Source organism: Erythrobacter litoralis, assembly GCF_029760855.1.
GTDB lineage: Bacteria > Pseudomonadota > Alphaproteobacteria > Sphingomonadales > Sphingomonadaceae > Qipengyuania > Qipengyuania litoralis_A.
The window spans coordinates 1-230686 of the sequence record NZ_SOSI01000005.1; the positions used below are offsets into that span (position 1 = coordinate 1).

The 230686-nt window shown below is 60.7% G+C and carries 208 protein-coding genes, 8 tRNA genes and 1 other RNA gene (1 of these 217 cut by a window edge); 128 read left to right on the plus strand and 89 right to left on the minus strand.

Features of this window, described 5'->3' with window-relative positions:
• Positions 1-101: 101 nt before the first annotated feature.
• From gshB to rsmI, 3 genes are read right to left on the minus strand one after another with little or no spacing between them, the layout of a single operon-like run.
• Positions 102-1070 (minus strand): glutathione synthase, encoded by a 969-nt coding sequence (gene gshB / locus E3U23_RS10105; RefSeq protein ID WP_279351138.1) that lies wholly within the window; start codon positions 1068-1070, stop codon positions 102-104.
• 10 nt (positions 1071-1080) lie between these two features.
• Positions 1081-1431, minus strand: coding sequence for a YraN family protein (locus tag E3U23_RS10110; RefSeq protein ID WP_279351139.1), 351 nt, complete (start codon positions 1429-1431; stop codon positions 1081-1083).
• The gene (gene rsmI / locus E3U23_RS10115; protein ID WP_279351140.1) at positions 1428-2282 is read right to left on the minus strand and encodes a 16S rRNA (cytidine(1402)-2'-O)-methyltransferase; all 855 of its coding nucleotides are present in this window, start codon (positions 2280-2282) and stop codon (positions 1428-1430) included. Before rsmI ends, E3U23_RS10110 begins: the two co-directional genes overlap by 4 nt.
• A gap of 37 nt (positions 2283-2319) precedes the next feature.
• On the opposite strand from rsmI, the gene E3U23_RS10120 reads away from it, so the two are divergent.
• From E3U23_RS10120 to E3U23_RS10130, 3 genes are all read left to right on the plus strand, one after another.
• Entirely contained in the window at positions 2320-3483 is a 1164-nt protein-coding gene (locus tag E3U23_RS10120; RefSeq protein WP_279351141.1) for a penicillin-binding protein activator, read from the plus strand.
• 63 nt (positions 3484-3546) lie between these two features.
• Positions 3547-5523, plus strand: coding sequence for a DNA topoisomerase IV subunit B (gene parE / locus E3U23_RS10125; protein WP_279351142.1), 1977 nt, complete (start codon positions 3547-3549; stop codon positions 5521-5523).
• Complete coding sequence (locus tag E3U23_RS10130) at positions 5516-5890, plus strand: hypothetical protein (RefSeq protein WP_279351143.1); 375 nt, start codon at positions 5516-5518, stop codon at positions 5888-5890. Before parE ends, E3U23_RS10130 begins: the two co-directional genes overlap by 8 nt.
• Here E3U23_RS10130 and E3U23_RS10135 read toward each other — a convergent pair.
• The gene (locus tag E3U23_RS10135; RefSeq protein ID WP_279351144.1) at positions 5887-7110 is read right to left on the minus strand and encodes a bifunctional alpha/beta hydrolase/OsmC family protein; all 1224 of its coding nucleotides are present in this window, start codon (positions 7108-7110) and stop codon (positions 5887-5889) included. The genes E3U23_RS10130 and E3U23_RS10135 overlap by 4 nt on opposite strands.
• An 87-nt stretch (positions 7111-7197) precedes the next feature.
• Here E3U23_RS10135 and E3U23_RS10140 point away from each other — a divergent pair, with 87 nt between their 5' ends.
• Positions 7198-8052: an AAA family ATPase gene (locus E3U23_RS10140; protein ID WP_279351145.1), complete on the plus strand. Its 855-nt coding sequence runs from the start codon at positions 7198-7200 to the stop codon at positions 8050-8052.
• Positions 8053-8062: 10 nt separating this feature from the next.
• Here the strand turns inward: E3U23_RS10140 and E3U23_RS10145 are convergent, their stop codons facing one another.
• The gene (locus E3U23_RS10145) at positions 8063-9463 is read right to left on the minus strand and encodes a methyl-accepting chemotaxis protein (RefSeq protein WP_279351146.1); all 1401 of its coding nucleotides are present in this window, start codon (positions 9461-9463) and stop codon (positions 8063-8065) included.
• Between the two features lie 129 nt (positions 9464-9592).
• Here E3U23_RS10145 and E3U23_RS10150 point away from each other — a divergent pair, with 129 nt between their 5' ends.
• The 3 genes from E3U23_RS10150 to E3U23_RS10160 all read left to right on the plus strand — a co-directional run bounded on the left by E3U23_RS10150 (position 9593) and on the right by E3U23_RS10160 (position 12015).
• On the plus strand, positions 9593-10774 hold the full coding sequence (locus E3U23_RS10150; protein WP_279351147.1) for a vWA domain-containing protein: 1182 nt from the start codon (positions 9593-9595) through the stop codon (positions 10772-10774).
• A complete protein-coding gene (locus tag E3U23_RS10155) occupies positions 10771-11643 on the plus strand; it encodes a DUF817 domain-containing protein (RefSeq protein WP_279351148.1) in 873 nt (290 codons plus the stop codon). The genes E3U23_RS10150 and E3U23_RS10155 overlap by 4 nt, the downstream gene beginning before the upstream one ends.
• 150 nt (positions 11644-11793) lie before the next feature.
• Positions 11794-12015, plus strand: coding sequence for a hypothetical protein (locus E3U23_RS10160; protein ID WP_279351149.1), 222 nt, complete (start codon positions 11794-11796; stop codon positions 12013-12015).
• A gap of 9 nt (positions 12016-12024) precedes the next feature.
• Here the strand turns inward: E3U23_RS10160 and E3U23_RS10165 are convergent, their stop codons facing one another.
• Together E3U23_RS10165 and E3U23_RS10170 are read right to left on the minus strand one after the other, a co-directional pair.
• The gene (locus tag E3U23_RS10165) at positions 12025-13227 is read right to left on the minus strand and encodes an exo-beta-N-acetylmuramidase NamZ family protein (protein WP_279351150.1); all 1203 of its coding nucleotides are present in this window, start codon (positions 13225-13227) and stop codon (positions 12025-12027) included.
• Positions 13224-13772, minus strand: a complete 549-nt coding sequence (locus E3U23_RS10170; RefSeq protein ID WP_279351151.1) for a DOMON-like domain-containing protein — start codon at positions 13770-13772, stop codon at positions 13224-13226. The genes E3U23_RS10165 and E3U23_RS10170 overlap by 4 nt, the downstream gene beginning before the upstream one ends.
• 32 nt (positions 13773-13804) lie before the next feature.
• On the opposite strand from E3U23_RS10170, the gene tyrS reads away from it, so the two are divergent.
• The 4 genes from tyrS (at position 13805) to cysK (ending at position 17792) form a co-directional block, all read left to right on the plus strand.
• Positions 13805-15034 carry a tyrosine--tRNA ligase gene (gene tyrS, locus E3U23_RS10175; RefSeq protein ID WP_279351152.1) on the plus strand — a complete coding sequence of 410 codons (1230 nt, stop codon included), beginning with the start codon at positions 13805-13807 and terminating at the stop codon, positions 15032-15034.
• A gap of 107 nt (positions 15035-15141) precedes the next feature.
• The gene (locus tag E3U23_RS10180) at positions 15142-15480 is read left to right on the plus strand and encodes a PilZ domain-containing protein (protein ID WP_279351153.1); all 339 of its coding nucleotides are present in this window, start codon (positions 15142-15144) and stop codon (positions 15478-15480) included.
• Positions 15481-15546: 66 nt separating this feature from the next.
• A complete protein-coding gene (locus tag E3U23_RS10185) occupies positions 15547-16875 on the plus strand; it encodes an MFS transporter (protein WP_279351154.1) in 1329 nt (442 codons plus the stop codon).
• A complete protein-coding gene (gene cysK, locus E3U23_RS10190) occupies positions 16872-17792 on the plus strand; it encodes a cysteine synthase A (protein WP_279351155.1) in 921 nt (306 codons plus the stop codon). Before E3U23_RS10185 ends, cysK begins: the two co-directional genes overlap by 4 nt.
• Positions 17793-17850: 58 nt before the next feature.
• On the opposite strand, the gene E3U23_RS10195 is transcribed toward cysK, so the two are convergent.
• The 5 genes from E3U23_RS10195 to E3U23_RS10215 form a co-directional block, all read right to left on the minus strand.
• Positions 17851-18174 (minus strand): hypothetical protein, encoded by a 324-nt coding sequence (locus E3U23_RS10195; protein ID WP_279351156.1) that lies wholly within the window; start codon positions 18172-18174, stop codon positions 17851-17853.
• A gap of 241 nt (positions 18175-18415) precedes the next feature.
• The gene (locus E3U23_RS10200) at positions 18416-20221 is read right to left on the minus strand and encodes an acyl-CoA dehydrogenase C-terminal domain-containing protein (RefSeq protein ID WP_279351157.1); all 1806 of its coding nucleotides are present in this window, start codon (positions 20219-20221) and stop codon (positions 18416-18418) included.
• 30 nt (positions 20222-20251) lie between these two features.
• On the minus strand, positions 20252-20701 hold the full coding sequence (locus E3U23_RS10205; protein ID WP_279351158.1) for a MerR family transcriptional regulator: 450 nt from the start codon (positions 20699-20701) through the stop codon (positions 20252-20254).
• Between the two features lie 33 nt (positions 20702-20734).
• On the minus strand, positions 20735-21109 hold the full coding sequence (gene hisI, locus E3U23_RS10210; RefSeq protein WP_279351159.1) for a phosphoribosyl-AMP cyclohydrolase: 375 nt from the start codon (positions 21107-21109) through the stop codon (positions 20735-20737).
• A 321-nt stretch (positions 21110-21430) separates the two neighbouring features.
• Positions 21431-22195, minus strand: coding sequence for a ComF family protein (locus E3U23_RS10215; RefSeq protein ID WP_279351160.1), 765 nt, complete (start codon positions 22193-22195; stop codon positions 21431-21433).
• A gap of 56 nt (positions 22196-22251) precedes the next feature.
• On the opposite strand from E3U23_RS10215, the gene E3U23_RS10220 reads away from it, so the two are divergent.
• The gene (locus tag E3U23_RS10220) at positions 22252-23013 is read left to right on the plus strand and encodes a methyltransferase domain-containing protein (RefSeq protein WP_279351162.1); all 762 of its coding nucleotides are present in this window, start codon (positions 22252-22254) and stop codon (positions 23011-23013) included.
• Here E3U23_RS10220 and ppdK read toward each other — a convergent pair.
• The 3 genes from ppdK to E3U23_RS10235 are packed head-to-tail and all read right to left on the minus strand — an operon-like array spanning position 23010 to position 28876.
• Positions 23010-25673 (minus strand): pyruvate, phosphate dikinase, encoded by a 2664-nt coding sequence (gene ppdK, locus E3U23_RS10225; protein WP_279351164.1) that lies wholly within the window; start codon positions 25671-25673, stop codon positions 23010-23012. The two genes, E3U23_RS10220 and ppdK, sit on opposite strands and share 4 nt — an antisense overlap.
• 48 nt (positions 25674-25721) lie before the next feature.
• On the minus strand, positions 25722-27980 hold the full coding sequence (glyS, locus tag E3U23_RS10230; RefSeq protein WP_279351165.1) for a glycine--tRNA ligase subunit beta: 2259 nt from the start codon (positions 27978-27980) through the stop codon (positions 25722-25724).
• Positions 27977-28876, minus strand: coding sequence for a glycine--tRNA ligase subunit alpha (locus E3U23_RS10235; RefSeq protein WP_279351166.1), 900 nt, complete (start codon positions 28874-28876; stop codon positions 27977-27979). The genes glyS and E3U23_RS10235 overlap by 4 nt, the downstream gene beginning before the upstream one ends.
• Before the next feature lie 129 nt (positions 28877-29005).
• On the opposite strand from E3U23_RS10235, the gene E3U23_RS10240 reads away from it, so the two are divergent.
• From E3U23_RS10240 to E3U23_RS10285, 10 genes are all read left to right on the plus strand, one after another.
• Positions 29006-29920 (plus strand): TraB/GumN family protein, encoded by a 915-nt coding sequence (locus tag E3U23_RS10240; protein ID WP_279351167.1) that lies wholly within the window; start codon positions 29006-29008, stop codon positions 29918-29920.
• Between the two features lie 48 nt (positions 29921-29968).
• A complete protein-coding gene (locus E3U23_RS10245) occupies positions 29969-30847 on the plus strand; it encodes a TraB/GumN family protein (protein WP_279351168.1) in 879 nt (292 codons plus the stop codon).
• Between the two features lie 107 nt (positions 30848-30954).
• Positions 30955-31647, plus strand: a complete 693-nt coding sequence (locus tag E3U23_RS10250) for a 50S ribosomal protein L25/general stress protein Ctc (RefSeq protein ID WP_279351169.1) — start codon at positions 30955-30957, stop codon at positions 31645-31647.
• A 106-nt stretch (positions 31648-31753) separates the two neighbouring features.
• Positions 31754-32749: an SDR family oxidoreductase gene (locus tag E3U23_RS10255; RefSeq protein ID WP_279351170.1), complete on the plus strand. Its 996-nt coding sequence runs from the start codon at positions 31754-31756 to the stop codon at positions 32747-32749.
• A 45-nt stretch (positions 32750-32794) separates the two neighbouring features.
• Positions 32795-33364 carry an aminoacyl-tRNA hydrolase gene (gene pth, locus E3U23_RS10260; RefSeq protein ID WP_279351171.1) on the plus strand — a complete coding sequence of 190 codons (570 nt, stop codon included), beginning with the start codon at positions 32795-32797 and terminating at the stop codon, positions 33362-33364.
• Positions 33365-33372: 8 nt separating this feature from the next.
• Positions 33373-33996: a CPBP family intramembrane glutamic endopeptidase gene (locus E3U23_RS10265; protein ID WP_279351172.1), complete on the plus strand. Its 624-nt coding sequence runs from the start codon at positions 33373-33375 to the stop codon at positions 33994-33996.
• A 62-nt stretch (positions 33997-34058) separates the two neighbouring features.
• On the plus strand, positions 34059-35159 hold the full coding sequence (gene ychF / locus E3U23_RS10270; RefSeq protein WP_279351173.1) for a redox-regulated ATPase YchF: 1101 nt from the start codon (positions 34059-34061) through the stop codon (positions 35157-35159).
• 14 nt (positions 35160-35173) lie between these two features.
• A complete protein-coding gene (locus E3U23_RS10275; RefSeq protein WP_279351174.1) occupies positions 35174-36460 on the plus strand; it encodes an ectonucleotide pyrophosphatase/phosphodiesterase in 1287 nt (428 codons plus the stop codon).
• A gap of 54 nt (positions 36461-36514) precedes the next feature.
• Positions 36515-37327: a DUF1206 domain-containing protein gene (locus E3U23_RS10280; RefSeq protein WP_279351175.1), complete on the plus strand. Its 813-nt coding sequence runs from the start codon at positions 36515-36517 to the stop codon at positions 37325-37327.
• 39 nt (positions 37328-37366) lie between these two features.
• Positions 37367-37825 (plus strand): MaoC family dehydratase, encoded by a 459-nt coding sequence (locus tag E3U23_RS10285; RefSeq protein ID WP_279351176.1) that lies wholly within the window; start codon positions 37367-37369, stop codon positions 37823-37825.
• A gap of 1 nt (position 37826) precedes the next feature.
• Here the strand turns inward: E3U23_RS10285 and E3U23_RS10290 are convergent, their stop codons facing one another.
• Complete coding sequence (locus E3U23_RS10290; protein ID WP_279351177.1) at positions 37827-38312, minus strand: hypothetical protein; 486 nt, start codon at positions 38310-38312, stop codon at positions 37827-37829.
• A gap of 163 nt (positions 38313-38475) precedes the next feature.
• Here E3U23_RS10290 and E3U23_RS10295 point away from each other — a divergent pair, with 163 nt between their 5' ends.
• Positions 38476-38703 carry a hypothetical protein gene (locus E3U23_RS10295; protein WP_279351178.1) on the plus strand — a complete coding sequence of 76 codons (228 nt, stop codon included), beginning with the start codon at positions 38476-38478 and terminating at the stop codon, positions 38701-38703.
• Positions 38704-38720: 17 nt separating this feature from the next.
• Here the strand turns inward: E3U23_RS10295 and mutL are convergent, their stop codons facing one another.
• Positions 38721-40517 (minus strand): DNA mismatch repair endonuclease MutL, encoded by a 1797-nt coding sequence (mutL, locus tag E3U23_RS10300; RefSeq protein WP_279351179.1) that lies wholly within the window; start codon positions 40515-40517, stop codon positions 38721-38723.
• A gap of 190 nt (positions 40518-40707) precedes the next feature.
• On the opposite strand from mutL, the gene E3U23_RS10305 reads away from it, so the two are divergent.
• The 6 genes from E3U23_RS10305 to E3U23_RS10330 all read left to right on the plus strand — a co-directional run bounded on the left by E3U23_RS10305 (position 40708) and on the right by E3U23_RS10330 (position 46646).
• Positions 40708-41751, plus strand: coding sequence for a rod shape-determining protein (locus tag E3U23_RS10305; protein ID WP_279351180.1), 1044 nt, complete (start codon positions 40708-40710; stop codon positions 41749-41751).
• A 19-nt stretch (positions 41752-41770) separates the two neighbouring features.
• Positions 41771-42712 (plus strand): rod shape-determining protein MreC, encoded by a 942-nt coding sequence (gene mreC / locus E3U23_RS10310; protein ID WP_279351181.1) that lies wholly within the window; start codon positions 41771-41773, stop codon positions 42710-42712.
• On the plus strand, positions 42712-43263 hold the full coding sequence (locus tag E3U23_RS10315; RefSeq protein WP_279351182.1) for a rod shape-determining protein MreD: 552 nt from the start codon (positions 42712-42714) through the stop codon (positions 43261-43263). Before mreC ends, E3U23_RS10315 begins: the two co-directional genes overlap by 1 nt.
• Positions 43263-45347, plus strand: coding sequence for a penicillin-binding protein 2 (mrdA, locus tag E3U23_RS10320; RefSeq protein WP_279351183.1), 2085 nt, complete (start codon positions 43263-43265; stop codon positions 45345-45347). Before E3U23_RS10315 ends, mrdA begins: the two co-directional genes overlap by 1 nt.
• On the plus strand, positions 45344-46465 hold the full coding sequence (gene rodA / locus E3U23_RS10325; RefSeq protein WP_279351184.1) for a rod shape-determining protein RodA: 1122 nt from the start codon (positions 45344-45346) through the stop codon (positions 46463-46465). The genes mrdA and rodA overlap by 4 nt, the downstream gene beginning before the upstream one ends.
• Positions 46466-46570: 105 nt before the next feature.
• A tRNA-Lys gene (locus E3U23_RS10330) sits at positions 46571-46646 on the plus strand.
• A 13-nt stretch (positions 46647-46659) separates the two neighbouring features.
• On the opposite strand, the gene E3U23_RS10335 is transcribed toward E3U23_RS10330, so the two are convergent.
• Entirely contained in the window at positions 46660-47541 is an 882-nt protein-coding gene (locus E3U23_RS10335) for a right-handed parallel beta-helix repeat-containing protein (protein WP_279351185.1), read from the minus strand.
• 137 nt (positions 47542-47678) lie between these two features.
• Between E3U23_RS10335 and ribB the strand changes: the two genes are divergently transcribed.
• On the plus strand, positions 47679-48944 hold the full coding sequence (ribB, locus tag E3U23_RS10340) for a 3,4-dihydroxy-2-butanone-4-phosphate synthase (protein WP_279351186.1): 1266 nt from the start codon (positions 47679-47681) through the stop codon (positions 48942-48944).
• Positions 48944-49369, plus strand: coding sequence for a 6,7-dimethyl-8-ribityllumazine synthase (gene ribH / locus E3U23_RS10345; protein ID WP_279351187.1), 426 nt, complete (start codon positions 48944-48946; stop codon positions 49367-49369). Before ribB ends, ribH begins: the two co-directional genes overlap by 1 nt.
• Here ribH and eno read toward each other — a convergent pair.
• Positions 49366-50652 (minus strand): phosphopyruvate hydratase, encoded by a 1287-nt coding sequence (gene eno / locus E3U23_RS10350; protein WP_279351188.1) that lies wholly within the window; start codon positions 50650-50652, stop codon positions 49366-49368. The genes ribH and eno overlap by 4 nt on opposite strands.
• Before the next feature lie 153 nt (positions 50653-50805).
• On the opposite strand from eno, the gene E3U23_RS10355 reads away from it, so the two are divergent.
• The 6 genes from E3U23_RS10355 to E3U23_RS10380 all read left to right on the plus strand — a co-directional run bounded on the left by E3U23_RS10355 (position 50806) and on the right by E3U23_RS10380 (position 53635).
• On the plus strand, positions 50806-51456 hold the full coding sequence (locus E3U23_RS10355) for a hypothetical protein (protein WP_279351189.1): 651 nt from the start codon (positions 50806-50808) through the stop codon (positions 51454-51456).
• Between the two features lie 26 nt (positions 51457-51482).
• Positions 51483-51905: a phage holin family protein gene (locus E3U23_RS10360; RefSeq protein WP_279351190.1), complete on the plus strand. Its 423-nt coding sequence runs from the start codon at positions 51483-51485 to the stop codon at positions 51903-51905.
• Positions 51898-52260 (plus strand): hypothetical protein, encoded by a 363-nt coding sequence (locus E3U23_RS10365; RefSeq protein ID WP_279351191.1) that lies wholly within the window; start codon positions 51898-51900, stop codon positions 52258-52260. The genes E3U23_RS10360 and E3U23_RS10365 overlap by 8 nt, the downstream gene beginning before the upstream one ends.
• Positions 52261-52276: 16 nt before the next feature.
• On the plus strand, positions 52277-52822 hold the full coding sequence (locus tag E3U23_RS10370) for a hypothetical protein (RefSeq protein WP_279351192.1): 546 nt from the start codon (positions 52277-52279) through the stop codon (positions 52820-52822).
• 103 nt (positions 52823-52925) lie between these two features.
• Positions 52926-53156 (plus strand): DUF4170 domain-containing protein, encoded by a 231-nt coding sequence (locus E3U23_RS10375; RefSeq protein ID WP_279351193.1) that lies wholly within the window; start codon positions 52926-52928, stop codon positions 53154-53156.
• A complete protein-coding gene (locus E3U23_RS10380; RefSeq protein WP_279351195.1) occupies positions 53066-53635 on the plus strand; it encodes a GNAT family N-acetyltransferase in 570 nt (189 codons plus the stop codon). Before E3U23_RS10375 ends, E3U23_RS10380 begins: the two co-directional genes overlap by 91 nt.
• A 17-nt stretch (positions 53636-53652) precedes the next feature.
• On the opposite strand, the gene greA is transcribed toward E3U23_RS10380, so the two are convergent.
• The 4 genes from greA to carA all read right to left on the minus strand — a co-directional run bounded on the left by greA (position 53653) and on the right by carA (position 59069).
• Positions 53653-54120 carry a transcription elongation factor GreA gene (gene greA / locus E3U23_RS10385; protein WP_279351196.1) on the minus strand — a complete coding sequence of 156 codons (468 nt, stop codon included), beginning with the start codon at positions 54118-54120 and terminating at the stop codon, positions 53653-53655.
• Positions 54121-54226: 106 nt separating this feature from the next.
• On the minus strand, positions 54227-57553 hold the full coding sequence (gene carB, locus E3U23_RS10390; protein WP_279351197.1) for a carbamoyl-phosphate synthase large subunit: 3327 nt from the start codon (positions 57551-57553) through the stop codon (positions 54227-54229).
• Positions 57553-57720: a hypothetical protein gene (locus E3U23_RS10395; protein ID WP_279351198.1), complete on the minus strand. Its 168-nt coding sequence runs from the start codon at positions 57718-57720 to the stop codon at positions 57553-57555. Before E3U23_RS10395 ends, carB begins: the two co-directional genes overlap by 1 nt.
• A gap of 170 nt (positions 57721-57890) precedes the next feature.
• The gene (carA, locus tag E3U23_RS10400; RefSeq protein ID WP_279351199.1) at positions 57891-59069 is read right to left on the minus strand and encodes a glutamine-hydrolyzing carbamoyl-phosphate synthase small subunit; all 1179 of its coding nucleotides are present in this window, start codon (positions 59067-59069) and stop codon (positions 57891-57893) included.
• 155 nt (positions 59070-59224) lie between these two features.
• Here carA and E3U23_RS10405 point away from each other — a divergent pair, with 155 nt between their 5' ends.
• From E3U23_RS10405 to E3U23_RS10450, 10 genes are all read left to right on the plus strand, one after another.
• Complete coding sequence (locus E3U23_RS10405) at positions 59225-59677, plus strand: GatB/YqeY domain-containing protein (RefSeq protein ID WP_279351200.1); 453 nt, start codon at positions 59225-59227, stop codon at positions 59675-59677.
• Complete coding sequence (locus E3U23_RS10410) at positions 59674-60357, plus strand: hypothetical protein (RefSeq protein WP_279351201.1); 684 nt, start codon at positions 59674-59676, stop codon at positions 60355-60357. The genes E3U23_RS10405 and E3U23_RS10410 overlap by 4 nt, the downstream gene beginning before the upstream one ends.
• A 32-nt stretch (positions 60358-60389) precedes the next feature.
• Positions 60390-62282, plus strand: a complete 1893-nt coding sequence (gene dnaG / locus E3U23_RS10415; RefSeq protein ID WP_279351202.1) for a DNA primase — start codon at positions 60390-60392, stop codon at positions 62280-62282.
• Between the two features lie 8 nt (positions 62283-62290).
• Positions 62291-64306, plus strand: a complete 2016-nt coding sequence (gene rpoD / locus E3U23_RS10420; RefSeq protein WP_279351203.1) for an RNA polymerase sigma factor RpoD — start codon at positions 62291-62293, stop codon at positions 64304-64306.
• Positions 64307-64573: 267 nt separating this feature from the next.
• Positions 64574-65287: a bacteriorhodopsin gene (locus E3U23_RS10425; protein WP_279351204.1), complete on the plus strand. Its 714-nt coding sequence runs from the start codon at positions 64574-64576 to the stop codon at positions 65285-65287.
• 69 nt (positions 65288-65356) lie between these two features.
• Positions 65357-65794, plus strand: coding sequence for a ribose 5-phosphate isomerase B (rpiB, locus tag E3U23_RS10430; protein ID WP_279351205.1), 438 nt, complete (start codon positions 65357-65359; stop codon positions 65792-65794).
• 4 nt (positions 65795-65798) lie between these two features.
• The gene (glyA, locus tag E3U23_RS10435; protein WP_279351206.1) at positions 65799-67115 is read left to right on the plus strand and encodes a serine hydroxymethyltransferase; all 1317 of its coding nucleotides are present in this window, start codon (positions 65799-65801) and stop codon (positions 67113-67115) included.
• Between the two features lie 11 nt (positions 67116-67126).
• Positions 67127-67360 (plus strand): hypothetical protein, encoded by a 234-nt coding sequence (locus E3U23_RS10440; RefSeq protein WP_279351207.1) that lies wholly within the window; start codon positions 67127-67129, stop codon positions 67358-67360.
• Complete coding sequence (gene nrdR, locus E3U23_RS10445; RefSeq protein WP_279351208.1) at positions 67361-67831, plus strand: transcriptional regulator NrdR; 471 nt, start codon at positions 67361-67363, stop codon at positions 67829-67831.
• A 1-nt stretch (position 67832) separates the two neighbouring features.
• Positions 67833-68549 carry an RNA methyltransferase gene (locus E3U23_RS10450; protein ID WP_279351209.1) on the plus strand — a complete coding sequence of 239 codons (717 nt, stop codon included), beginning with the start codon at positions 67833-67835 and terminating at the stop codon, positions 68547-68549.
• Here the strand turns inward: E3U23_RS10450 and E3U23_RS10455 are convergent.
• Complete coding sequence (locus E3U23_RS10455; RefSeq protein ID WP_279351210.1) at positions 68539-68850, minus strand: chorismate mutase; 312 nt, start codon at positions 68848-68850, stop codon at positions 68539-68541. The genes E3U23_RS10450 and E3U23_RS10455 overlap by 11 nt on opposite strands.
• A gap of 92 nt (positions 68851-68942) precedes the next feature.
• Here E3U23_RS10455 and trpB point away from each other — a divergent pair, with 92 nt between their 5' ends.
• From trpB to E3U23_RS10480, 5 genes are all read left to right on the plus strand, one after another.
• Positions 68943-70157 carry a tryptophan synthase subunit beta gene (gene trpB / locus E3U23_RS10460; protein ID WP_279351211.1) on the plus strand — a complete coding sequence of 405 codons (1215 nt, stop codon included), beginning with the start codon at positions 68943-68945 and terminating at the stop codon, positions 70155-70157.
• Entirely contained in the window at positions 70154-70354 is a 201-nt protein-coding gene (locus E3U23_RS10465; protein ID WP_279351212.1) for a hypothetical protein, read from the plus strand. Before trpB ends, E3U23_RS10465 begins: the two co-directional genes overlap by 4 nt.
• Positions 70355-70954: 600 nt before the next feature.
• Positions 70955-71743 carry a tryptophan synthase subunit alpha gene (gene trpA, locus E3U23_RS10470; RefSeq protein ID WP_279351213.1) on the plus strand — a complete coding sequence of 263 codons (789 nt, stop codon included), beginning with the start codon at positions 70955-70957 and terminating at the stop codon, positions 71741-71743.
• 41 nt (positions 71744-71784) lie between these two features.
• Positions 71785-72633, plus strand: a complete 849-nt coding sequence (gene accD, locus E3U23_RS10475) for an acetyl-CoA carboxylase, carboxyltransferase subunit beta (RefSeq protein WP_279351214.1) — start codon at positions 71785-71787, stop codon at positions 72631-72633.
• 6 nt (positions 72634-72639) lie between these two features.
• A complete protein-coding gene (locus E3U23_RS10480; RefSeq protein WP_279351215.1) occupies positions 72640-73935 on the plus strand; it encodes a bifunctional folylpolyglutamate synthase/dihydrofolate synthase in 1296 nt (431 codons plus the stop codon).
• A gap of 4 nt (positions 73936-73939) precedes the next feature.
• Here the strand turns inward: E3U23_RS10480 and E3U23_RS10485 are convergent, their stop codons facing one another.
• Positions 73940-75676 (minus strand): AmpG family muropeptide MFS transporter, encoded by a 1737-nt coding sequence (locus tag E3U23_RS10485; protein WP_279351216.1) that lies wholly within the window; start codon positions 75674-75676, stop codon positions 73940-73942.
• Positions 75677-75743: 67 nt separating this feature from the next.
• On the opposite strand from E3U23_RS10485, the gene E3U23_RS10490 reads away from it, so the two are divergent.
• Genes E3U23_RS10490 through rsmD form a run of 3 tightly spaced genes read left to right on the plus strand, consistent with a single transcriptional unit; the run spans position 75744 to position 78241 of the window.
• Complete coding sequence (locus E3U23_RS10490) at positions 75744-76907, plus strand: aromatic ring-hydroxylating oxygenase subunit alpha (protein WP_279351217.1); 1164 nt, start codon at positions 75744-75746, stop codon at positions 76905-76907.
• Positions 76908-76925: 18 nt separating this feature from the next.
• A complete protein-coding gene (locus E3U23_RS10495; RefSeq protein ID WP_279351218.1) occupies positions 76926-77690 on the plus strand; it encodes a pseudouridine synthase in 765 nt (254 codons plus the stop codon).
• A complete protein-coding gene (gene rsmD / locus E3U23_RS10500; RefSeq protein WP_279351219.1) occupies positions 77687-78241 on the plus strand; it encodes a 16S rRNA (guanine(966)-N(2))-methyltransferase RsmD in 555 nt (184 codons plus the stop codon). The genes E3U23_RS10495 and rsmD overlap by 4 nt, the downstream gene beginning before the upstream one ends.
• A gap of 50 nt (positions 78242-78291) precedes the next feature.
• Here the strand turns inward: rsmD and E3U23_RS10505 are convergent, their stop codons facing one another.
• Complete coding sequence (locus E3U23_RS10505; protein ID WP_279351220.1) at positions 78292-79062, minus strand: hypothetical protein; 771 nt, start codon at positions 79060-79062, stop codon at positions 78292-78294.
• 111 nt (positions 79063-79173) lie between these two features.
• On the opposite strand from E3U23_RS10505, the gene E3U23_RS10510 reads away from it, so the two are divergent.
• The gene (locus E3U23_RS10510) at positions 79174-81489 is read left to right on the plus strand and encodes an ATP-dependent helicase (protein WP_279351221.1); all 2316 of its coding nucleotides are present in this window, start codon (positions 79174-79176) and stop codon (positions 81487-81489) included.
• A 42-nt stretch (positions 81490-81531) separates the two neighbouring features.
• Here E3U23_RS10510 and E3U23_RS10515 read toward each other — a convergent pair whose 3' ends face one another.
• Both E3U23_RS10515 and E3U23_RS10520 read right to left on the minus strand, forming a co-directional pair.
• Positions 81532-82872, minus strand: a complete 1341-nt coding sequence (locus E3U23_RS10515) for a DEAD/DEAH box helicase (RefSeq protein ID WP_279351222.1) — start codon at positions 82870-82872, stop codon at positions 81532-81534.
• 111 nt (positions 82873-82983) lie between these two features.
• Positions 82984-83574 (minus strand): hypothetical protein, encoded by a 591-nt coding sequence (locus E3U23_RS10520; RefSeq protein ID WP_279351223.1) that lies wholly within the window; start codon positions 83572-83574, stop codon positions 82984-82986.
• Positions 83575-83725: 151 nt separating this feature from the next.
• Here E3U23_RS10520 and E3U23_RS10525 point away from each other — a divergent pair, with 151 nt between their 5' ends.
• A complete protein-coding gene (locus E3U23_RS10525) occupies positions 83726-85171 on the plus strand; it encodes an FAD-binding oxidoreductase (RefSeq protein WP_279351224.1) in 1446 nt (481 codons plus the stop codon).
• A gap of 80 nt (positions 85172-85251) precedes the next feature.
• On the plus strand, positions 85252-86046 hold the full coding sequence (locus tag E3U23_RS10530; protein WP_279351225.1) for a SapC family protein: 795 nt from the start codon (positions 85252-85254) through the stop codon (positions 86044-86046).
• Positions 86047-86264: 218 nt separating this feature from the next.
• Here E3U23_RS10530 and E3U23_RS10535 read toward each other — a convergent pair whose 3' ends face one another.
• Complete coding sequence (locus tag E3U23_RS10535) at positions 86265-87107, minus strand: N-formylglutamate amidohydrolase (protein WP_279351226.1); 843 nt, start codon at positions 87105-87107, stop codon at positions 86265-86267.
• A 228-nt stretch (positions 87108-87335) separates the two neighbouring features.
• Between E3U23_RS10535 and cpdR the strand changes: the two genes are divergently transcribed.
• Positions 87336-87725 (plus strand): cell cycle two-component system response regulator CpdR, encoded by a 390-nt coding sequence (cpdR, locus tag E3U23_RS10540; RefSeq protein WP_279351227.1) that lies wholly within the window; start codon positions 87336-87338, stop codon positions 87723-87725.
• 88 nt (positions 87726-87813) lie between these two features.
• A tRNA-Val gene (locus E3U23_RS10545) sits at positions 87814-87888 on the plus strand.
• A 42-nt stretch (positions 87889-87930) separates the two neighbouring features.
• Here E3U23_RS10545 and E3U23_RS10550 read toward each other — a convergent pair.
• The 8 genes from E3U23_RS10550 to E3U23_RS10585 form a co-directional block, all read right to left on the minus strand.
• Positions 87931-88848 (minus strand): sulfotransferase, encoded by a 918-nt coding sequence (locus E3U23_RS10550; protein ID WP_279351228.1) that lies wholly within the window; start codon positions 88846-88848, stop codon positions 87931-87933.
• 11 nt (positions 88849-88859) lie between these two features.
• Positions 88860-90164 (minus strand): hypothetical protein, encoded by a 1305-nt coding sequence (locus tag E3U23_RS10555; RefSeq protein ID WP_279351229.1) that lies wholly within the window; start codon positions 90162-90164, stop codon positions 88860-88862.
• A gap of 25 nt (positions 90165-90189) precedes the next feature.
• The gene (locus E3U23_RS10560) at positions 90190-91341 is read right to left on the minus strand and encodes a hypothetical protein (protein ID WP_279351230.1); all 1152 of its coding nucleotides are present in this window, start codon (positions 91339-91341) and stop codon (positions 90190-90192) included.
• Positions 91341-93578, minus strand: coding sequence for a GumC family protein (locus tag E3U23_RS10565; protein WP_279351231.1), 2238 nt, complete (start codon positions 93576-93578; stop codon positions 91341-91343). The genes E3U23_RS10560 and E3U23_RS10565 overlap by 1 nt, the downstream gene beginning before the upstream one ends.
• A 2-nt stretch (positions 93579-93580) precedes the next feature.
• Positions 93581-94270 (minus strand): polysaccharide biosynthesis/export family protein, encoded by a 690-nt coding sequence (locus E3U23_RS10570; RefSeq protein WP_279351233.1) that lies wholly within the window; start codon positions 94268-94270, stop codon positions 93581-93583.
• The gene (locus E3U23_RS10575) at positions 94263-95474 is read right to left on the minus strand and encodes an O-antigen ligase family protein (RefSeq protein WP_279351234.1); all 1212 of its coding nucleotides are present in this window, start codon (positions 95472-95474) and stop codon (positions 94263-94265) included. Before E3U23_RS10575 ends, E3U23_RS10570 begins: the two co-directional genes overlap by 8 nt.
• A gap of 223 nt (positions 95475-95697) precedes the next feature.
• Positions 95698-95970: a hypothetical protein gene (locus tag E3U23_RS10580; RefSeq protein ID WP_279351235.1), complete on the minus strand. Its 273-nt coding sequence runs from the start codon at positions 95968-95970 to the stop codon at positions 95698-95700.
• 195 nt (positions 95971-96165) lie between these two features.
• Positions 96166-97533, minus strand: coding sequence for an exopolysaccharide biosynthesis polyprenyl glycosylphosphotransferase (locus E3U23_RS10585; protein WP_347710020.1), 1368 nt, complete (start codon positions 97531-97533; stop codon positions 96166-96168).
• Between the two features lie 255 nt (positions 97534-97788).
• On the opposite strand from E3U23_RS10585, the gene E3U23_RS10590 reads away from it, so the two are divergent.
• From E3U23_RS10590 to E3U23_RS10605, 4 genes are all read left to right on the plus strand, one after another.
• Positions 97789-99009 carry an NADP-dependent isocitrate dehydrogenase gene (locus E3U23_RS10590; protein ID WP_279351236.1) on the plus strand — a complete coding sequence of 407 codons (1221 nt, stop codon included), beginning with the start codon at positions 97789-97791 and terminating at the stop codon, positions 99007-99009.
• 102 nt (positions 99010-99111) lie between these two features.
• A complete protein-coding gene (locus E3U23_RS10595; RefSeq protein WP_279351237.1) occupies positions 99112-100767 on the plus strand; it encodes a carbon-nitrogen hydrolase family protein in 1656 nt (551 codons plus the stop codon).
• Between the two features lie 71 nt (positions 100768-100838).
• The gene (locus E3U23_RS10600) at positions 100839-102599 is read left to right on the plus strand and encodes a cation:proton antiporter (protein ID WP_279351238.1); all 1761 of its coding nucleotides are present in this window, start codon (positions 100839-100841) and stop codon (positions 102597-102599) included.
• A 55-nt stretch (positions 102600-102654) separates the two neighbouring features.
• On the plus strand, positions 102655-102834 hold the full coding sequence (locus tag E3U23_RS10605) for a hypothetical protein (protein WP_279351240.1): 180 nt from the start codon (positions 102655-102657) through the stop codon (positions 102832-102834).
• A 39-nt stretch (positions 102835-102873) separates the two neighbouring features.
• Here E3U23_RS10605 and alaS read toward each other — a convergent pair whose 3' ends face one another.
• The 7 genes from alaS to dapA form a co-directional block, all read right to left on the minus strand.
• The gene (gene alaS / locus E3U23_RS10610) at positions 102874-105537 is read right to left on the minus strand and encodes an alanine--tRNA ligase (RefSeq protein ID WP_279351241.1); all 2664 of its coding nucleotides are present in this window, start codon (positions 105535-105537) and stop codon (positions 102874-102876) included.
• A gap of 72 nt (positions 105538-105609) precedes the next feature.
• Positions 105610-106236, minus strand: coding sequence for a glutathione S-transferase family protein (locus E3U23_RS10615; RefSeq protein WP_279351242.1), 627 nt, complete (start codon positions 106234-106236; stop codon positions 105610-105612).
• 187 nt (positions 106237-106423) lie between these two features.
• A complete protein-coding gene (recA, locus tag E3U23_RS10620; protein WP_279351243.1) occupies positions 106424-107488 on the minus strand; it encodes a recombinase RecA in 1065 nt (354 codons plus the stop codon).
• A gap of 152 nt (positions 107489-107640) precedes the next feature.
• Positions 107641-110124: a hybrid sensor histidine kinase/response regulator gene (locus E3U23_RS10625; protein ID WP_431732683.1), complete on the minus strand. Its 2484-nt coding sequence runs from the start codon at positions 110122-110124 to the stop codon at positions 107641-107643.
• A complete protein-coding gene (locus E3U23_RS10630) occupies positions 110121-110705 on the minus strand; it encodes a DUF2062 domain-containing protein (RefSeq protein ID WP_279351244.1) in 585 nt (194 codons plus the stop codon). Before E3U23_RS10630 ends, E3U23_RS10625 begins: the two co-directional genes overlap by 4 nt.
• A 137-nt stretch (positions 110706-110842) precedes the next feature.
• The gene (gene smpB / locus E3U23_RS10635) at positions 110843-111325 is read right to left on the minus strand and encodes an SsrA-binding protein SmpB (RefSeq protein WP_279351245.1); all 483 of its coding nucleotides are present in this window, start codon (positions 111323-111325) and stop codon (positions 110843-110845) included.
• Between the two features lie 28 nt (positions 111326-111353).
• On the minus strand, positions 111354-112235 hold the full coding sequence (gene dapA, locus E3U23_RS10640) for a 4-hydroxy-tetrahydrodipicolinate synthase (protein ID WP_279351246.1): 882 nt from the start codon (positions 112233-112235) through the stop codon (positions 111354-111356).
• A gap of 95 nt (positions 112236-112330) precedes the next feature.
• Between dapA and E3U23_RS10645 the strand changes: the two genes are divergently transcribed.
• The 3 genes from E3U23_RS10645 to E3U23_RS10655 are packed head-to-tail and all read left to right on the plus strand — an operon-like array spanning position 112331 to position 115269.
• Entirely contained in the window at positions 112331-114289 is a 1959-nt protein-coding gene (locus E3U23_RS10645; protein WP_279351247.1) for a lytic transglycosylase domain-containing protein, read from the plus strand.
• Between the two features lie 19 nt (positions 114290-114308).
• On the plus strand, positions 114309-114791 hold the full coding sequence (locus E3U23_RS10650; RefSeq protein WP_279351248.1) for a GreA/GreB family elongation factor: 483 nt from the start codon (positions 114309-114311) through the stop codon (positions 114789-114791).
• Positions 114772-115269 (plus strand): hypothetical protein, encoded by a 498-nt coding sequence (locus tag E3U23_RS10655; RefSeq protein WP_279351249.1) that lies wholly within the window; start codon positions 114772-114774, stop codon positions 115267-115269. Before E3U23_RS10650 ends, E3U23_RS10655 begins: the two co-directional genes overlap by 20 nt.
• Before the next feature lie 54 nt (positions 115270-115323).
• Here E3U23_RS10655 and E3U23_RS10660 read toward each other — a convergent pair whose 3' ends face one another.
• Entirely contained in the window at positions 115324-115989 is a 666-nt protein-coding gene (locus tag E3U23_RS10660; protein ID WP_279351250.1) for an outer membrane protein, read from the minus strand.
• 287 nt (positions 115990-116276) lie between these two features.
• On the opposite strand from E3U23_RS10660, the gene rlmN reads away from it, so the two are divergent.
• The 10 genes from rlmN to E3U23_RS10710 all read left to right on the plus strand — a co-directional run bounded on the left by rlmN (position 116277) and on the right by E3U23_RS10710 (position 125017).
• Positions 116277-117509, plus strand: a complete 1233-nt coding sequence (rlmN, locus tag E3U23_RS10665) for a 23S rRNA (adenine(2503)-C(2))-methyltransferase RlmN (protein WP_279351251.1) — start codon at positions 116277-116279, stop codon at positions 117507-117509.
• Positions 117506-118102, plus strand: coding sequence for a class I SAM-dependent methyltransferase (locus E3U23_RS10670; protein ID WP_279351252.1), 597 nt, complete (start codon positions 117506-117508; stop codon positions 118100-118102). Before rlmN ends, E3U23_RS10670 begins: the two co-directional genes overlap by 4 nt.
• Entirely contained in the window at positions 118099-118743 is a 645-nt protein-coding gene (locus tag E3U23_RS10675) for an MOSC domain-containing protein (protein WP_279351253.1), read from the plus strand. The genes E3U23_RS10670 and E3U23_RS10675 overlap by 4 nt, the downstream gene beginning before the upstream one ends.
• A 135-nt stretch (positions 118744-118878) precedes the next feature.
• Positions 118879-119322, plus strand: coding sequence for a glycine zipper 2TM domain-containing protein (locus E3U23_RS10680; RefSeq protein WP_279351254.1), 444 nt, complete (start codon positions 118879-118881; stop codon positions 119320-119322).
• Positions 119323-119439: 117 nt separating this feature from the next.
• Entirely contained in the window at positions 119440-120204 is a 765-nt protein-coding gene (locus E3U23_RS10685) for an SDR family oxidoreductase (protein WP_279351255.1), read from the plus strand.
• Entirely contained in the window at positions 120201-120872 is a 672-nt protein-coding gene (locus tag E3U23_RS10690; RefSeq protein WP_279351256.1) for a cytochrome b/b6 domain-containing protein, read from the plus strand. The genes E3U23_RS10685 and E3U23_RS10690 overlap by 4 nt, the downstream gene beginning before the upstream one ends.
• Positions 120862-121599 (plus strand): molybdopterin-dependent oxidoreductase, encoded by a 738-nt coding sequence (locus E3U23_RS10695; RefSeq protein WP_279351257.1) that lies wholly within the window; start codon positions 120862-120864, stop codon positions 121597-121599. Before E3U23_RS10690 ends, E3U23_RS10695 begins: the two co-directional genes overlap by 11 nt.
• Before the next feature lie 39 nt (positions 121600-121638).
• Positions 121639-122880: a cyclopropane-fatty-acyl-phospholipid synthase gene (locus E3U23_RS10700; RefSeq protein ID WP_279351258.1), complete on the plus strand. Its 1242-nt coding sequence runs from the start codon at positions 121639-121641 to the stop codon at positions 122878-122880.
• A 33-nt stretch (positions 122881-122913) separates the two neighbouring features.
• Positions 122914-123972, plus strand: coding sequence for an amidohydrolase family protein (locus E3U23_RS10705; protein ID WP_279351259.1), 1059 nt, complete (start codon positions 122914-122916; stop codon positions 123970-123972).
• Positions 123973-124054: 82 nt separating this feature from the next.
• Positions 124055-125017, plus strand: coding sequence for an NAD(P)H-dependent flavin oxidoreductase (locus E3U23_RS10710; protein ID WP_279351260.1), 963 nt, complete (start codon positions 124055-124057; stop codon positions 125015-125017).
• A gap of 57 nt (positions 125018-125074) precedes the next feature.
• Here E3U23_RS10710 and E3U23_RS10715 read toward each other — a convergent pair whose 3' ends face one another.
• Positions 125075-125560, minus strand: a complete 486-nt coding sequence (locus E3U23_RS10715; RefSeq protein ID WP_279351424.1) for a flavodoxin family protein — start codon at positions 125558-125560, stop codon at positions 125075-125077.
• Between the two features lie 80 nt (positions 125561-125640).
• On the opposite strand from E3U23_RS10715, the gene recJ reads away from it, so the two are divergent.
• From recJ to E3U23_RS10775, 12 genes are all read left to right on the plus strand, one after another.
• Entirely contained in the window at positions 125641-127428 is a 1788-nt protein-coding gene (recJ, locus tag E3U23_RS10720; protein WP_279351261.1) for a single-stranded-DNA-specific exonuclease RecJ, read from the plus strand.
• A gap of 93 nt (positions 127429-127521) precedes the next feature.
• Positions 127522-127596: transfer RNA gene (locus E3U23_RS10725), tRNA-Glu, on the plus strand.
• 38 nt (positions 127597-127634) lie between these two features.
• A tRNA-Glu gene (locus tag E3U23_RS10730) sits at positions 127635-127709 on the plus strand.
• A gap of 247 nt (positions 127710-127956) precedes the next feature.
• Entirely contained in the window at positions 127957-128943 is a 987-nt protein-coding gene (locus tag E3U23_RS10735; protein ID WP_279351262.1) for a sensor histidine kinase, read from the plus strand.
• 110 nt (positions 128944-129053) lie between these two features.
• Positions 129054-130478 carry an OprO/OprP family phosphate-selective porin gene (locus tag E3U23_RS10740; RefSeq protein WP_279351263.1) on the plus strand — a complete coding sequence of 475 codons (1425 nt, stop codon included), beginning with the start codon at positions 129054-129056 and terminating at the stop codon, positions 130476-130478.
• Between the two features lie 72 nt (positions 130479-130550).
• Positions 130551-131588, plus strand: coding sequence for a substrate-binding domain-containing protein (locus tag E3U23_RS10745; RefSeq protein WP_279351264.1), 1038 nt, complete (start codon positions 130551-130553; stop codon positions 131586-131588).
• A gap of 21 nt (positions 131589-131609) precedes the next feature.
• Positions 131610-132995, plus strand: coding sequence for a phosphate ABC transporter permease subunit PstC (gene pstC, locus E3U23_RS10750; protein WP_279351265.1), 1386 nt, complete (start codon positions 131610-131612; stop codon positions 132993-132995).
• Positions 132988-134238, plus strand: coding sequence for a phosphate ABC transporter permease PstA (gene pstA / locus E3U23_RS10755; RefSeq protein ID WP_279351266.1), 1251 nt, complete (start codon positions 132988-132990; stop codon positions 134236-134238). The genes pstC and pstA overlap by 8 nt, the downstream gene beginning before the upstream one ends.
• Positions 134239-134276: 38 nt before the next feature.
• Positions 134277-135023: a phosphate ABC transporter ATP-binding protein PstB gene (pstB, locus tag E3U23_RS10760; protein ID WP_279351425.1), complete on the plus strand. Its 747-nt coding sequence runs from the start codon at positions 134277-134279 to the stop codon at positions 135021-135023.
• The gene (gene phoU, locus E3U23_RS10765) at positions 135023-135694 is read left to right on the plus strand and encodes a phosphate signaling complex protein PhoU (protein ID WP_279351267.1); all 672 of its coding nucleotides are present in this window, start codon (positions 135023-135025) and stop codon (positions 135692-135694) included. The genes pstB and phoU overlap by 1 nt, the downstream gene beginning before the upstream one ends.
• Positions 135695-135761: 67 nt before the next feature.
• Positions 135762-136451 (plus strand): phosphate regulon transcriptional regulator PhoB, encoded by a 690-nt coding sequence (gene phoB / locus E3U23_RS10770; protein ID WP_279351268.1) that lies wholly within the window; start codon positions 135762-135764, stop codon positions 136449-136451.
• Positions 136452-136569: 118 nt separating this feature from the next.
• The gene (locus E3U23_RS10775) at positions 136570-137109 is read left to right on the plus strand and encodes a hypothetical protein (protein ID WP_279351269.1); all 540 of its coding nucleotides are present in this window, start codon (positions 136570-136572) and stop codon (positions 137107-137109) included.
• Here E3U23_RS10775 and E3U23_RS10780 read toward each other — a convergent pair.
• The 4 genes from E3U23_RS10780 to E3U23_RS10795 all read right to left on the minus strand — a co-directional run bounded on the left by E3U23_RS10780 (position 137106) and on the right by E3U23_RS10795 (position 144203).
• Positions 137106-137846, minus strand: a complete 741-nt coding sequence (locus E3U23_RS10780; RefSeq protein WP_279351270.1) for an extensin family protein — start codon at positions 137844-137846, stop codon at positions 137106-137108. The two genes, E3U23_RS10775 and E3U23_RS10780, sit on opposite strands and share 4 nt — an antisense overlap.
• Positions 137847-137848: 2 nt before the next feature.
• Entirely contained in the window at positions 137849-141403 is a 3555-nt protein-coding gene (locus tag E3U23_RS10785; RefSeq protein WP_279351271.1) for an error-prone DNA polymerase, read from the minus strand.
• 98 nt (positions 141404-141501) lie between these two features.
• On the minus strand, positions 141502-142959 hold the full coding sequence (locus E3U23_RS10790) for a UdgX family uracil-DNA binding protein (RefSeq protein WP_279351272.1): 1458 nt from the start codon (positions 142957-142959) through the stop codon (positions 141502-141504).
• Positions 142956-144203 carry a putative DNA modification/repair radical SAM protein gene (locus E3U23_RS10795; protein ID WP_279351273.1) on the minus strand — a complete coding sequence of 416 codons (1248 nt, stop codon included), beginning with the start codon at positions 144201-144203 and terminating at the stop codon, positions 142956-142958. Before E3U23_RS10795 ends, E3U23_RS10790 begins: the two co-directional genes overlap by 4 nt.
• A gap of 158 nt (positions 144204-144361) precedes the next feature.
• Here E3U23_RS10795 and E3U23_RS10800 point away from each other — a divergent pair, with 158 nt between their 5' ends.
• Positions 144362-145189: an alpha/beta fold hydrolase gene (locus E3U23_RS10800; RefSeq protein WP_279351274.1), complete on the plus strand. Its 828-nt coding sequence runs from the start codon at positions 144362-144364 to the stop codon at positions 145187-145189.
• A 136-nt stretch (positions 145190-145325) separates the two neighbouring features.
• Positions 145326-145730, plus strand: a complete 405-nt coding sequence (locus E3U23_RS10805) for a PilZ domain-containing protein (protein ID WP_279351275.1) — start codon at positions 145326-145328, stop codon at positions 145728-145730.
• A gap of 380 nt (positions 145731-146110) precedes the next feature.
• Here the strand turns inward: E3U23_RS10805 and E3U23_RS10810 are convergent, their stop codons facing one another.
• Together E3U23_RS10810 and E3U23_RS10815 are read right to left on the minus strand one after the other, a co-directional pair.
• On the minus strand, positions 146111-147631 hold the full coding sequence (locus E3U23_RS10810; RefSeq protein ID WP_279351426.1) for a DUF6504 family protein: 1521 nt from the start codon (positions 147629-147631) through the stop codon (positions 146111-146113).
• Between the two features lie 72 nt (positions 147632-147703).
• Complete coding sequence (locus E3U23_RS10815; RefSeq protein ID WP_279351276.1) at positions 147704-148543, minus strand: hypothetical protein; 840 nt, start codon at positions 148541-148543, stop codon at positions 147704-147706.
• Between the two features lie 139 nt (positions 148544-148682).
• Here E3U23_RS10815 and E3U23_RS10820 point away from each other — a divergent pair, with 139 nt between their 5' ends.
• Entirely contained in the window at positions 148683-149168 is a 486-nt protein-coding gene (locus tag E3U23_RS10820) for a pyridoxamine 5'-phosphate oxidase family protein (RefSeq protein ID WP_279351277.1), read from the plus strand.
• Between the two features lie 51 nt (positions 149169-149219).
• Here E3U23_RS10820 and E3U23_RS10825 read toward each other — a convergent pair whose 3' ends face one another.
• The gene (locus tag E3U23_RS10825) at positions 149220-150788 is read right to left on the minus strand and encodes an amino acid permease (RefSeq protein WP_279351278.1); all 1569 of its coding nucleotides are present in this window, start codon (positions 150786-150788) and stop codon (positions 149220-149222) included.
• Positions 150789-150883: 95 nt separating this feature from the next.
• The gene (locus tag E3U23_RS10830) at positions 150884-152314 is read right to left on the minus strand and encodes a sodium-dependent transporter (RefSeq protein WP_279351279.1); all 1431 of its coding nucleotides are present in this window, start codon (positions 152312-152314) and stop codon (positions 150884-150886) included.
• A gap of 131 nt (positions 152315-152445) precedes the next feature.
• On the opposite strand from E3U23_RS10830, the gene panB reads away from it, so the two are divergent.
• Positions 152446-153318 carry a 3-methyl-2-oxobutanoate hydroxymethyltransferase gene (panB, locus tag E3U23_RS10835; protein WP_279351280.1) on the plus strand — a complete coding sequence of 291 codons (873 nt, stop codon included), beginning with the start codon at positions 152446-152448 and terminating at the stop codon, positions 153316-153318.
• Positions 153319-153334: 16 nt separating this feature from the next.
• Entirely contained in the window at positions 153335-154396 is a 1062-nt protein-coding gene (locus tag E3U23_RS10840) for a DUF475 domain-containing protein (protein WP_279351281.1), read from the plus strand.
• Here the strand turns inward: E3U23_RS10840 and E3U23_RS10845 are convergent.
• The 5 genes from E3U23_RS10845 to E3U23_RS10865 all read right to left on the minus strand — a co-directional run bounded on the left by E3U23_RS10845 (position 154335) and on the right by E3U23_RS10865 (position 160793).
• Positions 154335-155330, minus strand: a complete 996-nt coding sequence (locus tag E3U23_RS10845; RefSeq protein ID WP_279351282.1) for a bile acid:sodium symporter family protein — start codon at positions 155328-155330, stop codon at positions 154335-154337. The genes E3U23_RS10840 and E3U23_RS10845 overlap by 62 nt on opposite strands.
• A 46-nt stretch (positions 155331-155376) precedes the next feature.
• Entirely contained in the window at positions 155377-156744 is a 1368-nt protein-coding gene (gene prsR, locus E3U23_RS10850; protein ID WP_279351283.1) for a PEP-CTERM-box response regulator transcription factor, read from the minus strand.
• A complete protein-coding gene (gene prsK / locus E3U23_RS10855) occupies positions 156744-158852 on the minus strand; it encodes an XrtA/PEP-CTERM system histidine kinase PrsK (protein ID WP_279351284.1) in 2109 nt (702 codons plus the stop codon). The genes prsR and prsK overlap by 1 nt, the downstream gene beginning before the upstream one ends.
• Before the next feature lie 193 nt (positions 158853-159045).
• On the minus strand, positions 159046-159345 hold the full coding sequence (locus E3U23_RS10860) for a hypothetical protein (protein WP_279351285.1): 300 nt from the start codon (positions 159343-159345) through the stop codon (positions 159046-159048).
• A gap of 68 nt (positions 159346-159413) precedes the next feature.
• A complete protein-coding gene (locus tag E3U23_RS10865) occupies positions 159414-160793 on the minus strand; it encodes a helix-turn-helix domain-containing protein (RefSeq protein WP_279351286.1) in 1380 nt (459 codons plus the stop codon).
• 145 nt (positions 160794-160938) lie between these two features.
• Here E3U23_RS10865 and E3U23_RS10870 point away from each other — a divergent pair, with 145 nt between their 5' ends.
• Together E3U23_RS10870 and E3U23_RS10875 are read left to right on the plus strand one after the other, a co-directional pair.
• The gene (locus E3U23_RS10870; protein ID WP_279351287.1) at positions 160939-162537 is read left to right on the plus strand and encodes an isocitrate lyase; all 1599 of its coding nucleotides are present in this window, start codon (positions 160939-160941) and stop codon (positions 162535-162537) included.
• A 20-nt stretch (positions 162538-162557) separates the two neighbouring features.
• The gene (locus E3U23_RS10875) at positions 162558-162746 is read left to right on the plus strand and encodes a hypothetical protein (protein WP_279351288.1); all 189 of its coding nucleotides are present in this window, start codon (positions 162558-162560) and stop codon (positions 162744-162746) included.
• Between the two features lie 87 nt (positions 162747-162833).
• Here the strand turns inward: E3U23_RS10875 and E3U23_RS10880 are convergent, their stop codons facing one another.
• From E3U23_RS10880 to efp, 5 genes are all read right to left on the minus strand, one after another.
• A complete protein-coding gene (locus E3U23_RS10880; protein ID WP_279351427.1) occupies positions 162834-164165 on the minus strand; it encodes an amidohydrolase in 1332 nt (443 codons plus the stop codon).
• Between the two features lie 122 nt (positions 164166-164287).
• On the minus strand, positions 164288-166087 hold the full coding sequence (locus E3U23_RS10885) for an SLC13 family permease (RefSeq protein WP_279351289.1): 1800 nt from the start codon (positions 166085-166087) through the stop codon (positions 164288-164290).
• 82 nt (positions 166088-166169) lie between these two features.
• Positions 166170-166254, minus strand: a tRNA-Leu gene (locus E3U23_RS10890).
• 89 nt (positions 166255-166343) lie between these two features.
• Positions 166344-167165, minus strand: coding sequence for an inositol monophosphatase family protein (locus E3U23_RS10895; RefSeq protein WP_279351290.1), 822 nt, complete (start codon positions 167163-167165; stop codon positions 166344-166346).
• 7 nt (positions 167166-167172) lie between these two features.
• The gene (gene efp / locus E3U23_RS10900; protein ID WP_279351291.1) at positions 167173-167736 is read right to left on the minus strand and encodes an elongation factor P; all 564 of its coding nucleotides are present in this window, start codon (positions 167734-167736) and stop codon (positions 167173-167175) included.
• Between the two features lie 141 nt (positions 167737-167877).
• On the opposite strand from efp, the gene E3U23_RS10905 reads away from it, so the two are divergent.
• Entirely contained in the window at positions 167878-168243 is a 366-nt protein-coding gene (locus E3U23_RS10905) for an elongation factor P (protein WP_279351292.1), read from the plus strand.
• On the opposite strand, the gene E3U23_RS10910 is transcribed toward E3U23_RS10905, so the two are convergent.
• The 3 genes from E3U23_RS10910 to thiE are packed head-to-tail and all read right to left on the minus strand — an operon-like array spanning position 168240 to position 170904.
• Positions 168240-168938: a M23 family metallopeptidase gene (locus E3U23_RS10910; RefSeq protein WP_279351293.1), complete on the minus strand. Its 699-nt coding sequence runs from the start codon at positions 168936-168938 to the stop codon at positions 168240-168242. The two genes, E3U23_RS10905 and E3U23_RS10910, sit on opposite strands and share 4 nt — an antisense overlap.
• Positions 168939-168955: 17 nt before the next feature.
• The gene (locus E3U23_RS10915; RefSeq protein WP_279351294.1) at positions 168956-170224 is read right to left on the minus strand and encodes a L,D-transpeptidase family protein; all 1269 of its coding nucleotides are present in this window, start codon (positions 170222-170224) and stop codon (positions 168956-168958) included.
• A gap of 50 nt (positions 170225-170274) precedes the next feature.
• A complete protein-coding gene (gene thiE / locus E3U23_RS10920; RefSeq protein WP_279351295.1) occupies positions 170275-170904 on the minus strand; it encodes a thiamine phosphate synthase in 630 nt (209 codons plus the stop codon).
• Positions 170905-170983: 79 nt separating this feature from the next.
• Here thiE and E3U23_RS10925 point away from each other — a divergent pair, with 79 nt between their 5' ends.
• Positions 170984-171361: a hypothetical protein gene (locus tag E3U23_RS10925; RefSeq protein ID WP_279351296.1), complete on the plus strand. Its 378-nt coding sequence runs from the start codon at positions 170984-170986 to the stop codon at positions 171359-171361.
• A gap of 4 nt (positions 171362-171365) precedes the next feature.
• Here E3U23_RS10925 and E3U23_RS10930 read toward each other — a convergent pair whose 3' ends face one another.
• Entirely contained in the window at positions 171366-172265 is a 900-nt protein-coding gene (locus E3U23_RS10930; protein WP_279351297.1) for a fructose bisphosphate aldolase, read from the minus strand.
• A gap of 74 nt (positions 172266-172339) precedes the next feature.
• Between E3U23_RS10930 and E3U23_RS10935 the strand changes: the two genes are divergently transcribed.
• A complete protein-coding gene (locus E3U23_RS10935; RefSeq protein WP_279351298.1) occupies positions 172340-173629 on the plus strand; it encodes an MFS transporter in 1290 nt (429 codons plus the stop codon).
• Here E3U23_RS10935 and E3U23_RS10940 read toward each other — a convergent pair.
• From E3U23_RS10940 to tkt, 4 genes are all read right to left on the minus strand, one after another.
• Entirely contained in the window at positions 173613-174071 is a 459-nt protein-coding gene (locus E3U23_RS10940; RefSeq protein ID WP_279351299.1) for a PaaI family thioesterase, read from the minus strand. The genes E3U23_RS10935 and E3U23_RS10940 overlap by 17 nt on opposite strands.
• Entirely contained in the window at positions 174068-175267 is a 1200-nt protein-coding gene (locus E3U23_RS10945) for a phosphoglycerate kinase (protein ID WP_279351300.1), read from the minus strand. The genes E3U23_RS10940 and E3U23_RS10945 overlap by 4 nt, the downstream gene beginning before the upstream one ends.
• Before the next feature lie 129 nt (positions 175268-175396).
• Positions 175397-176404: a type I glyceraldehyde-3-phosphate dehydrogenase gene (gene gap, locus E3U23_RS10950; protein ID WP_279351301.1), complete on the minus strand. Its 1008-nt coding sequence runs from the start codon at positions 176402-176404 to the stop codon at positions 175397-175399.
• Positions 176405-176418: 14 nt separating this feature from the next.
• Entirely contained in the window at positions 176419-178410 is a 1992-nt protein-coding gene (gene tkt, locus E3U23_RS10955; protein WP_279351302.1) for a transketolase, read from the minus strand.
• 165 nt (positions 178411-178575) lie between these two features.
• Here tkt and E3U23_RS10960 point away from each other — a divergent pair, with 165 nt between their 5' ends.
• From E3U23_RS10960 to E3U23_RS10985, 6 genes are all read left to right on the plus strand, one after another.
• Complete coding sequence (locus tag E3U23_RS10960; RefSeq protein WP_279351303.1) at positions 178576-178782, plus strand: hypothetical protein; 207 nt, start codon at positions 178576-178578, stop codon at positions 178780-178782.
• Positions 178779-179093 (plus strand): cell division protein ZapA, encoded by a 315-nt coding sequence (locus tag E3U23_RS10965; protein WP_279351304.1) that lies wholly within the window; start codon positions 178779-178781, stop codon positions 179091-179093. The genes E3U23_RS10960 and E3U23_RS10965 overlap by 4 nt, the downstream gene beginning before the upstream one ends.
• Positions 179094-179103: 10 nt before the next feature.
• A non-coding RNA gene (ssrS, locus tag E3U23_RS10970) (6S RNA) lies at positions 179104-179273 on the plus strand.
• A 139-nt stretch (positions 179274-179412) separates the two neighbouring features.
• Positions 179413-179985, plus strand: coding sequence for a 5-formyltetrahydrofolate cyclo-ligase (locus E3U23_RS10975; protein WP_279351305.1), 573 nt, complete (start codon positions 179413-179415; stop codon positions 179983-179985).
• Entirely contained in the window at positions 179982-180197 is a 216-nt protein-coding gene (locus tag E3U23_RS10980) for a DUF2842 domain-containing protein (protein ID WP_279351306.1), read from the plus strand. Before E3U23_RS10975 ends, E3U23_RS10980 begins: the two co-directional genes overlap by 4 nt.
• Before the next feature lie 34 nt (positions 180198-180231).
• The gene (locus tag E3U23_RS10985) at positions 180232-181020 is read left to right on the plus strand and encodes a DNA-formamidopyrimidine glycosylase family protein (RefSeq protein WP_279351307.1); all 789 of its coding nucleotides are present in this window, start codon (positions 180232-180234) and stop codon (positions 181018-181020) included.
• 33 nt (positions 181021-181053) lie between these two features.
• Here E3U23_RS10985 and E3U23_RS10990 read toward each other — a convergent pair.
• Positions 181054-181130 (minus strand) — tRNA-Asp (locus E3U23_RS10990).
• A 179-nt stretch (positions 181131-181309) separates the two neighbouring features.
• On the opposite strand from E3U23_RS10990, the gene E3U23_RS10995 reads away from it, so the two are divergent.
• Positions 181310-181432, plus strand: coding sequence for a hypothetical protein (locus E3U23_RS10995; protein WP_279351308.1), 123 nt, complete (start codon positions 181310-181312; stop codon positions 181430-181432).
• Here the strand turns inward: E3U23_RS10995 and E3U23_RS11000 are convergent.
• The 4 genes from E3U23_RS11000 to E3U23_RS11015 all read right to left on the minus strand — a co-directional run bounded on the left by E3U23_RS11000 (position 181416) and on the right by E3U23_RS11015 (position 186163).
• Positions 181416-182768: a dihydrolipoamide acetyltransferase family protein gene (locus E3U23_RS11000; RefSeq protein ID WP_279351309.1), complete on the minus strand. Its 1353-nt coding sequence runs from the start codon at positions 182766-182768 to the stop codon at positions 181416-181418. The two genes, E3U23_RS10995 and E3U23_RS11000, sit on opposite strands and share 17 nt — an antisense overlap.
• Positions 182765-183847 carry an alpha-ketoacid dehydrogenase subunit beta gene (locus E3U23_RS11005; protein ID WP_279351310.1) on the minus strand — a complete coding sequence of 361 codons (1083 nt, stop codon included), beginning with the start codon at positions 183845-183847 and terminating at the stop codon, positions 182765-182767. Before E3U23_RS11005 ends, E3U23_RS11000 begins: the two co-directional genes overlap by 4 nt.
• Complete coding sequence (locus E3U23_RS11010) at positions 183844-185160, minus strand: 3-methyl-2-oxobutanoate dehydrogenase (2-methylpropanoyl-transferring) subunit alpha (RefSeq protein ID WP_279351311.1); 1317 nt, start codon at positions 185158-185160, stop codon at positions 183844-183846. The genes E3U23_RS11005 and E3U23_RS11010 overlap by 4 nt, the downstream gene beginning before the upstream one ends.
• Positions 185161-185236: 76 nt before the next feature.
• Positions 185237-186163 carry a thymidylate synthase gene (locus tag E3U23_RS11015; protein ID WP_279351312.1) on the minus strand — a complete coding sequence of 309 codons (927 nt, stop codon included), beginning with the start codon at positions 186161-186163 and terminating at the stop codon, positions 185237-185239.
• Positions 186164-186282: 119 nt separating this feature from the next.
• On the opposite strand from E3U23_RS11015, the gene E3U23_RS11020 reads away from it, so the two are divergent.
• A tRNA-Pro gene (locus E3U23_RS11020) sits at positions 186283-186359 on the plus strand.
• Between the two features lie 52 nt (positions 186360-186411).
• On the opposite strand, the gene nhaA is transcribed toward E3U23_RS11020, so the two are convergent.
• Positions 186412-187617, minus strand: coding sequence for a Na+/H+ antiporter NhaA (gene nhaA / locus E3U23_RS11025; protein WP_279351313.1), 1206 nt, complete (start codon positions 187615-187617; stop codon positions 186412-186414).
• A 437-nt stretch (positions 187618-188054) separates the two neighbouring features.
• Between nhaA and E3U23_RS11030 the strand changes: the two genes are divergently transcribed.
• The 5 genes from E3U23_RS11030 (at position 188055) to E3U23_RS11050 (ending at position 197247) form a co-directional block, all read left to right on the plus strand.
• On the plus strand, positions 188055-189029 hold the full coding sequence (locus tag E3U23_RS11030; RefSeq protein ID WP_279351314.1) for a hypothetical protein: 975 nt from the start codon (positions 188055-188057) through the stop codon (positions 189027-189029).
• 36 nt (positions 189030-189065) lie between these two features.
• Complete coding sequence (locus E3U23_RS11035) at positions 189066-189536, plus strand: hypothetical protein (protein WP_279351315.1); 471 nt, start codon at positions 189066-189068, stop codon at positions 189534-189536.
• Positions 189537-189604: 68 nt separating this feature from the next.
• The gene (locus E3U23_RS11040; protein ID WP_279351316.1) at positions 189605-190651 is read left to right on the plus strand and encodes a hypothetical protein; all 1047 of its coding nucleotides are present in this window, start codon (positions 189605-189607) and stop codon (positions 190649-190651) included.
• A 45-nt stretch (positions 190652-190696) separates the two neighbouring features.
• On the plus strand, positions 190697-195709 hold the full coding sequence (locus tag E3U23_RS11045) for a hypothetical protein (RefSeq protein WP_279351317.1): 5013 nt from the start codon (positions 190697-190699) through the stop codon (positions 195707-195709).
• Positions 195706-197247, plus strand: coding sequence for a proprotein convertase P-domain-containing protein (locus tag E3U23_RS11050; RefSeq protein ID WP_279351318.1), 1542 nt, complete (start codon positions 195706-195708; stop codon positions 197245-197247). The genes E3U23_RS11045 and E3U23_RS11050 overlap by 4 nt, the downstream gene beginning before the upstream one ends.
• Before the next feature lie 39 nt (positions 197248-197286).
• Here E3U23_RS11050 and E3U23_RS11055 read toward each other — a convergent pair whose 3' ends face one another.
• Genes E3U23_RS11055 through E3U23_RS11065 form a run of 3 tightly spaced genes read right to left on the minus strand, consistent with a single transcriptional unit; the run spans position 197287 to position 199692 of the window.
• Positions 197287-198057, minus strand: a complete 771-nt coding sequence (locus E3U23_RS11055; protein ID WP_279351319.1) for a Crp/Fnr family transcriptional regulator — start codon at positions 198055-198057, stop codon at positions 197287-197289.
• 37 nt (positions 198058-198094) lie between these two features.
• Positions 198095-198928 (minus strand): sulfotransferase family protein, encoded by an 834-nt coding sequence (locus E3U23_RS11060; protein WP_279351320.1) that lies wholly within the window; start codon positions 198926-198928, stop codon positions 198095-198097.
• A complete protein-coding gene (locus tag E3U23_RS11065) occupies positions 198925-199692 on the minus strand; it encodes a Crp/Fnr family transcriptional regulator (RefSeq protein ID WP_279351321.1) in 768 nt (255 codons plus the stop codon). The genes E3U23_RS11060 and E3U23_RS11065 overlap by 4 nt, the downstream gene beginning before the upstream one ends.
• Before the next feature lie 123 nt (positions 199693-199815).
• On the opposite strand from E3U23_RS11065, the gene E3U23_RS11070 reads away from it, so the two are divergent.
• Positions 199816-200925, plus strand: coding sequence for a glycosyltransferase (locus tag E3U23_RS11070; RefSeq protein WP_279351322.1), 1110 nt, complete (start codon positions 199816-199818; stop codon positions 200923-200925).
• Here the strand turns inward: E3U23_RS11070 and E3U23_RS11075 are convergent.
• The 4 genes from E3U23_RS11075 to E3U23_RS11090 form a co-directional block, all read right to left on the minus strand.
• Entirely contained in the window at positions 200841-201683 is an 843-nt protein-coding gene (locus E3U23_RS11075; RefSeq protein ID WP_279351323.1) for a galactosyltransferase-related protein, read from the minus strand. The two genes, E3U23_RS11070 and E3U23_RS11075, sit on opposite strands and share 85 nt — an antisense overlap.
• 80 nt (positions 201684-201763) lie before the next feature.
• Positions 201764-202903 (minus strand): hypothetical protein, encoded by a 1140-nt coding sequence (locus tag E3U23_RS11080; RefSeq protein ID WP_279351324.1) that lies wholly within the window; start codon positions 202901-202903, stop codon positions 201764-201766.
• Complete coding sequence (locus E3U23_RS11085) at positions 202903-204939, minus strand: HAD-IIB family hydrolase (protein WP_279351325.1); 2037 nt, start codon at positions 204937-204939, stop codon at positions 202903-202905. Before E3U23_RS11085 ends, E3U23_RS11080 begins: the two co-directional genes overlap by 1 nt.
• 139 nt (positions 204940-205078) lie before the next feature.
• The gene (locus E3U23_RS11090; protein ID WP_279351326.1) at positions 205079-206068 is read right to left on the minus strand and encodes a sulfotransferase; all 990 of its coding nucleotides are present in this window, start codon (positions 206066-206068) and stop codon (positions 205079-205081) included.
• A 65-nt stretch (positions 206069-206133) separates the two neighbouring features.
• On the opposite strand from E3U23_RS11090, the gene E3U23_RS11095 reads away from it, so the two are divergent.
• Genes E3U23_RS11095 through E3U23_RS11105 form a run of 3 tightly spaced genes read left to right on the plus strand, consistent with a single transcriptional unit; the run spans position 206134 to position 208740 of the window.
• Positions 206134-206607, plus strand: a complete 474-nt coding sequence (locus tag E3U23_RS11095; RefSeq protein WP_279351327.1) for a low molecular weight protein-tyrosine-phosphatase — start codon at positions 206134-206136, stop codon at positions 206605-206607.
• On the plus strand, positions 206600-207931 hold the full coding sequence (locus E3U23_RS11100; protein ID WP_279351328.1) for an ABC1 kinase family protein: 1332 nt from the start codon (positions 206600-206602) through the stop codon (positions 207929-207931). The genes E3U23_RS11095 and E3U23_RS11100 overlap by 8 nt, the downstream gene beginning before the upstream one ends.
• The gene (locus E3U23_RS11105; protein ID WP_279351329.1) at positions 207928-208740 is read left to right on the plus strand and encodes a fructosamine kinase family protein; all 813 of its coding nucleotides are present in this window, start codon (positions 207928-207930) and stop codon (positions 208738-208740) included. Before E3U23_RS11100 ends, E3U23_RS11105 begins: the two co-directional genes overlap by 4 nt.
• On the opposite strand, the gene recG is transcribed toward E3U23_RS11105, so the two are convergent.
• Complete coding sequence (gene recG, locus E3U23_RS11110; protein WP_279351330.1) at positions 208737-210800, minus strand: ATP-dependent DNA helicase RecG; 2064 nt, start codon at positions 210798-210800, stop codon at positions 208737-208739. The two genes, E3U23_RS11105 and recG, sit on opposite strands and share 4 nt — an antisense overlap.
• 54 nt (positions 210801-210854) lie before the next feature.
• Here recG and E3U23_RS11115 point away from each other — a divergent pair, with 54 nt between their 5' ends.
• Positions 210855-211133 (plus strand): succinate dehydrogenase assembly factor 2, encoded by a 279-nt coding sequence (locus E3U23_RS11115; protein WP_279351331.1) that lies wholly within the window; start codon positions 210855-210857, stop codon positions 211131-211133.
• Between the two features lie 57 nt (positions 211134-211190).
• On the plus strand, positions 211191-214688 hold the full coding sequence (gene mfd / locus E3U23_RS11120) for a transcription-repair coupling factor (RefSeq protein WP_279351332.1): 3498 nt from the start codon (positions 211191-211193) through the stop codon (positions 214686-214688).
• A 1-nt stretch (position 214689) separates the two neighbouring features.
• Here mfd and E3U23_RS11125 read toward each other — a convergent pair whose 3' ends face one another.
• Positions 214690-216012: a bifunctional diguanylate cyclase/phosphodiesterase gene (locus tag E3U23_RS11125; RefSeq protein ID WP_279351333.1), complete on the minus strand. Its 1323-nt coding sequence runs from the start codon at positions 216010-216012 to the stop codon at positions 214690-214692.
• 122 nt (positions 216013-216134) lie between these two features.
• Between E3U23_RS11125 and E3U23_RS11130 the strand changes: the two genes are divergently transcribed.
• On the plus strand, positions 216135-216917 hold the full coding sequence (locus E3U23_RS11130; protein WP_279351334.1) for an NAD kinase: 783 nt from the start codon (positions 216135-216137) through the stop codon (positions 216915-216917).
• A 76-nt stretch (positions 216918-216993) separates the two neighbouring features.
• A tRNA-Asn gene (locus E3U23_RS11135) sits at positions 216994-217068 on the plus strand.
• A gap of 71 nt (positions 217069-217139) precedes the next feature.
• On the opposite strand, the gene E3U23_RS11140 is transcribed toward E3U23_RS11135, so the two are convergent.
• The gene (locus tag E3U23_RS11140; protein ID WP_279351335.1) at positions 217140-218339 is read right to left on the minus strand and encodes a tyrosine-type recombinase/integrase; all 1200 of its coding nucleotides are present in this window, start codon (positions 218337-218339) and stop codon (positions 217140-217142) included.
• Positions 218340-219146: 807 nt separating this feature from the next.
• Between E3U23_RS11140 and E3U23_RS11145 the strand changes: the two genes are divergently transcribed.
• The 4 genes from E3U23_RS11145 to hsdR all read left to right on the plus strand — a co-directional run bounded on the left by E3U23_RS11145 (position 219147) and on the right by hsdR (position 225798).
• Complete coding sequence (locus tag E3U23_RS11145; protein WP_279351336.1) at positions 219147-220079, plus strand: hypothetical protein; 933 nt, start codon at positions 219147-219149, stop codon at positions 220077-220079.
• A gap of 666 nt (positions 220080-220745) precedes the next feature.
• Complete coding sequence (locus E3U23_RS11150) at positions 220746-222203, plus strand: N-6 DNA methylase (RefSeq protein WP_279351337.1); 1458 nt, start codon at positions 220746-220748, stop codon at positions 222201-222203.
• Positions 222200-223432 carry a restriction endonuclease subunit S gene (locus E3U23_RS11155; RefSeq protein ID WP_279351338.1) on the plus strand — a complete coding sequence of 411 codons (1233 nt, stop codon included), beginning with the start codon at positions 222200-222202 and terminating at the stop codon, positions 223430-223432. Before E3U23_RS11150 ends, E3U23_RS11155 begins: the two co-directional genes overlap by 4 nt.
• Complete coding sequence (hsdR, locus tag E3U23_RS11160) at positions 223429-225798, plus strand: EcoAI/FtnUII family type I restriction enzme subunit R (protein WP_279351339.1); 2370 nt, start codon at positions 223429-223431, stop codon at positions 225796-225798. Before E3U23_RS11155 ends, hsdR begins: the two co-directional genes overlap by 4 nt.
• Before the next feature lie 2 nt (positions 225799-225800).
• On the opposite strand, the gene E3U23_RS11165 is transcribed toward hsdR, so the two are convergent.
• On the minus strand, positions 225801-226628 hold the full coding sequence (locus E3U23_RS11165; RefSeq protein WP_279351340.1) for a hypothetical protein: 828 nt from the start codon (positions 226626-226628) through the stop codon (positions 225801-225803).
• A 117-nt stretch (positions 226629-226745) separates the two neighbouring features.
• Between E3U23_RS11165 and E3U23_RS11170 the strand changes: the two genes are divergently transcribed.
• The 4 genes from E3U23_RS11170 to E3U23_RS11185 all read left to right on the plus strand — a co-directional run.
• Positions 226746-227588: a hypothetical protein gene (locus E3U23_RS11170; RefSeq protein WP_279351341.1), complete on the plus strand. Its 843-nt coding sequence runs from the start codon at positions 226746-226748 to the stop codon at positions 227586-227588.
• Between the two features lie 128 nt (positions 227589-227716).
• Positions 227717-228271, plus strand: a complete 555-nt coding sequence (locus E3U23_RS11175; protein WP_279351342.1) for a recombinase family protein — start codon at positions 227717-227719, stop codon at positions 228269-228271.
• Positions 228272-228286: 15 nt separating this feature from the next.
• Positions 228287-229432, plus strand: coding sequence for a DUF262 domain-containing protein (locus E3U23_RS11180; RefSeq protein ID WP_279351343.1), 1146 nt, complete (start codon positions 228287-228289; stop codon positions 229430-229432).
• A gap of 2 nt (positions 229433-229434) precedes the next feature.
• Positions 229435-230686: the 5' portion of an ATP-dependent nuclease gene (locus tag E3U23_RS11185; protein ID WP_279351344.1), read on the plus strand. It continues 389 nt past the right edge of the window; only the first 1252 of its 1641 coding nucleotides appear in the window; it begins with the start codon at positions 229435-229437; the stop codon falls past the right edge of the window.

Consider the following 230686-nt stretch of genomic DNA (forward strand, 5'->3'; position numbering starts at 1 on the left):
GGGGGGCGGTCCTGGCGCCGCGCCCGCCCACCCAAAAATATCCGCCCGCCTGGATCGCATTGAGAATGAGTGCGTTCACGACTGCCCAACGCGCAGGACAGTCAGAGGTTCGCGTGCCTGCGTTCGATAGCGTCCCAGATACGCCCGGCGGTATCGGTGCCGTTGAACTTGTCGATGGCAACGATGCCTGTGGGGCTGGTCACGTTGATTTCGGTCAACCATTTGCCGCCGATTACGTCGATCCCGACGAAGACGAGACCGCGCCGTTTCAGCTCCGGGGCCATCACCGCGCAGATCTCTTCCTCTCGCGCGGTTAGCGTCGCCGCCTCCGCATGGCCGCCTTGCGCCAGGTTCGAGCGGAACTCACCTTCACCCGGGAAGCGATTGATCGCGCCTGCAAACTCGCCGTCCACCAGCACGATCCGCTTGTCGCCCTCGCTGACCTCGGGAAGGAAAGGCTGCACCATGTGCGGTTCAGGCCAGGTCTTGTCGAACACCTCGCTTAACGCGGAAAGATTCGTGCCGTCTTCGGCGAGGCGAAAGATCGCCTTGCCGCCATTGCCGTGAAGCGGTTTCACGACAACCGATCCATGCTTTTTCTGGAAGTCGCGCAGATCGCTGAGCTTTCTCGCCACGAGCGTCGGCGGCATGAACTGCGCATAGTCCAGCACGAACATCTTTTCCGGCGCGTTCACGACTTCGCGCGGATCGTTGACGACCAAGGTCGTACCCTTCAACCGGTCGAGCAGGAACGCCGCGCTGATATAGCCGAGATGGAACGGCGGATCCTGCCGCATCAGTACGACGTCGATATCATGCGCCAGATTTAACTGCCGCCGCTCACCGATGGAGAAGTGATCGCCTTCGATTCGCCGGACCGTGACCGGTGCGGCGTGCGCAGTGATTTTGTCGTGCTTCGTCCCATCGCCCTCATAGGCAAGCGAGCCGACATCATAATGCCAGATTTCGTGCCCCCGCTCCTGTGCGGACAGCATAAGCGCGAACGAGCTGTCGCCGGCGATATTGATATGTTCGAGCGGGTCCATCTGGATGGCGACGCGCAATGTCATGCAAAATTCCTCAGGGCTGCCAGGCGTTAGCGATGTGGCGAGGCGGGATGCCGGGCGCAAGCAGGATCACGTCGATCTGCATGTCGTCACCGGATACGAGATATTCTTGTGCCACGGCCTCAGCAGCCGCGGCGACGCGAGCGAGGCGTCGTTCGTCGATTGCACAATCGAGATCGGCGGCGCGCAGACGCCATTTGACTTCGACGAAGGCCACCAGGGTTTCGCGGCGAGCGACGAGGTCGATCTCCCCGGCCTTGGTCTTTAAACGCCGCGCCAATATGGACCAGCCCCGTTCCTCGAGCCAGTGCGCTGCGCGGTTTTCGGCATCGCGACCGCTACGTTCTGCAACCTGCCGCTTCACTGCCCCTTGAGTTCCATCGCGCGGACATACAGCGCCTTGCGATCGAGGCCCGTGGCTTTGGCAACGGCGGCCGCCGCTTGCGACGTTTTCATCGAACCAAGTGCGTCGCGCAACAGATCGTCGGCATCGTCGGCAGAAATGTGTGCCGCACCCGGCGGCCCGACCAACAGCACGATTTCACCCTTGGGCGGATTCGCTTCGTAATAAGCGATCAGGCCATGCGAGAGACCGCGGCGGCATTCCTCGTGCAGTTTTGTCAATTCGCGCGCTACCGCGATTTCCCTATCAGGCAGAACTGTACCGATCGCCGCGAGGGCCTTTAGTAAGCGCGGTGCCGTTTCATAGAAGATCAGCGTCGCATCGATTGTTTCTAGCCCTGCAAGCACATCGCGCCGTGCCTTGTCCTTTACCGGCAGAAAGCCGGCGAACAGGAACCGGTCGTTCGGCAGGCCGGAGAGGGTCAGACCCGTGATGGCGGCGCAGGGCCCTGGCAGGCTGATGACCGGTATGCCTTCGTCACGGCAATCGTTGATCAGGCGGAATCCGGGATCAGACACCAGCGGCGTGCCCGCATCGCTGACCAAGGCCACAGCCCGGTGGTGCATAGATTCGACCAGTCTCGCCCGGTCGCGATGCTCGCTGTGATCGTCGTAACGCCAGAGGGGCTTCGAGATACCGAGATGTTTGAGCAGCTTGCCGGTCACCCGCGTATCCTCGCACGCCACGCCGTCGCAGCGTTTCAGGATGTCGACCGCGCGAAGGGTGATGTCGCCGAGATTCCCGATAGGGGTGGCGACAATGTAAAGACCGGGTAAAAGAGGGTCTTGCGTGGAAGGCGGGTGGTCGCTCACCCTCCCCCAATGAACCAAGAACGAGGGGTGCGGCAAGATGGTGCGTTCGAGTATCGACCGGCGCGGAGTGATGGCAGTGACGGCGGCGGCATTGCTGACGGGATGCTCGATCATTCCCAAAGCGCCGCAGACGCAGACCCGGCCGCCATCGCCCTCGCCGACGACGGAGCCGAGCGCGACGGCCTTGCCCCAGGACGATACGCGTCACCGCGTCGCACTGCTGGTTCCGCTGTCCGGTAAAAACGGCGCGGTCGGCCAGTCCATCTCCAATGCGACCACGATGGCGATCCTCGACACGAACGCGCAGAACCTGCGGATCACCACTTACGATACGGCGCGCGGTCCGCAGGAAGCGGCGCGGCAGGCTATCGCGGACGGCAATAAACTGATCCTCGGACCACTACTGGGCAGCAATGCGATATCGGTAGAGGCGGAAGCCGGCCCAGCCGACGTTCCGATCATCAGCTTTTCGAACGATACGGGTGTCGCCGGACCGAACGTGTTCGTGATGGGCGTCATTCCCGAGCAATCGGTCATGCGTTCCATGCGCTATGTGCGCGTTAGAGGAGTGGAGAGCTTCGCGGTCCTCGCGCCGAGCGGCGAGTACGGCGACCGCGCGCAGAAGGCCGCGATCGACGCGACGCGCGAATATGGCGGGAACGTCATCCTCACAGAGCGCTATGCCCGCAGCAATACCTCGGTCGTCAGTGCGGCGGAGCGGGTCCGCGCTCGCGACGGCCTCGGGGGCGTGTTGCTTGCCGACGGGGCGCGCCTGTCCGCGCAGGCAGCCGGTACGGTCAAGCCCAACGGGCGCGGCAACCTGCAGATCATCGGCACCGAATTGTGGAGCGGCGAGAATTCGATCCTGCGCGCGTCCGCGCTGAACGGCGCCCTGTTTTCCGCAGTGTCCGACAAATTATATGGCGGTTTCGTAACCAGCTACGAGGCACGCTTCGGCAGCAAGCCCTATCGCATCGCGACGCTTGGCTACGATGCGGTGCTCCTCACCCTAAACATCGCGCGCGACTGGGATGTGGGCGAAGATTTCCCTACGAGCCAGCTCAGGCAAAGCGGCGGCTTTACCGGCGTCGACGGGCCGTTCCGCTTCCAACGCGACGGCGTGGTAGAACGCGCATTGGAAGTTCGACAAATCCGCGACGGTCGAATTGCGATCGTGTCCGAAGCGCCGGCCGGGTTCTGACAGGCGGATAACCTTGCCGCCTGCCTTGTAACCGGTGAGTCGGGCGCGATATAGCTTGCAGCCATGTCCGACGACCTGTTCGAAAACACCCCAACCTCAAGCGGCGATTACGACGCTTCCTCGATCGAGGTGCTGGAAGGTCTCGAACCGGTCCGCCGCCGCCCGGGCATGTATATCGGCGGAACGGACGAGCGGGCGCTGCACCACCTCGTTGCCGAGGTGCTCGACAATGCGATGGACGAGGCGGTTGCCGGGCATGCGAGCCGGATCGAGGTCCGCGTGGAAGACGGTAACACCGTCACCATCGCCGATAACGGGCGCGGCATTCCGACGGGCGAGCATCCGAAATACCCTGGTAAGTCCACCCTCGAAGTCATTCTCACCACCCTGCATTCGGGCGGCAAGTTTTCGGGCAAGGCCTATGCCACCAGTGGCGGGCTTCATGGGGTCGGCGTCAGCGTAGTGAATGCGCTTTCCAGCCACACCCGAATCGAAGTGGCGCGGGACAAGCAGCTATACGCGCAGGAATTTTCCAAGGGGCAGCCGCTCGGCGGCATCGAGGAACTAGGGCCGACGCCGAACCGCCGCGGTACGACCGTCACCTTTACCCCCGATCCCGAAATATTCGGCGAACGCAAGTTCAGCCCCAAGCGGTTGTTCAAGCTCGTTCGCTCCAAGGCCTATCTGTTCGCCGGCGTCGAAATCCGCTGGAAATGCGCGGAAAAACTGGCGAGCGAAGATGTGCCGCAAGAGGCGGTCTTCAAATTTCCCGGCGGTCTCGCCGATCACCTTGCCGAGCAGATCGGCGGCCGCGAATGCGTGACTGCCCAACCCTTTGCAGGTTCTCAGGACTTCGCCGAGGAACAGGGCCGCGTCGAATGGGCGATCGCCTGGCCGCTTTTTTCCGATGGCTCGACAAGCTGGTATTGCAACACTGTACCCACGCCCGACGGTGGCACGCACGAACAGGGTCTTCGCGCTGCACTTACCAAGGGGTTGCGCGCATTCGGCGATCTTACCGGCGTCAAAAAGGCGAAGGACATCACGGCAGACGACGTGATGAACGGCGCCGAGGTCATGCTCAGCGTCTTCATTCGCGAGCCGCAATTCCAGAGCCAGACCAAGGATCGCCTGACCTCGCCCGAGGCCGCCAAACTGGTCGAGACCGCCATGCGCGATCATTTCGACCATTTCCTCGCCGACAACATGGACCGCGGCAAGGCCTTGCTCGGTCAGGTGATGGAGCGAATGGACGAGCGCCTGCGAAGGAAGCAGGAACGCGAAATCAAGCGCAAGACCGCGACCAATGCGAAGAAACTGCGCCTGCCCGGCAAACTCACCGATTGCAGCGGAGAAACTGGCGGCGAGACCGAACTTTTCATCGTCGAAGGCGACAGCGCCGGCGGCAGCGCAAAACAGGCGCGCGACCGCAAGACGCAGGCGATCCTTCCGATCCGCGGCAAGATCCTCAACGTAGCCTCCGCAAGCGCCGACAAGATCCGCGCAAACAGCGAAATCGCTGACCTCGTTCTCGCCATGGGATGCGGCACGCGCAAGGAATGCGATGCGGAAAACCTGCGTTACGATCGCATAATCATCATGACGGATGCCGATGTTGACGGCGCGCATATCGCAACGCTGCTCATGACGTTCTTCTTTCAGGAAATGCCCGATATCGTGCGCAAGGGTCATCTCTTCCTCGCACAGCCGCCGCTATATCGGCTGACGGCGGGCAAGGAGAGCCGCTATGCCCGCGACGATGAACATCGCGCGGAGCTGGAAGCGACTGTATTCAAAGGCAAGAAAGTCGATGTCGGCCGGTTCAAGGGGCTTGGCGAGATGAACCCGTCGCAGCTTCGCGAAACCACGATGGCGCCCGACAGCCGCAGCCTGATCCGCATCACGCTGCCGCAGGAATTTGAGCAGCGGGCGGTGGTGAAGGAACTGGTCGACCAGCTGATGGGCCGCAATCCCGAGCATCGCTTCAATTTCATCCAGAACCGCGCCGGCGATCTGGAACGCGACATGATCGATGCCTGACGATTTCGGGCGAAGCGATCCGGATGATGAAGACGATGTGATGGCGGGCGACCGGCGCATCGCACGTACGGACACCGCGCTGCCTGACTGGTACGTCTCCGACGCCGCCTATCGCCCGATCCCCATCGCCTGGTTCGCCGGTGCGCTGGTCCTGCAGGTCATCCTGCAACCGGTTTTGGCGATCGTGACGACCGGGATCGGCTTTTCCCGCTGGTTCGCTATCGGCCTATGTCTATTGGCAAGCGGCTTCATCTGGCACATTACGATGGAACGGGGCATGGCGCGGGCGGCGCTAGGCTGGCGTATCGCTTTGGCATTGATGCTGGTTTTCTTTACCGGCGTCTCCGTCCTAGGGCTTCTCGCTTAGGCGGCATCCTCGCCATTAGTATGGACATGTAGTTCGCCTTCCAGTGTCCGGTGCACCGGGCATTTGTCGGCAATTTCGGAAAGCTTGTCGCGTTGGTTACGGTCGAGATCGCCCGTCATCGCGATCGAACGATGCAGGGCCTGTAGCTTCCGACCTTGCTCCATCGCTTCGACGTGGTCGCACTCGTCGGCGTGCTCGCGTTCGTGGTGCACGCTCACCGTCACGCTCTTCAGCGGCCAACCCTTCCGGTCGGCATACATTTTTATCGTCATAGCGGTACAGGTGCCGAGCGCCGCGTTGAGTAGGTCGTACGGCGTCGGTCCGGTATCGTCGCCGCCGTAATCGCGCGGCTCGTCGACAAGGAAACGGTGGCTTTTCGTGTGAACCTCCGTGCCGAACTTGCCGTTGCCCGTCACCGCCACGATACCGTCGTCCGGCATGGGCCAGTCGCGCTCCATCGGGATGTAGCGATGGCCCCAACTTGCGATGATGTCGGCAGCGAAGTTCGCATCATCGGTATCGGTAAGGAGATGATCGGCGCCGGCAAGGCTTACAAAGCTTTTCGGATGCTTCGCCGCCTCGAACAGTTTGCCGGCATTTTCGACGCCGACGACCTCGTCCGTCGGGGAGTGGCAGAACAACAGCGGTATGCGCAGGTCCGAGACTTCGAGCAGCAGGTCGATGCTTCGCGTCTTGTCGAGAAATGCGCGGCTCAATGTGAAACTGCGTCCGGCTATCGTCACCTCCCCCTGTCCATCGCGTTCGATGGCGGCGAGATCGCCTTTCACATTGCCCAAGACATGGGGGACATCCGCTGGCGCGCCAATAGTCGCAATCGCGGCGACGTCGCCCTTCGGCAGCATGTCGCCGGCGGCAAGCACCGCCGCCCCGCCAAGGCTGTGACCAACAAGCATGATGCCTTGCCCGAACCGTTCGACCAGATAGGCCGCGCTGTCGATCAGATCCTCGACATCGCTTGCGAACCCAGCCCGCCCGAAATCGCCGCCGCTACCGCCGAGGCCTGTGAAATCCACCCGCAGACAGGCGATGCCGTGCCGCGCCAGGGCCCGCGTCACGGCAACGGCCGCGAGGCTTTGCTTCGTGCAGGTAAAGCAATGCGCGAACAGCGCGGCACCGCGTACTAGGCCGGTCGGCAATTCGATACTTCCGGCAAGGTCGTAACCCCGCGTCGTCGGGATGGTCAGGCTTTCGGTGGGCATTGGGTTTCTCCTGTCGGTACCGTAACGCCCCCTTGCCCCGAGCGGTCCCGCCGCCTAACGCTTACGTAAAGCAGACAGGACAGACAGATGACCGACCAAACCCGTTTCGAGGGCACGCAATCCTATATCGCGACCGAGGACCTGAAGGTTGCGGTAAATGCCGCCGTCACCTTGCGCAGGCCGCTTTTGGTGAAGGGCGAACCAGGAACCGGGAAGACCGTGCTGGCGCACGAGATATCCAAGGCTCTCGATGCTCCACTGATCGAATGGAACGTGAAGTCCACCACTAAAGCGCAGCAAGGCCTGTACGAATACGATGCGGTCGCCCGTTTGCGCGACGGGCAGCTTGGCGACGAGCGCGTCCACGATATTTCGAATTACATCAAGCGGGGCAAATTGTGGGAGGCTTTCACCTCCCCCGAATTGCCGGTCCTCCTGATCGACGAGATCGACAAGGCCGACATCGAGTTTCCGAACGATCTCCTGCAGGAACTCGACCGGATGAGCTTCGACGTTTACGAAACGCACGAGCGGATCGAGGCAAAGGAACGGCCTATTGTTGTCATCACCTCGAACAACGAGAAGGAACTGCCGGATGCGTTCCTGCGCCGCTGTTTCTTTCATTACATCAAGTTTCCCGACCGCGAGACGATGCGCGACATCATCGACGTGCATTTTCCCAATATCCAGAAGACCCTCGTCTCCAAGGCGATGGATATGTTCTACGAATTGCGCGAAGTGCCGGGCCTCAAGAAGAAACCGAGTACGAGCGAGTTGCTTGACTGGCTGAAGCTGCTGCTCAACGAGGACATGCCGCTGGAAGTGTTGCAGGACAGCAATCCCAACAGCGCGATCCCCCCGCTCCATGGCGCACTGCTCAAGAACGAACAGGATGTGATGATGTTCGAGCGGCTTGCCTTCATGGCGCGCCGCCAGACCTAGGATCGCTCCTTCAGTCGAAGCTGTATGCGAGTTCGAAATCGCCCCAGCGACGACCGTCGATCACCACGGGAACGTAGACGTTGCGCACCACGCGGTAGCTGCGACCGTCCCCCTCCTGTCGATACACCGCCATCATGTACGGCATGGTGCTCTTCTTCGATTTCTGGTCGATCGGATCGAGGATGATGCGACCGTGCCGGCAGAACTGCGTATCGTGCGTTATTTCGCCAATGGGCTCTCTCGAATGCCTTGAAAGATGCGTCGGTAGATAGCCCTGCATGTCGGTGCAGGCGGCTGCCATTACTGGACTAATATCAATTTCTGCGCGGTCCAATAATGGCCGCCAATTTTCGTGTGCCCAATCCATCAGGCGCGTACGGAACCGTTGCGGATTGCTGCCCGGAATGACCCTGTAATCACAATCGAACAGCGCATCGCGGCTGAGCGCTCCGCTGGCCAAAGCCTGCTCGGCAAGAGTCTCTACTTCCTTGGCCCGCGCAATCGCTTCGTCCACCATGGCGCTGTCCTGCGGCGAAAGACCGGCCTTGACGATGGAATCGAACATTTCGCTTGCGGTGAGTTCGAGCTCCTGAATGCGGACATGCGCTTTTTCGAGTTGCTCCTCGTTGACCGTGGCAGCCTTGTCGAAGTCGTCGATGACGTCTGAAATGCGGTTCACATTTCCCGTCATCATGCCGGTCGCCTTGGCGATCTGTTCGTTCTGGTTGTCGACCTCGCCGACCAATTCGGTGACGCCGCCAATCATCGTCTCGATGCTGGCGACAGAGCTTTTCGCCTCGTTCGATGCCCGTGCGCCGGTCTCGATCCGCTCGATCATCACCGTCGCTTCGTCCGCGAGCGTGCCCACGACAGTCGCGATCTCATCGGTCGCCTTGCGGGTTTCTCCAGCGAGCGACTTGACCTCGTTGGCGACGACCGCGAAAGTCTTGCCCGCTTCACCCGCACGCATCGCCTCGATGGTAGCGTTAAGCGCAAGAATATTGGTGGTTTCGGCGATCTGCTCGATGTCCTTCGAACACCGTTTAACCTGATCCATCGCGGCGGCAAAGCCTGTCACATGGGTGGCGAGGGCCCCCACCAGATCGAGCAGGCCGGTAATCTGGGCGAGTGAGGACTGGATCTGCGCCGTTCCCTGCCCCAGACGCTCGATCGCACGCGCCGAAAGCAGCCGCGCTTCGTCGCTCGCTTCGGCAACCCGGCGCTGATCCTGTTCGAGTTCGCGAACCGTGCTCTGTAATTCGACATGTTCTGCCCGCAACACCCCCGAGCTGTCGATCACCGCCTGTACGATGCCGGCGACATCGCTGCACCCAACCGTGACCTTGCCGCAGCTTTCGGGAATGCGATCGAGCGGCGAAGCACCGGTCGTCTCGATCTTGCTCGCATCCATCGATATGTCCTCGAATTCGTTCTCGTTTCTTGTCGCGTGCGCTGTACGGGCGATTGGTTATCCGCGCGTTAATTCAGCGGCGCCAAGTGGGGCTTCGCTTCGTGCGTTCTTCGCGCTAAGGCAGATGCCATGTTCTTCAATTTCGTCGACGAGCTGCGCGAGGCGGGCATATCCGCCAGCTTCAAGGAACACCTTACCTTGCTGGAGGCGCTCGATCGCGAGGTGATCGAGCAATCGCCCGAAGCCTTCTACTATCTCAGCCGCGCGACCTTCGTGAAGGACGAAGGTTTGCTCGACCGGTTCGATCAGGTTTTCCAGAAAGTCTTCAAGGGCGTCTTTTCAGACTACGGGCAGAACCCGGTCGATGTCCCGGAGGACTGGCTGAAAGCGGTCGCGGAAAAATTTCTGTCCGACGAGGAAATGGAGAAGATCAAATCTCTCGGCGACTGGGACGAGATCATGGAGGCGCTCAAGAAGCGGCTCGAAGAGCAGAAGGAGCGCCATCAGGGCGGCAACAAGTGGGTCGGTACGGGCGGTACCTCCCCCTTCGGCAATTCGGGTTACAATCCGGAAGGCGTGCGGATCGGCGGCGAAAGCCGGCACAAACGCGCGATCAAGGTGTGGGACAAGCGCGAGTTCAAAAACCTCGACAACACGAAGGAACTCGGCACCCGGAACATCAAGATGGCGCTGCGCCGATTGCGGCGTTTCGCGCGGGAAGGCGCGGCTGACCAGCTCGACATCGACGCCACGATCGAGGGGACCGCCAAACAAGGCTGGCTTGACATTCACATGCGGCCCGAACGGCGCAATGCCGTCAAGCTGCTGCTGTTTCTCGATGTCGGCGGCTCGATGGACCCGTTCATCAAGGTCACCGAAGAGCTGTTCAGCGCGGCGACCAGCGAGTTCAAGAACCTCGAATTCTTCTATTTCCACAACTGCCTTTACGAAGGCGTTTGGAAGGACAATCGCCGCCGCTGGCAGGAACGGACCAAAACTTGGGACGTGCTCCACAAATACGGGCACGATTACAAGGTCGTGTTCGTCGGCGACGCTGCGATGAGCCCCTACGAGATAACCCACCCGGGCGGCAGCGTCGAGCACATGAACGAGGAAGCCGGGGCCGTGTGGATGCAGCGCATGACCAACACCTATCCCGCGACCGTCTGGCTGAACCCGACGCCCGAAAAACACTGGAGCTATTCGCAGAGCACGCGGGTCATCAAGCATCTGGTCAACGACCGGATGTACCCGCTTACCTTGGACGGTTTGGACGACGCGATGCGGGAGCTTAGCCGGAAGCAGGGGTGAGCCGACCCCACTCCCGCTTTGCCCAATTCCGTCGGCGGCTCGAAGCATTCGATCCTGGACCCGGCTGGCGGTTGTGGCTTTACGAATTTCTGCTCTTTGGATTCAAGCAGGCTTGGGCTTGCCTCTTCGGCGCGCTGCTCCTGCTTCTGCTTCTGGCGACGCACTTGTTTTACCCCGACGACGCGCCGCTGCACCGCTACGATTTCCTCACCCTCGCTGCTATCGCCATCCAAATCGGCATGCTCTCATTCCGACTGGAGACATGGGGCGAAGCAAAGGTCATCCTGATCTTCCACGTGGTCGGCACGGTGATGGAACTGTTCAAGACGGCGGTCGGATCTTGGGGCTATCCGGAGGCAAGCGTGCTGCATATCGGGGCGGTACCGCTGTTCTCCGGGTTCATGTATGCCAGCGTCGGAAGCTACATCGCGCGGGTCTGGCGCATCTTCGACTTCCACTTCACGCATTATCCGCCGCGATGGGCGACGTGGATCCTAGCCGCGGCGATTTACGTTAATTTCTTCGCACATCACTGGCTGCCAGACATGCGATACGTCATGTTCCTCGGCACTGCGCTGCTGTTCTGGCGAACGCGCGTCTATTTCCGCAACTGGCAAACGCACCGCTGGATGCCCCTGCTGATTGGCTTCGGCCTAGTCGCTTTGTTCATCTGGTTCGCTGAAAACCTGGCGACCTTCGCCAATGCGTGGAATTACCCCGACCAAAAGAGCGGATGGCGAATGGTGGGCTTGGCGAAGTACGGCAGTTGGTATCTATTGATGCTGATCAGCTTTGTGCTGGTAACATTGGTATCGCCTATCTTCGTACCAGACAGGGATGTGTTTGAACTAGAAAAGAATTTACGCTAGGTCCGGAGTGCGGGGAGGGATGCGATGCGAATTCTTTTTCTTTGTACGAGCGCTTTTTTGACGGTCGGTGCAATCGAGCCGCAAAACAAAAACGACGAACAAATTAGTTCGGATGGAGCGACGTTCGCTATCGAAGGCATTGAAAGCGTAATGCCCGAAAATTGCCAGGACCGTATTCATCACGTTCGCGAAGAACGCGGTCTGCCCGAACTCAATGATGCACCCGCAACGCCCGACAATGCGCTTCTTATTGCGGCGGTCGATCATCAGGTCGATGGCTGTGACGTGCTGGTGATGCAGGAAGATACGGCGGACGTTCGGCCGTTACCCAAGTTCGACGACAGGACCGTCGAGCTTATCCCCGCAAACTGAAATGCCGATCTAGCCGTAAATCAGATGCGGCGCGATCTCTCCGCGCCATTGCGCCTCGTCGGAGCTGGCGAGGGTATCCAAGTCTTCGGGCGTGGCTTCGCGGTCGTCCACCCACTCACGCAGCGCCGGACCGCCATTAATGACGTCGATTGCCAATCGGTCGAACTCGTATTCATACGGAAAATCGCGCCAGATTTCGTATTCCGGATAGAGCGCGCGGATCGCCTTGAAGGCTAGAGCCTGCAATCGCCATGGACGGAATTCGTGGTGATCGTAGAACGGGCCTTCGGCATGGATCATCAAACCGTTGCACAGCGCCCCTTCGTGCTTGTGGAATGTCGGCGTAAAGAAGCATTCGCGAAGTTTACAGCCGCGCATCCACGCGGGCGCCATGCGCTCCATTTGGCCTAGAACCGCTTTCGCATTGATGTCCGGCGCGCCGAACAGCACTTCCAGCGGCCGCGTCGTGCCTCGCCCTTCCGATAGGTTCGTTCCTTCGAGCATCACCGTGCCGGCATAGGCGCGAGCCATATTGAGCGAGGCGGCATTCGGGCTGGGATTGATCCAGACGCGGTCTTCTGGCCAGCCGAAGCCGGGCGCATGACCAGGCTGCCACCCCCGCATCTCGATGACGGTGAGCGATACGTCGAGCTTGAAATGGGCCACGAACCACTGCGCCATCTCGCCCATCGTCATGCCGTGCCGCATGGGCATGGGAGCAGCGCCAACGAAGCTCTCCTGCCCTTCGCGCAGCAGCGTTCCTTCGACCGGTCCACCCGCCGGGTTCGGCCGATCCAAGACCCACACTTCCTTACCGGACTTCGCAGCTTCCTCCAGAAGATAGAGCAAGGTCGTCACGAACGTGTATATGCGGCAGCCAAGATCTTGAAGGTCGAACAGGAAGACGTCAGCGCTGGACATCGATTGGCCGCTGGGGCGACGAACTTCGCCATAAAGACTGAAAACGGGAATGCCGTATTGCGGATCGGTTTCATCCGCGGTTTCCACCATGTTGTCCTGCTTGTCGCCCTTCAGCCCATGTTGCGGGCCGAAGGCACTGGTGACGTTGACGCCGCGCGCGATCAGCGCATCGAGCGAATGGTCCAAGCCGGCGGTGACGGAGGCAGGATGCGCGACCAAGCTGACCCGTTTGCCTTCGAGCGGACGACGCAGCGCTTCGTCGGTGAGCAGGCGATCGATACCGAATTTCATGGCCGATTGGGTGCAGCAAGCGCCTGCGCGAAGCAAGCGGGATCGTGGAAATCGGGTGCGTCGCCAGTGTGTTCCGCCGCCCAGTAGCTCTTTTGCCCGCCTTCCTCCTCGATCACTGCAGTCATCCCAAAGCAAAGAGAGCCGTTAGGCAGAGCCTCTCTCTGCATCGCGACATCCATTATCGCGAAGGATGAACCGCCACGCCATGAAATCTCCGGTGCCCTCGTAATATGCCGATCGCGGCCATTCTCACGATAAGAAGAGAAATCGTAGGCCGCGAAAGCTTCGGATGGGGAGAAATTGAACTCCGAGTAAGCCGTACCGTCCTGTGGTTCGGCTCTTACGAAAAGCTCGAAACAGGTGGTACGCCACAACCCGTCCAAGCGACGTTTTCCTGCAAAACATGGCACGAGGATCTGTCGCGTTCCTTCGATCCTCCAGCGCAAACGCAACCAGTAGCGATCGGTAGCGTCGACCTTCGCCGTCACCGATCTCACCGAAACAGTTGGATGAGCCGGATGAGCAGTCAGTTCGTGCGTTTGCATGGCCACCTCTTCCTGCTAGCGGCAGCTTCATCATGACGAGCCACCGATCCGATCTCCTGCGCATACTTGAAGAGCGCGGCTACATCCATCAGGTCACTGACGCCGAAGGGCTGGACGCCTTGGCCGCGAAGCAGATCGTCCCCGGATATATCGGCTTCGACGCGACCGCGCCAAGCCTTCATGTCGGCAGCCTCGTACAGATCATGATGCTTCGCCGGCTTCAACAGACCGGGCACAAGCCAGTGGTTCTAATGGGCGGTGGGACGACACGGATCGGCGATCCGACCGGACGTGACGAAAGCCGACAGATGCTCACCGATCAGGCGATCGCGGACAACATCGCGGGCATTCGCACAGTGTTCGAAAGATTGCTGACCTTCGGCGACGGTCCGACCGATGCCGTGATGGTCGATAATCAGGACTGGCTCGGCAGTCTCGGTTACATAGAATTGCTGCAGGATGTGGGGCCGCATTTCACGGTCAACCGAATGCTGACGTTCGATTCGGTCAAGCTACGGCTCGAACGCGAACAGCCGATGACCTTTCTCGAATTCAATTACATGATCCTGCAAGGCTATGATTTCCGACATCTGGCGCGAGAAATGGGCGTGCGCCTGCAGATGGGCGGCAGCGATCAGTGGGGCAACATCGTAAATGGAATGGAGCTCGGCCGGCGGATGGACGGCGCCGAACTGTTCGGACTGACGACGCCGCTTCTCACTACGGCGGACGGTAAGAAGATGGGCAAGACGGCCTCGGGCGCCGTCTGGCTCAATGAAGCGCAATTGCCGAGCTACGATTTCTGGCAATTCTGGCGCAATACGGACGACCGCGACGTCGGCAGATTTCTTCGGCTGTTCACCGACTTGCCGCTCGGCGAAATCGAACGTCTGGACGCGCTCGAGGGCGCAGAGATCAACGATGCGAAAACGGTGCTTGCCAACGAAGTTACCGCGCTCGTGCGCGGAGAGGAGGCGGCGCGCACGGCGCAGGATACCGCCAGCCGGACCTTTGGCGGAGGCGGCACGGGCATCGATCTACCGAGGCTTTCCGTCGGCCCCGAAGGCATGCGCATCGGGGCGGTTCTCACCGCACTCGGTTTCACGGCATCGAATGGGGAAGCGAAGCGCAAGTTAGCGGAAGGCGCGGTCAAGCTTGATGGCGATACCGTATCCGATCCTGCATTTTTGATAGATGTTTCAGAGGGTAGCGAGGCAAAGCTAAGTCTCGGCAAGAAGAAGCACGCAATTCTGAAACCCTAATCTGCTCGGGACTTCGCCGGTGAAATTAACCGGATGCGGCTTTACCATTTGTCATCCTTTTTCGGGCACAACGTGATCCAACGCAATCAATCGAGGGGATCGCGATCATGGGTGCTGGAGCACAACTGAGCGTAACCGACCAGCGGCGCATGGCGCGTCATCCCGTGGATCACCCATTGATCGCGGAACATTACGGCAAGGGCGACATGCGGATGCATATCGCCAATATCTCAGCCAATGGCTTCATGATCGACGATGCGGACGGCATTGCCCGGGGTGAGCGTGTGGTCGTCCGCCTGCCGGTGATCGGCCGGATTGAGGCATATTGCATCTGGAACCGGGACAATCGCGCGGGCTTCCAGTTCGAACGCATCATCCGCGTCGACGATTTCCTTGCCCTTATCGATACGCTTCAGCCCAATCCTCGCCTGCGCAAAATGCGCTGAGCGCGCTGAAGATTTAATACCGCGACACGAAGTTCGCCCGTCTTCACAAGCGAAGGCGGGCCTGCCATGCGCGAGCGTGTGACAGACGCCGCAACACCCTCGCCCGAAGAAATCGGATCGCCCCTACGCATCGCCAACTTCCGCGCGTATCTGATTGCGCGGTTCACGATGATGGTCGGCCAATATGCGATGATGCTGATCATCAGCTGGCAGACCTACACACTCTCGCGCCAGAGCGGGATGGACGAGCTGGCGGCCTCTGGTCAGCTTGCCCTTATCGGGCTGTTGCAATTCCTGCCGCTATTCGTGCTTTCCCCGTTTTCGGGGCTGGTCGCAGATCGGTTCGATCGCAAAACGGTCGCGCGGCTGACCATCGCGTTGCAGTTCCTGTGTGCCGCCGCTCTCGCCTATGCGACATACACCGGAGCGATCACGCTCGTCTGGCTGTTCTCCGTCGCAGTAGTGCTGGGCGTCGTACGTGCCTTCAACGGGCCGGCACTGTCTGCACTCGCGCCCAATCTCGTGCCGAAAGCCATTCTGCCGAACGCAATCGCCCTTTCGTCGATCGCATGGCAGACCGGGATGATCGTGGGCCCGGCCCTGGGCGGATATGCTTACGAGGCGCAGCCCGCCCTGCCCTATGCCGTTGCAGGCGTTCTCTTCCTCGTCGGCATTCTGACCATCAGCACCATCGGTAAGGTACCGCACTCGCCGATTACCGGAGCGCAGCGGCCGATCGGGCAGATCATCGACGGATGGCGCTATGTTTTTCGCAACCGCATGGTTCTCGGCGCAATCACCCTCGACCTAATGGCGGTATTCCTTGCCGGCGCGACTGCGCTTTTTTCGCCTTTTGCCTATGACATTTTGGAGGTCGGCGAGACCGGCTTGGCGCAGCTTGCGGCCGCACCCGCCGTCGGGGCTGCGGTCACGGCACTGTGGTTCAGCTTCCGTCCGCTCAAGACCAATGTCGGACCGAAAATGCTGTGGGCCGTCGCCGCATTCGGCGTGGCGACGATCATTTTCGGTTTTTCGCGTTCCATGCCGATCAGCCTTGCCGCGCTGTTTGTCGTCGGCGCGGCAGACATGTTCTCGGTCTATATTCGCCAATCGCTCATCCAGCTGCATACGCCGGACGAGAAGCGGGGCCGTGTCTCCTCAGCCAGCCTGCTTACCATCAGCGCCTCCAATGAGGGTGGCGATGCCTTTTCCGGTTTTCTCGCCAGTATCCTCGGCCCGGCCATGGCGGTCATTGTTGGCGGTGCGGGTGCAATCGCGACCGTCGCCCTGTGGAGCCGCATCTTTCCGGTTTTGCGCACCACTCGGACCTTTGATCCGCCCGATGAATTGAGAGAAGAGATACCCGAAGAAAAGCTCCAGGAGCGCATACCATGAAAGCCGATTCCGTTCTCGCCACCATCGGCGGAACCCCGCACATCCGTCTCTCCCGCTTGTTCCCGGATCACGAAGTCTGGGTGAAGTCCGAACGCGCAAACCCCGGCGGCTCGATCAAGGACCGCATTGCCCTCGCCATGGTCGAGGATGCGGAGAAGGACGGCACCCTGAAGCCCGGTGGTACGATCATCGAACCAACGAGCGGCAATACCGGCGTCGGCCTCGCAATGGTTGCCGCGGTCAAGGGCTACAAACTGATCCTCGTCATGCCGGAAAGCATGAGCATCGAGCGCCGCCGCCTGATGCTAGCCTATGGTGCGAGCTTCGACCTTACGCCTAAAGAAGGCGGCATGAAGGGCGCGATCGAGCGCGCGCAGGAACTTGCCGGCGAAACCGAAAACGCGTGGATTCCCAGCCAGTTCGACAACGAGTCCAACTGGAAGGTCCATGTCCTCACGACCTCGCAAGAAATTCTCGAAGATTTCCGCGACGCTCCCATCGATGCGATGATTACCGGGGTTGGCACTGGCGGGCACATCACCGGCTGCGCGGAAGAATTGAAGAAAACCTGGCCGAAGATGAAAGCCTTTGCCGTCGAGCCGAAGGGTTCACCGGTCATCAGCGGAGGCGAACCGGGACCACACCCGATTCAAGGCATAGGAGCGGGCTTCATTCCTGAAAATCTGCACACCCAGTCGATCGATGGAGCGATCCAGGTCGATCCGGAGGATGCGAAAGAGATGGCGCGCCAGTCGGCTGCGAAGGAGGGCCTGCTCGTCGGCATTTCAAGCGGCGCGACCCTGGCAGCGATCAAGCAGAAACTGCCCGAACTCGACAGCGGGAGCCGAATTCTCGGTTTCAATTACGACACCGGGGAACGCTATCTTTCGGTGCCGGATTTTCTGCCCGAGAACTAATAAAATGCCGGAGGCGTGATAACGCCTCCGGCAATCCTCTCAGAAGTTTCTCAATAAATTAGCGTGGCTCTACGGGCTCTTGCGCTTCCGGTTCATAACCGGAGCGGTACTGATCAGGCATCCCATCGCCGTCGCTATCCAATGCATCCGGCTGACCGTCACCGTCCTTGTCCCACACGTCTGCCGCACCGTCTCCGTCTTGGTCCCAAGCATCCGGTGTTCCGTCGTCATCGGTATCCAACGTCGGAGAAGGAAGGGCGGACGGTGTAGCGCTCGGCTCTTGCGTCATCGGCGTTCCCGGCTCCGGCGTAGTAGTCGGTGGAGCCGTAGGAACAGGCGTCATGGATGCGTCAGGCGCCGTATCCTGCGGCGATTGCTGCATAGCCGCCTGCGCGTCAGCCTGAGCCGGTAAGGCAAAAGCTACACTAATTAGGACGCTGGAAGCTACGAGGCTAGTTAGGTGATACTGCATAGTGATACTCCGTATGTCCCTGCTTGATCAGGAACATGGGGCCGACGGAGGTATCGGGGCAGACCGAAAAAGTTGAAATGCGACTTAAAGAAGGCAAGGCGAGTTTTGCAACTCGCCCGCCTCACCACCGTCTCGGTTGGTCCCATGCTGCTTACGCAGCGGTCGCAAAAGCCTCTTCGCCAAGCGCCATCAGGCTGTCGCTGCCCGATTCGATCTTGCGCCGCAAGGCGCCCGCGTCGGGAAGATAGCGATCCATGTAATAGCGCGCGGTTGCCAGCTTGCCTTCGTAGAACGCCTTGTCTTCGCTGCCTGAAGCAAGACGCTCGGTCGCAGTCTTCGCCATGCGCAGCCACATCAAGCCAAGCGTCACAATGCCCATCATGTGCATATAGTGATGCGCGCCAGCACCGAGGTGGTTGGGGTTCTGCATCGCGTTCTGCATGAACCACATGGTTGCCGCCTGCTGCTCACCGAGTGCCTTTTCGAGCTTGCCCGCCATATCGCCGAGACCGTCTACATCCTTCGCTGCGGCAATTTCCTCGCCGATCAGCTTGAAGAACGCCTGGATTGCCGCGCCACCGTTCTGCGCGAGCTTGCGGCCGCACAGGTCCATCGCCTGCACGCCGTTCGTACCTTCGTAGATCTGCGCGATCCGGGCATCGCGGACGAACTGGCTCATGCCCCACTCCTCGATGTAGCCGTGGCCACCATAGACCTGCTGCATGTTGGTCGCGATTTCGTAGCCCTTGTCGGTACCGTAGCCTTTGATGACCGGGGTCATCAGCCCGATCAGCGCATCGGCTTCCTGCCGCTCTTCCTCGGTCTGCGCCTTGTGCGTCAAGTCGACCAGCAGGGCACCCCATAGGCAAAAGGCACGCATCCCTTCGGTGAACGCCTTGGCATCCATCAACATGCGGCGCACATCCGGGTGAACAAAGATCGGATCGGCTTGCGCCTCGGGTTCGGACGGACCGGTAAGCGCCCTGCCCTGCCGCCGATCGAGCGCATAAGTGACGCCGTTCTGGTAAGCGACCTCAGCCTGGCTCAAGCCCTGAATGCCGACGCCGAGGCGGGCAGCGTTCATCATGATGAACATGGCTTTGAGACCCTTGTTCTCCTCGCCGACCATCCAGCCCTTCGCGCCGTCGTAATTGAGGACGCAGGTAGCATTGCCGTGAATGCCCATCTTCTCCTCGATCGAGCCACAGGTCACACCGTTACGCTCGCCGAGCGAGCCGTCATCTTCCACGATGAATTTCGGCACCACGAAAAGGGAGATGCCTTTCGTGCTGTCTGGCGCACCCGGCGTTTTGGCCAGAACGAGATGAATGATATTGTCCGCCATATCGTGCTCGCCGGCGGAAATGAAGATCTTGGTGCCGGTGATCGCGTACGACCCGTCGTCGTTCGGCACGGCCTTGGTCCGGATCATGCCGAGATCAGTGCCACAATGCGGCTCCGTCAGGTTCATCGTGCCGGTCCATTCGTTGGAGATCATCTTGGGAAGATATTTCTCCTTCTGCTCCTGCGAGCCCTGCGCGATCAGCGCGGAGACGGCACCGTTGGTCAGGCCGGGATACATGCCGAAGGCCTGGTTGGCGCTGGAGATAAATTCCTCTAGCGCGAAACCCAGGACGTGCGGCATACCCTGCCCGCCGAATTCTTCCGGATGGGCGACAGTCCCCCAGCCCGCCTCGCGGAACTGGTCGAATGCCTCCTTGAACCCTTTCGGCGTGGTCACCGATCCATCTTCATGGCGCGTGCAGCCTTCCTCGTCACCAATACGGTTGAGCGGCGCGAGAACTTCCGCGGAGAACTTACCGCCTTCGCTGATAACGGCATCGACGACGTCGGGCGTCGCCATCTCGAAGCCGGGCAGATTGCCGTAGCTCGCGAGATCGAGCATTTCGTTGATGATGAAACGCGCGTCGCGCGCGGGGGCGGTATAAGTGGGCATCGGTATTCCTCAGATCAGATACGGGTAAGCTCAGTCGAGACGGTCTTCGACGAGCGAAATGAATTCGGTAAGTTCCTGGATCGAACTGTCGATATCGTCGCGCTGGTTGATCAGCTTGGCGACATGCGCGCGGCAACGCTCGATCGTAACGCGGCGTTGTTCGACCCGGCCGTCGTCGAGATCGTACAGATCGATCATTTCGCGAATTTCGGTCAACGAAAAGCCGACGTTCTTGGCTCGCATGATCCACGCAAGCCGGGCCCGGTCCCGCTTGGAATAGATACGCGAGAGACCGACGCGCGACGGGGCGATAAGCCCTTCATCCTCGTAGAACCGCAGCGCGCGGGCCGTACAATCGAATTCGCTAGTCAGGTCCGAAATCGAAAACTGCTGGCGATCGAGCGCATCCGGGCGTTCCAGATGCGCCCCGGCATGCGAACGTTCCGGATCGCGGCGGGGGGTCTTGGACAATGCATTCATGACGCACGTCATACACCGCCGTTTACGTAAGCGTCAAGTTCTTACGGGGCGGAGAGTGTCGTCTTCAAGTACGCGATAAAAGCAACTGTAGACACCTGTATGGCATGTCGGCCCCGCTGGCCGGCATCGAAGGACCAAGGCATCCTGATCACAATCGACGAGTATCTCTTCCACATTAAGCACGTGGCCCGATGTTTCGCCCTTCTGCCATAGCTTGCCGCGCGATCGGGAATGGAAGTGAGCCAGTCCGGTATCTCGCGTTGCCGCCAAAGCTTCCGCGTCCATGAATGCGAGCATCAGGACATCGTCGGTCTCTACGTCGATCACCACAGCAGTCAGCAATCCACGATCATCGAACTTAGGCTGGAAGGTTGAGCCGTGTTCGCGCTGCTCGTCTGTAATATTCATCTAAAGGCGATCCTCGCGAGTAAGTACTTGTTGCATGGGCGTCACAGGGTCGGGTCAAAAAGGGACGAAGCGACACATGCCTATTTCTCGCCGCGTCATTCTCCGCAATACAGCTTTCGTCAAGTGATCGAAGCTTGATCGGATTTCGGTTAAACAAAAGCCGGGGTTCAGGGAAATTCGGATTTCGACCTGTAGGAGATACGGGCATATTCGAAAGGTAATGAGGTTTAGGTGCGCCAGGCTTACTGGGGGGTCAGTCCGGCGAACCTTACGATTTATCGTCACGCGGCGCCCGGGTCATTCGATGGCCCGGGCGTTCTGCTATGCGGCGCTGCGCGCTTCGTTGGCGACGCGAGCGAAACAGGCGATCCTGACTTCCCGCGCTCCAGCGGCTTTAAGTACCCGAACGCATTCGCCGCTCGTCGCGCCGCTGGTAAGCACATCATCGACCAGCACAATGTTGCGGCCTGCTATCTGGTCAACCGCCCCCTGCTTTGCGCGGATCGCCCCGGCAAGCTTCTCGCGTCGCTGCGATGCGCTCAATCCGCCTAGGCTCGGCGTCTGTCGATACCTTACCAAACCGTCGACCAAGAGCTCGCCCTTGCCCAGCATCGACAATTCTCTTGCAATCAGCGCCGCCTGATTGAAGCCTCGCTTCCACAGCCGCCAGCGATGCAGCGGCACCGGCACCAGAAGCGCGACGTCGTCTTGCGGGAGGCGCGTCGCCATCAACCTCGCCATCATGGCTGCGAGCGCGATACGCCGACCATGTTTGAGCGAAAGGACGATCTGACGTGAGATGTTGGAGTAAAGGGTCGCCGCGGCGATACCCTCATGAACGGGCGGCCGCGACACGCAAGCGAGGCATCGTGTGCGTTCGTCGCCTGCATCCAGCGGTATCTGGCACGCGGCGCAACAGGGTTCGCCGGGGGTATCGAGCATCGACCAGCAATGGGAGCACAAACCGTTCTGATCCATTACGGCATCGCCGCAGACTGGGCAGCGCGGCGGGTAAATGAAGTCGACGACCGGTGCGAGACCGTCGCGCACTTCGCGTGCCATTCGCCCGAGACCCAAACCGCCCATGCCTTTCCTATGCGCCGCTTGAAGGACGGGCACAAGCGCGGCAGGGACGTTCGCGCATGGCCGATCGACAATCCCCCCCTCGCATCTTCTCGCCATCACGCCGCCAGGCAGGCCTTGCTCGTGCTCGCCAGCGGCAGGGACGCCGGGATGCCGCGCGCTACATTCTCGACGACATGGTCGATGACGTTATCGACCGGCTCGAATTCATGCGCTTCAACCCGGCGCGCGCGCTTGTCGTCGGGGATCTGACGGGCACTCTTACTCCCTCGCTCGAAGCGAAGGGCGTGGAAGTGAACGAGCGGACAGCGGAAGACTTCGATGAGGAACAGCCGATATCCGGCGGCCCGTTCGATCTGATTGCCTCCCTTGCCTCGCTCGACCGTGTCAACGATCTTCCGGGAGCCTTGCTCCATGCGCATGCCGCGCTCGGGGAAGGTGGCATCTTCATCGCCAGCGTTGTCGGCGCGGGATCGCTCGGCAATTTGCGCAGGGCCATGATTGCCGCCGAGCCCGAAAAACCGGCGGCGCGAATGCATCCGCTGATCGACACGCCGTCCGCGAGCGCGCTGATGCAAAGAGCGGGCTTTCGGCGACAGGTCGTGGACAGCCACGCCGTGACCGTCCGTTATTCCAGCATGACAAAACTCGTATCGGATTTGCGCGACCAAGGATTGAACAGCGCATTGCGTGATCGGGCGCCGCCGCTTGGCAAAGCTGCAATGAACCGCGCGTCGGAAGCCTTCGCCCGTGCTGCCGACGCATACGGGCGCGTTCAGGAAACCTTCGAGATTTTGACGCTAACCGGCTGGAAAGGTTAGCGCAGCGCCGCCTGCGCAGCAGCGAGGCGGGCTATTGGCACGCGGTACGGTGAGGCGCTGATGTAGTCGAGACCGGTCTTCTCACAGAAAGCGATGCTTGCCGGATCGCCACCGTGTTCGCCGCAAATGCCGAGTTTGATATCGCCACGGCTCTTGCGTCCGCGCTCCGCCGCCAGCTCGACCAATTGGCCTACCCCGTCGACATCGAGGCTTACGAACGGGTCGCGCGCGAAGATGCCCTTATCGACATATTCGGTCAGGAACCGGCCTGCATCGTCGCGGCTGACGCCGAGCGTAGTCTGCGTAAGATCGTTCGTGCCGAAGCTGAAGAATTCGGCTTCTTCAGCGATCTCGCCCGCCATCAGGGCGGCACGCGGCAATTCTATCATCGTACCTACGAGATAAGTCAGCGTCGTACCGCTGGCATCGAAGACCTCCCGCGCAACCCGGTCGACCAGCGCGCGAAGCAGTTCGAGTTCTCGCCTAGTCGCGACCAGAGGTATCATAACCTCAGGCACGGGCGCTTCGCCGGACGTCTTCGCAACCTCGCAGGCGGCTTCGAAAATGGCACGGGCCTGCATCTCATAAATCTCGGGATAGGTGATGCCGAGCCGGCACCCGCGGTGGCCTAGCATTGGATTGAATTCGTGCAACTCGCTCGCCCGGCGGCGTAGCTTGTCGATCGATACCCCGGTCGTTTCGGCCAATTCCTCGAATTCGGTATCGCCGTGCGGCAGGAATTCGTGCAGCGGTGGATCGAGCAGTCGGATCGTGCACGGCAAACCAGCCATCGTCTCGAAGATCGCGACGAAATCCTTGCGCTGTTCGGGAAGCAGTTTGTCGAGGGCGGCACGGCGGCCGGTCTCGTCGTCGGCGAGGATCATCTGGCGAACGGCGCTAATCCTATCCGCATCGAAGAACATGTGTTCGGTGCGGCAGAGGCCGATCCCCTCGGCGCCGAACTGGCGTGCCATCTTGCAGTCCGCTTCGGTCTCGGCATTGGTGCGCACGGCCATGCGGCGATGCTTGTCAGCCCACTCCATCAGCGTACCGAAATCGCCGGCGAGTTCAGGTTCGATCGTAGCGACCTCGCCTGCAATCACCTGTCCGTTGCCGCCATCTATGGTGATGACGTCCCCCTCTTTCAGCTCGCGATCCCCAATGGTTAGTGTGCGGTCCTCACGTGAGATCGAAACCTGCGACGCCCCGGAGACGCACGGTCGCCCCATGCCACGCGCAACCACGGCGGCATGGCTGGTCATTCCGCCGCGAGCCGTCAGGATGCCGGTGGCGGCGTGCATGCCGTGAATGTCTTCGGGCGAGGTTTCGATGCGAACGAGCACGACCTTTTCGCCGCGATTGGCCCATAGCTCCGCCGTATCGGCGTCGAGCACGATCTTGCCGCTCGCCGCGCCAGGCGATGCCGGAAGGCCGGTCGTCAGCACGTCACGCGGTGCATCGGGATCGAGCGTCGGGTGAAGCAACTGATCGAGCGCCATCGGATCGACGCGGCAGATTGCCGTCTTCTCGTCGATCAGCCCCTCGCCGACCATATCGACCGCCATCTTGAGTGCGGCCTTTGCCGTCCGCTTGCCGTTCCGCGTCTGGAGCAGCCACAGCTTGCCCTGCTGCACGGTAAATTCGATATCCTGCATGTCGGTGTAATGCCGCTCGAGCAGGTCGAACACGCGAGCAAGTTCGCCATAGGCATCGGGCATAGCTTCTTCCATGCTCGGCTTGTCGGCTCCCGCCGCCTCGCGCCGCGCCTTGGTCAGATATTGCGGCGTGCGAATGCCGGCGACCACGTCCTCGCCTTGCGCATTTACCAACCACTCGCCGTAGTAAGCCTTCTCTCCGGTCGAGGGATCGCGGGTGAAGGCGACGCCAGTTGCGCTGGTGTCGCCCATATTGCCGAACACCATCGCCTGCACGTTGACAGCGGTGCCCATGTCGTGCGGAATGTCGTTAAGCCGGCGATAGACCTTCGCGCGTTCGGTATCCCAACTGTCGAACACGGCCCGAATAGCGCCCCATAATTGAGCCTGTGGATCTTGCGGGAAGGGTTCGCCCAATTCCTGCTCAGCAATCGACTTGAATTCGGCGACGAGACGTTTCCAGTCTTCAGCCGACATCTCCGTATCGGCATAGAACCCATTGTCTTCCTTTGCGATTTCCAGCGCTTCCTCGAACAGGCCGTGATCGAGGCCGAGCACCACGTCGGCGTACATCTGGATGAACCGGCGGTAGCTGTCCCAGGCGAAACGCTCGTCGCCGCTGACCTTCGCCAGTCCTTTCACCGTCTCGTCATTGAGGCCAAGATTGAGCACCGTATCCATCATGCCCGGCATCGAGATTGCGGCGCCGGACCTAACCGAAACGAGCAGCGGATCGTTTGCATCGCCGAAGCCCTTTCCGACCGTGCGCTCGACATGTCGGAGTGCTTCCTCAATGTCCGACACAAGGTCTGTCCGGAAATCGCCGCCTTCGCGAAGATATTTTAAGCATTCCTCGGTCGCGATGGTGAAGCCGGGAGGCACGGGCAAGCCAATGCTGGCCATTTCGGCGAGATTGGCGCCCTTGCCGCCCGTTACCGTCTTGTCCTTCTGCCGTGCATTCGAATGCGGAGCATCGCCGCCGAAGGTGAAGACCGTGTCTATCATGCGTAATCCCGAGTTAGTGTCGTATGCAGGCGTAAGGGGCGCCCTTGTTCAGCCTTCCACGCGCGAAAAGTCTGCCACGTTGTGCACTGCAGCACGAAAACGTGCAAGTAAGTCGAGCCGATGGCGCCGCTTGTTATCGTCGTCAGCGTTTACCGTGACATCGGTAAAGAAATCGTCGATCGGTTTGCGCAAACTGGCGAGCGCAGCCATCGCGCCTTCGAAATCCTCGTGTGCTATGGCTTTTTGCGCTTGCGGTTCGGCCTCATCCAGCGCCTCGATCAGAGCCTTTTCGGCCGGTTCCGGTCTGTAGTCGAGGGCGCGGTCCTTGCGCTCCGCCATCTTTGCGTCGACCACCGCCTTCATGTCTGGATCGTCGACCAATGCCAGCGGATCTTCCTCGCCGGTGCGCGCCACGCGGTCCTCGCTGCCGTGCCAGTCCTCTTTCTTGAGGATGTTCGCAGCCCGCTTATATGCGGCGAGAAGGTCGGCCCCTTCTGCGGTTTCGATGTAGTTCTGCAATGCTTTCACCCTTGCCAGCAAGCGGACGAGATCGTCTTCCGCAATTCCGGTTTCCCGGCCAAGAGCAAACACGGCATCGATCAGATCGTGCCGGACACCGGCTTCGCGCTGCTGTACTTTGAGACGGTCGGCGAGGAATTCGGTGAGCTTTTTCGTAAGGGCCGGGTTCGCTCCCGACGCCCATGCGCGCACGACCTCGTCCAACGATAGGTTGAGATCGTTTGTCTCAACCAATTGCAGATAGCCCAAAGCAGCCCGGCGTAGGGCATACGGGTCTTTCGAGCCGGTAGGAAAAATGCCGATCTTGAAGAAGCTCAACAGCGTATCGAGCTTGTCGGCCAGTGCGACGGCGACGGTGATTGGCGCGGTCGGCACCTCGTCGCTCAATCCGACAGGCTTGTAATGATCGCGGATCGCGTCGGACACTTCGAGCGGCAGGCCTTCGGCCTTCGCATAATAGCCGCCCATGATACCCTGAAGTTCAGGAAACTCGCCGACCATTTCGGTCACCAGATCGGCCTTGCAAAGCTCGGCGGCGAGGCGCGCCTGCTTGTTATTGCCATTGGGTGCCTTGGCATCGAAGACGAGCCAATCCGCCAGCTTCGCCACCCGGTCCACCTTATCCGCCACAGTGCCGAGCTTTTCATGAAAGGTAATCCGCTCCAGCCCCTTGGCATGTTCGGCGAGCGACTTCTTGCGATCCTGCTCCCAGAAGAACCGCGCGTCGGAAAGCCGGGCGGCTAGGACCTTGCGGTTGCCGTCGACGATTGCCGCCCCGCCGTCCGCTGCCTCGATATTGGCAGTGCAAATGAAGGCATTGGCGAGTATGCCGTCCGCATCCTCGCACACGAAATACTTCTGGTTGACCCGCGCGGTAAGTTGGATGACTTCGGGCGGCACTTCGAGAAATGATTCGTCGAACCGACCGAGCAGCGGAATGGGCCATTCGGTGAGGCCGGCATTCTCGATTACCAACCCTTCGTCCTCGACCAGCTTGAGCCTTGCACCCTTCGCGGCGGCCATTGCGCCAATCCTGATTTCTTCCTCGCGAAGACTGTGGTCGACAATCACATGAGCATCAAAGAGCTTGCGCTGATAGTCGTCGGGATTTCCGATTTCGATCATGCCGTAACTGTTCAAAACAGTCGGGTTCTTGTTTTTGAAAAACTCGACCGGCAGCCCGAAATTGCGCGACTTGGGGTCGGATTTCCGGATGCCATGGAAGCGATGACCCACAGTCTCGCGACCGCTCTTCACACCATGCACCTCGCATTCGATCACATCGTCTCCCAGCAGCGCGACAATGCCCGACAGCGGGCGCACCCATCGCAGGCTTTCGGTCGAGATCGAGGCCGTGCCCCAACGCATCGACTTGGGCCAGGTGAAGTCGCGCACAATCGCGGGTATCGCCTCGGCAAGCAGGTCTTTCGTGGCGCGACCGGGGATGTTCTTTACCGCGAAGTAAGTCGACCTGCCCTTAACGTCGCGCTCTTCGAGGTCGGCGCGGTCGACACCCGCCTTGCGGCAAAAACCGTCAAGCGCTTGGTCAGGTGCCCCTACCGGCGGGCCCTTCAATTCCTCGCTGACAGCCTCGGTGGATTTAGGCAGGCCGCGCGCAATCAGCGCGAGGCGGCGCGGAGTCGACCAGACCGTGACCTCGCCCGTATCCACACCGGCGGCTTCCATTTCCCGGCGGAAGAGCTTTTCGAGTTCGGCGCGCGCGCCTGCCTGCATGCGGGCGGGGATTTCTTCGCCGCGCAGTTCGAGGAGGAAATCGGAGCCACTCATTTCGACCACTCCGGGTATTTCTCCGCCCAAACCGGCGCCTCTTTCGCCATATGCGCTTCACAGGAACCGCGCGCGAGATCACGCACGCGCCCCATGTAGCTTGCGCGTTCCTGCACGCTGATTACGCCGCGCGCCTGTAACAGATTGAAGATGTGGCTTGCTTCGACGGCCTGTTCATATGCCGCTATCGGCACCTCGGCTTCGAGTGCGTTGCGGCACTCGGCCTCGGCCTTGTTGAACAGGTCGAACAGCGCATCGGTCTCGGCGACTTCGAAGTTCCACTTCGACATCTGCTTCTCGTTCTCTAGGAAGACATCGCCGTAACTCACGCCCTGACCGTTGAAATCGAGATCATAGACATCGTCGACGCCCTGGATATACATGGCGAGGCGTTCGAGGCCGTAGGTCAGCTCGCCTGCGACCGGCTTGCAGTCGAAGCCGCCCATCTGCTGGAAATAGGTGAACTGGGTGACTTCCATCCCGTCGCACCAGACTTCCCAGCCCAAACCCCATGCCCCCAGCGTCGGGCTTTCCCAATCGTCTTCCACGAAGCGAATATCGTGCTTCAGGGGATCGATGCCGATGGTGCGCAGGCTTTCGAGATACCAATCTTGAATTTCGACAGGGCTCGGCTTCAGAATTACCTGATACTGATAGTAATGCTGCAGGCGGTTGGGATTTTCGCCATATCGCCCGTCGGTCGGGCGGCGGCATGGCTGCACGAAGGCCGCGTTCCACGGTTCCGGGCCGAGGGCGCGAAGGGTCGTCGCGGTATGGAACGTGCCCGCTCCCATGCGCATGTCGTAAGGCTGAAGGATAAGGCAGCCCTTCGCACTCCAGAAGTCGTGGAGGGCAAGGATCATGTCCTGAAACGAATGTTGCGGATCGCGGGTCATGGCGGGCGCGCAATGCCGCAAGCCAACCGAGGGGTCAACGGCGGTAACAAACCGGCATAGCGCCCTGCCGCAGTCTTGCGAAAGCACTGCCTTTCGGGGCATAGCACCTCGCATACAGGGAGATTACCGATGCGCTCTTTTCGTTCGCTGCTCGCCGCGGCATCCGCGATTGCTTTCACGCTGCAGGGTTGCGCTGCGACGCCTGCCGACGATGTCGCCGTCACCACACCTGCCGTCGAGAGCTCGGGGCCTGCACTGTGGCGTGTCGCCGACGAGGATACGACCGTCTACCTGTTCGGCACCGTCCATGCTCTCCCGGAAGACGTGCAATGGTATCGTGGGCCGGTCGAAAATGCGCTGACCGGATCCGACGTCCTTGTGACCGAAATTCCGCTGTCGGCCATGAAAGACCCGGCTAGCCAGCAGATCGTAACCAGTCTGGCAGGTCTACCTGCGGGTCAGTCGTTACGCGCGATGCTCAGCGACGAGCAGCGTGCGAGTTACGAAGCGGCGCTCGGCTCGCTTTCGCTGCCCCCCGCCGCCTTCGACCGGTTCGAACCCTGGTTCGCCGCCATCACACTTTCGGTCTTGCCATTGATACAAAACGGCTGGTCGCCCGAGATGGGCGTCGAAAATGTCATCGATCAGCGCGCAGGACCGGACAAGGAGCGCGCGGCGCTCGAAACGCTCGGGCAGCAGATGAGCTTTTTCGACGAAATGCCGCAGGATGCACAAGTCGATTACCTTATGGCGGTGGTCGATCAGATGGACCAGATCCTGCCAATGATGGATCGGATGGTCGACGAATGGGCCGAAGGCGATGCGGCGAGCCTCGCTTCGCTCATGAACGATAACATGGATGATGCGACCGTTGCCGAGGTGTTGCTGTACAACCGCAATGCGAACTGGGCGGAATGGATCGATAGCCGTCTCGATCAGCCCGGAACGGTCTTCATCGCAGTGGGCGCCGGCCACCTCGCCGGAACGCGCAGCGTGCAAGACTATCTCGGCCAGCGCGGGATCGAGGTCACGCGCGTCCAGTAACGTTTCGCGAATGCCGGCGTGAAGGACGGAAGGCGGGCTGTACAGCCGATGGTGCGTGTACTTCTTTCGCTGATTTGGGCAGCGCTGCTTTTCGGATGCGGGAAAAGTTCCGTTCCACTTCCGGACGATGCACATCCCGCCCTCTGGGAAATACGGACGGACAATGGAAAGCCGGTCGGTTGGCTGTTCGGCACCGTGCATGCCCTGCCCGACGGTCTCGAATGGCGCTTTCCCGCTTTGGAAAAAGTGATCGAACAAGCCGATACACTTGTCGTGGAAGTATCCACGCTTGAAGACGGCGCCTCGATTTCTGCGCAATTCGCGAAAATGGGAGGTGACGAACCCCCTTCCCTTTCCGCCATCCAGCGTATCGAGCCGGCGCTGCGTGCTGAATTTCAGAAGGTTTTAAATGAATCGTCCCTTGATCAATCCGATTTGGACTCGATGGAAAGCTGGGCGGCGGCCCTGACGCTCGCAGCCGTATCGCAGACGGGTGACACGGATAACGGCGTGGATCGCGCGCTCCTTCGCCGGTTCGATGGCAGGCCGATCATCGAACTCGAGGGTGCGGCGGCGCAATTACAGATTTTCGATAGCTTGCCGGAAAGCGAGCAGATCGACCTGTTAAACGCCGTACTGAAAGAAGCGAAACACGCGACTACGACGACCGAAAGGATGACTGAAGCGTGGCGTTTGGGCGACTTGGAAACGTTGGAGCAGATAACGGCGCGCGGAATGCTGGCAGACCCCGAGTTGAGAAAAGCCTTGCTTACGAACCGGAATCGACTCTGGGCTGCGGTGGTAGGAGACGCGATCGGGTCAGGAGATCGCCCGCTGGTTGCCGTCGGCGCGGGTCACATGCTCGGCCCTGAAGGCTTGCCAGTATTGCTCGCCGAAGCCGGATATACGGTCGTGCGCGTGCCCTGACGCTTGCTTTTGCCCGGCCGCCTGCTATGCGCTCGGACCTCGGCGTCATGGTCATCCCTGGAGGCGTGGCGGACCGGGCATTCTAACGCATTCGAAAGGCATCTGTAATGAGCGACGCTCTGACCCTGCCGGCCGAGGCGCGCGAACGGGCTGGCAAGGGAGCCTCCCGTCAATTGCGCCGCGAAGGCCGTGTTCCCGCCGTCATCTATGGCGGCAAGGAAGAACCCACGATGATTCATGTCGAGCTGAAGGAGCTGGTCAAGCAGCTCGATAGCGGCCACTTCATGAACTCGATCGTCAACATCGAACTCGGCGGCAAGACCATCCGTACGCTGCCGAAGGACGTCGCTCTGCATCCGGTCAAGGACCGTCCCGAGCATGTCGATTTCTTCCGTCTCGCCAAGGGTGCGAAGGTCGATGTCAGCGTGCCGGTCGTCTTCACCAACGAAGAAGCCAGCCCCGGCCTCAAGAAGGGCGGCGTGCTCAACGTGGTCCGTCACGAATTGGAACTGGTCTGCGACGCGGACAAGATTCCGGGCGAGATCGAGATTGACGTTACCGGTAAGGAAGTGGGCGATTCGATCCACATCAGCGAAGTGACGCTTCCCGATGGTGCCGAGAGCGCCATCACCGATCGCGACTTCACCATTGCGACGCTGGTCGCTCCGTCCGCGCTCAAGAAGGCCGACGACGAAGCTGAAGACCAGACCGGCGAAGGCATGGAGCCGGGCGAAACCGCCGCGACCGAACAGGGTCCGGACGACGACGCCGCGCAGGAACAGGAAGACAAAAGCGAGTAAGCTCTTTTTCGACCGAAAGAAAACGCCAGGCTTCTCCATCGCGAGACGTCCGGCGTTTTCGTTTCTACGTTCGGTGCGGTAGGGTATCCTTCGAAGGAGCCTATCGATGCCGAACCTGAACCGCCGTACCCTGCTCGTATCCGTCGCCGCGACGGGCGCGCTTGCCGCCACCGTCGGCCGTGCCCAGCCCGGTCCGATCGAGTCTAGCCTCGACCTGACCGGCAAATCCATCCTGATTACCGGTTGCTCGAGCGGTTTCGGCCGTCTTGGTGCAGAACATTACGCCCGATTGGGTGCGAAGGTTTTCGCCACCATGCGGAACCTGCCGCGCCCCGAAGCGGAGGAACTGACCCAGCTCGCTGCGCGCGACGATCTCGACATTACCGTGCTCGAACTCGACGTACTCGATCAGGCGCAGGTCGAAAGCGCTGTCGCCGAAGCTGAAAGGCTGGCGGGCGGCGCGCTCGATGTAATTATCAACAATGCCGGCATCGGCATCAGCGGACCCGTCGAAGTGCAGGATATGGAAGCCACTCAGCTTATCTTCGACACCAACGTGTTCGGCGCCCACCGCGTCGCGCGCGCCGCCCTTCCCGCCATGCGGGCACGCGGCAGCGGGCAGATCGTGCAGATCAGTTCGCAGCTCGGCCGTGTCATCATTCCGTTCGGCGGACATTACTCCGCAACCAAATTCGCGCTCGAAGCGATGAGCGAGCAGCTCGCCTACGAACTGGTGCCGCATAACATCGACGTCTCGATCATCGAACCGGGCGGCTACCCGACCGAGGTCTGGATCAATCGCAACATTTATACCGGCGCCTTGAAAGAACGCGCCGCCGAGGAACATACGCAAGGCTGGCCGCAAGTCGTCGCCTCGATGGGAACCGAGGACGGTTCGGGCCGCAGCGCAAACCCGATGGACGTACCGCGCGCGATCGCCGCGCTGATCGCCATGCCCGCAGGAACGCGGCCGCTTCGCCGCCCCGTGAGCGGTGGCAGTATTCCGCAGACCGAAATCAACCGCGTCACCGCGCAGACCCAGCTTGATTGGTTGGGCGGATCGGATCGCGTGGGTCCGCTGGTGCGCGCCGTACTGGATTGACACCGCGTCTTGCCCTGACGTCTCCAACCGTTAAGGGCACACGCCATGCAAATCTGGACAGGTCTCGGCAATCCCGGCCCGCAATACGCGCTGCATCGGCACAATGTCGGCTTCATGGCGATGGATGTCATCGCGGAGATGCACGAATTCGGTCCGGTGCAGAAGAAGTTCTCTGGATGGGTGCAGGAAGGGCGGGTCGGTCGGGAAAAGGTGCTCCTGCTCAAGCCCACGACCTTCATGAACGAAAGCGGCCGCGCGGTGGGAGAGGCGATGCGGTTCTACAAGCTCGACATCGACGCACTGACGGTGTTCCATGACGAACTTGACCTCGCTCCTTTCAAGATCAAGGTGCGCGACGGTGGCGGCCTTGCCGGGCATAACGGGCTGCGCAGCATCGATAAGCATCTCGGCCCCGATTTCCGCCGCGTCCGCATCGGCATCGGCCATCCCGGCAGCAAGGAGCGCGTGAACGGTCATGTCCTCGGCAACTACGCGAAGGCGGAGATGGACGACTTGGCCGACATGCTCGCCGCAATCGGAGCGGAGGCGCATTGGCTGGCGGAGAATGACGGTCCCCGCTTCATGAGCGACGTCGCGCTGCGCCTTCAGGATTGATCGAGGCGATGGACACTCGGAACGAACCGCTCTCACCGAAAAAAGTTCTCGGCGCATTGCTTGCGCAGTTCGTCGTCTTCCTCCTTCTCGGCCTCGCCATCTGGTATGCGACCGACCGGCCGTTATCCCGGTTCATCGATCCCAACCTGCGTTCCATACTTCTCGGCCTCGCCCTCGGCGGTGCGATGATTGCCGCGGCGTGGCTGCTGTTTCGCCTACTCCCTCGTATTGCCGAGCGCTTCATCCGGATGCAGGGCAAGACATATGGCTTTCTTGGCGACCGCCTCAGCCTGCCGGTCATCGTCCTCATTTCCATCGGCGCGGGCGTCGGGGAGGAGGCGCTGTTTCGCGGCGGGCTCCAAACGCTTACCACGGATTATGTCGGCCCGGTCGGCGGAATCGCCATAGCGTCCGCGATCTTTGCCGCGGTGCACCTCAGCAAGCCGCCGATCATGGCCATCATTTTCGGTATCGGGGTGTTGTTCGGCTGGGTCTATTGGGCGACCGGAAGCCTCCTGATCGTGATGATCGCGCATACGGTGTACGACATCTTCGCGCTCGACTACTTGATGAAGGAATTCCGCCGGCTCGGCACTCTGCTCGATCCGGAACCGGGTGACGCGGCAAGCTAGAGGGTAGTCATTCCGCCGCCACCCGCCTACATGCGCGGCGCATTCTTATATCGGAGTAATTCATGGGTTTCCGCTGCGGGATCGTCGGGCTGCCGAATGTCGGCAAGTCCACCCTGTTCAATGCACTTACCGAAACGCAGGCTGCGCAGGCTGCGAACTATCCGTTCTGCACGATCGAGCCCAATGTCGGTCAGGTCGCGGTGCCGGACGCCCGGCTGGAAAAGATCGCGGGCATCGCGAAATCGGCCAAGGTCGTGCCGACGCAGCTCGCCTTTGTCGACATTGCCGGGCTCGTTAAAGGCGCGAGCAAGGGCGAAGGGCTCGGCAACCAGTTCCTCGGCAATATTCGCGAGGTCGATGCGATCGTCCATGTCCTTCGCTGTTTTGAGGACGACGATATCCAGCACGTCTCGAACAAAGTCGATCCGATCGCCGATGCCGAGGTTGTCGAAACCGAGCTTATGCTGTCGGACCTCGAAAGCTTGGAAAAGCGCGTGCCCGCCGCGGCCAAGCGCGCGACTGGGGGCGACAAGGAAGCGAAGGTTCTCGCCAGTGTGCTAGGACAGGCGCTCGACCTCTTGCGTGACGGCAAGCCCGCCCGTTTGACCGAACCGAAGGACGACGAGGAAGAACGCATGTTCCGGCAGGCACAGCTCCTAACCGCCAAGCCGGTTCTCTACGTCTGCAACGTCGCGGAGGAAGATGCGGCCGACGGCAACGCTCTCTCCGCCGAAGTGTTCGCCAAGGCGGAGCGCGAAGGTGCGCAGGCCGTCGTCGTCTCCGCCGCGATCGAGAGCGAGCTGGTCGCGATGGACGAGGCGGACCGCGCCGAATATCTCACCGAACTTGGCCTCGAAGAAAGCGGCCTCAGCCGCGTAATCCGTGCGGGTTACACCCTCCTCGGCCTTAACACTTTCTTCACCGCCGGCCCCAAGGAAGCGCGCGCCTGGACCTATCCGCAGGGCGCCAAAGCCCCGCAAGCGGCGGGCGAAATTCACACGGATTTTGAGAAAGGTTTCATCCGCGCCGAAACCATCGCCTATGACGACTATGTCGCGCTGAACGGCGAAAGCGGCGCGCGCGAGGCGGGCAAGCTGCGGCAGGAAGGCAAGGAATACCTGGTGCAGGACGGCGACGTCATGCTGTTCAAGTTCAACGTCTGACGGAGATCGGTGCGATGAAGACGCCGCTGCTTTCCGCCCTTGCCTTATCGACTGCCGTTCTTGCCGCCGCCTGCGCCCCGGCAATCGAAAGCACGTCAGCCCCGCCGGTCGCAGCCGTTCAGGAGGAACGCGAACCGGTTACGATCCTGATTTCCATCGACGGGTTCCGCCCGGACTATCTGGATCGCGGCCTCACCCCCACGCTCACGGCCCTCGCAAGCGAAGGCGTCGCGGCGTCCATGCGACCTTCCTTCCCAAGCAAGACCTTTCCTAACCATTGGGCCGAGGTCACAGGTTACGTTCCCGACCATAACGGGATCGTCGCAAACAGTTTCACCGATCCCTCTCGCGCCGAAGACAAGTTCACGATGGCGACGACCGATCCGTTCTACTGGAACGGGCGCGAACCGATCTGGGTGACGGCAGAGAAAGCGGGCATTCGTACAGCCTCGATGTTCTGGCCCGGCTCGGCCGTGGCCTATGGCGGGGAAGTCGTACCGAACAGCTACGGCAAGATCGAAGGCGGCACGCGCCCGCAGGACTGGACTGCTTTCGATCAGGCAGTGTCTCCGACGCAGCGGGTCAATACCATTATCGACTGGCTGCGCCGACCAGCGGATATCCGTCCGCAATTCCTCACGCTCTATTTCGACGAGGTCGATACCGCAGGGCATGACGGCGGACCGAACGGCAGCGAAGTGAATGCCGCCATCGCGAACGTCGATGCGGATATCAGTTCGCTCCTCGCGGGCTTGCGGGAACTCGGCCAACCGGCGAACCTCGTCATCACGTCAGACCACGGCATGGCGGAGATCCGCAACAGCCGTACCGTGGAACTCGACAGGATCGTGCCGCGCGATGCCTACCAGCTTGTCGAAGCCGGACCTTATGCCAGCTTGAATGCCATTCCAGGCCGGGAAGCTGACCTCGAAGCCGCACTCTTGCGCCCGCATGATCGCATGGAATGCTGGCGCAAGAACGAAATCCCGGCGCGCTTCGAATACGGCACCAGTACGCGTATCCCGCAATATCTGTGCCTCGCGCAGGTCGGATGGCAAATCTATCCGGAGCGGCGCGAAGGAGAGCGGGTAGGCGGCAATCACGGTTACGACAATGCAGCCCCCGAGATGGCAGCTTTGTTCATCGCCAATGGTCCGGCTTTCGCGCAGGCTAAGCGCCTGCCGGTCTTCGACAACGTCGATATCAATCCGCTCCTGCGCGAGCTGCTCGGATTGCCGCAGGACGAGGCGCTCGACGGTAAACTTAGCCCTGTGGCCGGTGCCCTGATGGCGTCAGAATAGGAACGCTTGCCATGCCCCCCCGTTGAGGCCGCAAAACAACAAGGGGAACAGGGAATGGTCGACAAGTCCGAAAAGTTCAATTGGCTCGTGCGAGTCGGCTATTTCAGCCGCGCGATCCTGTATTTCGTCCTGGGGCTGATTGCCCTTACCAGCGCGGACCGTATCGCTGAGGGCACGAACGGCATTTTCCGCGCAATCGAAGATTATCCGGCAGGGATCGTCATCCTTTGGCTGATGGTGGTGGGGCTGGCAGCCTACGCCTTGTTCCGCTTCGCTTCACTATTCTTCGATATCGAGAACAATGGGTCGGACGCGAAGGGTTGGGCCAAACGGCTCGGCCATGGTGGTAGCGGCATCGCCCACTTGGCGCTTGCCTATTCGGCCTTTCAGTTCGCGAATTCGGATGGTGGCTCGTCTTCGGGCGGCAGCGGCGGCGGAGCTCAGCAGGCCGCTTCGGGCATACTGTCGTTCGAACTGGGCGGCATCGTCCTCGGTTTGCTTGGCATCGCGTTCTTCGGCGCAGCGATCTCGCAGGCGAAGAAGGGCATAACCGGCAGCTTCATGAATCGCATCAGTGGCAACGCGCCTGACGGGACGCGCTGGCTTGGCTTTGCCGGTTATCTGGCCCGTGCGGTGGTGTACGTAGTTATCGGTTGGTCTCTGATACGCGCCGGCTTCATGTCAGGCGGTTCGGACCAGATCCGCACACTTGGCGACGCGGTTGCCAGCCTTGCGGGCGAAGGGTTCATTTTCACCCTGACCGCCATCGGGCTGATGCTGTTCGGCGTGTTCAGCTTGGTTCTGGCGCGTTACCGGATCATTCCCGACATGGGATCGCACGGCAAGGTGCCAGCCTTCCGCGCATAACCGATTGCATCGCCCCGCCCCCGGGTCCATCAGACAGCCATGCTGTATTATGAGGATATCGAGGTCGGGGCGAAACAGTCTTACGGGCGATACGACGTCACTCGCGAAGAGGTGATGGAGTTCGCCGCGAAATACGATCCGCAGCCGTTTCATCTTAGCGACGAGGCAGCAGCGGCTACGCACTTCGGCAGACTTTCCGCCAGCGGCTGGCACACATGTGCGATGACCATGGCGATGCTCGTCGAGAATATGAAGACGCAGACGCAAGCCGGTCTCGGCTCGCCGGGGATCGACGATCTGCGTTGGAAAAAGCCGGTCTATCCGGGTGATACGTTGCGCGTCGAAAGCGAGGTGATCGAAAAGCGGCGGAGCGCTTCACGCCGTGAAATGGGTCTGTTCAAAAGCCGAACCAAAACGCTGAACCAGAATGACGAGGTCGTTCTCGAAATGGTCAGCAACGGTCTTATCCGCACGCGGGACCCTGCGGGCGAAGATTAGATTATGATCCGCATTGGGCAGTGCCCGGGCTTTCGTACACGGTCTGCCCGCGCCCGTCGCGCACTGTCAGGCGGGCCGGAAAATTCACCGTCTCGATGCCCGCCTGTTCTCCGGACCCGCTTTCGAGGTCGAGGGTGAAGCCGTATTCCTTGCCATCGTATTTCCGCCATGAGCCGAGCGGTTGCTGAGCACTCCCCTTGTCCGCCGCGAAGGTGAGAAGTTTGCCGTTGCGCTTCATGTAGCCCTCGTCCGGCTGCGCCAAGGCGATTGCCCCCATCCCCGCGCCTTCGGCTACGAAGTTGCAGCCGGCACCGAACAGGTCGTTCTGCTCGATATCGGCATAGAGGATCGGTTCGGGTGAAAGCTGTTCGGGGGGCGGGATCTGATTGGCGCGCACTTCGGCGACGTCCGCTGCATCCTGCCGAGCCTGCTCCGCGGTCGAGGGGCCGCACGACGTTAAAGCGAGGACGACAAGAACAAGGGGCATTCGCATTGCAACCTCCAGACGGCATGGGCTGGCTGCTCTTCCGACGGCAACAGCCGATTTGTCAATCGAACACCCGCCAATTGTCGCGACGACGACCCCAACGATGCAAAAGCAGAAGCGCCATATTTGCCAGGATGTTCGATCAGGCTAGACGAAGGCCGAAATGAGCGAAGAACGCGACTCGATCCATCACCAGCAACTCGCCCGTCGCGCACGCCGTATCGCCGCCGAGCATTCCGACCCCCTGGTCGCACGGCGCCTTCGCGAAGAAGCGGTGAAGCACGACCGCCTGGCAAAGCAGCTCGCCCGCGAAGAAGAGCTCGAGCGAGGCGGCAAACGAGACGCGATTTCGTTCGGGGAACGTTGGCGACGGAAGCTGGGCATAAATTAAGCGGACCGGACCGCTTGTCAGTGCCTACCGAAAAGCTTCTCGACATCACCCAGCGCCAGCTTGACCCAAGTCGGCCGCCCATGATTGCACTGGCCAGAGCGCGGAGTGCGTTCCATTTCCCTCAACAGCGCATTCATTTCATCGACCCGTAGCACGCGCCCCGCCCGCACGGAGCCGTGGCACGCCATGGTCGCGAGTACGAGATCGAGCTTCTCGCCAAGCAGCAGCGCTTCGCCGTTTTGCGCGAGGTCATCGTCGATATCGCGCAGCAGCTTTGCGGGGTCGGTTCGCGCGATGGCATGGGGGAGACTGCGTACCAACATTGCAGCGGAACCGAAGCGTTCTAGCGCAAGTCCATGCTCAGCCAGTTTGTCAGCAGCTTCCTCGAGACGATCGCAGCTCGTTTCATCCAGTTCCACCACTTCGGGAATGAGCAAGGCCTGACTACGGGCGACCGCATCTTCCGCGCCCGCAGCGCGCAGGCGCTCGAGCACGAGCCGTTCATGCGCCGCATGCTGGTCGACAAGGATCAGGCCGTCCTTCGTTTCGGCGACGATATAGGTATTTGCCACCTGCCCACGCGCGATGCCGAGGGGGTAGTTCTGCGGCTCCGGCTCGGCCGCTTCTTCCGCCCTGCCCTGCGGCTCGGCGGCAACTCCGCCCTCATCAGTCCGCCATGCTCGCGATGGTTCGGCGACACGCGAAGATGGGGCGGACCAGTCGCGGCCGGAGAAGATCGAGCGCAGGGCCGCTGCCGGCTCCTCGCTGGTCGGCTCAGCCTGCCAACGACCCATCGCGGCGGCATCGGGCGTCTGCGCGCTCCGCCGGTCGCCCGTAGCCAAAGCCTGTCGCAGACCCGATACGATGAACCTGCGCACAGCGGCGGCGTCGCGGAAACGAACCTCGGTCTTCGCCGGGTGGACGTTCACGTCTACATCTTCCGGCGGCAGGTTGAGGAACAGCGCCAGCACCGCATGCCGGTCGCGCGCGAGCATGTCGCGATAGGCGCCGCGCACCGCGCCGGTCAGCAGCCGGTCCTTCACCGGGCGGCCATTGACGAACAGATACTGGTGATCCGCAACGCCGCGATTGTAGGTCGGCAGGCCCGCAATGCCCGTCAGCCTCATGGTTCCGCGATCTAGATCGATCGAGACGCCGTTATCCTTCAATTCACGCGCGACAACCTGCGCGACGCGGGCTTCCAGCCCCTCGCCTGCCTGCAAGCCAAGGATGCGCCGATCGCCATGGTCGAGGGTGATCGCGATATCCGGGCGCGCCATCGCCAGCCTGCGGACGACATCCAACGCGGCGGCGTATTCGCTGCGCGGCGTGCGCAGGAACTTGCGGCGGGCGGGCACCCTGCCGAACAGGTTCTCGACCCGCACGCGCGTTCCCGGCGGAAGGGCGGCGGGACCTTCCGAGACGACCTCGCCATGGTCGACGGCCCGCCGCCAGCCTTGCTCCGCATGTTGTGGGCGACTCTCGATCGTGAAGCGAGAGACGCTGGCGATGCTTGGCAGGGCTTCCCCACGAAACCCGAGTGTCGAAACCTGTTCGATCGCCTCGTCAGGCAATTTCGACGTCGCATGGCGTTCCAGCGCCAATGCGATCTCGTCGGCAGTCATGCCGCATCCATCGTCGGTCACCTCGAGACTCGCGAGCCCGCCTTCGACCAGTTTTACCGCGATGCGCCCGGCTCCTGCATCGATCGCGTTTTCAACGAGTTCCTTCAGTGCGGAGGACGGTCGTTCGACCACCTCGCCCGCGGCGATACGGTTGACCAGCGTTTCCGGAAGGCGACGGATTTGCAGCATATTTCGGCGATAGCGACGAATTGCGGGGATTCCGAGGCGGACCGCTCGTATTTCCCCCGAAGGCTCTACGGAAATTTTTGGCATTTGCGCGACAGTCTCGCTACAGGACCGCATCTATTCTTCGGGGGTGCCGCAAAGCGGGACACATTCGGCGGTTCTCCCAGCGCAAATAACAGGCAATCGAACGACAATGGGCTTCTTCAGCAATCTCCTCAAATTCGGCGTGTCGAACATGGCGATCGATCTCGGCACGGCCAATACGCTGGTCTACGTGCAGGATCAGGGCATCGTACTCAACGAGCCCAGCGTGGTCGCGCTGGAAACGATCAACGGCATGAAGCGCGTGAAGGCGGTGGGCGACGATGCGAAGATGATGATGGGGAAGACGCCCGATTCCATCGAGGCGATCCGCCCCTTGCGCGATGGCGTCATCGCCGATCTCGATGTGGCCGAGGAGATGATCAAGCATTTCATCCGAAAGGTGAACGGACGCAAGAGCATGATGCGCTTTCCCGAAATCACCATTTGCGTGCCGTCCGGCTCGACCAGCGTCGAACGCCGCGCGATCCGCGATGCGGCCAGCAATGCCGGGGCGAGCCAGGTTTTCCTCATCCTCGAACCGATGGCCGCAGCGATTGGCGCGGACATGCCTGTCACCGAACCGGTCGGCAGCATGGTGGTCGATATCGGCGGCGGCACGACCGAGGTTGCGGTGCTTTCGCTGCGCGGTCTGGCCTATACCACCAGTGTGCGCACCGGGGGCGACAAGATGGACGAAGCCATCGTCTCCTATGTCCGACGACACCATAACTTGTTGATCGGCGATGCGACCGCCGAGCGGATAAAGAAGGATTACGGCGTCGCGCGTCCGCCGGAAGACGGCATCGGCGAGTCGATTACGATCAAGGGCCGTGACCTGGTGAACGGCGTGCCGAAGGAAATCACCATCAATCAGGGTCATGTCGCCGAGGCTCTGGCCGAACCGATCGGCGCGATCATCGAAGGCGTGCGAATCGCGCTCGAGAACACCGCCCCCGAACTCGCTGCCGATATCGTCGATCAGGGTATCGTGCTGACCGGCGGCGGTGCGTTGATCGCCGGTCTCGATGAGTACTTGCGCGAGGAAACCGGGCTTCCGGTCACTATCGCAGAAGACCCGCTTTCCTGTGTCGCGCTCGGCACCGGGCGTGCGATGGAAGATCCGATCTATCGCGGCGTCCTGATGACCGCCTGACGCGAAGCAAGGAGGGGGCATGGCGCCGCCAGGATCCCGGCGCTCCAGCTATTCGCGCAGGGCGCAGTACAATCTCTTCACCGGGTATATCGTCGCCGGGATCGGCGCGCTTCTCGGCATGATCCTACTTGGCCTGTCGTTCTTTCAACCGACCCTGTTCGGCGGACCGCGGGGGGCGGCGCAAGACGCCGTATCGCCCGCGACCGAGACTGCCGCACGAGTTCGCACCGGCGGCAAGTCGCTCTGGGATTCGGTGAGCGGCTACTATCGCGCAGGTTCGAAGAATGCGGCGTTGAAGCGTGAGATGGAACTGGCGCGCATTCGCTTGGTCGAAGCCGACGCTGTACGCACAGAGAATGCCAGATTGAAGGGCCTTCTCGGCTTGCTGGACGATGAGCGGCCGCCAGTCGCCGTGGCGAGGCTGATCGGATCGACGTCCACCAGTACGCGGAGATTCGCCTATGTCGGGGCGGGATCGCGTGACGGTGTCAGGGTCGGCATGCCGGTCCGTTCACCGCGCGGGGTCGTCGGGCGCATCCTCGAGACCGGCTACTCCAACGCCCGTGTCTTGCTACTTACCGATCCTGAAAGCGTGTTACCGGTCCGCCGGGCGAGCGACGATACGGTCGCCTTCGCCGAAGGGCGAGGGGACAGCCTCCTGCGTATCCGGCTGATCAATCTGGGCATCAATCCGCTCAAGGTCGGCGACGTATTCGTCACCAGTGGCGCAGGAGGGTATTATTCGCCGGGCATCGCGGTGGCGATCGTTTCCGAACTGACGGACGATGGCGGCGTCGCGCGGATCATCAGCGATCCGGCGGCCACCGATTTCGTTGCCGTCGAACCGATTTTCGAGCCGGAAGCAGTAGTGGGTGCGGCGACGCCTATCGAAGAAGAACTCGGCGTCGACGAGCCTGCCGAGGTTATCGCAACACCGGAGCCGACCGAGGCGGCGGACTGATGGAACGGATGGAGCCGCGAGCCCGCAGCGATGCCTATGGCAGCCGCATCAATCGTTCGCATTCTTCGGTCCTCGCCAATATCGTGCCTTGGGCTTCGATACTCGCCGCATCCCTGGTCCCGGTATTCTTCATCGCGAGCGCGTTACCTTTATTGGCGCCGCTCGGCTTCGCGATGCTGCTGGGCTGGCGCTTAGTCCGTCCCGGGCTCTTGCCTGTCTGGGCCGGCCTTCCACTCGGCCTGTTCGACGATCTGTTCTCCGGCCAGCCTTTCGGATACGCGATATTCACCTGGTCGGTTGCTCTCCTGGTGATTGAGGCAATCGAGCTAAGAATGCCTTGGCGCAGCTTCTCGCAGGACTGGTTAACCGCGAGTGCAGCCCTGATCGGGTACATAGGGTTAGGCTGGCTGCTTTCCGGCGGCGAGCCAACCGTGTTCTCCCTTGTCGCTCTCGTTCCGCAGCTTGCCATTTCCGTGATCCTGTTTCCGACCCTCGCCCGCCTTTGCGCCGCCCTCGACCGCCTGCGGCTGAGCCGTTGGAGGCGTGTCTGATGAATATTTTCGGCAAGCGACGCAGGATCGGCGGCAAAACGAAGCAGCTTGTCAGCCGGACGACTCTCGATAATGCCTTCGACCGACGCACCTTCTTCATCACCGGCGCGATGGGAACGCTGGCGACAATCCTCGCCACCCGGATGGGCTATATCGCCATTGCCCAGAACGAGCGCTGGGCGCTCGAGTCCGAGAGCAACCGGGTCAATCTCTCGCTCATTCCCCCGCGCCGAGGATGGATCCTCGATCGCAACGGTGCGCCCCTCGCCTCCAACCGCGCCGATTTTCGCGTCGATGTCATTCCGGACCGGATGCAAGACGGCGACCGCGCCATCAACGTGCTCGGCGACATCCTCGGCATGGAGCCCAATGCACTGGCGGATGTGAAAAAGAACGTTTCCGAAGCGCGCGGCTTCCAACCGGTAGAAGTCGCCACCGGACTTAACTATGACCAGTTCGCCGCCATTAGCGTGCGTCTTCCCGACCTCCCCGGTGTCGTGCCCCAGCGCGGCTTTTCGCGCTTCTATCCGACCGGGCCAAGTGTCGGGCACCTGATCGGCTATGTCGGCCCTGCATCTGCGGAAGAATACGAGAAAGATCCCGATCCCCTGCTCATCACGCCGGGTTACAAGATCGGCAAGGATGCGCTCGAAAATCAGTTCGAAAAAGAGCTTCAGGGAAAACCTGGGGCGCGACGTGTCGAAGTGACGGCGTCGGGACGGATCGTGCGCGATCTCGATACGCGGGAGGACGTTCAAGGCAATCCCGTCCGCCTCACGATCGACGGCCCTCTTCAGGACTATGCAGCGCGCCGGATCGGACTTGAAAGCGGCTCGTGCGTGGTCATGGACTGCGAAAGCGGCGACATCCTGTGCATGTCGTCCATGCCTAGCTTCGACCCTAACAGCTTTTCCGCCGGCATCGGCCGCGTCGAATATTCGATGCTGCGCGACGATGAGCGGGTGCCGCTGCGCAATAAGGTCCTGAAAGGCCTTTATCCTCCGGGTTCGACTGTAAAACCAATGCATTGCATGGCTTTTCTTGATGCCGGTGTGAAGCCTGAAGACACGATTATATGCGGCGGCGGGCGGCGGATCGGCAACCGCTTCTTCAATTGCTGGAGCAATCACGGCCAGGTCGATATGGCGAAAGCCATCTATCAGAGTTGCGACAGCTATTTCTACCATTTCGCGCAGCAGGTGGGTTTCGATCAGGTTGCCAAATGGGCCCACAAGATGGGCCTCGGCGAGGAATTCAAGTTGCCGGTGACGAGCCAGTTCTACGGTACTGTCCCCGACCCCGCGTGGAAATTGCGAAAATACGATCAGGCCTGGCAGCCTTACGACACCGTCAATGCGTCGATCGGTCAGGGCTATTACCTCGTCAATCCGCTGCAACTGGCGGTGATGAGTTCGCGGCTTGCCACGGGTTACGAAGTCGTGCCGCATCTGCGGATGGACGATCCCCGCCCCAAGTTCGAGCATTTCAACTTCAGTAGCGAAGAGATCGATTACGTCCGCAAGGCGATGAGCGACGTCGTCAACGGCCCCGGCACCGCCGGCCGCGCGCGATTGCCGATCGACGATATCCAGATGGCGGGCAAGACCGGTACTGCACAGGTCGTGTCACTGAGCGTCTCCAACGGCAAAACCGGTCCGTGGAAATATCGCGACCACGGCCTGTTCGTCTTCTTCGCACCGTTCGACAAACCGAAATATGCGGGCGCGGTCGTCATCGAGCATGGCGGAGGCTCGGGCGCGGCCTATCCGATAGCGCGCGATGTGATGACGTTCCTGTTCGATCCGGTGAAGGGCATGGAGGCATTGCGTCCGCTGGAAGAGCAGTGGGGCGGCACCGCGCAGCAGCGGCTTGATGCAAAATACCGGGCTTATGCCATGGCGGCAGGTGAAGTCGTCGAACCCGTTCCGCAGCGGCGCGATGAGATTTTCGATCAGGTCGAAGCCGAAGCGCGGTTGGCGCAGCTCCAGTCCGAGAAAATGGCAGCGCAGGTGAACGCCTCCCGCGATGAAGGTTCACGCCCGCCGACGACGCCTGGCGAACTTGCAGCACCCCCGCCCGAATGAGCGGCATCGTACCTGCGCCCGTCGCTCGGCAACCGTGGCGCCTTCTCTTTCCGTTATTCGCCCTGATCGGGTTCGGCGCGCTGGTGTTATATTCCGCGGCCGGCGGATCGATGGATCCTTACGCGGACTCCCATCTGCTGCGCTTTGCAATCTTTTTCGTGATGGCGGTCGTGATAAGCCGGTTCAATCGCGGCCTCGTTACTTTCATGGCCTTCCCAGCATATACGATCATTCTTATCCTCCTGCTGGCGGTTGAGCTTGCCGGTCAGATCGGGGGCGGCAGCCAGCGTTGGCTTGAGGTGGGCCCTATACGCATCCAGCCATCCGAACTGATGAAGCCTGCCGTCGTCCTCGCGCTTGCCCGTTATTACGACAATCTGCCGGTGGGCATGGTGCCGACATGGAAGGCTCTTGTCCCGGCGGGGCTCATTATCGCCTTGCCGATGGCGTTCGTGCTGCTTCAGCCTGATCTTGGAACTTCGCTTGCCATCGCCTTCGGCGGCGGCCTCGTCATGCTGTTCGCAGGTCTGCCGCTGCGCTGGTTCATCGGCGCAGGACTGGCCGGGGCGGCCGCCATTCCCTTGGCGTTCTTCTTCGCCCTGCAACCCTATCAGCAAAGCCGCGTGACCACCTTCCTCGACCCGGAAAGCGATCCCTTGGGCGAGGGATATCAGATCACCCAGTCCAAGATCGCGATCGGATCGGGCGGGCTGTTCGGCAAAGGCTTCAACGAAGGTTCCCAGAGCCACCTCAATTACCTGCCCGAACCGCACACCGATTTCGTGTTCGCGACGATGGCGGAAGAATGGGGCCTTATGGGCGGCCTGTTCGTCATCATCGCCTTCGCGCTGATCCTGAATTGGGGCATGTCCGTCGCCAGGGCGAGCGATGATCGCTTCGCGAAATTGGCAGCCGCAGGAATGACGGCGACGATCTTCTTTTTCATCGCCATCAATCTAATGATGGTCATGGGTCTTGCCCCCGTCGTGGGGATTCCCCTGCCCTTCATGAGCCACGGCGGCAGCTCCATGATGACCAACATGATCTGTATCGGCATTCTCATGATGATTGATCGGTGGACGCGTAAAGCGCCGCGAACCGGGCGTTTCGCGTCCTGAGAACGGCGATCCGCACACTGGGTCTTTTCATCCTGAAAACACCCGCTATATGAGCGCTTCCCGATTCGGGAGCGCTCCTAAGCGCTAGCGGCTTCGCCCGCATGTGGACGCATAGCTCAGTTGGTAGAGCAGCTGACTCTTAATCAGCGGGTCCTAGGTTCGAGCCCTAGTGCGTCCACCATTTTCCATCGCGATCAGCAGGAAGCCTTGAGATTATCGGGGGCGGCAATGCGGCCTTGGCGGTTGGCCTTACGATCGATCTGGCCGATGAATTTTTCCGCGACATTTCCGCGGACGAGGACTTGGGAGCGTTCGATGCGCATAAAAGATTCGAAGTCGTCGCCCTTTCGGCTCAGCACGACATTGTCGGTCACCTGACCGCTATTGACGCCCGATATCGAGATGCCGTTGCGAAGCCCGCCGTCGATCACGTTGCTGCACACGACAACCCGCCCAAACTGCGGCCGCTTCGGTTTGCCGGTCTTCCTGTCCTCGTAAATTCCGCGCACGAAAATCCCTTGGGCCGGCAAGCCGTCGCCGCGTTCGAAACGATTTCCGATGATCTCAATCTCGCTATTATCCGATCCGTGAAGGGGCCAGAACTGGATGAAATCCGGATGGTCGCCCTTTCCGCCCGTTTCGATCGGATGAAAGTCTGTCGCAAAGTTGGACAATACTTTGACGCGGCGCGATCCACCGCTGCGGAACGCATCGATCCGCAAGTCGTGGAACGAGCATCCTTCCACGCTGAAGCCATCGCATTTATTGGCGGCTATGCCGTGCTTCAGGCCATGCAATGTCATGCGTCGCATTGCGATGTCCCGGCATCCCTGGAACAGAAAGCCCATGGCGGAGCGATCATCGCCTGCAACTTCCCCGCTTTCAAAGTGAAGGCCATGTGACGTATTCACGCGGAAAGCGCGTTTCGCCCCATTCGGCGCTGCGAAACGACCCCCAACCAATGTGACCGGCGTCGTGAACTCGTATCCGCGAATGTTGAACGATTCGATCGTCTTGTCGCTTAGGTCAACGGTTTCGCCGCCTTCGCATTTGTCGAGAATGGTGCGGATATCCATGACGTTTCCTGCTTTTCGGCGATGTGGTTTCACAAAAGCATAGCTTACTGTCTTTAACCTCGCACGACGAACGAAAGAAATTATTGCCACATCCTCGTGTGGTCGTCGCTTGAGATCACACTAGGATGTGATATACGTTGCACATGAATACAATTGATAAAGTTCGCACGCTCATCTCACAAGGTCTGATAACCCGGTCAGGCCTCGCACGCGCGGCGGGGTTGCACAGCAACACATTGCGCGATTGCACGGATGCGGACTGGAACCCGACTGCGGAAACTCTTCGGAAGCTCCAGCTCTTTCTCGAATCGAATGACGATACGCCGGTTCTGGTTGGCGCAGAGGAGATCATCGAAGAGGCGCGCAATGGGCGGATGTTTATCCTCGTCGACGACGAGGACCGGGAAAACGAAGGCGATCTCGTCATCCCTGCACAAATGGCGACGCCGAATGCGATCAATTTCATGGCGATGCATGGGCGGGGCCTCATCTGTCTCTCGCTCGACCGGAAGCGTACCAACGCGCTCGGCCTCGAACCGATGAGCCGCGAAAATCGGGAAAGCATGCAGACGGCCTTCACTACCTCGATAGAGGCGAAGACGGGAGTGACGACGGGCATCAGCGCCGCCGATCGCGCCCGCACCGTGTCTGTCGCCATCGACGCATCGAAAGGGCCGGAGGATATTGTAACCCCCGGCCATGTTTTCCCATTGACCGCGCGGGATGGCGGCGTGCTGGTTCGCGCCGGTCATACCGAGGCGGCGGTCGATATCTCGCGCCTTGCAGGCCTCAACCCCTCGGGGGTGATCTGCGAGATTATGAACGAGGACGGCACAATGGCCCGGCTCGACGACCTCATGGGCTTTGCGCGGAAGCATGAGATGAAGATCGGCACGATCCGCGATCTCATTGCGTACCGAATGCGTAACGATCATTTGGTGGAGCGCATCGCTGAACGAGAATTCCAGTCGGACTATGGCGGGGATTGGAAACTCCTCATTTACCGCAACACTGTCGACGGGACTGAGAGTTTCGTCCTGCAGAAGGGCAACATCGAACAGGGCAAACCGACGCTTACTCGCGTCCATACCATCTCCCTGCTCGACGATATCCTCGGCCAGACCGGGTCGCGCAAGCGCACCTTGCAGCGTGCGATGGCTGCGATCGGAGAGCGCGGTGCCGGCGTCATCGTTCTGCTCATCAATCCACGCGCGACCGCGCCTAGCGAGACGGCTCCGCCCGACGATGGCGACTTTCGGGCTTACGGTATTGGCGCACAGATCCTGGCCGACCTTGGGATCGACGACATGATCCTTCTCACCAATTCCCATCGCACTATCGTCGCCATCGAAGGCTACGGCCTCAATATCGTCGGCGAAGAACCCATTCCGGAGACCGCGTGATGGCTAATATCCTTATCGTCGAAGCCCGTTTCTACGATCGTCTCAACGACATGCTGATCGACGGGGCGAGAACTGCGCTTGAAGCGGAAGGGCATTCGGTCGAGGTTCTGACCGTACCCGGTGCGCTCGAAATACCTGCGGCGATCGCTCTCGCCTCGGAAAGCGGCCGGTACGAGGCGTACGTCGCTATCGGCGTCGTGATCCGCGGCGAGACCTATCATTTCGAGATCGTGGCGGGCGAAAGCGCGCGCGGCATCATGGCCTTGACAATCGACGGGCTCGCCATCGGCAACGGCATCATCACGGTCGAGAACGAGGAACAGGCGCTCGCGCGTGCCGACAGGACGCGCAAAGACAAGGGCGGCGAAGCGGCGAAGGCCGCCCTCGCCCTGTTGGACCTGCAATCGCGCTTTGCGAGCGCCTAAACGCGGGAGCGGCCGAAGCAGCTACGCCCGGCATAGACGGCGCTGTCGCCCAACTCTTCCTCGATACGGATAAGCTGGTTGTATTTCGCCAGCCTGTCCGAGCGGGCAAGCGAGCCTGTCTTTATCTGGCCGCAATTGGTCGCGACCGCGAGATCGGCGATGGTGGCGTCCTCGGTCTCACCCGAGCGATGCGACATCACGGCGGTATAGCCTGCCCGGTTGGCGATCGAGACCGCTTCCAGGGTTTCGGTCAGTGTGCCAATTTGGTTCACTTTCACCAGCAACGAATTGGCAAGCCCGCGCTCGATTCCATCGCGCAGGCGCTCTGGATTGGTGACAAAAAGATCGTCTCCTACCAGTTGGATCGTATTGCCGATCCGATCCGTAAGAGCCTTCCACCCTTCGAAATCGTCTTCGTCCATGCCGTCCTCGATAGACCGGATGGGATAGTCGCGGCAGAGCTTGTCGAGATATTCGGCCATGTCTTCACCCGACAGCGAAAGATTCTCACCCGAAATCTCGTATTTGCCGCCGCGATAGAATTCGGTCGCCGCGCAATCGAGCGCCAGCACCACATCATCGCCAGCGCTGAAACCCGCCTGCTCGACCGAACGCATGATGAAGTCGAGCGCATCACGCGTGCTGGCAAGATTGGGCGCGAACCCGCCCTCGTCACCCACCGCCGTCGCGAGACCTTTTTGCGACAGGTTCTTCTTCAGGGTATGAAAAATTTCCGCACCCCAGCGCACCGCTTCGGCGATGCTGTCGGCGCCTACGGGCATGACCATGAATTCCTGGATATCGATCGGGTTGTCGGCATGTTCGCCGCCATTGATGATGTTCATCATCGGCACGGGCAGCACGTGCGCGCCCACCCCGCCGAGATAGGAATAAAGCGGCATGCCGCGCGCATTGGCTGCCGCTTTTGCGACGGCCATGCTAGTTCCCAGAATGGCATTGGCCCCGAGCCGGCCCTTGTTCGCCGTCTCGTCCAAGTCGATCATGGCAAGATCGATGTCGCGCTGGTCCTCGGCGTCGAAATGGCCCACCAGCAAGTCGCGAATTTCGCTGTTCGCCGCCTCGACCGCCTTGCGTACGCCCTTGCCAAGATAGCGATCCTCACCATCGCGCAGTTCGACCGCTTCGTGCTGCCCTGTCGATGCGCCGGAAGGCACGGCCGCGCGCCCGAACGAGCCGTCGGCCAACAGCACGTCCACTTCGACCGTGGGATTGCCTCGACTGTCGAGGATTTCGCGGGCGTGCAGATCGAGAATGGCAGTCATACGGGTCTCGCTTGGTCGGGCTTTGAAAAGGCATCCGACACCGCGCCGGAGCAGCGCCGCCCTATGCGCCGGAACATCGCGGTGCAAGCCACGTTAAGGAAGCGAACGCCGGTCTGACCGGTGTCGTCTTTTGAGGGTTCAAGGAAACAGACAATGGCAGACACCAGCAATTCCGGCATGTCCAACGATACCAGCAACGCCGCGACGACGAAGTCGCCGACCGAAACGGTCGCGCAGACGAGCGTGGCAAAGGAGACCGTACCCGTGACCAACACTGCGACCACCACCCCGACCGATCCCGTGACGACACCCGACACGGCTTCGACTTCCAATCCGCATCGAGAGGAGGCAAAGAGCCGCTTCTCGGCCGCGCTCGACGAAGCCAAGGCCGGCGCTGCCGCTCTGAAAGCCGAAGCTGGCGAGCGCGCTTCCGCCTATCGCACTCAAGCAAAGGGCAAGGGCGAGGAAGTCAAAGGCCAGGCGCGCCTCAAGGGTGACGACGCCAAGATGAAAGGCAAGGAACTCGCCGTCGAAGGCAAGGGACAAGCTAGCAAGGGGCTGCGTACACTTGGCGAGAAGGTGAACGAGAATGCCTACCGCGTCGACGAGACGCTCGGCGCGAAATACGGCGATTATGCTCGCAGCGCGTCGTCCTCGCTTGCCGGTTATGCCGACCGGCTCGACGAAAAGAGCGTCGACGAACTGACGGAAGACGCTCGCGAATTCGTCCGCAAGAGTCCCGGCCTTGCAGTCGGCATGGCGGCAGTCGCCGGCTTTATGCTGTCCAGCCTCTTTCGCCGTTGAGTAATACGCAAATCAGGGGCGCAAGCGTGGATCGAACCGAAACAGAGACGTCGTATCGTTCGACTGACATTCCCGAACCGGAATTCGATCCCGCGGACGCAAACGATCAGGCCACATCGTCGCTCACCGACGATGTGGCTTCCCTTTACTCGGATGGAAAGACGTATGCGCAGGCCGAACTAGCCTATCAGAAAACACGGGCGCGCTTCGTCAGCGATCGGGTAAAAGGGGCGGCCGTCTTCGCGGTCGGCGCGCTCGGCGCGATTCATCTTGCCCTGATCGCCTTTACCGTCGGCCTGGTGCTCGCTCTCGCGACGCTGGTGGGCTTCTGGATCGCGACCCTGCTTGTCGTCCTCCTGTATGTTGTCGGGGCAATCGTGCTCGTGCTGAAACTCAAGGCCAAGGTCGAAGATATTCGCGAAGCCATGGCGGAGAAATCCGATGGATGATCTTAAAGCACGCCTTATAGAAGATCGCTTTCTGCGCGATTCCGCCAAGGCTTTGATGCAGGCGGATCTCCAGCACGTGAAGGACGATCTTGCGCAGAAAAGCGTTGGCGAGCGGGCGACCGACCGCGTGAAGCACGGTGCGATGGATATCTACGAGGAGGCGATCGAGGTCGCCGGCGACAATAAGGGCGCGCTTACTGCCCTGATGGCCGCAGTGGTGATCTGGTTCGCCCGGAATCCGATACTCGGTCTGCTCGGTTTCGACGCCGATACAGATGAAGTGGACGAGCAGGACGACGACTTAGCGGAACACGAACCGTTCTACCGGCGTTTCTTTCACGAACGTCAATTCTGATTAAGGAGCCACCAAAATGGCTGATACCGCAACCAATCCCACTCCGAACACCAACGTTACCCCGATCAGCGCGGACAGTAAGCTGACCGACGAGGAAAAGCGTGCCGAACTGCGCCGCCGTATCGAGGAAGGCAATCGCCGTCACGAAGAGCGTACTTTTGCCGATCAGGCAAAGGATGCAGCCGATAGCGTAATCGAATTCGCGAAGAAGCATCCCGTCGCGACGATCGCTGGTGGTGTCGTCTTAGGTCTCGCAATCGGTGCCATGACGCGGCCCGGACGTCGTCTCGGACGCCGTGGTGGCGCCATGGCTGCGACTGCCGCCGATGCCGTTTCGGCCTATGCGCTTTCGCTGCTCGACGGCGCAGGCGATATCGCTCGCACGGCCGGCGACAAGCTGGAAGACTTCGGAGATTCCGCAAGCACGACCGCCCGCCGCGCACGCCGCGATGCAGGTTATCGACTCGACCTGATGAGCGATTCGCTCCGTTCGGGCGGACGCAAGGCCAACCGCAAGACCGCTCGCGCCGCGCGCGATCTTCGTCGCGGACTTGGCTATTAATTCGGTTTTCTGCTGATGTTGATGCGGCGCGGTGGGCTTGCCTGCCGCGCCGCTTCCATTATGGGCAACCCGTACTCCCTCCCCGGCAGATAAAGGTTTTCCGATGGAAGAAAAAGAAACCAAGCAGACCCTCTACCTCGTCATGGGCGGACGGGTGACCGACCCGCGTGCCGTGACCTTCGCGGATCCCGAAAGTATTCACGTCGCCGGTGTGTTCGATAGCTACGAAAACGCAGAGAATGCTTGGCGCGGCAATGCGCAGCGCACGGTGGACGATGCGGAGATGAAGTACGTCATCGTCCATCTGCACAAGCTTCTCGACCCCGAAGGCTGAACCTGCTGGCCTATTCGATCCGTCCCTTCCGCGAGAGCGACGCAACCGACCTCGTCGACGTCACGGAGGCGTCGATCGAGGGCGTCGGACGAGAATCGTATTCGGTCGAACAGGTCGATGCGTGGAAAGCGAGCCAACCCGCGGCCGAAGATTATCTCACCAAGGCCACCTTGGGGAGCGCCATTTTCGTGGCCGAGGATGGTGACGATCGCTGCGTCGCCTATGTGGTACTTGAGCGCGACGGGCATCTGGATAGACTATACACCCACCCCGATCATGCACGACACGGCCTGGCCGGTCAGCTGCTGGCAGTGGCGGAACAATACGCAAAGCCTCACCGTATCGAACGGTTGTTCACCGAAGCGAGCGACCTAGCACGGCCTGCCTTCGAGCAAGCGGGGTACAAAATGATCGCGCGCCGCAACATCGAAGTCGGCGGCGTCGCAATGCATAACTGGGCGATGGAAAAGCGGTTCTAACCCGCTTTTTGAAAAAGTCAGACGAACTCGATCTTGTCGACGAGGTAGAACTTGTCGCCCGAAGGCACGGTCACCTCGATCTCATCGTCCTTCTGCTTGCCGATAAGTGCTCGCGCGATAGGCGAATTGTAAGAGATGCGGCCCTTGGCGGCATCCGCTTCGGTCTGGCCGACGATCTGATATTTGATCGGCTTGTCGTCTTCGTCCAGCAAGGTCACCGTCGCTCCGAACACCACCTTGTCGCCCGACAACGTTGCCGGATCGATGATCTGGGCACGGCTGACCTTGTCTTCCAGATCGGCAATTTGTGCCTCGACCTGGCCCTGCCGTTCCTTCGCCGCATGATATTCGGCGTTCTCCGAAAGGTCTCCATGTGCGCGCGCTTCCTCGATCGCATCGACGATCTTCGGCCTCTCGGCGCGCAGAACCTTAAGATCGGCAGTCAGCTTCTCGTAGCCTTCGGCCAGCATCGGCACCTTATCCATGGGCCTCGTATCCTTTTAATCCGCATCCGGCAGGCAATTCGCTCTTTTCCCGCCGAATGCGGATGGGCAGAGCTGAGTTGTCCGGAAGGTAAATTCGTGTGACGTCTTACGCGCTATAATAGTCCTGAAGCGAGCGCACTTCAAGCCGGTCCGACGCCACCTCCGCAATCGCGCGCGCCGCGGCGAGCGAGGCAGCGGCGGTGGTGTAATACGGCACTTTCTTTTCGAGCGCGCTGGCCCGGATCGACTGAGAATCGAGCAGCGATTGCCACCCCTCTGTCGTATTAAAGATCAGCGCGATCTCACCGTCGATAATAGCGTCCACGATATGCGGGCGACCTTCTGCGACCTTATTGACGCGTTCGACTTCGAGCCCGCGCGACTTCAGGAACTCCTGCGTTCCACCGGTCGCCACGACGCGGAAGCCCTGGCCGAGGACTGTCTCGACTGCGGGAAGGATGACCTCTTTATCACTATCCTTCACCGATACGAAGACGGTGCCCTCGCGCGGCAAAACCATACCTGCGCCAAGCTGCGATTTGAGGAAAGCGGCGGGGAAATCTCGATCTATTCCCATGACTTCGCCGGTACTCTTCATTTCCGGTGATAGGATCGGATCGGCCCCGGGAAAGCGGGCGAAGGGGAATACGGCTTCCTTCACCGCCATGTGGCCGGGTTGGATGTCGAACGCCTTGAAGCTGTGCAACCCTTCGCCCGCCATGACCTTCGCGGCGATTTTAGCGATCGGCCGACCGATAGCCTTGGCGACGAATGGCACGGTGCGGCTGGCGCGCGGATTGACTTCGATCAGGTAGACCTCGCCGTCCTGCACCGCGAACTGCACGTTCATCAACCCGCGTACGTCGAGCGCCTTGGCCAGCGCTTCGGCCTGCCGCTCCATCTCGGCGACGATCTCGGCGGAGAGGCTGTAGGGCGGCAGGGTGCAGGCGCTGTCGCCCGAATGGACGCCGGCTTCCTCGATGTGCTGCATGACGCCGGCAATGCGGACCTCGAAGCCGTCGGCGATGACGTCGACGTCGCATTCCACCGCATCGCGTAAATACTGATCGACCAGCACCGGGCTGTCGCCGCTGACGTTCACGGCGGTGGCGATGTAGTCGTCGAGTTGGGCTTCGCTGTCCACGATCTCCATCGCCCGCCCGCCGAGGACGTAGCTCGGGCGCAGCAGCACCGGGTATCCGATGCGCGCCGCCACTGCCGCCGCCTCGTCGCGGCTCTTTGCGATACCGTTGAGCGGTTGTTTCAGCTTGAGCTTGTTCACCAGCTTGGCGAAACGCTCGCGATCTTCGGCAAGGTCGATCGCGTCCGGGCTCGTGCCGAGGATCGGAATGCCCTCCCGCTCCAGCGCGGCGGCGAGTTTCAGCGGGGTTTGCCCACCGAACTGCACGATCACGCCGACCACTTGCCCGCGCGACATCTCGACCCGCAGGATTTCCAGCACGTCCTCTTCGGTCAGAGGCTCGAAGTACAAGCGGTCTGACGTGTCGTAATCGGTGGAGACGGTTTCGGGGTTGCAGTTGACCATGATGGTTTCGAACCCGGCTTCGGACAGCGCGAAACAGGCGTGGACGCAGCAATAATCGAACTCGATGCCCTGCCCGATCCGGTTCGGCCCGCCGCCAAGGATGACGATTTTCTTCGCGTCGCTCGGCTCGGCCTCGTCCTCCGCCACGCCGAACGAAGGCGCCTCGTAGGTCGAGTACATATAGGGCGTAATTGCCTCGAACTCGGCGGCGCAGCTGTCGATGCGCTTGAACACCGGCTCGACACCAAGTTTTCGGCGGAGTGCGCGCACCTCTTCCTCGCTCGTCGCGCCGGCCATGGCGCGCAAGGCATCGTGAAGCAGACCGCTGCGCCGGGCCTGCGTTTCCGCGAGACCGCCCGCCACACCGACCGAGCGCACCGCCAGCGTCGCCAGGCGCTTGTCGGAAAAGCCCATCGCCTTCAGCCGCCGCATCTCCTCCGCCGTGTTCGGCAGGCCGTTGTGGCCGATCATCTTCTCTTCGTAGACGATCGCCTCGATCTGACGGAGAAACCACGGGTCGTAACCGGTAATCGCGCCGATCTCTTCGACGCTCATTTCTTCGCGGAATGCCTGGGCGACCTTGAGAATGCGGTCCGGCGTGCGCTGGCTGAGCGAAGCAGTGATCTTGTCGCGCGAGCAGCCTTCGAGTTCGACGACGCGATTGAACCCGTCCAGCCCGGTTTCCAGCCCACGTAGGGCCTTCTGCATGGACTCCGCGAAGCAGCGCCCGATCGCCATCACCTCACCGACCGACTTCATTGCGGTGGACAGTTCAGGCTTCGCACCCTTGAATTTCTCGAATGCAAAGCGCGGAATCTTGGTGACGACATAATCGATGGTCGGCTCGAACGCCGCCGGGGTCGCGCCGGTGATCTCGTTCTGGATCTCGTCGAGCGTATAGCCCACGGCCAGCTTGGCAGCGACGCGCGCAATGGGGAAGCCGGTGGCTTTGGATGCCAGCGCCGACGAGCGCGAAACGCGCGGGTTCATCTCGATGACGATCAGCCGGCCATCCTTCGGATTGACTGCGAACTGTACGTTGGAACCGCCTGTTTCCACACCGATTTCGCGCAGCACAGCGATGCTGGCGCTGCGCATGATCTGGTATTCTTTATCCGTCAAAGTCAGCGCCGGGGCGACGGTGATGCTATCGCCGGTGTGCACGCCCATCGGATCGACGTTTTCGATCGCGCAGATGATGATGCAATTGTCCTTGCGGTCGCGCACCACCTCCATCTCGTATTCCTTCCAGCCGAGGAGCGATTCCTCGATCAGGACTTCGGTTGTGGGCGAGGCGTCCAGCCCTTCGCGCACGATCCGCTCGAACTCGTTGCGGTTGTAGGCGATGCCGCCGCCCGTACCGCCAAGGGTGAAGCTGGGGCGAATGATGGCGGGCAGGCCGGTCCGCTCGAGCACGGCATAGGCCTCGTCCACCGTATTGGCGACGCCGCTGCGGGCGCTTTCGAGGCCGATCGCATCCATCGCCTCGCGGAAGCGCTGGCGGTTCTCCGCCTTGTCGATCGCATCGGCATCGGCGCCGATCATCTGCACACCGTATTTTTCCAGCGTGCCGTCGCCCGCCAGCGCCAGCGCGCAATTGAGCGCCGTCTGCCCGCCCATCGTGGGAAGGACGGCGTCGGGCCGCTCCTTCTCGATGATCTTGGCGACGATTTCGGGCGTGATCGGCTCGATATAGGTCGCGTCGGCCATTTCCGGATCGGTCATGATCGTGGCAGGGTTGGAATTGACGAGGACGACGCGGTAGCCCTCCTCCTTCAGCGCCTTGATCGCCTGAGTGCCAGAATAATCGAACTCGCAGGCCTGGCCGATGATGATCGGGCCAGCGCCGATGACGAGGATGGAGGAGATGTCAGTGCGTTTGGGCATTATCTGAGCCAATCCACTTTCAAAAGCTTTTGCGCGGCAGTCCAGCGTTTGAAACATTCGAGTTTCGCGTTGGAAAAGGAGGATGGTGCGACGTAAATTGGCAATCCTTCTGGACGCTCACCAACGGAAACAGCTTCGAATGCACAACGCTCGGCCGCTTCGATCAATATCTCTCGGTCGACCCGGTTAGGAAAAACTGCAAGTTGCAGGATTCGCCTTCCGTAAGTTCCATCAGAATGAGGTACTAAGGGAGGAGGAACGGGGTACGACGGTTGCGCCTCCTGCACAGCGGCGTTGGATCCGACGGCCATCGTGAATAGAATTGCTAATAAGCTGTTCACCCCAACATCCCCACAAACTTCTCGAACAAGTAGAAGCTGTCCTGCGGCCCCGGGCTAGCCTCCGGGTGATACTGCACCCCGAACGCCCGCTTGCCCCTGATCGAAATCCCGCAATTCGTACCGTCGAACAGCGAGACGTGTGTCTGCTCGACGCCCTCTGGCAAGGTTTCGCCGTCCACTGCGAAGCCGTGGTTCATCGAAGTGATCTCCACCAGCCCTTCGCTTTCACCCCAGCCCCCGCCGACGCGCTGAACCGGATGATTGGCGCCGCGGTGGCCCTGGAACATCTTGGCTGTCTTCGCCCCCGCCGCGAGGCCGAGCATCTGGTGGCCGAGACAGATGCCAAACAGCGGCACGTCGCGCTCCAGCAGGCCCTTGATGACCGGGACTGCGTATTCACCCGTCGCCGCGGGATCGCCCGGGCCGTTGGAGAGGAACACGCCGTCGGGCTTCAGCCGCATGATCTCGTCCAGCGAACTGCGCGCCGGGACGACCGTCACCCGCGCACCGGCGCGGGCGAGATTGCGGAAGATATTGTCCTTCGCACCGTAATCGATGGCGACGACGTGCGGCTTCTCGTTGCGATGCTCGCCATAGCCGTGGCCGAGCTGCCAGTGACCGCCGCGCCAGTCTTCCAGCACGCCGCGCGTGACCTGCGGCACAAGATCGAGCCCTTCCAACCCGCTCCACTTCGCAGCCTGCCGGGCAAGATCGTCGAGATCGAACGCGCCGCGCGGGCTATGCGCGATCACCGCGTTGGGCGCCCCGCCCTTGCGGATCATCCGAGTGAGCGCACGGGTATCGACGCCCGACAGGCCGATCTTGCCGTTGGCGGCGCACCAGTCGACGAATTCCTGCTGCGCGCGGAAATTGGAATGCGGGGTCACCTCCTGCCGCACGATGCAACCCACCGCGCCGAGGCCGCGGCTTTCGTGGTCTTCCTCGTTCGCGCCGACATTACCGATATGAGGAAAGGTGAAGGTAACGATCTGGCTGTCGTAGCTGGGGTCGGTCAGCACTTCCTGATAGCCGGTCATCGCGGTGTTGAAGCACACCTCGCCCACCGCGCTGCCGACCTTGCCGAAGCCCCTGCCCCAGACCACGCTGCCATCGGCGAAGACGAGGACGCCGGTCGCATCGGAAGGTTGCGCGTGCGAAGATGCGGACAGGGCCATGGGGGCGCTCCGTTGGAGAGGGGTTACCGGCAATGTTTGCTAAGACCCAGCCGCTAGAGACGTGTGCGATTCCCGTCAACCGGAACGCTTGGCTTTGTGCTCGGTGCGCTTATGTGAGCGTCGAAATCGTCCACACCTATTATCGAAGAGGCCCGATGCTGAGGGATACCATCAAGTCCGAAACCGTCACCGCCATGAAAGCAGGCGACAAGGAGCGCACCGCCGCGCTCCGACTGATCGGCGCGAAGATCAAGGATCGCGACATCGAATTGCGCACGGCAGATACGAAGCCCGACGACGAGGCAATGGTGCAGGACGTACTCCTGAAAATGGCCAAGCAGCGCCGCGAATCAATCGAGATGTACGAGGATGGCGGTCGGCAGGAACTGGCCGACAAGGAAAAGGCCGAACTCGCGGTGATCGAGGAATTTCTTCCCAAGCAGATGAGCGAGGACGAGACCCGCGCGGCGATCGCGCAGATCAAGACTGACCTCGGCGCCGATGGGATGAAGGACATGGGCCGCGTGATGGCCGAGCTGAAAAGCCGCCACGGTGCCACGCTCGACATGAGCAAGACGAGCGGGCTGGTGAAAGAATCGCTGTCGTGAAGCCTGTCGCTCTCCTCTTTGCGCTAGTCTTTTTCGTCGCAGCCTGCGGCGGTTCGGAGCCCGAGCCAGCGCCCACGCCGACCCCAACTGTCGCCCAACCGCGCACTCTCGTCGCCGCCGATCTCGACCTGTCGACGCTGGGCGCGAAGATCGTCGGGCCGGAAGGGTCGGAGGTCGAGACTTTGCTGGCCGATGCCGGCGGGCAGATCGGCACGATGACAAGCTACGTCGCCTGCCCCGAAGGCACGAGCGAGTGCAATCCCGCCACGCTGCCCGATGGCACGCTTTACACCTACGTCCACAGGATCACCCTGACCGAACAACCCGATGCCCAGCCTACGAGCGGGCCGGCGGCCATCGAAGCACCGCCCACTCTGTTTCGGACAACCGAGCCGGTCAGCGGGTTCGACGGCGCGATCGGCTATCGGCGCGCCGAAGCCGAAGCCGCGCTGGGCGCATCCGATGCGATTTCGGTCAGCGTGGAAGCCGGACGGCTGACTTGGCGGGTGACCCAAGGGACGTGGAAACCCGACTCGACGATCACCTTCTGGTGGCGCTCCACCGTTCCGCCGCAAAGTCCGGCCGAGAATTACCTGTTCGAGATCGACGGCAATCAGGTCGGCGCGACCGGACCCTTCCCGCCGCTCGAAAAAGCGGGGGCGGCGCGGTCCGCAAGCTAGCCGTGGCGATGCCCTCGCGGTAAGGCGGCGACATGGCTCTCACCCCGCAATGGCTCGACGAACTGCGGATGCGTACGACGCTTTCCGCGGTCGTCGGGCGCAGCGTGCGGCTGACCAAGGCGGGGCGCGAGTTCAAGGCGTGCTGCCCCTTCCATCAGGAGAACACGCCGAGCTTCTACGTCAACGACGAAAAAGGCTTCTACCACTGCTTCGGCTGCGAAGCGCATGGCGACGCGATTCGCTGGCTGACGGACCAGCGCGGAATGCCGTTCATGGATGCCGTGAAAGAGCTTGCGGCGGAAGCCGGAATGGAGGTTCCCGCCCCCGACCCCCAAGCCGCCCGCCGCGCCGAGAAACGCGCGAGCCTGCACGATGTGACGGCGGCGGCGCAGGATTGGTTCATGGAAAAGCTCCGGAGTAGGGATGGCGCGCGGGCACGCGAGTACTTGGCGGGGCGCGGTTTTTCCGATGCGACGATGCGCGAATTCGGCTTCGGCTACGCGCCGGACAGCAAGCAGGCGATGCAGCGCGATCTTTCGCGCTTCGACGAAGCGATGCTGGTCGAAAGTGGCATGCGGATCGAGACGGACGACGGCACGCACTACGATCGTTTTCGCGACCGGTTGATGCTTCCGATCCACGACCAGCGCGGCCGAGTGATCGCCTTCGGGGGCCGTATCTTGGCGGACCGGCAGGGCGTGGCGAAGTATCTCAATTCGCCCGACACGCCGCTGTTCGACAAGGGTCGCACGCTCTACAATCTGCACCGCGCCGCCCCGGCGGCAAGAGCGGCGAACAGGCTTATCGTGGTCGAAGGCTATATGGACGCGGTCGCCCTCGCCGATGCCGGTATCCGCGAAGTGGTCGCCCCGCTCGGCACCGCGCTGACGGAAGCGCAGATCGAGCTCTTGTGGCGGCAGGTAGAGCGCCCGATCCTGTGTTTCGACGGCGACAATGCCGGCCAGCGCGCCGCGATGCGGGCGATTTCCCGTGCCCTCCCCCTCCTTCGCCCATCGCATTCGCTTGCCATCGTCCGCCTGCCCGCCGGCCTCGATCCCGACGATCTCGTGAAGCAGAAAGGCGTCGGCGCGCTGGAGGCATTGCTGGAAAAGCCCGACAGCTTGCTCAATGCCTTGTGGACGTTCGAGAAGAACAGAGCGCCTCTTGATTCGCCCGAAGCGAAGGCGGGGCTGAAAGCGCGGTTGCTCGAGCATATCGAGGCAGTGCAGCACCCCGATATTCGCTCGCTCTACAAGCGCGAATTGCTGGAGCGATTCTCTTCCTTCGCCTTCCCGCCCCGCCCCCCACGCGATTTCTCGAAGCCAGGAAAGCCGCCGTTCGGCCGGTTCGAGGCGAAGTCCCGGTCCGTCGATCCCAGAACGCGCGACCGCATCAAAGCGGCCATGGCTGGCGGTGCACGAGACGCTCTGCTTGCCGGAGTGATCGCAGGGTTTCTCCGCTTTCCCGAGCAGATCGCCGCGCATGAATCAGCCCTCTCGGCATTCGCGGCGAGAGACCCCAAGGCGGGTCCTGCAATAGATTCTCTCTTGATCGCCGCCGAAACGCTTGATTTGCAGGGGCATTTGCCCATATCGCCAAATGAAGGCCTGCCTGCCCTGCCGGAAACATCGTTTTTCGCCTTCCTCGATGAAGGCACCGACCCGGACGAAGCGCGCGAGGAACTGGCCGAAGCCGTATCGCTGCTGGTCGAAAGGCCGGCACTCGAGGCCGCGCTCGCCCAAGCGACAGCGCGGTTCGAGACCGATCCGGAGGGAGCGTTTGCAGAACAGCAGCGTTTACTCCGGAAGAAGCTCGAATTCGAAACGCGACTCGGCCAGATGGCAAGCCGCAGGGCCGCAACGAAGGCCAGACAGAACAGCGCCGCGCAGGGGATTGGGCCTGCGGACGGCATGAACATGGATTGATTGGGTTTATGGCGACGAAAACCAAGCCGAGCGAAAAGGACGATGCACCGCTCATCGACCTCAACGAGGCATCGATCAAGAAACTGATCACGAAGGCGAAGAAGAAGGGCTACGTCACCTATGACGAGCTCAACGAAGCGCTGCCGCAAGGCGAGATGAGTTCGGACCAGATCGAGGATATCCAGTCCGCTCTATCCGAAATGGGTGTCCAGATCGTCGAGACCGACGAGGATGCGGAGCCCGAGGAAGAAGTCGAGGAAATCGCGCCTGCTGCCGATGCGGCCGAGAAGAAGGATGCGAAGAAGCCCGTCGCGGCAACTAAGAAGCTCGCGGCCGGCGAGCGGACGGACGATCCCGTTCGCATGTATCTGCGCGAAATGGGCGCGGTCGAACTGCTCAGCCGCGAAGGCGAAATCGCCATCGCCAAGCGGATCGAGGCTGGCCGCGATATGATGATCATTGGTTTGTGCCAAAGCCCGATCACGTTCCACGCGATTATTCACTGGTCGGAAGCGCTGAACTCCGAAGAGATGCAGCTGCGCGAGATCCTTGATCTCGATGCGATGCTGTCCAAGGAGCCGCCCGCCGATAAAATGACGGACGACGCGGAAGACGATGACGACGACGGCGAGATTTCGGAAGAAACAGCCGGTCCTTCAATTCGCGACGACGAGGACGACAGCGAGGAAACTTCGGAGGACGAAGACGACGAAGAAGGCTCCTCAAAGAGCAGTGACGATGATGAGGACGAGGACAACACCATGTCCCTCGCCCAGATGGAAGCCGCGCTGAAGCCCGACGCCATCGAACGCTTCGCCCGGATCACTGATCTGTTCGGCAAGTTCGAAAAGTTGCAGGCCGAGCGTGTCGATATCATGGGCCGCGGTGATGCCTTCCCGGCCGCCAAGGAAAAGAAGTACGAGGCGCTAAGCGAACAGCTTACCGCCGAAGTGGAGAGCGTGCAGTTCCATGCGACCAAGATCGAATTTCTGGTCGACAACCTCTACGCCTTCAATCGCCGGCTGACCGCACTCGGTGGCCAGATGCTGCGCCTCGCCGAGCGGCACAAGGTGAAGCGGATCGACTTCCTCGATGCCTATATCGGTAACGAGCTCGACGATAACTGGATGGGCGACCGTCCGAAAAAGGACAAGAAGTGGGCTGCCTTCGCCGAGAAGGAAGCCGACGCGATCGATCGTATCCGTACCGAGATTTCGGATATCGCCAGCCAGACCGGTATGGCGCTGCCCGAATTCCGCCGGATCGTGAACATGGTGCAGAAGGGTGAGCGCGAGGCGCGTATCGCCAAGAAGGAAATGGTCGAGGCGAACCTGCGGCTCGTCATTTCCATCGCTAAAAAGTACACCAATCGCGGTCTGCAATTCCTCGACCTCATTCAAGAAGGTAATATCGGCCTGATGAAGGCGGTCGATAAGTTCGAATACCGCCGCGGTTACAAGTTCAGCACCTACGCAACCTGGTGGATCCGGCAAGCGATCACCCGTTCGATCGCGGACCAGGCGCGCACGATCCGTATCCCGGTCCACATGATCGAGACGATCAACAAGTTGGTGCGCTGCAGCCGCCAGTTCCTGCACGATCAGGGCCGAGAGCCGACACCCGAAGAGATGGCGGAAAAGCTTTCAATGCCACTCGAGAAAGTGCGCAAGGTGATGAAGATCGCCAAGGAACCGATCAGCCTCGAAACGCCGATCGGCGACGAGGAAGACAGCCACCTCGGCGACTTCATCGAGGACAAGAACGCGATCATTCCGGTGGATGCCGCAATTCAGGCGAACCTCAAGGAAACGGTCACCCGCGTTCTTGCCAGCCTCACGCCGCGCGAAGAGCGCGTGCTGCGGATGCGGTTCGGCATCGGCATGAACACCGATCATACGCTCGAGGAAGTCGGCCAGCAATTCAGTGTGACCCGCGAACGTATCCGTCAGATTGAGGCCAAGGCACTACGCAAGCTTAAGCACCCCAGCCGCAGTCGGAAGATGCGCAGCTTTCTCGATCAGTAGAGGGGCTGCGACGTTTAGACTTCGCAAGTGCGAAAACAAGCGGCCTCTGGATAAGGTCTGCGGTTAGATTGTCGCAGCCAACAATGCTAATTCCCACTCCTATGCTGTTGTCCTCGCCTCTCAATTTGAGATTAAACGGCGTACATCCATAACTATTCGTCGAAGATGTTCCTTGAGATTTATGCAACATTTAATGATTTTGTTGCAAGGAACGCAATCGCTTTAATCGATTTCTGTAATCGGGACGGTTATAGAAAGGTTTAAAGTATGGACGCAGTAACACTCCCCCTTCTGATTGGGTTCGCAATCATGTCACTAGGGTCGCTCGCAATCTACGCGCATGGCGACAAACGTAACGAATTTTTACATCACACGCAGTTCCATTCGGTAGTACCATTTATAGCCGCCACCGCCTATCTCGCGATGACCTTGGGTATCGGTCGTCTCGAAATGGGCGATGGCGAGACGCTGTTCCTCGCCCGATACTTCGATTGGGTAATCACTACTCCGATATTGTTGACCGGTTTGATCGTCGCGGGTCTGCATGAGCATCCGCGGCACTCGACCCACATCCTTCCAGCGATCGTGCTCGATGCCTTGATGATTGTAACGGGGCTTCTGGCTGCCATTTCGACGAACGAGGCGGAGAAGTGGATCTGGTTCGGATGGTCGTGCGTCGCCTTCCTAGGCGTGATCTACCTGCTGCTTGGTCCGGTGATGAAAGCGACGAAAGAGCTCGGCGGGAAGATGGCGGATGTCTACAAGGCCAATCTGACATTCCTGCTCGTGGTCTGGCTGATCTACCCGGTCGAATGGTTCCTCGGTCCCCAGGGCATCGGTGCGTTCAACACGGCGGGTGATGCCTGGGCGATCCTCGTCCTCGATGTAACTGCTAAGGTCATTTATGGCTTCGTCGCAACAGCACGGTTCAAGAAGCTTTCGCTTGCCGATGCCGAACGTCGGGAATTGCCCAAGGCCTAGTTTACATTCCTGTCCAAACACGATGACGGCCCGCTGGCAATCGGCGGGCCGTTTCACTATGTGCGCCCCATGCGTATCGCCATAGCTTCCGACCATGCCGCGCTGACCCTGAAGGCCGAACTGCGCGAGTGGCTGATCGAACAGGGGCACGAAGTTGCCGATCTCGGTCCCGACAGCGGCGATAGCGTCGATTATCCCGATTTTGGATATAAACTCGCCGGCGTCGTCGCCGATGGAACGGCGGAGCGGGGCATCGCTCTGTGCGGCAGCGGGATCGGTATTTCGATGAGCGTTAACCGCAATCCGGCGGTGCGCTGTGCCCTCGTGTCCGAACCGCTCTCCGCCGCCCTCGCCCGCGAACACAACGATGCGAATTGCATCGCGATGGGTGCCCGTCTCACAGGAGCCGATATGGCCAAGGCTTGCGTCTCCGCATTTCTCGAAACCGAATTCGCCGGCGGCCGGCACCAGCGCCGCGTCGACAAACTCTCCAACCCGGAGCTTTAAGATCATGGCTACCCAGGCAGCACAAGAGACCCAGCGCGACCCGATGGACCGGTTTTGGCACGATACGCTGGAGCAGGCGGACCCGCAGATTCACGCCGCCATCCGCAACGAACTCGCCCGCCAGCAAGACAAGATTGAGCTGATTGCGAGCGAAAACATCGCTTCGTCCGCCGTCTTGGAAGCCTGCGGATCGGTCTTCACCAATAAATATGCCGAGGGCTATCCGGGAAAGCGCTATTACGGCGGGTGCGATTATGCCGACGTGGTCGAGACGCTGGCAATAGAGCGCGCGAAGGAATTGTTCGGCTGCAATTTCGCCAATGTGCAGCCCAATAGCGGCAGCCAGATGAACCAGGCGGTGTTCCTCGCGCTGCTTCAGCCTGGCGACACGTTCATGGGGCTGGACCTCAATTCGGGCGGGCACCTGACTCACGGCAGTCCCGTCAATATGAGCGGCAAGTGGTTTAATCCGGTCAGCTACGGCGTGCGCCGCGAGGACGAGCTGATCGACATGGACGCCGTCATGGCGACCGCGAAAGAGTACAAGCCCAAACTCATCATCGCCGGAGGAACGGCCTATTCGCGCACTTGGGACTGGGAAGCGTTCCGCCGCGTCGCAGACGAAGTCGGCGCGATCCTGCTGGTCGATATGAGCCACATTTCAGGCCTCGTTGCGGGCGGTGCGCACCCCTCGCCCTTCCCGCACGCCGACATCGTCACCACGACGACTCACAAGAGCCTGCGCGGTCCGCGCTCGGGCATCATCCTGTGGAACGACGAGAAATACTCGAAGCCGATCAACATGGCGGTCTTCCCCGGCATGCAGGGCGGCCCGCTCATGCATATCGTCGCCGCCAAGGCGGTGGCGTTCGGTGAAGCGTTGCGCCCCGATTTCAAGGGCTACGCGCACCGCGTAGTCGAGAATGCGCGCGCACTCGCCAAGGGCATCGAGGCGAACGGATTGCGCATCGTATCCGGCGGGACGGACAACCATTCGATGCTGGTCGACCTTACTGCGAAAGACGTGACCGGCAAGGCCGCCGAAGCCGGGCTCGACCGGGCATGGCTCACCTGCAACAAGAACGGCATCCCCTACGATACGCGCAGCCCCTTCGTGACCAGTGGCATTCGCCTCGGCACGCCGGCGGGTACAACGCGCGGTTTCGGTCCGGCGGAATTCGAGACGATTGGCGCGCTGATCTGCGAAGTTGTCGATGGCCTTTCGCGCGAAGGCGCAGATGGCGATGCGTCCGTTGAAGAGAACGTGCGCGCCCGCGTCGGAGAATTGTGTGCGAAATTCCCGGTTTATCCGGGGCGCTGAGGAGAGCAGACATGGATGAATACGATCCTCGCCGGAACCGCCATCAGGACCATGATCTCTGGCCCGACGCGAAGAAGGAAGTGCAGGGAATGGCGAAGGGCGGTCTCGATCACCCGTCGACCAAACCTGTCCTGACGGGTGCCGCTGTGGGTGCGGTGATCGGCGGCGTGCTGCCGGTCGTCACCTGGCCTCTCGGTCTGGCTGCCGGTGCGGGCTACATGCTGTACAAGCGCCTGCGCCCGTAGATGCGCTGCCCCTTCTGCGCGCATGACGACAGCCAGGTAAAGGACAGCCGCCCGGCGGAGGATCATGCTTCCATCCGTCGGCGTCGTCAGTGCTCGCGATGCGGGGCGCGTTTCACCACCTTCGAGCGCGTGCAGTTACGCGAAGTCACCGTCGTCAAAAGCGGTGAGCGACGCCAGCCTTTCGACCGCGACAAGCTGGAACAGTCGATCGCCCTGGCCTGCCGTAAGCGGGACATTGCACAGGACCGGATCGACCAGCTCGTCAGCGGCATCCAGCGTCAGGTCGAAACTGCCGGCGACAGTGAAATCGCCTCCAGCCGCATTGGCGAACTGGTAATGGACGGCCTGCGGCAGTTGGATACGGTCGCCTATATCCGCTTCGCCAGCGTTTATCGCGACTTCAGCGAGGCACGTGATTTCGAGGAATTCGCCAGCACCGTGCAGGACGCGGCCGCAAACGAGCGGGGCTGATATGAGCGACCCGGCAATCGTCCTGATCCGCCCCCAGCTTGGCGAGAATATCGGTAAAGCCGCCCGGGCCATGCTTAACTTTGGGCTGACCGATTTGCGCTTGGTCGAGCCTCGCGACGGGTGGCCGAACCCGTCCGCCGGTCCTGCTGCAGCCGGGGCTGACATCGTGCTGGAGAAAGCGCAGGTTTTCGGGACCACTGCCGAGGCGGTCGCCGATTGCGCACATGTCTATGCGACCACCGTGCGCAAACGTGGGGTCACCAAGCCGGTCCACACACCGGAAGAGGCGACGCGAGAGATGAGGGATGCGAAGGGACGTAGCGCAATCCTGTTCGGACCGGAGCGCTCCGGCCTAGAAACCGAAGATGTCGCTCTTGCCCGCGCAATCATCACCGTGCCGATCAATCCCGAATTCGGTTCACTGAACCTCGCACAGGCCGTGATCCTGTGCGCCTACGAATGGTCGAAGACGGATCCGACACTGGTCCAGCCGACGCTGGAAGAGCAATTGCCCCCCGCTCCGCAGGAGGAACTCGAAGGCCTGATCGCCCATCTCGAAGCGATGCTCGAACCGAAGGGGTATTTTTTGCCCGCAGCACGCGCCGACTCGACACGCCGCACCCTTCGGGGGTTGCTGACTAAGCCGAGGTGGAACCACCTCGAGGTCCGCACTCTGCGTGGTGTTCTGTCCAGCCTTGAGCGGAAGGCTAGGACCTGATTCGCTCCCACTCGACCAACTCGTAAGCGATCGAGGTTTCGACAAGGCTCTCCCACAGTTCTACGATCCGTTCGCCCGGCAAGCCTCGCGCGTCTGCATCCGCCCGGGCATTCGCGATCACCTCTGCCTTGCGCTCCTTGTCGCGCACGGCGTTGCGATCAGTCTTGATGCGGGCGGCGGCGCGCATGTAGCCGAAGCGCCGGTCGAGCAGCGCGATCAATTCGCGGTCGGTGGCATCGACGCCGTGGCGCACATCGGCCATCGTTTGACACATATCGGGCAGCAGGTAATCGTCGCTCATGACGCGGGCGCTTGCCCAAGCGACCCGCGCTTGTCGAGGCCAAAGCATTCCCGCTCTCGACAGCGCGGCCCGGTATCGTCATGGAACGGCGCATGGCGAGCCAACCCAACACCTATCGCAACCAGCCCGACGAACGCGGCCATTTCGGCGATTATGGCGGACGCTATGTCGCCGAGACGCTCATGCCGCTGGTCCTCGATCTCGAGCGGGAATACCGGAAGGCGCAGGCCGATCCGGAGTTCAAGCGCGAGTTCGACGACCTGCTCGAACATTATGTGGGCCGCCCTTCCCCGCTTTATTTCGCAGAACGGCTGACCGAAGCGGTCGGCGGGGCGCAGATCTGGTTCAAGCGCGACGAGCTTAACCACACCGGCGCGCACAAGATCAACAATTGCATCGGGCAGATCCTGCTCGCGATCCGCATGGGCAAGACGCGCATCATCGCGGAAACCGGCGCGGGCCAGCACGGCGTCGCCACCGCCACCGTCTGCGCGCGCTTCGGCCTGCCTTGTGTGATCTATATGGGCGCAACCGACGTGGCGCGGCAGCAGCCCAACGTATTCCGCATGAAGCTGCTCGGAGCGGAGGTGGTGCCCGTAACCAGCGGGCGCGCCACGCTAAAGGATGCGATGAACGAGGGGCTGCGCGACTGGGTCGCGAATGTGCACGACACCTTCTACATCATCGGCACCGCTGCCGGCCCGCATCCCTATCCGGAACTCGTCCGCGATTTTCAGAGCGTGATAGGCAAGGAAGCGCGCGTGCAGATGCAGGATCGCATCGGCCGCCTGCCCGATCTGCTGGTGGCGGCCATCGGTGGCGGTTCCAACGCGCTCGGCCTGTTCCACCCCTTCCTCGACGATCCGGACGTAAAGATGCTCGGTGTCGAAGCGGCAGGACACGGCCTCGACGGCAGCGAACACGCTGCCAGTCTGCTGGGCGGGTTTCCCGGCGTGCTCCATGGTAACCGGACCTATCTGCTACAGGACGAGGACGGCCAGATCACCGAAGGCCATTCGATCAGCGCCGGCCTCGATTATCCCGGCATCGGCCCCGAACACGCCTGGCTGAAAGACACCGGTCGGGTCGAATACACGGCGGTGACGGACGAGGAGGCGCTGGAGGCGTTTCAGCTTCTTTGCCGCACCGAGGGCATCATCCCCGCCCTCGAGCCGAGTCACGCCATCGCGGCAGTCGCCAAGCGTGCGAAAGAGATGCCGAAGGACAGTATTATCCTCGCGAATTTATGTGGACGCGGGGACAAGGACATCTTCACCGTGGCCGAAAGGCTTGGAGTGGAGATGTGATTTTCCACATCACTCAAAGCAAAACGCGGTATACGCTGCTGATGATTATGGGCTTTGGAATCGTTTGGCTCGGCGACCTGTTGATGGGTTCAAATGATATCCGCGATAATGGCTTACTGCTACTGCTTGGGATGACCTTCGGTTTTGCTCTGACTGAGTTGTGGTCGCAACATCGCTTGAGAACGAAGGAGCCGTAATGCTGAAGCGCCTTGCATACGGATTTGCAGCCCTTTTCTTCCTTCTCGGCATTATGGCCGCACTTTTCGACATGCGAAGCTTAGGGATGATGATAGCAGTCCTGACTTCATTGCTTCTCGCAGCCATACTTTTCACAATCTGTGCCGTCGTCGATATCCGACGCGGAGACTTGATGCTACGGCCCGCTAAGGCCGCTAAATATGCTGTGATCATTTTTCTCGTTTATCTCGGCTTGAGAGCGTTTCTACGATTCGTATTTTTGATCCCGAGGTCGAATGGACGTATGAAATATTAGTCTCTGCTTTCGTGGGACTGTTTTTCGGCTTTTACCTCACTCGCTATCGGCGCCGAGTATAGTCGGCGAGACCTTAGCGACGTAGGTGCTTGGGTTGCGATCCCAATCGACCAAGCATCTGAAATATGTCATTTGAAACACGGTAAGAGATACAGGCTTTCCTACAACAACGCGATACCCGCAGAAGCTCATTACGAGTGCAAATTTCTTTTTTACCGGCCCAAGAGGCCAATCCTGAGCAGTTACTCTTTATGCCCTGAACCCTGTTCCATGTGTTCCATCCAGTAGGACTCCGCATTTTCGAATGAAGCCATCGACTCGCCTTTCCGCCGCCTTCTGCAAGCCCAACCCCGCGCTCGTCTGCTTCCTTACGGCGGGAGACAGCGACACCGCGGCCAATCTCGATGCGCTGGTCGAGGGCGGTGCGGATGTGATTGAACTCGGTATGCCCTTTACCGATCCGATGGCAGACGGCCCGGCAATCCAGAACGCGAATATCCGTGCGCTCGGCAACGGTACGACGACGGCGCAGGTCTTCGCCATTGCCGCCTCCTTTCGCGAACGCCATCCGGACGTCCCACTGGTGCTGATGGGTTATGCCAATCCGATGGTGCGGCGCGGGTCGGAATGGTTCGCGGCCCAATGTAAGGCAGCCGGGATCGACGGGGTTATCTGCGTTGACATCCCGCCAGAGGAGGACGAGGCGCTCGGCCCCGCCCTTCGCGCCGCCGGTATCGCGCCGATCCGCCTCGCCACACCGACCACCGATGCCAAGCGTTTACCTGCCGTGATCGAGGGGAGCGAGGGGTTCCTCTATTACGTCTCGGTCGCCGGGATTACCGGCAAGCAACAGGCGGCGCAAACATCGATCGAGGAAGCGGTCGCGCGATTGAAGGCGGCGACGGACCTGCCGGTCGCGGTCGGCTTCGGCATCCGCACGCCCGAACAGGCGGGCGCGGTGGCGAAGGTGGCGGACGGCGTGGTGGTCGGCTCCGCGTTGGTGGAACTGTGCGCAAAGCATGGGGCGGACGCGCCTAAGGCTATACGGGAACTCACCGCTTCCCTGGCCGAGGCCGTGCACAGCGCGCGCTGACCGTTTGAGCTTTACGACAATTCCCTTATAGCGCCGCCCCCATGAACTGGTTCAATCGCGTCCGTAACAACCTGCCGTTCCTGCCGAAGCGTACGACGGACGAGAATCTTTGGGTGAAATGCCCGAACTGCCAGCAGATGGTGTTCGCGCAGGAATATCACGACAATAGCGACGTGTGCCCACGCTGCGGCCATCACGGGCGGATCGGCGCGGATCGCCGCCTCGCCATGCTGCTCGATGAAGGGTACGAGGTTCTGCCCATTCCCGAGGTGCAGGAAGATCCGCTCAGGTTTCGCGATTCCAAACGCTATACCGACCGGTTGAAGCAGGCGCGCGCGAAGAGCCCGCACCGCGATGCCTTCCTGGTAGGGTCCGGCGCGGTCGATGGACGTGCTGCGGTGATCGGCGTGCAGGATTTCGGGTTCATGGGAGGCAGCATGGGCATGGCGGTCGGCAAGGCCTTCTGCGAAGGTGCGGAGAAGGCACTCGGGCGCCGCTGCGCCTATGTGGTCGTGACGGCGGCGGGCGGCGCTCGGATGCAGGAGGGCATCCTCAGCCTCATGCAGATGCCGCGCGCCACGGTAATGACGCGGCGGCTGAAGGAGGCGGGCCTCCCCTATATCGTGATCCTCACCGATCCGACGACAGGCGGCGTGACGGCGAGCTATGCAATGCTGGGCGATATCCATCTCGCCGAACCGGGCGCACTGATCGGCTTCGCCGGTCAACGCGTGATCCAGGACACCATTCGCGAGCAGTTGCCAGACGGTTTTCAGCGCGCGGAATATCTGCACAAGCACGGCATGGTGGACATGGTGGTGCATCGCCACGACCTGCGCCGGACGCTGGCCGACCTGCTCGGCTATCTCGAACCGCAAGCGGCCGCCTGAGGCGCCATGCGCGATTTCGCGCGGTCGGACGATCCGGCGGTCCAGTCGCAGCTCGACCGGCTGGCTGCTCTTTCCGTGCCACAGGGGCGGCTAGGGCTGGAGACGATCCGGGCGCTGCTGGCACGGCTGAGCAATCCGCAGCGGCGGCTGCCCCCGGTGTTCCATGTCGCCGGGACGAACGGCAAGGGCTCGACCTGCGCCTTCCTGCGAGCCATTATGGAGGCGGACAGCAAGCGCGTCCACGTGACGACCAGCCCGCATCTGGTGCGCTACAACGAACGCATCCGGGTTGCGGGCGAGCTTATCCGCGATGCGCGTTTGGCGACGGTTCTTTCCGAGGTGCTGGACGCCGGAGAGGATCTTGGACCGAGCTTCTTCGAGGTGACTGTTGCGGCGGCTTTCCTGGAGTTCTCACGCGTACCGGCGGATGCCTGCGTGGTGGAGGTTGGCCTCGGCGGACGGTTCGATGCCACCAATGTATTAGGGGAGGATGTGCTTGCGGCGTGCGGGATCGCAGCGCTGGGGATCGATCACGAACAGTTTTTGCTGGCACCGGAAGGCGGAGTGCCGACAGAACCTCTGGCGCGGATTGCGTTCGAAAAGGCAGGAATAACGAAACCGGGAGTACCGCTCTGCGCGTTGTCCTGCCTCCCCGCCCCCATGCTTGAAATCGAGCGCGCAGCGATGACGAACGGCGCGCCATTGGCGCTTGGCGGCCGGGACTGGCAGGTGAGTGTCGATGTGGCCGGGCTGCATTACGAAGATCGACATGGCCCTCTCGAATTGCCCATCCCGCATCTCCTCGGCGCGCATCAGGCAGAAAATGCCGGGCTGGCGATCGCAATGCTGCGGCATCAGGATCGAGTGTCAGTCGGCGTGGAATCTTACGTCGAGGCTATGGCGACGGCACAATGGCCCGCCCGCCTCCAACGGCTCGGTCCCGGTCCGCTCGCCGGAACGCGCGAGGTATGGCTCGACGGGGGGCACAATGCCAGCGCCGGTGCCATGCTGGCGGCGCATTTCGCAGGGCGACCGCTGCATCTCGTCATCGGCATGCTGACGGCGAAGGACCCGGCCTCACTCGTGAGGCCGCTGGCCACTTCCCTGCAGAGTATTACGGCGGTGCCCGTGCCGGGTCACGAATGGCATGGAGCCGAGGCGTTCGGCGTGGATGCGAGACTGGTAGAGGATGTGGCCGTGGTAATGGCGGATTTGCCCGATGATGGGCTGCCAGTACTTATCGCAGGCTCGCTGTACCTAGCCGGCGAAGTCCTGCGATTGAACGGCGAGATACCTCGATAGCCGCTTAAGTAGCAGCCACCTCACCGGCCTCTGGCGCCACAACTCCCGCCGCGGCTTTCGATCGGCTTTCACGCCACCACTCGATACACACCAGCGCCACCGCGCCGAAGCCGATAAACGTGGTCAGCACGAAGACGTCGTAATATCCCTGTACCTCGATCATTTCGCCTAGCGCTCCTCGGCCCAGCGTGCCGACCAGCAGTGTGATCGAGCTTAGCAGCGCATATTGCACCGCGCTGAATTTCTTCGACACGATGGAGGAAAGCCAGGCGACATAGGCCGCGCCGGCGATCCCCACGGCAAGGTTTTCAAACATGATTGTGAAGGTCAGGCGCGCAAGGCCTTCTGCCTCTACAAACGAGATACCAGCCAGAAACTCGATCAGTGCAGTGAAGCCTATCGCGTCGCTCGCCGCTTGCATGTAACGCCCCCCGGCAGCAAGATCGGCATAGAGTAGGTTCGTCAACGCGGCGAGGAGACCTCCGGTGGCCAGGGTGAACATCCGGCCTAATACCGTCAGCATCCAGCCGCCAAGCGCCAGCCCCGCGATGATGGCGAATACCCCGAAAAACTTGGACGCAAAGGCCACCTGGTCGTTCGAATACTCGAGCTCGCCGAGATAGAACGGGTAGGCAAAGGTGCCCCAGATTGCGTCGCAGATGCGGTAGGTCAGCACCACCGCAAGTATCAGGATCAGCGACCAGCCCATCCGCCCTACGAACTCGACCAACGGCAGCACGAGCGCGCGATAGAGATGGTCCGCCGCATAACCGCTGCCCTTGGCAGGCGGGGCGTCCTCGGCGAGAACGTGTAATCCTTTGCGCTTCTGCCCGGCCAGCCAACCGGCGATCAGCGCCGGCAGCACTATGGTGGCGACGATGATCCAAGGGCCGACATTCAAAGTAAAGTCGGTCGGGTTCGGGCGATCTTCCGGCGCGTAAGTCATCGACATAACCATAAAGGTCAGGACCACGCCGATCGCACCGGCCCACAATAGACCTACTAAAGCCAGCGCCTTGTTGCGGATTGAGGGAGTCAGCTCGCCGGCATGCCGCAAGGCGCGAACCTGCGCGTCACCCTCCGTATCGGCGATCCCAGCATCGCCGTCCGCATTCGGAGCGAACAAGCCCACGAAGCCGATGGCGAGCAGGATGGCGCCCATAAGCATATAGGTTTGCGGCCAGCCGATACGCGCCGCGATTATGAGACCCAAGGCGCCGCCCACGAGGGAAGAAAGCCGGTATCCCATTTGGTAAACGGTCGAGAGGATGTCGATCGTCGCCTCGTCGTCGGCAACGTCGATGCGCCAGGCGTTGATAGCGATGTCCTGCGTCGCCGAAGCGAACGCCCCGATTCCCGCAAGCAACGAAAACCAGCCCAATTGCGTGCGCGGCTCCAGCAGCGCCAGCATCACAAGGATCGCCCCCAACAGCAATTGCATTGGGACGATCCACTGCTTGCGCTTGCCGAGCTTGCGCAGCAGCGGGATCTCAACCTTGTCGATCAACGGTGACCACAGGAACTGAAAGGCATAGGCGAGGCCGATGAGCGAGAAAATGCCCATCGTCTCGAGATCGACGTCCGCCTCGGTCAACCATGCAAACAGCGTTCCGAGGAACAGCGCGAAGGGCAGACCGCTGGCGAACCCGAACAGCAGCATGAAGCCGGTCTTGCGGTTGCGCAAAGCCAACGCCAGCACGCGCCATTTCGATTGTTTCGGTTCGGCGGTGGCCTCTGCCATGCGATCCCTTCCTTTATGCCCTCAAGTTTGAGACACTAGCGGGACGAAAGAGGAAGGAACAGGCACGATGAACGACGCGTTGTCGAAACTTGCCGGACGCAGGCCGACGGACGGCATGCTGGCCTTGGCGCAGGACATCGCCGAAAACCGGCAGCGCGAAGGCCTCCCGCAAAGCAGCGTGCCCGCCCATGTCTACACCGACCCCGGTTATTGGCAGCGCGAGAAGGCCGCAATTTACGACCGGATGCCGCAAATCCTGTGCCCAAGCGCGCTCTTGCCCGATCCGGGCATGACGGTGCCCCACGATGCAACCGGCCGTCCGTTGCTGATCACGCGCGACAAGGACGGGATTGCACATGTCTTCCTCAACGTTTGCCGTCATCGCGGCACGCGGCTGGTCGAGGGAAGCGAAGTGCAATGCACGAAGCGGTTGGTCTGTCCGTATCACGCGTGGACCTATTCGGTGGACGGTCGGCTGCTTGCCCTGCCCCGCCCCGATACGTTTCCGGACCTCGACAAAGAGGAGATGGGTCTGATCGAACTCCCGTCGCGCGAAAGCGGGGGACTGATCTGGTTCTCACCGAACCGCGGAGGCGCGGACTTCTCCGATATTGAAAAGCTCGGCGAAGATTTCGACGCACTTGGCATGGGCGAGCACGTGCTGTTCCGTAGGAAAACGCACGAAGTGGCGGGCAATTGGAAGCTTATCATGGACGCGTTTCTCGAAAGCTACCATGTCACGCGGTTGCATGCGAAGACGATCGGGCCATTCTTCAAGGACGGGATAACCAGCGGCGACATGATTGGCCCGCATTCGCGCAGCGCCGTCGGTCGGCTTGAGGATATGGAAGCGATCGATCTCACCGATATGGCGCAACTGCGCCGCGTGGTGACCTTTGCTTACCAGTTGCTGCCGGGCGCGTTGATCATCCCCAGCCCCGATTACATCAACGTAATGGTGATGATGCCGCAAGCGCACGACCGGACGCTGGTGGAAGATTTCATGCTGATCCCGGAACATCCGACGACCGACAAGGCAAGGGCGCATTGGGAGAAGAGCTGGGCGCTGCTCGATGGCGGGGTGTTTGCGAGCGAAGACTTCCGCGCCGCCGAACTCGGGCAACAGGGCCTTGAGAGCGGGGCGGTGGCCGAATTGACACTCGGTACGCTGGAGACCGGCGTGCGGCGATATCACGAGACGGTGGAAGAGGCGTTGCGCACGGCGAACTGAACTCGTATCCGCGCGCCGATGGCCGATAACAGACTTCCCGAAGCGGGCGACCGGATCGCCAAGCTACTTGCCCGTGCCGGGATCGCAAGTCGACGCGAAGTCGAACGCATGATCGCCGACGGCCGCGTAGCGGTGAACGGAAAGGTGCTCGACACGCCTGCGGTTAAGCTCGACAATCTGAAGGGCGTGACGGTGGACGGCAAGGCGGTGGAAGCGGCGGAAGCACCGCGCCTGTTCGCCTTCCACAAACCGTCGGGCCTACTGACGGCTGAACGCGATCCGCAGGGAAGGCCCACGATCTATGCGGCGTTGCGGAACGCTTTGCCGCGCGGTGCGGGACGGGTGATGCCGATCGGTCGGCTTGATTTTACGACCGAGGGTCTTCTGCTGCTCACGAACGACGGCGAGTTGAAGCGGGCCATGGAACTGCCGTCGACAGGCGTTCCGCGCACCTATCGTGCCCGCGCCTTCGGCGACATTACGCAAGCCCAGCTCGACGATCTGATCGAAGGGATCGAGATCGACGGCGTTCGCTATGGCAGGATCGAGGCCGATCTCGAACGCGGATCGGGCAAGAACCGCTGGATCGAAATGACGCTGACCGAGGGCAAGAACCGCGAGGTCCGCCGGGTGCTCGAGCACCTCGGATTGCAGGTGAACCGATTGTTGCGCACAGCCTATGGTCCTTTCGAGCTGGCCGATTTGCCGCGCGGCCAGGCCGTCGAAATCCGCCAGGTCGACGTCGAACGCTATCGCAAGACCCTGGTGCGCGGACAGGCATGAGGATTATCGCAGGCGACTGGCGCGGGCGGACTATCCATGCTCCGCGCGGCGAGACGACTCGTCCGACCGCCGACAGGACGCGCGAAACGATGTTCAACATGCTCGTTAGCCGCGTCGGCAGCTTCGACGAGCTAAGCGTCGCGGACCTGTTTGCAGGCTCCGGTGCGCTCGGTCTTGAGGCATTGTCCCGCGGTGCAGCCCACTGCCTGTTCGTCGAACAGGACGGTGACGCCGTGAAGGCGATGCGGAAGAACGTGGAGGCGTTCGACGTCCGGCGGCGCGCAACGATACAGCAGGGTTCGGTGATGACCCTCGGGCCTGCGAAGGTGCCGCATGACCTCATCCTCCTCGATCCGCCTTACGATACGGGAGCGGGAAACGTCGCGCTGGATCGCTTGCTGCGGCTCGGCTGGATCGGTCCGGCGACGTGGATCGCGCTGGAGACGCGGCGCCAGGAAACGGTCACGATCAACGGGTTGGAGGTCTCGGCAGAGCGCAAGGTGGGCAAAGCCCATATCTGGCTGATGCAGCTCGCCGGATTGCGGACATGAAAGAGACGGGGCCGCGAAGCCCCGCCTTTCCGAGTAATTTACGGCATTTATTAGTCGTCGGCCATGCGGTCGGCCGGGAAGTTATCGAGCGGGCGGGTTACACCGCGACCACGCTCGCCGGCTTCCCAAGCGTTGATGCAATTGTCCTGCGCGTTGCTTTCGCAAATCGGAAGATCGCCGGTCGGCGGACCCTGATCTCCCGGCGTCGCTTGAACTACTTCGCTACGAACGAAACGCATATTGCCGGATGCCATCGTGCCGGTGGTCGAAGATCCCGCCATGTTGCTGGTCATCGAGCCGGTTGTCGAACTGTTCGCCATTCCGGTCGTGCCGCTGTTGTTCATCGAACCGGTGGTGGAGCTACTCGTCATACCGCTCGTGCTGGCCGAACCATTCACCATGCCCTGTGAACCGGTAGCCGCCGTATTGCCGTTCATCTGTGCGGCAATTGAAGTCCAAGCTGCGGTGCGCTGTTCCGGCGTCATCTGCATGATGCGCGATTGCTGATCGCTGGTCAGAACCCACCAGGCGCGCGTCTGAACGGGCGTGAGCGTCCAGTAATATTCCTGCGATGCCATATCGAGGTTGTCGTACGCCGTCTGACGATCTGCCGGCCACGTGTCGTACATGCCCTGCTGGCTGGTCGACATCGAATAGGCTTCACCATCCATGTCTTCCATGGTGTCTGCCTGGTCAGTGGTCTGCATCGTCGACCCGGTCGTCGATGGCATGGTGTTGGAGGGGTTGCTCGTCGATTGGGCGAATGCGGGGGCCGCGATCATCGCGATGGCAGCGGCACCGGAAAACATTAATGTACGCATGGGAGAAAACTCCTTCTTCCTTTGAATTGCCTAGTTTACGCGAAAGGGAGGGCGTCGGTTCCGAACCGGCCTTGCCTGACTGCACCCCGTTCCCTAACTGTTCACCATTCCATGAGCAGCGAACCCGCCCTTCCCGCCGCGATGGAGGCACCTTCCGCGCCTCCTTATGCGCAAAAACTCAATCCGCCCCAGCGCGAGGCCGTCCTGACGACCGAGGGGCCGGTGCTGATGCTGGCGGGGGCCGGTACCGGGAAGACGGCTGCGCTTACCGCGCGGCTGGCACATCTTATCGCAACGCGCTCTGCATGGCCCAGCGAGATACTGTGCGTGACCTTCACCAATCGCGCCGCGCGCGAGATGCGAGAGCGCGTCGGGCGGCATATCGGGCCGGCGGTGGAAGGGATGCCGTGGCTCGGCACGTTCCATTCCATCGGCGCGAAGATGCTCCGTCGGCATGCAGAACTGGTCGGGTTGAAAAGCAACTACACAATCCTCGACACCGACGATCAGTTGCGCCTTCTGAAGCAACTGATCCAGGAAAACGAGATCGACGAGAAGCGCTGGCCCGCCCGCCAGCTTGCCGGTCTGATCGATCGCTGGAAGAACCGCGGCCTCAATCCCGGCGATCTCGATGCGGTTGAGAACGAAAGCTACGCCAATGGTCGGGGCGAGCAGTTCTACAAGCTGTATCAGGACCGGTTGAAAGCGCTCAATGCGTGCGACTTCGGCGACCTGCTGCTGCACATGCTCAACATCTTCCGCGAACATCGCGATGTGCTGGAACAGTATCACAAGCGCTTCAAATACATCCTCGTCGACGAGTATCAGGATACCAATCAGGTCCAGTATCTCTGGCTGCGGTTGCTGGCGCAGGCACGCAAGAATATCTGCGTGGTAGGGGACGATGATCAGTCGATCTATTCCTGGCGCGGGGCGGAAGTTGCCAACATCCTCAAGTTCGAGAAGGATTTTCCGGGCGCCGCTGTCATCCGGCTGGAGCAGAACTATCGCTCGACGCCGCAGATCCTTGCCGCCGCATCGGGTCTGATCGACGCCAATCGCGACCGACTCGGCAAGACGTTGTGGACCGAATTGCCGAATGGCGAGAAGGTTCGCGTCATCGGCGTGTGGGATGCACCAGAAGAAGCGCGCCGGGTCGGCGAAGAGATCGAGCGGCTGGAGAGCGAAGGCGCCCCGCTGGATCAGGTCGCGATCCTCGTGCGGGCGCAATATCAGACGCGCGAGTTCGAGGACCGCTTCATTCAGATCGGCCTCAATTACCGCATTGTCGGCGGCTTTCGTTTCTACGAGCGTGCCGAGATACGCGATGCTCTCGCCTATCTGCGAGTAATCGCGCAACCGGCCGACGATCTTGCGTTCGAGCGTATCTACAATCAACCAAAGCGCGGCCTTGGTGCCAAGACGCTGGAAGCGATGCGCCGCCATGCGCGCCGGACGCGGCAACCGCTTGCCGCCGCCAGCCTCGATCTTGCCGATAGCGACGAATTGCCGAAGCGGGCGAGCAATACGCTCGTTGGTCTGTTAAGTCTGTTCGTGCATTGGCGCGAACAGGCGGAGAAGGTCACGCCGTCCGAGCTCTTGCGCTTGGTGATGGCCGAAAGTGGCTATGACGAGATGCTCGCCAAGGATCGCAGCGCGGAAAGCGCGGGCCGTGCGGAAAACCTCGTCGAACTTGCACGCGCGATGGAAGAATACGAGGACCTAGGGGATTTCCTCGAGCATGTCGGGCTCGTCATGGACAATGACCGCGCGGGCGATGGCGAGAAGGTCACTATCATGACCATGCACGCCGCCAAGGGGCTCGAATTCGACCACGTTTTCCTGCCGGGTTGGGAAGAAGGCGTCTTTCCCAGCCAGCGTGCGATCGACGAAGGCGGGCTCGCCAGCCTCGAGGAAGAACGACGTCTCGCCTATGTCGCCATAACGCGGGCCCGGCGGCGATGCACCATCCTTCACGCCGCCAATCGCCGCATTTACGGCCAGTGGACCAGTTCCATTCCTAGCCGCTTCGTCGAGGACTTACCGGACGAACATATCGTCAGCGAAACCACGATGACGGGCGGTGCTTCGCTATGGCGCGCAAACTGGAGCGAGACCGAGGATCCCTTCGCCCATGTCGCGCGCGACGCTCCCGGGCGGCAGGACAAGCGCGGTCCGGGCTGGCAACGCGCGCTTGCCTCGGGCTACGACCCCGCGCCCGTCCGGGTGAAGGAGAACACCCGCTCCGCCGCCAGCTTCGCCGCCAAACCGCGCGGCGATATCGCGATCGGCGCGCAGGTATTTCACGACAAGTTCGGCTACGGCGCGGTGATCGATCAGGAAGGCAACAAGCTCACGATCAATTTCGAGACTTCGGGCGAGAAGCGCGTGCTCGACAGCTTCGTTAAGCTCGCCGATCAAGCGTGACTATTCGGGTCTGATACGAATTTCGTACGAAGCGACGAAAGCCTAGATTGCAGAGACCTCGAGGAAACCCGGGATCGGACCGTTCCAATCACCAGGAGCACTTTGCTCGTCTTGGCCGTTTTCAACGCGGCTGCGCGCACGGCGCGGCTCGCGCTTGGGTGCAGGAACAGACGTATGGTCTTCAACTTCGTCTTTCCGGCGTGGTTTGCGAGACGGCTGCTTTTCTTCGGACGGTGCAGTGCTCTTCTCGACCAGATCGACGCGCACATCGCTCTTCCCGAATACCGGGATCTCGTTCTTCGTCAGCTTTTCGACATTGCCGATCGCCTCCGCATCCTCGTCGGTGACGAAAGTGAAAGCGCGCCCCTTGGCCCCTGCCCGACCCGTGCGGCCGATGCGGTGGACGTAATCGTCTGGATGCCATGGCGTGTCGAAATTGAAGACATGGCTGACGCCCTTGATGTCGAGTCCGCGTGCGGCGACATCGGAGGCGACGAGGATGTTGACCTCGCCCGCCTTGAACCGGTCCAGCTCCTTGATGCGGCTCGACTGGTCCATGTCCCCATGGATTTCGCTGCTGCGGAAACCGTGGCTTTGCAGGCTCTTGTTGAGCTCGCGCACGGTCGTCTTGCGATTGGCGAAGACGATCGCCGTGTCCACATGATCGTGATTCAGCAGCCAGCGCAGCGTCTCGCGTTTCTGGCGCGGTTTCACCGGCACCTTGAATGCGGTGATGTCTTTGTTGGTGGTCGCCGCGCGGCTGACTTCGATGCGCTTCGGATTGTTGAGAAACTTCTTCGCAAGTTTCTCGATCGGCGGCGGCATCGTCGCACTGAACAGCATGGTCTGCCGCGTTTCCGGCAGTTTCGAACAGATAAATTCGATGTCGGGAATGAAGCCCATGTCGAGCATCCGGTCCGCCTCGTCGATCACCAGCAATTCGCAGCCGTTAAGCAAGATCTTGCCGCGTTCGAAAAGGTCCATCAGCCGGCCCGGCGTCGCGATCAGGACGTCGACGCCTTCATTCAGCGCCTTGACCTGATCACCCATCTGCACGCCACCGATCAGCAGCGCGAGCTTGAGATCGTGGTTCTTGCCGTATTTCTCGAAGTTCTCCGCCACCTGTGCAGCGAGTTCGCGCGTTGGTGCAAGGATGAGGCTGCGCGGCATCAGGGCGCGGCGGCGTCCGGCCGCCATCACGTCGATCATCGGTAGAACGAAGCTGGCCGTCTTCCCGGTACCCGTCTGTGCTATGCCGATGATGTCCTTCATCATCAGGACGGGCGGAATGGCTTGCGCCTGTATAGCTGTCGGCTCGGTGTAGCCTGCATCTTCAACGGCTTGCAGCAAGCTTGCGGATAGGCCGAGATCGGCGAAATTCATGCGGAGCGGTACGCCCTTCGGTTCGATGGGAAATCACACGCGTCGCGATATTCGACGACAGCGTCGCGCGCCTGTGCGTCGAAAAGGGACGAAAGTCAACCGAAAGCGCGATTAGAGCGGAGTGACCTCGACGAGGTTATGAAGTTTCTCGACCTCGCATTTCGCACCTGAGCGGCTCAGAAGTTTGTCGCGTTTGACGCAGAGTTTGCCGTCCTTGCTGCGCTCCATGTAAAAGCCTTGGTAAAAATCGCGCGGACTGCACCCGTTCTCGAGCTTGGCCGTGACCATCCGCCGGTCGCGCGTCAGAATCAATAGGCGATTACCGCGAGTCGATACGGCGGCAATGGTTGCGCTTTCGATGCAATCGGGATGCGGACGTTCGACGAATTGCGGGGGCCGCGATCGTGGGCGGGGCTGTTCGGGCAGGAAAGAGCTTCGCATCGTGCCGGACATCGGAGAAATTCTTATGATCACTCGCCGCTCGATCCGAACCTGCTGCTCGGTTCGCGGCTGCGCGGGTTCGAGAAGCGGCGTCCAGCCCGGTGCGCGGTCCGACAACGGAAGAGCTACGACCGGAGGTTTGGCTGGTCGCGATTGCCGCAGTACCTGCCGATCTTCCGGAGAAACCGTGCGATCACTTGGCGCGATGCCCGTTGGGACGAGCAAGGCCAGAGAAGCTAGAAAGGCGAGCGGGTTCGGCATGCCGTGTTGCGTTCTCCTCGTTCCCGGCTCTATCGCCGTCCGGTGTGGCTTCGACGAGCTAGCATCTGCTATTGAACGATGGCTTAATCGCTGCTCCGCATGAGCGGCATGCATATTCGAGATGACCGATCGAGGACGAAAACCAAGCGCTATGGACCGTACCCAATTCCTTGACGACATAGCGAAGCTTTTGGGATCGCGCGGTTTCACGCAGGACCCGGAACTCGTCGATCCGTGGCTGACCGATTGGCGCGGTCGCTATACCGGAAGGGCCTTCGGCCTCGCCTCTCCCGCTTCCACTGCCGAGGTCGCCGCCCTTGTCTCATTGTGCGCGCGGCACGGCGTTCCGATCGTGCCACAAGGAGGAAACAGCGGCATGTCGGGCGGAGCGACGCCGGACGAAAGCGGCGAGCAGATCATCTTGTCGTTACGACGGATGAATGAAATCAGATCCTTCGATGTCGACGCGCTTCAGATAACCTGTGATGCGGGAGTGGTCTTGCAAACATTGCACGAGGCGGTGGACAAGGCTGGCCTGCGCTTTCCCCTCACGCTCGGCGGCAAAGGATCGGCGACGATAGGCGGACTGATCTCCACTAATGCGGGCGGCACGCAGGTTCTGCGGCACGGGACCATGCGCGCGCAGGTTCTCGGCATCGAAGCGGTCATGGCGGATGGTACCGTCATCGACACGCTCACACCGCTGAAGAAGGACAATCGCGGGTTCGATCTCAAGCAGCTGCTGATCGGATCGGAAGGAACGCTTGGCATTGTGACAGGTGCTACCTTGGGTCTTCTGCCTGCGATCGGAGAGCGTTTCGTGGTGTGGGTAGGCCTTGCCAGTATTTACGATGCGCGAACGCTACTCGTCGCGTGCGAGCGCGAAGCTGGCAATACGCTCGAAGGCTTCGAGGTCATCCCGAGGCACAGCCTCGATGCGGTGCTCACTCATCTACCCGATGCCCGCCACCCACTGGACGGCGATCACGCCTGGTACGCGCTAATCGAATTCGCCGACACTGTCAGAAGCGGAGGCACGTTGCAGGAAACGGTCCATACCTTGCTCGAAAGCGCGATGGAACGCGGCCTCTTCGAAGACGCGACCATCGCCGCCAACGAAAAGCAGGCGGACGATTTCTGGCTGCTGCGTGACAGCATCGCCCCGGCCGAGCGCGCTATCGGCCCCGCCATGCAACACGATATCTCTGTTCCTGTCGCCAAAATGGCAGATTTCGTCGAGACGGCGAGTAGTAAGGTCGAACGGCGCTTCGAAGGCACGCGCGCCGTCGCATTCGGGCATCTGGGCGATGGCAACGTGCACTTCCATGTGCTGGCGCCGCAAGGTGCGAAGCGCGGCGAATGGGAAGCGGAGCAGGGCAAGGCGGTAAGTCGGTTCGTGCACGACCTCGTGACCGACTGGAACGGTTCGATCAGCGCCGAACACGGCATCGGACAAGTCAAACGCGACGAACTCGGGCGGCTGGGCGATCCCGCGGCTCTGGCCGTCATGCGTAGTGTGAAAGCCGCACTCGATCCGCAGGGCATCCTCAATCCGGGCAAGCTGGTCCCGCTTGCACAAGACGCGGCGAAGCACTAAGCGCGGCGCGTCGTTCGGGGAGGACGACATAGCCTCGCCCGCCCCGCTTTATTCAAGCTCACGCTTTTCGGAGAATTCACATGGCGAGCGCGCCGCAGCAGCCCCAACTGCCCCTGTTCTACAACGACCTGATGCCCCTCAACAGCCAGGATCATCGCAAGTATCGCACGCGCTCGATCGACAAGGCGCCTTGGCTTGCAAAAGCGCACGCCCTACCCATCACCGTCGATGAGTTCGTCCAGGCACAGCGTAATTTCCCGATCGTATTCTCGTCGGGCGAAAATCCGCTTCCCCTTGCCCTGATGGGCCTCAACGAGGGCGTGAACACTTTCGTCGACGAAGAAGGCAAGATGGACGAGCCGGTCTATCTTCCCGCTTATGTTCGCCGTTATCCTTTCATGCTTGCCCGCCTGAAGCCCGATAGCGACGAGCTTTCACTGTGCTTCGACCCGACGAGTGATGCGATCGGCGAATTCGACCAGGGCGAGATACTGTTCGATGACGGCGCGCAGACCACCGATGCGACGAAGCGCATTCTGGAATTCTGCCAGCATTTCGAACAGGCCGCCCAGCGCACGCAAGCGTTTCTTGAAGAACTTAAGAAGTCCGACCTGCTTATGGATGGCGAAGTCTCGATCCAGCAGGACGGTCAGGAACAGCCCTTCATCTATCGCGGTTTCCGCATGGTCAATCAGGAAAAGCTGCGGGAAACGAGTGCTGAGAAGCTGGAAGAGTGGAACAATAACGGACTTTTGCCGCTCATTCATGCTCACCTTTTCTCGCTCGATTTGATGCGCACCATCTTCGCCCGACAGGTTCATCAGGGTAAGGCGCCGAAGCCGCAAGCACAGACTCCGACCGGGACAATGAACTGACCATCACCCGCGGGGTGAAAGCGGTGAACGGTTGCGGCTTTGCGGTGGTGCAATATTCGCCGCTAAGAACGCTTGAAACCGCCGCTGCGTTTAACCATTTAGTGAGTGTCGGCGGCGTTTCCCCTCATTGCCCGTCGACTTGATGCACTGATGTGCATCTCCTCCCTGAACCTTGGCCACTCCGTGCAATGCGCACGGGGTGGTTTTTTTACAGCGAGTTATTCGGCCGCCAGTGGCTGCGAAGCGGTATTGCCTAAATCCGCCACCTCGCGTGCGAGACCGCGTACGAGCCCGGTCAGCAGCTTGACGACAGCACCGAGCCGGGCCGTCGGCTGGTCGAGTTCTGCATCGAGATAAAGCGAACGACAGATTTCGATCTGCATTGCATGCATGCCGCGGCGGGGTGCAGCGTGACGATCGAGGACGTAGCCGCCCGAATAGGGACGATTATGTGCTACGCGCCGTCCCTGCTCCGCCAGATACTGCAAGGCGAAAGCAGACAGGTTCGGATGGCAGCTTGCCCCAAACCGGTCGCCGATGACGATTTCCGCGGGTTCCTCCCCGGCATAACGCTGCTTGAGCGGCGGCATGGAATGCAGGTCGATCAGCAGCGCGGCACCCCATCGGTCGTTGATATTCGCGAGCATATTGCCGAGCGCGCGATGGTAAGGCGTATGGACCAAAGATATCCGTCGCTCGATCTCCGAAGCCTCGATAGGCGCTTTCCAAATCTCGCCGAGGCCCGGCAATCGTCGTGGCACGAGCCCGAGGCCGCTGCGTGCACGTCGGTTTGCTGCGGAATGGCGGAAACTTTCGCGACCTCGCCTGCCTTCTACCATCGACCAGTCGATATCATCGGGAGCCCGGTTGAGATCGAGGATCGCACGCGGAACGTTCGCCAGCAAGGCGTCGGCAGACGTCTCGGCCGCCAAAGCCAGCGCGACCGTATCGATATGTCGGTCTTCCAGGCGACGACGCGTCAGGTCCCCGCCCCGCATGGTATCGACCACTTCCTTTGGATACCGGCGTCCCCCGTGCGGCACACCGATAAGGATTGGCATCGTTGCCGCCCTTGTCTCGATCGCTCGGAACGGTTCGCCTGTCCTTCGTCCGGCAGTTGCAGCATCGGACGGACCGTCACTTTCCAAACAAATCGCGATTTCCGGCACATCTCGCATGTCCGGCATGCTTAAGGCCGGCGCCGGGCTTGTAAAGCATAGTGCGTCATCGAGAGACAATTGCCAGTTTCGGCAGGATTTGTTAAGCCATGCAGCCTATACGACGTTGCCATGAACGAGCCGATGCAAAAGCGAATCCTCCTGGCTGAAGACGATCAGGCTATGCGCAGCTATCTCGAGCGGGCGCTGGAAAAGGCCGGCTACGCTGTCGACTCCGTGGATCGGGGTACGGAAGCCGTCCCGCTTCTGGAAGATCAGAATTATGATCTGCTCCTGTCGGACATCGTCATGCCGGAAATGGACGGAATTGAACTCGCCCAGCGTTGCAACGAGATCAGCCCACATACCAAGGTGATGTTCATCACTGGCTTCGCCGCCGTCACGCTCAAGGCAAGCCGTGAACAACCGCAGGCCAAGGTCTTGTCGAAGCCGTTCCATCTGCGCGATCTGGTGCTAGAAGTGGAACGCGTTCTTGAAGAACGGGTCAGCGCCCGCGTTTAACGAATTTGCGCATATTAGCGCTTGCCTCCGGCAAAGCGGCTGGTTAGACGCCGCGCCTGCCGCCGAAACGCGGCATTGACGATAGTGTGGGCGTATAGCTCAGTGGTAGAGCACTGTGTTGACATCGCAGGGGTCCCAAGTTCGAACCTTGGTACGCCCACCATCGTTCACCCCAGCGAACTTGCATGCATATCGGGTCTGGGGTCTACCGCGACCAATGATCCAAATTTCGGTCGATCAGCTGGGCGAGACGATCATTATGCGGAGCGTAGTACGCACGCAGTCGTTCGCGTTCTTTCGTTTCCATTGGCAACGGCTTTTGACCCGCTCGTGTCAGGAACTGGTCGTAAAGTTTGCGGACGGGTTTCGCTTCGACAAACCTCGGAAATTTACGGCGTGCTCGTTTCGCGATAAGCCGAAATGTCCGCGCGGCCGGATTGGCTATTTCAATCCCTGGATTTCGTCGCGCGATCTCACCTTCCGAAAGCTGGAAGGCAGGCCGATCTACCAATTTGGCAATTTCATCGAGCACATGCTGGGGGTCGGACAAAATATCCTCGAATAAAAGAACCAGCACGTTCGAACCGAACAGGATGCGGAAGGAGGTAAGGTGCTTTGCATATACTCCTTCCTCGAGATAATCCGTGGCGAAGGAAAGTGTGCGCTCACCTCTCTCGCAGGCGTCGATCGCTTCGGCGAAAGAAAGATTGTCCTCACCTCGCGCACGCGCATGAACCCACGCGCTGTAAGCTCGCTCTACCGGATTGCGCAGGACAGTCACGATCTTCGCGTCATCACGCACTGCATGAATTGAAGACGGGGCAGCCTCATTGACGAGATATTGGGTGCTGGCGTCGCCTCTTACCAGACCGTCCGCCATGTCGGCGTACAGACCCAGATATTCTTGCTCATCGGCGTAGGGCAACGTTGCTTTTAAAGGGCGAAGGCGTTTGCCGTCGCGGATCGTCCATTGCCTGCGATCATCTCGTAAGAAAAAATGATGCGGTTCTTTTTCGCGGGGAAAAGCGATATCGGGATGCATTTGCATTAAATCGACGAGCGTCGTCGTTCCAGCCTTAGCCGCGCCAACCAGGTATAGTTCAGGGAACCGCGTATCGGGCACGGGTTGAAAGCTCAGCTACGCTGCGCAGAGAAATTCGGCCGAGGGAGCTTTCGTTGCGGCAACGCGGGTGGGAGAAATATTCCACTTTCTCGTTCGTATGCAAGTGCGCTGCGCGTGTGTCGTCGGCGCGCATCGACCCGGATCGCTTGGCAAGATGCGAGCATCAACGCGCCGAACCAAGGGGAATCCGTCTGCGGGTCGAGGAAATTCATTGCAAGGAAAAACAGGAAGGTCGCTCTGCCGAGGTCATGGCCACTGCGGTGCCACAGCAACATATAAGCGGAATACAAAACCAGTAGCGTGAAAGGAAGGCCGAACTCGGCCAGCATGGTCGAGATGCCGCTGTAGGGCTTGTTCGCCGAAGACTCGATGGCGTAGCGGTTCCCGCTGAAGCGAAGAAGGACTGGCGCAAGGTTCGCCATATGGGCATCGCCTGCGAACAGGCCCGGAACATCGGGGGCATCGTGGCTACCGACAATAGAGTTGATCGGACTTGCCCAAATAGCCGGTTGGCTAGAAAATTGCCCCATCCCCGTGCCCACCAAAATTGTCTGGGGTTCTTTAATATAAAGATCGGCAACAAGTTTGAAGGCGTAGAGCTTAGGGTTCGCGCCATACGTTCGGCTGAACGTGTCGTTTTTAGATTCCGCGCGGAATTGCAAGTAGGGAGCCACGACGAGCGCGACAGCGGCTCCTGCAAGAATAATCGCCTGATTACGGCGGGCAAAAACGGCTAATGCAGCGGATCCCGCGACAATCCCCAAAATGAAATTCGGAACAATGAAGTTCGAGACCGAAATGAGAAGTATCGCCAAATCTTGCCGACGCATCTTCTGTTCTCGTGATAAGATTTCTGCCACCCCGAAGAAACCGATGACCGTAACGATTTTTGCTCCACCCCGTCCGAAGCCGCCGTTGTAATAGTCGGGAAGGTAATCAATGTATGGCAGCTTCCACGGAAAACCCATTGAGATTAAAACTATCAAACTTATGGCTGCAACGACGACATTGAGCCATCTGATGAAGCTGCGTCCATCAAAGTGTCTCGCTACCCGAAAGCTGAGAACTGCGGCCAAAAAAGGTAGTATCAGCGCAAGTTCGAGTAGAAACGCGGTTAGCGAGACGGTCTGCCCCATTACGGTATTGATACCCAGCGATCCGACAAGAAATAATACTAGGAAAAAAGCTCGGGCCCAACTTTGCCGAGCAAGCCAATTAATCATTAGGAATGGCGCCAATACGTAGCCAGCATAGCTCGCTGCCGTCCGCGGGATCGCCATCAAAAGCACGAACGGCACAGTTTTTGGCAATCTCATACATCCAACTCAAACATTACCGGGATCAATTTCTCAAACGAGAGACCGAAAGAGACACATTGTCTGCGCGTCCTTGGGATACGGTAAGCGACAAAAATTGCGTTCGACAATTCGCATCGACAGCGAAAGAAATTTGCTCGACATAAGCCTCATCGACAAGGGCGCCCGAAGACCGTCCAGCGCGACGGTCGCATCGTAAGAGAATGTGTAGGTCTGCAACCGGGCGAGCAGATCCAGTAAGGCTCCGGTCACGATCTATTTTCAATGTGTACGACCCTGGCGCTAGTGCCAGATACCGAGTCGCCGCCTCTCGCCTGAGCGGGTCGCGATTTCGAATATCGATCGTCCCGTCGTTTTCTCCGTCCCTAACGCTTAGACCCGCGGTGTCGGGAAAGGTCCAGGCGAAAGGATCATCCGCAGCGCTGCTCAAAGTAAATTCGAAGGTTTTGGACGCAGAGGTCCGACAACGTTCGGGCCAACCGCGAAGCGCCGCTTCGCCTTCGGCCCGCACCAACAGTGCGCGCACCGCCCTTGCGTAATTTTGACACGTCATCTCGGAACCCGAGGCTTCTGACATAGCCAGAGTTTCACCGATCTGCATTGCTTGCCGGTCATCTATGCGCGCATATTCAGCCATCATCGCAGCGAGGGGCTCACTGGAATTTAGACGTTTTGAAAGTTCCTGTCGGCCGCTGGAATTTTCCAGCAAATAAGCTAACGCGGCGAAGATCGTATCCTGCTCGCTTCGCATTCGAGCCAAAGCATCGAGACGTAGCGCCGCAGCTTCCCACCGCTCCTGCGCGATAGCACTCCCGGCAATGGACATTTGCGTATAAATACCGCGCCAACCACGTGTGGACGCCGCCGTCAGGGCTTGCGCGGCTTTCTCTGGGTGATCAGCCTCAACGGCCGTCAGGGCATAGATGCCAAGGTTGTGAGCGTCGATCGGCCGATGGCGGAGAAGTCCTTCGGCATGACGCAGTGCAACCGCAGGATCTTCCAGAGCAAGTCGCTCCGCCATCCGTTCGTCGGCAAACCCGCCCAGTCCTACCGGAAGGATCGCAGCGAGACTAATTCGGGAGCGTGCCTCACGATCAGCCTGGAAAAGTAGGCCGGGAATAGCGATGGCGAGAAAAAGCGCGCCCCGCAATACCCATCCAAGCGGGCTGATCGGCATCAGTCCCGCTCGCCGCTCGTTTCGTAGGTATAATAGTCGCTGCCATAGTAGCTGTATTCGCCGCTGACATTGCGCGGATTGAACTTGGTCAGGATCGCTCCAATGACATTGGCATTGACCATTTCGAGCCGGCGCAACGCCGCCTTTACGGCCCCTCGATGGCCCGAAGAAGCGTCGACGACAACGAGCACGGCATCGGTATGAGCCGCGAGAGTCGGTGCATCTGAAAGGCCGAGCATCGGTGGTGCATCGAACACGACGCAATCGTAACGTTGCGTGAGGCTGTGCATGAGATCGTCGAACCTTGTGGTTCCGAGCAGAGCGGCCGGATCGGGCGGCATCGGGAGAGCCGTCATGTAGGAAAGATTGGGAACTCCCGATTGTACGACCACATCCTCGATGCGGTTTTCACCAGCCAAAACGGTGGTGAAACCCTCTTGCTTCGTGTTTTCGAGCTTACGATGAAGCGTCGGGCGGCGAAGATCGGCATCAATGAGAAGAGTGTTGCGGCCGAGCTGCGCGAATTCGAGCGCGAGTTTGCCTGAGGTCGTGGTTTTGCCCTCTCCCGCTTGCGCGGAAGTGACGGTCAAAGTTCTGGGGATGCCCTCGCCCGTGCTGTATCTGAGATTAGTGACGAGCGACTGGTAGGCTTCGCTCACCGGCGACTTGGGATCGGCGAGATCTTCGGCGGGCTTTTCGCTCAGTGTTTTCGGGATAAGACCGAGCAACGGCAAACCAAGTTTTCGTTCGACATCTTCGGGTGTGCGCAACACATCGTCGAATTGCTCTCTCAGGAAAACGAAGCCCCCCGCGAATAGCATTCCGCCCAGCAACGCTACCATCATATTGATTATCGCATTCGGCGATGAAGGCTCACGCGGTGTTTCCGCTTCGTCGACCATCGAAATGTTGTTCGATGTTGCGCCCGCCGTAGCGTTCAGCTCGTTGAAGCGGGTCAAAAGCGTATTGTAAAGTCCCCGGTCGGTTTCGGCCACGCGCTTCAGTACGTTGTACTGAACGCCTCTATCCTGCTCGTCCAATGCGGCATCCCGGATTTCTCCGACTTGCCCCTGTATCTCCTGTTCGCGGTCACGGGCCGATTCATAGGACAAGCGGACCGAATTCTTGATGGCTTGCCCCGTCTGCTGAACCTGCCCATCAAGCCGGGCGAGTTGGGCTTCGAGCGCCTGAACGTTCGGATGATCGTCAAGATGACGCGTGCGCTCCTGTGCCAATTCCGCCTCGGCTACGGCACGTTCGCGGATGAGTGTACTGAATGCAGGGTTTTGCAACACCTGAGGGATCGACATGATCGGTTGGTTCGCAACATTTCGCCATGCATTTTCAGCCGCGATGCGTTCGGCTGTCGCCGTACTCGCAGCAATGTTGAGTTGCTCGAGTGCTTGGTTCGTGACCGACAGAGTAGTTTCCTGATCGGCATTGACGCCCTGTCCGCTGATGCGGATCAGTCCCGCGGCGCGCGAATAGGTGTTCAAATCCCGCTCGCTTTGCTCCAACTTGTCGCGAGCGTCGCCGAGTTGCTGCGCCAGAAACTCCCGGGCATAGGCAGAGGAGTCAAATTTGCGAGCGAGATTGCTCTCGATGTAATTTGCCGCAATCGAATTTGCCATTTCCGCCGCAACGCGCGGGTCGCCGCTTTCGAAACGGATGGACACCAGTCGACTGTCGACAGGCAGCTCCGTTCGAAGACCTTCCTGGACCATGTCTATGGCCGTATCTTCACGCAAACGAGCAAGACCCCGAGAGCCCGAGTAGCCCGAGCCAGCAAGATCTTCTTCCTGTGGAAGATCGACGCCTTGAGCTGCGTAAAACTCTTCGCTTTCCGCCAAATTCTCCGCCTCAACGACCCGTTGGGCAAGACTGCGACTGCGGATCACGTCCACCTGAGTTTGAAGAAAACGCTGAGTTTCCTGTGCCGGCATGACTGCCTGCGTTTCGGCATCCTCGATAATCGAGTCTGCTTGCTGTTCGATCAAAACGCGTGCGCTCGCGATATACATCGGGCGCATCAGAAGAGTCACGAGGATACCGAGTGCAATAGCCGCGACGAGGATCGCTACAATCGCGATGATGTTTCGTCGGATCGCTGCCCACACGCGGCGTAGATCGATGTCGAAAAAGGCATCGCTGTCGCTCTTTTGGACTTCCGGATACTCCCCCTTCGGAGAGGGCCGTCCAAGAGGCTCGACCGAACGCAAATCGTAATTGGTCGCCACGGCTAGAACCTTCTGAAGACGTTAACGAGAGGCACCAACCGCATAAAATCCTGGTATCCCCCGCGTATTGCAGAATAGCCGACTACAATCCGATCACCCCCAAGAATTTCCGGATCAGCCACTCGCCCTTCGCGGATGGCCCGCAAATCGAACACGGCGCCGAAGCGCTCACCATCGACATTGCGGAATACAATGACCTCGTCCTCGACGCCGGTAAAGGTGAGCCCTTTCGCGCGTGCAATGGATTCCATCAGCGAGGACGTTCCTGCGACCTCGTAGACGCCCGGTTCGACAACTTGGCCATCGACTACGACCCGCTGCGCCGCAGATGTAACGACGCCGACTACGACTTGAGGATTCCTGATGTAGCGCGAGCCCAGCCCCGCTTCCAATTCGCGACTTAACTCGATCGGAGTTTTCCCTTCAGCCGCTACCTCGCCGACAAAGGGATAGTTGAAAGTGCCGGCCGAATTGACCGTGATTTCGTCGAAGGTCAGTTCCGGTTCCTGAAAGACGCGGATCGAAAGCGTATCGAGAACACCGACACGATATTCTGCAATTTCCCGGTTTGGATCGGCGGGCGGCATGACCCGATATGCAGCCTCACCCTGCGGCAAACCGGCGGACGGCTTGAAACAGCCTGCGAGCAGACAACACACCGGCAGGGCAAGCCCTGCGAGTAACCTAGACACTGACCCGATCCCTCTTCCTAGCAGGCTGAGCCGTTAGCAGAGCGACGAGCAATCCTGCAACGGTTAACAAAGCCATGTTCCGCATAGGATAGTCGACCAGACCCTGGGCAGCGATCGCAAGAAGCGACAGTGCTGCGACCGTTGCAGGTACTGCTTGGTCGCCGGAGCGTCTTCGCCACCAGCACAGGACAAGGAAGATGGCCCATGCTGCCACCAGTGCCAAACCTGCGACACCGGCCTCCAGCGCGAGTTCGAGATATTCGTTGTGCGCCCTGCCCGCCCGTGCTGCGATCAAGGCTTCCAACGACTCTTCGACCTGAAAGACTTCGTCGAACGTTCCCATCCCGCTACCGACAGGCCAGTATCGATCAATGCCATAAAGCGTGTCTTCCCAGATGTCCGGCCGACTGTCTTCGAGATCGGTGTACCGCTGCCATGTCTCACCCAATTGGCTGTTCGTCGTAGCGAGAATTGCACCAGTTGCGATAAGCGCGGTAAGCCCACCGACGAAAATGAGGCGCACCCGTTTCGATGCACTTCGCATGTCCAGCAGTGAATAGAGAGCGAACATTCCGAGCGGGACCAAAAGCAGCGCCGTCGACGATCGTGATTTTGTCAGGACGACCGCGATGATGAGCAACAAGGCACAAAGCAGGTGGGTGAGACGGACTCCCAATTTCGCGTGACTCATTCGATCGTATCCGACCAAAGCAATAAGTCCGATAACCATAAAAAGGCCGCTCGTATTGTGGCTTGCAAAGAAGCCGAAGAACCGGCGGTCGGTAAGATCGCTGTAAAGGTACAGCCCGTCGGCAGCGAACTGTAGAGCGCCAAACGCGAAATTCAGCATCGTTAGGCCCACAATCGCGAGCAAGACTGCACGACCGTCACGTCTGTTGCCTGCGTTCGTAAGTATTATTGCGGTAAGCGGCGCCAGCAAAGCTAACGCGGCCGTAATCGTTCGCGCCCGATCGACACTGATGGGAAACGCACGGTCCATGTCGCCCAAGACGCCAAAGGTAGCCGCTACCAAATCGCGACCTGGCAGATTTTGCCACACGGGGGCGGGGAGTGGGATAAGCTGAATAGCGGGAAGCAGTATGGTCAACCCAATCAATGCGACCAATACGATGGATGCCCGTTCTCGAAAGTTCGACAAAACCTGAGGAATAAAACAAATCAGACCAAGCGCCGTCAGTTGCACAACGAGGTTTTGCAATCCGCGGGCCGACCCGCCGCCGCCGAGCAGAAGCGCGACGAGAAGCAAGGTGGCAAGAGGCCACCCGATCCGTCGCCCAGCATCTTTGAGCAATGGAGCTTCACCGGCTCTTCGTTCGCGCACACAATATCCTTGTCCGAATAGGACGCAAAAAGCCCCGCCGATCGAATGACCGACGGGGCGTAATTATCTCGAAAGGACCGAGGCCTTAGTCGCCCGGCGAACGGTTGTCGTCGTCATCAGCCGCAACGACGATACCGGCAACGACCGCAGCCGCAGCCAGAACCGCGATGATCACGGCAGAGCCGCCAGCTTCGCTCTTCTTTTCAGCCGGCTTGGCCGAACGGGTCAGGCTCGACATCTTGACGGGCTGAACCGAAACGGTGCCAGCGTCCGAAGCGCGCGTGCCTGCCTGAGCGGCAATCGGAGCAAACGCCATCGCTGCAGCAGCGGCGCCGGCGAGGATACGGCCAGTCTTCATAGAGGATCTCCTAAACCTTGTACTTCATAAAATTCTTTGCAGTGGCTAGCAACGTTTTCCCGGGCACGCAACCAAGCACCTGACGGCTCGAAGCTTTCTTCGGCACGCCCTGACCCAAATGCAACACCCTTCTGGACGTTCCATTTGTGATAGGAGGGAGAGCCCTAAAAATTGGTAAAATCTGTTACGCTGCGGTCAATAGGCGTTCGGGTGAACCAGAACCCGAACAGTAGCAAACATAATTTTGAAATCCGATAGCGGCGTCCAAGTGCGAATGTATTCGAGATCCGCGCGCAGCCGATTAGTCAGGTGGGTTTCGGTTTCCGTTGCCCCCCGGTAGCCTCGTATCTGTGCTAAACCCGTGAGACCGGGCTTAAGAGAGTGACGCTGCCAGTAATCCCTGTCGATTTCCCAAAACAGCTTCTCGTTAGCGAGCGAACCGAGCGCGTGTGGTCTAGGTCCGACCAAGCTCATTTCGGAGCGCAAAACATTCAGCAATTGGGGCAGTTCATCCAAGCTCGTTCTGCGTATGAACTTGCCGACCCGCGTGATACGATCGTCATTGCGTGCGGTTGAGCGCGCGCCCCTACTGTCTAGCTTTTCGACACGCATCGAGCGAAACTTCAGCATGTCGAACATACAATTACCTTGCCCCATGCGGGGTTGGACGAAAAATACCGGTCCGCCATCCTCAAGTTTGATGAGCAAGGCAATGACAAGCAGCAGCGGGCTGAGCAAGACAAGCGCCGGTATGGTAAGGCCGAGATCGATTGCACGTTTTATAAGGCGCGCTCGCAACCCCAACGGTCCGGCCGAAACCACCACGAACGAAAACCCATGATCCCGTTCAAGCGCTAATGCGCCAAGCTCTTGAAGCGATTCGGAGACGACCTCGCCGTGCACGCCCGCCGCCCTCATGATGGCTGTCCAGAACTTTCGCCGTTCGACGGGGCATGTTACGATCACCCGGTCCATATTGCGCATTGCTCGCCCGATCATATCGAGCGTACTCGGGTCGGCATGCGCATTCTCAACCACATCGGGTTCGGCTGCGACGCGGTCCGCATTGGGAAAATCGATATGGGGGCCGCCATCTTCAATGATGAGAACGTTGCGGACGCGACCCCCAAAATGACGTTTTATCATCAAATGAGCGACAATTCGGACCGCGATCATGGAGAGTAGGGCGGTCAGAATAGAAATCGAAAACGTAGATCTCGCAAAATCGTCGCTGCTCCGAACGTAGAAGGTCATCACCAGGAAGAGCATCGCAGAAACGCCGACCGCTATGATTAACCGGCCGATTGCATAACGCAATTCGTCGAGCGCCCGGATCGAATAGACGCGATTGTAGGCTGCGATTACGATGAAGATCGGAAGGACCAACTGCATAATTTGCATTGCGCGCGGCGAAGGCAGATTGCCGAGGTTCAACGCGCCGCCGATCGAGAAGCTACAAAAAAGAAGAAGGCAGTCGATTAGGAACAGGATCGCATAAAGCTGAACCCGGCGATGCTCCATCGCTGGCCGCAGTCTCGTCTGCAGATAATCTCTGAACGGCATTTAAAAATTGGCCTCGCATGTGCGCTTTACGGTGAGACAGTTCTGAACGCGTTGCGGACAGGTACGCGCTTGGGCACGAGATCAACGTCAAGTAAGCCGAAGTGTCCGGCGCCGCAACGTCAATCTCGTCGTCGCTCCATTACGTGAGACCTGTTGCCAAGCCCTTAACCATACCCCACGCCTATCGTGCCCACCTTGCCCTCTCGCCCCTCTCTGCTAAAGCGCGGCGCAACACACGAAACGAACAGGATACCCATGGCGAAGATCAAGGTGGCGAACCCCGTCGTCGAACTCGACGGCGACGAAATGACGAAAATCATCTGGAAGTGGATCCGCGAGCGATTGATCCTGCCCTATCTCGATATCGACCTTAAATATTACGACCTTTCGATCGAGAAGCGCGACGAAACCGAAGACCAGATCACGGTCGATGCGGCGAACGCTATCAAGGAACACGGCGTCGGCGTAAAATGCGCGACCATCACGCCAGACGAGCAACGTGTCGAGGAGTTCGGCCTCAAGAAGATGTGGGTCAGCCCCAACGGCACGATCCGCAACATCCTCGGCGGCGTGGTCTTCCGAGAGCCGATCGTGATCGACAACGTGCCGCGCCTCGTACCAGGCTGGACCGATCCCATCGTCGTCGGCCGCCACGCGTTCGGCGATCAGTACCGCGCCAAAGACACGCTGATCCCCGGCCCCGGCAAGCTGCGCCTCGTTTTCGAAGGTGAGAACGGTGAAAACATCGATCTCGATGTCTACGAATTCCAGTCGAGCGGCGTCGCGATGGCAATGTACAATCTCGACGATTCGATCCGTGATTTCGCGCGGGCCTGCATGAACTACGGGCTCGACCGCGGGTGGCCTGTCTACCTGTCGACCAAAAACACCATCCTCAAGAAATACGACGGGCGTTTCAAGGACCTGTTCCAGGAAGTGTTCGACGCCGAATTCGCCGATAAATTCAAGAAGGCGGACATCACCTACGAGCATCGCCTTATCGACGACATGGTCGCCGCCGCGCTGAAGTGGAACGGCAAGTTCGTCTGGGCCTGCAAGAATTACGATGGCGACGTGCAGTCCGACGTGGTCGCACAGGGCTTCGGCTCGCTCGGCCTGATGACTTCCGTGCTGATGACACCGGACGGCAAGACTGTGGAAGCCGAAGCCGCACACGGTACGGTTACTCGTCACTATCGCCAGCACCAGGAAGGCAAGGCGACCAGCACGAACCCGATCGCCAGTATCTTCGCCTGGACCCGTGGCCTCATGTATCGCGGCCGGTTCGACGACACGCCCGATGTGGTGAAGTTCGCCGAAACGCTGGAGCGGGTCTGCATCCAGACCGTCGAAAGCGGCAAGATGACAAAGGATTTGGCGCTCTTGATCGGCCCTGGCCAGAGCTGGATGACCACTGAGCAGTTTTTCGAGGCGATCGTCGATAATCTCGAAAAGGAAATGGCCGCTTGGTCCTGATCCCGCTGCCGCCGAGCAGCTTATAATGTAATGTCAGCGAGGGCGCGGAACCGGTCAGGTGCCGCGCCCTCGCCTTTTGACCACCCCACGCAAGGACCGAGCATGGCCAAACAGCCCGCAAAGAAGCGCCCCGCCCGCCGAAAGACCGAAGAGAAGTTCGGCCAGCGCCGACTTGAGATTCGCAACGCGAAGATCAAAGATATCAAGGGCATCGCGGACTTGGTTCGCCGAGTCTATGAAGACATGCCGGCCTACACACACGGGGAAATCCGCGGGCAGATCAACAATTTTCGAGAAGGCTGTTTTGTCGCTCTGCTGGATGACGAAGTCGTCGGCTATTGCGCGACCATGCAGGTCGGCGAGGCACTTGCCTTCCAAGATCACGACTGGGACGAGATTACGGGCAACGGGTATGGCAGCCGCCACGATCCGACCGGCGATTGGCTATACGGCTACGAGATGTGCGTCGATCCCAAGGTGCGCGGTGTGCGTATCGGACGACGCCTTTACGAAGAGCGAAGGGCGCTGGCAGAGGAGAACGACCTGACCGGTATCGTCTTCGCAGGTCGGATGCCGAATTATCGTCGCCTGCGCCGTAAGGTCGAAGGACCGCAGGATTACCTTGAGAAAGTCGAAGGGGGCAAACTGCACGACCCTGTGTTGCGTTTCCAGCTTGCCAACGGGTTCGAGCCGGAACGGGTAATGGAAAACTATCTGCCGGAAGACAAGGCGAGCATGGCCAATGCCGTAATGATGGTCTGGCGCAATCCTTATGTCGAGCGCGATCAACCGGTGAAGAAGCGCCTGCCACGCGGCGTGGAGGCGGTACGCGTGGCGACCTGCCAACTCCAGGCACGTGCGGTCGCGGATTACGACGAATTCATGCGTGCGATCCGATATTTCGTCGATGTCGCAAGCGACTACGAGGCGGACTTTATCGTCTTTCCAGAATTGTTCACGCTCATGCTGCTTAGTTTCGAACCCAAGGAACTCTCGCCGGTCGAAGCCATCGAGCGCCTCAGCGAATACACGCCGCGCCTGCGCACCGACATTTCCGAAATGGCGATGCGCTATAATATCAACATCATTGCCGGCAGCCACCCCACCCGCATGGATGACGGCGACATTCACAATATCGCTTACGTCTGCCTGCGTGACGGCTCCGTCCACGCGCAGGAAAAGATCCATCCCACCCCCAACGAGCGGTATTGGTGGAACATCAAGGGCGGCGACAAGGTCGAGGTGATCCAGACCGATTGCGGCCCCATCGGAGTTCAGATTTGCTACGACAGCGAGTTTCCCGAACTCAGCCGCCGCCTGGCGGACGAGGGCGCCCGCATCATCTTCGTGCCGTTCTGCACTGACAGCCGGCAGGGCTACCTTCGCGTGCGCTATTGCGGACAGGCTCGCGCGATCGAAAACCAGTGCTTCGTCGTACTGTCCGGTAATGTCGGCAATTTGCCCAATGTCGCGAATATGGACATCCAATACGCGCAAAGCTGTATCCTGACGCCGTGCGACTTCCCCTTCGCCCGCGATGGCATCGCCGCCGAAGCGAGCGAAAATGTCGAGACCCTGACGATCAGCGATATCAATCTCGCCGATCTGAGTTGGGCGCGCGCCGAAGGCACAGTCCGCAACCTCGCCGATCGCCGGTTTGACCTATACCGAATTGAATGGGATGAGGATGGCAAGCACCCGGGCAAACCGAAACCGCGCCGCGAACCGCTCGGCCCCACCGGTCCAGGCGGCGGCTAATACCTCCAATGGCCAGTTGAAAAGCAAATCACGAGTGACTTTCGCAAGGGCTTCGGGATAGGAGCAATCCTATGGCTTCCGGTGATCTCGCTTCCCCCGCAATTTCCGATGCGCTGGTCATCCTAGGTGCGGCGGGGCTGGTCATCCCGGTTTTCACCCGGTTCCGCATCACGCCCATTATCGGGTTCATCCTGATCGGTGTGCTGGTTGGCCCCTACGGACTCGGCCAACTAGTGTACGAGCGACCGTGGCTCAGCCACATAACGATTACCGATCCCGAGGCGCTGGAGCCCTTCGCGGAATTCGGGATCATCCTGCTGCTCTTCACAATTGGTCTGGAATTGAGTTTTAACCGGTTGTGGCAGTTGCGAAAGCTGGTGTTTGGCCTTGGCGCGCTTGAGGTGCTTTGCGGCGGGGTACTGATTGCCATCGTTCTTGCCATGATGGGGCAATTCTGGACGGGAGCGCTCGCGCTCGGGTTCGCACTCGCCTTTTCTTCGACCGCTATAGTCTTACCGATTTCGGGCACGCAAAGCCCGGTCGGTCGCGCGGCATTATCGATGCTATTGTTCGAAGACATCATGATCGTGCCGATCATCTTCATCCTCGGCGCGATGGCGCCCAACGCCGATGGCGACGGCTGGGCGGGAATGCTCACGACCCTTTGGCAGGGGGCGCTCGTGGTTGCGATCATGATGATCGCCGGCCGGTTCGCCCTTCCCCGCCTGTTCGCGCAAGCCGCTCGAACAAAAAGCCCCGAACTGTTCCTTGCCGCCGCCCTGCTGGTGGTAATCGGCGCGAGCCTTGCCACAGCTGCGGTCGGGCTATCTCCTATCGTGGGCGCCTTGCTCGCGGGCATCCTGATTGCCGAGACCGAGTATCATGGCGAGGTCGAGACGATCATGGAGCCATTCAAAGGTCTCGCGCTGGGCATTTTCCTGATCACCGTCGGAATGAGCATCGACCTTTCCACCATCCTGGACAACCTGGGAATGATTGCGACGGCGGTAGTCCTTATCATCCTGTTCAAGGCATTTCTGACAGGGTTCCTGCTCCGCTTGATGGGGGCTCGGCGCAGCACGGCTGCTGAAACAGGTATCCTGATGGCGAGTCCTTCGGAAACGACGCTTATTATTCTCGCGGCGGCGAGTTCTGCGCTTCTCATCCAACCGGGGACCGCGCAGTTTTGGCAGATTGTGACAGCCATCGGGCTGACGATTACGCCTGTTCTCGCTCGTCTTGGCCGCGTGATCGCCCGCCGCGTCGAGCCCGCGCCTAGCCTTCCCGAAGCGGAACGGGGCCAAAGCCGTGTCATCATCGTCGGCATCGGACGTGTCGGTCGGCTGGTCGCGCAGATGCTCGATACGCACACGAAGCCATATATCGCCGTCGATTCAGATGCCGATCTGATCGAATTCGCCAAGCGCAAGGGCTATCATGCAATGTTCGGCGACGCGGCAAGAGGCGACACGATGGAGCGTCTGGAAATTGACCGGGCCATGGCCGTAGTCCTCACGATGGACGAGCCGGTGCTGGCACAGCGCCTGGTCTCAAAAATGCGGAAGAACAACCCCGATCTACTGATCGTCGCCCGCGCTCGCGATACGTCTCACGCCGCCGAACTGTACCGTGCAGGTGCCAGCCACGCCGTCCCTGAAACGCTTGAAAGCTCGCTGCAATTGAGCGAGGCGGTCCTTGTGGATATCGGCGTCGCGATGGGGCCGGTCATCGCCTCAATTCATGAAAAGCGCGACGAATATCGCGGCAAGATCGAGACCGAAGGGGCGCTGAGCTACAAGCCGAAACTCAAGACCAGCACCATAAGCGGCTGAAAAGATTTGAACGCCTTTGTCCTCAAACCGTTGGGAGGGTGAAGGAGATTACGAAATGAGCGACATCGACCCGACCAAGCCAATCCCGAACGACGAAAAATTCAAGCCGAAGAACGTGCAGAGCCCGCAAAAAAGCCATGCGCCCACCGAGAAGCGCGGTGCACCCGGCGATACCGAAGGCTACGATATCGAACGTGAATCGAGTGGCGAAACCAAGAAAACGCCGAACGCCTGAGGCTTCGTACCCATTGAACGCTTGGCCGGTTTGCCCCGGTCAGGCGTTTTCTTTCGCGAGTAAATCGCGAATAGCGTCAATTGCGGATTGCGCCTTCGATCCGTCCGGGCCGCCGCCTTGAGCCATATCGGATCGGCCACCGCCACCCTTGCCCCCCAAAGCTTCTACGCCAGCACGAACCAGATCGACCGCGCTGAATTGCGACGTCAAATCATCGGTCACAGCGGCTGCAATAGCGCCTTTTCCATCGTTCACGGCGCAGATCGCAGCAATGCCGGATCCCAGACGATTCTTCGCCTCATCAAGCAAAGGACGAAGCTCTTTCGGATTCAGGCCTTCAATCACCTGCCCCGAGAACGCGATCCCTCGAATGTCTTCCTCGGCAGCGGCGGAGCTTTCCCCGCCCCCGCCGCCTAATGCAAGTGCGCGTTTTGCGTCGGCCAATTCCTTTTCGAGACGCTTGCGTTCCTCGACCAGCGCACCGACCCGCCCTGCCGCTTCGTCCGGCGAGGTTTTTAATGCGGCCGCGATCGCGCGTACCGCTTCGTCGCGCGCTAGTAACCATTGCCGAGCGGCTTCGCCGGTCAATGCCTCGATCCGCCGGACGCCCGAACTGACCGCGCTTTCCGATACGATCTTGAACAAACCGATATCGCCCGTTGCCTCGACATGGGTGCCGCCGCAAAGTTCTACCGAGTAATTTCGCCCTTCGTCGCTTGCGCGACCCATGGAAAGAACGCGGACCTCGTCCCCGTATTTCTCGCCGAACAGGGCGAGCGCACCTGCCGCCACGGCATCGTCGGGCGTCATGAGTCGGGTCGAGACCTGTTCGTTGGCCCGGATCTCCTCGTTCACCTCTTTCTCGATAGCGGCGATGTCCTCGTCAGTCAGCGGCTTGGGATGCGAGAAATCGAAGCGGAACCGGTCGTCGGACACGAGCGACCCCTTCTGCGTCACATGCTCGCCGAGCCGGTCGCGCAAAGCGGCATGAACCAGGTGCGTCGCCGAATGGTTGGCGCGAATGCGATCGCGACGGTCGGCGTCGATCTCCATATGGACAGTGTCGCCGCGCTTCACCTCACCCTCGCCGATGGTGGCGAGATGAGTATGCAACCGGCCAAGCGGCTTGTTCGTCGTCGAAACCGTGGCCTCGAAGCCTTCCGGCGTCCATACCCGACCGGCATCACCGCTCTGACCGCCGCTCTCGCCGTAGAACGGTGTCTGATTGGTCAGCAAGACGACCTCATCGCCTCGCGCGGCGCTCTCGACCTCCGAACCGTCCTTCACGATGGCCACTACCACGCCCTCGCCCGTAGTCGAGCTATAGCCCGTAAATTCGGTCGATCCCTCACGTTCGGCGATGTCGAACCAGACCTCGTCACTCGCTGCATCGCCCGAGCCCTTCCAGGCAGCCCGGGCGGCAGCCTTCTGAGCCGCCATGGCACTGTCAAAGCCTGATCGGTCGACCGCGATCCCGCGATTTCGCAAAGCGTCTTCTGTAAGATCGTAAGGGAAGCCGTAGGTGTCGTAGAGCTTGAAGGCCGTTTCGCCGTCGAGCGTTCCGCCCTCGCCCATATCATCGGTTGCTTCATCGAGCAGCTTCAGACCCTTTTCGAGCGTGCGGCGGAACTGGGTCTCCTCGCGCTCGAGCACTTCCTGGATGAGCGCCTGCCCGCGCACGAGCTCGGGATAGGCCGCACCCATTTCGCTGACCAGTTCGGGCACGAGCCGGTGCATCAGCGGCTGGCTCGCACCGAGGAGATGAGCATGGCGCATTGCACGGCGCATGATCCGTCGCAGCACATAGCCCCGGCCTTCATTACTCGGCAGAACTCCATCGGCCAGGAGGAAGCTGGTCGAGCGCAGGTGATCGGCGATGACGCGTTGGCTCGCGGTATGGTCGCCCTGCGCTTTAACGCCGGTGATGCTTTCGCTCGCTTCGATAAGGGCACGGAAAGTGTCGGTATCATAGTTGTCATGCACGCCTTGCATGACGGCGGCTACACGTTCGATGCCCATACCGGTGTCGATGCTGGGCTTGGGCAGGTCGCCGACAATCTCGTCGTTCGCCTGTGTGAATTGCATGAAGACGAGGTTCCATATCTCGACGAACCGGTCGCCGTCTTCCTCCGGGCTCCCCGGAGGTCCGCCCCAGATATGGTCGCCATGATCGTAAAAGATTTCGGAACAGGGGCCGCAAGGGCCGTCGGCGCCCATCGCCCAGAAATTGTCTTTTGTCGCAATACGGATGATCCGGTCGTCAGAGAAACCGGTCAATTTCTTCCACAAGTCGAAGGCTTCGTCGTCCGTATGATAGACGGTGACGAGAAGGCGGTCAGGGGCAAGCCCCCATTCCTTCGTCAGCAACGTCCAGGCATGTTCGATAGCCTGCGCCTTGAAATAGTCGCCGAAGCTGAAATTACCGAGCATCTCGAAGAAGGTGTGATGCCGCGCTGTGTAACCGACATTGTCGAGATCGTTGTGCTTGCCGCCGGCCCGCACGCATTTCTGCGCGCTGGTGGCCCGCGGTGCGGGCGGCGTTTCGAGACCCGTAAAGGCATTCTTGAACGGGACCATGCCTGCGTTGACGAACATGAGCGTGGGGTCGCTATACGGCACGAGCGGTGCACTCGGCACTTCGCGATGACCGGCGGCCGCGAAATAATCGAGGAAGGACCGGCGGATTTCGTTCGTCGATGTCATGCGCTGGCAGGTAAGCAATCGCGGCGCGAGCGACAAGCCGGAAAGGGCGCCTTGTCCGACGGGAGGCGGCGCTTACCACATGAAGTAGGGGCCGCCTCTTTCGCGCGCTCTTTGCCAGCCGGGCCGGGCATGGATCGCCTCGACGAAGCGCGCCAGCTTGGGTGCGCGTTCGGCATAGCCCTGCATGACGGCGATTTCGGCGGGGAAGCTCATCATGACGTCAGCGGCGCTCCAGTCCGATCCCACGAAATGCAGATCGTCCGAGATACGGCTGTCGGCGTAATCGACATGCGCGCCGAGCTGCTCTTCGATGCGCGGCATGAGGGGTGCGGCAGCATGGCCGAGGCGGCCACTGTAAAGTTTCAGCATGACGGGCACGAAGAACGAGCTTTCGCCGAATTGCATCCATTCGAGGTAGTCGATCCAGTCACTCGAAGCGCGATCGGGCAACCAGGCTTCGCCACCGTGCCGTTCGCAGAGGTATTCGATGATCGCGCCGCTCTCCGTGACGAGCCGGCCGTCGTCCTCAATCGCGGGAGACTTGCCGAGCGGATGGACTTGTTTTAATTCGGTTGGGGCGAGGTTCGTTTCCGCGTCGCGTTCGTAGCGCACGACCTCATACTCTGCGTCCAGTTCCTCGAGTAGCCATAGGATACGCTGCGAGCGGCTATTATTAAGATGATGGACGGTGATGGTCATGACTTCTCTCCTGAATGCCCGAAGCGTAGCTTGCAGGTTTCCTTCCCGCCAGCCGCATACGAAAAAACCGGCGCGCTTCGTGTGAAGCGGCCGGCTTCTCCGTTTGTCCGGAAGCGCCAGGGGACAGTCCAGCTTATGCGCGGCGGCGGGGTTGGGCGCCGCATCGCGTGCTTCCGCTTGAAAAGATTCAGTCCTCGTCCGCGTCCGGACCGCTCATCATCTCCTCGGCCACCTCGTCGGTTTTACCGCGGATCGCGGCTTCCAACTTGGCGGACATTTCGGGATTCTCCCGCAGGAAATTCTTCGCGTTCTCACGGCCTTGGCCGATGCGGACACTGTCGTAGCTGAACCAGCTGCCCGACTTCTCGACCACGCCGGCCTTTACCCCCAGATCGAGAATTTCACCGATTTTGGAGATGCCCTCGCCATACATGATGTCGAACTCGACCTGCTTGAACGGCGGCGCGACCTTGTTCTTGACGACCTTCACTCGGGTCGAATTACCAACGACCTCGTCGCGATCCTTGATCTGACCGGTGCGGCGGATGTCGAGACGGACCGATGCGTAGAACTTCAGCGCGTTGCCGCCCGTCGTGGTTTCGGGATTGCCGTACATTACGCCGATCTTCATCCGCAACTGGTTGATGAAGATGACCATGCATTTCGAGCGGTTGATCGAACCGGTGAGCTTGCGCAGCGATTGCGACATGAGGCGGGCCTGCAGGCCGACGTGGCTATCGCCCATCTCGCCTTCGATTTCCGCGCGCGGAACGAGCGCCGCGACCGAATCGACCACCAGTACGTCGATCGCATTGGAGCGAACCAGCGTATCGGTGATTTCGAGTGCCTGCTCGCCCGTATCCGGCTGGGAGACGATCAACTCGTCGATATCGACGCCGAGCTTCTTGGCATAAACCGGATCCAGCGCATGTTCGGCATCTACGAATGCCGCCGTTCCGCCCGCTTTCTGGGCTTCGGCAATGCAATGCAGAGCAAGCGTTGTCTTACCCGAACTTTCCGGGCCGTACACCTCGATGACGCGGCCCTTCGGCAGGCCGCCTATCCCGAGCGCAATATCAAGCCCGAGCGAGCCGGTCGAAATTGCTTCGACATTCATCGCCTCGCGGCTGCCCAGCTTCATCGCCGAGCCTTTGCCGAATGCACGATCGATCTGTGCGAGCGCCGCGTCGAGCGCTTTCTGACGGTCTGCGTCCACTTCCTTGTCCTTCACCAACTTGAGATTGGCCGCCATGACATTACCCCTTTCGCTTGACCAGAGCCGTTACCAACCCATCAACTGTTTGAGCATGTACGCGTTATGTTCCGCGAGAACAAGAGCAGAACAACGAGTTTTATCGGTCGTCGGTGTAACAAATCGGGATTCCGACGCCCAAAGTATGTCGATCAGCCGCCTGCCGCGCCCTGTTTCGACATTACCTCGGTTACCTTCGCGTTGATCTGCTGCACGCTGAAGGGCTTAGGAATGAAATACATGTTTTCGATGTCGATTTCGTTGCGAAGCTGCTCTTCGGCATAGCCGCTCATGAACAGGATCGGCAGGTTGGGTTTCACCTTGCGGATCGCGCGGGCCATTGCAGGCCCGTCCATCGCGGGCATCACCACGTCCGACACGATGAGGTCAAACTCGTCCTTGCCGTTGACGACGGCGGCCAGACCTTCCTCGCCATCCGCCGTTGCGGTTACGGCGTAGCCCGCCCTCGTCAGCGCCCGTTCTGCAACGGCGCGAACCATGTCCTCGTCCTCAACAAGAAGGAGCTTGCCACCGCCTGCCCACTCGCTGGCTTTCTGATCGTCCGCATCCTCGCGGCGCTGTACGGGTGGCATGATGCCCTTGTGGACAGGCAGGTACACGGTGAAGCGCGCGCCTTGAAGCTTGCCGTCCGGTCCCATGACATTGTCGGCAAAGATGAAGCCGTTCGATTGCTTGACGATGCCGTACACTGTCGAAAGGCCAAGCCCGGTGCCCTTACCTTGTTCCTTGGTCGTGAAAAAGGGTTCGAAAATCTTGCTGAGATGCTGCTGCGGAATGCCGCCGCCGGTGTCCTGCACGATCAACACGGTATAATCGTCGGCCGGCATGATATCGATGCCCATCTTGCGCACATCACGTGCCGAAACGCGCCGGGTGGCGAGCGTGAGCCGACCTTTCCAGTCCTGCTTCCCGGTCTTGTCCGCATGGGATTGCATCGCATCACGCGCATTGACCGCAAGATTGATGATGACCTGTTCGAGCTGCTGCGGATCGGCGCGAACCGGGCCGAGCTCGCGATCGTGGCGAACGGAGAATTCGATCTTGTCGCCCATGAGGCGCTTCAGGAGCTGACTTACTTCGCTGACCACATCGGGCATCTGCAGGACGACGGGGCGCAGGGTCTGCTGGCGGCTGAAGGCAAGCAATTGGCGCGTTAGGCTGGCGGCGCGGTTGGAGTTGGCGCGGATCTGCTGGATATCGTCGTAGTCGCTGTCGCCCGGCGTGTGACGCAGCAGCATGAGATCGCAATAGCCGATGATCGCGGTCAACACATTGTTGAAATCGTGCGCCACGCCGCCCGCAAGCTGGCCTACAGCCTGCATCTTCGTGGCCTGCGCCACCTGACGACGCAGGCGCTTTTCCTCGGTCGAATCAGAGATCGAAAGCAGAACTGTCGCGTCCCCGATCCCGCGAACGCCGGCTAGCCCGATAGATACAGGTTCCTCTTTATCACCGGCGAGGCGCACGGCCATGTCGCCGCTCGCCATCGCGCCCTTGGCAAACCGTCGAACCGTATCGGCGAGTGCTGCCTTGTCTTCCCGCACCACCAGATCGGACGGGAATTGAGGCAGGCCACCCTCTTCCCGCTCAACAGCTCTGAGGAACGCGGCGTTCGCGTAAAGAAAACGACCGTCGCGGTCAGTAAGCGCCAAGCCCAGCGGAAGTGCCGACAAGAGAGCTTCGAGCTGTGGAACGGCTGCCTTGCCATTATTCTGCCAACCACCGCCGATCCCTACGGAGCTGTCGATCAGAAGCATTAGCGAAGAGGCTTGATCAGCATTGCTGACGGCGCCCGACTCGGCGCTGTCCAACGGAATATGGATGAGGGTTTGCGGCGTACCTTGCTGGCCTTCCTGCGCGTAGAATATTCGATCCCGCTCATCGGAGCGCAGCAATTGGACAAACTCTTGGCCAATCAACGAAACATCGCCCATCCCCGTCGCACGCTCCGCGAGTCCGACCGTGGCCGCCTGGATAATCCCGTCCGGTGCGACAAGTGCGAGCTCGACACCGGCGCGCGAGAACACGACTCCCAAGGGGCCATTGAGGCGCGAAGCCAACATGTCGTAACTGCGTTCCTGGACGACCTGCACGAACCGCCAGACAAGGAAATCCTCGCCTCGGCCCGCTCGCTCCAGCTTAGCGTGCCAGCATATATCGTCGTTCTGATCACGCAAATCGTCGACCTTGATCGCACCCTCGCGCCAGACCTGTCTTGCCCCTTCGAGCAATCGCGAACGGCTCTCCTCGGCTAGTGGCAGTTCGAACGGAGTCTTATCCGCGCCGAACCAGTCGCTGTAAGCGGAGTTTGCGCACGCCATCCGGTTTGCGCGATCCGTAATTGCTATGGCGCGTCGAGCATTCTCGATAGCCACGCCGGTGACAGACCAATCTGGGTGAATGGCAACATCGATTGCGGGTTCTGCCTGAATGCGCGTCGCCAACAACAGGGTAAGAACGATCGTTACGATCCCGCCAGCATAGGCCAGGGCGACCAGCGAACTGCCTCCGAGCAGCCAAATCAGGACCGTCGATACGATGATCGCTCCGGCAATGCCGAACAGTAACGGCAAAGGCGGGAGACCCTGCGAGGACGCCGGACGCATCTCCATCATTTTGCGTCTTTCGTCAGGCGACGATCGAGCCGCCGCTCTATTTCGCGGAGTTTGCGCCGCCTTTTGCTGAAGACCAGCCGCTGCCAGACAAAACCAGCCACGACATAGCCGATCGCCGCCGAAACGAGTGCGAGGACGAGAAAACCAAAGGCGGTCACGCCGCCGAGTTCAAGCCACTGAGCAAGCGCGCCCTGATCGTTTGCCAGATGGCCGGCGCCTCCGCCCACTGCGCGATCGATGTTCAGCACGAACGCGCCGGTACGGTTGGCGAAAACCAACCAGAACGGCAGCGTGAAGGGGTTGGTTACGAACGTCACGATCGCCGCCAGCGGAACGTTCGCCCGTGCCGGCAGAGCAAGAAACGCCGCGAGGAAAATCTGACCGAGGGGGACGATGAACGCCGCGAACAGTCCGAGCGCGACACCGCGCGGTACGCTGCGCCGTGTGAAGCGCCAGAGTTCGGGCGACAGGAAGCGATGCGCGATCGGCTTCAGGAAACGGTTCTGTGCCATTTCCTCGCGCGTCGGCATATGCCGTTCGAAACGGCGCGCAAGCCAATCCTTTGAACGTTTGCGCTTCATAACTCCGAAAATGCAGAAAAGATGGCAGGAACGTTATTCAAAAGAATTTCCGCAAAAGGGTGGCGTGACTGGTGGATAGCCCGATAGCCAGATAGCACAAACCGGGCGTGAACGGCTATCGCTAAGGCCGCCCTCGCCTACCCCTTCTCGCGCATGAGGCGCGCCTTGTCGCGCTTCCAGTCCCGATCCTTCACGGTTTGCCGTTTATCGTGCGCCTGCTTGCCCTTTGCCAGAGCCAGTTCGACCTTCGCGCGACCGGTCTTATTGAAATACACCGACAAGGGAACGAGGGTCATACCCTTACGCTCGACCGCTCCGAACAGGCGCTGGATCTCGCGCTCATGAAGCAGCAGCTTGCGCGGCCGCCGCGGTTCGTGATTGAGCCGGTTGCCGTGGCTGTATTCGGGTATGTTCGAATTGACGAGCCAGACCTGCCCATCGCGAACCTCGGCATAGCTCTCCTTGATCGAGGCTTCGCCCGCGCGCAGCGCCTTCACCTCGGTGCCCTGCAGCGCAAGCCCCGCTTCGTAGGTATCTTCAATATGATAGTCGAACCGCACCCGTCGGTTGTCGGCGACGACGCGTTGCTTGTCGAACGTTTCGGGTTTGGGGCGAGCCATGATGAGCGGAACCTAAGAAGTAAGCAGCTTAAACCAAGCCCGCATGGACGAGAGCGTCATCCACCGCTTCCCGCGCGGCGTCTGAACAGGCGACGATCGGCAGCCTTACCTCGTCGCTTAGCCAGTCGTGTACGCGACTGAGGGCGTACTTGACCGGTGCGGGGCTCGCATCCTCGAACATTGCATAGTGCAGCGGGTAGAGTTTGTCGTTCAGTTCACGCGCCCGGACCAAATCGTTGTCGGCGCACGCTTGCTGGAAATCGCAGCATAGCTTCGGCGCGACGTTTGCGGTCACGGAAATACAGCCGACGGCGCCCGCAGCGTTGGCGGGAAGCGCCAGTTCGTCGTCGCCAGAGAGCTGGCAGAAATCACGTCCGATGCCCATGCGATGATCGGTCACGCGGCTCAAATCGCCGCTCGCATCCTTTATCGCGACGATCTTTTCGGGATAGCGCTTCGCCAATTCGCAAACGGTGTCCGGCTCTATATCGGTAACCGTACGTCCCGGAACGTTGTACAGCACGATGGGCAAGTCGCTGTTTTCGGCCAGATGGCTGAAATGTGCAATCAAGCCCGTCTGGCTCGGCCGGTTGTAGTAAGGCGCGACACACAGACCCGCAGCTGCTCCCGCCTTTCGCGAGAAGCTCATGTGTAACAAGGCGTTCTGCGTATCGTTGCTGCCGCAGCCGGCAATCACAGGCACCCTGCCCGCTGCCTGTTCAACGCATAATTCGATGACACGGTGATGCTCCGCATTCGACAGGGTCGAGGCCTCGCCTGTCGTGCCGCAGGCGACCAGAGCCGTGCTGCCGTTCTCGATCTGGAAGTCGATCAACCGGCGAAACCCCTCCTCATCGATCGTCCCATCGCGAAACGGCGTCACAAGAGCGGGAATCGAACCTGAAAACATTGCCGGTAACCTGCGTTGCAATAAAGAGAAATGGGGCAAGCCGCACGCGTCTCGCCATAATTGATTCAGCGCCTGATAAGGAGGGCACAGGCATTATGTCCAGCATGGGCACAAAAACACTTACCGCACTTTTCTTTACCTCCGCCGCCACCCTCGCTTTTCCTGTCGCCGCCTCGGCGCAGGATGGCGCAAGCTGGGATGCCGCGCGCAATTCGATGGTTGCGCAGCAGCCAGGCCGGATCGCGCAGGCGGTGGACCGCTGGCAATATCTGATCGGGCAGGACAATCTCTCGTTCGGTGACTATGCCAATTTCATCACGACCTATCCCGGCTTTCCCCAGCAGGACCGGTTGCAGCAACGTGCTGAAAGCGCGCTCGACCGAGATGCGGTGACGCCGGAGACGCTGGTCGCCTTCTTCGATCGCAATCCGCCGATCACCAATGGCGCAAAGGCGCGCTACGCCCTTGCCCTTGCTGCGCAGAACCGCCCGCAAGCCTTCGACATAGCGCGCGAAGCGTGGCGCGGCGGCCGGATGAGCGGCCCAGCCGAAGCCTATATGCAAGGCTTGTTCGGCGCCCGCCTTACCCAAGCCGATCACGATGCGCGAATGGATGCATTGCTGTGGCAGAGCGAGCAGGAAGCCGCTGCACGGCAAGTCGTGCGGGTTTCTCCCGCCTATCGCGACATAGCGATGGCCCGGCTGGCGCTGCTACAGGGTAGCCTTCCGTCCGATGCCGGCCTTTCGACCCCACCCGCCGCTTTGGCCGATAGCGGCTATGTCTACAATCTCGCCGGCTATTACCGTCAGAACGGTCAACTGCCTGCGGCAATCAGCTTGCTTGCGACCCGTGCGCCGTTCTCCGATTCGGCCTTCGACCCGGAAGACTACATCGGCCGTGCGCTCGACATCGCAAAGGGGGCGGGCTCCGAGCCTGCCGTACGCATCGCAGCCAACGTCGACGATCTGTTTGAACCGGGAGCCGACATTTCCACCATGTCGTACCGCCTGCGCGACGATTACACATCGCTAATGTGGCTAGGCGGGACCAAGGCGCTATGGTCGCTGGACGACGGAAATCGCGCCGCTCCGCTCTTCTACAGGTACGGCGCCGCTGCCCAGACCCCGCCCACCCGTTCCAAAGGTTTCTATTGGGCAGGTTATGCCGCCAAACGCGCAGGCAACAACGCCGAGGCGCAGCGCTATTTCGATATGGCCGCCGAATATCCCGAACGCTTTTACGGCCAACTGGCCTTAAAAGAACTCGGCCGCCCAGTTCCCTCGCTCGGCAGCGTCAACCTCGCCTTGCCCTCGGCCGAGCAACGTGCCGCTTTCCAGGCTACGCCGATCGTCGCAGCGGTGCGCGAGGTTTCCAAGGGCGCCCCTTGGCGGACCGGAATTCAATTCTATCGCGCTTTGGCGGACAATGCGGACACGCCGGTAGACCATGCTCTGGTCGCCGAACTGGCACGCGAGACGGGCCGCCGCGACCTTGCCGTCAATCTCGCGGATGCGGCAGGCGCGAAGGGCCATGACGGTTTCGTCGCCCAAGGCTATCCTGTGATGCCGGTTCCGCCGGGCTCTAACTGGACGATGGTGCATGCGATCACGCGGCAGGAAAGCCAGTTCGCCGGCAACGCGATCAGTCATGCCGGTGCCCGCGGCCTGATGCAGCTCATGCCCGGAACCGCGCGCGAGCAGGCAGGCAAGCTCGGTATGAACTATATGTCCGCCAGCCTGATCGATTCGCCGAGCTACAACATCCAGCTCGGCAACGCCTATATCGGGCGGATGCTCGATTATTACGGCGGGAGCTATCCGCTCGCCGTCGCCGCTTACAATGCCGGCCCTGGCAATGTGAACAAGTGGCTTCGCGCAAATGGCGATCCGCGGACCGGAGCGGTTTCTTGGATCGACTGGATCGAACAGATTCCGTTCTACGAGACCAAGAACTACGTGCAACGCGTGCTGGAAAACGCCGCCGTGTACGAACAGCTCAATCCCGACAAGGCGCGCATGGGCAATCCGCGTACGGTGAGTGACTTTCTGCGGTAAGCTTTGCTAGGGGCGGCGGATGGCTGCCGCCCCTTCCAACCCCGTCACCGCCGCAGGCTATGCCGCGATGAAGGCGCGCTACGACCATCTTCTGGGAACCGAGCGACCGGAAATCGTCGAAATCGTCAGTTGGGCGGCCGGCAATGGCGACCGCAGCGAGAACGGCGACTACCTTTACGGCCGCAAGCGCATGCGCGAGATCGACCGCGAACTGGCGCATCTCTCCCGCCGGATGAAAGCGGCACGCGTCATCGACCCGGCAGAACAGCCCGACAAAACTCGCGTGTTCTTCGGCGCGACTGTGATCTTGATAGACGAGGACGATGCAACGCGAACCGTCACCCTCGTCGGCGATGACGAACAGGATGCGAGTGCAGGGCGGATCGGCTGGTCCAGTCCGCTGGCTCGCGCGCTCAAGGGCGCATCGGTGGGCGACGTGCGCAGCGTTCGTCTTCCCGGCGGAGTGAAGGAGTGGGAAATCGATGCGATCGACTATCGCTAGGTTCACGCTGATCTTCGTGGTCGCCTTTTCGGCCAGCACGCTGTCGGCGAAAGACAGTCTCGGTATATTCGAAAGCTGGGGCGCCTTCAGGGATGCGCCGAACGGTCGCTGCTACGCTATCGCTACGCCTTTACCCACCGCGAGTAAGCGGGACATCGCCGCTTACGCCAGCGTTGGCACCTGGCCGCAACGCCGATTGCGTGGGCAAGTCTATTTCAAGCTTGGGCGCCGTACGCGGCCGGGAACGCGCATCAGCCTTCGCGTCGGTAACAGCTGGTACAAGATGAGCGGCAGCAGGAGCGATGTTTGGGCGTTCGATGCGCAAACCAATGCCGCGATCCTCGCCGGTATGCGCTCATCGCAGAGCATGACGATCGCTGCATTCGACACGCGCGGCAATCGCTTCACGGACCGTTATCCGCTCGCTGGCGCGGCAACGGCGATCGACGCCGCAACTCTGGCTTGCGGTCGGAAATAAAAAGGCCGGAGGCGCTGTACGCCCCCGGCCAATGGTTCGATCTAATCGCAAAGATTAGAAGCGGAAGCCGAAGCCCGCCATGATCTGGTGACGGTCGAGGTCGATGTCACCGACATCGACATCATCCCCGTTGTCGAACTCGACTTCGGCATCGCTGTAGTTCGAATAACGGTATTCGAGCTTGGCGAAGGTGTTTTCGCTCAGCGCGTATTCCGCACCCGCACCGACGCGGTAGCCATCTGCACGTAGATCTTCGTTTAGATTGAATTCACCGCCGCGCGAACGGAGGTTGTACGAAGCATTGGTGTAACCACCCTTCACGTAAAGCAGCAGATCGGGCTGCGCCAAGATACCGGCGCGCGCACCGATGTACAGATCGCGACCGGTTTCGACATTGCCGAGGCCGATGCCTTCGAAGTCACCGTCGTTGAATTCCGTTTCGGCGGTCGAACCGGTGTATTCACCTTCGATGCCGATCACGGCACCACCGGCGTTAAAGTCGTATCCGATGCCAACGCCGTAGTTCAGACCGTCGATCGACTGATCGTCGTTGTCGATGTCGTCGTTGTCTATCGTGCTGCCGGCTTTACTAATGTCGTAGCCGAGCAATACTTCCCCGCGCGGCCCGGTGAAGGGACCATCGATCGCACTCTGTGCCGCTGCAGGCGAAGCCATCATGGCAATCGTACCGGCGGCAAGAAGGAAAGCTGTCTTTTTCATTAACGTTACTCCAAGTGTATTTAGGCACGCAAGGTTGTTCCCCGTCGCGTGGTTTCAATACGTTCGGAATACGGGCGGGTTTCATGAACGCCGCACAACAGAATAATGTTGTTTATTTGCCACAACAGTTTTCAAATTTGTATTTAAATTCAGCCTCTTGGTCGAAAATGGAGGAGGGTGTTCCGGAAAATTCGACGAATGCACTTGAAAGCAACCGGCGCCATCCAACGCGTATGCCGCGCAGTCTCAGGCTTTCGTCTGAAGGTCCGAGGCCCTATATACCCCCTATGGCCGTTTCAGAATTGATGAGCATCCCGGGACAGATCGATCCCGTCCCCGCCGCGCGCGACATCACGCCGCGTGCCGACGGTCGCACCGACCTGATCGGCTTGCCCAAGGCGCGCATTTGCGAACTGTTCGAACAGGCAGGTCTTGATGGCAAGCAGGCGAAGCTTCGTGCGAAACAGGTGTTCCACTGGCTGTATCATCGCGGCGTGACTGAGTTCGAAGCGATGACCGACATCGCCAAGACGATGCGCCCCTGGCTGGCGGAGCGTTTCGTGATTGGCCGCCCCGACGTGGTCGAGGCACAGCATTCTACCGACGGTACGCGCAAATGGCTCCTCAAGACTGCCGATGGTCATGAGTTCGAGATGGTGTTCATCCCCGACGCCGATCGCGGAACCTTGTGCGTTTCCAGTCAGGTCGGCTGCACCCTCAATTGCCGCTTCTGCCATACGGGAACGATGCGCTTGGTCCGCAACCTTACGCCGGGAGAGATCGTCGGCCAGGTCATGCTGGCGCGCGATGCGCTGGGCGAATGGCCAAAGGGCAAGATGGATTTCGCCGAGGTCGAAAGTGAGGCGGAATATACCGCCGACGGGCGCTTGCTCACCAATATCGTGATGATGGGCATGGGCGAGCCGCTCTACAATTTCGACAATGTTCGCGATGCGTTGCGTCTGGTGATGGATGGCGACGGTCTCGCCTTGTCCAAGCGCCGGATCACGCTTTCCACCAGTGGCGTGGTCCCTATGATGGAGCGCTGCGGCGAAGAGATCGGCGTCAATTTGGCCGTCTCTCTTCACGCGGTGAGCAAGAATGTGCGGGACGAGATCGTGCCGCTCAACAGGAAATACGGCATCGAGGAATTGCTTTCGGCCTGCGCCGCCTATCCGGGTGCCAGCAATGCCCGGCGCATCACGTTCGAGTACGTGATGCTGAAGGACAAGAACGATAGCGATGCCGATGCGCGCGAACTGGTCCGCCTGCTCAGGCAGTACGACCTGCCGGCCAAGGTGAACCTGATCCCGTTCAATCCATGGCCCGGCGCGGTTTACGAATGCTCCACGCCGGAACGGGTGAAGCGCTTTTCCGATATCGTGTTCGAAGGCGGCATCTCCGCACCCGTCCGTACGCCGCGCGGGCGCGACATCGATGCAGCCTGCGGTCAGCTCAAGACGACAGCGGAGAAGAAGAGCCGGGCGGAACGCGACCGCGAAGCTGCGGCGGCGGTGTGAGCGCAGACGCGGCGACGCTAGCGTTCTACGAAGCGCAGGCGCCGCGCTATACGATGAGCTTCGGCACCGCGCCAAGCCGCGATCTCGACGCGTTTCTTGACCGCTTGCAACCCGGCGCCCGCATTCTAGAACTCGGATGCGGAGCCGGGCGCGATGCGGCCCGCATGCTGGAGCGCGGGTTCGACGTTGATCCTACCGACGGGTCGGTAGCGATGGTACGGAAGGCGAAAGAGCGCTTCGATCTCCCTGCTCGCACCATGCGGTTCGACGAACTGGGCGCGGAACACATATATGATGCCGTGTGGGCGCATGCCTCCCTTCTCCATGTCGCAAGAATGGATATGCCCGAAGTGCTTACAGCTATCCACCGTGCGCTGGTTCCAAGCGGCTGGCACCAAGCAAGTTTCAAGCTCGGAAACGATGAAGGTCGCGACCTGCTTGGCCGCCTACACAACTTCCCCGATACGGACTGGATCGATGAGCAGTATCGGCTAGCCGGGTTCGAAGTCGTATCGAAGTCGACCTATCCCGGTAAAGGCGCCGACGGAACGATGCGCGACTGGATCGCCCTCACCTGCCGGACGCCATCATGAACGCGATCCGGGTGGACGCCATTTGCGCGGGTGGGATAGCCGCCCTCCCCGGCGGCAAGCGAAGCGGTATCTCCAAGGCACCGCTCGAAGGAACCGTCCGCATCTGTTCGCGCGGGATCGGATGCGATGTGCAGGCCGACCGCACGCACCATGGCTTTCCTGCGATGGCGCTGCATCATTATCCGGCCGAACATTACGATTGGCTTCGCGCAACGTTCGGCGCGCTGCCGCGGCTCGAAGGGCCTGGCAGCATGGGAGAGAACATTGCTGCATCCGGACTGCTCGAAGACGATGTCCGGATCGGTGATCGTTTCCGCCTGGGAACGGCCATGATTGAAATATCGCAGCCCCGCCAACCCTGCGCGACGATCGAGAAGCATCTGGAATGCGCCGGCATCGTGAAAGCAATCGTTCGCGCTTCTCGATGCGGTTGGTTCTACAGGGTGCTCGAAGAAGGCTATGTGCGCGCAGGCGATCGCCTCGTTCGCGAGGACAGCGGTCATTCCGAATGGACGATCAAGCGTACGTTCGACGCGGTCTACGGAAATTCCCGAGACGAGGATGCCATGCGCCAAATCGCAAACTTGGACCGCGTCTCCGATCGTCTTGTCCACGATATAAGCAAGCGCCTTTCGATTTGAGCGGCTCTGTTCGTCGGACAATATCGCGCAACTCGTCGTAAATGAAGCTTCGATACGCTTTGTTAATCTCCGGTTGGGGATCTATGAACGAAATCCGTGATTGTGAGCTCCATGTTCAGATGAAGGGACGATACGATGAAGAAGTTCGCAATCGCATTCGCAGCAGGCGCCTTGGCTCTGACCGGGATCGGGACCGCCGCCCCGGCCCTCGCCGATCCGCCCCGCTGGGCACCCGCGCACGGTAAACGCGCACATGATCGTGCCGAACGACGTTACGAGCGTAGGCAGGAACGGCGCTACGAGCGCCGCCAGGCGCGCCGCATCTACGACGATCGTGGAAGGTATTACGAGCCGCGCCGCATTACGCGAAACAACTATATGTGGCGCGGGAACGACGGCCGGTATTATTGCCGCCGCGACAACGGAACGACCGGACTGGTTATCGGTGCGGGCGTCGGCGCCCTCGCTGGCCATGAGATCGCAGGCAGCGGCAACCGCACACTGGGTGCCATTCTCGGCGGTGTTCTCGGCGGTGTCGTCGGCCGCGAGATCGATCGCGGTAGCCTGAACTGCCGCTAAAACCGATAAGAAACTGAAGCCGCCGTCCTCCGGGATGGCGGCTTTTTCTCCGCTTCGTTCATTGCATGCAAATCCGCTTGGCGTTTAAGACCCTGCAATGCACGCGGCGGAACACCCTTGAGCAGACCAGCAGTCCTCGTGACGGGTGGAGCCAAGCGGGTCGGCGCTGCCATCGTACGCCGCTTTGCCGAAGCGGGATGGCTTGTGGTCATCCATTACGGAACGTCGCAAGACGCGGCAGAAACGCTGGCCGAGGAATTGCCGAGTGCGGAAACCGTACAGTGCGATCTGGCGAATAGCGACGAGGTCCGCTCCATGGTGAAGCAGCTTGCCGAAGCCCTTCCCGATTGGCGCGCGCTGATCAATTCCGCCGCGGTCTTCGAACCCGATGACGTAACCGCGCTCGACGACGATACCAACCGCGCGGCAATGCAGGTGAATGCGCGTGCATCTGCTATCCTTGCGCAATCGTACCTTGCCCATGCCAAAGCCGACGGCGGCAGGTGCGTAATCCAGATTACGGATCAGAAGCTGCAAAACCCCAACCCCGATTTCTTCAGTTACACGATGAGCAAACACGCCGTCGATGCGACGATCCGGATGCTGGCTATGGGGGCGGCAAGACCGGACGACCGGGTCTATGGCGTCGCCCCCGGTGCCATCCTGCCCAGCCATGATCAGAGCGAGGCCGAGGCCGAGATATCCCACCGCATGAACCTGCTGGGCCGCCGAACCCACGCCCGCGAAGTCGCCGATGCCTGCCTCTTTCTCGCCGGTGGGCTGTTTGAAAGCGGTCAGACGCTTTACGTCGATTCCGGTCAGCACCTTTGCGACCAGCCGCGCGACGTCATCTATCTCGCACGCGAGGATGTGCGCGCATGAAACGACACGCCCTTTCAACTCGCCTGTGGCATTGGACGAACCTCGTCTGCGTCGTAGTGATGTTCATGTCCGGCCTGACGATATCGAACGCTCACCCTCGCCTCTATTGGGGCGAATGGGGCTTCGCGCCCGGCCAGGCGTGGCTGATGGTGCCGCGCTTTCCGGACTGGATGACGGTTCCCGGCTATTACAGCCTCGCCGTCGCACGCGACTGGCATATCCTGATGGCCTGGCCTTTTGCGCTGGCCCTCCTTTTTATCTGGATCGCGATGCTGGCGAACGGCCACTTCTTCCGCGACATCCTGACGCGGCGCACGGAATGGGCGCCGCACAACATCGCGAAGGACGTGAAAGCGCATCTGCGCCTCGATTTCGATCACGGTTCGGGAAAGTACAACTTCCTTCAGAAGCTGACCTACGCCATCGTGTTCGGCATCTTGCTGCCGGGCATGGTGTTCACCGGCATTTCGATCAGTCCGGGGATGGAACCGAGCTTCGGCTGGGTGGTCGATCTGTTCGGCGGGCGGCAATCGGCGCGCAGCTTCCATTTCATCTTCGCCTTCTCGATCCTTGGCTTTCTCATCCTGCATGTCACGCTGGTGATGCTGGCCGGCCCGTTCAAGCTGTTGCGTGGCATGATCACGGGGAGGCAAAGCGATGAGGCGTAGGAATTTTCTTGTCGCAGCCGGCGCTGCCTTCGTCGCGGGATGCAACCGCGTGGCGGATAGCAAACCCGCCGCGCGTTTGCTCGATGCGGCAGAAAGCTGGCACAAAAGCGCCCAGCGGTTTCTCAATCCCCCCGATGCGCTGGTTCGGGAATATTCCCGCGCCGACATTTCGCCCTTCTTTCGCGGTAACGGTACGACTGAACCGGGCGGTGCCTATCCCGCAATGCAGTCGAACGGTTTTGCCGACTGGAGGCTGGAGGTCCGTGGACTGGTCGACAATCCGCTGTCTCTCACGCTCGAAAATATCCGGCGCCTGCCGCAACGTACCCAGATCACCCGGCACGATTGCGTGGAAGGGTGGAGCGCGATCGGCGAGTGGGCCGGCCCGCAACTCTCCATCCTGCTTGAGGCCGCCGGCTTGCAGGACGACGCGCGGTTCATCGTGTTCCGCTGCTTCGACAATCTCTCCGGTTCCGATTATTACGAGAGCGTCGATCTGGTCGATGCCTTTCATCCACAAACCATCGTTGCGCATATGCTGAACGGAGAACCGCTGCCCGTGCGCAACGGCGCGCCTCTACGCATGCGGATCGAACGTCAATTGGGTTACAAGCACGCGAAGTATCTGACCGGTATCGAAGCCGTCTCCAGTCTCGACGATATCGGTGCGGGCGGCGGAGGGTACTGGGAGGATCGATCGGGCTACCAATGGTATGCCGGTATCTGAGGCTTGATTTAGCGTCCTCCGAGCGCCTAGCGCCGCGGCATGAATAGAAACGTACTTTCAAATTTTCTGCGTTCCATCGTGAAGCGCGGCACACTGGAAGTTGTCTACGCCGACGGGTCGATCGACGCATTCGGTGCTTTCGACGAAGACTTTCCGGATGTCGCGATCTCTTTCTCCGACGACGAAGTTCCGCGCGATATTCTGATCGACCCGCGCCTCGGTGCCGCGGAAGCGTTCATGGACGGTCGCCTCAATATGGAGCGCGGCGGGATCATTGACCTCATCTACCTCCTGCGCGCCAACCAGCCTTGGGATAAAGGCGGCGAACTACGCGGCCCGAAGCTCGGCAAGCGGCTGCTGAACAGGGCGGCGTTCGGTATCGAGGGATTGAATGATCGCATTCGGTCGAAGCGCAACGTGTCGCATCATTACGATATCGGCAACGACCTCTACCGCCTGATGCTCGATCCCGAACACATGCAATATAGCTGCGGATACTGGCCGGAAGGCGTGACGACGTTGGCTGAAGCGCAGGAAGCCAAATTGGCGCATATCGCCGCCAAGCTGTACCTCCAGCCGGGTCAGCGTGTGCTCGATATCGGCTGCGGCTGGGGTGGAATGGCCATCTTCCTCGCGCAGAAATTCGACGTTCGGGTGCTCGGCATCACGCTCAGCGAGGAGCAACTCGCCCTCGCCCGCGAACGCGCAAGGGAAGCGGGCGTGGCGGACAAGGTGTCCTTCGAACTGGTGGATTACCGCGACCTGCCCGAACGCGGCGAGACATTCGACCGTATAGTCTCCGTCGGCATGTTCGAACATGTCGGCCGGCCGCAGTTCGGCACGTTCTTCGAAACCTGCGGCAATTTGCTTGGCCCGGACGGGGTCATACTGGTCCACACCATTGGACGGTTCGGCGGTCCGGGCACGACCGATGCGTTCACGCGCAAATATATCTTCCCTGGCGGCTATATCCCCGCGCTCTCCGAAATGCTCGCCGCTAGCGAGAAATACCGCCTCATCCATACAGACGTCGAAACGCTTCGATTGCACTACGCGAAAACGCTGCGCGCCTGGTACGCCAATTGCGAAGCCAACCGTGAGGCAATCATCGCGATGTACGATGAGCGGTTCTATCGGATGTGGACCTTCTATCTCGCCGGCGCGACCGCAGCCTTCGAATGGGGCGGAATGGGCAATTACCAGATCCAGTACTGCCGCATCCGCCGCACACTTCCCCTTTCGCGCGATTACATGGCGGAAACGGAGCGAAGTCTGAGGTAGATTGTCCGCAGCGAACAAAGAGAGGATGCCGGAATGAGCGAAGCGATACTCGAACCCGATCTCCCGATCGTCGATCCTCACCATCACTTGTGGGATCTCCGCCCTCTTCTTTCCGCCTTCCCGGAACCGAGGCACGACTTCGTCGAAGCGATCGCGGGTGCGGCCTATTACACCTTCGACGAACTGCTCGCCGATACCCGGTCCGGCCACAACGTCGTGGGAACGGTCTTCATGGAGTGCGGCGCTTTCTACGATGCCGCGCGCGGCAATATGATGAAGCCGGTCGGCGAGGTCGAGTTCGTGAACGGAGTCGCCGCGCAGGGCGCCAGCGGCCTCTATGGCGATTACCGGCCCTGCGCCGCTATAATCGGCCATGCCGACCTGACGCTCGGCGATGCGGTCACACCGGTGATCGAAGCGCTTACGGCGGCCGGCAATGGCCGGTTCAAGGGCATCCGCCATGCCGCCGCCTGGGATGCCGACCCGGACGTATTAGGCCCGCCCTTCCATGCGCCTGAAGGTCTGTACGGGTCCGACGCCTTTCGCGAAGGTTTTGCAGCCTATGGTCAGTACGGCCTGACGTTCGATGCCTGGCTGCTGGAGCCGCAGCTCGGCGATGTCCTGGACCTAGCGCGTGCGTTTCCCGATCAGACCATCGTTCTCGATCACTGCGGAACCCCGCTCAACATCGCAAGCTATCGCGGTTCCCTGCCCGACCATTTCGAGCGGTGGCAGAGCAATATTCGCCTGATCGCGGACTGTCCCAACGTTCGCGTGAAACTCGGCGGGCTGGCCATGGCTTTCTGCGGCATGCCGGAAGAGGGGCCGTTCGACCGGCACGGCGGCAGTGGTTACGCGTCGGAGGAACTGGCCGAACAGTGGAAGCCGTATATCGAAACCTGCATCGAAGCTTTCGGCGTAGATCGAGCGATGTTCGAATCCAACTATCCGGTCGATCGGTGGGGGGCAAGCTATCCCGTCCTGTGGAATACCTTCAAGAGACTGGCGAAGGGCGCGAGCGATGCGGAAAAGCGCGCCCTTTTCGCAGGAACGGCGGCAAAGACCTACGGGATCGAGCACGTTCTCCCTTGATCCGCGTGCATTCCGCTCTCGACAAGAGAATGCGCGCCCAATAGCGAACGATGGTTTCATTCCGCAACTGAAAGGCCTGCCAATGACCCTGCCCGCCCCGTTCGACAAATTGCGCCTGCCGGTGATCGGCTCGCCGTTGTTCATCGTTTCGGGTCCGGAACTGGTCATCGCCCAATGCAAGGCCGGCATCGTCGGAAGTTTCCCTGCCTTGAACGCGCGTCCGCAAAGCGAGCTGGACGAATGGCTGCACAGGATCACAGAAGAGCTGGCGCAGCATAATCGTGACAATCCCGAACGGCCCGCCGCGCCGTTCGCCGTCAATCAGATCGTCCACCGCTCCAACGACCGGATCGAGGCGGATATGGCGACCTGCGCCAAATGGCAGGTGCCTTTGGTCATCACCTCGCTTGGTGCGCGCGAGGAAATCTTCGATGCAGTGCGCGGCTGGGGCGGCATCACGATGCACGACGTCATCAACAACACGTTCGCTCACAAGGCGATCGAGAAAGGCGCCGACGGCCTTATCCCGGTCGCGGCCGGGGCGGGAGGGCACGCGGGAACGCTCAGTCCATTCGCCCTGATGCAGGAAATCCGGGAATGGTTTGACGGACTGGTGGCGCTGTCCGGTTCCATCGGCCACGGCCGCTCCATCCTCGCGGCGCAGGCACTCGGCGCGGACTTCGCCTATATCGGCTCCCCCTGGATCGCGACCGAGGAAGCCAATGCCGCAGACGGATACAAGAACGGTATCGTAGAGGGGAATGCGGACGGGATCGTTTACTCCAACCTCTTTACCGGCGTGCACGGAAATTACCTACGCTCCAGCATCGAGAATGCCGGTCTCGATCCCGATAACCTGCCGCAAAGCGATCCAAGCAAGATGAACTTCGGTAGCGGCGGCAATACGAAGGCGAAGGCCTGGAAGGACATCTGGGGTTCGGGCCAGGGCATCGGCACGGTGCGCGAGGTCGCTCCGGTGGAAGCGATGGTCGCGCGGCTCGAACAGGAATACGAAGCTGCGAAGGGTGCGCTTCGGGCGGCTTAAGACTTTCGATCAACCTCTTTGTATGGGGGGCGGAGTTTGATCTGAGTCTCCGATGTTTTAGAAGATCCCGGCGCTCAACCCTTCCGCCAGAGCTTCGCCCAGTTTGCGCGCTTCGGCCAAGCGATCTTCGGGCACGGTCTTGTCGGCCAAAATCGCTTCCGGCGTCTGGGCTTGCGTGTTCACGATCATCGGTTCCGCCACCCGCTTAAGGCGCCAACCCTTGGCGATCCGGTCGATTTGATTCTGAGCCCCCTCCCCGTCAGATCCGGCGGCTATGATCGTCGCATAGGCCCGACCTTCCAGCTTGCCGAGAACGGGGTAATAGCAGCGGTCGAACATCTCTTTCATCATCCCGCTCATCGTGGCGAGATTTTCTGGACAGACGAACAGATAGCCCTGCGCGGCAAGCAAATCTCCGGGCGCGACCCGCTCGGCATCCAGCAGGCGGGCATGCTTGCCCGCACCTTGCGCGGCTGCGTCGGCAAGCGCCTGGGCAGTTCGGGTGCGGCTATGCCATGCGATCAGGAGGGGAGGATGGCCCATCCAGCCATCCTCCCCCGTCCGGCTGTCGATTGTCAAATGCCGCGCCTTTCCCCTCGGCATTTCAAAGGCTAAGAAAACCCATGGCTTCCACCGCGCTCAATCACGTCTTCGGCGTCGCCCGTTCGCTCACCGGTAAGGCATGGCGCTGGCGTGGGGGCAACATGGAACTAGGCGGCGGCTCGCTCGGCAATGGCGATGCGATCGTACGGCAATTGCTGCTGTCGCGCGGCGTGGCCGAAGCGGACCTTGCTCGCAATCTCGCGCCCACCCTGCGGGACTTCTTGCCCGATCCGAGCGAGTTCAACGATATGGACGCCGCCGCCGATCGGCTGGCGCAAGCCGTTCTCTCGCGAGAAAAGATCACGATCTACGGCGATTACGACGTCGACGGCGCGACCAGCAGCGCGCTTCTTATCCGTTTGCTGCGCGATCTCGGCGTGTCGGCCGACTATTACATCCCGGACCGTTTGCTGGAAGGCTACGGCCCAAGCGGCGAGGCTCTGGTTCGCTTGGCCGAACAGGGATGCAGTCTCATCGTCACCGTCGATTGCGGTGCCATGGCACACGATGCCTTGAAGCAAGCGCGCGAGGCGGGCGTGGACGTCATCGTCGTCGATCACCACAAATGCGCGCCCGACCTTCCGGAAGCCGCCGCGCTGGTCAATCCGAATCGGCTGGACGAGAACGATCTTGCCGCTGCGCATGGCCATCTCGCAGCAGTGGGCGTCGCGTTCCTGCTCGCTATTGCTCTAGTACGCGTGCTCCGTCAGCGCGGCTACTTCACAGACCGGGAGGAGCCCAACCTGATGGTCTTGCTCGATCTGGTGGCGCTCGGGACGGTGGCCGACGTTGCCGCGCTGCACGGGTTGAACCGCGCGTTCGTGGCGCAGGGGCTCAAGGTGATGGCGCGGCGAGATAATATCGGCATGGCAGCCCTGATCGATGCGAGCCGACTAAAGCGCGCTCCGATATGCTCGGATCTCGGTTTCGCGCTGGGTCCCCGGATCAATGCGGGCGGCCGCGTCGGCGAATCGACGCTCGGCGTGCGGTTGCTCACAACGCAGGATGCGGAAGAAGCGCGCGCCATCGCTGCGCAGCTTTCGACCCTCAACGAGGATCGCCGCGCAATCGAAGCGGAGGTTCAGGCGGCAGCGGAAGACCAGCTTGCAGGCCAGCACAACCGCGCCGTGCATGTCCTGGCGGGCAGCGGCTGGCATCCCGGCGTAATCGGAATCGTCGCGGGGCGCATCAAGGAAAAGACCGGTAAGCCCTCGCTTGTGGTCGCCCTCGATGCCGAAAGCGGACAGGGCAAGGGATCGGGCCGGTCGATCGCGGGCGTGGACCTTGGCGCAGCGATCATTCGTGCGCGGGAAGACGGAATGCTCGTTGCCGGCGGCGGGCACGCCATGGCGGCGGGCCTGACCGTTGCCGCCGACAAACTGGAGGCGTTCGGCGACTGGCTCGACGCACATCTCGAAAGTCACGTGGCCCGCGCTTCCGCCAGCGCCGAGATGCTGCTCGATCTCGCGGTCGCACCGGGCGGCATGACCGCCGATCTCGTGTCCTCGCTGGATGGCGGAGGTCCTTACGGCATGGGCTGGCCCGGCCCACGCCTTGCGGTGGGACCGGTACGCCTCGTAAAGTGCGACGTCGTGGGAACCGACCATGTTCGCATCATAGCAGCAGGCGAAGATGGCCGCAGCTTCAAGGCGATCGCCTTTCGCGCGGCGGAGAGCGAATTGGGCCAGACATTGCTCAACGCCTCGCGCGGCCGGCGGCTGTGGCTGGCGGGCCGGGTCAAGCTCGACGATTGGGGCCATACGCCTGCCGCAGAACTTCATCTGGAAGATGCCGCCTTCGCCGACTGAACCTCGGGCGGCGTCTATCGGCAATTGCAGGGTTGACGCTTACCACGCCCCCGCCTAAGTGCCCGGCCACGCCACCGACCCGGCAACGGGACTGGCCCCTTCGTCTAGCGGTTAGGACGCGGCCCTTTCACGGCTGAAACACGGGTTCGATTCCCGTAGGGGTCACCATCGGTGGCGTTTTTCCTTCCTTGCTGAACCACGGCAACGGCCCCTTCGTCTAGCGGTCAGGACGCGGCCCTCTCACGGCTGAAACACGGGTTCGATTCCCGTAGGGGTCACCACTCCGCAAATTGCATGTCATGGATTTGCAACAAACCTGTCGCTATGCGCGGCGAGGTGAACCGGTCTTCCTTTCCTCGCTATGCTTTCGGCTTCGCGCTGCTGACATGCTTGGGCATGGTGTTTCAGGGGGTCGGATGGGGCTTGGCTCTACTGGTGCTTTTGCTCTGGACCGTGACTCTCGTACTAGCGGCTATTCGCCCCCCACCTCCAATAGAACGCGTTGATCGCTCTGCCATGTCGCGAGACATGATGAGCGATCTTATCGAGCATTCGCAGACGCCGGTCGTCATTACGGAGCGCGGACGGATAACGATTGCCAATCACGAAGCGCGCGATCTGCTTGGAACGCATATTGTCGGGCAAGATGCGCGCATGGCGTTGCGGCAACCGGAAGCAGTGCAGCTGCTCGAGAACGACGCGGATGGGGCAGCCGTCGTACGCGGCCTCGCACGGCGGCGCGATATTTGGCGCGTCAACCGTAAGCAGCTTGGCCCCGATATGGCGGTCATCGAATTCGTCAATCGGACCGCGGAAGCGGATATCTCGCGCGCGCACACGGATTTCGTTGCAAATGCCAGCCATGAATTGCGCACGCCTCTCGCGTCGATCCTGGGCTACGTCGAAACCCTGCGGGACGATGTCGATCACCTCGACCCGAAAGTCGCCGACAAGTTTCTCGGGACCATCCAGCGTGAGGCCAGACGCCTGCAGGATCTGGTAAGCGATCTGATGTCGCTTTCCCGTATCGAAGCGGAAAAGCACGATATGCCGAGTGACGAGATCGACTTTTCGGGTCTCGTCGAGCGGGCGGCGCGCGATGGCGCGGGCGCCGAAAGGGCGGAGCGTCTCGATCTCGATGTCGCGCCGAACTGCGTGGTACGCGGCGATGCGCAACAGCTCGAACAGTTGGTGCGCAATCTCGTCGACAATGCATTCAAGTACGGCTCGTCAAGCGAACCCGTAAGCGTGCGATTGGCCGCGAATGAAATGCGCAAAGTGTATCTCTGCGTTCAGGACCGCGGAGAAGGCATCTCTGCGGAGCATCTGCCTCATCTGACCCGCCGATTCTATCGCACCGATCCAAGCCGAAGCCGCGCTTCCGGCGGCACCGGTTTGGGCTTGGCGATCGTTAAACACATCGTCGAACGCCATCGCGGGAAGTTGGATATCGAAAGCGAACGAGGGATCGGCACGACGATCAAGGTGCGACTGCCTCTCGCGCTGAACGAGTGAATGGTGAATGGTGAATGGTGAATGGTGAATGCGATCGCCGCGACCGTCATTTAAATGCAATAAAAACGTCATATCGCGCACCCTCTCGCCAACGGACGACTGGGCCCGATATGGTTCGCAAACGATTCGCCATCGGCGGGGCATTGCTACTTACAACTTATCTTTCCACGCCTGCCTTCGCTCAGACACCGTCGGACAATAGCCCGACCTCTGATGAGATCGCGGAATTGAAGGCGCAACTCGAAGCGCTTTCTCAGCGCGTAGAGTCGTTGGAGAGCGAACTCGAAATGGCGCGGGTGGCGAGCAATGCCGAGACGGTTGTACCGTCGATCCCACTCGCAAATTCGGCCGGTCAGGGTCGAATCGCCCGGTCCCCTCCTTCGCTCACACAGGAACTCCGGCCTACCGCCACTGAGGTCGAAACTGTTACATTTAAAGGCGGTCCACTCATCGAAAACCCCGGCGGTTGGAGTTTCAAACCGCGTGGTCGGCTGAACATCGACGCGGGAGCGGTAGCACTGCCCGATGGCGTTGCCGCGGAAGAAGGATTCAGCAGCGAAGTTCGCCGTGCACGTCTTGGTGCAGAAGGCACGATACCTGGCGGTTTCGGGTACAAGTTCGAAGTCGAGTTCGCTGGGAACAATCTCGAACTCACCGATGCCTTGATGTTCTACTCCGACGGCGGTTTGTGGATCCTCGCTGGCCAGCACAATACGTTTCAGTCGCTCGAAGAATTGACCAGCGCTCGCTTTACCAGCTTTATCGAACGGGCTGCCTTTACGGACGCATTCAATTTCGAACGGCGGCTTGGGGTGAGTATTCAATACGAAAAAGGCGACCTGCTTTTCCAAGGCGGCGCGTTTAGCGACAATTCGGCAGATTTGCCGAGCAAAAATTACAGTTTCGATGGTCGCGCCGTTTGGATCCCGAAGTTTGGAGATACGCAGTTCCACCTTGGCGGCTCTCTCCATTTGACGGGTGTCGAAGGCGATGGGTCGGTGAGGTATCGTCAGCGTCCACTTGTGCGTTTCACGGCGACTCGACTAATCGATACGAAGGAAATCGAAGCGGAGCGCGAATTCGGTATCGGATTGGAGACGGCCCTGATTGCCGGACCTTTCCACGCGGCCGGCGAAACCCATTGGCAGACGGTGGAGCGTCCTGGTGAACTGACAGATCCGACCTTCTTCGGTGGGTATCTCGAAACGGGCTTGTTCCTCACGCCGAACGACACGCGCGGTTATAAAGAAGGATTATTCGATCGGGTAAGACCGGTGAGAGAGATCGGTGAAGGGGGGATCGGCGCGGTGCAGGTTGCAGCGCGCTACGATTATCTCGACCTCAACGACTTGAACATTTTCGGAGGCATCCAAAATGCCTACCAATTCTCCCTAATCTGGACTCCGACCGATTACACGCGCCTGTTGCTGACTTACGGGCGGACGGATTACACAGATGCCGTGCTTCCGGATGAAAACGGTAATTCCGATTACGGCGTCGACAGCCTCGGTGTTCGCGCGCAGGTCGATTTCTAGAGCTTCGTGACAAGCCTTTAATCCGTAACAATCCAGTCATACTGGCGCTCGCAGATGGAAGGGAAACTACACATGAAAGCGGTATTGAGCATTTCGCTTGTCGGCGCGGCAGCGCTAACTTTGGCGGCATGCGGCGACGGGTCGGGCTCGCGCGACTTCATCCGAGCCGTCGGGTCCTCGACCGTGTACCCCTTTGCCAAAGCGGTTTCGGAGAGTTTCAGCCGGGATTATCCCGAATTCAAATCTCCCGTGATCGAAGCGATCGGTTCGGGTGCGGGTATCGCCAGCTTCTGTGAAGGTCAGGGCCCGAATACGCCTGACATTGCCAATGCCTCGCGTCGGATGAAGGCCAGCGAATTCGCCACCTGCCAGGCCAATGGCGTGAACGACATCGTGGAAATTCAGGTTGGCCTCGATGGGATCGCGTTCGCAGCGGCGAATAACGGAATCTCCATGAACCTGACGCCGAAGATCGTATACGAAGCGCTTGCCGCCAACCCTTATGGCGAGCCTCAGACCGCCGAGAATTGGAGCGATGTCGACCCGTCGCTGCCGGACCTGCCCATTCTGGTTTACGGTCCGCCCTCGACCTCCGGTACACGCGACGCACTGAAGGAACTTGTGCTGGAGCCAGGCTGCGCCACCAATTCCGAAATGGAAGCGTTGGAGGCGTCTGACGAGGATCAGTACGATCGGGTCTGCACCGAAGTTCGTTCCGATGGCGCTTATGTCGATCAAGGCGAACAGGACAATCTTATCGTCCAGAAAATCGAGAGCAATCCGAACTCGGTCGGGATATTCGGTTATTCCTACCTCGAAGAAAATCTAGACCGGCTCAGCGGCTTGCGGATGAACGGCGTCGAGCCGACTTACGACAACATCGCGAGCTTCGAATATCCAGGTGCGCGTCCGCTTTACATGTATGTGAAGAAAACGCACATCAACGCGATACCCGGCCTGAAGCAGTATCTCGCGCAATGGCCGAAGATGTGGGAAAAAGGCGGCCGCCTTGCCAGTATCGGCCTCGTTGCTTCCCCGCCCGAGGCGGCGGCGGCCAGCGCCGAGGCTGCCACGCAATATACCACGCTCGACGGTTCGCAGTTGCAGTAGGTTCCCTTTGCGGAACGCGCTATGTCGGCCACGATACTTCTTCTACTTGCGCTCGGCCTGGGTTTGGCGGGCTGGCTTGCCGCCAGAGCCCGCGCCTGGGCCTTTCGGCGGCAGAGCGACGATGGCAGGCTTGGGAGCTTGCCGAATTACCACGCGTGGTATGTCGCGCTCTGGATAGTAATTCCGACCTTGGCGTTTGCGCTTGTTTGGACAGCCATTGCTCCGGGACTGATCACCCAATCGGTCTTGGGAACGCCGGAGGCATCGAGCCTCCCCGCATTCGGCTTCGAGCGGACCAATATTCTGAATGAAGCCCGCGCCGTTGCCACGGGCAATGCCATGGGCGTTTTCAATCCCGCTGCCGAAGGTTTGGTCCAGCCCTATCGAAGTGCGATACAGCGCTATTCCATCATCGGACTCATAGTCACTTTGTTGATCGCTTTTGCGGGCGGCGCCTTTGCGTTTCTTCGGTTGAAGCCCGATTTCGCCGCGCGCAATCGGGTAGAGCGGATCGTGATGGCCATCCTTCTGGTGGCGTCGCTCGTAGCGATCCTCACTACCGTCGGAATATTCGCCAGCCTGATCTTCGAAACGGTTCGCTTCTTTGGCATGGTCAGTCCGCTGGACTTCCTGTTCGGAACGCACTGGTCGCCCGACCCGATGGCCAATCCGGACAATCCGCAAAGCGACCGCTACGGAGCAATTCCGCTCTTCTGGGGCACGATCTACATCGGTGCGATTATCGCAATGATCGTTGCAATCCCGCTCGGATTGATGAGCGCGATCTATCTGACGCAATACGCCAATCCGAAGCTGCGCGCATGGATCAAGCCTGCGCTCGAGGTACTCGCTGGTGTACCGACGGTCGTGTACGGCTATTTCGCAGCTTTGACGATCGCTCCTGCTATCCGGGATGCCGCGGCCGCTATGGGTGTTTCGAACCCCTCGAGCGAGAGCGCGTTAGCCGCGGGACTTGTAATGGGCGTGATGATCATCCCCTTCGTCTCTTCGATGGCCGACGACTCCATCGCTGCCGTTCCCCAGGCGATGCGGGACGGCAGCCTGGCAATGGGCGCAACGACAAACGAAACGATCAGCCGCGTGCTCGTGCCGGCGGCCCTTCCCGGAATTGTAGCGGGCGTCATGCTCGCCATCAGCCGTGCGATTGGCGAAACGATGATCGTGGTCATGGCTGCATCGACTGCTGCCAACCTGACAGGCAATCCCTTGGAATCGATGACGACCGTCACGGTGCAGATCGTCGCGATGCTCACCGGCGAAGGCAGCTTCGACCATCCTGCCACTCTGAGTGCCTTCGCGCTCGGTTTCGTCCTCTTTCTGGTAACGCTGGCGCTCAACTTCTTCGCCCTGCGCGTCGTGAAACGGTATCGCGAAGCTTATGAGTAACGCTCCCAACCAGATGCGCACGGCCGCGTTCGAGAAGCGCTTGGCGAAGCGGTATGCCGCAGAGAAACGGTTCAAGTTCCTCGGCATGGCGGCCATCGTTTTTTCGGTGGCGGTGCTGCTGTTCCTGCTCGGTACAATGTTGTCGAACGGGCTCGGCGGGTTCCAGCGCGCCGAAGTGCGCGTCCCGATCGATTTCACGCAAGCCGGGCTTTCCCTCGACCCGACCCTCCCAAGTGCTGCCGAGGCGACCCGCGCGCTCGAAGCGCAAGGCTTGCCTGCTACCGTGGAATACTTCGCAGGCGAGGCGTTAGGGCCTGATGCTGCGCGGGAGGTAAGCCAGCAAGCATGGCGCGACGTCGCAGCGGCGATCTATGCCGATCCGCAAATCCTGCGAGGTCAAGAAACGTTCTGGTTGCCCGCCTCCGCCGACCTCGCTTCGGGCCTCAACGACGAGGGTTCGCAAGAAATGCGTGCGCTCGCGTCGGAACTCGAACAGAGCGGCGATCTCTCGAAGCGCTTCGACGGCGGATTTCTCGCTCGTTCGGATGCGACTGACCCTGGACAGGTCGGCATTTGGAGTGCGTTGAAGGGCTCAATTCTTACGATGGCCGTGACCCTCGCGCTCGCCTTTCCGATCGGCGTGTTAGCAGCTCTCTATCTCGAAGAGTACGCTCCCAAGAACCGCTGGACCGACATTATCGAAGTTTCGATCAATAACCTTGCTGCGGTCCCTTCGATTATTTTCGGGCTGTTGGGCCTTGCCGTATTCCTCGGCCTGTTTCCCAACCTGCGCTCCGCCCCCATCATCGGTGGGTTGACGCTCGCCCTCATGACCATGCCGGTCATCGTCATCTCGGGCCGCAATGCGATCAAAGCGGTACCGCCCAGCATTCGCGATGGTGCGCTGGCGATCGGAGCCAGCCCGGTGCAAGTCGTATTCCACCACGTGCTTCCCTTGGCCTTGCCCGGCATTCTGACCGGCACCATCATCGGCATGGCTCGCGCGCTTGGCGAAACGGCTCCCTTGCTGATGATCGGCATGCGCGCCTTCGTGGCGACCCCGCCCGCCGATTTCACTTCGCCTGCAACCGTGCTACCGGTGCAAATCTTCCTCTGGTCCGACGAGATCGATCGCGGTTTCGTCGAGCGGACCAGCGCCGCCATCATCGTGCTATTGATCTTCCTGCTGGTGATGAACGGCCTCGCAATTTACCTGCGCAACAAATTCGAGAAAAAGTGGTGACCCTAGTTCACGACAATTTGGAACAGACCGACGCGAAAATGAGTGCGCGTGATGTCTCGGTCTATTACGGTTCGAAGAAAGCGATCGACGAAGTCTCGATCGACATTCCGACCGACTATGTGACCGCATTCATCGGCCCCTCCGGCTGCGGAAAATCGACGTTCTTGCGGACGATGAACCGCATGAACGATACGATCGCATCCGCCCGGGTCGAAGGAGAGATCGAACTTGACGGGCAGAATATCTACAATCCCAAACTCGATGTCGTGCAATTGAGGGCACGTGTCGGCATGGTTTTCCAGAAGCCCAATCCTTTCCCGAAATCGATCTATGAGAACATCGCTTACGGTCCAAAGATTCACGGTCTGGCAGATGGCAAGACCGAATTGGATGAGATCGTCGAGCGTTCGCTTACCCGGGCCGGGCTTTGGAACGAGGTGAAGGATCGGCTGGACGATAGCGGCACGGCGCTTTCGGGCGGGCAGCAACAGCGCTTGTGCATCGCGCGTGCCATCGCCGTCGATCCCGAAGTGATCCTGATGGACGAGCCCTGTTCCGCGCTCGATCCCATCGCGACGGCGAAGATCGAGGAACTCATCAGCGAGCTACACGGGCGCTACGCCATCGTGATCGTCACGCATTCGATGCAGCAGGCGGCCCGCGTCAGCCAGCGCACCGCGTTCTTCCATCTGGGAAAAATCGTGGAGTACGGAAGAACTTCGGATATCTTTACCAACCCGAAAGAGCAAAAGACGCAGGACTACATTACGGGGCGGTACGGGTGATGCAGGAACATACTGTTAAAGCGTTCGACGAGGACATCACGCGCCTTCGCGGTTTGATCGCGGAAATGGGCGGATTGGCCGAAGTCGCAATTCAAGAAGCACTGGACGCTCTCGTTCGAGGCGACAACGCGCTCGCGAAAAAAGTCGTTAAGGCCGATAAGAAGATCGACGCCCTCGAAAGCGAGATCGACAAACTGGCGGTGCGGATCATCGCACTACGCGCCCCCATGGCGGACGACTTGCGTGAAGTCATCGCTGCTCTGAAGATCGCGGGTGTGGTCGAGCGGATCGGCGATTATTCGAAGAATATCGCCAAGGCGAGCCAGCAGATTGGCGACAACCGCAAACGCTTCGAACCGTTAACACTGCTTCCCGCCATGGCGGAAGTTGCCAGTGAAATGGTGCACGATGTGCTTACGGCATATGCCGCACGTGATCCCGAGCTCGCACGAGAAGTCATTGCGACCGACGAGAAGGTCGATGCGTTCTACAATTCGATCTTCCGCAATCTCGTCAGCCACATGGTTGAAAATCCGGCTACCATTTCGAGTGCGGCACAGCTTTTGTTCGTCGCGCGTAATCTCGAGCGTATTGGCGACCACGCTACGAATGTCGCCGAAATGGTCCATTTTGCAGCGACCGGAAACTATCCCATCGACGAAGACGGCTGACACAAAACCGTAGCCTAGTTGTCATACCAGTCGGAAATTACCTTCAGGGTAACAGAAAGGCGCACGCGTGAAGCCGGCTAAATTGCTTTTGGTAGAAGACGATCCGGCACTTGCCGAACTTCTCGAGTATCGGTTCGTCAACGAAGGCTATTCGGTTCGAACGACGCCGGACGGTGACGAAGCCTTGCTGTTCGCCAGCGAGGATACGCCCGATCTCGTCATTCTCGACTGGATGATCGAAGGCACGAGCGGGATCGAAGTCTGCCGCCGTCTGCGCCGCGACAAGGCTACGGCCCACGTGCCGATCATAATGCTAACGGCACGCGAAACCGAAGATGATCGAGTGCGCGGCTTGGAAACCGGTGCCGACGATTATCTGACCAAGCCATTCAGCCCGCGCGAACTCCTCGCCCGGGTCGCGGCGGTCATGCGACGCATCCGGCCGGTTCTCGCGGGCGAGACGATCGAGGTCGGCGATCTGTCGCTTGATCCCGTCGCCCACCGGGTCACGCGGCGCGGACAGACCATGCGGCTCGGCCCGACCGAGTACCGGATGCTCAAGTTTTTCATGGAAAGCCCCGGTCGGGTCTTCAGCCGCAACCAGTTGCTCGATGGTGTCTGGGGCACGGAAAGCGATATCGAGCTGCGTACGGTCGACGTTCATATCCGCCGGCTTCGCAAGGCGATCGAGATCAACGGGGCGGACGATCCGATCCGCACCGTTCGCAGCGCGGGCTATTCGATCGAGCCTGCATAATGTAGCTTCGAACAAGCCGCGTCATCGCGGCGATGCTTCCGGAGTAGGCGACATTTTCGGCAAATTGTTTTCGGTTTGCCTTTCGCTGTTCTGCACGGCCCTTCTGGTCGCGGCCGTTGTGCTGACATCCGCCGGTGCCCTTCGGAAGGGAGGCCCGCCGGCACTTCCCGATCGCCCGGCAACCGGGTCAATCTTCGACGACCCGTCCTATCGCAAGCGTGCCGAACCGATCAGCGATGCGCCGCTATCGGTGGAGGATTATCTCGACGGTAATTGGCGCATGGTGGAGATCGCGAAGGACGGTGTCCAGCGGATCGTCGTGCGCAGCTTGAACGGAGTTCCGGGCGATGTTACTTTCGGCAATGCGGTCGCAAGTTTCTCCGAATGTCCGCTATACGACTTTGCCTTCAGGGTGGACGAGGAAGGACGGTTGCGCAAACTGCGCGACGACACCCTGCCGAATGCCTCGACCGGTTGCCCCGCCCTCCCCGGCATCTCTTATCCGTTGGAAACCGCGCCGGTCGAATGGGATGCCTTGCGCGTACTGCACGGCGACCCTGAACTTTCGATCATCGGACTGAATACGCTGCTTCTCACGAACGGGCCTTTTATCCTCGTTCTTGAACGTACCAGCGAGCCTCCGCTCGCCGATCTTTAACGGCAGACGCTCGACCAGCGACCATCCATGTCCAGGTGGAAATGGTCTGCATGGGCGGCGTTGTAATCGGGCGATAGCGTCGTGGCAAAGGCATCGCATGCTCCGTCGCGCGCCTCGCGAAGAAAACGGGCTTTGTCGCCCTCACCGTCCCAATCGCCGAGAACGTTGATGCTGGTTCCGTCCTCAAGGCGGAAACCGGCGATATCGATCGCATTGCCCGTGGCATGTTCGCTCCAGGCGCCGGATCCGCGGCCGTAGAGGCGGCGGCAGGAATAGACACCTAGATGCTGGACCTCGGCGATGGCGCTGCCGAAGATCTCCTGCGCCAAGGGTTCGAGCGTGTCGCGCTGCCATAATTCGAGGCCGACTGCGACCGGGCAGGTCATCGGCGGACGCGACGGCGTGAGCGGGTAGTCGCCCAGCCGGAGGCGGTCAGGCCGGGCACACTCGCCTTCGCCCGCCGGATCGAGCGCGGTGAAGGCCACGCCGCTGCGCTCCAGCACGGCGCGGCATTCGGGCACGTCGTCTCGAAGGGACATGATCTTGGTTTGAGTTGCCCATCCTTTCGGATCGTTGAGATCGAGTGGGGCCGCAGGATTGTCTTCCGGGTGTTCGGCGACATAGGCACGCCCCGCCACAAACAGCGCGGCGAGGATTAGGATGACAATCACCCGCCGGTCCAGACTGAACCGGCCGATACGCTTCGATATACGGAAAATCCGGTCGTTCTTCGCCATCGCTAATGAAAGTCGCGCGACTTGGGAATGATCCTCACGTCGCGCGGATGGCCGCCATGCCACCCGCATTCCTTGCTGTGCGGCGAAGGCTCCTGCCACGGTTCGACCGGGCGATAGGGATCGTCCGCCCCCTCGCGCAGATCGTCACGCGGATTGAACTTGTCGGGCAAGGGCGAAGTGACGTGGTCGGCTCTGGCTACAGGCGCTTTCAGCATCTCGTCCGAAAGCTTGTGCAGTTCCTGCGTCGCATCGGTCATGTGGTGGGCAATCACATGGATGACCTCGTCGTCGTACTCCACCCGTCCGCGCACTTCCATCAATCGGGCGCCCATCACCACCCGGCGCTGCTTTTCCTTCAGATCCGGCCAGACGACGAGATTGATGACGCCCGTCTCGTCTTCAAGCGTGATGAAGCACACGCCCTTGGCGCTGCCGGGCCGCTGCCGGATCAACACCACGCCTGCAACGTGGACCATGCTGCGAAACTTCTTCGCGCGTAAGTCGCAAGCGCGGACGAAGCCCCGCTCGGCCAGATCGGCGCGCAGGAAGGCCATCGGATGCGCCTTCAGGCTTAAGCGCGTTGTCTGGTAATCGGCGACAACCTCCTCGGAAAGCGGCATGTGCGGCAGGGCGGTGCGCGCCTTTTCCGCCCCCTCGTCCCGCGCGGCGGCATGGGCGAAAAGCGGCAGGTCCGGCCCGCCGACCAAGCTGCGCGCATCCCACAGCGCCTGCCTGCGGGAAAGGCCGATAGAACCGAACGCATCCGCGCTGGCGAGCCGCTCGACATGCGCCGGCCCGATCCGCGCCCGGTCACGCAGGGCCCGCACATCACGATAAGGCCCGTTGGCATCGCGCTCTGCCAGAAGTTGTGCCGCGACCGCTTCGGGCATTCCGTCGATCTGCCGCAGGCCGAGACGCAGGGCGATATGCTTGTCGAGGCGGCCTGTATCTCTCTCCGGCGATTTGGCTTCGCCAACCTCCTCCAAAGTGCAATCCCATTGCGAGATGTTCACGTCCGGCGGCAGCACGGCGACCCCATGCTCTGCCGCATCACGCACGATCTGCGCGGGCGCATAGAACCCCATGGGCTGCGAATTCAGCAGCGAGCAGCCGAACGCCGCCGGGAAATGGCATTTGAGCCAGCTCGAGACATACACCAGATGCGCAAAACTGGCCGCATGGCTCTCGGGGAAACCGTATTCGCCGAAGCCGCGGATCTGGTTGAAGCAGCGCTGCGAGAACTCCCGGTCATAGCCTCGGCCGACCATCCGCTCCACCATCATGTCCTGTAATTCGTCGACCATGCCGCGGCTGCGGAAGGTCGCCATCGCCTTGCGCAACCGGTTCGCTTCCTTTGAGGAGAACTTCGCCGCATCGAGCGCGACCTTCATCGCCTGCTCCTGGAAGATCGGCACGCCCAGCGTCCGCCCGAGAATATTCGACAGCTCGTCGGGCGGGCCGTGTTCGGGACTGGGCGCAGGGATCACTACCTGCTCCGCGCCACGCCGGCGCTTGAGATAGGGGTGCACCATGTCGCCTTGGATCGGGCCGGGCCGCACGATCGCGACCTGGATCACGAGGTCGTAGAACTGGCGAGGGCGCAGGCGCGGCAGCATGTTCATCTGCGCGCGGCTTTCCACCTGGAACACGCCGAGCGAATCGCCGGTGCGCAGCATGGCGTAAGTTTCGGGATCCTCGCGCGGGACATTGGCGAGGGTCAGCGTGCGGCCATGATGCTCGTCCAGCAGGTCGAGGCATTTGCGGATGCAGGTGAGCATGCCGAGCGCCAGCACATCGACCTTGAGGATGCCCAGCGCCTCGATATCGTCCTTATCCCATTCGATGAAACTGCGTTCGGGCATGGCGCCGTTGCCGACCGGCACCGTCTCGGTCAGCGCACCCTCGGTGAGGATGAACCCGCCGACATGCTGGCTGAGGTGGCGCGGCATGCCGATCATCTGCTCGGTCAGCTTGAGAACGCGGCGCAAGTGCGGGTCTTCCACATTCATGCCGGTTTCTGCGGCATGGCGCTCGCTGATTTCGCGGCCCCACCCGCCCCATACGGTTTTCGCGAGCGCGGCGGTGACGTCTTCGGTCAGCCCCATCGCCTTGCCCACTTCGCGGATCGCCATGCGCGGACGGTAATGGATCACCGTGGCGCACAGCCCGGCGCGGTGCCGGCCGTATTTGCGATAGAGATACTGGATCACCTCCTCGCGCCGCTCGTGCTCGAAGTCGACGTCGATATCGGGCGGCTCCTTGCGGTCTTCGGATATGAACCGGTCGAACAACAGCTGGTGCTGCGAGGGATCGACATTGGTGATGCCAAGGCAATAGCAGACCGCCGAATTGGCCGCGCTGCCCCGCCCCTGGCACAGGATCGGCGGTTCGACCTTGTGGCGCGCGAAATCGACGATGTCCTTGATGGTGAGGAAATAGCGCGCAAGGTCCATCTTGCCGATGAGCGAGAGTTCCTTGTGCAGGGTCTCGGTCACGCTATCGGGAACGCCCGCCGGATACCGCCACTCGGCGCCTTTCCACGTCTCGCTTTCCAGGAACTCCTGCGGCTCCATCCCGCCGGGGTAAAGCTCTTCGGGGTATTCGTATTTCAGCTCGTCGAGGCTGAAGTCGCAGGCATCGGCCACTTCGCGCGCGGCGGCGATGGCATGAGGCCAGCGCTCGAATAGCCGAACCATCGTCTCGGGCGGTTTCAGGTAACGCTCGGCATTGCCGTGAAGCAGATGACCGGCATGCGCGACGGTGGTCTTGTGTCGGATCGCCGTCATAACGTCCTGCAGCGGGCGCTTGTTCGGTGCGGCGTAATGCACGTCGTTGGTGGCGAGGATTGAGAAACCGTTTTCGCGCGCGAGAGCGTCGAGCCGGGTGATCCGGGCAACGTCGCTATCGGTGTAGAGATAAGCGGCGGCGATGTGTTTGAGGGTGGGCAGTTGGGCGGTAAGTCGGGGGAGGATGGTCGCAACATCGCCAGTCAGTTCCAACTGTTCCTTAGCCGCATTCTCCTGATGCGAACCGTCAATGGCGACGACATTGCTCGGCACCGTGATGGTGAACTCCGTATCCAGGTCGCGCGGCGGGATCAGGATAAGCTGCACGCCTTTTGCATGACGCGCGAGCATGGCGAGGCTGATGTCACATTCGCCCTTCTCCTGCCACTTGCCGTCGAGATCGCGCATCCGCCCGGCCGAGATAAGCTTGCAGAGCCGGCCATAGGCGGCGCGGCTCTCCGGGTAGGCGAGGAAAGCCAGCCCCTCGACCGTCTCGATCCGGCAGCCGATGCAGGGTTTGAGCTTGAGCGTTTTCGCCTCGGTATGCACACGCACCACGCCGGCCATCGTGTTGGCGTCGGCAATACCCAACGCATCGTAGCCGAGCGCGCGCGCGGCCAGCACGAGGTCGACAGCATCGCTCGCCCCGCGCAGGAAACTGAAACAGCTGACGAGGCCGAGTTCGACGAAGGGCGCGCGGGGCGGCGCGTCGATCAGGTCTGGATCAAGCTCGATCCGCCGCTTGGGTATCTGAAGGTCGTTTTCAGGCACACACGCACCATTGCGTCATTCCGGCGAAAGCTGAGATCTCGTGCAGCAATGTCCGGCATGGACGCACCGGATCCCTGCTTTCGCTGAGATGACGATATTCATTGCGCCAACTCCTCCAACCGCTCCTTCACGGCGGAAAGGTCGGCGTCGAACAGGCGCGACTGTTCCTCGCGCGCGGCCCCGTCGAGGCGCAGGAGATACGAGGGGTGCGCCGTCACCCATAGCTCGCTGCCATCCTCCAGCGCGATCGGCTCGCCGCGAACCTTCGAGATGCTCACCGTCTTGCCGAGCATGCCGCGCGCCGCACTCGCGCCCATGGCGAGGATCAGCTTGGGCTGCACAATTGCTCGCTCGCTTTCGATCCACCAGCGGCAGGTATCGATCTCCTTCGCGCCGGGCGACTGATGCAGTCGCCGCTTGCCGCGCTGGACATATTTGAAATGCTTGACCGTATTGGTGACGTAGGCGCTGCGCCGGTCGATCCCGACCTTTTCCAGATGCGTATCGAGCAATTGCCCAGCCGGCCCCACGAACGGGCGGCCCTGCTGATCCTCCTGATCGCCCGGCTGTTCGCCCACTATCATGAGCGCGGCATCGCGCGGCCCCTCACCCATCACCGCCTGGTTGTCGAGCTCGCCGATGGGGCATTTGCGGCAGGCGTGGATCGCCTTGTCGATCGCCTCAAGCGTTTCCGGGCGTTCCTCGAATTCGAGCGTTCCTGCTTCGACCATTGCGCTCTCCCGCTTTTGCGCGCCCGCCACCAGCTCGGGAATGAGCGCGGCTTCGGGCATGTTCTTCCAGTATTTGCGGGGCATTTCCTTCAGCATCGCCCCGATCTTCAAACGCGCCGGGTTGAAGATGGATGCATAATAGCTGCGCCACAGCTCCTCCATCGGATCGCCGCCGGGCGCGTCACTGCGCTGAGCAGGCGGGCCTTCACGCATAGTCTCGGTATCCCAATGTAGAGATCCGCGCGGCGTCAGGATCGACCAGTGCATATTGGAAAAGCGCCGCATGAAGAAACCGGCATTGGCGCGCAGAATGTGATGCTCCGGCTCGAACCACGCGACGTACTGCTCCTGCGGCGCCTCATCATCGCCTTCCTCCGGTTCGACGAGCCGGAAGCGGACGAAGGCGTGCATCTTGTGACTGTCGCGGCGGACGTTCTTGTCCAGTTCCTCGATCCTGCGTACATCGGGATCGGCCTTGTCCTCCATCATCCGCGGGTTCGACTGGATGCGCCACAGCAGACGATAGAGCAGCGCGAACCGGTCGGGATCGGAATGCAGCGCTGCGTTCTTGGCCAAGGACATGAAGCGCTTGTTCGCCCGCACCTCGCGCGCGTCGGGCGGCGGCACGGGAGCGCGGCGCTCACCGTGCGCGAACAGGTCGCCATTACCGCCGGGTTCGACCCAAGCGACCCGGTCGGGCGGAACCTCGCATTGTACCAGCGCCCGCGCCCGCTCGCGCCAGAAGCCGAAATCGTCCGGCTCGGGCAGTTGCACGACGTAATAGGTACCGAGCTTCACGTTCTGGAGCGTGCGCGCTTCCCTCATGCCGCGAACAGTTCCAGTTGCTCGGTTTTGGGTGCGAGCATGGTGCGCAGATCGGCGCGGTCGGTGAGGAGAACAGGTCGCCAGTCGGTCGTCACGATGAACGGGCGAACCTTGGTAATCGACAGCGTCAGCTTTGCTACATCGTCGAGCCGCAAGGTGCGATGCCGCCGGCTCGCGAGGATCTTCTGCACCGCCTTCACCCCAAGCCCCGGAACGCGGAGCAATTGCTCTTTCGTCGCGCGGTTCACGTCGATCGGAAACTGCTCACGAAACTTCAGCGCCCACGCAAGCTTGGGATCGATGTCGAGCGGCAGATTGCCGTCCGCCTCGGTCGCCTGCATCACTTCGCCCGGCTTGTACCCATAGAAGCGCATCAGCCAGTCGGACTGGTAGAGCCGGTGCTCGCGGATGAGCGGCGGGCGTTTGAGGGGCAGCACCGCGCTTGCATCGGGGATCGGCGAGAAGGCGCTGTAATAAACGCGGCGCAAGCGGAAATTGTCATACAAGCGGCTGGCCTTGCCAACGATGTCCGCATCGGTGGCGGCATCGGCGCCAACAATCATTTGCGTCGACTGTCCGGCGGGCGCAAACCGCGGCGCATGGCGAAAGCGCTTCTTCGCATCCTTCGCTTCAGAAAGATCGTCCTTCACCTTGCCCATTGCACCTTCAATCTGGCGCGCATCCTTGTCAGGCGCGAGACGTGTCAGCCCGGCATCGGTCGGCAGTTCAACATTGATCGAAACCCGGTCGGCGTAGAGTCCTGCCTGATGCACGATCTCGGCATCGGCTTCTGGAATAGTCTTCAAATGTATGTAGCCACGAAAATCGTGCTCTTCGCGCAGGATACGCGCGACCTCGACGATCTGCTCCATCGTGTGGTTCGAGCTTTTGACGATGCCCGAAGAGAGAAACAGCCCCTCGATATAATTGCGGCGATAGAAGGCAAGCGTGAGGTCGACCACCTCCTGCGGCGTGAACCGGGCGCGTTGCACGTTCGAGCTCTTGCGGTTCACGCAGTAGTGGCAATCGAAAATGCAATGATTGGTCAGCAAGATTTTTAGAAGCGAGATGCATCGACCATCCGGAGCATAGGCGTGGCAGATGCCCATTCCTTCGGTTGAACCGATGCCCTTTTCCGACCCCAGCGAACTTTTCTTCGACGTGCCGGACGACGCACAGGATGCATCATATTTCGCCGCGTCCGCGAGAATTTCCAGCTTTTGAAGAACGGTCTGCGAAGCCATTCGTTCGATATATGTTCTCTAGTCGGATTTGCCTAGGACTTTCCTCGCGCTGTCGTCTCCGTCCACCTCGTTTAACGAGCAAGATCCTTTGAAAGGGGAACATAACCGGATGTTTTGCGGTTGGAGAAATGAAACTAAACAATAATTTAGGAGCTTCAATGTCGTATTTCGAAACGCGCGACGGGACCAATATTCGTTACAAGGAACTCGGCGAAGGCCGCCCGGTCATCCTCATTCATGGCTGGCCGTTGTCGAGCGATAGTTGGGACTCTGTGATGATGGCGCTGGCCGATAAGGGCATGCGCGCCATTGCCTACGATCGTCGCGGGTTCGGCCGGTCCGACCATGCGAAGACGGGTTACGATTACGATACATTCAGCGATGATCTTGCCGACCTCATCTCCCATCTCGACTTGGCCGACAATATCGGCCTCGCCGGCTTTTCGATGGGCGGCGGTGAAATCGCGCGCTACCTCAATCGGCATGGCGGCAAAGGCGTGAATGCAGTCGCATTGGTAAGCTCGGTCGTGCCCTATATGCTCAAGACCGACGATAATCCCGATGGCGTGCCGCAATCGACTTTCGACGAAATGACCGAAGGCATGAAGCACGATTACCGCCACTTCTTCACCGGCTTCTTCCAGGATTTCTACGGCGACGGCTGGATCAAGGACAAGGTCACCGACGAGGAAAAGGATTGGGCATGGATGACCACGATGATGAGTGCGAAATGGGCGACGATGAAATCCGCCCAAGCGTTCGCGACTACCGATTTCCGCCCAGACTTGCCCAGCTTCACGGTACCCACGCTGGTCATCCACGGTACGCAGGACAAGACGGTCCCGATCGACGCGACCGGTAGAGCCGTGGCGAAAGCCGTCCCGGCGGCGAAACTGATCGAATATGACGGCGAGCCCCACGCGGTCTTTGCCACGCAAACCGAGCGGTTGGCTGACGACTTGGTAAAGTTCTTCTCGGCGAACTGACCCGAGCGTACGGAATGGAGCGGCGGGGTTTGGGACCCCGCCTCTTACTCATATCGCGAGATCGCGATTAACTTTGTTCCTTTAGGCCAAATTAAGCAGAAGACATCGATCCTGCCTTCCCAAAAGGAGGGCAAGCGTGGCGCTTTTTCGCAGAAAGACGGCAGTGGTCGACATGCCCGAACGGCGTATGGCCAAGCGCCGCAGCGTAGATTGCCCCGCCCGGCTCAAGATGCTTGGCGGCGACAAGCACGGCAGACTGACCGACCTTTCGGAAGCGGGTGCCCGCTTCGATACGACAGATCCGCCATGCGAAGGCGTCTCCGGCCTTCTCGAATGGAACAATCACGAATATTTCGGCAAGATCGTATGGGCGAACGAACACGGCTGCGGCGTGGTGTTCGAACGGCCCATTCCCCATTCCGTAGTCGATAAAACCGTTGGCGCCGCAGCCGCCGACCCGCCGCAGGGGCCGGTCGCGAACTTCGGAAAGATTCCGATGGGGCAGAAACGCGGGCGGCGGACCGTGTTCGTGCCTGAGTGATGTTTATTCGGCTGCTGCCTGCTTGAGATGTTCTCCGAAAAAAGGCGAGCGTCGCAGGCCAGATCACAGCTTGCGCGGCAAGATGGCCTAGGAGTAGCGGAAGGTACCGGTTTTGAGCTGCGTCCCGGTGCCCAACAAGGCATGATCCACGTCGGGAAAGATCAAGCTTATGGTAGGCAGGCTCGCGGCATAGCAGTGTTCGGCGAGAGGAATGCGCCGGGCAGTTCTGTGCTCAGGGGTTGCTCCGTCGCGGTGGTAGGTGGACCGGATTGTGCCAATACCGGCGCTGCAAAAGTCTTGGCTCCTGCCGTGATTGGGGTGTGAATGTAGCTTATTGGACGAGACTATGTGGGAGCTGGGAAATTGTCGAGTTTTGCCGCTTATGCGCACAGGCCCTGCAGATACCAGTCGGGCATGCCGCCGCGCCCGTCGCCCACGATGCCGAGGCGGTAGATCCAGTAGCGGCGACCGGTATCGTCCTCGATCCGGTAATAGTCGCGCAGGCGGGCACTGCCGCGCTCACGCCACCATTCGGGCGCGATCCGCTCCGGCCCCTCGACCCGCGCGACTTCGTGTACCTGCCCGCGCCAACGGAAGCGCTTGGGATAGCCGTCGGGCGTGGCATAGAGCACTGCGATCTTCTCGGCCGTATCCAGCAGTTTGAGCGGGCGCTTATGAAAGGGGAGGTCGCCCTGGCTCGCCGGTTCGGGATCGAGCGGGCGCTGCCATCGTTGCGCGCGCTCGGGAATGTGGCTGGCGAAGGGGACCGGGCGGCTCACCGCCTTTTCGCCGAGGCGCACCGTCAGCCGGTCGATACAGGCGGCAAGGCTGGTACCGTGCGCTTCCGCCGCAGCTTCGATATCGCCCTGCTCCAGCGCGAGCGGTTCGGCCCAGCTGGCGCGCAGGCGCACCATTTCTATCCCGAAGCCCGCGTCGACATCGTCGAGCTTGGCGGCGAACAACCGGCAGATATGCGCCGCCTCGCGCGTGGCGGCGGCGAGTTCCAAGCGGCGGACGATGACCTCGCCATCGACGCGCCACAGGCCGATCTCGAGCCGCCGCGCGCCCTCGCCCCGCCCTTCGAGCTCGCGCGCCATATCGGCGGCGAGATCGCCCAGCACCTGATCGAGCAGTGGGCGGTGGCGGATCGGCTCCATCAGCCGGCGCTGGACCAGCGGCATGTCCTGCTGCACCACCGGGAGCAGCGGTTCGGGCACCCGGCCGAGCAATTGGTCCATCCGGATGAGTGGATTGGCGGCGGGCGATTTCCTGTTGCGGAACCGCCGCTGGATCGCGTCACGCCCGATCGTGCCAAGTTCGCCCAGACGTTTGAGGCCGAGGCGGCGCAGTACGGTCAACACGTCCTGGTCGAGGCGCAAGGCGGCGACCGGCAGGTCGGACAAGGCGCGGGCGATGTCGTCCTCGGCACTCGATCCTGTCCCACCGACAATAGCGTCCGGCGGGCCGTAATGCGAAAGCGCCCAGGCTGCCCCCGCCGTAGGCGCGATGGCGGCACGTACTGCGAGTTTACGCCGGGCGAAAGCGCGTGCGACATCGGCGAGCAGGGACTGCTCCCCGCCATAAAGATGCGGTACCGCCGTAACGTCGATCAGCAGGCCGTCGGGCGCATCCATCGCCGACCACGGACCCCAGCGCCGCCCCCACAGCGCCAGCTTTTCGAGGAAGGCGAGGTCCGCCGCAGGGTCTGCCGGGGCGGTGGCGATGGCGGGACAAAGCGTGCGTGCATCGGCAAGCATCGTGCCGCGCCGCGCACCCGCCTCCAGCGCGATGCGGTTGAGCGCCTCGATTCGGGGGCCGTGCGCGGTATCGGCGATCAGCACCAGCGGGCCGGCATCGAGCGCCGAGCCCGCCTCGCCCATGGCAAGCCGCCAGCGATCCATCGCCAGCGCGGGCAGCCAGAGGGAGAGGATGCGGCGGCCCGAGACCGATGGAGCCGGGGAAGACAACGCAATTCATCCCCGTTCGCCCTGAGCCTGTCGAAGGGTTGGTCTTCTTTCCATCCTTGAAACGGAGGAAAAAAGCAGTCCTTCGACAGGCTCAGGACGAACGGAATTGGAAGCGTCTTGCCGGGTCGATGAATGAGCCACCAGCATCCCGCCCCCATCGCCCAGCACCCATGTACCCGGCCGGTGCCCGCGTGCGCGGAACAGCTCCGCATGCCATGCCGGATCGCCGGGCGCCTGCGTATTCCAGCGGGGTGCGGGCGACGGCGCGCTTGCTACTTCCCACCGCATCCGGGCCGAAGACAGATCGCGCCCCGCATCGAGCCGTACGAGAAACAGGGGCACGCCATGCTTTTGAGATACCAACGTCAATCGCCGCGAAGCGGTGAAATCGAGCGCCTTGGGATTGCCCGACATCTCGCCGATAACGAACGCCAGATCGCGGCAGCGCAGCCCTTCTTCCAGCGCGAACAAGGCATCTTCCGGCTTGTCAGCCAGCACATGGATCACCCGGTGACGCACATCTTCGGGCAGTCCTGCGCGGTAGGGCCGCCCCGACAGGCGGGCCGCCTCGCGCGTCTGCACCCACAGGATGCCGCGCCGGTCCTCCGCCTCATCGGTTTCGCCTCGCGGTGTGGTGCGCCAATCGTCGAGCGCCAGGGCCAGCGCCGCGCCCGCCCCCGCCCCCTCGCGTGAAGAGGCAAACACTTCGTTGTGGAACGCCTTGCCTTCTTCCGCCGCCAATCCCGGGCGCCACCGCGCGCTACGCCGGACACACAGCGCCGCGACGTCTTCGCCGATCGCGTGCAGAGCCTCTTCGGGCAGGGAGGAAAGGTCGGGTTGGGTCATGCGGGAACGACTCGTTTGTTCCTCTTATGTTCCAACGGTAAAGGATTCGCAATCGGCCTTCCGGGTTATCCGCAGCCCCGTCGGGACCGAACGGCGCGTTCGGCCATTGATAGGACGAATTCAAAGGAGACGCTTTCACATGAAATATGCCGAAGGAAATGCCGACAAGCTGAAAACCAAAATGTGGAAGGCGATGGCCGATTCGTCCTTCGTGTTCCTCGAACTCGACGGTCGGCCCGGTACCGCTGTGCCGATGACTGCACAGCTCGACAAGGATGCCAACAGCGCGATCTGGTTTTTCAGCCACATCCACAGCGATTTCACCGATCTCGGCCCGGCAACCGTCACCTTCGCCGGCAAGGATCACGAGATGTTCGCGCGCATCAGTGGCACGTTGGTGAAAGAAGAAAGCCGCGAGCGGTTCGACCACTTCTGGAATAACTTCGTTGCCGCATGGTATGACGAGGGCAAGGACGATCCTGAGATCTTCTTCATGCGCATGGATCTGGGCGATGCCGAGATCTGGAACGGCGACATGGGTCTGCTCAATGTCGCCAAAATGGCGCTGGGCATGGACGTTCACGAAGATGCCGAGGAACAGCACGCCAAGCACGTCGACCTGTAAGGCGCGACGCATTCGAACAAAGGCCGCTCCGTCCGGGGCGGTCTTTTTCGTTCAGTCCGCCATCGGTATGGCCGCCTCGTCCCCTTCCACATCGTCGACCACGCTGACGATACCGCGGCCCAGATGGCTGCGCTTGCGGCTGTAGAGGACGTAGACCACCATCCCGAGCGCGCCCCATAGCGGCAACACCAGGATCGCGATCAGCGGCAGGTTCACATACAGGAATAGGCAGCCCGCCAAGGTAAGCGGCGCGACGATCCACACCGCCGGCATACGGAAACTGCGTTCGCGATCCGGCTCACGCTTGCGCAGCACCATCACCGCTACCGCGACCATGAAGAAGGCATAGAGCGTACCCGCATTGGCATAATCCGCCAGCAGCCCTACCGGGAGGAACGCAGCGCCCAAAGCCACGATCAGACCCGTCATTATGGTGACGACATGCGGCGTCTTGAAACGAGGATGCACCTTGCTGAGCCGCTCCGGCAGCAAACCATCTCGGCTCATTACGAAGAAGATGCGGGTCTGCGCGAAGATCAGCACGAGGATGACCGACGGCAGTGCCAGGAAGGCCGCGATACCGAGCGCATTGCCGATGCCCGAGAAACCGATCTGGCGCAGGACATGGGCAAGCGCCTCGTCGGAGCAAACCAGCGCCGAAGCATATTGGGGCAGTGCACATTGCCGTGCCAGTTCTTCCGATCCGGCGGGAAACGGAATGCCACCCGGCCCCATCAGCGGCTGTCCGCCGATCGTACCGATCGCGCCGGCGGCAACCAGAATGTAGAACACCGTGCACACCAGCAGCGAGCCGATCAGACCGAAGGGCACGTTCCGCTGCGGATCCTTGGTCTCTTCTGCCGCGGTGGAAACGGCATCGAAGCCGACATAGGCGAAGAAGATCGTTGCCGCCGCCCCCACTGCGCCAAGGCCGGTCCCGAACCCGCCGAACACCCCGGCCGGAAGGAAGGGATTGAACCGCGCCGTGTCGAATTCGGGACTGGTCAGCGTGAGCACGATAAAGGCGGTCAATGCCGTCACCTTGATCGCGACGAGCACCGCATTGACCTTCGCGCTTTCACTGGTGCCGACGACCAGCAAAGCCGTTACGAGTAGCGCGATAATAAGCGCCGGGAGGTTGATAAAACCGCCCGGCGCGCCGCCGAGATAAAGCGGACCGGCCGCGAGCCAGGCGGGCAATTGAATGCCAAGAAATTCGTTGAGAATCGTACCCGAGAAATATCCCGACCAGCCGACCGAAACAGCACTCGCCGCCACGGCATATTCGAGAATAAGCGCCCAACCGACAGTCCACGCGAGGATCTCGCCGACCGAGGCGTAGCTATAGGTATAGGCAGATCCCGCAACGGGAATCATGGCAGCGACCTCGGCGTAGCAGAGCGCGGCCACGATACACACCGCACCGGCGATGGCGAAAGCGAGCATCAGGCCCGGCCCCGCCTTTTGCGCGCCGGCGGCGGTCAGGACGAAGATACCCGTCCCGATGATGCAGCCGATACCGAACAGCATGAGCTGGACACCGCCCAGCGTGCGGACGAGAGCTTTCTTGTTGGCGACTTCTAGGATGGCATCGAGAGGCTTTACGCGGTCGAGAATCATGCGCGCTTGAACTCCCCGGCCCCTTGCGGACAATCCGTTCGGCAGGCCGGAGGCATTCGCTTACACTGTCACAATTTCGTCGGAAAGCAGGAAAATTACGCGCCGAGGATGGAAGGAAACAATCCCGTTACCAGAATGATGATTACCGCCAGCGGACAGAGCCATGCAATCAGGAACCGGAACAGGCCGAAGCTCAGCGGAGACAGCCCTGTCGTCGTCTGCAAGAGGCGTTTGTCGGCCTTCCATCCGATGAAAAGGGACGTGAGCAACGCGCCCAAGGGCAGCATGATCTTACCCGTAAACCCGTCGACGGTATCGAGGATATCGGTTTCGGCGAACAGCGACCAGAAGCCGAGCGGTCGCACGTCCGACCAGACATTGTAGCCGAGCAGGCAGAATATCCCGATGACAAAGGCGCCGATACCGAAGATCAGCGCCGATTTCGGGCGCCTCCAGCCCCGTTCGCCGATGCCCCAGGCGGTCGGCACCTCAAGCAAGGAGATCGAACTGGTGACCGCGGCAACGAGGATCAGGACGAAGAAGAGGAAGCCGAACAAGGCACCGCCCGGCATGGTCTGGAAGGCGAAGGGCAGCGTCTGAAACACCAGCGTTGGGCCCGCGGCGGGATCGAGCCCGACCGCGAACACAATCGGGAAGATCATCAGGCCGGCCAGCAGGGCCACGCAGGTGTCGGCGATTGCAATCATGGCAGATGTCGAGCCGAGCCCGCTGCCTTCCTTGATATAGGAACCGTAGGTGATCAGTCCGGCGACGCCGAGCGACAGCGAGAACAACGCCTGCCCCAAAGCGGAATTCATCACCGGCGGCGTCAGTTTCGACCAGTCGGGCGTGAACAGAAAGGTCAGCGCCTCGCCCATTTCCCCTTCGACTGCGCCGTAAATCACGAGGCCCAAGAGCAGCACGAAGAAGATCGGCATCAGATAGGTCGCCGCCTTCTCGATCCCGGAGGAGACGCCGCGCGCCACGATGAAAAGCGTCAGCCCCATGAAGCCCAAATGCATGACCAGGAGCAGCATCGGGCTGGCAAACATGTCGGAAAGCCGCTGCTGGATCTGGTCGCGGCTTTCTCCGGCCAGCGCACCGCGAAGGGGGTCGCCGGACAGGATGGCCTGGATGAAATCCGCGCCCATCGTGCCCGCGTAGTACAGCACCCAACCGGCAACGACCGAATAGAAGGACAGGATTAAAAAGGCCGCGATAGCTCCGATACCGCCGAAGATGGACCAAGCGGGAGAGGCATTCGATTGACCAGCAACCCGCCGGATGGACCCCACAGCGTCGGTCTGGCCGACGCGGCCGATGAAAATCTCTGAAAGCACCAGCGGCAGCCCGAGGAGGAATACGCAGGCAATGTAAAATATGACGAAGGCGCCGCCGCCGCTTTCGCCGGCCAGCGTGGGGAAACGCCAGATGTTTCCAAGCCCTACCGCTGCGCCGACCGCCGCCAGAATGAATGCGGAGCGCGAGGACCAGCCCTCACCCGTGTTCTTCGCCGTAGCGACCATTACCAATATCCCTCCCGGACCGATGCGACGAATTCCCGCCCTCACTATACTGCGCGCTCCCTAAGCAGAGCGAGCGCCCTTGTCCAAGGGTTAGCTTCCCCTCTCCGCCCACCCTTGCTAGGGCGAACGCCATGTCGACGACATTTCAACTCGATACCTCGACCAGCCGGGCCAATCCCACCCCGCAGCCGATGAAGCGGCTGACCGTGCCGAAAATCCGCGCACGTAAAACGGACGGACAAAGCGGTGAACCGCTGGTCATGCTGACCGCCTATACCGCGCGGCAGGCGCAGTTGCTGGACGAGCATTGCGATCTCCTGCTGGTCGGCGACTCCTTGGGCCAGGTCATTTACGGCCTGCCTTCAACCATTCCCGTCACGCTCGACATGATGGCCAATCATGCAGCGGCCGTTGTACGCGGAAGCTATCATGCGGTGGTCGTGGTCGATATGCCGTTCGGATCCTACGAAGCCTCGAAGGAACAAGCATTCGAAAGCGCGGCGCGCTTGCTCAAAGAGAGCAACGCCGCAGCGGTAAAGCTGGAAGGCGGCGAGGCGATGGCCGAGACGGTCGCGTTCCTGTCGGGACGCGGCATCCCGGTGATGGGTCATGTCGGACTGACGCCGCAAGCGGTCAATTCACTGGGCGGATACGGCGCACGCGGCCGTAGCGATGCCGAGGCCGAAAAGATCGTCGGCGATGCGAAGGCGCTCGATGAGGCCGGTGCTTTTGCCGTGGTTGTCGAAGGAGTGGTCGAACCGATCGCCATCGAAGTCACGAACGCAATTTCCTGTCCGACTATCGGTATTGGTGCATCGGCGAAGTGCGACGGACAAGTCCTCGTGACCGAGGATATGCTGGGCATGTTCGAACGAGTGCCACGCTTCGTCAAACGCTACGAAAACATCGCCAAGACGATATCGCAGACCGTCGCGCGGTATGCCGACGAAGTGCGTTCGCGCAGCTTCCCCTCATCCGATCAAACCTATCAGCCGAAGAGCTGACGAGAGACCAACTCCCATGGCAACCTTGCTGCGTTTCTATGCGTTTTCGCTGTTCTTCACTGCTGCCTGTCTCGTACTCGCGGCTTGGTACGGCTATGCGAGCACCGGCACGGTGGAAGGCTTGCTCTCGATCCTGTGGATCGTCGTCGTCTTGTCGATCCTCGAAGTCTCACTCAGCTTCGACAACGCCGTGGTCAATGCCACCGTCCTGCGCGAAATGGACCCGGTCTGGCAGCGCCGCTTTCTGACATGGGGGATTCTGATCGCGGTGTTCGGCATGCGGATCGTTTTCCCCGTCGCCATTGTCGCCATCGCGGCGGGTCTGGGACCGGTCGAGGCAGTCAGGTTGTCGCTCAACGATCCAGTCGAGTACGAGCGTATCGTCACAGGCGCCCATGTCGCCATTGCCGGCTTCGGGGGCGCGTTCCTCGCCATGGTCGGCCTGTCGTTCTTTTTCGATGCCGATAAGGAAGTGCATTGGATTGCAGCGGTGGAGCGGCATATCGCTCGCTTTTCCAGCATTCCCGCCATCGAACTCGGCATCGTGCTCCTGCTGATCTGGGTTGTCTCCTTGCTTCTTCCCGATGCCGACGCCTTGAGCTTCGTGACGGCCGGTGTGCTCGGGCTGGTGACCTACATCGCAGTAAACGGAATCGCTGCGGTCATCGAACAGCGGGAAGCGGCAAAAAAAGCGGCCGGCGAACTGGTGCGCTCGGGCCTCGGCGGGTTCCTCTATCTTGAAGTTCTCGACGCATCCTTCAGCTTCGATGGCGTCGTCGGCGCTTTCGCCCTGTCGAACAACATGATCGTCATTGCACTTGGCCTGTCGGTCGGCGCGATGTTCGTGCGCTCGATCACCATTCATCTGGTTAAACAAGGTACGTTGACCCAATACCGCTTTCTCGAGCACGGCGCCTTCTGGGCGATCATCGTACTCGGGGTTATCCTGCTGTTCAGCGCGCGCTACCATATCCCCGAAACCATCACCGGCCTGATCGGCGCGGTGCTGATCGGGATCAGCTTCTGGTGGTCCCTTCGTTATAACCGGCGGCATCCGGATGCCTCGCCAGACGAGTAGACAACGGAGCAGCCAGCACCAGCTGGAACAGGTGATAGAGCAGCAGCGGTACGACGACGAACCCGGCGACGTCCGGCGGGAACAGAACGGCGGCGAGCGGCACACCGATAGCCGCCGATTTCTGCGCGCCCGCAAAGAGGAACGATACGCGGTCCGGCCGGCGAAGGGCAAGCGCCCCGCCCGCCAACCACGCGCCGCAATGGGCCAGTGCCAACATTAGGGCGACAAGCGCTACGATGACTGCCCAATCGGCCGCGCCGACCTTCGTCCAGATTCCCTGCGTCACCGCACCGGAGAACGCGACGTAAACGGCGATTGCGATCACGAGCCGATCCATCCAGACGATCTTCGGCTTGTGTTTCGCAATGAAGCCGGTCGTGCGGGTCTGCACGATCTGGCCGATCGCGAAAGGCAGGATCAGCACGAGCAGGATCTTGATGATCGCCCCGCTGCCGACCGCCCCCTCTCCGCTTCCGCCGAATATCAGGAACAAAGGCACGGATACGAAGACACCGAGAATGTTCAACAAGGCAGCGGCTATCACGGACAGCGCAATATTGCCCCCGCCCAACGTGCTGTAAGACGTGGCCGACTGGACCGTCGAAGGCAGAACACCGAGATAAAGAAAACCGGTCGCAATGAGCGGCGGCATCAGAAGCGCTGCGACGAGGTTCGCGCCGAACCCCATTACCGCCAGCGATCCGAATACCCAGAGGATAAGCGGGAGGAAAAAACGCCAGTTGGCGAAGCCCGCCCGCATGTCTTTACGCGCGATGCGCATGCCGTTCAGCAGAAACAGCAGGAAGATCGCGACATCGGCGACCGATTGCGCGACCTCGCGACTGGCCCCGCTCACAGGAAGGAAGGCGGCAAGAAGGATGGCGCCGACCAGCATGCGCAGCATTGGGTCGGCAAACAGAATGCGTAAAATCATGGCGCCGCCCTGCGTTCCGCATGCCGCCTTGTCCAGCGACCCGGCGTCAGGATTGCATGTCGTATTGTTTGAGGAGATCGTACAAAGTCGGACGGCTGACGCCGAGCAACCGGGCCGTACCCGAAATGTTGCCGTCCGCCCTAGCTAATGCACTGCGGATCATTCGACGGTCGGCAGCCTCGCGCGCCTGTTTCAGATTGAGCGCGCCTTCCGCCCCGTCGCTATCGCCGAGGTCGAGATCCTCGGCGTTCACGAGCTTGCTGTCGGCCATGATGACCGCCCGCTTTACCCGATTTTCCAGTTCGCGGACGTTGCCCGGCCATGGCCATTCGTCGATCGCCCTCAGCGCGTCGGGGGCGAAGCCAGATACTTGCGGGTTCATTTCCGCTGCGAACCGGGTGAGGAAATGTTTGGCGAGTAGAACCGCATCGCCGGGCCGTTCGGCGAGCGTCGGCACTTTCACCACGATCTCCGCTAGACGATAGAATAGGTCTTCGCGAAACCGCCCATCCGCGATCATCTCGTCAAGATTCTGATGGGTCGCGCAGACGATACGGACGTCGACCGGGATCGCCTTGCGCCCGCCCACCCGCTCGATCACCCGCTCCTGCAGAAAACGCAGCAATTTGACTTGCAACGGCAGCGGAATGTCGCCGACCTCGTCTAGGAACAGCGTACCGCCATCGGCCAGTTCTACCTTGCCTTCGCTGGTGCGCACGGCGCCGGTGAATGCGCCCTTCTCATGACCGAACAGCTCGCTTTCGAGCAGTGTTTCGGGGATAGCCGCGCAATTGATGGCGATGAAGGGTCCGTGGCGCCGGTCGCTGGTGTCGTGAAGCCCGCGGGCAAGGAGTTCCTTCCCGGTCCCGCTCGCACCCAGCAGCATGACCGAGACGCTCGTCGGTGCTACCCGCTCTATCGTCCGAGCGACCTTGCTCATTTCCGGTGCTGCCGTGATCATCGTGCCGAGCACCCGGCGATCCTCACCGACCTTTTCAGACAGTTTACGATTTTCGTCCTCGATCCGGTGCAGGCCGAACGCGCGGCTGACGATCAGACCCAACTCGTCGATATCGACTGGCTTCTTGTAGAAATCATAAGCCCCACGTTCGATTGCGGTGAGGGCGCTCTCTCGCGCACCGTGCCCGGAAGCGACAACAACCTTGGTATCGGGCTTCAACTGCATGATCGCATCGAGCACTGCAAAACCCTCGCTCGTTCCGTCGGCGTCCGGCGGCAGGCCCAGATCGAGCGTCACGACCGCGGGCTCTTCGGAACGCAGCAAGGCGAGCGCCTGCTCGCGATTGCCGGCGCTGAGCACTTCGTAGTCCTCGTATGCCCACCGCAATTGGGCCTGCAACCCCTCGTCGTCCTCGACGACCAGCAATTTCGGTTTTGCGTCCGCTCGTGCCATTACGCCGCCTCGCGCGCCTTATCTTCATCAATTTCCAGCATCGGACGTGCAGATTCCAGCGGCAGGCTGATCGTAAAGCGCGTGCCGAGACCTTCGCGGGAATCGACATCGAGTTGCCCGCCCATTGCCCGGATCGTCTCCCGCGCTTCGAACGCCCCGATGCCGAACCCGCCGTCCTTGGTCGAGACGAAGGGCTTGAAAAGACCTTCCCGCAGGAATGCCGGGCTCATGCCGACGCCGCTATCGATGACGCAAATCCGACCATACAACCCGTCGCTGAACGTCTCGATGGCGACCGCGCTTTCCGCATCACTGGCATCGATCGCATTCTGGACGAGATGGGTCAGCGCCTGCTCCAATCCCTCGATCTGACCGCACACCTTCGCTTCCTCGGATCGGATCAGCGTCAGGGGATGAATGCCAGCCAGTCGCGTGGTCACGGCGACGACCGGACCACGCATATCGAATGCTTCGCTTGAGCGGGTGGCAGTCGTTCCATAGCGACCGAGGCGCGCCAGCAAGGTGTTCAGCTTGTCGGCACTGTTACGCACGGTAAGCATCATGTCGCGGCGGAATTCGGGATTGTCCGCATGCTTTTCTGCATTGCGGGTGAGCAGCGACATTTGGCTGGCGAGGTTCTTGATGTCATGCATGACGAACGCCATCCGACGATTGAATTCGTCGAACCGGCTCGCTTCGAGAAGCGCCGCCTGACCGGCCTGCTCGGCGAGGTAGCTGGCGAGTTGGCGACCGACGATCTTCATGATGTCGAAGTCCTCCCAGTCGAGCCGGTGATCGTGCGCCGGCATGGCCAGGACGATCACGCCGACAAGCCGGTCGAAATGGATCAGTGGCACCGCCGCCCAAGCAGAGTCGCAGTTAATAAGCCAGTCTGGGCAGAACGCATCGCAGCCCACCGATCTGGCTCCTTTGCGTAGCCCCGGAAGATCGATTACCCTGCCATCGCGTTCCATCGCGGATATCAAGGGTGCGGGCAAAGTCCGGGGCAAGACGTTCTGATCGCCCCAATTGCGCGATGCGATGCGAGAGAACCCCTGGTCCTCGCTATGCATAAAAAGCAGCCCTCCTGGGCTCCCCGTCAGATCGGCGAGCGCTTCGATCGCGCGTTCCGGCAAGGCGTCGCTCGACCCATCCTTTCCGCGTGCAATAGTTTGTGTGAACCGAAGCCATTCAGCACGATAATCGTAACGGTGTTCGAACAGGTGCTTGAGCGCCGTCACCCGGAGCCAGGCACGTGCGCGGCGCGAGGGCATCCAGATCAGCAGGAGTGAGGCGGCAATTACCATTGTGCCAACCTGCAACATCCGCGCGGTGTCCGCAGAGGCAGCATCGAGCCATCGTGCGGTAAGCGCCAAAGCAAACGCGTAACTGACGATGAGCAACAGCGAGAGAAAATGGAACGTCGCGGTGCGCGAAGGGCGGAACTGTAGGCTGGACGTAGAGCGCCGGAAACCGACCGCACTGACCAGGCTCGCTATAGCGATGGTCAGGGCATAGAATGGCTCGAGGGTTTGCGGAGTCGTTCCAGTGAGCCACGCCAGCAAATGAAAGTTGAGCGAAAAAGCCCAAATGGCAAGCAGGCCGCCCGCACTCCACCGCAGCAGGATACGCGTTTGCCGCTCGGCTCCGAGATGGAGGTTGTGAACCAGGACCAGTGCGCCGACCGCAACGAGAACGCGAAGGATTGATGACGTTTCGAAAACCAGGGTTTCCGAAATCCCGCCATCAGGCTGGGCGGGGACGAACAGAAGCGCAAATTGCAGGGTCTCGACCAACGCAATCGCTACGATGGCAGGCCGGACCAAAACGAGGTTTTCGTCCCGTCCATCATTCGCGAACAGGCGGAACAATGCGTAAATCCAACCGAGATTGGCAAGAATTTCTGTGGCTTCGGCAAGATGGTGCCCCATACCGAACGCCGCCGAACTTACGAACCACGATGCAGATGCGAGGAACGCAGCTATGGCAGCAGCGCGGTCAAGTCGGCTTACGCCTCCCGGTCGCCCAACCCAGATAGCCGAGAGTATACAGGCAATCCCGGCAGCACCGTAAAACACGAAAGCCGAGGCGGAAATCCACCCCTGCACTATGCTAACGCCCAGAAAGCACTGCGCCCATCACCGGCTGGCAAATGCCGGTGTCGTAATGGCAGTGTAGAAGAGATGTCCCGGCAAATCGACATTGCCGAGACAGCTATCGCAGGATGGTGAATTCCGAGTAAATGCGACCGTGCGGAAGGATGCGAAATCGCTTGCGAACCCTCCGCCCGTCGATCGCTGCTTATTCGGTCACGCTGTCCTGCACCGCTTCGCCGGCGCTTTGTGCGGCATCGCCGACCTGACCGGCCGCTTCGCCGACGGAATTGGCAGCATCGGTCACGGCGTTGTCCTTGGCGACCTCTGCCCCGCTCATCTGGCTGAAAATCACGATGGCGGCGATCACGGCGACGGCAAGAATGATGACGAGGCCCCACTTAGCCCCTCCTCCCGACGAACGATGTCCGTCGTCGGTCACGACGGTGTGCGTGGTATGAGTATTGCCCGAGGGTGTCCGGGTTTCGGTTATGCGCTCTTCCGACATTTGAGAGTCCTTCCCAAGTTGATCGCCTCCAAACGACCGCTAGGACGAGACAGTTCCGCGATGAATGGTTAATGCGTTTCGAATTCGAACGGCGTCGCGCCCCGGCGCATTTCGGTAAATTGCAGGCGGCGGTTCAGCGGCGGCAGGGAACGCTGCGGACACGCCTCGCGCAGGCAACGGCGGCAGCCCGGTCCGATCGGCTGCGCATCGGCAGGACGCAGGGAAAGGCCACGGGCCTGCGCCAGGTCGGTAGCCAATACGGCTTCGATGCCGAGCGCCACGACGAAGCGCGCCGCCCCGGGCAAGCCGCCGGTATCCTTGCTGCGCGACAGGGTCAGCCATCCGGCCGTCTCGCTTTCATCTTCGAGCGCGACGAATTGCGGAACGATGGTCCCCGCCCTCTCGAACGCTTCGTGGACGTTCCATAGCGGGCAGCTTTCCGCCTCGCCCACGAAGCGCGCCGAACTTGCGCCAATGAAACGCTTGGAAAATTGCCCTGCCCGGTCCACCCGGATCATGAAGAACGGCAAGCCGCGCTGGCCGACGCGCTGTAGCGTCGTGAGCCGGTGGGCGAGCTGCTCGAAGCTAACGCCGAACCGCCTTTGCAGGATCGGCAAATCGTAACCCGTACTCTCGCACGCCCGCAGGAAGCGCCCGTACGGCATAAGCAATGCAGCTGCGAAATACCCATCGAGATGGCGCTTGAACAAGTTGCGGGCGGTCTCGTCGGAGAATTTCGCCCCTTGCGCCAAGGTGCGGATCGCGTCCCGCTGCTCCAGCTGCGCAATCTGCACGGCCAGCTGGAAATTACGTGAGGCCGGGCTCATCATCTCGGAAAGCTGGATCTGGCGCGCATGAAGATCGAGCCGGGAAATCGTATCGCGCAAAACATCCGCCGGAAGGATGCGAACGGATAGTTGGTGCCGTTCGCGCAGCCTTTCGGTGAGGGCGAAACCGATATCGCCCCGTGATAGGCGTATAGCGTCGGCCAATTCCTCCGCTGCATGATCAAGATCGGCGAAGTGGTTGCGCCAGCGTTCGATCTCCATGCGCGAGGCGGCCAGCACGTCGTCCTGCGGTTCGGCCCCTCGCCCCGCGCGGTCGTAAAGCCGTGCGAAGGCCGCCGCCGCATTCGGCGCGTTGGCGATGAACTCCGCCATCTCCTCGCGGTCGATCGCGAAATCGGAAAATCGCTCGTCGGCAAAACGGCGGGCGAGACCGTCGATCCCGCCAATGGCCTCGTCTTCCTTGAGCGCCGACGGGTCGAAATCGAATTCGTCGACCAGCGCCATGACGACGCGAGCACTTAAAGGTCGTTGCCCACGTTCGATGAGATTGAGGTAACTCGGAGAGATCGACAGGCGTGCTGCCATCGCGGCTTGCGTGAGATCGGAGCGCTTCCGAAGCTTGCGGATCTGAGGACCGGCGAAGAGAGCCACATCGGCCATTTGTAAATTTCCTTACAGCATTACATCGTTCAGGGAACGATTAATGGGTATCCTACAACTAAATTTGTAAATTATCATGTTCCGAATGCGAAATCTGTGAAACGAAAGCTTCGAGGCGAGACGCTATTACGGACAGGAGCATACGATGACCTACCAGACCAATATCACGCAAATGCAGGAGTTCATTCAGCAGGGCGGCGCCCCGTGGAACGGCATCGATGCGGCCAGCGCGGCCCGCATGGCGGTGCAGAACCGCTTCCGCACCGGGCTCGACATCGCGAAGTACACTGCAAAGATCATGCGCGAAGACATGAACGCCTACGATGCGGATCCCGCGAACTACACGCAGTCTCTCGGTTGCTGGCATGGTTTCATCGCGCAGCAGAAGATGATCTCGATCAAGAAGCACTTCGGCAGCACCAAGCGCCGGTACCTCTATCTCTCCGGCTGGATGGTCGCCGCGTTGCGCAGCGAGTTCGGCCCCCTGCCCGATCAGTCGATGCACGAGAAGACCGGCGTGCCCGCGCTGATCGAGGAGCTCTACACATTCCTCAAGCAGGCCGACGCCCGCGAACTGGGCGGTCTGTTCCGCGAGCTCGATGCCGCGCAGGATGCCGGCGACGAAGTCAAGGCACGCGACATTCAGAACAAGATCGACAACTACGAAACGCATGTGGTGCCGATCATCGCCGATATCGATGCGGGTTTCGGTAACGCAGAGGCGACGTACCTGCTCGCCAAGAAGATGATCGAGGCGGGTGCCTGTGCCTTGCAGATCGAGAACCAGGTTTCCGACGAGAAGCAATGCGGCCACCAGGACGGCAAAGTCACCGTGCCGCACGAGGACTTCCTCCAGAAGATCCGCGCCATTCGCTACGCTTTCCTCGAACTCGGCGTGGAAGACGGCATTATCGTTGCCCGTACCGATTCGCTTGGAGCCGGCCTGACCAAGCAAATCGCTTACAGCACCGAACCGGGCGACCTCGGCGATAAATACAACAGCTTCCTCGATTGCGACGAAGTCGATCCGGCCAACATCTCCAATGGTCAGGTCTTCATCAGCCGCGACGGCAAGCTGATGAGCCCGAAGCGCCTGCCTAGCAATCTCTTCCAGTTCCGCTCCGGCACCGGGGAAGATCGCTGCGTCCTCGATTGCATCACCGCCCTCCAGAACGGCGCCGACCTTCTTTGGATCGAGACCGAGAAGCCGCATGTCGAGCAGATCGCCGGTATGGTGGACCGGATCCGCGAGGAAGTGCCCAATGCCAAGCTCGTCTATAACAACTCCCCGAGCTTCAACTGGACGCTAAATTTCCGCCAGCAGGTGTTCGATGCATGGGAGAAGGACGGAAAGGACGTCTCCTCCTTCGATCGCGATCGGCTGATGAGCGTCGATTACGACGGTACCGATCTCGCCGCCGAAGCCGATGAGCGCATCCGCACCTTCCAGGCCGATGCGGCCAAGCGGGCAGGCATCTTCCATCACCTCATCACCCTGCCGACCTACCACACCGCGGCACTCAGCACCGACAATCTCGCCCGCGAGTATTTCGGCGAACAGGGCATGCTCGGCTACGTCAAGAACGTGCAGCGCGAGGAAATCCGGCAGGGTATCGCTTGCGTTAAGCATCAGAATATGGCCGGGTCCGACATGGGCGACGACCACAAGGAATACTTTGCCGGCGAAGCGGCCCTGAAGGCTGGCGGCAAGGACAACACCATGAACCAGTTCGCAGCCGCCTGAGGAGAGGAAAGGTGACCACGATGACCGAAGAAAACCCCGCCGCCGCCAAGGAACCCGGCCGCGCCCGCGCCCTGTTTTCGACCGCGGATTTCCGGATGCTGCGCACTGCGCTGATGCATTACGCCCGCCAGACGGACGACCGCGAGGAACTCGCCCGCATCAACGCCCTGCACCACCGGCTTGGAACCTACGTCCCTTCGGAGGACTGAGCCGCACCCTTTCAACAGTTCTCCTGGGGAGGAGAAACGGCCGTCGGAGCAACCCCCATAGCTCCGGCGGCCGTCATATATTTGGGCTTAGCCGCCGCTGCGCGGCATCAGTTCCAGCGCCGCGCTGGCCAAGGCTTCCGCTCCGGTCGCCACGACTTTCTCGGCATCGGGTGCCCAGAACGGCGAGTGGAGCGAAGGCAGCGGTTTGCCTTCCTCTTCCAGCGCCGTGAGCATGTCTTCCGGCGTCCCGCTGATCCAGAAGATAAGAGATTTCACATCGTCCGGCGCGGCGCGGCGGAACTGGCTGAAATCCTCGCCGCCCATCACCGCGGGCCATTCCATCACCCGGTCCTCGCCGAAACGCTGGGTGAACTCGGCCGCAATCTCGGTCGCGAATTCGGGATCGTTATAGGTCGACGGCGTGTACGGGTCCTCCACTGTCACCACAGGCATCAGTTCATCCGGCAGGCCGGCGGCAATCGCTTCGCCGCGCGCAACACGCTTGATCCCTTCGAGCAGCAGGTTCCGGCTCTCGTCGGAATAGCTGCGCACGGTCAGCTGCAACTTTGCCTCGTCCGAGATGATGTTGTGCTTCGCGCCCGCGTGGAAGCTGCCCACTGTGATGACCGCAGGATCGAGCGGTGAGGATTCGCGGCTGACGATGGTCTGCAATTTCATCACGATCGCACTCGCCAGCACGACGGGATCGCGCGTCGTATGCGGATAAGCGCCATGCCCGCCCACGCCCTTCACTGTGATGTCCACACTGTCGACATTGGCAAGCGCATAGCCCGGTGTGAACCCGATCGTGCCCGCCGGTGCCGGGGCGGCGGCATCGTGGAAGGCGACGGCGTAATCGGGCTTCGGAAAGCGTTGGTACAGCCCGTCTTCCAGCATGGCGAGGGCGCCAAGGCCAAGCTCTTCGGCCGGTTGCAGGATCATGACCAGCGTGCCCTGCCATTCGTCCTTGCGCTCGGCCAGAAGCTGTGCCGCACCGATGAAGCCTGCCATGTGCGTATCGTGCCCGCATGCGTGCATGACGCCGGTGGTCACGCCGCTCGCAGGGGTGGCGGTCTCCGTTGAGGCGTATGGCAGCCCCGTCTGCTCGACCACCGGAAGCCCGTCCATGTCGGCGCGAAGCATCACTGTCGGCCCTTCGCCGTTCTTCATTACGGAGACGACGCCGGTGCGTCCGACCTTCTCCGTCACCTCGAAGCCCAGATCGCGCATCCGTTTCGCAAGCTTGGCGGCAGTTTCGGTTTCCTCGAAACTCAGTTCGGGATGGGCGTGGAGATCACGGTATAGCTCCATCAGCTCCGGCATGTCTTCGGCGAGGCTGGCGCGAAGATCCTGCGCGGCGGCAGGCGTGGCGACGGCGAGCGCCAGCAGGGCAGCGGCTGTTGGACGAATGATGGACATGGCGTGTGTTTTCCCTTCCCGATGGAACACATGGAACACGGTCCTGACCGGGAAATTGCCTTCCCCTTCCAGCACCTGTGTGCGCGCCACGTGTGCCAGAGCACCGCCGCGTAGGGAAGAACCTAAAGCCCGTAAGTTATGACAAGCCCCGCCGAGAGGGTCATGACCATGATAAGCACGAGCGGCACACCGGTGCGGATATAGTCGCCGAAAGTGTAGGAGCCCTCGCCCATGATGAGCATGTTCGTCTGGTAGGCGATGGGTGTCGCATAGCACAGGTTCGAGCCGAACAGTACGGCCAGCACCAGCGGTTCCGCGGGCATGCCCAGTTGCGCCGCGATGGCGAAGGCGATGGGCGTGCCGACCGTGGCCGCCGTGGCGTTCGAGGCAAAATTGGTAAGGAAGGTCATCACCAGCATGATGGTGGCGATCGCCGCGGCAGGGGTAAGATATTGCAGGCCGGTCGCCATGACGAGGCCGATCCAGTCCGCCGCCCCGCTGTCGAGGATGATGCGACCGATGGCAATGCTGGCCGCAATCAGGACGATTACGGAGGCCGATAGGGCACGACCCACACGGTCGAACCGCACGCAACCGGTCACGAACATCAGGATCGCACCTGCGAGCGCGGAAATAGCGATTGGCAGCAGGCCGATCGAAGCGAGCGCGATGGTCCCGAACATAATGCCCGCCGCCAGCGTCGCGCGCGACCGGCGTGGCAACTCGCGCATTCCTTCGAGGATGAGCAGGCTATCGGTCCGCGCGAAATGTTCGAGATCGTCCGGCAGACCCATTACCAGCAGCACGTCGCCTTCGGCAAAACGAGTATCGCCTCCTTCGGAGGTGCGGGACTTTTCGCCCAGCAGCCGGTCGGGCCGGTGGGTGCCGATCACGGCAACTTCGTAGAGGTCGGCGATCCCGGAACTCGGGAGGGTGCGACCGATAAGGCGCGAATCCGCCGTTACCGTCATCTCGACTACGGCGATATCGGTGTGCGTATCGTGACTGCGGCGGCGGATTCGATCAATTACCCAGCTCGGCGCGGCATCCCCGCGCAGGACGGACATCGCCTCTTCGATCGCCTCGTGCGTGCCAGTGATGCGCAGACGCTGCTGCGGGCGAAGCAAGCCGGGCGGCACGTCGTGGAACTGAATGCCCCCCGGCAGGCGGGACGCGATTTCCTTGAGTTCGCGCCCGTTGAGAATCGAATCCTCGGTGACGCGCAGGCGGGATTCGAACTGGCGCAGGGCGTGTTGCTGCTCGATCCGGTTGTCCGACAACATGCGCGGCATGACGAGCCAGATATAGGGCAGCGCCACCAGCGCGGCGATCAGGACGAGCGGCGTGAAATGGAACACGTCCATCCGCTCCATGCCGAGATCGACCGCGATCGAGACGACGAGGATGTTGGTGGACGTCCCGATGGTCGTCGCCACACCGCCGAGCAGGGATGCAGCATTGAGCGGGATCAGCGCTTTCGACGCCGGCATCAGCCCGCGCGCGGCAAGGCTCACGAAAATAGGGATCAGCAGCACCAGCACCGGCGTGTTGTTGACGAACATCGACAGCACGAAACACACGACGAGGCTGAACAGCAGGCCAAGCTGCAGGTTGAACTTGAACATCCGCTCAAGAAAGCGAGCCGCCGGATCGAGTGCGCCGGTCACGACCAGCCCCCGCCCCATGATCATCAGCGCGCAAATGGTGATGAGCGCGTAATGCCCGAAACCGCCGAATGCGAGCGCCAGGCCGTCGGTTGGCCGGTCTCCCTCCAGCGGGAAGAAATACAGGCCCACTGCGATCACCGCGATGGTGAGCAGCGAGACGATCTCGATGGACAGCCGCCCGCGTGCGAAGGCGACGAACATGATGGCCGTCAGGACCATGGCGGCGATGGCGTGAGGAGATGGTGCAGGGATCATGTCGATGCCCCGCCAATTCAGCCGAGAAACCAACAAACCTCAAGCAAATTACGAGGACGTGGCGGCTGCAAGGCAAGAAAAATGGTGCCCCTGGCCCGACTCGAACGGGCACTCCGTAAGGAACTCGATTTTGAGTCGAGCGCGTCTACCAATTCCACCACAGGGGCACTGCGGTCCGCGCCGATTAGCGGCACCGGGCGGCAGGTTCAAGCGCCGATCACGACCGACACCTAATCTGCTCCCGCAGACCTCAGCTTCAGGCCTTGAGGGCCCCGACCAGCATCTTGTGCAGTTTGGAGTGCAGCGTGTCGTTCGCCGCGAGGACCTGCGCCGCATGGATCGGCTGTGAGCGGCCGCGGAAATCGGAGACGAAGCCCCCGGCCTCGCGCACGATCAGGCAGCCGGCCGCCGTGTCCCAATCGTTGAGGCCGCTTTCCCAGAACCCGTCGAACCGCCCCGCCGCAAGCCATGCGAGATCGAGCGAGGCTGCGCCGTAGCGGCGGATGCCTGCCACGTTCGGGCCGATGGCCGCGAATATTTTCGACCACTCAGAAAAGTCGCCATGCCCCTGAAACGGGATACCGGTCGCGATCAGCGCTTCGGAAGGATTGCGCCGCGCCGAAACGCGCAGGCGGCCATCGTGCAGCCAAGCGCCGCGTGTCTTCTCCGCCCAGAACGTTTCGTCGGTGACGGGATTGTAGACGACTGCCGCCGTCACATCGCCCCAGCCCCCGCCGCCGAGCTTCGGTTCCTGGCAGGCAATGCTGACCGCGAAATGCGGTATGCCGTGGAGGAAATTGCTCGTCCCGTCGAGCGGATCGATAATCCAGCGCGGCTTGTTCTCATCGCCTTCGATCACGCCGGCTTCTTCGAGCACGAAGCCCCAATCGGGCCGCGCATGCAGCAATTCGTCGTAGATCGTGCGCTCTGCGATGCGATCGGCCTTGGAGACGAAATCCGCCGGTCCCTTGCGGCTGACCTGCAGGTGCTCGACCTCGCCGAAGTCTCGGCGCAAGCGGCCACCCGCCTTGCGCGCGGCCTTTTCCATGACGCGGATTATTCCGGATAAAGCGGCCATGTGGGTCTCAGCTCGCCTTACCGACGTAGCTTTGCTCGTAAACATCGACCACGATCCGCGTGCCGCTCTCGATATGCGGCGGCACCATGATGCGCACGCCGTTGTCGAGCACGGCAGGCTTGTAGCTAGAGGAGGCGGTCTGCCCCTTCACCACCGCATCGGCCTCGACGATCTCGGCCTCGATCTGCGCGGGCAGTTCCACCGAAATGGGCTTTTCCTCCCACAGTTCGAGCTGCACCTGCATGCCGTCCTGAAGGAACGGACGAGCATCGCCCAAAAGATCGCTCGGCAGATGGATCTGTTCGTACGTGTCGGTGTCCATGAACACCAACATGTCGCCGTCTTCGTAGAGGAACTGGTATTCCTTGGTGTCGAGCCGCACCTTTTCGACCGTGTCGGCGCTGCGGAAGCGGACGTTCGTCTTGCGACCGTCCTGCAGGTTCTTCATCTCGACCTGCATGTAGGCGCCGCCCTTGCCCGGCTGGGTATGCTGGATCTTGGCGACCTTCCAGATGCCGTTTTCATACTCGATGATGTTGCCGGGACGGATGTCCACGCCGCTGATCTTCATGGGATTACCTTCGATAGGAAAGAGCGCCCGCCGGCGAAGCGTCAGGCCATTGGCCGCGCGCCTTACAGAACCGCGCCCCGCGGGGCAAGCGGGTGGCGCATCGCGGCGCGCTCCGGTATGGCGGCGGCGGAGGACAGGACAATGCTTCGCACCATCGGATCAGCCGCGGCGCTCGCCTTAACAGCGGTGCCCGCGCCATCGCAGGCGCAGGGCCGCCTGGTCTTGCTACCCGCTGGCGAGTACACCTGCGCCCTTCCCGGAAACGCCGCCGGTCGTGCCTGGATTACGCAACCTTCACGCAGCTTCGCGATCCTGCGCGCCTCGCGCTATCGCACCGCCGAAGGGTCGGGCACTTACCTGATGAAGGGGAAACGCGTGCGATTTACGCGTGGGCCGATGCGGGGCATGGAGATGATGCAGGTCTCGTCCGGCATGCTGCGAATTGTCGAGGACGACGGCAAGCTTGGGCGGCTCCGCTGCAATCGCTCGGGGCCGGCCACCGACTAATTCGAGCTCTCTCCCGCAAGCAGCGGAAAGGGATTGAGGGCATTGGCCGGCTCCCACCATTCCGCATCCGGAGTCGTCTGCAATATCGCGAAATGGAGGTGCGGCGCTTCTTCCGAGGCATTGCCGCTGCTGCCCACCGTGCCGATCCGCTGACCGCGGCGGACCTGCTGTCCTTCCTTCAGGCCTTCGGCATATTTGTCGAGATGGGCATAGTAGTAGATCGTCTCACCGTCCTTGCTGCGCACATAGATCGTCCTCCCGCCGGCTTTGGACTGGAACAGTTTTTCCACCCGTCCGGGCGCAGCCGAAAGCACGGTGGTACCCGTCGGTGCCATGATGTCGATCGCCTCGTGCAGCCGCGTGCCATTGCCGCGCGCATCGCTGTAAGTGTCGGTCAGATCATCGGGCCGGACATTCAGCACCGGAACGACGAGTTCGTTCGGAGCCGCCATTGAAGGCGCTGCAGCGCTTGCGTCGTCCAGCCCGCCGGAATTGACCGCTGCATCCGAACGGGCCGCGACCCCGGGTGCGCTCTCGTTGGACGAGGGGCTGGGCAAGGCATCGGCCGGGCGGGTCGAGCCGCGCTGGCTATCGGCCGTTGCATTCTCGATGAGCGAGCCGCCGGCGACGATCCAGATCAGGCTGGTGATCGTGGCGGTGACGACGATGGTCAGGATGCGGTCGATGAGCGGCATAGGTGAAGTCTATCCCGTTACGCTTCGAAAATCACCTGTGTCGATTGCGATACCATCTGGGCCAGCCGCGCGGCATCCCAATTGGTCAGGCGGACGCAGCCATGGCTCTGCGCGCGGCCGATGGTCGAAGGATCGGGCGTGCCGTGAATACCGTAGTGTTCCTTGCTCAGATCGATCCAGACCACGCCCACCGGCCCGTTCGGTCCCGGAGGCAGATCGTAGCTTTCGCCCGATTTCTGGCCACCTGTGAGGACTTCCGGACTATAGGCATAGGTTGGGTTGTGTGCGATGCCGACGATATCCCATTCACCGAGCGGCAAGGGGAATTCGCTCGAACCACTGCTGACGGTGAAGAGCGCGACCAGCGTGTCGCCTTGGTAGGCCTTTAAAGTCTTGCCCGCCTTGCTGACAACGATGCGATCGACTTCGGGCTGCTCGCTACCCACGCCGAGCGTGGCAAGCGTCTGCTGCCAGGAAAGGTCCTTGACGGCGCCTGGCGCGATGCGGTCGCCGCCGATATTCGGCACGCGAAGCTGCTGCCCCGCCTGGAAATAGCTTTTCGGCCCCGGCTGCGGTGTGAAGCCCGTGCCGCTTGCCGAAGGGGTCGGCGAAGGCGAGCCGCTGGCCGTGGCGGACGGCGTCGGACTAGGCGATGCGCTCGCGGGACCCTTCATGCCCGCCGGCCTGCCATTGGGATTGAGCTGCTTCAGCACATCGACGGTGGTATGAAACCGTTCGGCCAGTTTCTCGTCGAGCGAACTGTAGCCCAGTCGCTGCATCTTCGCCTGGTCCTCGGCATCGTCCGGCGTTTTGTAGTAGGTCGGGCTGCCCCAATTCGGCGGGACGGTGACCACGCGGGTCGCCGGGATCTGCTCCCATTCCGCAAGCGCCTGTTTGGTGGCCTCGTCCAGTTCGCCGGTCACTTCGAGATTGTTGGCGGTCTGGAAACCATTGAGCGCGTTTTCGGTGCTCATGCCCATTTTGCCATCGATCACGCCCGGGCCGAAGCCTTCCCGGTCGAGCACGACCTGTGCCTGCATGATGGGCCGGTCCTCTGGATCGGGGATCGCATCGTCGGCTCCGGCCATCGCATCGCCCTTGCCCGCGGCATCGTCGTTCGACGCCATGGTGTCGGCAAGATTGTCGCCGCTGTAGGTGTCGTAGCCGTAATCGTTGGACGATGCCTGCGCGCCCGTATCGTCCTGCGCGGTTTCATTGTCCTTGCCCTGCAATCCGCAGGCGGCGAGAGCCAGCGACGAAGCGGCAGCAACGAGGAATGTGCGCATTGAAATCTCCCGAACCCGGAGCGCGACTGGCCCCGTTCGGAAAAGATAACTTACGAAGCGGACATTTGCTCCGCGAACGCCTTCACCGCCTCGGTTTCGTCGCCCGACCAGATTGCGCCGGACACGGCAAGGAAATCGGCACCGGCCTCGACCAGCGGGCGACAGTTCGCGGGCGTGATCCCGCCTATCGCCACGCAGGGTATCTCGACCATTTCGTGCCACCATTCGAGCAGTTCGAGTTCGGGGCGATGCTCGCTCGCTTTCGTTTCGCTAGGGTAGAAGGCACCGAAGGCGACGTAATCCGCGCCTGCCTCGCCAGCTTCGATCGCCAAGTGGCGCGAAGCGTGACAGGTTACCCCGATCTGCGCATCACGGCCGAGTTCGTCGCGCGCTTCCCGCGGGTCTCCGTCGCGTTGGCCGAGATGGACGCCGTCCGCGCCGAGCCTTTTCGCGAGTGCAATCGAATCGTTCACGATGAAGGCGACGTCGCGCGTCCGGCAAATTTCGAGCAACGGCTCGGCCAGGGTGGCAGCTTCGTGCTGGTCGACGTCCTTCACGCGGAACTGGAACGCTGTGACGAGGCCGGGCGCAGCATCGATCGCACGGGCGAGGCGTTCGGGAAAAGCGCCGCCGACTTGGAGCGGCGAAATCAGGTAAAGCTGGCAGGCGGGCTGGGTCATCGCGCGGCCTCTAACCCCTCCCGGGCAGGTGGCCAAGCGTTCGGGCGGCGTTCATCGAAAATAGCAGACGTTTGCGGACATGAAACGCACGCTTGCCTTGTTCGCTCTCCCCCTTATCGCCGCCGCGCCGCTTGGCGGGGAAGTCGCTTTGGGTGAAGCACAGGCGTTTGGCACGGATGTTTCCGTTACGCCCAATGCCGTAATCGAAGACAGCCGCTGCCCGCCCGACGTCATGTGCATCCAGGCGGGCAGGCTCGTCGTCGCGGCGACCTTCCGTAATGGCGGCACGGCGCAGGCTGCCGATCTCGAACTCGGCGGCACGATGCGGGTCAAGGGCGGGATGCTGACGCTCGCAAGCGCGACACCGCCAGCCCCTGCCAATACTGAGGGCGACGACGAAGCGGAGCCTACCCCGCTTCGCGTTACCTATACGTTCGCACCCGATACGATGGAGTGACGCCTCAGGCGGCCTGCTCCACACTGGCGCAGGCGATTTCGTCGATCGCATTGCCGAGCGCTTGATCAAACTGCTGGTCGTCCATCTTCGCTTGGAGCACTTCGAGCAAGGCGCGGCTGAAGCTCGCGATCATGCCGTCGTTCTTCGCCAGCTCGCGGCAGGCTTCCTCGCGGCTGTAACCGCCCGAAAGCGCCACCACGCGCAGCACCTGCGGATGGTCGATCAACGGCTTGTAAAGGTTCGGCTCGCTTGGAATGGTGAGCTTCCACATTACCTGCTTGCCTTCGGGCACACGCTCCATCTGATCGAGTGCGGCAGACAGCAGCAACGCCTCGGCCTGCGCACGGCTCTCGCTTTTCAGGCTGACTTCCGGCTCAAGGATCGGACAAAGCCCTGCGTCGAGGATCTGCAAGCCGAAATCCATCTGCTGCCGGATATTCTCCTTGATGCCCTGCTCGTCCGCTTCGTGAATGACCGAGCGCATCTTGGTGCCAAACACGCCGAGCGACTTGGCGCGCGCGCATTGCTCGTTCAGGCCGGGCATGTCCTTCATGAGCTGCACGCCGTTCGCCGTATCGTGCATGCCCTTGTCTACTTTGAGGAACGGCACCACGCCGCGGCGGCTGAGCAGTTCGGGTATGGGCGAGCCTTCCGAATTGCAGCCTTCCATGGTTTTTTCGAACAGGATCGCACCGATCACCTTGCCACTGGTGAAGCTGGGCGAATCCACGATGCGGCAGCGCATTTCGTGAATCTTGGCGAACATCTCGTCCTCGCCGTCCCATTCGCTGTCGTCCACGCCGTAAGCCTGTAGCGCCTTGGGTGTCGATCCGCCCGACTGGTCGAGTGCCGCGATAAAGCCCTGTCCGTCGCGCATCTGCGCCGTCATTTCGTCGAAGTTCATGAAAAACTACCTCGTGTGCATTGATGGTGCATTCGTATGCGCGGGCTGTAGAGACCGCTTTGTGCAATCGCAACATGGCCGCGCGAACTTATCTCGTTGTGAGACGTAACCTGATTGGCAATCCGGATTTTCCCGTATTGTATCCTTGGAGACCACATATCGCCGATCAGGATACCAGCGAGCTTCGCGGGAAAGGCGGATGGCTCGGCGCCGCGGCGCTCGCCTTCGTGCTGTTCGTCGCACTTTCCGGCGCGACGCAGCTGACGCCGCTGTTCCCGACCTATGTCGAACGCGAGATCCTCAGCTCCTTCACCACGACCCTGGTGTTCGCGATTTATGTCGCCGGCGCGCTCGGCATGATGTGGGTGGGGGGATCGCTGTCGCGCAAATACGGCCGCAAGGCCCTGCTCGGCGCGGCGCTTGCCTCCATTTTGCTCGCCGACATCGCCTTCTATTTCGCGAGCGGGTTGCCGCTGCTCCTGCTGGGGCGGTTCCTGTCGGGTGCCGGCGTGGGCGTGTTCGTCGCGATCGGCTCACTCGCCGTGATCGACCAACTGGACGAGAAGTACTCGGAAGGCGGGGCCTTGTTGGCGGCCTGCGCCAATGTGGGCGGTTTGGCCGTAGGGTCGATCTTCGCCGGATTCGTTGCCGAACTGACCCCCCGCCCGCTGCATACACCGTTTCTAGTCCATCTGGCCCTGATCGTAGTCGCTTTCGGAGCCTTGATGCTGTCAGCGAAAACCCTCGCCAACGATACGGACTCGGAAATCGACTACTCGCTCCCCCAGATCCCCGGTGAGGCGCGCGGAGTATTCATTCCCTCCGCCATAGCCGCTTTCGCCGCGTTCTCGGTGGGCGGTTTCTTCGGTGCCTTCGTCCCATCCTTCGCCAGCGAGGAACTGGGCTTCACCAGCGCCCTTACGATCGGAATTGTCTCCTCGCTGGCCTTCGCGGCGACGATCTTCGGCAATATCGCGGCGACCGTACTTCCCGAACGCTACGCCCCGCTCATCGGCGCGGTCGTGCTTCTCGTTGGTGCATGCACGCTTGGCACGGGGCTTGCCGTGGTGTCTCTCGCCTTGCTCGCGAGCGGGGCGCTGATTGCCGGTACGGGCAACGGCATCGCGTTGCAATCCGGGCTAAACGCGATCAAACGGGAATCAGACGAAGAGAACGAGACCGAAGCCGTCACGCTGTTCTTCATGATCGCCTACAGTGCGCTTGCTTTGCCGATCCTGCTGGCGGGCGTGGTGCAGCAATTCTTCAGCCTGAAGACGACTGCGGTCGGCTTCGCCGTCGGCATAGCGCTGATGGTGGCGGTAGCGATCGTACTGCTGTGGCGCCAGCTCAGGAGCGACGCGTAATCTTGCGGATGATGCCGGTGAAGCTCAGCACCGGCTTGTCATCTGCCGAAATTATGCCGCGAACGTAGATCGTCTTACCGCCCGCCCGGGTAACTTCGCCGCGCGCCACCATCATCTGACCGGTTTCGGCCGCATCGAGGAAGTCGGCGGAGAGGTTCATCGTCACTCCGTGCGAAGAGCCTAGCGCATCGCCTGCAATGGTGAAGATCGCGCTGTCGGCGAACGTCATCAGACAGCCGCCATGCATGAAACCCGCGCCGTTCATATGGCGAGGTTCGGCGCGAAAGGCGGAGATACGATCGCCGTTTTCGTCGACCTTCTCGTAAAACGGGCCCGCGCGCTGCTCGAAAGCGTCGCTTTTCCACGTCGACCATCCGGCCCATTCGCCTTCGGTGACCGGCTGTAGCCCGCCACTCGACCCGACCGCTTCGTTCTCGCTCACGCCGTCAGCGCCGCGACGCCAGGAAGATCCTTGCCTTCCATCCATTCGAGAAAGGCCCCGCCCGCGGTCGAAACGAAGGTAAAATCGTCTTTCACGCCCGCATGGGCGAGCGCTGCGACGGTATCGCCGCCGCCCGCGACGCTGGTAAGCGAACCGCCTTCGGTAAGCGCAGCCGCCGTCTTCGCCAGCGCAACGGTCGCCGTATCGAAGGGTTCGATCTCGAATGCGCCCAGCGGTCCGTTCCACACCAACGTGCGGCAGGTCTTGAGCACATCGCCGAGGGCTTCGACAGCTTGCGGGCCGACATCGAGGATCATCTCGTCCTCGGCGACTTCGTGCACGTTGCAGGTGCGCACGCTCGGCGGATTGGCTGCAAATTCCTTCGCCACGATGACATCATAGGGCAGATGCACCGTGCAGCCCGCATGATCGGCGCTGTCCATGATGCGGTTGGCGGTATCCGTCAGGTCGTGCTCGCACAGCGACTTGCCGACATCGACCCCGCGTGCGGCAAGGAAGGTGTTGGCCATGCCGCCACCGATGATGAGGTGCTGTACCTTGCCGACGAGGTTTTCCAGCACGTCGAGCTTGGTGGAAACCTTCGCCCCGCCGACTACGGCCGCGACCGGTTGCTCCGGATTGCCGAGCGCCGCGTCGAGCGCTTTCAGTTCGATTTCCATCGCGCGCCCGGCATAAGCGGGCAGAAGGCGCGCCAGTCCTTCCGTGCTGGCATGGGCGCGGTGCGCGGCGGAAAAGGCGTCGTTGACGTAGAAATCGCCGTGCGCGGCAATGGCCTTGGCGAATTCGGGATCGTTCGCTTCTTCGCCCGGCCAGAACCGGACATTGTCGAGCAGGCCAATATCGCCATTGCGCAGGATGCCGATCGATTGTTCGACCACCGGGCCGCTGACCTCGGAGATGTACATGACCTCTTTACCGAGCACGTCCTCCACATCGTCCTGCACGTAGCTGGTCGACATCGTCGAGTTGCGCTGCCCCTTCGGCCTCCCGAAATGCGCGAACAGCAAGATCTTCGCGCCCTTGTCCGCCAGTTCGAGGATGGTCGGCTTGACCGCCTCGACCCGCGTAACATCGGAGGCGCGCCCTCCCTGCATCGGTAGATTGAGATCCACCCGCACAAGCGCGACCTTGCCGGCGATATCGCCGAGATCGTCGAGGGTTTTGAAATTCGGCATTCTGAATTCCGTTCATCCTGAGCCTGTCGAAGGATCGTTCTTCACTTCGAGCGCGGCGCTGAAAGTAAGTACAGCCGTTGACCCGCGGTCGGCTTCGCTCCCGATAAGCTCAGGGCGAACGGCTGCTCGTTAAAGCAGCCTCGCCATGACGCCGGTCGTGTCGATCATGCGGTTGGAAAAACCCCACTCGTTATCGTACCAGCTCACCACGCGGGCAAGCTTGCCTTCGAGCACGGCGGTCTCGAGGCTGTCGACCGTCGAGCTGGCCGGATAATGGTTGAAGTCGCTCGAAACCAGCGGCTGGTCGGTGAAAGCGAGTACGCCCTTCATTGCCCCTTCCGATGCAGCCTTCAGCGCATCGTTCAATTCGTCGGCGCTGGTGTCGCGGCCCGGCACGAAGGTCAGGTCGACCAGGCTGACATTGGGCGTTGGCACGCGCACGCTCGATCCATCGAGCTTGCCCTTCAGTTCGGGCAGCACCAGACCGACCGCGCGGGCCGCGCCGGTGGTGGTGGGAATCATGTTCTGCGCCCCGCCGCGCGCCCGGCGCATGTCCTTGTGCATCTGGTCGAGCATGCGCTGATCGTTGGTGTAGGAGTGGATCGTGGTCATGAAACCGCGTTCGATTCCGACCGTGTCGTGGCAGACCTTGGCGATCGGCGCGAGGCAGTTGGTCGTGCAGCTGGCATTGGAGACGATATCGTCTTCGGCCGTCAGCGTATCCTGATTGACGCCGAACACGATGGTCTTGGAAACGCCGGTCGCGGGGGCGGAGATCAGCACGCGCTTGGCCCCGGCTTCGAGATGCGGGCGGGCCGCCTCGTCCGACTGGAAGAAGCCGGTGCATTCCAGCACGATGTCGATGCCCATGTCCTTGTGCGGCAGCTTGCCCGGTTCGCGCTCGGACGTGACCTTGATGGTCTTGCCGTTGACAATCAGTTCGTTGTCGCCGGTTTCCACCGTGCCGGGGAAGCGGCCATGCGTGCTGTCGTACTGGAACAGGATGGCGTTGGCTTCGGTGTCGGCCAGGTCGTTGATCGCGATAAGCTCGAGATCGTGGTCGTCCCTTTCCAGCAGTGCGCGCGCCACGAGGCGGCCGATACGTCCGAAACCGTTGATTGCAACCTTGGTCGCCATGATAAAGCTCCTGCTTAGCCGTTCAGTTTGTTCATGATTTGCGGAACGATCGCGTCCGCCGTGAAGCCGAATTTCTCGAACAGGTCGCCCGCCGGGGCCGAAGCGCCGAACCGGTCGATCCCGATATTGAGGCCGTTCGCCATGGTATAGCGCTCCCAACCGAAAGTAGTGCCCGCCTCGATGCTGACGCGCAGTACGGTCTCTGGCGCGACGTTGGGGAGTAGCTCTTCCTTGTAGGCCGCATCCTGCTCGTCGAACAGTTCGGTGCAGACCATAGAGACGACGTCCGCGCCAATGCCGTCCTGCTCCAACCGTGCGGCGCATTCGAGTGCGACGTGGACTTCGGAACCGGTGGCGATAAGGATCACCTTGCGCTCCGCCTCCGCCGCTTTCAGGCGATATGCACCCTTCTCGCTCGAGCCCTTCGCATGGTCGTCGGTGCGGACCTGCGGCAGGTTCTGGCGGGTCAGCGCGAGAACGGTCGGCCGGTCCTTCTGGCGCAGCGCGATGTCCCAGCATTCCGCCGTTTCCACCGCATCCGCCGGGCGCATGACGAGGAGGTTCGGCATCATGCGAAGGCTCTGCACATGCTCGATCGGCTGGTGGGTCGGTCCGTCTTCGCCCAGCCCGATGCTGTCATGCGTCATCACGTAAATCACGCGCGCCTGCTGCAGCGCAGACAAGCGGATCGCGCCGCGGCAATAGTCGGTGAAGACGAGGAAGGTGCCGCCATAGGGGATAACGCCGCCATGCAGCGCCAAGCCGTTCATCGCTGCGGCCATCCCGAATTCGCGGATGCCGTAATAGACGTAGCGGCCCGAGTAATCGTCCGCCGTCAGCGCCGCGATGCCGCCCGCCTTGGTGTTGTTCGACCCGGTCAGATCGGCGCTACCGCCAATGGTTTCGGTGAGCTGCCCATTGATTTGGCCTAGCGCCATTTCGCTCGCCTTGCGGGTGGCGACCTTCTGGGGTTCGGCGATCAAGTCGGCGATGTAATCGTCGAGACTGAAAGCGTCCGGCAAATCGCCCGCCATGCGCCGCTCGAATTCATCGCGCTGGCCATCGTTCAATGCGCGGTCCTGCCATTCGCGCCGGGCCTGTGCTCCGCGGCTTGCACTTTCGTGCCAGTCGGATGCGACGTCTTCCGGTATCTCGAAGGGCTTCGCATTCCAGCCAAGCTGTTCGCGCGCCGCCAAGATTTCATCGTCGCCGAGAGGCGCGCCGTGCGTAGCGCTGGTGCCCTGCTTATTGGGCGCGCCCTTGCCGATCACCGTCTTGCAGGCGATCAACGACGGTCGCTCGCTCGCCACCGCCTCGTCGAGCGCGCGGCGGATGTCGTCGAAATCGTGGCCGTTGCAGCTTACCACGTGCCAACCGGTCGCCTCGTACCGCGCCTTGATGTCCTCGCTGGTCGAGAGATCGGTCGACCCATCGATGGTGATGTTGTTATCGTCCCACAACACGTTCATCCGGCCGAGCTTCAAGTGGCCGGCCAGGCCGATCGCCTCGTGGTTGATGCCTTCCATCAGGCATCCGTCGCCCGCGACAACCCAGGTGCGGTGATTGACCAGACCGTCGCCGAATGTTGCATTCAAATGCCGTTCGGCGATCGCCATGCCCACCGCCATCGCCAACCCTTGCCCGAGCGGACCTGTAGTGCACTCCACGCCCTCGATCAGGAAATTCTCGGGATGGCCCGCACACACGCTGCCGAGCGAGCGAAAATTGCGGATGTCGTCCATCGTCGGCTTCGCATAGCCGGATAAGTGGAGCAGGCTATAAATCAGCATCGAACCGTGCCCGGCAGACAGCACGAAGCGATCGCGGTCGGCCCACGTCGGGGCGGCCGGATCGTGCTTCAGATATTCGGTCCACAGGATCGTCGCCGCATCGGCCATGCCCATGGGCATTCCGGGATGTCCTGAATTCGCCGCCTGTACCGCATCCATGCTGAGCGCCCGGACGGCATTCGCCATCGAAGAAAGGCGGGCGGGATCGAGGCTCATGCGGGATGTCTCCGGTTGGAATTGAGGCGATTCGACGCGGGCGAAGCCATTGCGGAGGGCCGATGCGAGGTCAACCCGCCCCGCATACGTACCTCACTTGCGACGATTGCGGAAACATCGCCGCCAACTCTTTGCGTTCCGTATCGAACTTGGTAACCGGCGGCCATGAGCGAGAGCCGGACAGATACCGCCTTCGCCAGGATCGATAGCGCCCTGGCCCGAATCGAGACACAGACTGCCCTGCTTGCGAGCGGCGCTAAGTCCGGTGGGGCGGAACTCGCCGACCTACGGCAGCGACACGAGGACCTGCGCGCCGCGGTTGGCGGCAGCCTGTCGGAACTCGACGCGCTGATCGCGGAGATGGAACGATGAGCGACGTCCGACTGAAAGTCGGAGGGCGGTATTACACCGTGGCCTGCGCCGATGGCGAAGAGGATCGACTACGCGGTCTCGCCGCCCAGGTGGACGAGAAGGTCGCCTCGCTCGGCGCGGCCGCCTCGGCCAACGAAGGCAAGAACCTGCTGTTTGCCGCCATTTTCCTCGCCGACGAGCTGGACGAAGCGAAACGAAGCGCGAAACCGGCAGCGGCGGATGATAGCGCCATGACGCAGCGGTTGGAGCGGATCGCCGATGCGCTCGAAAAGACGGCGGATGCTCTTGAGGCGGCGGGCCAGCGCGCCTAGATAGAACATGGCGGGACTGCCCGGCACGAGCCGACAGAATATCCCTGAGGCTATAAGCAATCCACGGGAGCTGTCCCTGCTCTGGGGATCGGGTTCGTCCCGAGAACCGGGGCATACGGCCCCCACCTGACGTACTTGGCGTCGGCGGATTTCAAGGCAACGACCCATGGTGGTTCCGCCACTTCTTTATTGGCCTCGAGCTTCGGCGCTCGCGTGCGCTCGCTTGGCTGACCTCGCTCACGCGACCTTGCGGTCGCATCGCTGCAGGCGGGCGGTCGCCCTAACGGCCTTTCGGTCCGGAAATGGATTTCACTATACGATGGACAAAGCAGCGCTCAGAAAACAGCTCAGGCAGAAACGCCGCGACCATGTCGCCGCGCTGCCCGACGCCATGCGCGCATTGGTATTTCACCGTCCTCCGGCGACCTTGCTCGAATTGGTACCGGAAGGCGCAACCATCGGTCTTTATCGCGCTGGTCCGACCGAAGCGCCCGCAGCGGCTTACGCGAAATTCTTCCGGGAACACGGCTACGTCCTCGCCCTTCCCCGCTTCGCCTCGCGCAACGCCGCGATGGAATTCGCCGCCTTCGCCGATCCGTTCGACGAGACCGATCTCGAAATCGGACCATTCGGAATACTGCAACCGCAAGGTGAGGCAGACGCCTTGATGCCGGATGTCCTTTTCGTGCCTCTGCTCGGCTTTACCGAGAACGGCCACCGGCTCGGCCAGGGCGGCGGGCATTACGACCGGTGGTTCGCCTCCAATCCGGAAGCGCGCGCAATCGGGCTAGGCTGGGATTGCCAATTGGTGGACAATCTGCCGATCAAGGCGCACGATCATCCCATGGACGCTATCGTCACGCCTACCCGCATCTACGGGCCTTTTGAATGAGGACCGAACCGACATGGCGCATTCCGGTCGGGCTGTTCCTGATGCTGGTCGCCCTGCTGGCATATGGGATCGTCGTGGCGCGATATGTGCCTAATCTAATCGGGACCTGGCCAGGCCTGGCGCAAGCCGCGGTCTATCTCGTCCTTGGCCTGATCTGGCTCCTGCCGCTTGGCGGTTTTCTGAAGTGGATGGAGACCGGTAGCTGGCGTTGAGGAACCCCAGCCTTCGCGCTGCCGTTTCTCTGCCATGCCGGAACTTCCAGAAAACGAAGCGCAGCGCCTGACGCTGGAGCGTGAATGCCTCAACCGCACGATAGAAAAGGCGGAACTGGGCGACGATGTCAGCTATATCGAACTGCCCGGCAGTAACGAGCTTGGCCGGCTGAAGGGCCGCCAGTTCACCGAGACGTGGCGGCACGGGAAGAACGTGTTCGCCGGTTCCAAGAGCGGTCCATGGATCACCGTGCATCTGGGCATGACCGGTTGGCTGATCCCGTTCGACGCGCCGGACGATACGCCGGACCATACCAAACTCCTCATCACGTTCGAAGGCGACCGCCGCCTTGCCTTCCGCTGTCCGCGCAAGCTCGGGCATGTCCGCGTGATCGACGATCCTGGTGCCTATATCGGGGAGCAGGGCTTCGGCCCCGATGCGCTGGATATTGCAAAAGATGCCTTCTGTAAGGTCGTCGGCAGTACGCGCGGCGCGATCAAGTCGGCGCTGATGAGTCAGGATAAACTCGCCGGAATCGGTAACCTATGGTCCGACGAAATCCTGTTTCGCATAGGCGTTGGGCCGGAGAGGCGGGCGAACGAATTGAGCGACGACGAACTCGAAGACACTTTCGACACGATGCGCGAGTTGCTGAAGAAAGGCGTCGATGTGGAAGCGGACTATGCGAAACTTCCCGATACGTGGTTGATCCGCAAGCGCGACGAAGGCGGCGGCTGTCCAAGGCGCGGCTGCGGCGGGACGATCCGGCGCACCAAAGTCGGCGGTCGCTCCGCCTACCACTGCGACACGCATCAATCGTGATGCGGTCGCCAATCTAAAGCGTAAGGTCCCAAGTGGCGCGAGTGACGGGACTTGAACCCGCGACCCTCGGCGTGACAGGCCGATACTCTAACCAACTGAGCTACACCCGCGCATTCGCGCGTCAGCGCCTCTTGGGAGCCGCGCGTCTAGGCGGCGCTCCGATTCCTGTCAATGGCGATATGGCGGCTTTTTCGCCCGAACCGACAAACAGCGAAAATTAACCGAACCGAAAGGAAAAGCGCGAACATTCGCTCCCCCAATTTCCGTGCGGGAAACGGGAGGTTCGCCGATGATGAGACTGACATTGCTGACGATCTCGCTTGCCATGCTCGGGGCGGGCACGATGATCGCGCGCTCCGCCCTCGCCATGCAGGATGCCGCCTACGAAAAGGCGATCAGTCTACCAAGATAAGCGCCGGCGCTTCGAGAAGATACTTGAGCGCCTGTACGAAACTCGCCGCATCCCAGCCGTCGACCACGCGGTGATCGCAACTGATCGAGATGTTCATCAGCTTGCGCTTCTCGATCCGCTCGCCGCCCATGCCGTCGCTTACGAACATGGGGCGTTCGATGATGCGGTTGGGTCCGATGATCGCCACTTCCGGACGGTTGATAACCGGCGTGGTCGCCACGCCGCCGAGCGGCCCGAGCGAGGTCACGGTCAGCGTGCCGCCTTCCATGTCTTCCTTTTTCGCGGTGCCGTTCCGCGCATCGTCAGCCAGCCGCGAAATTTCGCGAGCAAGCTGCCAGGGGTTCATGGCCTGAGCGTTCCTAATTACCGGCACCATCAGGCCGGCATCGGTCTGCGCCGCCATGCCCATGTTCACAGCGCCATGCCGGGTGACGATGCCCGCCTCGTCGTCGTAACGGGCATTGATCATCGGAAAATCGGGCAGCGTCTTGCAGATCGCGCTGATCAGCAGCGGCAGGATCGTCAGCTTGGGTTTGTCGCCCCGGTTCTCGTTCAACTGCGCGCGCAGGATTTCAAGATCGGTGACGTCGCATTCCTCGACATAAGAGAAATGCGGAATGTTGCGTTTGGAGGCGGCCATGTTCTCGGCGATGCGGCGGCGCATTCCGATGACCTTCTTTTGCTCGTCCTCGCGGCGCGGAGCGGCGCCGGTGAAGCGGGCATTATAGGACAGGAACTGGTCGAGATCGCCGTGGCGGATACGCCCGCCCTCGGCCGGCTTCACCTCGCCGAGATCGAGCCCGAGTTCCCTCGCCCGCTGGCGCACCGCGGGAGATGCAAGGACCTTCGCGTCAGTCTGCACTGAGCTTGTCGGAGGGCTGTCCTTCCCTTCCGAAGTGTTGGACGAAGAGGAAGACGGTGCCTCGACAGACTCTGCGCGAGCGGTTTCCTGCTTCGAAGCCGCTATCGCATCGTCGGCATCGCTCGGATCGGGGTTCTCCACCTCGATCCGCTCTTCGACCTCGTCATCCTTCGGACCGGGCGCAGCTTCGTTCGCCGCGTCGTTTTCCTCAGCGACCTCGTCGGGGATTTCGCCTTCGACTTCTATCACGACCAGCATCGATCCGATCGAGACCATGTCGCCCTCCTCGCCGGCAATCTCGAGGATCTTGCCGTTGACCGGGCTTTCCATCGGCACGGTGGCCTTGTCGGTCATCATGTCGACAAATTCCTCGTCCTCCTGGACGGTGTCGCCGACTTTCTTGTGCCACTGCACGATTTCCGCCTCGGCGATGCCTTCGCCGATATCGGGCATGTTGAAGGTGAATTTGGTCATCGCTTGAGGTCCTGCAAATTCTTGTCCAGCGCTTCGCCGATGCGGATCGGGCCGGGGAAGTAAGCCCATTCGAGGCTGTGGGGATAGGGCGTGTCGAAGCCGGTCACGCGTTCCACGGGCGCTTCCAGATGATAGAAGCAGCGTTCGGTGACGAGCGCCGACAATTCGGCGCCGAAGCCCGCTGTGCGCGTTGCCTCGTGGACGATCAGGCAGCGACCGGTCTTCTTAACCGATGCTTCGATCGCCTCGATATCGAGCGGGACGATCGTGCGAAGATCGAGCACGTCGGCCTCGATCCCCTTTTCCTTACACACCGCCTCGACCACATGGACCATTGTCCCATAGGCGAGGATCGTGACCTGATCGCCCTCGGTGGCGAGCCGCGCCTTGCCGAGCGGGATCTTGTAGTAGCCTTCGGGAACGATGCTCTGTTCGAATTTCTTCCACGGCTGCACCGGCTTGTCGTAATACCCGGAGAACGGGCCGTTATAGATGCGTTTGGGCTCGAAGAAGATAACCGGATCGTTATCTTCGATCGCGCTAATCAAGAGGCCCTTGGCATCGTAGGGCGTGGCTGGGATGACGGTTTTTAGGCCCGAAACGTGGGCGAAGATCGCCTCGGGGCTCTGGCTGTGGGTCTGCCCACCGAAGATACCGCCGCCGAAAGGGCTGCGTACGGTCATCGGCGCTATGTATTCGCCAGCCGAGCGGTAGCGCAGACGCGCCGCTTCGCTAATCAGCTGGTCGAGGCCAGGATAGATATAATCGGCGAACTGGATTTCCGGCACGGGCCGAAGTCCATAAGCCCCCATCCCGACGGCGATGCCGATGATGCCGCATTCGGAGATCGGCGTATCAAATACGCGGGACTTGCCGTATTTGTCCTGCAAACCGGCCGTGCAGCGGAAAACACCGCCGAAATAACCCACATCCTCGCCCATGACGACTATATCGTCGTCGCGCGCCATCGAGACATCCAGCGCCTCGTTGATCGCCTCGATCATGTTGAGGCGGCGCTCGCCGTTTTCATCCACGCCCTTCGACTTGGCGGGGCCGGGTTTGGTCTGGGTGTCGCTCATGCGCCCTTCCCCTCGTTCGGCAGGCCTTCGGGAAACTTGGTCTTGCGTTCGTGGATCGCCTGCTCGGCCTGTTCCTTGAGATGCCAGGGCAGTTCTTCGAACACATCCTCGAACATGGTGCGGAAGGGATGGTGCAGGCCGTGTCCGAGGATGCCGTTGGCCTCCGCCTCCTTGGTGACCTTCTTCACATGTTCGGCAGCTTCGAGATCCATTTTCTCCTGTCGCTCCTCGTCCCATTCGCCGAGTTCGATGAGGTGGCGCTTCAGGCGCATCACGGGATCGCCGAGCGGCCATTCCTCGCGTTCGGTCGCACTGCGATAGCCGCTGGGATCGTCGGAAGTGGAATGCCCCTCGGCGCGATAGGTGAAGAACTCGATCAGCGTCGGCCCGGCATTGGCGCGGGCGCGGTTCGCGGCCCACTGTTCCGCGGCATAGCAGGCGAGCGGATCGTTGCCGTCGACCCGCAGACCGGCAAGGCCGTAACCAAGTGCGCGGGCCGCAAAAGTTGTACGCTCGGCGCCAGCGAATCCGCTGAAGCTGGAGATTGCCCACTGGTTGTTGATAACGTTGAGGATAACCGGTGCATTATAAACCGTTGCAAAGGTGCAGGCGGAATGGAAGTCGCCCTCCGCCGTGCTGCCCTCGCCTACCCAGGTGGCGGCGATCCGGCTGTCGCCCTTGATCGCGCTCGCCATCGACCAGCCTACAGCCTGCGGCGTCTGCGTGGCGAGATTACCGCTGATCGAGAAGAAGCTGTGTTCGCGGCTCGAATACATGATCGGCAGCTGGCGGCCTTTCAGCTTGTCGCCCTTGTTCGAGTAGATCTGGTTGATCATCTCGATCAGGGGATAGCCGCGCTGGATAAGGATGCCCTGCTGGCGATAGCTGGGAAACACCATGTCGTCGCCCGCCAGCGCCATCGAGGCGGCGACGCTGGTCGCCTCCTCGCCGGTGCATTTCATGTAGAAGCTGGTCTTACCCTGCCGTTGGCCGCGGAACATCCGCTCGTCGAAAGCGCGGGTCATGGCCATATGGCCGAGCATGGTGCGCAGCGTTTCGGGATCGAGCTTAGGGTCCCACGCGCCGTGCGCCTGGTTGTCATCGCCAAGAACGCGCACAAGCCCGAAAGCGAGATCGTGCATCTCCTTCGGATCGCAGGCTTCGTCCGGCCGTGGCTGCGAGCCCGCTTCCGGCACCGCGATATGGGAGAAATCGACCGTATCGCCAGGGCGGAACTTCGGTTCGGGCACATGGAGCGACAGGGAGGGTCGATTATCGCCCGCCTGCCCTCGTCCTTCGGGCCTGTCGGCCATAACTCTCTCTCCAGACGCAATCTTACGTTTGCGCGTTATTTTATTTCACGTGACCGTCGCGGTCAAGCGGCGTCCGTCACACCGCTACCGGCGCCTTGAGCGGCCCGTGCGGCGCGTAGTCGTGAACCGCAAAATCCTCAATCGCATAGTCGAAGATCGACGGTGGACGCCGCAGGATTTCAAGTCTTGGCTGTCCTACCGGTTCCCGCGAAAGCTGCTCGGCGATAAGATCGGCATGGTTGAGATAGAGGTGCGTATCGCCCCCCATCCATACCAGTTCACCCGGTTCTAAATTGGTCTGATGGGCCATCATCCGCACCAGCAGCGCCGCCGACCATAGGTTGAACGGTAGGCCGAGCGCGACATCGCAGCTGCGTTGGTAAAGCAGTCCGTTCAACCGCCCGTTCGCGACATGGAACTGATAGGTCTTGTGGCACGGCGGAAGCGCCATCCGGTCGAGCTCGGCGACGTTCCAGCCCTCGACGATATGCCGCCGGCTGCCGGGATTGGCGCGCAGGCTTTCCACTACCTCGGCGACCTGATTGATTCCCTCGCCCGGCTCGTACAGCCCGTCCGCGCGATAGCGATAGGTGGGCCAGTCGACCCATTGCTTGCCATAGACGGGCCCGAGATCGCCCCAGCGCACTGCGAATTCGGCATCTTCCGCGATCCGCTGAACGAAGGCGTCGAGCGCAATGTCGTCCCCGGTTTCCTTTACGTAGCGCGCATGGGGCCATTCGTTCCAGATCTTTACACCCTGCAACACGAGCGGGCGAATGTTCGTCTCGCCGGTAAGGAACCACAAAAGCTCGCGCGTCGCGGTTTTCCAATAGACCCGCTTGGTGGTGATCAGCGGCATCGCGCCGTCAGCCAGATCGAACCGCAGAGTCGTCCCGAACACGGAGCGCGTGCCGATGCCGGTGCGGTCCACCCGCTCGTCGCCCTCGTTCCAGATGCGCCGCATAAGGTCGAGATATTGCTGTTCGTAATGCTCTGTCGCCACGCCCGCCCCTTATCCCGCTTTGCCACGAAATGCCCGCTTGCACGTATAGCAATCCACACCTATAGGCCGCCCCTGCCTCGCACCCGCAGGCTTGTTTTCAAGCAGCGGGCCGATCCGGTCGGGGAGTAGCTCAGCCTGGTAGAGCACTGTCTTCGGGAGGCAGGGGCCGGAGGTTCGAATCCTCTCTCCCCGACCAATACTTTTACGCATATCCGTCATCACGGCGATCGGCGCTTCCCCCCGAAGCGTCAGATCGCGGTCGTGTCTGGCGTCAATTTGGCGAAGCGCAGGACGAGGTAGCCGGCGATTGCCGCGACCACCGAGCCGGCGAGCACGCCGACGCGCACCAGATCGAGCGTGGCGGGATCGGGAAAGGCAAGGCCGCCGATGAACAGGCTCATGGTGAAACCGATGCCGCACAGCAGCGACAGGCCGTAAATGTGCATCCAGTTCGCATTCTCCGGCAGCGGCGCGAGGCCGCCCTTCACCGCGGCGTAGATTGCCCCAAAAATGCCGATCTGCTTCCCGACTACCAAGCCGAGCGCGATGCCTAAAGGAAGCGGCGAGACCAGCGCGGCGGGACTCATCCCGCCGAGCGCCACACCTGCATTGAAGAACCCGAACAGCGGGATCACGCCGAACGCGATCCACGGGTGCAGCCCATGCTCAAGGCGATGCAGCGGCGAGGAATGCTCAGCCTCGCCCTCACCCAAACGCTTCGCATTCGCCAGCGGTATCGTCAGCGCCACGGCGACGCCTGCCAGCGTCGCGTGGACGCCCGACAGCAGCACCGCGACCCATACGCCAAGGCCGATTGCCGCGTAGATCCAAAGATTGCGAATGCCCATCAGGTTGAGCGTGACCAGCACCACCACGCCCGCCACGCCGATGCCGAGCGGCAGCAGGGCAAGGTCCGCCGTGTAGAAGATCGCGATGATCGCCACGGCCACCAGATCGTCGATCACCGCAATGGCCGTCAGCAGCACCTTCAAGGAAAGCGGGGCACGGCTGCCCAAGAGCGCCAGGATGCCTAGCGCGAAGGCGATGTCCGTCGCTGCAGGGATGGCCCAGCCGCGCGCCAGTTCCGGATCGCTGCCCGCCACCAGCATGAACACGATTGCCGGAACCGCAACGCCGCCGCCGGCCGCGAGCGCGGGAAGGATACGCGAGGCCGCGGTAGAGAGCTGGCCTTCCAGAAACTCGCGCTTGATCTCGAGCCCCACCAGCAGGAAGAACAGCGCCATCAGCCCGTCATTGATCCAGTACGACAGGGTGAGCGGCCCGATATAACTGGCCTTTGCAGCAAAATATCCATCGGCAAACGGCGAGTTCGCCACCACCAAAGCGGCCACAGCCGCCGCCATCAGCAGGATGCCGCCCGCCGCCTCGATCTTCACGAACTCGCGCAGCGCATCGCGGACAGGGGCGGGAACAAGTCTCTTGATGGGGCTCATGCGGTCCTTCGGGTTTATGCCCCGGCTAACTCGCCGAAGCTCTCAAGCGGTGAGTGAATACTGCGCTAACGATTTGCCGCAACCATCGCAGGCGTACAAATTTCGAAATCGAATTTCATGAACCGCGATGGGATTAACGAACTTTCGCACATTTCGGTTTGCCGAATTTTATACGCAGAGATACCTATGACGATCTTAGCAAATTCGCACGGCGACACCTCGCCGAGGCTGACTTCCTAACATCTTTGCAAGGAACTCGATCAAAGAGTTTAATCCTCAGAAAACCTTGCTCATCTTCGCCTGATTCGCGTGCAAGTTGGTTATTAATTTCGGAACAGGTTCCCGGTCCGCCACCGAAAAAGCTTCTCGATCAGACGGTTCCGTAAATTCACGTAGACCCTAACCAGTCATTTACAATTTTCGTGCACCTTGAGGGCATGACAAAACGCCGCCTCTCAAGTTCGCTCCGTTTACTGCCTTTCATCGCGATAGTCGCAGCGACTCCTGCGCTTGCCGGCGGCGTGCCCGCCGGTTCGATTATCGAGAACACGGCTTCCGCCACGTACGATGACAGCGGCGTCGAACGTACGGTGTCGTCCAACACCGTGGAGGTGATGGTCGAAGAGCTACTCGACGTAACGGTCACGTCGCAGGACGGTAGCGCGGTGTCGATCGGAAGCGGGTCGGCCGTTCTGACCTATGAGCTGACCAATACGGGTAACGGACCCGAAGCTTTCATTCTTACCGCCGACCCTGCACGAACCGGTAACGATTTCGACCCAACCGTTACGGGAATCGCCTACGACACGAACGGCAACGGGATTTATGACGAGGGCGTCGACCTACTTCTCGGGGCGGACAATCGCACGCCTGTTCTAAACGCCGACGACACATTGACCGTCTTTATCCTTGTCGACACACCGGCAGGCGTCAACGATGGCCAAACAGCGAGCGTCAATCTGCTCGTCCAAGCGGCAACCGGTACCGGGCAGCCAGGCACAGCCTTCCCCGGCCAGGGTGAAGGCGGCAGCGACGCCATCGTCGGTGCGACCAGTGCCGATGACGATGCCGATGGTCAGCTCACCGCTGCGGTCGCGGCGGTGACGCTTTCGAAAAGCGCCGTCGTCTCCGATCCGTTCGGCGGAAACGAAGTGGTTCCCGGAGCAACCGTTACCTTCACCATCGTTGCGAATGTCACAGGGACCGGCTCGTTCGACGCCTTCACCATCAACGATCGGATCCCCGATTTCACGACCTACAGCCCCGGCACACTAACTTTTGGTGGAGCATCCTTGACGGATGGCGCCGACGGGGATGCCGGCTCGGTCGGCAGTAACGGCGTCTCCGTCAATCTCGGCACCGTCACCTCTGGCAACAGCTACGCCGTCTCGTTCGACGTCGTTGTCAACTGACCCTTCTCTGTGTTTTTGTAATTGCGTGAGAACATCATGAATAGTCGTTACATCCTCGGTCTCGCTCTTGCCATTACCGGCTTCGGTTTTGCGCCCGTCGCTGCCGCACAGGATCGCATCCAGCTGGATAGCGAAGTCGAGGTCGAACGCACCAAGAGCGAAGGCGGGCAAACGAAGGTCGACTACTTGCCGCCGGTCGGCGTGGTTCCCGGGGACCGGCTTCGTTTCACGACCGGTTACGATAATCGCGGAAGCACTGCCGCAGAAAATTTCGTCGTAACCAACCCGCTTCCCGAGGCTGTCGCCCTCGCCAAGAACGAAGATGCGTTTGTGGTGTCGGTCGATCAGGGGCAGACCTTCGGCACACTCGCAGAGCTGCAAATCAAAGAAACGACAGGTGAATACCGAGCCGCCGAGCTCACCGACGTGACCCACATCCGCTGGACGCTGGAACGCGTCGCTCCGGGTGAAACCGGCACTCTCACCTACTTCGGTATCGTCCGCTAAAAACGGAGGAAAGCGCCACCGGTCGCGGGCGCGAAAGCTGCGATCAGACCAATAGAAGGTTCGAGGAAATGATACGCACCAGCAAGCTGCTGGGCGCGGCGAGCATCGTCACGCTTGCCGCACTCGGCGCGACCCCGGCATTCGCCGACGGAACCGGGGCCGGAACGACCATTCAGAACACCGTCACCGTCTCGTACTCGGTTGGCGGCGTCGCACAGAACGATCAGCAAGCGACCGACCAGTTCGTCGTCGACCGCAAGATCAATCTGACCGTGGCAGAAGTCGGCGGAACGCAGACCGTCGTGTCGCCCGGCGCGACGCAGCAGGTCACGACGTTTCGCGTCACCAACCTGTCGAACGATACGGCGGACTTCGCCCTTTCGGTCGCCCAACAGGCAGGCGGTCCCGGCGCGTTCGGCGGCACGGACAATTTCAATACGACAGGAGAAACGATCTACATCGATACCGACAATGATGGCGATTGGGCAGACGAAACGCCGGTCAGCTATATCGATGAACTCGCTCCCGATCAGAGCCGGACGGTCTTCGTCGTATCGAACGTTCCGCTGAACCAGGTTTCCGGCGATGTCGCATCGGTCGTCCTGACGGCGACCGCCCATGCCGGCGGCACGGCAGGCAGCCAAGGCGCCCTGCTCACCACCTCCGCGAACAACACGGCCAATACGGTCGATACCGTGCTCGCCGACGGCGCAGGACGCACCGACGCGCAGTATGATGGTCGGTTCTCCGCCGCCGACGACTATATCGTCTCGGCTGCGGCGTTGACCGTCCTGAAAACAAGCTCGGTTGTCCAGGACCCTGTCAGCGGGACCAACAATCCCAAGGCCATTCCCGGCGCCATCGTGCAGTACTGCATTTCTGTCACGAACGCCGCCGGCAGTGCGACAGCCGCCGGCGTCAACGTCGTCGACGATGTGCCCGCCGGCCTGACCTACACCGCAACGAACTTCCCGGTGCGCACCAACAGCACAAGTTGCGATGTTGCGGGCGCCACGGACACGGGTTCATTCTCGGGCACGCGGGTTTCCGGCACGCTCGCCAACATCGCCGGCGGCGAAACGCGTACGCTCATCTTTCAGGCCGTCATCGACTGATTTCGGCTACCCATGGCTATCGGGCGGAACCTTCTACGAGCGGCTGTGACATTCCTCGGAATGGCGCAGCTGCTCGCCGTGGTTCCGGCCGAAGCGCAATCCCCCGCTGCCGAACGCACAATTGTGAACACGGCCGAAGCCGCCTGGCGGTCGAGCGAAGGGGCGGGACGCGCGACTTCCAACACCATCCGTCTTCCGATCGCGAACGATGTCACCTCGATCGGAAGCTATATTGCGTCTCCGAACGGCGGCGTTCGGTACTCCATTACACAGCCGCGATGCGGTGCGGCACCCATCGATATCTCTGCTGCAGCTCTGCAATCGGCCGCGCCGACGCAAACGGCTCTGGTCGAATCGACGAAAGTCCGGATCGGCGATACGCTGTTCTTCCGCGTTCACGATCGCAGCGCGAACCGGGATCCTAACGCAATCGATTCTATCGAGGTCATCGTAGCGGCGCCCTCTGGCGACGAAGAGCGACTGACGATCTTCGAAACCGGCGAAAATACGGGAGACTTCGTCGGAGGTATCCGGACAAGCAATGCGAGCAACGCGCCGGTAGCAGGCGATTGCACGCTCGATCTCGAAATCGGTAACGACATCACGGTTTCGTATCTAAGACAGGATGGACAACCTCGCCTATCGGCCCGCGTATCCGCGTTTGTCCGACCTTCCGGGTTTGTCTTCGACAGCCGTGACGGGATGCTCGTGAACGGGGCCCAGGTCACGCTCATCGACGAGACGACGGGTCGGCCTGCAACCCTGTTCGCAGAAGATGGCATTACGCCTTGGCCTTCCACGGTCGTAACGGGCAGCGCCATAGCCTTGCCGAACGGCACGGCCGTTCCTCTCGCGGATGGCGAATATGTTTTCCCCCTCGTTGGCACTGGCTCATATCGCCTGATCGTCGAAGCGCCCGCGCCGTACCGCGGCCCGTCGGAGATGAATCCGAGCGACCTCGCAGGCCTCAGGGGACCCGGCGGCGATCCCTTCTTCGTTGCTGATGCCTCCTACGCTGCGCCTTTTTTCACGACGGAAGGTGATGCGGTCGAATTCGACATCCCGCTGGACCGGGACTTCACTGCGCTTTCGATTTCGAAAACCGCGTCGCGCCAGGTCGCCGCGCCAGGCGATGTCGTCGTGTTTTCGGTGATCGTCGGTAACCCCGATAGTTTCGGACCGCGCCGGGACGTGATTGTTACCGATACGCCCTCGCCCTGGTTGCGTTTGCGCCGAGACAGCGTGCGCATCGACGGAGAAAAGGACGAGGATGCCGTTACGGTTTCGCCGGACGGTCGCACCATACGCTTTAATCTGGAGGAAATCGCGCCAAACGCCGTTCGCCGCCTGACCTACGCGATGAATGTTCGGGAGGATGCGCCTCAAGGGGCCATCGAAAACCGTGCTAGCGTAGAAGATCGTTCGGACGAGATTGCCACGGCTGTCGCAACCATACGAGTACAGCGCGATGTCATCGCCGACCGCATGACGCTGATCGGGCGTATCACCGAAGGAGATTGCTCGTTGCCCGACAACCGTCGTGGCATTCCCGGGGTCCGCGTCCTGCTGGAAGACGGCAGCTTCGCAATCACCGATATCGATGGTCGTTACCATTTCGAAGGTTTGATCCCCGGCACCCATGTCGTGCAGGCGCAGGAGCGGACCCTTCCGGAAGGGGGCCGGTTTGTCGATTGCAGCCGATCGACGGCGAATGCCGGTGCCACGAATTCTCGCTTCGTGCGTGGACAGGGCGGAAGCCTCGTTGTCGCAGATTTTCATGCGATCCTGCCCTCCGATTGGTCTCCGCCCGTGGCTGAAGCCAACGTCGATGCGCGCGATGATGCACAGGCTGCGGGTGCCGATATCGACTGGATTGCCATCGGCGACGGACCGACCGACTTTCTCTTTCCCGAGGTCGGCCACAACCCGCGCGCACCCGCCATCCGGGTCGCGATACGGCATCGGCTTGGCGAAAAGGTCGAGCTGACCGCGAACGGGGAAAACGTCGATCCGCTGGCGTTCGACGGTATCCGTAAATCCGCCGATGGCACCTATGCGGTAAGCGTTTGGCGCGCCGTCGCCTTGAAATCGGAGCAGACTGAGTTGAGAGCGGCCGTTCTCGCCGCCGACGGATCGAAAACAGTCGAATTAACCCGCATCGTCGATTTCGCCGCTGCACCGGCAAGAGCGCAGATCGTCGCCGATCGCTCGAACCTCGTCGCCGATGGACGGAGCCGGCCGGTAATCGCGGTTCGCATTACCGACCGCAAGGGTCGGCCGGTGCGCAACGGCGTGAGCGGCAGCGTGTCGATCAATGCTCCTTACGAAAGTGCGCAGGCCATCGAAGCAATGCAGCTACGTCAGCTCACCGGTCTCGGCGGGGCAAGTCCGACATGGACCGTCGAAGGTGACGACGGCATCGCCCTGATCTCTCTAGCGCCGACAATGGTCAGCGGGCCGCTGCATCTGACTTTTGAATTCACCGATCGTCAGATTACCCGCAGGCATGAACTGGAAAGCTGGATTGTCCCTGGCGATCAGGAATGGACGGTCGTCGGCCTCGTCGAAGGCTCCGCCGGAGCGCGGTCCGTCGCAGATAACATGCAGCGCTCCGGCCGGTTCGACAGCGATCTTGGCGAGGATGCGAGGGTCGCTCTTTACGTGAAAGGCCGGGTCCTCGGCAAATTCCTCGTGACGGCCGCGTATGACAGCGCAAAGCAACGCGAAGAAGAACGGCTCGGCGGCGCGATCGATCCGAACGCTTACTACACCGTCTATGGCGATGCTTCGGTTCGGCGCTTCGATGCGGCGAGCAGAGGCAAGCTATATGTGCGGGTGGAGACGGACACGTTCTATGCCATCTATGGCGATTTTCGCACGGGCTTCGACCAGACGGATCTTGCGCGATACGACCGTGCCGCGACCGGTATCAAGGCAGAAGGCCGGTTCGGTGCCTTGCATGTGCAGGGTTTCGCCGCCGATACCACCACCCGGTTCCGTCGCGACGAAATCCAAGGTAGCGGCCTCTCGGGCCCCTACCGCCTTTCGGACCGCCGGATCGTCGTCAATTCCGAACGCGTAGTAATCGAGACACGCGACCGTTTCCGCTCCGAACTTATCGTAGAGCGTCGTGAACTCGAACGGTTCGTCGACTACGATATCGACCTTCTCTCGGGCACGATCACATTCAAGCAACCCGTGCTCAGCCGGGATTTCGCTCTCAATCCGCAGTTTATCGTGATCGATTACGAAATCGACGACCTGGTCGGCACGGGCAAGCTGAACGCCGGTATTCGCGGTTCCGTGACCGCGACCGACGGCGACCTTCGCCTCGGCGCCAGCGCGATATCGGATCAAGGCGACGGGGACCGTACCGATATGATCGCGGCCGACCTCCGCAGCCGGCTTGGCGACCAGACCGAACTGCGTGCAGAAATCGGTGCCAGCATCCGCGAAGGCGCGACCGCCGTCGCATGGCAAGTCGAAGCCACTCATCTCAGCGGGCAGCTCGACCTGCTTGCCTATGCCCGCAGCATCGAAGACGGATACGGGGTCGGCCAGCAAAACGCCGTGGAACGTGGTCGGACCAAATTCGGCGCCGATGCCCGCTACACGGTAAGCGAAGACTTGTCTGTGACTGGCAGCGTTTGGCGCGATGACAGCCTAACCGATGCCGCCCGGCGCAATGCTGCGCAGCTTCAGACGACGTGGCGTAATGGCGCGACCGACCTGCGTCTCGGCATCGCGCATTTTTCCGATCGGTTTCAGGATCGATCCACCGGTTCTTCGACAGTTCTCGAAGCGGGTGCGAGCCAGCGCTTGCTCGAAAACCGGCTGGAGGTGAATGCCAGCACGAGCATCGCTCTCGAAAATACGGACTCGATTGACCTTCCCACGCGCCACCGTCTCGGTGCCCGTTATGCGGTAACCAATTCGATGCGCCTGGTCGGAGCCTACGAGGTTGCAAAGGGCGATGCGATCGATGCAAGAACGATACGCGGCGGCGTCGAACTGACACCGTGGGCGGGCGCCCGCATGAACGGTACGCTGGGGCAGCAAACCATTTCGGAATACGGGCCACGATCCTTCGCGGCGTTCGGATTGGCGCAAAGTCTACCGGTATCGCCGGAACTGACCGTCGACTTCACGCTCGACGGTAACGGGCAGATTGGCGGCGTCGATCCCGCGAAGGTCATCAACCCCCTGCACCCCGTGGCGAGCGGCGGCCATCTGAGCCAGGATGGCCAGCTTTTCGAAGATTTCTTCGCTTTCACGGCCGGTGCGAATTGGCGCAAGGATCGCTGGGCGGCGAATTTCAGAGGCGAATACCGCGATGGCGAATTGGCCGATCGAAAGGGTCTGACCTTCGGGGCAATCCGGCAACTGGGAGAAGGCAGCGTCGTCGGTTCGGGCTTCACCTGGACAGCGGCAGATACCCAAACCGGGTCTTCGACCGAGATTTTCGACGGTGCGGTTGCCCTCGCCCATCGGCCGGAAGAGTCGCCGATCGCCCTGCTGGCGAAACTCGAGTTTCGCAGTGACGAGGTTACGGGCGCGATTGCCGGAGAAACCGGCCCCGCCGGTCGGACCGCGCTGTTGGTGGACGGTGATGCAAAATCCCGCCGGTTGATTGGAAGCCTGTCCACGAACTGGTCGCCGAAATCCGGGTCAGACGACGATAAAGGCTTCGCACAACGCGTGGAAATCGGCGTCTTCCTGGGCGGCCGCTACAATTTCGACAGGATCGAAGATTACGACGCTTCCGGTTTCTCGGCACTTGGCGGCTTGGACATGCGCCTGGGGATCGGAAAGCGGTTCGAAATCGGTGGCCGCGCGACGGTACGTTCGAACCTGTCTGATGGTTACACGAAGTTTTCCGTCGGTCCTGAGCTTGGTTTCACGCCTGCCAAGAACATGTTGCTCACGATCGGCTACAACATTTCGGGGTTCAGGGACGAAGATTTCAGCGCGTCGCGAACAACCGATAAGGGGTTCTTCACCAAATTTCGTCTCAAACTGGACGCCGACAGCTTCGCCTTCCTGGGGATCAGTCGATGAAGTGGCGCAAGACTCTGGTCTCGAAAGCGGCGGCATTGTTTGGACTATGCGCAGCACTCGGCGCACATCCCGCGATGGCGCAGACTTCGACGACTTTCTCGAACACCACGGTCGGCAATCTTAATGCTACTACGCCTTGCGCGACGCCGCTTGTGCGCACCTTCTCCGTATCGGGGGTAAACACGGTGTCCGATGTGAATATCGGGGTGCTCGCAACGCATTCATGGCGAGGCGATTTGCAGTTTACACTGGTATCTCCTCTCGGCACACGCGTTCAGCTCACGATCGGCGATGCCACGAACATCAGCGGCGATAATTTCAATGTGCTTTTCGACGATGCTGCAACGCAGGTCGTCAACACGGACGGGGCGACGCGAAATCATGCGACGACGGCGCCGCCCTATCAGAACACCTATCGCCCCCGGAACGCTCTGTCCGCGTTCAACGGGCAGAACGGAAATGGTACGTGGCGGTTGGAAGTCTGCGACCTGTTTCCGACAGAAGACGATGGCAGCTTTCGCCGGGCCGATCTTTACCTGACCTCGTCGAGGTCGGCCGGCATCGCGCCGATGCTGCAATGTCCGAACCAGTCCATCCTGTTCGATTGGGACGCAATTGCGTGGACCAGCGGGAGCACGGTGAACAGCTATCCGCTCGGTTCGCTCGGAAATATCGGGTTCAACCTCACAAACAACGGTGCGTGGCTAAACAACGCGACGTTCGGCGGTCAATCACCGGCTAGGCAGAATAGCTTTACCGGCGGCATTCCAAACGCCGGGTTCTCTCTGGGTCAGGTCGCCGATCAACCGAACCAGTCCGGCCGAGCCACCACAACGATCTCCCTTCCGCAAATCATGCGGGGAGCGCAATTCGCGATATTTGATGTAGACAGCAATCCGGGACAGTTCGCCGATCTCGTGGTCGTGGAAGGACGCCTTAGAGGCGCGGTGGTGCAGCCCGTACTGACGAACGGTATCTCGAACTATGTAATCGGAAACGCGGCCTACGGCGACGGTGCGTCGGACAACGATCAAGCCAATGGCAATGTGGTTGTAACCTTCAACCAGCCGATCGACACGATCGTAATTGCATATGGTAATCACTCGGCCGCTCCGGTGGACCCGGGGCAGCAAGGTATTGCCATTCACGACATAACGTTCTGCCGACCCACAACTACGGTTACAATTGCGAAGACGAGCCGTTTGCTGAACGGTCAGGCCGGCAGTTTTAACGTCGACTTCCATATACCGGGATCGCGCATCGAATATTGCCTGCGTGCGAACAACACGGGCGATTCAAGTGCATCGCAGATACGAATGTCTGATTTCGTACCTTCTACGGTTAGCTACGTGCCGGGTTCGATCCGATCGGGTCAAACATGTACCACGGCTGCGACAGTCGAAGACGACAACGGCGATGGAGCGGACGAAACTGATCCGGCGGGCGCGCAATTCCTGAACGGAGAGATCCGCGCTTCCCAAACGACACTTAACGCCGGACAATCGGCAGCGTTTACTTTTCAGGTGATCGTCAAATGAGGATGTTGTGCCGTGCTTGCCGGTTCGGGCCCTAAACGTCTACTCCCAGCCCTCGCGTAGCAGCAGCGGTCCGTCTCCATAGAGATAATCGGGATCGAAACACGCAAACTGTTTCAACTTGTCCCAATCGTCGGTGTAGAGATCGCCGCGCCGAATTTCTGCTATCCCGGTTTCGCGTAGTTTCCCCACCGCGCGGTTGGCGTGAATCGCGCTGACGCCGCACATATCGGCAAGGTCGAGCTGGGTGAACGGCGTACGCAGCGCGCGGTTCATCTGTCGGCCGATCAGGTCGAACCGATGGTGCAATTCGGCATAGAGATGCGCGATGCGGCGCGGGGCATCGAGCTGCTCGAGGATCTGGATCCATTTGCGGTGGATGGCCGCATCCAGCAATGTCGCGAACCACATGGCCCGCGCGATGTTCGGCCGGTCCTGCAAAACCTTGCGCAAGCTGTCGTGGCTGACGCAGCCCACTTCTATCCGGCCCGCCGCGACGAGATTGTGGTCCAGCCGTTTCAGCGCAAAGCCATGCAGATCGACGAAATCGCCGGGAATATGCACGCCGACGATGAACCGCTTGTCATCCCGGGTAATCGTGCGAAAGATGAAGCCTTCGACCAGGATCGTGCTGCGATGGGTGATGTCCCCGCGGGCGATCAACTGTTCCCCATCTTCATGGTGATCGACGGTTTCGACCAGACCTTCGATATAGGAAAGGTCATCCTCGCCGAAATGCTGGCGGAGCCTGCCAGCAAGAAAATCGCCAGTCAGCGGATAGCGGTCGGACTTTCCGGTTTTGCCCTCTGTCATCATCGCGTGCGCCGTATGCAAAGGAAATGGGAGCGGTCTACTGACCAAAGTTAGCTTTCTGTTCTTTTTTCTCAACGCCGAAGCTTCGGCTCGCGAAAGCGGCGGCGGTACGTTCGCGCACGTCACGAAGGGGGTGGCGGACGATGGGTTCGAAAGACCCGACACCCCCTGCGGGCGTATAGCCCCATCGGGCGAGGTCCGCCTTGTGCTCTGGCTCCAACGGCGAGACTTCGGGGTAATCGGCATTGCCGTTCCGAATGGTCGATTTATGCCAAGTGTTATCCAAGCCGAGAAAGGCTAACACTCCGCCGATGATGCTGTCGGGATCGTCGACCAGATCCTCGTAACGGATCACAACGACCGCATGAAGACGCGCGAGGTCGCACTCCATTCTTTGGTAGGCTTCAATCCCGTATCGCACCAATTCCTCCGGGGATCGGTCGCTCCATTTCGCGAGCGCCGCCGCCATGATCTGCGGATGGCGCAGGATGACGACGAACTGAGCCATGGGGAACAATTGCTGGTAGAGCCGCATGCGCGTGAGGTTGACCGGGGACTTTTCCAGCCACCACGACGCATCCGCATCGAACCAAGGCGACCAGTCGGCCAGCAAGCGATTGCGCGTTTCAAGCGTATCGAACCTGCCTTCCTCGATGTGATGTTCAGCAGGATCCGTCGCGAATTGTCCGGGAATACCATGCAGCGCCGTGTGCGGGATGGCACCCTGCAAGTAGCATCCTTCGTCTTCCGGTGCGGACGAGTTCTCGATAGCCGAAACGCTGCGGTGCGATGCGATGAGCCGGGACAGTAGGCTGGTTCCCGTCCGATGCAACCCCGCTACGAAGACGAAGCGAGGCATGGTCGGCGTCATGCGTCTTCCGTTTCGAGAGCGAGGTCACCTTCGCCGTATAGGTAGTCCGGATGAAAGTCCGCATAGGCATGCAGTTCGGCGCAATCGGGGATGTGCACCCTGCCACGCTCGAAAATAAGAAGATCACGCCGCCGCAAATCCGCAAAGGCGCGATTTGCATGAATTGCCGTCGCCCCGCACATATCGGCGACGTCGCTTTGCGTGAGCGGCGTATCGAAGCCATCGGGGCGCCCTAATCCAACCATTCCGAGCCTGCACCCGATTTCGGAAAAGATATGCGCAATTCGTCGCGGAGTTGTGAGCTGTTCCAGCTTCATGATCCACTCGCGGTGCAGGGCTGCGTCGAGGAGGGTCGAGAACCACAGCAGGCGGCTGAGATGCGGGTCGTCCGCCATCGTTGCCTTGATCCGGTCGTGAGGAACTTGGGCAACCGTCGCCGGGCCGATACAGTCGATATTGTGATCGAGCCGCTTCAGGGCGAAACAATGAAGGTCGACGAAATCACCCGGTACGTGGAAGCTGACAATACTCCGCTTGCCATTCGATTCCAGGGTTCGGACCATGAAACCCTCGACCAGCATGGTCGAATTGTCACACGTATTGCCGCGCGCGATGATCCGATCGCCCGCTTCGTGATGCACGACGGCGGATACCATGTCCTCCAAGCGGAGGCGTTCGTCCTGCGACATCGAATGGCGCAACCGCCCGGCCAGGAAGCGGCCGGTGTTCGGATAACGGCGCAACTCCTCTTCGAATGCAATCATCCGTTGGCTTCCCAAACTTATCGTTCCAAGACATGTTCTGAGCGCAACCCAACTAATGTTAGATGTCTACCCCATTTTGCAGCGCAGCCGTAGCCCCAAAGTGCAGGAATTGTCGACACGCTCATGAAAATCGCCGTCGTGGCGCATATCCGCTATGCGATCGCCGAACCGTTCAGCGGCGGCATGGAAGCCCACACGAAAGCGCTTTGCGAAGGCTTGCGTGCGGCCGGTCACCACGTGACGCTGTTCGCAGCCGCGAAGTCGAACGATACCGATCTGGTGCCGCTATGCGATCCGTATGACGATGTTTTGCCGTGGGAAATCTGGCGCGGCACCGAACGGCTCGCCGACTTCCAGGAACGCGCGTTCGCGGCCGTCCTTCCTTATGTGCGCCTCCATGGGTACGACGCCGTCCACAACAATTCGCTGTTTCCGCAATTGATCGAATGGTGCGCCGAGGAAGGCGTGCCATGCGTGACGACCCAGCATGTTCCGCCGTTTGAAAACATGGTCGATGCCGTCCGGTTCGTCGCCGACCGGCCGGAAGCGGTGGTCACCGTGCCATCGCATGATCAGGCGGTTATGTGGGATCGGCGCGGTTGTCCGAACCTGACGGTCGTCCCGAACGGGATCGATACGACATTCTGGTGCCCGAACACCAAGCGAGGAGATTATTTCACCTGGGCGGGAAGGATCGTCGCCAACAAGGGTACGGCCGAAGCCGTACGCGCGGCGCAGCTTGGCGGTTTCCCGCTGCGCCTGTTCGGACCTATCGAGGACAGGAGCTATTTCGCCGCCGAAGTCGAACCGTACCTCGGCGGCTCGATAGAGTATTGCGGGCACCTGACAGGCGCGAGGTTGCGCGATCAGATTGCCGGAGGTCGCGGTGCATTGGTGACGCCGATGTGGGACGAACCCTTCGGCTTGGTTGCGGCCGAAGCACTCGCCTGCGGCGTACCGGTCGCCGCGTTCGACCGCGGTGCTTTACACGAAGTCGTCGGAGATTGCGGGATTTTGGTACCGCCCGGCGATGCAACGGAACTGGCGAGAGCCGTACTCGCGCTCGGCGCCATCGACGTGGCCCGGTGCCGCGCTCGCGCAACTGCCGACCTCTCCATTCCCGCGATGATCGAGCGGTACGAGGATTGCTACGAAGTTGCCATCTCCGGCGCACGGTCGGCTGCCGCCGCTTCCAGCTGCGCGAGGACGACTGCGCTGCTCGCGAACGGCTGATCCTCCTGCTGGCGGGTGAGTGCGAGGTCCGCTTCGTTCGGATCGCGGAGCTTGATCCATTCACCGGCGCTGTCGCGGTCTATCAGGCCCATGAGCCGGAAGGCGCGGAGCCAATGCTGCATGGTCGGCTCGCCCCACTTATCGCAGAACAATGAGGAATTCCGCATCACGCTGTCCAGATGATGGACCGGCGGCATGTGGTGCGGATGGTATTGATGATACGCCTTGGCGCCGCGGGCCCACCAAATCGGTATGCCCGCTTCCGCAAGCTTTCGACCAAAATCCGTATCCTCGCCGCCATATCCGACATACCGTTCGTCGAACCCACCGACACGCTCAAACGTCGTCCGGGAGAGCGCGAAATTAAGCGACCAGAAGCAGCGATAGTCCCGGCATGGCCCAAGGGCCGATTGTGGCGGCCCCGCCCTCTCCGAATGCAGCACCGCCTGTCGTTCGAATTCCGCGAAATCTATGCCGCGATCGGTCGCCCCGCTCGGCAGATAGCCGACCTCGCCCATGAAGACGCCGCCCTCCTCACTCATTGCCGCGGCGTAGTCGGCGACGAAATCGGGCGAAGGAATGCAATCGACGTCCAGAAAGACCAGCGTTTCAGACAAAGCCGCGGCGGCAGCGGCGTTGCGCGCTTTCGCAAGGCAAATTTGATCGCCTTTCAGCATGACTTGCCGAACCGGGAAATCGATTTCCGGAAGCGCATAAGCGTCGCTTTGCATGACCGCGATGACGAGTTCCGCAGGCATGGATCGCGATTGACTGAGGCCGCGAACCAGATTGGCAAGATGATCTGCCCGCCCATGTGCAAGGGTGCATACCGAAACGGTCATCGCACCACCTCCAGCGCTGGACGAACTGGCGTGCCCGCCCATAGCGTCGCAATCGTTTCTTCCAGCCAAGTCACGATTCCGGTAGCGGCATCATGCCCGGCGAGGCTTTTCTGCCGCGCGTTATTTATCGAAGCCGCGTCGCGCCACAACTTCTGCCATGCGGCGCTATAGGACGGCCAATCGCGGGCCATGACGGCGGCTCGCTCTCTCTGAAGCGCCTCGGCCTTGCGCACCTGTTCGTCGAAATAGCGCCATTCCGGGATTACGACCCACGGCTTGCCAGCCGCCAATGCCATATGGACCGTCGTGTTCCCGCAGGACGATACCAGACGATCGGCAGCGGCAATCCAGACCTCTGGATTGTCTACCCAGCCGCGATGTTCGAGATTGCCAGGCTCCGTTTCGTGCCATTCGCGGCGAACCTTCCCAATGGTAATCCATCGACTGTCCGGTTCGGCGCGGGCACCAAGGGTAAGCGGCGTGTTCGGCGTACCCTCGCCCCCGCCCCCGGCGATCACTAGGACGACATCGGCCGCAGAATCGAGGCCGAGAACCTCGCGCGCATCGTCTCGGCTCAGGATTTTTGACCCGTCGATCCCTATGCCCGGCGCATAATGGGTTTTCCCGGTATGCCGTGCAGGCCTTTCCGGCTGTTCCAGCGTCTCGTGATACGGCGCCAGCAGCCCGACTGCGCTGTCGTACGCGGCCATATGGCCCGGATCGGACCGCTCACCATGCTGGACGACCGCGATGTGGGGAACGGAACAGAGCCGCGCGAGCTGCGCCAGTTCTGCCGAGACATCCGTAATGAAGAGGCTCGGTCGATCCTGCGCGAACCAATTTGCGACAGCGGCGAAGGCTTCGGCGATGGCCGGCCAGCCGAGCGGAGCGCAGTGAACGGTATCCGGCATCGGCAGACTGGCCATGGCGGGTGCCTCGTCCCCCCGCGCTTCAAACAGCGAAGGAATGCGGACGATGGCTACGTTGTCGTGCAAGTCCGGAAAGATATCGTCGCGTGCGCAGAACAGGGAGATGTCCCGCGAAAGCGCCAGTTTGTTCGCGATTGCCGCTGCGCGTTCGGCATGCCCCCGTCCCTGATGGTGCACGAAGTAGCCGATCGGACCGCTCGCGCTCATTACGCTGCCCCCTGAAGACGAACCGCGCTGCGTCGTCGCTGACGGCGATGGGCGAGAACGCCTTCCAGCGCACCGCTGCCGTGCGAACGCCGCGCGACGTACACATTGGGTTGCGACCGCAGACCAGCCAACTCGTCGGAGTGATTGCCGACCAGGATCGCGTTCTGGCAAACCGTCAGCATATCCTCGTCATTACCGCTGTCTCCCGCGGCGAAAATACGCGCCGCCTCGATATCGAGCTTGCGCCCCAGAAACGCCATCGCGGCCCCCTTCCCCGCCCTTAAGGGAAGGACGTCCAGCAACCGCCCATGGCTGTAGATCACCCGTGCCGCTACACCTTTGAGGCGAAGGGCATGCCGAACCGCTTCGGCAACTGCATGCGATGCGGCGAAATAACTGCGCTTGAACGGTCGCTGCTCGTAGACCGCTTGCGGTTCGAGCCCCGGAACGGTTGCGCAGATGTCTTCTACGCGATTTGCATCCCAACCCTCGGCGACAAGGGACGCGAAGTCGGTATCGGGTTCCAGGCCGTTCGATGTTCGGTGATAGATTTCGCTGCCGACGGATGTGATCCACGCGACCGGCTCAGGCAGCGACCATTCGCGAATCAGACGCCGCGCCTCGGTTAGCGAACGCCCCGTGGCGACCGCGAAGGCGAACCCTGGACTACGATGGACGAATGACGCGAACCGGCCCGCGCCTTCCGGGCAGCCGGTAAGCGTGTTGTCGATATCGCTGACGAGCAGGCTATCGAAGTTGCGTTCTGCCTGCGCAGGCGAAGTCTCACACACTGCGCGCGCTACGGAAACGAACGCGTCGGCATAGGCATCCCAGTTCATTGCCTGCGAATTCGCCTGTCCGTTGCGAGAGAATGTCTGCCAGAGTTCCCGGTCGTCGATGATCCGGCCGATGGCGCCTGCCAAATCCGCCGGAGACGTCGGGTCGATCAGCAGACCGTGCTTGAGTTCCCCGATGATATCGATGGGCCCGCCATTCCGGGTCGCGACCACCGGCAGGCCGTACGACGCTGCCTCGACAAGGGTTAGCCCGTAGGGTTCCATCAGGGCGGGATTGACGAACACCCCGCCACTTTCGGCCGCGAGGCGATACAAGCCATCGACGTCTTCGCGCGTATGCGATTTCGGGTACGCGACGCTGCCATACAGACCATGCCTATCGATAGCGGCGAACAGACCGTGCATAACCGCGTTCTGCTCGCCGCTTTGGGTTTGGGGTCCTTCGCGAACGCCCGCCAGAATTACGAGGTTACAGCGCGTGCGAAGGTCATTCGACATGCCGAACGCTTCGACAAGCGTCGCGAGATTCTTCTTCGCGACAGGCCGCGCCACCGCGAGAACGATCGGTCTCGTAGGATCGCGAAGAAAGGGCGCTATCAAGGCGGAGGCGCTGCACACTGCTTCGTCGTTTGCGGAGGCGACCAGAATGCCCGGCGGAATGCGATAGGTCTTGCAAACAGCGGTATCGGTATAGCTAGGTATCTGACGCTCGCACTCGTCGCGAGACGATCCCACGATGGCCGCGGCGCGTTCGATGGCGCGGGTCTCTTCCGCTATGCGCGCACTATGCCCGGTGCCTGAGAGGCCCATTACATCCTGCTTGTCGCGGCCCAGTGAATGTGCGGTGTAGATGAAGGGAATGCCCAACGCCTTTTCCACTTTCGCAGCCACGTCGGCGGCATCCGCGAAATGCGCGTGGATGACGTCCGGCAAACGCGAACGCCCGCGCAGTTCCGAGATCAGCGCTTCGGTAAAAGCCTTGCGGTCAGCCGCGAGCGCTTCCTTGGAAAGATAGGCGCGGTTGCCGCTATCGATCCGGGTGATGGAAAGTTTGGGCGTGATCGCTTCCCTTGGCTGCGCATGAACTGGGTCGAGGGCGGGTTCGTCAAACAGGCGGGTAACGATCTCTGCATGATCGACATCGGCCCGCTCCGAAAGCGCCTGCATTTCGCCCAGAACGTAGGCGATATGACCGCCTGTATCTTCGGTAATGCCGTACCGTACCGGCTCGGCCTTCAAGCAACCTCCCAGCGCAATGGAAACGATGTGCAAACAGGATCCCCTAGACAGTTCGAGCATCGAACGGCCTGCCTATAGGGTTGGTGCCTTACCCATCCTTTGTTTACCATTTCTCGACGGGCGGAATCGCAGTGCGACCTTATCGTGCGCGGTCGCATCGCCAGTCGGTAAGATCGCGCCCAAGCAGGCGCTCAAGACGGTCGATATCGGGCTCGATGAGATCTGACATCAGGACACGATCGGCCGCGGTCATAGGATCGGGACGTGAGCCCGTTTTGGCAACGATGCCGCGCAGCGCGGAAACCGTTCGTCTCAAGGGGCGTACCATTGCAGTCGGCAAGACGCGGCGAATTCGGCCGCCGAGTTGCTGATTGTTGAGGAGCGAGGCCGCCATCCGCGCTGCCTTTCCCTGCGGCAGAACGGTTTCATTCGCGACCTTCAATTCCGGGCGTATCGGGGCAAGATCGAGAAAGCGCCAGACTTCCCCCATGCCCTCTTCGCCGACGATATTGTCGAAAAGCATCACGAGCCGATCCTCGACAGGCACGGCGGCGAACAATCTCGCAATCTGATCCGCATAAAGGCTGGTGAATATGTAACGCCAGCCATAGGCCCAACCGTCCCTTGCGCCCGAGCGTTCGTGCGCAATCGCTTCGGCGAACGTCCCCGCCGGCTCCCGCATGCGCGAGCGCTGATAATTATAGGCCGAATAGGCGCGCTCGTAGGGATCGCGCAGAACGGCCACGAATTTCGTGTCCGGTATCGTTTGACGGGCACCCGCGATTGCGTCGGGCGATTGCAGATACATCGTGCTGGCATCGAGCCTGTATCGTACATCCTCGCCGCCCGCGAAACTGTCCGCGAAAGTTTCGACATCCAAAAAATCGCGCGTCTCGTGCGGTGTGACCGTCGTATAACTAGTCCCGTCCGGGCTCAGCAGATCGCAGAGCCGCTCTCGCGATTGCGGCGTCTGCGCGAAGAACATCGGCTCCTTCATCGGGTGGACGAAGATGTCGGGATGTGCGCCGAGCGTGGCGGCCAGCGCCGTGGTCCCCGCCTTCATGGCCCCCGGAACGATCAGGTTTGGCAGGCGCTTCGTCTGCGAAGCCCGAATATAGTGCGCTGACATGCGCGCCATCTAGCATCGCGCGCCCGTCTGTCGACACGCTAACAGTTTGAAAGGCCCCTCCGTTAATGTCGAAACCCGCCGTCCTGTTCGTCTGTCTCGGCAATATCTGTCGCTCGCCGCTCGCCGAAGCCGCCTTCCGCCGCGCTACGGACGAGGCGGGGCTAGACGTCGAAACGGCAAGTGCCGGAACGGCGGACTATCACGTGGGCGCGCCGCCCGATCCGCGGTCCATCGCCGAGGCGGATGCGCGCGGTATTCACATTGCGGGCTATCGCGGGCGGCAGCTCAAGCCATCCGATTTCGGAGAGTTCGATTACATCCTCGCGATGGACGCAAGCAATCTTGCCGATATTCGTCGGCTCGATCCCGGCGACGGTAAGGCGAAGACAGCTCTCCTGCTCGATCTCGTACCCGGGCAGCATGGGCGCGAGGTCGCTGATCCCTATTATGGAGGGGACGACGGCTTTGCTGTGACTTTCGACGAGGTGGAAGCGGGCGCGCGTGCGCTCGTCGCCGTATTGCTGGACGAACATGGCTGACGAAGATCGCCGCCGCGAACGTGCGGTTCCTTCCTCCCGTCTCGGACGGCTCGCCGGGTTCGGTAAGCTGGCGGGAGGCGTTGCGGGCGGCGTCCTGTCGGAAGGCGCCCGGCGCCTGGCCGCCGGTGAGCGGCCTCGGCTCGATCAGCTCCTCCTGACGCCTGGCAATGCGAAGCGGCTGAGCGACCAGCTTGCTACTCTGCGCGGGGCGGCAATGAAGCTCGGGCAGATGATCTCGATGGATACGGGTGATGTCCTTCCGCCCGAACTCACCGCGATCCTCGCCCGCTTGCGGGAACAGGCCGATTTCATGCCACCGCGCCAGCTCGATAGCGTACTGGCGGAAGAATGGGGCAAGGACTGGCGGCGCAATTTCCGTCGTTTCGAACCGCGCCCGATCGCCGCCGCCTCGATCGGGCAGGTCCATCGTGCCCTTACGAAGGACGGCAGGCTGTTGGCGATCAAGGTGCAATATCCCGGTGTTGCGCAAAGCATTGATTCCGATGTCGACAATGTAGCGACCTTGCTGCGGGTGACTGGTTTGCTTCCCAAGGGACTCGATCTTGACCCGGTGCTGGTCGCAGCGAAGGAGCAGTTGCGCGAAGAGGCGGATTACCAGCGCGAAACCGATATGATGGAGCGTTATGCCGCCCTGCTGGCCGGCGACGAACGCTACCTCGTCCCCACGCCTGACCGCGAGCTTACGACGCGGCGCGTGCTGGCGATGACCTTCGAAGAAAGCTCGTCCGTTGAAGCGCTCGGAGAATTGCCGGACGAAAAGCGCGACGAACTGTTCGCGCACCTGATCGAACTGGTCGCGCGCGAGCTATTCGAATGGCGGCTGATGCAAACGGACCCGAATTTTGCCAATTACCGAGTGAAACGAGAAACCGGCCAGCTGGTCTTGCTCGATTTCGGCGCAGCCCGCGATATTTCCGACGAAATCTCAGCACGCTACCGGACCTTGCTGCGTGCCGGCCTGAACGAGGATCGCGAAGGCGTGCTAGAAGCCGCGATAGCGGCAGGGTTCATTAACGACCACGCCGTCGCACGTCATCCGGACGCGATCCGGCGTGCCGTCGATATCGTTGTGACGCAAATGGCGAAGCAGGAACGGCTGGACTTCGGCGACCGGTCTTTCGTCCCGCAAATCAGGGACGAAGTTATGCCGATCGCGCAAGACAAGGAAAGCTGGCACATCCCGCCGCCCGAAACCCTGTTCGTGCAGCGTAAAGTAAGCGGCACCGCCCTCCTCGGTGCGAATGTCGGGGCGAAGGTCGACGTGCGTGGGATCGTCGGCAACATCCTCGACAAAACTGAATGAGCGAGGACCTTGCTAGCCATATCGCCCGTCTGACCGGTTCCGCGGTTTCGCGAATGGTCCGGTTCCCCGGCGGCGACATCTCCGGCGCTACGCGTGTCGACCTTGCCGACGGCCGCCGGATCGTCGCAAAGGTCGGACCGGTCGTTAGCAAAGAAGGCCGGATGCTCGAAGCAATGGCGCTATGCGGCGCGCCTGTGCCGCAGCTGATCGCACATGACGGCGACGTATTGCTGATCTCCCATGTCGAAAGCGGGGGGCGCTTGGACAGCGAAAAATCGTGGCGCATACTGGCGGATGCGCTCGAGCCGCTGCGCGATGTCGGCGGGTCGTCCTACGGCTGGAGCGAAGATTATGCGCTGCGCGATGTCGAGGTTCCGAACGCGCAGGCCGAGACCTGGCCCGCTTTCTGGGCGGAACGACGGCTGTTGATCCATACCTCTCATATCGCCCCGCCCCTCGCCCGTCGGATCGAGGGATTGGCCGGCCGCATAAGCGAATTATTGCCCGATCACCCCCGCGCATCGCTTGTGCATGGCGACCTGTGGGGCGGCAATGTCGTCGTATCTTCGGACGCGAAGGTCCACCTCATCGATCCCAACGCCTATTATGGGGACCGCGAAGTGGACGCCGCGACACTGACTGTGTTCGACAATCTTCCGGCGAGTTTTTTCGACCGTCTCGAACTTGCCAAAGGGTGGCAAGAGCGCCAGCCGATCTACCGCCTGTGGACCTGGCTGGTCCATGTTCGCCTGTTTGGGGGATCGTATGGTTCGGCGGTGATGCGCGAACTCGACACACTGGGCTTCTAACCGCCGCGCAGGGTCCGCACGCCGAAGTCGCGTTCGAAAAGGTAGAGCAACATCCGCGCCGCCTCGCCGCGCGTACCTTCCAACCCGCCGTCGCGCTCGATCAGCAACCTCGCATCGTCATGAGCCTTCGGCAGCAAGGCACTGATCTGTTCAAAGTTTGCGATACTGAACGGCGTATCGCCCGATTGCCGCGTGCCGAGTAATTCGCCGCCGCCGCGCAGTCGAAGATCTTCCTCCGCCAGCAGAAAGCCGTCCTGCGTCTCGCGCATCAGGGCTAACCTCTCACGCGCGGTTTCGGAAAGGCTCTCTCCGCGTAACAGCACGCAGACCGATTTCTCGCTCCCCCGTCCCACCCGGCCGCGCAACTGATGCAACTGGGCAAGGCCGAAGCGTTCCGCCTGTTCGATGATCATCAGCGTCGCGTTCGGTACGTCGACGCCAACCTCGATCACCGTAGTCGCGATCAACAGCTTCGCGTTACCGCGCGCAAAGCGTTCCATCGCGGCGTCCTTCACCTCCGGGGGCAATTGCCCATGCACCAGCACGACGTCATCGCCGAACCGCTCCTTGAGCGAAGCATAGCGCGCTTCCGCCGCGGCGATCTCTTCCGGCCCGTCCACCTCGCGCACCATCGGGCACACCCAATAGGCCTGCCGTCCCTCGGCAATCTGGCCCGCCAACCGATCGACGAGTACGGCAAGTTTGTCCGACCCCATCACCACCGTATCGATCGCCTGCCGACCCGGCGGCAATTCGTCGAGCTTGCTGACGTCGAGTTCGCCATATTGCGCCAACGTTAGGCTGCGTGGGATCGGCGTTGCCGTCATGGCGAGGACATGCGGAGCGCGCTTGCCCTTGCTCGCCAGCATTAAGCGCTGGCCGACACCGAAGCGGTGCTGCTCGTCGATCACAACCACTGCGAGGTTGCGGTAGGCCACGCTGTCCTGAAAGATCGCATGAGTGCCGACGACGATGTCGATACTGCCGTCGAGCAAACCCATCAGCGTCGCCTCGCGCGCCCGACCCTTGTCGCGGCCTGTCAGCAGCGCGACCCGTGCGCCGGTCGGTTCGGCCATGCGCCGCAAGCTTTCGTAATGCTGGCGGGCGAGGATTTCGGTCGGGGCGAGCATGGCTGCCTGCGCCCCCGCTTCCACCGCGATCAGCATCGCCTCGAGCGCGACTACCGTCTTGCCGGCACCCACATCACCTTGCAGCAGGCGAAGCATCGGCGCCTCCTGCGCTAGGTCGTTCCCGATCTCGGAGATCGAACGCTGCTGCGCACCTGTCAGCGGGAAAGGCAGGTCGAGCTTTCCGCGATAGCTGCCGTCGCCCAGCAGCGCTTGGCCCTTGCGGCGGCGGTTGTCGGCGCGCACCAGCATCAAGGCAAGGCTGTTGGCGAGGAGCTCGTCGTAAGCCAGCCGGTCGCGCGCCGCCTTGTCCTCCGCCCTGTGCGCCCGATGCATCGCCTCGCGCCATGCGGGCCAATCTTCCTTGTCGCGCAAGCCCCGCTCGATCCATTCCGGCAATTCCGGGCAGCGCTCCAATGCTTGTGCGACCAGCGAAGCGACCTTCGGCTGCGTCAGCCCTTCTGACAGACGGTAGACCGGCTCGCACAGCTGTTGCAGGGTCTCGCCGCCTTCTTCCAGCACATGGTCGGGATGCACGATCTGGAGCATGTCGCCATACCGCTCCAGCTTGCCCGCCACCCAGCGCACGCCTTCGACCGGCAGCTGTTTCTTGGCGCTGTACGAAGCGCGGCCGAAATAGGTCAGCGCGAGGATATTGCCTAGCGCGTCCTGCGCCAGCACGCGGTAGGGGCCGCGCGGATTGCGGCTGCCGCGATGTTCGGTCACGGCGAGGCGCACGACGATATTCTCGCCCTCGCCCGCCTCGTCCACGTTCTGTACCATCCGCCGTGAAACGAAACGGTCGGGCAGGTGATACGCGACGTCCTTTACCCGCGTCAGCCCCAGCCGACCGAGCGGCTTCTTCAGCTTCGGACCGACGCCATCGAGCGTGTCGGTCTCCGCGAACAGGGGATTGAGCGCCTCGGGCCGCATCGCGTCAGCCTATAGCCGCTTGAACCGGTTTGGCGAGTACCCTACCTCCCACCCATGCCCGATCTCCTGACCTTCGACGGCCGCAAACAGCGCGCCCGCTTCCGCGCCTGGCACCGGGGCACGCGCGAGGCGGATTACATGATCGGCGGCTTTTTCGACCGCTACCACGCCGACTGGGCGGAGGCCGAACTCGCATGGTTCGAAGCCCTGCTCGAAGAAGATGACGTAGACGTAATGGCGTGGGCGTTGAAGACTCAGCCCACTCCGCCGCATTTCGAAGGCGAATTGATCGCGAAGATGCAAAAACTCGATTACGTGGACATTCCGCGCTAAATTACTCTCATAGGTGTTGACGGGAACGCGCTCGGCAGTACCGCGCTGTCACTCTCGATGCCCGATCTCTCCCGTATCCTGAAAGCCGACCGCTCGCTCACGCTGGCACAGGTCGCCCGCGGCGCGCAGCCGCTCGTCATGGCTGATCTCGCGCGCGCCGCCACCGGCCGTGCCGTATTCATCGCGCCGGACGATACCGCCATGCGCAGTATTGCGGATGCCGCCGCGTATTTCGCGCCGGAACTGGAAGTGCTGGAGTTCCCAGCGTGGGACTCCCTGCCTTACGACCGTGCCAGCCCTGCGCTAGCAATCAGCGCCCGCCGGCTTTCCGCCTTACACCGCCTGCAGAAGGGCAAGGCGAAGGCACAGCTCGTCGTTACCACCGCGAATGCCGTTACGCAGCGCGTGCTGACCCCGTTCCGCATTCGCGAGAGCGTTCGCGAGTTCAAGGTCGGCACGGAAATCGGACGGGATAGCCTTGCCGCCTTGCTCCAGCGACAGGGCTACAGCCGCAGCGATACGGTGATCGACAAGGGCGAATACGCCATACGCGGTTCGATCGTGGATGTGTTCCCTTCCGGCATGGACGAGGCACTGCGGCTCGATTTCTTCGGCGACGAACTCGAAAGCCTGCGCACTTTCGATCCGAATACGCAGATGAGTACCGGGCGTCTCGACAGTCACCTCTTGCTGCCTGCCAGCGAGGCGCTGCTCGACGAAGACAGCATCAAGCGTTTCCGCACGCGCTACCGCGAGATGTTCGGTGCCAACGCCACGCAAGATCCGCTCTACGAGGCGGTCAGCGAGGGCCGCCGCCTTGCCGGCATGGAACACTGGCTGCCGCTGTTCGAGGACAAGCTCACCACCCTGTTCGATCATCTCGGCGACGGTGACGTGGTGGTGATGGATAACGCCTCTCAGCCTGCCATCGAAGAGCGGCTGAAGGACGTTTCGGACTATTACGATCAGCGCACCACCGGGTCCGGCCAAGCCAAAGGCAGCTATCGTCCATTGAAGCCCGACGACCTGTATCTGAGCGAAGACGAGATCGCGGCGGTGCAGGAAAAGCAGCCGATCCACCGGGCGACCACCTTCGACGAACCCGAAAGCGATTCCGTCATTGATTTCGGCTTTCGTTCTGGCCGCGATTTCGCGCCGGAGCGGGCGCGGGGCGACAACGTCTATCCCCTGCTTGCGGATCACCTGAAGGCCATCGGAAAGGCAGGCAAGCGTCCTCTCCTCGCCGCCTATTCGAACGGCAGCCGCTCACGTATCGCTTCGATCCTCGATGAGGCACGCATTTCGGTGCAGTTGGCCGATACGTGGCAGGATGCGCTGGGCAAGGCTGCTAAAGGCAAGCCTGCCGCGATGGTCCTCCCGTTGGAGGCGAGCTTCGCGAATGACGAGATGGAACTGCTGACCGAGCAGGATATCCTCGGCGACCGCCTCGTACGCCGCAAGAAGAAGCGCAAGAGCGCCGACGCATTCCTCGCCGAACTACAGGCCCTCGCGGTCGGCGACCTGATCGTCCACACCGAACACGGCATCGGCAAGTATCTCGGCCTCGAACCGGTCAGCGTCGGCAAGTCGAAGCACGACTGCGTCCAGCTCGAATATAAGGGCGGCGACAAGCTGTTTATCCCGGTCGAGAATATCGACGTGCTCAGCCGCTACGGGTCGTCCGAGGAAGCGGTGATGCTCGATCGGTTGGGCGGCGAAGCCTGGCAGAAGCGCCGCGCGCGTTTGAAAGAGCGCATTCGCGAGATCGCCGGTGAGCTGATGCTGGTCGCGGCCCAGCGTGCCTTGAAGCAAGCGCCCATCTACGAAGTCGAAGAAGGGCCGTACAACCAGTTCCTCGACCGATTCCCTTGGCAGGAAACCGACGATCAGGAACGCGCGATCGAGGACGTGTTGCGCGATCTCGAAAGCGGTAAACCGATGGACCGGCTGGTGTGCGGCGATGTCGGTTTCGGCAAAACGGAAGTGGCGCTGCGCGCAGCATTCGTTGCGGCGATGAACGGCCAGCAGGTCGCTGTCGTCGCGCCGACTACCCTTCTCGCTCGTCAGCATTTCGAAAATTTCAGCCAGCGTTTCTCCGGCTTCCCGCTTAAAATCGGCCGCCTTTCGCGCCTCGTAGGCTCGAAAGAGATGAAGGACACGCGCGAAGGACTGGCGAGCGGCGATATCCACATCGTCGTAGGCACCCATGCGATCCTGTCGAAGAATACCAAGTTCAAGGATTTGGGCCTTGTTATCGTCGACGAAGAGCAACGCTTCGGGGTCACGCACAAGGAAAAGCTGAAGCAGTTACGCGCCGACGTCCACATGCTCACCCTCACCGCCACGCCCATCCCGCGCACGCTACAGATGGCGATGACCGGCCTGCGCGAGCTTTCCACCATTCAGACCCCGCCGGTCGACCGTCTCGCCGTGCGCACCTACGTCATGGAGTGGGACGACATGGTGATGCGCGAGGCGTTGCTGCGCGAGCATCATCGCGGTGGGCAAAGTTTCATTGTCGTGCCCCGTATCTCCGACATGGAAGGCGTCGAAGAGTGGCTGCGGGAGAATGTGCCGGAAGTTAAATATATTGCCGCGCACGGGCAGATGGGCGCGGGTGAGATCGAGGAGCGGATGAGCGCTTTCTACGAGCGCAAATACGATGTTCTCCTCGCCACCACAATCGTCGAAAGTGGGCTCGATCTGCCTAGCGCAAATACAATTATCATCCACCGCGCCGATATCTTCGGCCTTGCACAGCTATATCAGTTGCGCGGTCGGGTCGGTCGAGCGAAGCTACGCGCCTATGCCTACCTGACTTACGAGAAGAATACCTCGCTGTCCGAGGTTGCGGAGAAGCGCCTGAAAGTTCTCGGCGATCTCGACAGCCTCGGTGCGGGTTTCCAGTTGGCCAGTCACGATCTCGACATTCGCGGCGCAGGCAACCTCTTGGGCGACGAGCAGTCGGGCCACATCCGGGAAGTCGGGTTCGAGCTTTACCAATCGATGCTGGAAGACGCGATCCTTGCCGCCAAGGCGGGTGAGATGGGGCTGGAAGCCAAGCGGGAGACAGTGAGCCCGCAAATCACCGTCGATGCGCCGATCATGATCCCGGAGGACTACGTACCCGATCTCGCGGTTCGCATGGCGCTCTACCGCCGCCTCAACGATGCACAGGACAAGGCAGAGATCGAGGCATTGGCAGCCGAAATGATCGACCGCTTCGGAGAATTGCCCGCCGCGACTGCCAATCTCGTTCGCCTGATCGAGATCAAGCATCAGGCGATGGAAGCCAACATCTCCAAGATCGACGTCGGCGCGGCCGGCACGCTCGTCACCTTCCACAATGACGACTTCCCGGATGGCCCAGGTCTGATCGCCTATGTCGACCGGCTGAAGGACACTGCGAAGCTGCGGCCCGATATGAAGCTGGTTATCAGCCGGGCATGGAATTCACCGGAAAGCCGCCTCAACGGACTATTCCAGCTGACAAAAGGGTTGTCCGGTATCGCGAAGAAAGCCCGCAAGTCCGAAAAGAAGAAGAAAGCGGCCTAAGCTAGCAGACCGTAAGCTCGCGAAATGCGTCGGCGGAGAGAGGTTGGGAGCCGAGATAGCCCTGAAAGTACGCGCAGCCCTCGGCCGCGCAGAAATCGCGCTGGCTGCTGGTCTCGATCCCTTCTGCCATCACGCCTAGATCCAGCGCATTAGCCATCGCAATGATGGCCCGGAACACTGCACGGTCCCGCTCGTCGTCGAGGACCCCTTCGACCATCTGCCGATCAAGCTTCAGGTAATCTATCGATAGAAGCTTCAAGTATCTGAAATTGCAGAACCCAGCACCAAAATCGTCGAGCGCGATACGTATGTCAAGCTGCTTCAATTGGTCGATGACGAGACCCACTCGCTCGAGGTCTCCCAAGAGCACCTGCTCCGTTATTTCCAGTGTGATTCGATCGAAGGAGAAACCTTCTCGTTCTGCGAGGCGGGCAAATTCCTGTGCGAAATTATCCGCCGCGAGATCCGACGGCGTGACGTTGAGCGACAAACGAAGATGGTCCGGCCAGTCCTTCGCCTCCTGCAAAGCCCGCTCAGCGATGTGGCGCGAAAGATGCGCCGTATGATCGGTCCGCTCGGCGATGGCGAAAAGTGTTTCCGCCCCAATCCGGCCGGCATCAGGGTGCTGCCAGCGCGCCAGCGCCTCCGCCCCGATCATCCGCCTATCGGCAAGCGCGTATTGCGGCTGAAACAGGATCTCGATCTCGCCCCGATCGATCGCGGTTAAAAGGTCGCCCTCTAGTTGGCTATGCGAGCGACGCGCCCCTTCCCTCCCGGCGACGGACCAGGCAATCCGGCGGCCACTCGATCCGCGCAACGCACTCGAAGTTTCGGCCAATCGGTCGAGGATCGTATCGGGATCGTCACCGTCGCTCGCGCGCATCAGGCCGACCCGCGGCCACATCCGCAGGCGCGGCGAGCCCTCCTTCTGCGCGATCGGCACTGCGATGGCGTCGGCTAGTGCCTCGCCCAGCCATTGCCAGCGTTCACGGCTCAACTCCTCGCGAGCGACGAGAAGGAAATTACCGCCGTTGAGCCGTGCGGCCAGCCACGCGCTCGATTCCAGTTCGTCGTCGGCGAAGGTACGGATGCGGCGGGCGGTTTCCCGCAACGCAGTGTCGCCCGCCGTTTCGCCGAATGCGATATTAACGGTGTCGATCCGGCCGAGCGTGATCAACATCGCATGGATGGGGCACGGTCCCGCCTCGCGCGGCCAGTCCGCCTGCCACCGTGCGATGATCGCGCGCGCCGCCGCCATATCGGCGAGCCCGGTCAACGCATCCCGCGTGTCTTCCATCCTATCGTCCATTACGAGCGACCCCATGGCCCGCGCTTATCGCGCTCACGCCGCAAATTTGCCAGCGAATTGCCGCTGTTGCCAAACGGGACGCCCGCCCATAGGCACGCCGGGTCGCAGCCGAAGCGGCGGCAGAGGAGAGTTTAGCGATGAGCGACGAACCGCGCCTCGCATTACTGGTATCCGATGGTGAGCGGGCGCAGGAAGCGGCCGACGAAGTCATCCGCGATCTTGCCGACTGGGTGCCGCTCGAGGAAGCGGACATCGCTGTCATTCTGGGCGGCGACGGGTTCATGCTGCAAAGCCTGCACGCGATGCTGGATAGCGGTCGCGTCATTCCGGCATACGGTGTCAATCTCGGCACGGTCGGCTTCCTGATGAACCGCAACCGCCAGCCCGAGAAGCTGCTGCAGAGGATCGGTAAGGCGAAGCGGCTCGATATTCTGCCGATCGCCATGGAGGCCACGGCGCAGGACGGCGAGGTCCACAAATTCCGCGCAATCAACGAAGTCTCGCTGCTACGCGAAACTCGCCAGACGGCGAAGATCGAAGTGCAGGTGGACGGCAAGACCCGCATCAAGGAACTGGTTTGCGATGGCGTCTTGGTAGCGACTCCTGCAGGCTCGACCGCCTACAACTTGTCAGCCGACGGCCCGATCCTGCCGCTTGATTCGCAGCTGCTGGCGTTGACGCCGATTTCCGCCTTTCGCCCTCGGCGGTGGAAAGGCGCTATTCTGCCGGATCGCTCCTGCGTCAACTTCAAGGTGAACGAACCGGGCAAGCGCCCCGTTTCCGCTGTGGCCGACCAGCGCGAGATGCGCGACGTCGCCGAGGTACGGCTGGAAATCGCGCGCGAACATCCGCTCACGCTGCTGTTCGATCCCGGCCATTCGCTCGACGAGCGGATCGTCGCCGAACAGTTCGTATTCTGACCCAGACTTTTTGCGATTGCCCGCTTGCCAAAGCGGCAGCCCGCCCATATAGGCGCACTCCTGCCGTACCGGCTGCTCCCCGATAGCTCAGCGGTAGAGTAGGTGACTGTTAATCACTTGGTCGTTGGTTCGAATCCAACTCGGGGAGCCATTATCTTCAAACACTTAGCGGAAGAATGACCACAGCGCGCTAGCGCCTGTGACCTTTCGCTGTGTACTCTTCTAAGAAGTCCTACCGCCCTCAATCGCAGCAAACGCGGGTCTAGAAACTGCCTCCATGGCAGCTCGGACGTCGTTGGTATCGAGGTTAGTATATTTCTGAGTGGTTTTGATGCTAGCGTGGCCGAGCAACTGACGCGTCACTTCGAGATTGTTGGAGCTGCGAATGAGCCTGGTTGCGCTAGTGTGACGCAGGTCGTGAAATCGGAAGTCACGAATGCCTGCCCGTTTCAAGACAGCCCCCCAGGGCTTATAGACGCCATGCTCCGTCCATGGATACCGGTGACCCTTTTTCAGCCCGGCCCTCGTGTCGCTTTTTCGACATTGATAGGTGAACACCTTATCGCACTCTGGAACACGCGGTTGAGCTTGAAGTAGCTCGACCAATTCTTCCGTGAGCGGGAGCGGGTGCATGATCGGTTCGTCGCCTTCACCCTTTAATTCGATCCATGCGATCCTTTCGTCCCAATCAATAGCCTGCCAGGTCAATCCAAAGACAGCTGCCTTTCGCGCCGCAGTAAGGATGGCAAATTGGACTGGCCCGTAGAGGTCTGAATGGAGTTCGTGAATTGCCGCAAACAGGCGGGCCTGCTCACCATCGCTTAGCGTTCTCGTGCGACTTTTTTCGGCCTTGGTTTTGATTGCTGCCGACCAATCAATGTTCGGCGTGGCGAAGCCGCATTTCCCGGCATAGCGGATTGCCGCTCGCAGGTGGGCGACGTCTCGGTTGACAGTCGTGTCCTTGATCGCCTCCCCCTTGCGGTTCCTCATCTGCTTACGCTGGAGGCGAAAAGTGGTCAGGTCCGCCAGCGACAGGTCTGATATGAGTGTGTTGGGGCCGTTTGCGATTGCGAGGCAGTACTCTGCATTCACACGCCGACATGCCTTGTTGCGCCACTCTGATTCCTTTACGGCGCGAAACCGTTCGAGGCACTGCGAAAGCGTTAGCTCGCGACTGCCACTGGCAATATGCCCGATCGCATCGGCCTCGGCCTGGAGTTTCTGCCGAGCCTCAGCCCGTTTAATATCTACAACTTTGGAAGCTTCCGAGGCTTCAACGCATCCAGTGGAACCACGGAATGGCTTCCCCTCGATGATGAACTTGTACTGCCAAAATTCGCTTTCCGGCCTCGCATAGAGATATTTGCGCTTAGTCCCTGTCGGCATTCCTTTGCTCCCCCAATAGTGTTTTTCCGTATCCATGCGTCATAAGCAAGTTCGTCAATGCGGAAGCTATTCTTACCCACCCGCGTACGCGGCATTTCCTCCATCAACCTTCCGGCCTGCTTAGGACTAACATTCAATCTTGACGCGATTTCGCGCCGTGTGAGCATATGCATAACGCACGAACCACTCGTTAGATTCCATTGGTTTGCAGAAGCGATTAAGCGGCCAATCCAGCCGACGACAACCGTATTTGCACCATACACAATTTTGGCCAAAGCAGGAAAATTTCTTGGATCAAAATTGCGGAAAATTTGGCGGAAAATCCGCTGACTCATAATCCACAAATTTCCTGTCTTCAGGCCTTGCCTATCGGCACCGAAGTTGATGGATTGGGGAAACAAAATGGAGTGGTACAACCTATGAAGAGCATTAAACATGAGTTTGAAAAACCCAGTTGGCGGATCGCGAGCCGGTTCGCCAGAACGATCAAGTATTCTAAAACCTAAGGCCAGCGGACGGCGCGTCCGCCCTATAGCGGACATGCCCTCACCGACGCCCGAAACGGCCGAAGGCGAGCCGCAAGGCCGAGGCCACTTTTTCGGCCTACATTTCCCAACATTTTCGGAAGCCTGTAGGTTCGGAATCAACCATGCCGTTACCTATCTTATCCTTGCCAGAGGTACGCAGGCCGACAACCGAACGACCACATGGTCAACTAACGCTGTAGAGACGAATTCCCTGATTTCCCGCCCCAAGGCGCGGCAGTGCATAGCAGACCTGGTAACCTGGAAACTCGTGGAACACATAGGGGGGACGAAGCACCGACCTGTAAGGTCACTATTCGTGCCACCTGAACCAGATTTTACCAATCCCGCCGGTGACGTGTTAGACGATGAGGGTGCGGAAATCATACGCAAGCTGCCGCTTTCGGTGAAAGGGCGTACGAAGCGCTTGGTTTCGAAGCTAACATCGATGGCTGAAGAAGGTTGGGTGGCAGAGGTCGGCGGACAATGGCAAAAGGCGCCACAAGTGAAGCAGGCGAGGGCCAAGGCTGAATTGACCTGGCTGCCTAACAGCTTGGTTGACGGGATTGGAGGCCAAAATTCGCCTATAGAACTCTTGCGGCAGACGCAATGCGTTTGGACCCTATCCCTGCTCGTAGCTCTTTACAGAACCCATGAATTGACATTCTCACAGGGTGTTCCCCAAGAGACATTGGAGCAAACGTTCTCACGCAAGAAGGTCGCTGAGTTTCGGGAATTCGATATGTACGAGTTTACCGGAAAAAGGACCGCGGTTGACACCGGTTCCGATCTGGTTCGACTTTTCGCGAACTCGCCTTCCGAACGGGAAGCTTCCGAGCAATTCTTCGAAGCCGTCGATCTCTTAAAACGCCTCGGCTTGATGACCTTTGTACCCCATCTGTTCGATGGACCGGATGGCGAAGTACTGTTCCCACTGGCCGAACCGAAAGACGGTGCTGATTTCACCGACGCAGAAGGCAGGTTGTTCGAGGCGGTGGATGCAGCATCGACTTCACTTGAGCGAATGAAGGGCTACTCTCCCTCCAAGCGCGCGGCGAACTCACCGATCAAAGTGCTGGTGCAAAACCACATCGGTAAAGCACAAGTTCGCGGCATTGCCAGGATGCGACACCGGCCTCGCACTATGGTGACTGCCGAGTGGATGGCGCAATCTGAGCGATGGGATCAGTGGACTTCGCTTTATGAACGCCTCGACCGCGATATCCGATTGGCAAAGGTTGTCGTCGAGTAGACTTTTCGGGGTGCTTCGGTTCGCGAGGCACCCCGCCGTCAATTCTCTTTACTTATCAGTTAGTTCGAACCCGCCCAAAGGACTTGCAAACTCCCTGCCCAATTGTGCAACTTCAATGAAACATCAAGGAGACTTCAATGAAAGTTCAACGAGGTTTCAAGAGATAAATACCAGTAGGCATCTCTCTAACGAGAGCCGCAGCTGCGCTACGGCTGATACGGGGAGTGGATTTCTTGCCTGCATGTTCGGTCAATGCCAGGCACTATCTTATTCGGCGTGATTGGCGTTCGAAAGCAACGTCGCGAATACCCGCAAACCTTTTCACCAAAATGGCCGGATCGGACTGCCCAAGGACGTCGAAAGGCTAACGATCAACACCTGCCCAGCGGTCATCAGCCTGCGCCAAGCGGTGAGCAGGCTGCCCATCTCTCTTGGTCGCTCCCAGAATCAGAATCGCGCAGCGCCTGCGTAGCTACGGCGTCCGATGCTGGCATATACTGGCAGTTTCCTGCCCGATCTGCCCCAATCCCACGGCAGGTACAAACTTGCCACATGCCCCATTTCCTGCCGCCCAATAGGGATCTGATAGGGCGACCCTCCCCTATTTGGCTTGCAGGCATCCCGCGCTAGGGAAAGTGTTTGCATTTGGAGGGAGATTCGTCGCTCATGTTGGAGCAGACATTCCGCAATATCGATGATGTCCTCTGGAAAGAGGCAGGCTGCACGACCGAGCTGGACTATACCGAGCAGACATCCTGGATGCTGTTCCTGAAATACCTGGATGACCTGGAAACAGCACGCGAGATGGAGGCGGAGCTGGATGACAAGCCGTACACACCCATTCTCGACGAAGACCATCGCTGGTCCACCTGGGCCGCGCCGAAGGATGCGGAAGGCAAATACGACCATGATGGCGCGCTGATTGGGGACGACCTGATCGATTACATCAACCGCGACCTTTTTCCCTACCTGCAAGGCTTCAAGGCGCGGGCCGATAGCCCGGACACCATCGAGTACAAGATCGGCGAGATTTTCGGCGAAATCAAAAACAAGTTCACCAGCGGCTATTCGCTGCGCGATGCACTGGAGCTGATCGACGGCTTATCCTTCCGGTCCCAGGACCAGAAGCACGAGCTTTCGCACCTCTACGAAGCCAAGATCAAGAACATGGGCAACGCCGGACGCAACGGCGGCGAGTACTACACGCCCAGGCCACTAATTCGCGCAATGATCCAGGTTATCGATCCGCAGGTGGGAGAAACTATCTACGACGGTGCTTGCGGTTCTGGTGGCTTCCTGTGCGAGGCTTACGACCACATGCGGGGCAAGCACGGCCTTAGCACCATTGAGTACCGTACGCTCCAGGAACGCACCTTCTACGGCAAGGAGAAGAAGAGCCTCGCTTATGTCATCGCAACGATGAACCTGATCCTGCACGGCATCGAGGCGCCGAACCTGATCCACACCAACACGCTGACCGAAAACGTGATGGACCTTCAGGAGAAGGACAAATTCGATATTGTCCTGGCCAATCCGCCATTCGGCGGGAAGGAGCGGAAGGAGGTTCAGCAGAATTTCCCGATCAAGACCGGCGAGACAGCATCCCTCTTCCTCCAACATTTCATGCGGACGCTAAAAGCGGGAGGCCGTGCCGCCGTCGTCATCAAGAACACCTTCCTCTCCAACACTGATAAGGCCAGCGTGGCGCTTCGCAAGGAGCTGCTGGCAAGTTGCAACCTGCATACCGTGCTGGATATGCCAGGCGGGACCTTCCTCGGCGCAGGCGTGAAGACAGTGGTGCTGTTCTTCGAGAAGGGACAGCCAACGCGGGATATCTGGTACTACAAGCTCGATCCGGGCCGGAACATGGGCAAAACCAATCCGCTGAACGACGAGGATCTGGCCGATTTCGTGAAGCTTCAGGAGGACTTTGCGGACAGCGAAAAGAGCTGGACGGTGGCGGTGGATGATACCATCGACACTGGCACCTATGATCTGTCGGTTCGCAACCCGAATGCGCCGGAAGCAGCACCACTTCGTTCGCCGGAGGAAATCATCGCCGAGATGAAGGCGCTGGATGCCGAAAGTGCCGAGATACTGGCTGAGATTGAGGCGATACTGTGAAACCGGGATGGATTCAGAAACCCCTAGGCGACCTATGCCGAATTGAGCTTGGAAAGACGCCTCCTCGAAAATTTGCCGAATTTTGGGATGAGCAAAGGGCCACCGGGAACGTGTGGGTTTCTATTGCCGACATGCCAATCGGAATTCATTCAAGAATCTCCGACAGCAAAGAGTACGTTTCGGATGCCGGAGCCAAATTAGGCAAAACGGTGCCGAAAGATACTCTGCTTGTCAGCTTCAAACTGACCCTAGGGCGACTAGCCTACGCCGGTTGCGATTTGCAGACGAATGAGGCGATCGCCGCGCTATATCTGCACGACGAGACCGTCATCGATAAGGCCTACCTCTACTGGTATCTGACGTACTTCGATTGGGATAAGGCTGCCGAAGGGGACGAAAAGGTAAAGGGCAAAACCCTCAACAAAGATAAGTTGAAACGCCTGCCAGTCATCGTTCCGCCACTGGCCGAGCAGCGGCGGATCGTCGCAGTTTTGGATGAGGCGTTCGCTAGAATCGCCACCGTCACAGCGAATGCTGAAAAGAACCTGGCGAACGCGCATGCATTATTCACTAGCGCGGTCGCCGAAGTTTTCACCCGCAAGGGCGTACAGTGGATGTCATTGCCACTGGGTAAGGTGGCCGAATTTGTCGACTATCGTGGCAAGACGCCACCAAAAACTCCTACGGGTACCAGGTTAATAACGGCAAAGAATGTCAAAATGGGTTTCGTGCAGCGACAGCCGGAGGAATTTGTCGATCCAACGATTTATGATGGATGGATGACGAGGGGGATTCCTCAGTGTGGCGATGTCCTATTCACGACAGAAGCCCCCCTCGGAAATGTCGCTCAACTAGATACTGATAACAAAGTAATCATAGGGCAAAGGCTCATTACTTTGCAGACCAATCCCTCACAGCTCAATCCGACCTTCCTGCGATATATGCTCACTTCGGAGCCACTTCAGAAGGAAATCCATTCTAGGGCGACCGGTGCCACCGTTTTGGGTATAAAAGCCAAGCTGCTGAAGGAGGTGCCAACTTATTTTCCACCCGATATCACTGAACAGACGGCAATTGCAGACCGCCTTTCAAGGTTGGAAGACACCACTCGTGCGTTGGCAAAATCTTACGTGGCCAGATTGTCGGAGCAGACAAACCTTCGACGAGCAATCCTCGACGCGGCTTTTTCCGGCAATCTAGCCGATTTCCAGCAGGCCGCCGCAGCGTGAATGAAGCAGAAACCCGCGCTGAGCTGATCGACCCTGCCCTCAAGCTGGCGGGCTGGGGCGAGGTCGCGGAAAGTCGGGTTCGGCGCGAGCAGCTTTGCCCAGGACGCATACTCAGCAAGGGTAAGCGCGGCGAGCCAAGCACCGCAGATTATGTCTTCACTTATCGCAATCGCAAACTCGCCGTGATGGAAGCAAAGCGGTGCGATGCAGGTGATACCGAAGGCGTCGGCCAAGCGAAAATTTACGCAGCGAAACTGAAAGCCCGTTTCGCCTTTTCGACAAACGGCAAGGGCATATATCGGATTGACATGCTGACGGGCGAGGAAGGCTACGTCGATCGATACCCCAGCCCGCAAGAACTGTGGGACGCAACTTTCGCCGAAGAGAGCGTGTGGCGCGGTCGCTTTTCCGACGTCCCATACGAAACACGCGGCGGCACTTACGAGCCGCGCTACTATCAGGACAACGCCATCGAGGCGGCGCTGGACGCCATCGCGAAGGGCGATAGCCGTATCCTTCTCACCCTAGCGACCGGCACCGGTAAGACCGCAATCGCTTTCCAGATTGCCTGGAAGCTTTTCCATGCCCGTTGGAACCTGCGCGACTGGAAGGCCTCCGGAGAGCCTACACGCCGCCCCAGAGTGCTTTTCCTGGCCGACCGCAACATCCTCGCCGATCAGGCCTACAACAGCTTCTCTGCCTTCCCGGAGGACGCCCTGGCCCGCGTCGAGCCAGCCGACATTCGCAAGAAGGGCAAGGTGCCGAAGAACGCCAGCATCTTCTTCACGATTTTCCAGACCTTCATGTCTGGCACCGACGATGCAGGCGAACCGCAGCCCTATTTTGGAGAGTACCCCGCCGACTTCTTCGACTGCATCATTATCGACGAATGCCACCGTGGCGGGGCGAATGATGAAAGCACGTGGCGTGAAATTCTGGAGCATTTCAGCCCAGCCGTTCAGATCGGCCTGACCGCCACACCTAAGCGCGACAACAATGTCGATACTTACCGCTACTTCGGCGAGCCGCGCTACGTTTACTCGCTCAAGGAAGGCATCAACGACGGCTTTCTTACGCCATTCAAGGTGCTGCAACTCGCCACGACCATCGATGATTATGTCTACACATCGGACGACGCTGTGCTGGAAGGCGAGGTCGAAGAAGGACGGCGTTACGAGGAAAAGGACTTCAATCGCCGCATCGAAATCCGCCAGCGCGAGGAGTATCGCGTCAAGACATTCATGGCCAAGATTGGGCAGAAGGAGAAGACGCTCGTCTTCTGTGCGACCCAGGATCATGCCGCGATGATCCGCGACATCATCAACCAGAACAAGCAGAGCAGCGACCCTGCTTACTGCGTCCGCGTGACGGCAAATGACGGCGCTGTCGGCGAGCATTACCTGCGCCAGTTCCAGGACAACGAGAAGACCATTCCAACGGTCCTGACCACCTCGCAGAAGTTATCGACCGGCGTTGACGCGCGAAATGTCCGCCACATCGTGCTGCTGCGGCCCATTAACTCCATGATCGAGTTCAAGCAGATCATCGGGCGTGGGACCCGTATGTATGAGGGAAAAGACTACTTCACGGTCCACGATTTCGTGAAGGCGCATCATCACTTCCAAGACCCCGAATGGGACGGCGAACCGCTTGGGTCGGATGAAGTCGGCGGTTCCACTGGTGATGGAAAAGGTGATGGCGGCGAAGGCACGTCTGGCACCGGCGGCGACGGCGACGGTGGCGACGGTGAAGGACGAGAGCGTCCGCAAAAGCTGAAGATCAAGCTGGCCGATGGGAAGGAGCGAACTTTCCAGCATATCGAGTCCACCATGTTCATGGGTCCGGACGGCAAACCGATGTCGGTCGCTCAATATGTGGAGAGCCTCTTCGGTCAGCTACCAGATCTTTTCCGTGACGAGGCCGAGCTGCGCGAAATATGGAGTGATCCAGCTACCAGGAAAGCATTGCTCAACGGTTTGGCCGAACGCGGGTTCGCAGGCGAGCAACTCGACGAAATTCGCAAGCTCACCAAGGGCGAGGACAGCGATCTGTTCGATGTGCTGGCATACATCGCCTATGCCCGAACCCCCACGCTGAGGGCCGAGCGTGTAGAGAAACGTCGAGCAGGCATCCTCTCGCAGTATGACGCGAAGACGCAGGAATTCCTCGATTTCGTGTTGTCACACTATGTCGAGGAAGGCGTAGATCAGCTCGATACGGACAACCTGAAGGGGCTTTTGACCCTGAAGTACGGAAGCACCCATGACGCGGCATCCAGCCTCGGCAGCGTGAAGGATATCCGGCAGAACTTCGTCGGGTTTCAGAACGGGTTGTATAGTTCGCCAAGCGAAGGTCCAGATAGCTGAGACTAACGACCTCTCCAAACTTTGGCGGCCAGTATATAGGCTATCACCGCGAGAACACTTAATAGGGGCATCAGAAAGACTGCCAGCTCAAAGAGGGTGCCTCTGCTGATGGTGCTGAGGCCAAGAACCTCCCGGACACCGAATCCCGCCAGTACATAGCCCGATCCGGCTATCATAAGTTCTGTATGATGGATTGCCTTGCCCGACCTAAGGAGAGATGCGGCGAGGAAGATGCCGAGAATCACGAAAATCGAACCAGCCAGCAAGATAATAATTTTCTCGTTCGTCCATCGACTAAGGCGGATTTCCCAATTGAGACTGTCACCTACTATCTCGACCCGTTGCCCAGGAAATCTCTTTACGACGTGATACCGCACGGCCTCTGCGCCGTCCCTAGTCTCAAGCCGAACAGAGGGCCAAATAACCGTCTCATCGAACGGAAAGAGCGTTACCGCTGCGTGACTGGGGATCAAGAATCTTGGAGTTTCGCCCCCAGCTATAGATAACGCGCCAACGTCCCCACATCGAAAATGAAACTCTTTCGGTTCAAAGGTCATGTGGGGGCTTCGATCTGAGACGAAGACGGTTAGACACTCCTTGTCGGATTCTGCCGAGCCTGCATACCACTCGTCCGATCGCACAAACACAGAAGCCTCTACGGAGTTTTCACCATCGACGATCCTATGGAGGACAATCGTTACATCGATGGGTGGAGACGTACCCTCGTACTCCGTAATCAGTTGCACCTCATCCCCACGGCTACCGTACTCATTGTTCGCGAGGTAGATGAAGCCGGAAAGTACAACAGCATAGATAACGGCAATGAACATAACAATTCCGCCCACGCCAGTGACAATCTTATACAAAAACCTACCCTCCATCTTTCGAGCTTGGATTAGCCTGCATCGCCAAAGGAACAACCGGAAGTTGTATTTATGAGGTATTTCGTGACCAAGGTTTGGGGATGGCGTGAGCCTATTGGTCCCTTGGTGTTCGGATCGACCGGTTGGCGTGACAATGCCGTCGAGAAGCTGCGTCCTAGCGACAGAGTAGTCCTAGTCGGCACCACCGATGAGCCAACGATGGAGAGCGAACAAGGGCGGCTACTCGGCATCATGGAACCGACGACTGAGTTGGTCAGGAGCTTGGATTATCCCCGTCCGCTGCTCGACCGGGACTATGATGAGGATGGCATCTATAAGTGGCCGTACGGCCTTCTGAACGTCCGTGCCTGGACCCTCGAAGATCGACCGCTTCTCACCGAGATTTCCGATAGAAAGTTCAGTATGGACGCCGTGAGAAGTATCGTGGCGCTGAACGCCGATGAGGCTCGGAAAATCGATGCTTTAGCCAAACGTCCTGCCGAAATGGCGCAAGCCACTGCGACCGCACAGGAGCGAATAGCGCAGGCGACTGGCCGTCAGAATTACACAGCACCCCCACCAACCACGTCGCGCCGTGGTGTGATGCATATGCGGCGCGCCAGGGCCTACACGTACTTGATGGAATTGGTCGGTGCCACGAAGCCCACGTACAAATTTGGCTGGGCATTTGACTGGAAAGCACGAGAGAAAACATTCAATCATCATGCGCTGCCAGAACTAGGCGGCCTCAAATACAAGACTGTGCAACACCACCTATGGTCCACTGCGACCGAAGCCTTCCGTATGGAGCAATCTCTTCTTCGGAAATTCCAAGGCGACAGGCAGGCGTATAACAACGAGATTATCGTCGGTGTGGAACGGTCAGACATCGACCGTGCTTGGATTGACGCCTTGGCACGCCGATAGCCGTCCCATTTGAGTAAACCCAAACGAGACATGACGCTGAGACAGCGCAGGCGTCTCATTAGGGTTGACCATAAAACTAATCCCTGCCATTCCGCCAACGTCTAGACCCTATTGAGACGGAGTATCCCATGGCATTGGTTGGTTACGCACGAGTCAGCTCGGTAGGGCAGAGCCTCGAAATTCAGGAGAAAGCGTTATCCGAAGCAGGGTGTGAGAAGATATTCGCCGAGAAGCGTTCAGGCCTAACCGCGAAGGGTAGGCGACAGCTCGAAGATGCCCTGGATTACGTTCGTGAGGGGGACACCTTCATCGTTACAAGGCTCGATCGATTAGCCCGCTCGGTCGGCGATCTGTTTGCAATCATCGAGCGATTGCAAGGTAAGGGGGTAGCTTTCCGTTGCCTGCAACAAAGCGGCGTAGATACCGATTCATCGACCGGCAGACTTATGATGGCCATCCTCGGCGCAGTCGCAGCCTTTGAGGCGGACATACGCAAGGAACGCCAATTGGAGGGTATAGCCCGAGCAAAGGCGCGCGGCGTATACAAAGGCAGAAAAAGACAAATTGACGCCCATGAAATTCGCACTCTCCAGGAGGCTGGAATGGGGCCTTCGGCTATTGCGAAAAAAATGAGCATTGGACGCGCTAGTGTTTATCGGTACCTCGCAAAAGAGCCGCAGTGAGTTTGGTGAACCAGTATGAAATTAATCCCGTGGGAACCTGACCTGCGAACAATCGTCGACCGCATCAATGGCGAAGACATAGACCTACAACCAGATTTCCAACGGCAAGAAATTTGGCCTGCTCTAAAAAAGAAGCGTCTAATCGACACGATTTTGCGCGGTTGGTCCATACCGCCCGTATTCCTTGTAGTTGCCAAAGATGGTCACATGGACGTTCTCGATGGGCAGCAAAGGTTGGCCGCAATTCGAGATTTTTTTGCCAATTCCTTCTCGATTGATGGAGCCGCGACCCCACAAGATGACTTCATCGAGAGTCTAGGAGGGAAATTCTACCGGGACCTCGACCAAACTCAGCGAAGACTGGTCGATAATCACACCCTCCGCTGCTTCAAGATCACCGACTACAATCCCGATGAACCAAGCGAGCTTTTTTATAGGCTCAATCAGCCAACTATGCTGACCGCTGGTGAGCAAAGAAACGCTTTTTACGGCCCCGCCCGCGAACAGCTGAAGGAGTTAGTTGCGCTTTTCGAATCTTTGGGAAATTCGAAGACCACCCTGGGCTTCTCAAACTCGCGGTTGGCCTACGATGATATCATTGCGCGTATCCTATATTTCATAGAACAAGGCTCGTTCGCTAAAAAAAGCACTGAAAAAGTTATTTCTCAGCGCTTTAAAAGCAGAGAAGAATTTTCTCACGATGTTTTTGGAGCTACCGAGCGTGCAATCCGTATATTTAGTGACGCTCGCGAATTCGCAGGCCGGGTTCGCTTCAATAAAGCTAGTTCTTTAAGTTGGCTTCTATTTTATTGTCGCTGGAGAGGCGCTAGCCACGACCATCGCTTTTTGGATTGGTTTTATCATGTGCAGGAAGAAGGCGTTGGCCACGATCCCCGAGTGATGCTTGCGGTAGAACTCTTCAAAGACCGATCAAGCTTACGCGTTACCGATGTATCTTCAGTTGTCTTCCGGGACATTGCTCTATGGTACGCCTACTATGTCGGCTCACCTAATGGCGAAATTCATGCCGATATCCCGATGTACGTCCTCGAGACCCTCGACTCATATTTGTCAGACGGTCAATGGGATGAAGAAAAGCCGGATATCGCGGGGTTTCTCCAGCACCAAATCCGCCCTGCCGAGTGGGCTACGATTCGATGAGGATGGCAAAGTTCCGCCGGTATCAGACTAAGCTCACGGAACGAGCTGATGATTGGCCATTAAAATTACATCGGTTCGAATTTGAACGTATTCCTAGCTTGGGAAGTGGCGAGTTTGGATTCTCGGGGCCACTTACCGTCCTCTGCGGACCGAATGGCGTCGGTAAGACCACTCTTCTCAGGGCAATCTGGGCAACTGCATCGCCCAGCACCTATGTTCGCACCCCTGGCACGGACCTCAAACTGCTCGCTGGTCGGGGCTTGCTCGAATATCATTGGGACACAGAAAAACGTCGGGCTGAGCAGGTGTTTGGCGCTAATTCGGACGAAGAGCCTGAGGTTCCCGAAGCGGGTGAAGAGGATGAGGAGAGCGAAGACGGGGAAACTTCACCAAGGCCAACCTTTCCCGTCACCGTCATCCATATAGATTCAGCTGGCCGGGCTGCGCGATATCAAAACGCGTTTTGTGAGATCGGTAACTTCGAGGAAATTACTAACGGTGTTGCACCGTTAAGCCTCAACCAATCCGATGTAGAACATATTAATTCGCTTTGTTCGCGTTCCTATCGAAGTGTGTCGGTCTACGAAGTAGAGATCGCAGACGGTCTCTACGCTCCATTTTTCGAGGTTACCTATCAGGATGACCATTATGACAGCCGCACGATGGGTACTGGTGAAGCTGCCGCAATGTACCTCTGGTGGGAGGTAAATCAGGCTAAGCCCAATTCATTGCTTCTCATTGAGGAACCCGAAAGCTTCTTGTCGCCGAAATCGCAAAAGGCTTTCGTCAACTTTTTGACGGTTCTCGCAGTCCAGAAGCATTATGTGGTGGTCGTTACCTCACATTCACCCAAGATTATCGAGACTGTTAGCGATGAACATCGCTCCTTCATTCATCGAGACCGAGGCAATGCAGTAGTCGACACAGGGGGAGCATCGCCTGAGCTGCTCGGGACGATTGGAATCGAGCAGAGGGTCGACAATCTAATTTTGGTTGAAGATAATGCGGCCAAGACATTCGCCAATGCGATTTTACGCCGTTACCGACCTGAGCTGTTTAGACGTTCCGAGATAATCGTGATGAACGGTCACGGCGACATCACAGCCTGTCTTAAGCGCCTGGGTGGCAAGCCAACTGACCTGTCAATCGTCGGCCTCTACGATGGGGACCAAAAAGGCAGTGTTGAGACTGATGTAGAACCATTCTCAGCCTTCCTGCCAGGCGATATCCCAATTGAGCAAGTTTTCCGCAAAT

Excerpts from the sequence above, each read along its gene's own strand:
- gshB (WP_279351138.1), bottom strand. The coding sequence starts at position 1,070 with ATGACATTGCGCGTCGCCATCCAGATGGACCCGCTCGAACATATCAAT.
- E3U23_RS10120 (WP_279351141.1), top strand. The coding sequence starts at position 2,320 with ATGGTGCGTTCGAGTATCGACCGGCGCGGAGTGATGGCAGTGACGGCG.
- parE (WP_279351142.1), top strand. The coding sequence starts at position 3,547 with ATGTCCGACGACCTGTTCGAAAACACCCCAACCTCAAGCGGCGATTAC.
- E3U23_RS10130 (WP_279351143.1), top strand. The coding sequence starts at position 5,516 with ATGCCTGACGATTTCGGGCGAAGCGATCCGGATGATGAAGACGATGTG.
- E3U23_RS10135 (WP_279351144.1), bottom strand. The coding sequence starts at position 7,110 with ATGCCCACCGAAAGCCTGACCATCCCGACGACGCGGGGTTACGACCTT.
- E3U23_RS10140 (WP_279351145.1), top strand. The coding sequence starts at position 7,198 with ATGACCGACCAAACCCGTTTCGAGGGCACGCAATCCTATATCGCGACC.
- E3U23_RS10145 (WP_279351146.1), bottom strand. The coding sequence starts at position 9,463 with ATGGATGCGAGCAAGATCGAGACGACCGGTGCTTCGCCGCTCGATCGC.
- E3U23_RS10150 (WP_279351147.1), top strand. The coding sequence starts at position 9,593 with ATGTTCTTCAATTTCGTCGACGAGCTGCGCGAGGCGGGCATATCCGCC.
- E3U23_RS10160 (WP_279351149.1), top strand. The coding sequence starts at position 11,794 with ATGCCCGAAAATTGCCAGGACCGTATTCATCACGTTCGCGAAGAACGC.
- E3U23_RS10165 (WP_279351150.1), bottom strand. The coding sequence starts at position 13,227 with ATGAAATTCGGTATCGATCGCCTGCTCACCGACGAAGCGCTGCGTCGT.
- E3U23_RS10170 (WP_279351151.1), bottom strand. The coding sequence starts at position 13,772 with ATGCAAACGCACGAACTGACTGCTCATCCGGCTCATCCAACTGTTTCG.
- tyrS (WP_279351152.1), top strand. The coding sequence starts at position 13,805 with ATGACGAGCCACCGATCCGATCTCCTGCGCATACTTGAAGAGCGCGGC.
- E3U23_RS10180 (WP_279351153.1), top strand. The coding sequence starts at position 15,142 with ATGGGTGCTGGAGCACAACTGAGCGTAACCGACCAGCGGCGCATGGCG.
- E3U23_RS10185 (WP_279351154.1), top strand. The coding sequence starts at position 15,547 with ATGCGCGAGCGTGTGACAGACGCCGCAACACCCTCGCCCGAAGAAATC.
- cysK (WP_279351155.1), top strand. The coding sequence starts at position 16,872 with ATGAAAGCCGATTCCGTTCTCGCCACCATCGGCGGAACCCCGCACATC.
- E3U23_RS10195 (WP_279351156.1), bottom strand. The coding sequence starts at position 18,174 with ATGCAGCAATCGCCGCAGGATACGGCGCCTGACGCATCCATGACGCCT.
- E3U23_RS10200 (WP_279351157.1), bottom strand. The coding sequence starts at position 20,221 with ATGCCCACTTATACCGCCCCCGCGCGCGACGCGCGTTTCATCATCAAC.
- E3U23_RS10205 (WP_279351158.1), bottom strand. The coding sequence starts at position 20,701 with ATGAATGCATTGTCCAAGACCCCCCGCCGCGATCCGGAACGTTCGCAT.
- hisI (WP_279351159.1), bottom strand. The coding sequence starts at position 21,109 with ATGAATATTACAGACGAGCAGCGCGAACACGGCTCAACCTTCCAGCCT.
- E3U23_RS10215 (WP_279351160.1), bottom strand. The coding sequence starts at position 22,195 with ATGGGCGGTTTGGGTCTCGGGCGAATGGCACGCGAAGTGCGCGACGGT.
- E3U23_RS10220 (WP_279351162.1), top strand. The coding sequence starts at position 22,252 with ATGGCCGATCGACAATCCCCCCCTCGCATCTTCTCGCCATCACGCCGC.
- ppdK (WP_279351164.1), bottom strand. The coding sequence starts at position 25,673 with ATGATAGACACGGTCTTCACCTTCGGCGGCGATGCTCCGCATTCGAAT.
- glyS (WP_279351165.1), bottom strand. The coding sequence starts at position 27,980 with ATGAGTGGCTCCGATTTCCTCCTCGAACTGCGCGGCGAAGAAATCCCC.
- E3U23_RS10235 (WP_279351166.1), bottom strand. The coding sequence starts at position 28,876 with ATGACCCGCGATCCGCAACATTCGTTTCAGGACATGATCCTTGCCCTC.
- E3U23_RS10240 (WP_279351167.1), top strand. The coding sequence starts at position 29,006 with ATGCGCTCTTTTCGTTCGCTGCTCGCCGCGGCATCCGCGATTGCTTTC.
- E3U23_RS10245 (WP_279351168.1), top strand. The coding sequence starts at position 29,969 with ATGGTGCGTGTACTTCTTTCGCTGATTTGGGCAGCGCTGCTTTTCGGA.
- E3U23_RS10250 (WP_279351169.1), top strand. The coding sequence starts at position 30,955 with ATGAGCGACGCTCTGACCCTGCCGGCCGAGGCGCGCGAACGGGCTGGC.
- E3U23_RS10255 (WP_279351170.1), top strand. The coding sequence starts at position 31,754 with ATGCCGAACCTGAACCGCCGTACCCTGCTCGTATCCGTCGCCGCGACG.
- pth (WP_279351171.1), top strand. The coding sequence starts at position 32,795 with ATGCAAATCTGGACAGGTCTCGGCAATCCCGGCCCGCAATACGCGCTG.
- E3U23_RS10265 (WP_279351172.1), top strand. The coding sequence starts at position 33,373 with ATGGACACTCGGAACGAACCGCTCTCACCGAAAAAAGTTCTCGGCGCA.
- ychF (WP_279351173.1), top strand. The coding sequence starts at position 34,059 with ATGGGTTTCCGCTGCGGGATCGTCGGGCTGCCGAATGTCGGCAAGTCC.
- E3U23_RS10275 (WP_279351174.1), top strand. The coding sequence starts at position 35,174 with ATGAAGACGCCGCTGCTTTCCGCCCTTGCCTTATCGACTGCCGTTCTT.
- E3U23_RS10280 (WP_279351175.1), top strand. The coding sequence starts at position 36,515 with ATGGTCGACAAGTCCGAAAAGTTCAATTGGCTCGTGCGAGTCGGCTAT.
- E3U23_RS10285 (WP_279351176.1), top strand. The coding sequence starts at position 37,367 with ATGCTGTATTATGAGGATATCGAGGTCGGGGCGAAACAGTCTTACGGG.
- E3U23_RS10290 (WP_279351177.1), bottom strand. The coding sequence starts at position 38,312 with ATGCCCCTTGTTCTTGTCGTCCTCGCTTTAACGTCGTGCGGCCCCTCG.
- E3U23_RS10295 (WP_279351178.1), top strand. The coding sequence starts at position 38,476 with ATGAGCGAAGAACGCGACTCGATCCATCACCAGCAACTCGCCCGTCGC.
- mutL (WP_279351179.1), bottom strand. The coding sequence starts at position 40,517 with ATGCTGCAAATCCGTCGCCTTCCGGAAACGCTGGTCAACCGTATCGCC.
- E3U23_RS10305 (WP_279351180.1), top strand. The coding sequence starts at position 40,708 with ATGGGCTTCTTCAGCAATCTCCTCAAATTCGGCGTGTCGAACATGGCG.
- mreC (WP_279351181.1), top strand. The coding sequence starts at position 41,771 with ATGGCGCCGCCAGGATCCCGGCGCTCCAGCTATTCGCGCAGGGCGCAG.
- E3U23_RS10315 (WP_279351182.1), top strand. The coding sequence starts at position 42,712 with ATGGAACGGATGGAGCCGCGAGCCCGCAGCGATGCCTATGGCAGCCGC.
- mrdA (WP_279351183.1), top strand. The coding sequence starts at position 43,263 with ATGAATATTTTCGGCAAGCGACGCAGGATCGGCGGCAAAACGAAGCAG.
- rodA (WP_279351184.1), top strand. The coding sequence starts at position 45,344 with ATGAGCGGCATCGTACCTGCGCCCGTCGCTCGGCAACCGTGGCGCCTT.
- E3U23_RS10335 (WP_279351185.1), bottom strand. The coding sequence starts at position 47,541 with ATGGATATCCGCACCATTCTCGACAAATGCGAAGGCGGCGAAACCGTT.
- ribH (WP_279351187.1), top strand. The coding sequence starts at position 48,944 with ATGGCTAATATCCTTATCGTCGAAGCCCGTTTCTACGATCGTCTCAAC.
- eno (WP_279351188.1), bottom strand. The coding sequence starts at position 50,652 with ATGACTGCCATTCTCGATCTGCACGCCCGCGAAATCCTCGACAGTCGA.
- E3U23_RS10355 (WP_279351189.1), top strand. The coding sequence starts at position 50,806 with ATGGCAGACACCAGCAATTCCGGCATGTCCAACGATACCAGCAACGCC.
- E3U23_RS10365 (WP_279351191.1), top strand. The coding sequence starts at position 51,898 with ATGGATGATCTTAAAGCACGCCTTATAGAAGATCGCTTTCTGCGCGAT.
- E3U23_RS10370 (WP_279351192.1), top strand. The coding sequence starts at position 52,277 with ATGGCTGATACCGCAACCAATCCCACTCCGAACACCAACGTTACCCCG.
- E3U23_RS10375 (WP_279351193.1), top strand. The coding sequence starts at position 52,926 with ATGGAAGAAAAAGAAACCAAGCAGACCCTCTACCTCGTCATGGGCGGA.
- greA (WP_279351196.1), bottom strand. The coding sequence starts at position 54,120 with ATGGATAAGGTGCCGATGCTGGCCGAAGGCTACGAGAAGCTGACTGCC.
- carB (WP_279351197.1), bottom strand. The coding sequence starts at position 57,553 with ATGCCCAAACGCACTGACATCTCCTCCATCCTCGTCATCGGCGCTGGC.
- carA (WP_279351199.1), bottom strand. The coding sequence starts at position 59,069 with ATGGCCCTGTCCGCATCTTCGCACGCGCAACCTTCCGATGCGACCGGC.
- E3U23_RS10405 (WP_279351200.1), top strand. The coding sequence starts at position 59,225 with ATGCTGAGGGATACCATCAAGTCCGAAACCGTCACCGCCATGAAAGCA.
- dnaG (WP_279351202.1), top strand. The coding sequence starts at position 60,390 with ATGGCTCTCACCCCGCAATGGCTCGACGAACTGCGGATGCGTACGACG.
- rpoD (WP_279351203.1), top strand. The coding sequence starts at position 62,291 with ATGGCGACGAAAACCAAGCCGAGCGAAAAGGACGATGCACCGCTCATC.
- E3U23_RS10425 (WP_279351204.1), top strand. The coding sequence starts at position 64,574 with ATGGACGCAGTAACACTCCCCCTTCTGATTGGGTTCGCAATCATGTCA.
- rpiB (WP_279351205.1), top strand. The coding sequence starts at position 65,357 with ATGCGTATCGCCATAGCTTCCGACCATGCCGCGCTGACCCTGAAGGCC.
- glyA (WP_279351206.1), top strand. The coding sequence starts at position 65,799 with ATGGCTACCCAGGCAGCACAAGAGACCCAGCGCGACCCGATGGACCGG.
- E3U23_RS10440 (WP_279351207.1), top strand. The coding sequence starts at position 67,127 with ATGGATGAATACGATCCTCGCCGGAACCGCCATCAGGACCATGATCTC.
- nrdR (WP_279351208.1), top strand. The coding sequence starts at position 67,361 with ATGCGCTGCCCCTTCTGCGCGCATGACGACAGCCAGGTAAAGGACAGC.
- E3U23_RS10450 (WP_279351209.1), top strand. The coding sequence starts at position 67,833 with ATGAGCGACCCGGCAATCGTCCTGATCCGCCCCCAGCTTGGCGAGAAT.
- E3U23_RS10455 (WP_279351210.1), bottom strand. The coding sequence starts at position 68,850 with ATGAGCGACGATTACCTGCTGCCCGATATGTGTCAAACGATGGCCGAT.
- trpB (WP_279351211.1), top strand. The coding sequence starts at position 68,943 with ATGGCGAGCCAACCCAACACCTATCGCAACCAGCCCGACGAACGCGGC.
- trpA (WP_279351213.1), top strand. The coding sequence starts at position 70,955 with ATGAAGCCATCGACTCGCCTTTCCGCCGCCTTCTGCAAGCCCAACCCC.
- accD (WP_279351214.1), top strand. The coding sequence starts at position 71,785 with ATGAACTGGTTCAATCGCGTCCGTAACAACCTGCCGTTCCTGCCGAAG.
- E3U23_RS10480 (WP_279351215.1), top strand. The coding sequence starts at position 72,640 with ATGCGCGATTTCGCGCGGTCGGACGATCCGGCGGTCCAGTCGCAGCTC.
- E3U23_RS10485 (WP_279351216.1), bottom strand. The coding sequence starts at position 75,676 with ATGGCAGAGGCCACCGCCGAACCGAAACAATCGAAATGGCGCGTGCTG.
- E3U23_RS10490 (WP_279351217.1), top strand. The coding sequence starts at position 75,744 with ATGAACGACGCGTTGTCGAAACTTGCCGGACGCAGGCCGACGGACGGC.
- E3U23_RS10495 (WP_279351218.1), top strand. The coding sequence starts at position 76,926 with ATGGCCGATAACAGACTTCCCGAAGCGGGCGACCGGATCGCCAAGCTA.
- rsmD (WP_279351219.1), top strand. The coding sequence starts at position 77,687 with ATGAGGATTATCGCAGGCGACTGGCGCGGGCGGACTATCCATGCTCCG.
- E3U23_RS10505 (WP_279351220.1), bottom strand. The coding sequence starts at position 79,062 with ATGCGTACATTAATGTTTTCCGGTGCCGCTGCCATCGCGATGATCGCG.
- E3U23_RS10510 (WP_279351221.1), top strand. The coding sequence starts at position 79,174 with ATGAGCAGCGAACCCGCCCTTCCCGCCGCGATGGAGGCACCTTCCGCG.
- E3U23_RS10515 (WP_279351222.1), bottom strand. The coding sequence starts at position 82,872 with ATGAATTTCGCCGATCTCGGCCTATCCGCAAGCTTGCTGCAAGCCGTT.
- E3U23_RS10520 (WP_279351223.1), bottom strand. The coding sequence starts at position 83,574 with ATGCCGAACCCGCTCGCCTTTCTAGCTTCTCTGGCCTTGCTCGTCCCA.
- E3U23_RS10525 (WP_279351224.1), top strand. The coding sequence starts at position 83,726 with ATGGACCGTACCCAATTCCTTGACGACATAGCGAAGCTTTTGGGATCG.
- E3U23_RS10530 (WP_279351225.1), top strand. The coding sequence starts at position 85,252 with ATGGCGAGCGCGCCGCAGCAGCCCCAACTGCCCCTGTTCTACAACGAC.
- E3U23_RS10535 (WP_279351226.1), bottom strand. The coding sequence starts at position 87,107 with ATGCCAATCCTTATCGGTGTGCCGCACGGGGGACGCCGGTATCCAAAG.
- cpdR (WP_279351227.1), top strand. The coding sequence starts at position 87,336 with ATGAACGAGCCGATGCAAAAGCGAATCCTCCTGGCTGAAGACGATCAG.
- E3U23_RS10555 (WP_279351229.1), bottom strand. The coding sequence starts at position 90,164 with ATGAGATTGCCAAAAACTGTGCCGTTCGTGCTTTTGATGGCGATCCCG.
- E3U23_RS10560 (WP_279351230.1), bottom strand. The coding sequence starts at position 91,341 with ATGCCGATCAGCCCGCTTGGATGGGTATTGCGGGGCGCGCTTTTTCTC.
- E3U23_RS10580 (WP_279351235.1), bottom strand. The coding sequence starts at position 95,970 with ATGAAGACTGGCCGTATCCTCGCCGGCGCCGCTGCTGCAGCGATGGCG.
- E3U23_RS10585 (WP_347710020.1), bottom strand. The coding sequence starts at position 97,533 with ATGCCGTTCAGAGATTATCTGCAGACGAGACTGCGGCCAGCGATGGAG.
- E3U23_RS10590 (WP_279351236.1), top strand. The coding sequence starts at position 97,789 with ATGGCGAAGATCAAGGTGGCGAACCCCGTCGTCGAACTCGACGGCGAC.
- E3U23_RS10595 (WP_279351237.1), top strand. The coding sequence starts at position 99,112 with ATGGCCAAACAGCCCGCAAAGAAGCGCCCCGCCCGCCGAAAGACCGAA.
- E3U23_RS10600 (WP_279351238.1), top strand. The coding sequence starts at position 100,839 with ATGGCTTCCGGTGATCTCGCTTCCCCCGCAATTTCCGATGCGCTGGTC.
- E3U23_RS10605 (WP_279351240.1), top strand. The coding sequence starts at position 102,655 with ATGAGCGACATCGACCCGACCAAGCCAATCCCGAACGACGAAAAATTC.
- alaS (WP_279351241.1), bottom strand. The coding sequence starts at position 105,537 with ATGACATCGACGAACGAAATCCGCCGGTCCTTCCTCGATTATTTCGCG.
- E3U23_RS10615 (WP_279351242.1), bottom strand. The coding sequence starts at position 106,236 with ATGACCATCACCGTCCATCATCTTAATAATAGCCGCTCGCAGCGTATC.
- recA (WP_279351243.1), bottom strand. The coding sequence starts at position 107,488 with ATGGCGGCCAATCTCAAGTTGGTGAAGGACAAGGAAGTGGACGCAGAC.
- E3U23_RS10625 (WP_431732683.1), bottom strand. The coding sequence starts at position 110,124 with ATGATGGAGATGCGTCCGGCGTCCTCGCAGGGTCTCCCGCCTTTGCCG.
- E3U23_RS10630 (WP_279351244.1), bottom strand. The coding sequence starts at position 110,705 with ATGAAGCGCAAACGTTCAAAGGATTGGCTTGCGCGCCGTTTCGAACGG.
- smpB (WP_279351245.1), bottom strand. The coding sequence starts at position 111,325 with ATGGCTCGCCCCAAACCCGAAACGTTCGACAAGCAACGCGTCGTCGCC.
- dapA (WP_279351246.1), bottom strand. The coding sequence starts at position 112,235 with ATGTTTTCAGGTTCGATTCCCGCTCTTGTGACGCCGTTTCGCGATGGG.
- E3U23_RS10645 (WP_279351247.1), top strand. The coding sequence starts at position 112,331 with ATGTCCAGCATGGGCACAAAAACACTTACCGCACTTTTCTTTACCTCC.
- E3U23_RS10650 (WP_279351248.1), top strand. The coding sequence starts at position 114,309 with ATGGCTGCCGCCCCTTCCAACCCCGTCACCGCCGCAGGCTATGCCGCG.
- E3U23_RS10655 (WP_279351249.1), top strand. The coding sequence starts at position 114,772 with ATGCGATCGACTATCGCTAGGTTCACGCTGATCTTCGTGGTCGCCTTT.
- E3U23_RS10660 (WP_279351250.1), bottom strand. The coding sequence starts at position 115,989 with ATGAAAAAGACAGCTTTCCTTCTTGCCGCCGGTACGATTGCCATGATG.
- rlmN (WP_279351251.1), top strand. The coding sequence starts at position 116,277 with ATGGCCGTTTCAGAATTGATGAGCATCCCGGGACAGATCGATCCCGTC.
- E3U23_RS10675 (WP_279351253.1), top strand. The coding sequence starts at position 118,099 with ATGAACGCGATCCGGGTGGACGCCATTTGCGCGGGTGGGATAGCCGCC.
- E3U23_RS10680 (WP_279351254.1), top strand. The coding sequence starts at position 118,879 with ATGAAGAAGTTCGCAATCGCATTCGCAGCAGGCGCCTTGGCTCTGACC.
- E3U23_RS10690 (WP_279351256.1), top strand. The coding sequence starts at position 120,201 with ATGAAACGACACGCCCTTTCAACTCGCCTGTGGCATTGGACGAACCTC.
- E3U23_RS10695 (WP_279351257.1), top strand. The coding sequence starts at position 120,862 with ATGAGGCGTAGGAATTTTCTTGTCGCAGCCGGCGCTGCCTTCGTCGCG.
- E3U23_RS10700 (WP_279351258.1), top strand. The coding sequence starts at position 121,639 with ATGAATAGAAACGTACTTTCAAATTTTCTGCGTTCCATCGTGAAGCGC.
- E3U23_RS10705 (WP_279351259.1), top strand. The coding sequence starts at position 122,914 with ATGAGCGAAGCGATACTCGAACCCGATCTCCCGATCGTCGATCCTCAC.
- E3U23_RS10710 (WP_279351260.1), top strand. The coding sequence starts at position 124,055 with ATGACCCTGCCCGCCCCGTTCGACAAATTGCGCCTGCCGGTGATCGGC.
- E3U23_RS10715 (WP_279351424.1), bottom strand. The coding sequence starts at position 125,560 with ATGGGCCATCCTCCCCTCCTGATCGCATGGCATAGCCGCACCCGAACT.
- recJ (WP_279351261.1), top strand. The coding sequence starts at position 125,641 with ATGGCTTCCACCGCGCTCAATCACGTCTTCGGCGTCGCCCGTTCGCTC.
- E3U23_RS10735 (WP_279351262.1), top strand. The coding sequence starts at position 127,957 with ATGATGAGCGATCTTATCGAGCATTCGCAGACGCCGGTCGTCATTACG.
- E3U23_RS10740 (WP_279351263.1), top strand. The coding sequence starts at position 129,054 with ATGGTTCGCAAACGATTCGCCATCGGCGGGGCATTGCTACTTACAACT.
- E3U23_RS10745 (WP_279351264.1), top strand. The coding sequence starts at position 130,551 with ATGAAAGCGGTATTGAGCATTTCGCTTGTCGGCGCGGCAGCGCTAACT.
- pstC (WP_279351265.1), top strand. The coding sequence starts at position 131,610 with ATGTCGGCCACGATACTTCTTCTACTTGCGCTCGGCCTGGGTTTGGCG.
- pstA (WP_279351266.1), top strand. The coding sequence starts at position 132,988 with ATGAGTAACGCTCCCAACCAGATGCGCACGGCCGCGTTCGAGAAGCGC.
- pstB (WP_279351425.1), top strand. The coding sequence starts at position 134,277 with ATGAGTGCGCGTGATGTCTCGGTCTATTACGGTTCGAAGAAAGCGATC.
- phoU (WP_279351267.1), top strand. The coding sequence starts at position 135,023 with ATGCAGGAACATACTGTTAAAGCGTTCGACGAGGACATCACGCGCCTT.
- E3U23_RS10780 (WP_279351270.1), bottom strand. The coding sequence starts at position 137,846 with ATGGCGAAGAACGACCGGATTTTCCGTATATCGAAGCGTATCGGCCGG.
- E3U23_RS10790 (WP_279351272.1), bottom strand. The coding sequence starts at position 142,959 with ATGAGGGAAGCGCGCACGCTCCAGAACGTGAAGCTCGGTACCTATTAC.
- E3U23_RS10795 (WP_279351273.1), bottom strand. The coding sequence starts at position 144,203 with ATGGCTTCGCAGACCGTTCTTCAAAAGCTGGAAATTCTCGCGGACGCG.
- E3U23_RS10800 (WP_279351274.1), top strand. The coding sequence starts at position 144,362 with ATGTCGTATTTCGAAACGCGCGACGGGACCAATATTCGTTACAAGGAA.
- E3U23_RS10810 (WP_279351426.1), bottom strand. The coding sequence starts at position 147,631 with ATGGATCGCTGGCGGCTTGCCATGGGCGAGGCGGGCTCGGCGCTCGAT.
- E3U23_RS10815 (WP_279351276.1), bottom strand. The coding sequence starts at position 148,543 with ATGACCCAACCCGACCTTTCCTCCCTGCCCGAAGAGGCTCTGCACGCG.
- E3U23_RS10820 (WP_279351277.1), top strand. The coding sequence starts at position 148,683 with ATGAAATATGCCGAAGGAAATGCCGACAAGCTGAAAACCAAAATGTGG.
- E3U23_RS10825 (WP_279351278.1), bottom strand. The coding sequence starts at position 150,788 with ATGATTCTCGACCGCGTAAAGCCTCTCGATGCCATCCTAGAAGTCGCC.
- E3U23_RS10830 (WP_279351279.1), bottom strand. The coding sequence starts at position 152,314 with ATGGTCGCTACGGCGAAGAACACGGGTGAGGGCTGGTCCTCGCGCTCC.
- panB (WP_279351280.1), top strand. The coding sequence starts at position 152,446 with ATGTCGACGACATTTCAACTCGATACCTCGACCAGCCGGGCCAATCCC.
- E3U23_RS10840 (WP_279351281.1), top strand. The coding sequence starts at position 153,335 with ATGGCAACCTTGCTGCGTTTCTATGCGTTTTCGCTGTTCTTCACTGCT.
- E3U23_RS10845 (WP_279351282.1), bottom strand. The coding sequence starts at position 155,330 with ATGATTTTACGCATTCTGTTTGCCGACCCAATGCTGCGCATGCTGGTC.
- prsR (WP_279351283.1), bottom strand. The coding sequence starts at position 156,744 with ATGGCACGAGCGGACGCAAAACCGAAATTGCTGGTCGTCGAGGACGAC.
- E3U23_RS10860 (WP_279351285.1), bottom strand. The coding sequence starts at position 159,345 with ATGTCGGAAGAGCGCATAACCGAAACCCGGACACCCTCGGGCAATACT.
- E3U23_RS10865 (WP_279351286.1), bottom strand. The coding sequence starts at position 160,793 with ATGGCCGATGTGGCTCTCTTCGCCGGTCCTCAGATCCGCAAGCTTCGG.
- E3U23_RS10870 (WP_279351287.1), top strand. The coding sequence starts at position 160,939 with ATGACCTACCAGACCAATATCACGCAAATGCAGGAGTTCATTCAGCAG.
- E3U23_RS10875 (WP_279351288.1), top strand. The coding sequence starts at position 162,558 with ATGACCGAAGAAAACCCCGCCGCCGCCAAGGAACCCGGCCGCGCCCGC.
- E3U23_RS10880 (WP_279351427.1), bottom strand. The coding sequence starts at position 164,165 with ATGTCCATCATTCGTCCAACAGCCGCTGCCCTGCTGGCGCTCGCCGTC.
- E3U23_RS10885 (WP_279351289.1), bottom strand. The coding sequence starts at position 166,087 with ATGATCCCTGCACCATCTCCTCACGCCATCGCCGCCATGGTCCTGACG.
- E3U23_RS10895 (WP_279351290.1), bottom strand. The coding sequence starts at position 167,165 with ATGGCCGCTTTATCCGGAATAATCCGCGTCATGGAAAAGGCCGCGCGC.
- efp (WP_279351291.1), bottom strand. The coding sequence starts at position 167,736 with ATGAAGATCAGCGGCGTGGACATCCGTCCCGGCAACATCATCGAGTAT.
- E3U23_RS10905 (WP_279351292.1), top strand. The coding sequence starts at position 167,878 with ATGCTTCGCACCATCGGATCAGCCGCGGCGCTCGCCTTAACAGCGGTG.
- E3U23_RS10910 (WP_279351293.1), bottom strand. The coding sequence starts at position 168,938 with ATGCCGCTCATCGACCGCATCCTGACCATCGTCGTCACCGCCACGATC.
- E3U23_RS10915 (WP_279351294.1), bottom strand. The coding sequence starts at position 170,224 with ATGCGCACATTCCTCGTTGCTGCCGCTTCGTCGCTGGCTCTCGCCGCC.
- thiE (WP_279351295.1), bottom strand. The coding sequence starts at position 170,904 with ATGACCCAGCCCGCCTGCCAGCTTTACCTGATTTCGCCGCTCCAAGTC.
- E3U23_RS10925 (WP_279351296.1), top strand. The coding sequence starts at position 170,984 with ATGAAACGCACGCTTGCCTTGTTCGCTCTCCCCCTTATCGCCGCCGCG.
- E3U23_RS10930 (WP_279351297.1), bottom strand. The coding sequence starts at position 172,265 with ATGAACTTCGACGAAATGACGGCGCAGATGCGCGACGGACAGGGCTTT.
- E3U23_RS10935 (WP_279351298.1), top strand. The coding sequence starts at position 172,340 with ATGGCCGCGCGAACTTATCTCGTTGTGAGACGTAACCTGATTGGCAAT.
- E3U23_RS10945 (WP_279351300.1), bottom strand. The coding sequence starts at position 175,267 with ATGCCGAATTTCAAAACCCTCGACGATCTCGGCGATATCGCCGGCAAG.
- gap (WP_279351301.1), bottom strand. The coding sequence starts at position 176,404 with ATGGCGACCAAGGTTGCAATCAACGGTTTCGGACGTATCGGCCGCCTC.
- tkt (WP_279351302.1), bottom strand. The coding sequence starts at position 178,410 with ATGAGCCTCGATCCCGCCCGCCTTTCTTCGATGGCGAATGCCGTCCGG.
- E3U23_RS10960 (WP_279351303.1), top strand. The coding sequence starts at position 178,576 with ATGAGCGAGAGCCGGACAGATACCGCCTTCGCCAGGATCGATAGCGCC.
- E3U23_RS10965 (WP_279351304.1), top strand. The coding sequence starts at position 178,779 with ATGAGCGACGTCCGACTGAAAGTCGGAGGGCGGTATTACACCGTGGCC.
- E3U23_RS10975 (WP_279351305.1), top strand. The coding sequence starts at position 179,413 with ATGGACAAAGCAGCGCTCAGAAAACAGCTCAGGCAGAAACGCCGCGAC.
- E3U23_RS10980 (WP_279351306.1), top strand. The coding sequence starts at position 179,982 with ATGAGGACCGAACCGACATGGCGCATTCCGGTCGGGCTGTTCCTGATG.
- E3U23_RS10985 (WP_279351307.1), top strand. The coding sequence starts at position 180,232 with ATGCCGGAACTTCCAGAAAACGAAGCGCAGCGCCTGACGCTGGAGCGT.
- E3U23_RS10995 (WP_279351308.1), top strand. The coding sequence starts at position 181,310 with ATGATGAGACTGACATTGCTGACGATCTCGCTTGCCATGCTCGGGGCG.
- E3U23_RS11000 (WP_279351309.1), bottom strand. The coding sequence starts at position 182,768 with ATGACCAAATTCACCTTCAACATGCCCGATATCGGCGAAGGCATCGCC.
- E3U23_RS11005 (WP_279351310.1), bottom strand. The coding sequence starts at position 183,847 with ATGAGCGACACCCAGACCAAACCCGGCCCCGCCAAGTCGAAGGGCGTG.
- E3U23_RS11010 (WP_279351311.1), bottom strand. The coding sequence starts at position 185,160 with ATGGCCGACAGGCCCGAAGGACGAGGGCAGGCGGGCGATAATCGACCC.
- nhaA (WP_279351313.1), bottom strand. The coding sequence starts at position 187,617 with ATGAGCCCCATCAAGAGACTTGTTCCCGCCCCTGTCCGCGATGCGCTG.
- E3U23_RS11030 (WP_279351314.1), top strand. The coding sequence starts at position 188,055 with ATGACAAAACGCCGCCTCTCAAGTTCGCTCCGTTTACTGCCTTTCATC.
- E3U23_RS11035 (WP_279351315.1), top strand. The coding sequence starts at position 189,066 with ATGAATAGTCGTTACATCCTCGGTCTCGCTCTTGCCATTACCGGCTTC.
- E3U23_RS11040 (WP_279351316.1), top strand. The coding sequence starts at position 189,605 with ATGATACGCACCAGCAAGCTGCTGGGCGCGGCGAGCATCGTCACGCTT.
- E3U23_RS11050 (WP_279351318.1), top strand. The coding sequence starts at position 195,706 with ATGAAGTGGCGCAAGACTCTGGTCTCGAAAGCGGCGGCATTGTTTGGA.
- E3U23_RS11055 (WP_279351319.1), bottom strand. The coding sequence starts at position 198,057 with ATGACAGAGGGCAAAACCGGAAAGTCCGACCGCTATCCGCTGACTGGC.
- E3U23_RS11060 (WP_279351320.1), bottom strand. The coding sequence starts at position 198,928 with ATGACGCCGACCATGCCTCGCTTCGTCTTCGTAGCGGGGTTGCATCGG.
- E3U23_RS11065 (WP_279351321.1), bottom strand. The coding sequence starts at position 199,692 with ATGATTGCATTCGAAGAGGAGTTGCGCCGTTATCCGAACACCGGCCGC.
- E3U23_RS11070 (WP_279351322.1), top strand. The coding sequence starts at position 199,816 with ATGAAAATCGCCGTCGTGGCGCATATCCGCTATGCGATCGCCGAACCG.
- E3U23_RS11075 (WP_279351323.1), bottom strand. The coding sequence starts at position 201,683 with ATGCCTGCGGAACTCGTCATCGCGGTCATGCAAAGCGACGCTTATGCG.
- E3U23_RS11080 (WP_279351324.1), bottom strand. The coding sequence starts at position 202,903 with ATGAGCGCGAGCGGTCCGATCGGCTACTTCGTGCACCATCAGGGACGG.
- E3U23_RS11090 (WP_279351326.1), bottom strand. The coding sequence starts at position 206,068 with ATGTCAGCGCACTATATTCGGGCTTCGCAGACGAAGCGCCTGCCAAAC.
- E3U23_RS11095 (WP_279351327.1), top strand. The coding sequence starts at position 206,134 with ATGTCGAAACCCGCCGTCCTGTTCGTCTGTCTCGGCAATATCTGTCGC.
- E3U23_RS11100 (WP_279351328.1), top strand. The coding sequence starts at position 206,600 with ATGGCTGACGAAGATCGCCGCCGCGAACGTGCGGTTCCTTCCTCCCGT.
- E3U23_RS11105 (WP_279351329.1), top strand. The coding sequence starts at position 207,928 with ATGAGCGAGGACCTTGCTAGCCATATCGCCCGTCTGACCGGTTCCGCG.
- recG (WP_279351330.1), bottom strand. The coding sequence starts at position 210,800 with ATGCGGCCCGAGGCGCTCAATCCCCTGTTCGCGGAGACCGACACGCTC.
- E3U23_RS11115 (WP_279351331.1), top strand. The coding sequence starts at position 210,855 with ATGCCCGATCTCCTGACCTTCGACGGCCGCAAACAGCGCGCCCGCTTC.
- mfd (WP_279351332.1), top strand. The coding sequence starts at position 211,191 with ATGCCCGATCTCTCCCGTATCCTGAAAGCCGACCGCTCGCTCACGCTG.
- E3U23_RS11125 (WP_279351333.1), bottom strand. The coding sequence starts at position 216,012 with ATGGGGTCGCTCGTAATGGACGATAGGATGGAAGACACGCGGGATGCG.
- E3U23_RS11130 (WP_279351334.1), top strand. The coding sequence starts at position 216,135 with ATGAGCGACGAACCGCGCCTCGCATTACTGGTATCCGATGGTGAGCGG.
- E3U23_RS11140 (WP_279351335.1), bottom strand. The coding sequence starts at position 218,339 with ATGGATACGGAAAAACACTATTGGGGGAGCAAAGGAATGCCGACAGGG.
- E3U23_RS11150 (WP_279351337.1), top strand. The coding sequence starts at position 220,746 with ATGTTGGAGCAGACATTCCGCAATATCGATGATGTCCTCTGGAAAGAG.
- E3U23_RS11165 (WP_279351340.1), bottom strand. The coding sequence starts at position 226,628 with ATGTTCATTGCCGTTATCTATGCTGTTGTACTTTCCGGCTTCATCTAC.
- E3U23_RS11175 (WP_279351342.1), top strand. The coding sequence starts at position 227,717 with ATGGCATTGGTTGGTTACGCACGAGTCAGCTCGGTAGGGCAGAGCCTC.
- E3U23_RS11180 (WP_279351343.1), top strand. The coding sequence starts at position 228,287 with ATGAAATTAATCCCGTGGGAACCTGACCTGCGAACAATCGTCGACCGC.